Origin of the sequence: Burkholderia sp. LS-044 (assembly GCF_004803625.1) — a bacterium.
GTDB lineage: Bacteria > Pseudomonadota > Gammaproteobacteria > Burkholderiales > Burkholderiaceae > Burkholderia > Burkholderia cepacia.
On sequence record NZ_SSWO01000002.1, the window covers coordinates 1 to 226,875 of the forward strand.

At 67.7% G+C, this 226,875-nt stretch carries 216 protein-coding genes and 3 pseudogenes (1 of these 219 only partly in view); 117 read left to right on the forward strand and 102 right to left on the reverse strand.

The genetic code is table 11. The features are described 5' to 3' along the window. Positions 1-201: 201 nt before the first annotated feature. The 11 genes from E9536_RS05065 to E9536_RS05115 all read right to left on the reverse strand — a co-directional run bounded on the left by E9536_RS05065 (position 202) and on the right by E9536_RS05115 (position 13,811). Complete coding sequence (locus tag E9536_RS05065) at positions 202-906, reverse strand: TetR family transcriptional regulator C-terminal domain-containing protein (RefSeq protein ID WP_034195967.1); 705 nt, start codon at positions 904-906, stop codon at positions 202-204. A 44-nt stretch (positions 907-950) separates the two neighbouring features. Then, the gene (codA, locus tag E9536_RS05070) at positions 951-2,204 is read right to left on the reverse strand and encodes a cytosine deaminase (protein ID WP_060086251.1); all 1,254 of its coding nucleotides are present in this window, start codon (positions 2,202-2,204) and stop codon (positions 951-953) included. A 46-nt stretch (positions 2,205-2,250) separates the two neighbouring features. After that, positions 2,251-3,546, reverse strand: coding sequence for a cytosine permease (gene codB / locus E9536_RS05075; protein ID WP_059650142.1), 1,296 nt, complete (start codon positions 3,544-3,546; stop codon positions 2,251-2,253). Positions 3,547-4,818: 1,272 nt separating this feature from the next. Continuing rightward, on the reverse strand, positions 4,819-5,943 hold the full coding sequence (locus E9536_RS05080) for a M14-type cytosolic carboxypeptidase (protein WP_059698214.1): 1,125 nt from the start codon (positions 5,941-5,943) through the stop codon (positions 4,819-4,821). Positions 5,944-5,979: 36 nt separating this feature from the next. Then, the gene (locus E9536_RS05085; RefSeq protein WP_162923118.1) at positions 5,980-7,560 is read right to left on the reverse strand and encodes an FAD/NAD(P)-binding protein; all 1,581 of its coding nucleotides are present in this window, start codon (positions 7,558-7,560) and stop codon (positions 5,980-5,982) included. 32 nt (positions 7,561-7,592) lie between these two features. Further along, on the reverse strand, positions 7,593-8,801 hold the full coding sequence (locus E9536_RS05090; protein WP_168799500.1) for a hypothetical protein: 1,209 nt from the start codon (positions 8,799-8,801) through the stop codon (positions 7,593-7,595). A 91-nt stretch (positions 8,802-8,892) separates the two neighbouring features. Continuing rightward, positions 8,893-10,098 carry an ATP-grasp domain-containing protein gene (locus E9536_RS05095; RefSeq protein ID WP_168799501.1) on the reverse strand — a complete coding sequence of 402 codons (1,206 nt, stop codon included), beginning with the start codon at positions 10,096-10,098 and terminating at the stop codon, positions 8,893-8,895. A gap of 9 nt (positions 10,099-10,107) precedes the next feature. Beyond that, positions 10,108-10,446 (reverse strand): hypothetical protein, encoded by a 339-nt coding sequence (locus E9536_RS05100; protein WP_059650152.1) that lies wholly within the window; start codon positions 10,444-10,446, stop codon positions 10,108-10,110. Then, complete coding sequence (locus E9536_RS05105; RefSeq protein ID WP_136469425.1) at positions 10,443-11,195, reverse strand: AzlC family ABC transporter permease; 753 nt, start codon at positions 11,193-11,195, stop codon at positions 10,443-10,445. The genes E9536_RS05100 and E9536_RS05105 overlap by 4 nt, the downstream gene beginning before the upstream one ends. After that, a complete protein-coding gene (locus E9536_RS05110) occupies positions 11,192-12,442 on the reverse strand; it encodes a TIM barrel protein (protein WP_119338087.1) in 1,251 nt (416 codons plus the stop codon). Before E9536_RS05110 ends, E9536_RS05105 begins: the two co-directional genes overlap by 4 nt. A gap of 13 nt (positions 12,443-12,455) precedes the next feature. After that, positions 12,456-13,811, reverse strand: coding sequence for a hypothetical protein (locus E9536_RS05115; protein ID WP_136469426.1), 1,356 nt, complete (start codon positions 13,809-13,811; stop codon positions 12,456-12,458). Positions 13,812-14,983: 1,172 nt separating this feature from the next. On the opposite strand from E9536_RS05115, the gene E9536_RS05120 reads away from it, so the two are divergent. The 3 genes from E9536_RS05120 (at position 14,984) to E9536_RS05130 (ending at position 18,346) form a co-directional block, all read left to right on the forward strand. Continuing rightward, a complete protein-coding gene (locus E9536_RS05120; protein ID WP_136469427.1) occupies positions 14,984-16,273 on the forward strand; it encodes an FAD-binding oxidoreductase in 1,290 nt (429 codons plus the stop codon). A gap of 17 nt (positions 16,274-16,290) precedes the next feature. Then, on the forward strand, positions 16,291-16,848 hold the full coding sequence (locus E9536_RS05125; protein ID WP_021163465.1) for an XRE family transcriptional regulator: 558 nt from the start codon (positions 16,291-16,293) through the stop codon (positions 16,846-16,848). A gap of 151 nt (positions 16,849-16,999) precedes the next feature. After that, positions 17,000-18,346 carry a glutamine synthetase family protein gene (locus tag E9536_RS05130; protein ID WP_060173322.1) on the forward strand — a complete coding sequence of 449 codons (1,347 nt, stop codon included), beginning with the start codon at positions 17,000-17,002 and terminating at the stop codon, positions 18,344-18,346. 23 nt (positions 18,347-18,369) lie between these two features. Here E9536_RS05130 and E9536_RS05135 read toward each other — a convergent pair whose 3' ends face one another. Next, positions 18,370-19,548 carry an FAD-dependent oxidoreductase gene (locus tag E9536_RS05135; RefSeq protein ID WP_136469428.1) on the reverse strand — a complete coding sequence of 393 codons (1,179 nt, stop codon included), beginning with the start codon at positions 19,546-19,548 and terminating at the stop codon, positions 18,370-18,372. A 149-nt stretch (positions 19,549-19,697) separates the two neighbouring features. Here E9536_RS05135 and E9536_RS05140 point away from each other — a divergent pair, with 149 nt between their 5' ends. Next, positions 19,698-20,618 carry a LysR family transcriptional regulator gene (locus tag E9536_RS05140; RefSeq protein ID WP_136469690.1) on the forward strand — a complete coding sequence of 307 codons (921 nt, stop codon included), beginning with the start codon at positions 19,698-19,700 and terminating at the stop codon, positions 20,616-20,618. 61 nt (positions 20,619-20,679) lie between these two features. On the opposite strand, the gene E9536_RS05145 is transcribed toward E9536_RS05140, so the two are convergent. From E9536_RS05145 to E9536_RS05175, 7 genes are all read right to left on the reverse strand, one after another. Next, positions 20,680-21,525, reverse strand: a complete 846-nt coding sequence (locus E9536_RS05145) for a hypothetical protein (protein WP_136469429.1) — start codon at positions 21,523-21,525, stop codon at positions 20,680-20,682. A gap of 119 nt (positions 21,526-21,644) precedes the next feature. After that, complete coding sequence (locus E9536_RS05150; RefSeq protein ID WP_136469430.1) at positions 21,645-22,208, reverse strand: GNAT family N-acetyltransferase; 564 nt, start codon at positions 22,206-22,208, stop codon at positions 21,645-21,647. Between the two features lie 50 nt (positions 22,209-22,258). Further along, positions 22,259-22,837: a hypothetical protein gene (locus E9536_RS05155; protein WP_124671750.1), complete on the reverse strand. Its 579-nt coding sequence runs from the start codon at positions 22,835-22,837 to the stop codon at positions 22,259-22,261. A 62-nt stretch (positions 22,838-22,899) separates the two neighbouring features. Next, positions 22,900-23,289, reverse strand: a complete 390-nt coding sequence (locus E9536_RS05160) for a lysozyme inhibitor LprI family protein (RefSeq protein ID WP_059698594.1) — start codon at positions 23,287-23,289, stop codon at positions 22,900-22,902. Positions 23,290-23,343: 54 nt separating this feature from the next. Continuing rightward, positions 23,344-24,108: an N-acetylmuramoyl-L-alanine amidase gene (locus tag E9536_RS05165; protein WP_124671751.1), complete on the reverse strand. Its 765-nt coding sequence runs from the start codon at positions 24,106-24,108 to the stop codon at positions 23,344-23,346. Positions 24,109-24,232: 124 nt separating this feature from the next. Beyond that, positions 24,233-25,852, reverse strand: coding sequence for an NAD(P)-binding protein (locus E9536_RS05170; protein WP_136469431.1), 1,620 nt, complete (start codon positions 25,850-25,852; stop codon positions 24,233-24,235). Continuing rightward, on the reverse strand, positions 25,852-27,366 hold the full coding sequence (locus E9536_RS05175; protein WP_059812807.1) for a polyamine aminopropyltransferase: 1,515 nt from the start codon (positions 27,364-27,366) through the stop codon (positions 25,852-25,854). The genes E9536_RS05170 and E9536_RS05175 overlap by 1 nt, the downstream gene beginning before the upstream one ends. Before the next feature lie 121 nt (positions 27,367-27,487). Here E9536_RS05175 and E9536_RS05180 point away from each other — a divergent pair, with 121 nt between their 5' ends. From E9536_RS05180 to E9536_RS05200, 6 genes are read left to right on the forward strand one after another with little or no spacing between them, the layout of a single operon-like run. Next, on the forward strand, positions 27,488-27,874 hold the full coding sequence (locus E9536_RS05180) for a DUF350 domain-containing protein (protein ID WP_027789557.1): 387 nt from the start codon (positions 27,488-27,490) through the stop codon (positions 27,872-27,874). Between the two features lie 27 nt (positions 27,875-27,901). Continuing rightward, on the forward strand, positions 27,902-28,942 hold the full coding sequence (locus E9536_RS05185; protein WP_060313260.1) for an SPFH domain-containing protein: 1,041 nt from the start codon (positions 27,902-27,904) through the stop codon (positions 28,940-28,942). A 9-nt stretch (positions 28,943-28,951) separates the two neighbouring features. Further along, positions 28,952-30,454 (forward strand): DUF4178 domain-containing protein, encoded by a 1,503-nt coding sequence (locus E9536_RS05190; RefSeq protein WP_136469432.1) that lies wholly within the window; start codon positions 28,952-28,954, stop codon positions 30,452-30,454. Beyond that, complete coding sequence (locus E9536_RS41320; RefSeq protein ID WP_153489189.1) at positions 30,451-30,600, forward strand: hypothetical protein; 150 nt, start codon at positions 30,451-30,453, stop codon at positions 30,598-30,600. The genes E9536_RS05190 and E9536_RS41320 overlap by 4 nt, the downstream gene beginning before the upstream one ends. Then, the gene (gene speD / locus E9536_RS05195; protein WP_059686731.1) at positions 30,597-30,980 is read left to right on the forward strand and encodes an adenosylmethionine decarboxylase; all 384 of its coding nucleotides are present in this window, start codon (positions 30,597-30,599) and stop codon (positions 30,978-30,980) included. The genes E9536_RS41320 and speD overlap by 4 nt, the downstream gene beginning before the upstream one ends. A 26-nt stretch (positions 30,981-31,006) precedes the next feature. After that, positions 31,007-31,393: a hypothetical protein gene (locus E9536_RS05200; protein WP_136469433.1), complete on the forward strand. Its 387-nt coding sequence runs from the start codon at positions 31,007-31,009 to the stop codon at positions 31,391-31,393. Between the two features lie 173 nt (positions 31,394-31,566). On the opposite strand, the gene E9536_RS05205 is transcribed toward E9536_RS05200, so the two are convergent. The 3 genes from E9536_RS05205 to E9536_RS05215 all read right to left on the reverse strand — a co-directional run bounded on the left by E9536_RS05205 (position 31,567) and on the right by E9536_RS05215 (position 34,029). After that, positions 31,567-32,355 (reverse strand): lysozyme inhibitor LprI family protein, encoded by a 789-nt coding sequence (locus E9536_RS05205; RefSeq protein ID WP_168799502.1) that lies wholly within the window; start codon positions 32,353-32,355, stop codon positions 31,567-31,569. Between the two features lie 121 nt (positions 32,356-32,476). Continuing rightward, positions 32,477-33,364, reverse strand: coding sequence for a DUF4261 domain-containing protein (locus E9536_RS05210; RefSeq protein WP_060193323.1), 888 nt, complete (start codon positions 33,362-33,364; stop codon positions 32,477-32,479). 212 nt (positions 33,365-33,576) lie between these two features. Next, the gene (locus tag E9536_RS05215; protein WP_027789550.1) at positions 33,577-34,029 is read right to left on the reverse strand and encodes an SRPBCC family protein; all 453 of its coding nucleotides are present in this window, start codon (positions 34,027-34,029) and stop codon (positions 33,577-33,579) included. Positions 34,030-34,210: 181 nt separating this feature from the next. Between E9536_RS05215 and E9536_RS05220 the strand changes: the two genes are divergently transcribed. Both E9536_RS05220 and E9536_RS05225 read left to right on the forward strand, forming a co-directional pair. Then, positions 34,211-35,251, forward strand: a complete 1,041-nt coding sequence (locus E9536_RS05220; RefSeq protein ID WP_027789549.1) for a bifunctional nicotinamide-nucleotide adenylyltransferase/Nudix hydroxylase — start codon at positions 34,211-34,213, stop codon at positions 35,249-35,251. Between the two features lie 74 nt (positions 35,252-35,325). Next, positions 35,326-36,759: a nicotinate phosphoribosyltransferase gene (locus tag E9536_RS05225; protein WP_124671757.1), complete on the forward strand. Its 1,434-nt coding sequence runs from the start codon at positions 35,326-35,328 to the stop codon at positions 36,757-36,759. Positions 36,760-36,924: 165 nt separating this feature from the next. Here the strand turns inward: E9536_RS05225 and E9536_RS05230 are convergent, their stop codons facing one another. Then, positions 36,925-38,382, reverse strand: coding sequence for a PLP-dependent aminotransferase family protein (locus E9536_RS05230; protein WP_136469435.1), 1,458 nt, complete (start codon positions 38,380-38,382; stop codon positions 36,925-36,927). Between the two features lie 126 nt (positions 38,383-38,508). Between E9536_RS05230 and E9536_RS05235 the strand changes: the two genes are divergently transcribed. Continuing rightward, positions 38,509-39,396 carry a DMT family transporter gene (locus tag E9536_RS05235; protein ID WP_060086264.1) on the forward strand — a complete coding sequence of 296 codons (888 nt, stop codon included), beginning with the start codon at positions 38,509-38,511 and terminating at the stop codon, positions 39,394-39,396. Between the two features lie 56 nt (positions 39,397-39,452). Here the strand turns inward: E9536_RS05235 and E9536_RS05240 are convergent, their stop codons facing one another. After that, entirely contained in the window at positions 39,453-39,611 is a 159-nt protein-coding gene (locus E9536_RS05240) for a VOC family protein (RefSeq protein ID WP_247873415.1), read from the reverse strand. Between the two features lie 8 nt (positions 39,612-39,619). Between E9536_RS05240 and E9536_RS05245 the strand changes: the two genes are divergently transcribed. Then, positions 39,620-39,820, forward strand: coding sequence for a WYL domain-containing protein (locus E9536_RS05245; RefSeq protein WP_348772119.1), 201 nt, complete (start codon positions 39,620-39,622; stop codon positions 39,818-39,820). 45 nt (positions 39,821-39,865) lie between these two features. Here E9536_RS05245 and lysA read toward each other — a convergent pair whose 3' ends face one another. After that, positions 39,866-41,104: a diaminopimelate decarboxylase gene (lysA, locus tag E9536_RS05250; protein WP_027789542.1), complete on the reverse strand. Its 1,239-nt coding sequence runs from the start codon at positions 41,102-41,104 to the stop codon at positions 39,866-39,868. Between the two features lie 109 nt (positions 41,105-41,213). Here lysA and E9536_RS05255 point away from each other — a divergent pair, with 109 nt between their 5' ends. Together E9536_RS05255 and E9536_RS05260 are read left to right on the forward strand one after the other, a co-directional pair. Next, positions 41,214-42,128: a LysR family transcriptional regulator gene (locus E9536_RS05255; protein ID WP_059698619.1), complete on the forward strand. Its 915-nt coding sequence runs from the start codon at positions 41,214-41,216 to the stop codon at positions 42,126-42,128. 62 nt (positions 42,129-42,190) lie between these two features. Beyond that, entirely contained in the window at positions 42,191-42,790 is a 600-nt protein-coding gene (locus E9536_RS05260; protein ID WP_027789540.1) for a GNAT family protein, read from the forward strand. Between the two features lie 107 nt (positions 42,791-42,897). Here E9536_RS05260 and E9536_RS05265 read toward each other — a convergent pair whose 3' ends face one another. The 3 genes and pseudogenes from E9536_RS05265 to E9536_RS42030 form a co-directional block, all read right to left on the reverse strand. Continuing rightward, the gene (locus tag E9536_RS05265) at positions 42,898-43,467 is read right to left on the reverse strand and encodes a DUF4142 domain-containing protein (protein WP_111939383.1); all 570 of its coding nucleotides are present in this window, start codon (positions 43,465-43,467) and stop codon (positions 42,898-42,900) included. A gap of 384 nt (positions 43,468-43,851) precedes the next feature. Then, on the reverse strand, positions 43,852-44,475 hold the full coding sequence (locus E9536_RS05270; protein ID WP_059587015.1) for an HAD hydrolase-like protein: 624 nt from the start codon (positions 44,473-44,475) through the stop codon (positions 43,852-43,854). 16 nt (positions 44,476-44,491) lie between these two features. Further along, a pseudogene (locus E9536_RS42030) lies at positions 44,492-44,599 on the reverse strand (ABC transporter substrate-binding protein); the annotation flags it as partial. 81 nt (positions 44,600-44,680) lie between these two features. Here E9536_RS42030 and E9536_RS05280 point away from each other — a divergent pair. Together E9536_RS05280 and E9536_RS05285 are read left to right on the forward strand one after the other, a co-directional pair. Then, complete coding sequence (locus E9536_RS05280; protein ID WP_136469437.1) at positions 44,681-45,124, forward strand: GNAT family N-acetyltransferase; 444 nt, start codon at positions 44,681-44,683, stop codon at positions 45,122-45,124. A 62-nt stretch (positions 45,125-45,186) separates the two neighbouring features. Next, positions 45,187-45,405, forward strand: coding sequence for a DUF1653 domain-containing protein (locus E9536_RS05285; protein ID WP_006480837.1), 219 nt, complete (start codon positions 45,187-45,189; stop codon positions 45,403-45,405). A gap of 61 nt (positions 45,406-45,466) precedes the next feature. Here the strand turns inward: E9536_RS05285 and E9536_RS05290 are convergent, their stop codons facing one another. Together E9536_RS05290 and E9536_RS05295 are read right to left on the reverse strand one after the other, a co-directional pair. After that, positions 45,467-46,678 (reverse strand): crosslink repair DNA glycosylase YcaQ family protein, encoded by a 1,212-nt coding sequence (locus E9536_RS05290; protein WP_060086268.1) that lies wholly within the window; start codon positions 46,676-46,678, stop codon positions 45,467-45,469. Between the two features lie 380 nt (positions 46,679-47,058). Then, entirely contained in the window at positions 47,059-48,447 is a 1,389-nt protein-coding gene (locus E9536_RS05295; RefSeq protein WP_027789532.1) for an MFS transporter, read from the reverse strand. A 311-nt stretch (positions 48,448-48,758) separates the two neighbouring features. Here E9536_RS05295 and treA point away from each other — a divergent pair, with 311 nt between their 5' ends. Beyond that, a complete protein-coding gene (gene treA / locus E9536_RS05300; protein ID WP_136469438.1) occupies positions 48,759-50,510 on the forward strand; it encodes an alpha,alpha-trehalase TreA in 1,752 nt (583 codons plus the stop codon). A gap of 96 nt (positions 50,511-50,606) precedes the next feature. Here the strand turns inward: treA and E9536_RS05305 are convergent, their stop codons facing one another. Then, positions 50,607-52,079, reverse strand: a complete 1,473-nt coding sequence (locus E9536_RS05305) for a carbohydrate porin (RefSeq protein WP_136469439.1) — start codon at positions 52,077-52,079, stop codon at positions 50,607-50,609. 102 nt (positions 52,080-52,181) lie between these two features. Further along, on the reverse strand, positions 52,182-52,451 hold the full coding sequence (locus tag E9536_RS05310; RefSeq protein ID WP_027789529.1) for a hypothetical protein: 270 nt from the start codon (positions 52,449-52,451) through the stop codon (positions 52,182-52,184). A 1,069-nt stretch (positions 52,452-53,520) separates the two neighbouring features. Between E9536_RS05310 and E9536_RS41325 the strand changes: the two genes are divergently transcribed. Then, positions 53,521-53,658, forward strand: coding sequence for a hypothetical protein (locus tag E9536_RS41325; protein WP_162923104.1), 138 nt, complete (start codon positions 53,521-53,523; stop codon positions 53,656-53,658). A gap of 116 nt (positions 53,659-53,774) precedes the next feature. After that, a complete protein-coding gene (locus E9536_RS05315; protein ID WP_027789528.1) occupies positions 53,775-55,421 on the forward strand; it encodes an NRAMP family divalent metal transporter in 1,647 nt (548 codons plus the stop codon). A 115-nt stretch (positions 55,422-55,536) separates the two neighbouring features. Here E9536_RS05315 and E9536_RS05320 read toward each other — a convergent pair whose 3' ends face one another. Then, complete coding sequence (locus tag E9536_RS05320) at positions 55,537-56,442, reverse strand: LuxR family transcriptional regulator (protein ID WP_027789527.1); 906 nt, start codon at positions 56,440-56,442, stop codon at positions 55,537-55,539. 284 nt (positions 56,443-56,726) lie between these two features. On the opposite strand from E9536_RS05320, the gene E9536_RS05325 reads away from it, so the two are divergent. Beyond that, complete coding sequence (locus tag E9536_RS05325; RefSeq protein ID WP_059698639.1) at positions 56,727-57,560, forward strand: autoinducer binding domain-containing protein; 834 nt, start codon at positions 56,727-56,729, stop codon at positions 57,558-57,560. A gap of 277 nt (positions 57,561-57,837) precedes the next feature. Further along, the gene (gene asnB / locus E9536_RS05330) at positions 57,838-59,805 is read left to right on the forward strand and encodes an asparagine synthase (glutamine-hydrolyzing) (protein ID WP_059698640.1); all 1,968 of its coding nucleotides are present in this window, start codon (positions 57,838-57,840) and stop codon (positions 59,803-59,805) included. A gap of 19 nt (positions 59,806-59,824) precedes the next feature. Here the strand turns inward: asnB and E9536_RS05335 are convergent. Both E9536_RS05335 and E9536_RS05340 read right to left on the reverse strand, forming a co-directional pair. Then, a pseudogene (locus tag E9536_RS05335) lies at positions 59,825-60,019 on the reverse strand (lytic transglycosylase); the annotation flags it as partial. Positions 60,020-60,532: 513 nt separating this feature from the next. Next, positions 60,533-60,931 (reverse strand): winged helix-turn-helix domain-containing protein, encoded by a 399-nt coding sequence (locus E9536_RS05340; RefSeq protein ID WP_027789523.1) that lies wholly within the window; start codon positions 60,929-60,931, stop codon positions 60,533-60,535. 416 nt (positions 60,932-61,347) lie between these two features. Between E9536_RS05340 and E9536_RS05345 the strand changes: the two genes are divergently transcribed. Beyond that, on the forward strand, positions 61,348-61,491 hold the full coding sequence (locus E9536_RS05345; RefSeq protein ID WP_226112757.1) for a hypothetical protein: 144 nt from the start codon (positions 61,348-61,350) through the stop codon (positions 61,489-61,491). A 221-nt stretch (positions 61,492-61,712) separates the two neighbouring features. Here E9536_RS05345 and E9536_RS05350 read toward each other — a convergent pair whose 3' ends face one another. Continuing rightward, a complete protein-coding gene (locus E9536_RS05350; RefSeq protein WP_059698644.1) occupies positions 61,713-63,923 on the reverse strand; it encodes a xanthine dehydrogenase family protein molybdopterin-binding subunit in 2,211 nt (736 codons plus the stop codon). Positions 63,924-63,925: 2 nt separating this feature from the next. Further along, the gene (locus tag E9536_RS05355; protein WP_021162969.1) at positions 63,926-64,387 is read right to left on the reverse strand and encodes a (2Fe-2S)-binding protein; all 462 of its coding nucleotides are present in this window, start codon (positions 64,385-64,387) and stop codon (positions 63,926-63,928) included. Between the two features lie 181 nt (positions 64,388-64,568). Between E9536_RS05355 and E9536_RS05360 the strand changes: the two genes are divergently transcribed. Next, on the forward strand, positions 64,569-65,492 hold the full coding sequence (locus E9536_RS05360; RefSeq protein ID WP_027789521.1) for an AraC family transcriptional regulator: 924 nt from the start codon (positions 64,569-64,571) through the stop codon (positions 65,490-65,492). 44 nt (positions 65,493-65,536) lie between these two features. On the opposite strand, the gene E9536_RS05365 is transcribed toward E9536_RS05360, so the two are convergent. Genes E9536_RS05365 through E9536_RS05380 form a run of 4 tightly spaced genes read right to left on the reverse strand, consistent with a single transcriptional unit; the run spans position 65,537 to position 71,653 of the window. Next, positions 65,537-68,194, reverse strand: coding sequence for a glycosyltransferase family 2 protein (locus E9536_RS05365; protein ID WP_136469440.1), 2,658 nt, complete (start codon positions 68,192-68,194; stop codon positions 65,537-65,539). A 26-nt stretch (positions 68,195-68,220) separates the two neighbouring features. After that, positions 68,221-69,624 carry a UDP-glucose/GDP-mannose dehydrogenase family protein gene (locus E9536_RS05370; protein WP_060086278.1) on the reverse strand — a complete coding sequence of 468 codons (1,404 nt, stop codon included), beginning with the start codon at positions 69,622-69,624 and terminating at the stop codon, positions 68,221-68,223. 35 nt (positions 69,625-69,659) lie between these two features. Beyond that, positions 69,660-70,649, reverse strand: a complete 990-nt coding sequence (gene galE / locus E9536_RS05375) for a UDP-glucose 4-epimerase GalE (RefSeq protein ID WP_059698651.1) — start codon at positions 70,647-70,649, stop codon at positions 69,660-69,662. Continuing rightward, complete coding sequence (locus E9536_RS05380) at positions 70,646-71,653, reverse strand: UDP-glucuronic acid decarboxylase family protein (protein ID WP_059698653.1); 1,008 nt, start codon at positions 71,651-71,653, stop codon at positions 70,646-70,648. The genes galE and E9536_RS05380 overlap by 4 nt, the downstream gene beginning before the upstream one ends. Positions 71,654-73,742: 2,089 nt before the next feature. Between E9536_RS05380 and E9536_RS05405 the strand changes: the two genes are divergently transcribed. The 7 genes from E9536_RS05405 to E9536_RS05435 all read left to right on the forward strand — a co-directional run bounded on the left by E9536_RS05405 (position 73,743) and on the right by E9536_RS05435 (position 79,792). Beyond that, positions 73,743-74,069, forward strand: a complete 327-nt coding sequence (locus E9536_RS05405; RefSeq protein WP_027789515.1) for a hypothetical protein — start codon at positions 73,743-73,745, stop codon at positions 74,067-74,069. Positions 74,070-74,180: 111 nt separating this feature from the next. After that, positions 74,181-74,771: a hypothetical protein gene (locus E9536_RS05410; protein ID WP_034195965.1), complete on the forward strand. Its 591-nt coding sequence runs from the start codon at positions 74,181-74,183 to the stop codon at positions 74,769-74,771. A gap of 75 nt (positions 74,772-74,846) precedes the next feature. Next, positions 74,847-75,128 carry a hypothetical protein gene (locus E9536_RS05415; protein WP_011354481.1) on the forward strand — a complete coding sequence of 94 codons (282 nt, stop codon included), beginning with the start codon at positions 74,847-74,849 and terminating at the stop codon, positions 75,126-75,128. Between the two features lie 44 nt (positions 75,129-75,172). Further along, a complete protein-coding gene (locus E9536_RS05420) occupies positions 75,173-76,885 on the forward strand; it encodes a chemotaxis protein CheA (RefSeq protein ID WP_136469442.1) in 1,713 nt (570 codons plus the stop codon). A 154-nt stretch (positions 76,886-77,039) separates the two neighbouring features. After that, a complete protein-coding gene (locus E9536_RS05425) occupies positions 77,040-77,624 on the forward strand; it encodes a hypothetical protein (RefSeq protein WP_027789512.1) in 585 nt (194 codons plus the stop codon). A 134-nt stretch (positions 77,625-77,758) separates the two neighbouring features. Next, positions 77,759-79,156, forward strand: coding sequence for a sigma-54 dependent transcriptional regulator (locus E9536_RS05430; protein WP_049096304.1), 1,398 nt, complete (start codon positions 77,759-77,761; stop codon positions 79,154-79,156). Between the two features lie 129 nt (positions 79,157-79,285). After that, positions 79,286-79,792: a hypothetical protein gene (locus E9536_RS05435; RefSeq protein WP_136469443.1), complete on the forward strand. Its 507-nt coding sequence runs from the start codon at positions 79,286-79,288 to the stop codon at positions 79,790-79,792. A 25-nt stretch (positions 79,793-79,817) separates the two neighbouring features. Here E9536_RS05435 and E9536_RS05440 read toward each other — a convergent pair whose 3' ends face one another. Next, positions 79,818-80,312: a hypothetical protein gene (locus E9536_RS05440; RefSeq protein WP_136469444.1), complete on the reverse strand. Its 495-nt coding sequence runs from the start codon at positions 80,310-80,312 to the stop codon at positions 79,818-79,820. A gap of 398 nt (positions 80,313-80,710) precedes the next feature. Between E9536_RS05440 and E9536_RS05450 the strand changes: the two genes are divergently transcribed. Beyond that, positions 80,711-81,388, forward strand: coding sequence for a response regulator transcription factor (locus tag E9536_RS05450; protein ID WP_027789508.1), 678 nt, complete (start codon positions 80,711-80,713; stop codon positions 81,386-81,388). Between the two features lie 23 nt (positions 81,389-81,411). On the opposite strand, the gene E9536_RS05455 is transcribed toward E9536_RS05450, so the two are convergent. Next, positions 81,412-82,965, reverse strand: coding sequence for a methyl-accepting chemotaxis protein (locus E9536_RS05455; protein ID WP_027789507.1), 1,554 nt, complete (start codon positions 82,963-82,965; stop codon positions 81,412-81,414). A 246-nt stretch (positions 82,966-83,211) separates the two neighbouring features. Here E9536_RS05455 and panE point away from each other — a divergent pair, with 246 nt between their 5' ends. From panE to E9536_RS05495, 8 genes are all read left to right on the forward strand, one after another. Continuing rightward, complete coding sequence (gene panE / locus E9536_RS05460) at positions 83,212-84,159, forward strand: 2-dehydropantoate 2-reductase (RefSeq protein ID WP_136469445.1); 948 nt, start codon at positions 83,212-83,214, stop codon at positions 84,157-84,159. A gap of 231 nt (positions 84,160-84,390) precedes the next feature. Then, a complete protein-coding gene (locus E9536_RS05465; protein WP_027789505.1) occupies positions 84,391-85,350 on the forward strand; it encodes an AraC family transcriptional regulator in 960 nt (319 codons plus the stop codon). A 118-nt stretch (positions 85,351-85,468) separates the two neighbouring features. After that, on the forward strand, positions 85,469-86,410 hold the full coding sequence (locus E9536_RS05470) for a substrate-binding domain-containing protein (RefSeq protein ID WP_060086287.1): 942 nt from the start codon (positions 85,469-85,471) through the stop codon (positions 86,408-86,410). A gap of 62 nt (positions 86,411-86,472) precedes the next feature. Further along, positions 86,473-87,993, forward strand: a complete 1,521-nt coding sequence (locus tag E9536_RS05475) for a sugar ABC transporter ATP-binding protein (protein WP_060173358.1) — start codon at positions 86,473-86,475, stop codon at positions 87,991-87,993. Next, on the forward strand, positions 87,980-88,993 hold the full coding sequence (locus E9536_RS05480; protein WP_060173289.1) for an ABC transporter permease: 1,014 nt from the start codon (positions 87,980-87,982) through the stop codon (positions 88,991-88,993). The genes E9536_RS05475 and E9536_RS05480 overlap by 14 nt, the downstream gene beginning before the upstream one ends. Positions 88,994-89,039: 46 nt before the next feature. Further along, a complete protein-coding gene (locus E9536_RS05485) occupies positions 89,040-90,128 on the forward strand; it encodes an alcohol dehydrogenase catalytic domain-containing protein (protein ID WP_136469446.1) in 1,089 nt (362 codons plus the stop codon). 29 nt (positions 90,129-90,157) lie between these two features. After that, positions 90,158-91,705 carry an FGGY-family carbohydrate kinase gene (locus E9536_RS05490; protein ID WP_136469447.1) on the forward strand — a complete coding sequence of 516 codons (1,548 nt, stop codon included), beginning with the start codon at positions 90,158-90,160 and terminating at the stop codon, positions 91,703-91,705. Next, positions 91,702-92,460 carry an SDR family oxidoreductase gene (locus tag E9536_RS05495; protein WP_060205092.1) on the forward strand — a complete coding sequence of 253 codons (759 nt, stop codon included), beginning with the start codon at positions 91,702-91,704 and terminating at the stop codon, positions 92,458-92,460. Before E9536_RS05490 ends, E9536_RS05495 begins: the two co-directional genes overlap by 4 nt. 78 nt (positions 92,461-92,538) lie before the next feature. On the opposite strand, the gene E9536_RS41330 is transcribed toward E9536_RS05495, so the two are convergent. The 9 genes from E9536_RS41330 to E9536_RS05540 all read right to left on the reverse strand — a co-directional run bounded on the left by E9536_RS41330 (position 92,539) and on the right by E9536_RS05540 (position 100,566). Next, on the reverse strand, positions 92,539-92,679 hold the full coding sequence (locus tag E9536_RS41330; protein WP_021158153.1) for a hypothetical protein: 141 nt from the start codon (positions 92,677-92,679) through the stop codon (positions 92,539-92,541). Positions 92,680-92,882: 203 nt separating this feature from the next. After that, positions 92,883-93,467, reverse strand: coding sequence for a nucleotidyltransferase family protein (locus E9536_RS05500; RefSeq protein ID WP_021158154.1), 585 nt, complete (start codon positions 93,465-93,467; stop codon positions 92,883-92,885). 103 nt (positions 93,468-93,570) lie between these two features. Continuing rightward, entirely contained in the window at positions 93,571-94,290 is a 720-nt protein-coding gene (locus E9536_RS05505) for a M15 family metallopeptidase (RefSeq protein ID WP_060086292.1), read from the reverse strand. Positions 94,291-94,399: 109 nt separating this feature from the next. Further along, on the reverse strand, positions 94,400-94,795 hold the full coding sequence (locus E9536_RS05510) for a type II toxin-antitoxin system VapC family toxin (RefSeq protein WP_136469448.1): 396 nt from the start codon (positions 94,793-94,795) through the stop codon (positions 94,400-94,402). Further along, positions 94,792-95,031, reverse strand: coding sequence for a type II toxin-antitoxin system Phd/YefM family antitoxin (locus tag E9536_RS05515; RefSeq protein ID WP_011659184.1), 240 nt, complete (start codon positions 95,029-95,031; stop codon positions 94,792-94,794). Before E9536_RS05515 ends, E9536_RS05510 begins: the two co-directional genes overlap by 4 nt. Before the next feature lie 87 nt (positions 95,032-95,118). Next, positions 95,119-95,802, reverse strand: coding sequence for a Fe2+-dependent dioxygenase (locus tag E9536_RS05520; RefSeq protein WP_136469449.1), 684 nt, complete (start codon positions 95,800-95,802; stop codon positions 95,119-95,121). Continuing rightward, on the reverse strand, positions 95,799-96,554 hold the full coding sequence (locus tag E9536_RS05525) for a tetratricopeptide repeat protein (protein WP_136469450.1): 756 nt from the start codon (positions 96,552-96,554) through the stop codon (positions 95,799-95,801). Before E9536_RS05525 ends, E9536_RS05520 begins: the two co-directional genes overlap by 4 nt. Positions 96,555-96,557: 3 nt before the next feature. Further along, on the reverse strand, positions 96,558-98,804 hold the full coding sequence (locus E9536_RS05530; RefSeq protein ID WP_136469451.1) for a TonB-dependent siderophore receptor: 2,247 nt from the start codon (positions 98,802-98,804) through the stop codon (positions 96,558-96,560). A 466-nt stretch (positions 98,805-99,270) separates the two neighbouring features. Continuing rightward, a complete protein-coding gene (locus tag E9536_RS05540; protein WP_136469452.1) occupies positions 99,271-100,566 on the reverse strand; it encodes an aspartate carbamoyltransferase in 1,296 nt (431 codons plus the stop codon). A 233-nt stretch (positions 100,567-100,799) separates the two neighbouring features. On the opposite strand from E9536_RS05540, the gene E9536_RS05545 reads away from it, so the two are divergent. Next, on the forward strand, positions 100,800-100,934 hold the full coding sequence (locus E9536_RS05545; RefSeq protein ID WP_021158165.1) for an entericidin A/B family lipoprotein: 135 nt from the start codon (positions 100,800-100,802) through the stop codon (positions 100,932-100,934). Positions 100,935-101,037: 103 nt separating this feature from the next. On the opposite strand, the gene E9536_RS05550 is transcribed toward E9536_RS05545, so the two are convergent. The 3 genes from E9536_RS05550 to E9536_RS05560 form a co-directional block, all read right to left on the reverse strand. Continuing rightward, a complete protein-coding gene (locus E9536_RS05550; RefSeq protein ID WP_021158166.1) occupies positions 101,038-101,586 on the reverse strand; it encodes a hypothetical protein in 549 nt (182 codons plus the stop codon). A 184-nt stretch (positions 101,587-101,770) separates the two neighbouring features. After that, entirely contained in the window at positions 101,771-102,724 is a 954-nt protein-coding gene (locus tag E9536_RS05555; RefSeq protein ID WP_136469453.1) for a DMT family transporter, read from the reverse strand. A gap of 259 nt (positions 102,725-102,983) precedes the next feature. Further along, positions 102,984-103,778: an AraC family transcriptional regulator gene (locus E9536_RS05560; RefSeq protein WP_060173279.1), complete on the reverse strand. Its 795-nt coding sequence runs from the start codon at positions 103,776-103,778 to the stop codon at positions 102,984-102,986. A gap of 170 nt (positions 103,779-103,948) precedes the next feature. On the opposite strand from E9536_RS05560, the gene E9536_RS05565 reads away from it, so the two are divergent. After that, positions 103,949-104,782, forward strand: coding sequence for a molybdenum cofactor biosynthesis F family protein (locus E9536_RS05565; protein WP_136469691.1), 834 nt, complete (start codon positions 103,949-103,951; stop codon positions 104,780-104,782). Next, positions 104,779-105,588 (forward strand): SDR family oxidoreductase, encoded by an 810-nt coding sequence (locus E9536_RS05570; RefSeq protein ID WP_060086298.1) that lies wholly within the window; start codon positions 104,779-104,781, stop codon positions 105,586-105,588. Before E9536_RS05565 ends, E9536_RS05570 begins: the two co-directional genes overlap by 4 nt. A gap of 103 nt (positions 105,589-105,691) precedes the next feature. Here the strand turns inward: E9536_RS05570 and E9536_RS05575 are convergent, their stop codons facing one another. From E9536_RS05575 to E9536_RS42530, 3 genes are all read right to left on the reverse strand, one after another. Beyond that, a complete protein-coding gene (locus E9536_RS05575; RefSeq protein WP_021158171.1) occupies positions 105,692-106,174 on the reverse strand; it encodes a cupin domain-containing protein in 483 nt (160 codons plus the stop codon). A 277-nt stretch (positions 106,175-106,451) separates the two neighbouring features. Next, the gene (locus tag E9536_RS05580) at positions 106,452-107,159 is read right to left on the reverse strand and encodes a hypothetical protein (protein WP_060205101.1); all 708 of its coding nucleotides are present in this window, start codon (positions 107,157-107,159) and stop codon (positions 106,452-106,454) included. A gap of 163 nt (positions 107,160-107,322) precedes the next feature. After that, positions 107,323-107,445, reverse strand: coding sequence for a hypothetical protein (locus tag E9536_RS42530; protein ID WP_261324931.1), 123 nt, complete (start codon positions 107,443-107,445; stop codon positions 107,323-107,325). A gap of 82 nt (positions 107,446-107,527) precedes the next feature. Between E9536_RS42530 and E9536_RS05585 the strand changes: the two are divergent. The 5 genes and pseudogenes from E9536_RS05585 to creD all read left to right on the forward strand — a co-directional run. Continuing rightward, positions 107,528-107,866: pseudogene (locus E9536_RS05585) on the forward strand (sterol desaturase family protein); the annotation flags it as partial. Positions 107,867-107,971: 105 nt separating this feature from the next. Beyond that, the gene (locus E9536_RS05590; protein ID WP_136469454.1) at positions 107,972-108,685 is read left to right on the forward strand and encodes an SDR family NAD(P)-dependent oxidoreductase; all 714 of its coding nucleotides are present in this window, start codon (positions 107,972-107,974) and stop codon (positions 108,683-108,685) included. An 85-nt stretch (positions 108,686-108,770) separates the two neighbouring features. After that, entirely contained in the window at positions 108,771-109,481 is a 711-nt protein-coding gene (gene creB / locus E9536_RS05595; RefSeq protein ID WP_027789482.1) for a two-component system response regulator CreB, read from the forward strand. A gap of 15 nt (positions 109,482-109,496) precedes the next feature. Then, on the forward strand, positions 109,497-110,948 hold the full coding sequence (creC, locus tag E9536_RS05600; RefSeq protein WP_060173275.1) for a two-component system sensor histidine kinase CreC: 1,452 nt from the start codon (positions 109,497-109,499) through the stop codon (positions 110,946-110,948). A 114-nt stretch (positions 110,949-111,062) separates the two neighbouring features. Then, positions 111,063-112,460 carry a cell envelope integrity protein CreD gene (gene creD, locus E9536_RS05605; protein WP_136469455.1) on the forward strand — a complete coding sequence of 466 codons (1,398 nt, stop codon included), beginning with the start codon at positions 111,063-111,065 and terminating at the stop codon, positions 112,458-112,460. A gap of 72 nt (positions 112,461-112,532) precedes the next feature. Here creD and E9536_RS05610 read toward each other — a convergent pair whose 3' ends face one another. Continuing rightward, entirely contained in the window at positions 112,533-112,955 is a 423-nt protein-coding gene (locus E9536_RS05610) for a RidA family protein (RefSeq protein WP_124838583.1), read from the reverse strand. Positions 112,956-113,114: 159 nt separating this feature from the next. Between E9536_RS05610 and E9536_RS05615 the strand changes: the two genes are divergently transcribed. Together E9536_RS05615 and E9536_RS05620 are read left to right on the forward strand one after the other, a co-directional pair. Beyond that, entirely contained in the window at positions 113,115-113,552 is a 438-nt protein-coding gene (locus E9536_RS05615; protein ID WP_226112756.1) for a hypothetical protein, read from the forward strand. An 82-nt stretch (positions 113,553-113,634) separates the two neighbouring features. After that, positions 113,635-113,826, forward strand: coding sequence for an oxidoreductase-like domain-containing protein (locus E9536_RS05620; protein WP_091919022.1), 192 nt, complete (start codon positions 113,635-113,637; stop codon positions 113,824-113,826). A gap of 78 nt (positions 113,827-113,904) precedes the next feature. On the opposite strand, the gene E9536_RS05625 is transcribed toward E9536_RS05620, so the two are convergent. Beyond that, entirely contained in the window at positions 113,905-115,365 is a 1,461-nt protein-coding gene (locus E9536_RS05625; protein WP_059698695.1) for an MFS transporter, read from the reverse strand. A 170-nt stretch (positions 115,366-115,535) separates the two neighbouring features. Between E9536_RS05625 and E9536_RS05630 the strand changes: the two genes are divergently transcribed. Both E9536_RS05630 and E9536_RS05635 read left to right on the forward strand, forming a co-directional pair. Beyond that, positions 115,536-116,408: a LysR family transcriptional regulator gene (locus E9536_RS05630; RefSeq protein ID WP_059485416.1), complete on the forward strand. Its 873-nt coding sequence runs from the start codon at positions 115,536-115,538 to the stop codon at positions 116,406-116,408. A 73-nt stretch (positions 116,409-116,481) separates the two neighbouring features. Then, positions 116,482-116,802: a hypothetical protein gene (locus E9536_RS05635; protein ID WP_060280461.1), complete on the forward strand. Its 321-nt coding sequence runs from the start codon at positions 116,482-116,484 to the stop codon at positions 116,800-116,802. Between the two features lie 111 nt (positions 116,803-116,913). Here E9536_RS05635 and E9536_RS05640 read toward each other — a convergent pair whose 3' ends face one another. Beyond that, entirely contained in the window at positions 116,914-117,816 is a 903-nt protein-coding gene (locus E9536_RS05640; RefSeq protein WP_059683961.1) for a LysR family transcriptional regulator, read from the reverse strand. Positions 117,817-117,914: 98 nt separating this feature from the next. Between E9536_RS05640 and E9536_RS05645 the strand changes: the two genes are divergently transcribed. The 3 genes from E9536_RS05645 to E9536_RS41335 all read left to right on the forward strand — a co-directional run bounded on the left by E9536_RS05645 (position 117,915) and on the right by E9536_RS41335 (position 120,784). Then, on the forward strand, positions 117,915-118,898 hold the full coding sequence (locus E9536_RS05645) for an NAD-dependent epimerase/dehydratase family protein (RefSeq protein ID WP_136469456.1): 984 nt from the start codon (positions 117,915-117,917) through the stop codon (positions 118,896-118,898). Between the two features lie 132 nt (positions 118,899-119,030). After that, positions 119,031-120,422, forward strand: coding sequence for an RtcB family protein (locus E9536_RS05650; protein ID WP_136469457.1), 1,392 nt, complete (start codon positions 119,031-119,033; stop codon positions 120,420-120,422). Positions 120,423-120,643: 221 nt separating this feature from the next. Continuing rightward, on the forward strand, positions 120,644-120,784 hold the full coding sequence (locus tag E9536_RS41335) for a hypothetical protein (protein WP_166741967.1): 141 nt from the start codon (positions 120,644-120,646) through the stop codon (positions 120,782-120,784). Between the two features lie 49 nt (positions 120,785-120,833). Here the strand turns inward: E9536_RS41335 and E9536_RS05655 are convergent, their stop codons facing one another. The 5 genes from E9536_RS05655 to E9536_RS05675 all read right to left on the reverse strand — a co-directional run bounded on the left by E9536_RS05655 (position 120,834) and on the right by E9536_RS05675 (position 125,814). Next, complete coding sequence (locus E9536_RS05655) at positions 120,834-121,535, reverse strand: DUF2848 domain-containing protein (protein ID WP_136469458.1); 702 nt, start codon at positions 121,533-121,535, stop codon at positions 120,834-120,836. Positions 121,536-121,584: 49 nt separating this feature from the next. After that, positions 121,585-122,904 (reverse strand): MFS transporter, encoded by a 1,320-nt coding sequence (locus E9536_RS05660; RefSeq protein ID WP_027789470.1) that lies wholly within the window; start codon positions 122,902-122,904, stop codon positions 121,585-121,587. Positions 122,905-122,982: 78 nt separating this feature from the next. Continuing rightward, positions 122,983-123,672, reverse strand: a complete 690-nt coding sequence (locus E9536_RS05665) for a DUF4286 family protein (protein ID WP_136469459.1) — start codon at positions 123,670-123,672, stop codon at positions 122,983-122,985. A 101-nt stretch (positions 123,673-123,773) separates the two neighbouring features. Next, on the reverse strand, positions 123,774-124,832 hold the full coding sequence (locus E9536_RS05670) for a LysR family transcriptional regulator (RefSeq protein ID WP_136469460.1): 1,059 nt from the start codon (positions 124,830-124,832) through the stop codon (positions 123,774-123,776). A 190-nt stretch (positions 124,833-125,022) separates the two neighbouring features. Beyond that, positions 125,023-125,814, reverse strand: coding sequence for an SDR family oxidoreductase (locus E9536_RS05675; RefSeq protein ID WP_060350044.1), 792 nt, complete (start codon positions 125,812-125,814; stop codon positions 125,023-125,025). Positions 125,815-126,208: 394 nt separating this feature from the next. Here E9536_RS05675 and E9536_RS05680 point away from each other — a divergent pair, with 394 nt between their 5' ends. From E9536_RS05680 to E9536_RS05745, 13 genes are all read left to right on the forward strand, one after another. Continuing rightward, the gene (locus E9536_RS05680) at positions 126,209-127,090 is read left to right on the forward strand and encodes a neutral zinc metallopeptidase (protein WP_027789466.1); all 882 of its coding nucleotides are present in this window, start codon (positions 126,209-126,211) and stop codon (positions 127,088-127,090) included. 174 nt (positions 127,091-127,264) lie between these two features. Next, a complete protein-coding gene (locus E9536_RS05685; protein WP_059683976.1) occupies positions 127,265-128,005 on the forward strand; it encodes a LuxR C-terminal-related transcriptional regulator in 741 nt (246 codons plus the stop codon). A gap of 51 nt (positions 128,006-128,056) precedes the next feature. Beyond that, on the forward strand, positions 128,057-128,728 hold the full coding sequence (locus E9536_RS05690) for a hypothetical protein (RefSeq protein ID WP_136469461.1): 672 nt from the start codon (positions 128,057-128,059) through the stop codon (positions 128,726-128,728). Between the two features lie 160 nt (positions 128,729-128,888). Beyond that, positions 128,889-129,086, forward strand: coding sequence for a hypothetical protein (locus E9536_RS05695; RefSeq protein ID WP_059683979.1), 198 nt, complete (start codon positions 128,889-128,891; stop codon positions 129,084-129,086). A gap of 463 nt (positions 129,087-129,549) precedes the next feature. Next, positions 129,550-131,052, forward strand: coding sequence for an aldehyde dehydrogenase family protein (locus E9536_RS05705; protein ID WP_136469462.1), 1,503 nt, complete (start codon positions 129,550-129,552; stop codon positions 131,050-131,052). Positions 131,053-131,122: 70 nt separating this feature from the next. Further along, a complete protein-coding gene (locus tag E9536_RS05710) occupies positions 131,123-132,463 on the forward strand; it encodes an aspartate aminotransferase family protein (protein ID WP_136469463.1) in 1,341 nt (446 codons plus the stop codon). A 236-nt stretch (positions 132,464-132,699) separates the two neighbouring features. Then, entirely contained in the window at positions 132,700-134,202 is a 1,503-nt protein-coding gene (locus E9536_RS05715; protein ID WP_021163647.1) for an APC family permease, read from the forward strand. Then, on the forward strand, positions 134,199-134,786 hold the full coding sequence (locus E9536_RS05720; RefSeq protein WP_136469464.1) for a DUF3156 family protein: 588 nt from the start codon (positions 134,199-134,201) through the stop codon (positions 134,784-134,786). The genes E9536_RS05715 and E9536_RS05720 overlap by 4 nt, the downstream gene beginning before the upstream one ends. Positions 134,787-134,849: 63 nt before the next feature. Next, entirely contained in the window at positions 134,850-135,788 is a 939-nt protein-coding gene (locus tag E9536_RS05725) for a helix-turn-helix domain-containing protein (RefSeq protein WP_021163645.1), read from the forward strand. A 167-nt stretch (positions 135,789-135,955) separates the two neighbouring features. Beyond that, the gene (locus E9536_RS05730; protein ID WP_136469465.1) at positions 135,956-137,164 is read left to right on the forward strand and encodes a porin; all 1,209 of its coding nucleotides are present in this window, start codon (positions 135,956-135,958) and stop codon (positions 137,162-137,164) included. Positions 137,165-137,359: 195 nt separating this feature from the next. Beyond that, on the forward strand, positions 137,360-138,598 hold the full coding sequence (locus E9536_RS05735; RefSeq protein WP_136469466.1) for an ABC transporter substrate-binding protein: 1,239 nt from the start codon (positions 137,360-137,362) through the stop codon (positions 138,596-138,598). Between the two features lie 34 nt (positions 138,599-138,632). Next, positions 138,633-139,502 (forward strand): sugar ABC transporter permease, encoded by an 870-nt coding sequence (locus E9536_RS05740; RefSeq protein WP_060359831.1) that lies wholly within the window; start codon positions 138,633-138,635, stop codon positions 139,500-139,502. Then, the gene (locus E9536_RS05745; protein ID WP_136469467.1) at positions 139,499-140,359 is read left to right on the forward strand and encodes a carbohydrate ABC transporter permease; all 861 of its coding nucleotides are present in this window, start codon (positions 139,499-139,501) and stop codon (positions 140,357-140,359) included. The genes E9536_RS05740 and E9536_RS05745 overlap by 4 nt, the downstream gene beginning before the upstream one ends. A 97-nt stretch (positions 140,360-140,456) precedes the next feature. On the opposite strand, the gene E9536_RS05750 is transcribed toward E9536_RS05745, so the two are convergent. Beyond that, positions 140,457-141,494: a LacI family DNA-binding transcriptional regulator gene (locus tag E9536_RS05750; RefSeq protein WP_136469468.1), complete on the reverse strand. Its 1,038-nt coding sequence runs from the start codon at positions 141,492-141,494 to the stop codon at positions 140,457-140,459. A gap of 6 nt (positions 141,495-141,500) precedes the next feature. Between E9536_RS05750 and E9536_RS05755 the strand changes: the two genes are divergently transcribed. Then, on the forward strand, positions 141,501-142,421 hold the full coding sequence (locus tag E9536_RS05755; RefSeq protein WP_168799503.1) for a phosphatidylinositol-specific phospholipase C: 921 nt from the start codon (positions 141,501-141,503) through the stop codon (positions 142,419-142,421). Here the strand turns inward: E9536_RS05755 and E9536_RS05760 are convergent. The 3 genes from E9536_RS05760 to E9536_RS05770 form a co-directional block, all read right to left on the reverse strand. Continuing rightward, positions 142,418-143,374 carry an alpha/beta fold hydrolase gene (locus E9536_RS05760; RefSeq protein WP_136469469.1) on the reverse strand — a complete coding sequence of 319 codons (957 nt, stop codon included), beginning with the start codon at positions 143,372-143,374 and terminating at the stop codon, positions 142,418-142,420. The two genes, E9536_RS05755 and E9536_RS05760, sit on opposite strands and share 4 nt — an antisense overlap. An 83-nt stretch (positions 143,375-143,457) precedes the next feature. Next, on the reverse strand, positions 143,458-143,796 hold the full coding sequence (locus tag E9536_RS05765; protein ID WP_059698728.1) for a hypothetical protein: 339 nt from the start codon (positions 143,794-143,796) through the stop codon (positions 143,458-143,460). Between the two features lie 39 nt (positions 143,797-143,835). After that, positions 143,836-144,447 (reverse strand): LysE family translocator, encoded by a 612-nt coding sequence (locus tag E9536_RS05770; protein WP_136469470.1) that lies wholly within the window; start codon positions 144,445-144,447, stop codon positions 143,836-143,838. Positions 144,448-144,534: 87 nt separating this feature from the next. On the opposite strand from E9536_RS05770, the gene E9536_RS05775 reads away from it, so the two are divergent. Beyond that, positions 144,535-145,062, forward strand: a complete 528-nt coding sequence (locus E9536_RS05775; protein WP_136469471.1) for a GNAT family N-acetyltransferase — start codon at positions 144,535-144,537, stop codon at positions 145,060-145,062. A 42-nt stretch (positions 145,063-145,104) separates the two neighbouring features. Here the strand turns inward: E9536_RS05775 and E9536_RS05780 are convergent, their stop codons facing one another. Then, a complete protein-coding gene (locus E9536_RS05780) occupies positions 145,105-146,142 on the reverse strand; it encodes a LysR family transcriptional regulator (RefSeq protein ID WP_226112754.1) in 1,038 nt (345 codons plus the stop codon). Between E9536_RS05780 and E9536_RS05785 the strand changes: the two genes are divergently transcribed. From E9536_RS05785 to E9536_RS05795, 3 genes are read left to right on the forward strand one after another with little or no spacing between them, the layout of a single operon-like run. Then, positions 146,141-147,328 carry a M20 aminoacylase family protein gene (locus E9536_RS05785; protein WP_136469472.1) on the forward strand — a complete coding sequence of 396 codons (1,188 nt, stop codon included), beginning with the start codon at positions 146,141-146,143 and terminating at the stop codon, positions 147,326-147,328. The two genes, E9536_RS05780 and E9536_RS05785, sit on opposite strands and share 2 nt — an antisense overlap. Before the next feature lie 60 nt (positions 147,329-147,388). Continuing rightward, complete coding sequence (locus tag E9536_RS05790; RefSeq protein ID WP_027789445.1) at positions 147,389-148,561, forward strand: porin; 1,173 nt, start codon at positions 147,389-147,391, stop codon at positions 148,559-148,561. 13 nt (positions 148,562-148,574) lie between these two features. Beyond that, complete coding sequence (locus E9536_RS05795; RefSeq protein WP_060086323.1) at positions 148,575-149,867, forward strand: MFS transporter; 1,293 nt, start codon at positions 148,575-148,577, stop codon at positions 149,865-149,867. A gap of 101 nt (positions 149,868-149,968) precedes the next feature. Here E9536_RS05795 and E9536_RS05800 read toward each other — a convergent pair whose 3' ends face one another. Both E9536_RS05800 and E9536_RS05805 read right to left on the reverse strand, forming a co-directional pair. Continuing rightward, positions 149,969-151,030, reverse strand: a complete 1,062-nt coding sequence (locus tag E9536_RS05800; protein WP_027789443.1) for an alkene reductase — start codon at positions 151,028-151,030, stop codon at positions 149,969-149,971. Positions 151,031-151,111: 81 nt separating this feature from the next. Then, on the reverse strand, positions 151,112-151,420 hold the full coding sequence (locus E9536_RS05805) for a helix-turn-helix transcriptional regulator (protein ID WP_027789442.1): 309 nt from the start codon (positions 151,418-151,420) through the stop codon (positions 151,112-151,114). A gap of 510 nt (positions 151,421-151,930) precedes the next feature. On the opposite strand from E9536_RS05805, the gene E9536_RS05810 reads away from it, so the two are divergent. Both E9536_RS05810 and E9536_RS05815 read left to right on the forward strand, forming a co-directional pair. Next, positions 151,931-152,611 carry an HAD-IA family hydrolase gene (locus tag E9536_RS05810; protein WP_136469473.1) on the forward strand — a complete coding sequence of 227 codons (681 nt, stop codon included), beginning with the start codon at positions 151,931-151,933 and terminating at the stop codon, positions 152,609-152,611. Between the two features lie 294 nt (positions 152,612-152,905). Next, positions 152,906-154,075, forward strand: a complete 1,170-nt coding sequence (locus E9536_RS05815) for an alpha/beta fold hydrolase (RefSeq protein ID WP_136469474.1) — start codon at positions 152,906-152,908, stop codon at positions 154,073-154,075. A 102-nt stretch (positions 154,076-154,177) separates the two neighbouring features. Here the strand turns inward: E9536_RS05815 and E9536_RS05820 are convergent, their stop codons facing one another. The 4 genes from E9536_RS05820 to E9536_RS05835 all read right to left on the reverse strand — a co-directional run bounded on the left by E9536_RS05820 (position 154,178) and on the right by E9536_RS05835 (position 157,398). After that, positions 154,178-155,317 (reverse strand): patatin-like phospholipase family protein, encoded by a 1,140-nt coding sequence (locus E9536_RS05820; protein WP_059698740.1) that lies wholly within the window; start codon positions 155,315-155,317, stop codon positions 154,178-154,180. A 224-nt stretch (positions 155,318-155,541) separates the two neighbouring features. Next, positions 155,542-156,003 (reverse strand): cupin domain-containing protein, encoded by a 462-nt coding sequence (locus tag E9536_RS05825; protein WP_136469475.1) that lies wholly within the window; start codon positions 156,001-156,003, stop codon positions 155,542-155,544. Positions 156,004-156,095: 92 nt separating this feature from the next. Then, entirely contained in the window at positions 156,096-156,428 is a 333-nt protein-coding gene (locus tag E9536_RS05830; RefSeq protein ID WP_027789437.1) for a cupredoxin family copper-binding protein, read from the reverse strand. Between the two features lie 25 nt (positions 156,429-156,453). Further along, positions 156,454-157,398, reverse strand: a complete 945-nt coding sequence (locus E9536_RS05835; protein ID WP_027789436.1) for a metallophosphoesterase — start codon at positions 157,396-157,398, stop codon at positions 156,454-156,456. 255 nt (positions 157,399-157,653) lie between these two features. Here E9536_RS05835 and E9536_RS05840 point away from each other — a divergent pair, with 255 nt between their 5' ends. From E9536_RS05840 to E9536_RS05850, 3 genes are all read left to right on the forward strand, one after another. Then, entirely contained in the window at positions 157,654-158,103 is a 450-nt protein-coding gene (locus E9536_RS05840) for a hypothetical protein (protein ID WP_247873416.1), read from the forward strand. Between the two features lie 79 nt (positions 158,104-158,182). After that, complete coding sequence (locus tag E9536_RS05845; RefSeq protein WP_136469476.1) at positions 158,183-159,937, forward strand: ABC transporter permease subunit; 1,755 nt, start codon at positions 158,183-158,185, stop codon at positions 159,935-159,937. 11 nt (positions 159,938-159,948) lie between these two features. Beyond that, the gene (locus E9536_RS05850; RefSeq protein WP_136469477.1) at positions 159,949-161,295 is read left to right on the forward strand and encodes a nitrate/sulfonate/bicarbonate ABC transporter ATP-binding protein; all 1,347 of its coding nucleotides are present in this window, start codon (positions 159,949-159,951) and stop codon (positions 161,293-161,295) included. A 27-nt stretch (positions 161,296-161,322) separates the two neighbouring features. On the opposite strand, the gene E9536_RS05855 is transcribed toward E9536_RS05850, so the two are convergent. After that, a complete protein-coding gene (locus E9536_RS05855; protein WP_060173518.1) occupies positions 161,323-162,201 on the reverse strand; it encodes a MurR/RpiR family transcriptional regulator in 879 nt (292 codons plus the stop codon). Positions 162,202-162,588: 387 nt separating this feature from the next. Between E9536_RS05855 and ggt the strand changes: the two genes are divergently transcribed. Both ggt and E9536_RS05865 read left to right on the forward strand, forming a co-directional pair. Next, on the forward strand, positions 162,589-164,340 hold the full coding sequence (gene ggt, locus E9536_RS05860; RefSeq protein ID WP_059685979.1) for a gamma-glutamyltransferase: 1,752 nt from the start codon (positions 162,589-162,591) through the stop codon (positions 164,338-164,340). A gap of 226 nt (positions 164,341-164,566) precedes the next feature. Continuing rightward, entirely contained in the window at positions 164,567-165,895 is a 1,329-nt protein-coding gene (locus E9536_RS05865) for a dicarboxylate/amino acid:cation symporter (protein ID WP_060173516.1), read from the forward strand. 17 nt (positions 165,896-165,912) lie between these two features. Here the strand turns inward: E9536_RS05865 and E9536_RS05870 are convergent, their stop codons facing one another. Continuing rightward, positions 165,913-166,311: a DUF3331 domain-containing protein gene (locus tag E9536_RS05870; protein WP_059697653.1), complete on the reverse strand. Its 399-nt coding sequence runs from the start codon at positions 166,309-166,311 to the stop codon at positions 165,913-165,915. A 44-nt stretch (positions 166,312-166,355) separates the two neighbouring features. Then, on the reverse strand, positions 166,356-167,648 hold the full coding sequence (locus E9536_RS05875) for an NAD(P)/FAD-dependent oxidoreductase (protein ID WP_027789428.1): 1,293 nt from the start codon (positions 167,646-167,648) through the stop codon (positions 166,356-166,358). A 148-nt stretch (positions 167,649-167,796) separates the two neighbouring features. Here E9536_RS05875 and E9536_RS05880 point away from each other — a divergent pair, with 148 nt between their 5' ends. Further along, entirely contained in the window at positions 167,797-168,450 is a 654-nt protein-coding gene (locus tag E9536_RS05880) for a TetR/AcrR family transcriptional regulator (protein ID WP_027789427.1), read from the forward strand. 22 nt (positions 168,451-168,472) lie between these two features. Here E9536_RS05880 and E9536_RS05885 read toward each other — a convergent pair whose 3' ends face one another. Further along, a complete protein-coding gene (locus E9536_RS05885; RefSeq protein ID WP_060349773.1) occupies positions 168,473-169,384 on the reverse strand; it encodes a LysR family transcriptional regulator in 912 nt (303 codons plus the stop codon). A gap of 108 nt (positions 169,385-169,492) precedes the next feature. On the opposite strand from E9536_RS05885, the gene E9536_RS05890 reads away from it, so the two are divergent. Further along, complete coding sequence (locus tag E9536_RS05890; RefSeq protein WP_136469478.1) at positions 169,493-170,254, forward strand: SDR family oxidoreductase; 762 nt, start codon at positions 169,493-169,495, stop codon at positions 170,252-170,254. A 54-nt stretch (positions 170,255-170,308) separates the two neighbouring features. On the opposite strand, the gene soxR is transcribed toward E9536_RS05890, so the two are convergent. Further along, positions 170,309-170,788, reverse strand: coding sequence for a redox-sensitive transcriptional activator SoxR (gene soxR, locus E9536_RS05895; RefSeq protein WP_027789424.1), 480 nt, complete (start codon positions 170,786-170,788; stop codon positions 170,309-170,311). Between the two features lie 80 nt (positions 170,789-170,868). Here soxR and E9536_RS05900 point away from each other — a divergent pair, with 80 nt between their 5' ends. Genes E9536_RS05900 through E9536_RS05910 form a run of 3 tightly spaced genes read left to right on the forward strand, consistent with a single transcriptional unit; the run spans position 170,869 to position 176,814 of the window. Beyond that, positions 170,869-172,107 carry an efflux RND transporter periplasmic adaptor subunit gene (locus tag E9536_RS05900; protein ID WP_136469479.1) on the forward strand — a complete coding sequence of 413 codons (1,239 nt, stop codon included), beginning with the start codon at positions 170,869-170,871 and terminating at the stop codon, positions 172,105-172,107. 13 nt (positions 172,108-172,120) lie between these two features. After that, on the forward strand, positions 172,121-175,294 hold the full coding sequence (locus E9536_RS05905; RefSeq protein WP_136469480.1) for a multidrug efflux RND transporter permease subunit: 3,174 nt from the start codon (positions 172,121-172,123) through the stop codon (positions 175,292-175,294). Then, positions 175,291-176,814 (forward strand): efflux transporter outer membrane subunit, encoded by a 1,524-nt coding sequence (locus E9536_RS05910; protein ID WP_136469481.1) that lies wholly within the window; start codon positions 175,291-175,293, stop codon positions 176,812-176,814. The genes E9536_RS05905 and E9536_RS05910 overlap by 4 nt, the downstream gene beginning before the upstream one ends. Positions 176,815-176,870: 56 nt before the next feature. Here E9536_RS05910 and aceE read toward each other — a convergent pair whose 3' ends face one another. Then, positions 176,871-179,555: a pyruvate dehydrogenase (acetyl-transferring), homodimeric type gene (gene aceE, locus E9536_RS05915; RefSeq protein ID WP_136469482.1), complete on the reverse strand. Its 2,685-nt coding sequence runs from the start codon at positions 179,553-179,555 to the stop codon at positions 176,871-176,873. A 173-nt stretch (positions 179,556-179,728) separates the two neighbouring features. Here aceE and E9536_RS05920 point away from each other — a divergent pair, with 173 nt between their 5' ends. After that, complete coding sequence (locus E9536_RS05920) at positions 179,729-180,184, forward strand: MarR family transcriptional regulator (RefSeq protein WP_027789419.1); 456 nt, start codon at positions 179,729-179,731, stop codon at positions 180,182-180,184. Between the two features lie 18 nt (positions 180,185-180,202). Here the strand turns inward: E9536_RS05920 and E9536_RS05925 are convergent, their stop codons facing one another. After that, positions 180,203-181,321, reverse strand: coding sequence for a pyruvate dehydrogenase (locus E9536_RS05925; protein ID WP_136469483.1), 1,119 nt, complete (start codon positions 181,319-181,321; stop codon positions 180,203-180,205). A 104-nt stretch (positions 181,322-181,425) separates the two neighbouring features. Between E9536_RS05925 and E9536_RS05930 the strand changes: the two genes are divergently transcribed. Both E9536_RS05930 and E9536_RS05935 read left to right on the forward strand, forming a co-directional pair. Further along, positions 181,426-182,073, forward strand: coding sequence for a glutathione binding-like protein (locus E9536_RS05930; protein ID WP_027789417.1), 648 nt, complete (start codon positions 181,426-181,428; stop codon positions 182,071-182,073). A 202-nt stretch (positions 182,074-182,275) separates the two neighbouring features. Next, entirely contained in the window at positions 182,276-183,793 is a 1,518-nt protein-coding gene (locus tag E9536_RS05935; protein ID WP_230942786.1) for a cytosine permease, read from the forward strand. Between the two features lie 176 nt (positions 183,794-183,969). Here the strand turns inward: E9536_RS05935 and E9536_RS05940 are convergent, their stop codons facing one another. Together E9536_RS05940 and E9536_RS05945 are read right to left on the reverse strand one after the other, a co-directional pair. Beyond that, positions 183,970-184,725 (reverse strand): glucose 1-dehydrogenase, encoded by a 756-nt coding sequence (locus E9536_RS05940; RefSeq protein WP_124838557.1) that lies wholly within the window; start codon positions 184,723-184,725, stop codon positions 183,970-183,972. 41 nt (positions 184,726-184,766) lie between these two features. After that, on the reverse strand, positions 184,767-185,303 hold the full coding sequence (locus E9536_RS05945) for a VOC family protein (RefSeq protein WP_136469484.1): 537 nt from the start codon (positions 185,301-185,303) through the stop codon (positions 184,767-184,769). Between the two features lie 334 nt (positions 185,304-185,637). Between E9536_RS05945 and E9536_RS05950 the strand changes: the two genes are divergently transcribed. Together E9536_RS05950 and E9536_RS05955 are read left to right on the forward strand one after the other, a co-directional pair. Continuing rightward, positions 185,638-186,888, forward strand: a complete 1,251-nt coding sequence (locus E9536_RS05950; RefSeq protein WP_027789413.1) for an MFS transporter — start codon at positions 185,638-185,640, stop codon at positions 186,886-186,888. A gap of 173 nt (positions 186,889-187,061) precedes the next feature. Further along, complete coding sequence (locus E9536_RS05955) at positions 187,062-187,673, forward strand: cysteine hydrolase family protein (RefSeq protein ID WP_124919292.1); 612 nt, start codon at positions 187,062-187,064, stop codon at positions 187,671-187,673. Between the two features lie 19 nt (positions 187,674-187,692). Here the strand turns inward: E9536_RS05955 and E9536_RS05960 are convergent, their stop codons facing one another. The 3 genes from E9536_RS05960 to E9536_RS05970 all read right to left on the reverse strand — a co-directional run bounded on the left by E9536_RS05960 (position 187,693) and on the right by E9536_RS05970 (position 191,261). Continuing rightward, entirely contained in the window at positions 187,693-189,318 is a 1,626-nt protein-coding gene (locus E9536_RS05960; protein WP_136469485.1) for an amidohydrolase, read from the reverse strand. A 416-nt stretch (positions 189,319-189,734) separates the two neighbouring features. Continuing rightward, a complete protein-coding gene (locus E9536_RS05965) occupies positions 189,735-190,550 on the reverse strand; it encodes a helix-turn-helix transcriptional regulator (protein ID WP_060173504.1) in 816 nt (271 codons plus the stop codon). A gap of 234 nt (positions 190,551-190,784) precedes the next feature. Beyond that, the gene (locus E9536_RS05970; protein ID WP_027789409.1) at positions 190,785-191,261 is read right to left on the reverse strand and encodes a nuclear transport factor 2 family protein; all 477 of its coding nucleotides are present in this window, start codon (positions 191,259-191,261) and stop codon (positions 190,785-190,787) included. A gap of 321 nt (positions 191,262-191,582) precedes the next feature. Between E9536_RS05970 and E9536_RS05980 the strand changes: the two genes are divergently transcribed. Next, positions 191,583-191,969, forward strand: a complete 387-nt coding sequence (locus tag E9536_RS05980; protein WP_027789408.1) for a helix-turn-helix domain-containing protein — start codon at positions 191,583-191,585, stop codon at positions 191,967-191,969. Positions 191,970-192,458: 489 nt separating this feature from the next. Here E9536_RS05980 and E9536_RS05985 read toward each other — a convergent pair whose 3' ends face one another. Further along, positions 192,459-192,842, reverse strand: a complete 384-nt coding sequence (locus E9536_RS05985) for a YXWGXW repeat-containing protein (protein WP_059652797.1) — start codon at positions 192,840-192,842, stop codon at positions 192,459-192,461. 612 nt (positions 192,843-193,454) lie between these two features. Here E9536_RS05985 and E9536_RS05995 point away from each other — a divergent pair. Further along, positions 193,455-194,540: a porin gene (locus E9536_RS05995; RefSeq protein WP_027789407.1), complete on the forward strand. Its 1,086-nt coding sequence runs from the start codon at positions 193,455-193,457 to the stop codon at positions 194,538-194,540. A 176-nt stretch (positions 194,541-194,716) separates the two neighbouring features. Here the strand turns inward: E9536_RS05995 and E9536_RS06000 are convergent, their stop codons facing one another. After that, entirely contained in the window at positions 194,717-195,115 is a 399-nt protein-coding gene (locus E9536_RS06000) for a GreA/GreB family elongation factor (protein WP_136469486.1), read from the reverse strand. Positions 195,116-195,627: 512 nt separating this feature from the next. Here E9536_RS06000 and E9536_RS06005 point away from each other — a divergent pair. Continuing rightward, the gene (locus tag E9536_RS06005) at positions 195,628-195,957 is read left to right on the forward strand and encodes a DUF4148 domain-containing protein (RefSeq protein ID WP_027789405.1); all 330 of its coding nucleotides are present in this window, start codon (positions 195,628-195,630) and stop codon (positions 195,955-195,957) included. Positions 195,958-196,111: 154 nt separating this feature from the next. On the opposite strand, the gene E9536_RS06010 is transcribed toward E9536_RS06005, so the two are convergent. After that, complete coding sequence (locus tag E9536_RS06010) at positions 196,112-196,573, reverse strand: CBS domain-containing protein (protein ID WP_021162297.1); 462 nt, start codon at positions 196,571-196,573, stop codon at positions 196,112-196,114. Positions 196,574-196,750: 177 nt separating this feature from the next. On the opposite strand from E9536_RS06010, the gene ribA reads away from it, so the two are divergent. Together ribA and E9536_RS06020 are read left to right on the forward strand one after the other, a co-directional pair. Further along, positions 196,751-197,401 carry a GTP cyclohydrolase II gene (gene ribA, locus E9536_RS06015; protein ID WP_059484771.1) on the forward strand — a complete coding sequence of 217 codons (651 nt, stop codon included), beginning with the start codon at positions 196,751-196,753 and terminating at the stop codon, positions 197,399-197,401. A gap of 150 nt (positions 197,402-197,551) precedes the next feature. Then, a complete protein-coding gene (locus tag E9536_RS06020; RefSeq protein WP_136469487.1) occupies positions 197,552-198,118 on the forward strand; it encodes a GNAT family N-acetyltransferase in 567 nt (188 codons plus the stop codon). A gap of 21 nt (positions 198,119-198,139) precedes the next feature. Here E9536_RS06020 and E9536_RS06025 read toward each other — a convergent pair whose 3' ends face one another. From E9536_RS06025 to E9536_RS06040, 4 genes are all read right to left on the reverse strand, one after another. After that, the gene (locus E9536_RS06025; RefSeq protein ID WP_021162343.1) at positions 198,140-198,526 is read right to left on the reverse strand and encodes a VOC family protein; all 387 of its coding nucleotides are present in this window, start codon (positions 198,524-198,526) and stop codon (positions 198,140-198,142) included. Positions 198,527-198,783: 257 nt separating this feature from the next. Continuing rightward, complete coding sequence (locus tag E9536_RS06030) at positions 198,784-199,548, reverse strand: hypothetical protein (protein WP_136469488.1); 765 nt, start codon at positions 199,546-199,548, stop codon at positions 198,784-198,786. Between the two features lie 51 nt (positions 199,549-199,599). After that, positions 199,600-200,208 (reverse strand): acyl-homoserine-lactone synthase, encoded by a 609-nt coding sequence (locus E9536_RS06035; protein WP_027789397.1) that lies wholly within the window; start codon positions 200,206-200,208, stop codon positions 199,600-199,602. Positions 200,209-200,418: 210 nt separating this feature from the next. After that, positions 200,419-200,862, reverse strand: a complete 444-nt coding sequence (locus E9536_RS06040) for a DUF4902 domain-containing protein (protein WP_059697617.1) — start codon at positions 200,860-200,862, stop codon at positions 200,419-200,421. Between the two features lie 73 nt (positions 200,863-200,935). Between E9536_RS06040 and E9536_RS06045 the strand changes: the two genes are divergently transcribed. Beyond that, the gene (locus E9536_RS06045) at positions 200,936-201,655 is read left to right on the forward strand and encodes an autoinducer binding domain-containing protein (protein ID WP_021162347.1); all 720 of its coding nucleotides are present in this window, start codon (positions 200,936-200,938) and stop codon (positions 201,653-201,655) included. Positions 201,656-201,705: 50 nt separating this feature from the next. On the opposite strand, the gene E9536_RS06050 is transcribed toward E9536_RS06045, so the two are convergent. From E9536_RS06050 to E9536_RS06075, 5 genes are all read right to left on the reverse strand, one after another. Continuing rightward, positions 201,706-202,413, reverse strand: a complete 708-nt coding sequence (locus E9536_RS06050; protein ID WP_021162348.1) for an MgtC/SapB family protein — start codon at positions 202,411-202,413, stop codon at positions 201,706-201,708. A gap of 305 nt (positions 202,414-202,718) precedes the next feature. Next, positions 202,719-204,263, reverse strand: coding sequence for a TolC family protein (locus tag E9536_RS06060; RefSeq protein ID WP_059813697.1), 1,545 nt, complete (start codon positions 204,261-204,263; stop codon positions 202,719-202,721). Next, positions 204,250-206,313: an FUSC family protein gene (locus E9536_RS06065; RefSeq protein ID WP_136469489.1), complete on the reverse strand. Its 2,064-nt coding sequence runs from the start codon at positions 206,311-206,313 to the stop codon at positions 204,250-204,252. The genes E9536_RS06060 and E9536_RS06065 overlap by 14 nt, the downstream gene beginning before the upstream one ends. Beyond that, complete coding sequence (mdtN, locus tag E9536_RS06070; protein WP_059697609.1) at positions 206,294-207,343, reverse strand: multidrug transporter subunit MdtN; 1,050 nt, start codon at positions 207,341-207,343, stop codon at positions 206,294-206,296. The genes E9536_RS06065 and mdtN overlap by 20 nt, the downstream gene beginning before the upstream one ends. Next, complete coding sequence (locus E9536_RS06075) at positions 207,340-207,633, reverse strand: hypothetical protein (protein ID WP_011354664.1); 294 nt, start codon at positions 207,631-207,633, stop codon at positions 207,340-207,342. The genes mdtN and E9536_RS06075 overlap by 4 nt, the downstream gene beginning before the upstream one ends. A gap of 567 nt (positions 207,634-208,200) precedes the next feature. On the opposite strand from E9536_RS06075, the gene E9536_RS06080 reads away from it, so the two are divergent. The 6 genes from E9536_RS06080 (at position 208,201) to E9536_RS06110 (ending at position 213,148) form a co-directional block, all read left to right on the forward strand. Then, entirely contained in the window at positions 208,201-209,349 is a 1,149-nt protein-coding gene (locus tag E9536_RS06080; RefSeq protein WP_027789391.1) for a metallophosphoesterase, read from the forward strand. Between the two features lie 179 nt (positions 209,350-209,528). Next, complete coding sequence (locus E9536_RS06085) at positions 209,529-210,134, forward strand: alpha-ketoglutarate-dependent dioxygenase AlkB (protein WP_247873417.1); 606 nt, start codon at positions 209,529-209,531, stop codon at positions 210,132-210,134. A 342-nt stretch (positions 210,135-210,476) separates the two neighbouring features. Further along, a complete protein-coding gene (locus tag E9536_RS06090) occupies positions 210,477-210,683 on the forward strand; it encodes a hypothetical protein (protein ID WP_027789389.1) in 207 nt (68 codons plus the stop codon). 328 nt (positions 210,684-211,011) lie between these two features. Beyond that, positions 211,012-211,176 carry a prepilin-type N-terminal cleavage/methylation domain-containing protein gene (locus E9536_RS06095; protein WP_247873418.1) on the forward strand — a complete coding sequence of 55 codons (165 nt, stop codon included), beginning with the start codon at positions 211,012-211,014 and terminating at the stop codon, positions 211,174-211,176. 342 nt (positions 211,177-211,518) lie between these two features. Then, on the forward strand, positions 211,519-211,998 hold the full coding sequence (gene tecA, locus E9536_RS06105) for a type 6 secretion system effector deamidase TecA (protein ID WP_027789388.1): 480 nt from the start codon (positions 211,519-211,521) through the stop codon (positions 211,996-211,998). Between the two features lie 256 nt (positions 211,999-212,254). Continuing rightward, positions 212,255-213,148 carry an IclR family transcriptional regulator gene (locus tag E9536_RS06110; RefSeq protein WP_027789387.1) on the forward strand — a complete coding sequence of 298 codons (894 nt, stop codon included), beginning with the start codon at positions 212,255-212,257 and terminating at the stop codon, positions 213,146-213,148. A 103-nt stretch (positions 213,149-213,251) separates the two neighbouring features. Here E9536_RS06110 and E9536_RS06115 read toward each other — a convergent pair whose 3' ends face one another. Continuing rightward, positions 213,252-214,331, reverse strand: coding sequence for a porin (locus E9536_RS06115; protein ID WP_060083660.1), 1,080 nt, complete (start codon positions 214,329-214,331; stop codon positions 213,252-213,254). 445 nt (positions 214,332-214,776) lie between these two features. Here E9536_RS06115 and E9536_RS06120 point away from each other — a divergent pair, with 445 nt between their 5' ends. The 14 genes from E9536_RS06120 to E9536_RS06185 all read left to right on the forward strand — a co-directional run. Continuing rightward, the gene (locus E9536_RS06120; protein ID WP_027789384.1) at positions 214,777-215,094 is read left to right on the forward strand and encodes a non-heme iron oxygenase ferredoxin subunit; all 318 of its coding nucleotides are present in this window, start codon (positions 214,777-214,779) and stop codon (positions 215,092-215,094) included. Between the two features lie 3 nt (positions 215,095-215,097). Continuing rightward, complete coding sequence (locus tag E9536_RS06125; protein WP_027789383.1) at positions 215,098-215,409, forward strand: recombinase-like helix-turn-helix domain-containing protein; 312 nt, start codon at positions 215,098-215,100, stop codon at positions 215,407-215,409. Between the two features lie 54 nt (positions 215,410-215,463). Further along, positions 215,464-216,534 carry an aromatic ring-hydroxylating dioxygenase subunit alpha gene (locus tag E9536_RS06130; RefSeq protein ID WP_027789382.1) on the forward strand — a complete coding sequence of 357 codons (1,071 nt, stop codon included), beginning with the start codon at positions 215,464-215,466 and terminating at the stop codon, positions 216,532-216,534. Next, the gene (locus E9536_RS06135) at positions 216,527-217,297 is read left to right on the forward strand and encodes an SDR family oxidoreductase (RefSeq protein ID WP_136469491.1); all 771 of its coding nucleotides are present in this window, start codon (positions 216,527-216,529) and stop codon (positions 217,295-217,297) included. The genes E9536_RS06130 and E9536_RS06135 overlap by 8 nt, the downstream gene beginning before the upstream one ends. A 33-nt stretch (positions 217,298-217,330) precedes the next feature. Further along, complete coding sequence (locus tag E9536_RS06140; RefSeq protein WP_021161513.1) at positions 217,331-217,858, forward strand: cupin domain-containing protein; 528 nt, start codon at positions 217,331-217,333, stop codon at positions 217,856-217,858. 18 nt (positions 217,859-217,876) lie between these two features. Continuing rightward, positions 217,877-218,773: an alpha/beta fold hydrolase gene (locus tag E9536_RS06145; protein WP_048022635.1), complete on the forward strand. Its 897-nt coding sequence runs from the start codon at positions 217,877-217,879 to the stop codon at positions 218,771-218,773. After that, positions 218,770-219,627, forward strand: a complete 858-nt coding sequence (locus E9536_RS06150; RefSeq protein WP_027789379.1) for an IclR family transcriptional regulator — start codon at positions 218,770-218,772, stop codon at positions 219,625-219,627. The genes E9536_RS06145 and E9536_RS06150 overlap by 4 nt, the downstream gene beginning before the upstream one ends. After that, positions 219,624-220,421 (forward strand): SDR family oxidoreductase, encoded by a 798-nt coding sequence (locus E9536_RS06155; RefSeq protein WP_048022634.1) that lies wholly within the window; start codon positions 219,624-219,626, stop codon positions 220,419-220,421. Before E9536_RS06150 ends, E9536_RS06155 begins: the two co-directional genes overlap by 4 nt. Further along, a complete protein-coding gene (locus E9536_RS06160; RefSeq protein ID WP_136469492.1) occupies positions 220,414-222,081 on the forward strand; it encodes a thiamine pyrophosphate-binding protein in 1,668 nt (555 codons plus the stop codon). The genes E9536_RS06155 and E9536_RS06160 overlap by 8 nt, the downstream gene beginning before the upstream one ends. Continuing rightward, positions 222,074-222,901, forward strand: a complete 828-nt coding sequence (locus tag E9536_RS06165) for an aspartate dehydrogenase (protein WP_027789376.1) — start codon at positions 222,074-222,076, stop codon at positions 222,899-222,901. Before E9536_RS06160 ends, E9536_RS06165 begins: the two co-directional genes overlap by 8 nt. Positions 222,902-222,973: 72 nt before the next feature. After that, the gene (locus tag E9536_RS06170; RefSeq protein WP_059697594.1) at positions 222,974-224,464 is read left to right on the forward strand and encodes an aldehyde dehydrogenase; all 1,491 of its coding nucleotides are present in this window, start codon (positions 222,974-222,976) and stop codon (positions 224,462-224,464) included. An 18-nt stretch (positions 224,465-224,482) separates the two neighbouring features. After that, complete coding sequence (locus E9536_RS06175) at positions 224,483-225,445, forward strand: VOC family protein (RefSeq protein WP_027789374.1); 963 nt, start codon at positions 224,483-224,485, stop codon at positions 225,443-225,445. Further along, positions 225,442-226,686 carry an FAD-dependent oxidoreductase gene (locus tag E9536_RS06180; RefSeq protein ID WP_027789373.1) on the forward strand — a complete coding sequence of 415 codons (1,245 nt, stop codon included), beginning with the start codon at positions 225,442-225,444 and terminating at the stop codon, positions 226,684-226,686. The genes E9536_RS06175 and E9536_RS06180 overlap by 4 nt, the downstream gene beginning before the upstream one ends. A gap of 30 nt (positions 226,687-226,716) precedes the next feature. Next, positions 226,717-226,875, forward strand: the beginning of a protein-coding gene (locus E9536_RS06185; protein ID WP_059697590.1) for an MFS transporter. Its footprint extends 1,242 nt past the window's final position; only the first 159 of its 1,401 coding nucleotides appear in the window; the start codon lies at positions 226,717-226,719; its stop codon lies beyond the right edge, outside the window.

The window sequence follows — 226,875 nt, forward strand, 5'->3', positions numbered from 1 at the left end:
CGGGCCACGCGATGGGCGGCACGGCGGGCGGGCTCGTGGGCGCGGCCGTCGGCGGCGGCGCGGGGGCGGCGCTGGGCGGCCACGTGTCGCGCAACAACTCGCGCTCCGACGATTACTACCGCGGCGGCAAGCACAAGAAAAAGAAGCACCACAAGCACAACGACTGACCGGCGGTTCCCGGCGGCCTCCGATGGCGCCGGGTTACCGTGCGCGAACGGCAACGGCGGCGCTCAGGCCGCCGTTGCCGTTTTCGGTGATCAGCGCCCTGAGCACCAGGTCCGAGATCGTGCGATAGGCCGCGTCGAAATCGTCGCTCCCCAGCGCGCGCTTGCCGAGCACCAGCAGCATCTGCGACGCGAAATCCGCATACGACTGCGTCGCTGCCCAGATCAGGAAGAACAGGTGCTCGGCATCGACCTGCCGGACCTTGCCTTCGTCGATCCAGCGCTCGAGCACCCGGATGTCGTCCCGCAGCACCGGGATCAGTTGCTTGCGGATCTCCTTTCCGTAGGTCTTCGCGCCGCCGATGATCTCCAGCGCGAACACCCGTGATCCATGCGGGCGGTTCCGGGAAAATTCGAGTTTGGCGCGGATATAGGCCGACATCGCTTCCGCCGGCTCGCGCTCGGGCGCCGCGAACTCCCGCATCCTGCCGAGCCAGTCCCGCAGGACGTCGTCCAGCACGCGTCTGTAGAGCGCCAGCTTCGTCGGGAAGTAGTACATCAGGTTCTGCTTCGACAGGCCGGCCGCTGCCGCGATCGCCGCAACGGAGCTCCCTTCGAATCCATACGTGGAAAACGATTCCTCGGCGGCGGCGAGAATGGCCGCCTCGAGGGTATCGCGCAGCGCTTCCCGCCGGCCGGGTGGCCGGGCGGGCGGTTCTGCGGTCGGCGCGGACGGGTTCATCGCTCGATCCTCCACCGGCATGTCGGGCCGGAGCCGCCGTCCGCTCAACGCGCGTTCGCTTCGGGATAGGTGATGTGTTCCGGCGCGCGCTGCATGATGACCTTCCCGCCGCGCAGCGACGTACGCACCCTGGCCTGCTTGCGAATCACTTCGTAGTCGCTATCGGCGTCGAGGATCAGCAGATTGGCCGGCCGCCCGACGGCGAGGCCGTACCGGTCGCCGAGGGACATCGCGTTCGCGCTGTGCTCGGTGACGAAATCGAGGCACCGCTGCAGGTCTTCGTATCCGAGCATGTGGCACACGTGCAGGCCCACGTCGAGAATGCGCAGGATGTTGCCGTTGCCGACGGGGTACCACGGGTCCTTGATCGAATCCTGTCCGAAGCACACGTTGATGCCGGCGCGATCGAGCTCCGCCACACGCGTGATGCCGCGCCGCTTCGGGTAGGTGTCGAAACGCCCCTGCAGGTGGATGCTTTCGGTCGGACACGAAATGAAATGAATCTCCGAGCGCTTCAGCAGCCGGAACAGCTTCGAGCAATAAGCGTTGTCGTAGGAGCCCATCGCGGTCGTGTGGCTCGCGGTGACGCGCTTGCCCATCCCGCGTACCCGCGCTTCCTCGGCGAGCACTTCCAGGAAGCGCGATTGCGGATCGTCGGTTTCGTCGCAATGGACGTCGACGAGGCAGCCCTTGCGCTCCGCGAGATCCATCAGGAACTTGATGGAGCTCACGCCCTGGTCGCGCGTGTTCTCGAAATGCGGAATGCCGCCAACGACGTCGGCGCCCATCTCGATCGCGCGCTCCATCAACGCGCGGCCGTTGTCGAACGACTCGATGCCTTCCTGCGGAAACGCGACGATCTGCAGGTCGATGAGATCGCGCGCCTCTTCCCTGACTTCGACCATCGCCTTCAACGCGGCGAGCGTGGGATCGGTGACGTCCACGTGCGTGCGCACGTGCTGGATGCCGTTGTCGCGCAGCATCCCGATCGTCGTGTGCGCGCGGGCTTTCGTATCGTCGTGCGTGATCGTGGCCTTGCGCTGCCCCCATCGCTCGATGCCTTCGAACAGCGTGCCGCTCATGTTCCATTCGGGTTCGCCGGCGGTCAGCGTCGCATCGAGATGGATATGCGGCTCGACCAGCGGCGGGATGACGAGATTGCTGCCGGCATCGATGACGTCGTTCCCTTGCGGCGTCAGCGGCGACGGCTGGAGGTCGATCGCACGGATCGTGTCCGCATCGAGGTCGATCGTGAAGAGGCCGCTACGGCCGCGCAATCTGGCGTTGATGATCTTCATGTGGGTTCCTGTCGTTCGAGTGGGGCCGGAAGGGCGCGCAGCGGAATCATTCGCCCTGGACGGACGGCTCGCGCGAGAACGCGCGGGCAACCTGCAGCAGCACGATGTACGCGGCGGCGGACGCCGCGATGCCGACGATCGGCGCGATCCACGGCGAGGTGTAGGCGAGTATCGCACCGATCGCATAGGCGGCCAGGCCGACCAGGTTGAAGCGCGGCAGGCGGGCGGTCGCAAGCGACGGGTAGGTGCCGCGATGGCGGTACCAGTAGTCCGCCATGATCACGCCGCCGACGGGCGGAATGATCGAGCCGAGCAGTACGAGGAACGGAATCAGCAGCTCGTACATCCCGCCGACCGCGAGCACGATGCCGATCGCCGCCCCCACGAGGACGAGCGTGCGCCGCCGCTCGGTGCGCAGCAGGTGGCAGCCGGCGGCCGCCACGTTGTACATCGTCGGCCCCTGGATGGTCCAGAGATTCAGGCACAGCATCACGACCGCCGCGATCGACAGGCCCTGCAGCATCATCACCTCGACGATGTCGGCCTGCTGATAGACGATCGCGCAGTACGCGCCCGCGACGATCATCAGGCCGTTGCCCGCGAAGAACCCGATCATGCTGGCGGACACGGCGCTGCGCGCGCTGCGGGCGAGGCGCGTCCAGTTGGTCGCCTGCGTGGCGCCGCTCGCGAAGGTGCCGATGACCATCGTCACCGCGGCCGAGAACTGCATCGGATGCGTCGGCACGACGTGCTTGAGGCCGGCCCACCCGCCGATATCGCGGGTGGCGATCCACATCGACGTCATCAGCAGCACGAACATCAACGGCACGGACACGCGCGACAGCACGTCCATGCCGCGATAGCCGATGATGGCCGTGATCGAGAATCCGAAGCCGAACAGGATCATCAACGGCGTGGTCACCGACGCGGGCCAGCCGAGCAGCTTGACCAGCACGATGGCGACCGTCGCGGTGCCCCACGCGTACCAGCCGAGTTCCGCGAAGCCGAGCAGGAAATCGGACAGCTTGCTGCCGACTTCGCCGAAGCAGAAGCGCCCCATCAGCACCGCATTCAGGCCGCTGCGCGCGGCGATCAGCGCAAGCGACGCCGCGTAGGCGGCGAGCAGCAGGTTACCGATCACGGCGATCTGGATCATGCTGACGACATCGAAGGCGACGCCGATTTTGCCGCCGGCGAACATCGTCCCGGTGAAGAACGTGAAGCTCAGCAGCACCATCGTGATCGATAGAAAGCCGGTGCGTTTCTCGAGCGGGACTTCGCTCAGCGCGAATTCCCCGTGGTTCGACCCGGCAGTCGGGCGTGCATCCTGGTTCGTGGGCATCTCGTTTTCCGTGGGCGATCGGGTTGTGGGCTGAAGGAGGTCGCGCAGGCCCGTGCACGGGCAGCGGACGGGCTGTTTCTGTTTCTGTTTTCAGCGCGTCATTCTCTCTGGCCAAAATTTTTACAAGCGTAAAAATTTGGTGTGCGCGTGGCGGTCGCGAAGCGGCTGCCGGGAAAGCGTGCCGCGGTTGACCGCCCGGGGGCGCTTGGGGCGTTGTGACTGCGGGAACCGGCTTATCCGGGATTGACGTGACCCGCGCATTGATCGGGGCGAGGCCCCGATCCCGGCGAATCGCTGGATTCGACCGGGAAAGAACGTGGCCTCGATTCAGGCCGACGAACTAAAGCTGCCCTATTTTGGAATGCTGGGGAAGGCAGGCGTATCAAGCTTCGCCGGTGCCGCACACTTCCTGAGAGCGCAACTTTAGTTCCAAAATTTCGGAACTGAAGTTTGGACAACGTTGATGCGTGAACTAAAGTCGCGCGATTTCTGCCATGCAGGTGAATGTGTTTGGCGGGAACTGGATTGTCTTGTGTGACGACATGTATCAGTTGAGGACACCGGCAACTGCGTTCACATTCGGTGAACGGTCCCTTGGTAGTTGGATTGGGAACATCCTATTTGTCTGATTAGTGGGTGCAACGTCTTGCGACGAAACGAGTCAGTCAGGGCCGTCTGACTACTGACATTGGTCTAGTTGACAGTTGCGGCGCGACTCGCGGAATCGACTTGGAGGTGGCGGCGGGCGATATCGATGCCGCTGAGGCTGTGGACTTTGCGGCCCCAAAGATCAATCTCTAAGCTAAGCCTCCGGAATGCAGGCGGGATATTTCAATTTCCCTTCGTCATAGCAGTGGTCTGGCCACCGTGTCTGCTCCACTAACGACATTTCGCTTTCCTCTAGTTGATGCACTTTCTGCATCACAAGGAGGTCCATAGAGGCGAATTGGTGGCAACTGCGGATCGCGTTGATTCGAATTATTCACGGAGCAGACTTTGCTCTGACTTTGTAGAACAAAGGAAAAATAAAGCCGTGGCGTCAACTAAAGTTGGATAGCGTGTGCATTGCAGACGCATCGGTTCCTGAATGGACACAATTAGCAGTATCTACGAACTTCAACAAATACATGGACTACCTCCAAAGTAGTCCAAGATTTTGTCCGCATCCCCTCCGGACGCAGGGCCGCAATCCTGACCTTCAAACCGTCGTGCAAACGAAGGTTTGGCACCCCGGAGGCGTCCATGCGCGCTCGACGGAAGGCGAGCAGGACCTCAAGGCCGCACGGACGGCGCAAGCGCCAGGGCGGTTTCGAGCACGGCCCGTCCGAATGTGCGGGCGTATGCGGTCGCATCGGCGTCGTCACGCGGTCGGTCGGCGCTCTCCTTGAACGGCAATTCGATGGTCATCGCCAGCGCATCGAATTGCTCCGCGACCCACGGGATGCACTTCCTTGGGCTCGCGTGGTCAGGTCGGTCGACGGAATAGCCGCGGGCTGTCTGGAACACGGGGGAGCGTCGCAGCAGGTCCTCGTCGAACGTGCGGCGCAGGGCCTGCAAGCGTGGCGTCCAGGCGGGGCTGCCGTCGGCGCCCACCGAGAAGACGTGGGGCAGGACCTCGTCGCCATGGAAGTCGACGAGCAGGTCGAGTCCGAGCGCTTGCATGCGACGGCGCACGGCGGCCGTCTCGGGCGCATCAGGATACTCACGGTCCCAGCAGCGGTTGAGGTTGGCGCCGCGCGCGTTCGTGCGCAGGTTGCCCAGGCGCACGCCGTCCGGATTGGCATTGACGATGACATGCACGGCTGAGCCACCGTTCTCCCAAACAGGACGCAGCTCGCCGCACAGCCCCTGCACGAGGCCCTCGAGGCAATAACCGCCCTGCGATTCGCCCGGATGCTGGCGAGCCATGAACCAGAGGCGAGTGCGTGGCGCATCGCCCTCGAACGAGAGCATGCGGATCGGCTCGCCGAGCGCGGAGGTCCCGAGGGTCTCCAGCGTTGCGCCTGCCTGCGTCGCCTGAGCGACGAGGTTGTCTTCGGCGACGCGGTCGAAGGTCGGAAAATAGGCAAAGCGCAGGCGCCGGGCCGGGCCGGGCGCGTGGAACGCGAGCGCATCGCCATCGAAGTCTGTTGGCAGGCGGCGCCAGGCCGCCGCCTCGCCGCCATCGGCGCGCATGCAGACGCGGTAGTCGACCCAGCCTTTAGGGTAGGACGAGCCGGCCAAACCCTCGATGCGCACGTCGACGCCGCCGGGCGGTAGATCGACCAGCTCGAACGCGAACCATTGGGCGAATTCGGCGGCGTTGTCGCTGCGCAGACGCAAACGCAGGGGCGAGCCGCTGGTGGGAGAGGCAACGTGATCGATGGCGGCGGCTTCGAAATCGGTGTCGATGTGCATAGGTCTGGTGTTAGGACAGTGTCAGGGCCTGCAGGCTTACAACGCGACATTTTGCGCGCCGTTGATGCAGGCGTTTGTGGCACGGGACGAAGGTGCCGCAGCGGACGCGAGATCCGCCAGCAGCAGATCCACGACGCGGGCAGCGTGAGCTGCGTTCAGCACGAGGTTACTGGTGAGCAAGAACACGCCTTGCGTACTGTTCCCGATCGCGAATAATCGGTGCGCGCTTCCGTGAGCGCCGATCACGCGGTTGGTGTGCGGATCGACGTCGATGCCGCCGAAAGGGTGACGACGCGCGAGCCCCCCGGCGATCAGGCTCGGATAGAGCGGCCCGGCCGACGCGTCCGGGCCGCCCACCAGACCGGTGCAGTTCACGAGCACCGGCACGCGCAGATCCGGGGCCAGCGTCGGTCCCCCCGTTCCGAAGCGCAGCACGAAGGCCTCGCCGTCGTGAGTCACCTCCTTCAGGGGCCAGAGATTGGTGACGCGGCCGGCCCGCAGTAGTCCTGCCACCTTGCGGCCGTTCTCGAGCGGGATGGAGACACGGTAGCCCATGTACGCGCCGTAGGCGCCGCGCATGAGGCGGCGGCGGTCGTCATCGGGCAGGGCGTTCCAAAAATCCGCGACGTAGTCGTTGAAGGGGATCAGGGCGTCTTGCCAGGGCTTGCGTACGTTGGCTTCGCGTTCCTCGACGCAGGCTAGAAAGGCCTGCGTGGGCGAGAGTTCGGGCCGCGTGATGCTGCGCACCGGCAGGCGTCTGCCCTCGGCACGCGCCATCTCGCGCAACATCAGGCGCATGAGGCGCACCAGCGAGACCGATCCCGGACCGGCGTGGCGTGCGTATCGAGCGACCTCCAGCGTCGCCGGCGCCAACACATGATTGCCGTTACCGCCGCCCACCATGGGCAACTGACCGGTGCGCGAGGCCAGGAAGACGGGCCCGCGATGCCCCTGGTCCGTCAGCGCGATGGCCGTGTCCACCGCGCTCAGGCGGCTGCCCAGCAACGCGACCGGCGCGTCGGCACCGATGCGCCGCGAGAGCCCTTCGTTCGGATAAGGCAGGGCGACGTAGCCTTCCTGCCCCTCGAAGCGCCGGAACGCCGATGACGGCCCGTTGCCGGTGGCAAGCACCACGCTGCGCGCGACGAAGCTGGCGCCGTTCGATACGGTGACCCGGTATGATCCGGATTCCTCATCGATATCGATGACCATGCCGCGCTCCTTGCGCACGCGCCAGCCCAGCGCCGCCAGTGCCGCCAACGTACGGCGCACGCGGCTGACCAGGTAGTCCCCGAACAGGGGACGCGGGGCATAGCCGTCCGCCTCAAGCGGCACGTTGGCGTGCTGGGGCTCGAGCCGTCCCGCAGCGCGCTCCTCGGCGAACCAGCGGAAGAACTCGCCGAGATCGTCGGCGCGCACCGAGATGGCGGCGTTCGCGCGATTGAGAAGGTTGCTGTTCGCGTCGCGGCCGTAGGCGATGCCGCGCCCCGGCTCCTCCGCCGGATCGACGATGACCACGCTACCGACGAAGCCGCCGGCGTCGACTTCCAGTCTCGCGAGGAAGGACGCCCCGACCGCGCCGCAGCCGACGAGCGCAATGTCGCAGGGTTCACGCATACCGTCCTCCGACCTGCTGTCCGTCGTGCGCATCACGAGCGCCAGATCGTGCGTTGCGCGTGCCAGTCGACAAGCTTGACCCAGCGCGACGTGACTTCACCGACGGTGTCCGCGTGGTAGACGAAGCTCGCAACCTCGGCGTTGGTCATCGCCGGGCCGTTGTACGCGCGCCCGGGTTGACCGTAGGCCGTGTATTTGACGACCCACGGAATATCGCAGTCCTTGGGAATGGCTTCCAGCACGGCGGGCTGCGGCGGCAAGAGGATGCGAGCGGCCAGCCGCTCGCGCAGTGTGGGCCGCCACGCTTCGGCGTATCCGGGCAGGCAGCAGCAGCGCACGTATTCCATCTTCAGGTCGACGCCGGTGGCCGCAATGATCTCGTCATTGATCGCGCCGCCGCCGATGCGTGCGGCAATCTCGCACAGCATCAATCCCTCGTGCCTGTCCTGCAGCAACTGTGCATGGAACATCATGGTCGGCGCCGACGGCAGGGCGCGTCCGACCAGATGCGTGACGAACTCTTCCACCGCGAGCCGTTCGGCATCGTCCGCAGGCAGCGAATACGTGCCGACGGCTTGGCCTTTCATGAAGTCCAGCGTGGTGTTGATGTACTTGGCGACCTGCATGAACGCGGGCTCACCGCGCAGCACGAGACCGTCGATACGGAACATCGGGCCGTCGCAGAAGGTCTCCACGAACAGTTGCGGGCGGAAATCCGTCGCGGCGATCGCACCGGACGCGAGGTAGGCCTCGAGCTCCTCATCGGTGCGCAGGACGCCAACCTGCGCCGAACCACGGCCCGAAATCGGGCGCACGATGACAGGCAGTCCGTTGGCCCGCACGAAGTGCAGCAGGTCGAAGGCGCTTTCCACGCGGGCGAACCGCGGCGTGCCGAGGCCCGCCGCGCGTGCACGTTCCTTCATCAGCAGCTTGTCGCGGAAGATCCACGCATTCGCTTCGGAGTGCCCCGGGATGCCGCAGCGTTCACGAATGCGCGCGGTGCGCAGCACGTCGACCTCCGACAGCGAGACCACGTTGCGCAGCGGCGTGGCCGCGTGGATCTCGTGCGCTCGCTTCTCCGGCAGATCGTTGTGCTCGTAATTGCAGAAGGTGTGGACGCGGGAAAACGCGCCGTCCACGTGGGCCTCGATGCGCTGACGCGCGTCGTCGGTGTCCGCGCCGGTGAAGAGGATGGCATCGGGGCCGACCGATCGCCGCCACTCCGCAGCGGGGGTAGACATCAGTACCTTGGGCGTAACGAAAAGAAGATTTCTCATAGCGGAAGCCGCAGCGGCAAGGCCCGGCGCAAAGGGGGTTGTCGAGGCCGGCAAGTCAGGCTGCGGTGGTGTCGAGGACGACTCGCAGCCGATCGCGACTATTCTCTGCAGCGGTGGCCGCTACACCAGGCGTCGTGCCAACGGCCAGGCAATAACCGAGTCGCTGACTGGAACTCGCGGCCGGCGCGACGCGGCTGCCCGTCTTGGCGTCGAGATGCACGGCGCGCACGCCCGGCACCGCCGCGGCGTGCTCGATGTTGTCGATACCCTTGACCGTGCCGGCGCCGGGGCTCAAGAGGAAGCGGATCGCCGCGGCCGGTGCCTGTTGCGGCAGGGGCTCGATGGCGCGCCCGCACAGGCGCGCCAGGGTTTCGCGATAGACGTTGCGGCCCGTCACGATGTGCACGAGCTCCCAGATCTGGTCGCCGCCTGGACGCGTCTGCGTCTCGATGGCCTTCGGCCCTTGCGGGGTGAGCCGGAACTCGGAATGGCAGGGCCCGTTGCGATGGGCGATTGCGGTCAGCACATCGATCGCCGCAGCACCGAGGGCTTCGAGATCGTGCACGCCGCGCGAGGCCGGGATCACGTGCCCGAGTTCGACGAAGTTCGGCGCGCCCGTGGTCAGCTTCTCCGTCACCGCCAGCACCTCATGCACGCCGTCCGCGCTGATGGTTTCGACGCTGAACTCCGGGCCGTCGACGTATTCCTCGACGATGATGGCGCCGCCCTTCGCGCCGGTGGCGTGCCGCCAGGCGGCCTCGAGCTCGGAAGCGTCGCGCACGAGACCGACACCGCGGCTCCCGCTCGCGCCCACCGGCTTGACGATGATCGGCTCGCCAATTTCCGCGAGGAAGGCCCGTGCGTCGTCCAGGTCAGCGCAGCGGCGGTAGCGCACGCCGTTGCAGCCAGCGGCGGCAAGGGCGTCGCGCGTCGCGGCCTTATCGCACGCGGTGCGGATGGCTGCGGGCGGATTCCAGCACACGCCGAGCGCTTCGCCGACGGCCGCCGCCGCGAGGAGCCAGGGTTCCTGGAAGGTAATGACGCTCGCATAAGGCCTGCGCGCATGCTCGCGGAGGGCGAAGTCGGCGATGCGCGCGACGTCGTCGTGCTCGGCGAGAAAGACTTCGCTTGCAGCAGCGCGCTGGCGCTCGGTCAGGCCTTTCTCGCTTTGTATCAGGTCGGCGCGGCAACCGAGTTCGGTCAGCCACTCGACGCTTGAGTCGCGGCCGCCGAGGATGAGGATCTTGTCGTCTGCAGTCATGAGGAGCATTCAGGGAAAATAGGTTCGGACGGCTACGAAGGCGAGCGCGAGCGCCGGCGCAAGCAGCAGCCCGTCGTAGAAGCGGGAGATCACGAGGTACAGGGCGATGACGCCGACCAGGGCTGCCTCGCGGTGCCAGCCGCCCGAGAGCGGCGAGATGCCGCCCGGGAGCAGCAGGCCGACCACCATCGAGGCAATGCAGCAAGCCAGGAAGGCGCGGTTGAAGCGATCCATGGTCGGCGAGATTTCTCCGGTCATGCGACGCCTCGCAAGCAGCGGGAGCAGGCGCAGCGCCAGCGTGAGGGCGCCGGTAACCGCGATCACGGACCAGATGGCAAGGTGTGTCATGGCTTTTGCGAATGTGCCTGACGCCGAGGGCGGCCCACGACGTCGACGATGCGCGGCGAGACCGCGAACAGCCAGGACAGCACGAACACCATCAGCAGCGTGCCGAAGGCCGGGTTCAGCGTCTTGGACAACGGGGTCAGCACTGCGCAGGCGATTGCCACGGTCACGAAGCCGGGGCCGCCCCCGGCGTTGAAGATGCGGCCCACGAGCAGCATCGCGACCATCACGTCGAGGCCATCGACCCACACCGGCGTCGCCAGACCGCCGAGTGCGTTGCCCACGGCCGTCGACAGCACCGCAGCGACATACAGCAGCACGCAGGACACTGCGAGCTCAAGCTCCTCGCGCCACGCGTCCTCCTCCGCCTCGCTATCGCGCTGGTGCAGCTTGAAGCGCGTGAACGACAGGCCGCTCAGCATCGCGCACCAGATCGCCATGCGCCGCGCCGGCACCGTGCGCAGGCTGCTGACCACGGTGAAGGCCATGAACAGCAGGCGCAGGTTGATGATCACGACGGCCGCGCTCACCGCGCCGATGCCGACGCCCGCCTTGAGCATGTCGATCATCACGAGCTGCGCGGGCGCAGCGAATACGAATGCCGTCATGGCAACGGCGTCGGGCAGGTTGAAGCCCGCGCTGCGCGCAGCCGCACCCACCGTCATGAACGATACGACGATGGAGCCGAGCAGCGGCAGCGTAGGCGCGGCCGCCGCACGCAAGGTAGCGAGATCGAGGCGCGCGCGCGTCATCGGGCGGGAAGTTCCTGGGCGCTGTTGGATGCCGCGGTGTCGGTCCACGATTCTCCGTTCACTTCGTCGCGCGCCGATGTCAGCGAGCGGCCGGCGCACGGGCCCTTGACGCAGTGGCCCGATGCGTCGAAGAGGGCACCGTGGACGCTGCAGACAAGGTAGCCGTTTTCGGTGCAGAGCGGCGACATCGAGTCCAGACGGGCACCCGTGTGCGGGCAGGAGTTGACGAAGGTCGTCGTGCCGGCACGGCCGACGACGACGATGGTGCTGCCACCCGGCGCCGCGCCGATCGCGACGGTCCGAACGTCGCCCTCACGCAGGGAGGTCCCACCGGGCGTGTTGGAAGGGCCGGCGACGTCGCGTGCCCGGTCGTGACCCTCGAAGCGGGCGCGGTAGTCGATGGCCTTGTCCAGAAAGCGCTGGAAGTCGCAGTTGCGCACGAACTCCTCGACGATCGCTCCGCCCTCATAGCCTGCGGCGCCGAGACGGTGCAGGACTTCGTCGAGCGGGAAATCGCCGTCGCCGATCGGTACGTGGGCATGGTTGCGCCCCTTCATATCGGCGATGTGGACGTTGGCGACGTAGGGCGCAATCTGCGTCAACGCGTCGAGGAAGTCGGCCTCGCTGTCGTAGCGTGAGCGCAGGTGGATCACGTCCAGGGTCACGCGAGCGCCCGTGGCCTGACACATGGCGATCTGTTCCTCGACCGAGTGGACGATGTAGGAAGGGCGTTCGTCGCCCATGTTCTCGAGACTGATCTGTACGCCGCGCGACTCGGCGTAGCGCACCGCCTCCACCAACGATTCGTGCAAGTGGCGGTTGAAGATCTCTCGTTCCTGGCCTTCGTGGTAGCCGGGGTGGCAGGTCACGATGCGCGCACCGATGTCGGCGCCGAAGTCAACGGCGCGCGAGAGCAGGGTGATCGAACGCGCGCGCTCGTCGGCGCTCGGCGACGCAAGGTTCGTGGCCTCCCCGAACCAGGGCGCGTGCACGCTCAGGCGCACGCCGGTGCGTTGCGCGGTTTCGCGGAGGGAGGCGACGAGTGCGTCGTAACGCTCGTGGCCGCATTCGAGGACGGCGGGCTGGGCGTCTTCCGATATCTCGATCTCCACGGCGCCGAAACGTTCGGACAGGAAGGCGACCGCGGTGGCAACATCGGCCGGCGCGAGCGCCGTGTTGGTCGGATGATTCAGGACGTTGGTGGAAAAGCCAATCGTCGGCAGGCGGGGCGTGGTTGCGGGTTGCATGGGGGAGTCCCTCTCAACAATCGGATGCAAACTCGATGGGGTGGTCGCCGGATGGGCGCGGCGCAGCGCGGGTCGCGGAGGTAAGGTCCGGCTCGCAGAACGAATAGCCCACGGCCGCGAACTGGCCGAGGTATTCGCGCACGTCGGCACGGATGCGGTCGGGCGATTCGTCCGTCCTGCCCGCGCGTCGGATCAGCTCCGCGAGCGGCTTGATGTCGCGGACCCGCACGTTGCGACGCGTGAGTTCCTGGATGCCGATGCGAATCAATTCGCCGGCGCGATCGGTCCGCGCGTTGACCGACAGGCCGCATGCACGCAAGCGCGCACAGAACTCGTAGGCACGCCCGCCCTCGAAGCCGCCGATCAACAGCATGTGCGACGCCGTGGCCGCGCCGTCGGCGCGCCGACGCACCGCGAAGCCCATTGCGCTGAGGGCATCGGCCAGCGCGAGCGCGTTCGTCACGACCTGGCGCGCATACGCCCTGGCGTGCACTTCCATCTCGAGCAGCGTCACGTACAGCGCGAGCGCGTGATGCGTGTGCTGGCTGGAGATGACGTAGTCGCACATCGTCTCGCCGATTCGCCGGCCCACGGCCTCGCGTGCCGCGAGGATCATGCCTTTCTGCGGGCCGGGGAATGTCTTGTGCGTGTTGCCCTGGAGGACGTCGGCACCTTCGCCGATCGGATCCTGGAACTGACCGCCCGCGATGAGGCCGAGCGTATGCGACGCGTCGTAGCTGATACACACGTCGCTGCGCAGGGCCGCGCGCAAAGCGGCGACGGGCTGAGGGAAACGAGGTGCGCTGTGGTCGATCAGCACGAGCGAGCCATCGGGCAGGGCCTCGACCTGGCGCGCCGCGGCCTCGGCGTCGATTATGTCGCGCGCTTTGTCCCACGCGAGGTACGCCGAGCGGCGGCCGAGCGCGGTAACGAGGCCGCGCGTTGCGAAATGTCCGTTGTGTGCGGGATCGATCGACAGCACCACGGCGCCCGGCCGCGACAGCGACAGCAGCGTCGCCAGCGTCGCATGCAGCCCGGAGAGGGGGCGCAATTCGACGGCCTCGACTCCGTACATCGCACGCGCTGCCGCGACCGCCCGCTGCTCGAGCGCCGTCACGGCGGGAAGGCCATCAAGCATGAGGCCGCCCTTGACGAAATCGCGGCCCTGCTCGCCGCGCTCGTCGGCCTGGCCGAGGAGATATCGGTGTGAGAGCAGGCTGGCCTGTACCGCACAGGCGAGATCCGACATGCGATTCTCGTTGGCGGTGAGGGGAATGTAGTCGTCGACGCGACGCTCCTCGTGTGAGAGATTCTCTAGCAAGCCGCGCAATGCAGGCGGGGCCGTGGGTGCGAGTCTTAGTGTCAGCATGGCGTAGTCAAACTCCAGGCGGCCGGATCAATGTCGGCGAGACCGGCATTCGCTCGGGAAGCTGTGGGGATTGGTGGTGAGATCGGCGATGCAACGCCGGATTTCAAAATGTGCACCGTGAGTTGTGTTCGAACGTCACGTATGTCCAATGGATAAATCAACACCACGTGGATATACCAACTCCACGACTCGGAAAGCACCCGCTGGCTTATTCATCGGCATCTCCTTACCCGCCCTGACATCGGCGGAACTCGAAACGACGGATATCGACCCTTCGGAATAGTACTGAGGGCAATTTGACCGGGTTCGGCAATAACTACCTCGACGGTTATTTGAACGTAACCGACTTATCAATTGCTTTGGTGCTGATTTACGGGAATCGATTGGCAAAAGCATTTCGTGCCCGTGCCGCCTTCGACACATCTTTTCTTTCAAATCATTTTCAATTTCCGGGAGAAGTGACGCCGATATCTCCTGACGAAATTGTGAGCAAAGTATATTTAAATTTTTAAGCGATACAACAGGGGATCAAGGGTTTTTATTAAAACTTTCGACTAGAAAATTTCGTTGACCGGAAAGTTTTGGCATGCTAAATCGCGGTCGTGATTTTGGATTGGCTTCCCAATATTTGGAAATCTCTTTTTGCTGTTTATTAACTTCGATAGATGCATTCGGTGAAACAAATGAGTTAATTTATTAACTCATGGTGATTGGATGGTTTCAGGGAATCGAACATTCCGAACTGCCGAGAAATTGAGATGGCTCTTGGGCACGCTTGCCAAGTCATTGGTGTTGATTCCTGGCCGCACAACTTGCTGGGTTGTGTCGAGCGTGTGTGAGGCTTGACCGGGATTCTCAAAAAATCCGCCGCATCTCGGCCTAAGCTGCTGATTTTAATGAAAAATCAATGCTCGGATCGAGCGGCAGAACAGGCCGCAGGAGATCCAGCAGGTAGTCGCCGAGCCGGGGGTGTAAGCCGGCCCCAAGATTTGTTTGGAGTTCTTTCAATTTGGCAGGCCAGCGGCTATTTGCGGGCGGCAACCCCCTGAAAAGAGCGCGACTTTAGTTCGTCGGACTCAAGTTGGACGCATCGCGACAGCCCGCTTGCTCCCGTGAAATTGTCATGCTAGTTTTTCATGAAATTTCTCGGCAAGAATTTCACGGGAGTCCGCATGTTCGTGCAGTCCGACCGTCACGTCGCAAGCTACTACGCCGGTACGTATCCGGAGCCGATCCCGCATCGTCCGGAACTGGACGAGCGCATCGACGCCGACGTGCTCGTCGTCGGCGCGGGGTTCAGCGGGCTGCATACGGCGCTGCGCCTTGCGCTCACCGGCAAGCGGGTCGTCATGCTCGAAGCGAGCCGCGTCGCGTGGGCCGCGTCGGGCCGCAACGGCGGGCAGGCGCTGCTCGGTTGGTCGTGCGACATGCAGCCGCTCGAGGATTCGCTCGGCCGCGACGGCGCGCGCCTGCTGTGGGACAGCATGCGCTGGGCCGCGACCGAGGTGCGGGAACTGCCCGGGCGGCATGGTTTCGACATCGACTATCGGCCCGGCAGCCTGTGGGCGGCGGTGCGGCCGCGTCGCGTCGCGATGCTCGCGCAGGCCCGCGACGAAGCGGCCGAGCGCTGGGGCTACGACCGGCTGCGCGTGATCGAGCGGGCCGACATGCCCGAATGGATCGGCGGCTCGCGCTATCTCGCGGCGCTCTACGATCCCGAGGCCGGCCACCTGAACCCGCTGAAGCTCGCGCTCGGCCTCGCCCGGACGATCGAGCGCGCGGGCGGCCGCATCTTCGAGCAGAGCCGCGTGCTCGACTGCCGCGAAACGGCCGGGGGCCACGTGGCCCGCACGGCGCGCGGCGAAGTTCGCGCGGACGTCCTCGTGCTGGCCTGCAACGCGTATGTCGACCGGCTCGATCGCGACCTCGCGCGCCGGCTGTTGCCGGTCGGCACCTACCAGATCGCGACCGCGCCGCTCGCGCCCGACGTCGCGCGTTCGCTGTTGCCGCGGAACAGCTGCGTGATCGACAACCAGTTCGTGCCCGACTATTTCCGGCTGAGCCCCGACAACCGGCTGCTGTTCGGCGGCGGCTGCACGTATCTCGGCGGCATTCCGGCCGATATCGCGGCGGCCACGCGCCCGCACCTCGAACGCGTGTTTCCGCAACTGGCCGGCGTGCCGCTCGATTACGCGTGGGGCGGCCATATCGACATCAGCATGCGCCGCACGCCGGACATCGGCCGCCTCGGGCAGCGTTTCTGGCTGCAGGGCTTCTCGGGGCACGGCGTGCTGCCGACGCTCGCGGGCGCGCGCGCGGTGGCCGACGCCGTGCTCGGCGACGAACGCCTGCTTGCGCAGTACCAGCGCATCCGCAACCCGCGCTTCCCCGGCGGCGACCGGCTCGCCGCGCCGCTGGAAGCGGTCGGCAAGGCCTGGTACCGTCTGCGCGATACCGTTTGACTGCACCGGAACCCACCATGAACGAACAGGAAGAGATAGAAAGCCTGGCGATCCTGATCCGCGACCTGCGCAAGCATCGCAAGGTCACGCTCAACGATCTCGCGGAACGGATCGGCCGCTCGGTCGGCTTTCTGTCGCAGGTCGAGCGCGGGCTGTCGCGCCCGACGGTCGCGGATCTCACCGCGATCGGCGAGGCGCTCGGCGTGCCGACCACTTATTTCTACAGCCTGAGCAAGCCGCGCAGCGTGCCGTGGGTCACGCGGCCCGACGAGCGGCGCACCGTGTATTACGCGGCTGGCATTACCGACATCCTCGTGTCGCCGAACATGCGCTCGCGCTTCTCGATCCTCGAAAGCCATCTCGCGCCGGGCGCGAGCAGCGGCGAGCGGCCCGTCGACGACAGCGACGAGCAGGGCGGCTTCGTGCTCGAAGGAGAACTGACGATCTGGATCGACGGCGACGACACACCCGTCACGCTCGGCCCGAACGACGCATTCCAGCTCCCCGCGCACAAGCGCTTCCGTTATGCCAACCTGACCGACGCGCCGACGCGCGTGATCTGGGTATTCACCTGAGTGGTCGGCGGGGCGGGCGGCATGACGGGCCGCCCCGCCAAGCAGCCTGTTTGCAGTACTGATCGAGATGATGCATGCGACGTGATGCATGCGCGTGAATCCGGTTCGCCGCGCTGCGGCACCGCCATACAAGACATGGAAAGGATGAGACATGGCTGACGTCGTTCCCGCGCTGGTCGGTGAAGTCCGCGCATTCCGGCAGGCGCACCCCGAGATCCGTTATGTCGACCTGATCTGCCTCGACCTGCCCGGGCATTTCTACGGCAAGCGCTACCCGATCGACGCGCTCGAAAAGGTCGCGTCGGGCTCGTTGCTGAAGCTGCCGCAGAATTGCGTGCTGCTCGGCACGCAGGGCGGCCTCTACAAGATCGGCGACTACTGCTTCAACGACGGCGACCCGGACGCGCCGCGCCGGCTGATTCCCGGCACGCTGAAGCCCGTGCGCTGGGAGCGGCAGCCGCTCGCGCAGATGCTGATCAGCTCCGACGGCACCGATTCGCCGATCGAGTTCGAGCCGCGCGAGGTGCTCGCGCGCGTGCTGCGGCGTTTCGCGGCGCGCGGCATCCGGCCGGTCGTCGCATTCGAGCTCGAGTTCTACCTGTTCGCCGCGCAGCTCGCGGAAGGGATGCCGCAATATCCGCGCGACCGCCTGAGCGACGATCGCGACGATCAGCCCAACATGCATATCGAGCGCCTGTCGCGCTTCTCCGACGTGCTGCACGAGATGGTCGAGGCCGCGCGCGAGCAGGGCGTCGACGCGACGGTGATCACGGCCGAACTCGGTCCCGGCCAGTTCGAGATCAATTTCGGCCACACCGACGATGCGTTGCGCGCGGCCGACTGGTCGGCGCTGTTCTGCCGCAGCACGCGCGGCGTCGCGTTGAAGCACGGCTATCGCGCGAGCTTCATGGGCAAGCCGTACCTGCATGCGCCGGGCAGCGGGATGCACGTGCACGTGAGCCTCTACGACGATGCCGGGCGCAACCTGCTCGCGGCGGACGGGCAGCGGCCGCTGCGGCACGCGGTGGCCGGATGCCTCGCGGTGCTGCCGCACTGCATGCCCGTGTTCGCGCCGAATCACAACGCGTTCCGGCGCTACGGATCGATGGTGAATGCGGCGAGCCGCGCGAGCTGGGGCTTCGAGGATCGCGATGCGTGCATCCGGATTCCCGAGTCGGATGCGCGCAACCTGCGGATCGAGCACCGGCTCGCGAGCGCGGACGCGAACCCGTATCTGGTGCTCGCCGCGATTCTCACCGGGATGGAGCATGGGCTCGATGCACGGATCGAGCCGATCGCGCCGCTCAACGAGGATCGCGGCAGCGGGATCGATTTCCCGAAGGAGATGCTGTCGGCCGTTGCAGCGATGCAGGATCATCCGGCCGTGCGCGAAGGGCTCGGCAGCGAGTTCGTGATGGTGTATTGCGAGAACAAGCGGCAGGAGGAGCTGGATTTTCGCAATGAAATCGGCGCGCGGGAGTATCGGTGGTTCTTGTGAGCGGACGCTGCCGCGCGCGCGTCTTATCGTCCGCGCATCTGCTCCATCGGCAGGTGCGCGCCCCACGCGTTTGTCAGGGCCTCGATTTCCGCGACCGGATCGATCTGGTGTCGAGCGCTTTCGTCCACGCGGTCGTCGAACAGCAGGTGCGCGAAATCGCGTGCACGCTCGGTGATCGCCGCTGTTTTCGGGCGGCGCCGCAGCGTGAAAGACGAGAGCGCCGCATCGAGGTCGCTGTCGTTGCCTGCTCCGTGCTCGTCGAGACAACGGGCAAGATGCCACGCGTCCTCGAGTGCCTGGCAAGCACCTTGTCCGGAGGTCGGTAGCGGGGCGTGAGCGGCATCGCCGATCATCAGCACGTTGCCGCGATGCCACACGTCGACCGGATCGAGATCGTGCACACGGATCTTCGTGATCGCGTCCGACGGTGTCGCACGTATCGCGTTCGCGACGGGTGCCGGCCACGCGGCGAAGCGCCGTTCCAGCATCGCCGCGGGATCGCTTTCCGTCACCTCGTCCGGATCGGCTTCGGGCCATGCCGCCGCCCAATACATCCGATGCCGGTCGAGCGCGACGATGCCGAAGCGCTCGCGCACGCCCCAATAGTCGAATACCGACACCTCGTCGACCAGCGGCACATCACTTTGCGCGATGCCGATCCAGTTGACGAATCCCTGGTAGACGGGCGCGTTGTGACCGACCACGTAGTGTCGCGCGACGGAGTTCATGCGGCCGTCGGCGCCGATCACGAGATCGGGGGCGATCGTCGTTCCGTTGTCGAAGCGAACGACGGCGCGGTCGTCCGTTCCGGTTTCGATGGCCGTCGCACCGTGGCCGAAGCGGACGTCGATGCCGCGCGCGGCGAGGTGCCGTGCCAGCACGGCCTGCAGGTCGCGCCGCAGGATCGAATACGTCGGGAAACCCATGCGGCGGTCGAGTGCGCGGATATCGGTAGCCTTGAGCGCGGTGCCATGCCGGTCGATGCGCCGCATCGCGTGCAGGTGGCCGCCAACCTCGACGATGTCCGGCAGCAGGCCGAGTTGCTCGAGCACGAAGCCGGCATTCGGCCACAGCACGACGCCCGCGCCCATCGTCGATTCCGACGGCCGGCGTTCGTACAACCGGATCCGGTGGCCGTGCCCGGCAAGTGCGAGTGCGGTGCTCATGCCGGCAACGCCGGCGCCCAGAATGGCGATTTCCATCGTGCTCCTTCCTTGTGTCGTACGCGTGCTCGCCGGGACGCGGAGTTGCGCATCGGCGTCGCATTGACGGGATGAGCATCGTAAATTATGGTCTCCGGCGGGATAAGCCGTGAAAATCGGCACGCTTTGATACCTGAAATGGGCTAATGATGCGGAGCAAGCTGGATCTGAATGCGGTGCGTGTGTTCGTGTCGGTCGTCGACGAAGGCAGCTTCGCCGGCGCCGCGCGCGTGCTCGAGATGCCGGGTTCCAACGTGAGCCGTCACGTGGCGCAACTGGAGTCGAGGCTCGGCGTGCGCCTGCTCGAGCGCAGTACGCGACACTTGCGCATGACCGAGGCCGGGCGTTTGCTGCACGAGCGCGCGCGACCGATGCTCGATGCGCTGACGCAGGCCGAATCCGAACTGACGTCGCAGCAGACGGAGCTGCGCGGCGTGCTGAAGCTCTGCGTGCCCGGCGAAATCGGGCCGCGCATGCTCGGGCCGATCGTCGCGGAATTCGCGAGCCGTCACCCGCGCGTCGAAATCGACTGCGATACGAGCCTCGCCGGTGTGTCGACGCTGCGCGACGATATCGACCTGTCGATCATCGTCAATCGCGGGAGGCTGGACGACAGTGCATTCGTCGTCAGGCCGCTCGTGAGTTTGCCGAGCGTTGTCGTGGCTGCGCCGTCGCTCGTCGCGCGGGTCGGGTTGCCGACCCGGACGGAACAGCTCGGGCAACTGCCGTGCATCACGACGTTGAGCACGCTGAAAGGGCAGCCGTGGCAGTTCGCCGACGGCGACGGGAGGATTCACAAGATTTCCGTGGCGAGCCGGTATCGCGTCAACAGCGGCGAGATGGCTGGGTTGGCCGCGGTGAACGGGATCGGCTTCGCGATTCTCGTCGAGCGCGCGTGCGCGGTCGAGCTGGCCGAGGGGCGGCTGGTACGCGTGCCGCTGGAGATGGCGCCGGCGCCGCTGGAGCTGTATGCCGCTTATGCGAGCCGGAATTCGGTCAATGCGAAGATCCGCGAGTTGCTGCAGATGATGCAGGCGCGGCTAGTGGAATGGGGGACGAGCCTTTCATGACGATCGTGTCGCCGTCTTGGCGGGCGACACGTGCCGGTTCGTGCGCTTGCCCGGTGTTTCGTTATCCAGACTGATTGCTCGCGCCGTAAAGGGAATAAAACCGGTACGGCAGATCGGCCAGTTCGCTTTCGACGTGATCGTGCCGGCCAAGCGAATGAAGCCAATCGAGGAACGTGGCTTCGGTCATCACCGATCGTAACGTGTCGACCGCTGCGTCGCGATTCGCGGAAGGCACGAATTCAACGGGCGCGGCGTGGCGGTCGGTGGAGCCGCTCAAGTAGCGCGCGCCCTGCCAGTCGATGCGCGGATAGTCGCGGGGGCTGAATTCGGACGGCTGCCGGACACGGCCGCGGAGCATGTCGTCCGCCCCGACGAACCAGATCATCAACTGTGCACGCCAGAGTGGATCGTCGATGGCGAGCACCGATGTCAGCCACGGGCGAATTTCGTGCGTCTCGAGGTATTTGACGCAAAGGAACATCGATGACGAGAATTTTCCGCTGGCATTGAACCAGTCTCCGGTGCCGGATTGCCGGTCGTGATGCCGGTTGAAGCACGCAGCCGTATCGAGTGCGCCCGACGGCCAGCATTCGGGGGCCATCAGGCTTTGCCCGAGCGTATCGAGCACGTCGCGGCGATAACCCTGATAGGGTTCGGACGGGATGCGATCGGGATGCTGCGAAACGAACGCGGTGATCAGCCATTCCAGCAGCGCATGGTGTTGCCCTTCGTGGCAGCGCGGCATCAGTTGCACCATCAGGTAGTGATACCACTGCTGCCACTCGTCGCGTGGGCCGAATGAAGTCGTGCCGATCACGATTTCTTCGAGCGGCGTGTCCAGCCGTGCGATGTCGATCGACTGGAGGTCGTCCTGCAACTCGGCGAATGTCCGTCGCGAGTCGCCCATGAACCACGCCTCGCCCATCGGCGTCTTCGGGCGCGGAAACGCCGCGCTCAGTCTCGCCGATGCCGAAGCGGAGCGCCCGGCCCCGGGAATCCAGCGAAACGGGTCGGGCCGGGCCGGCATCAAGATGTTGCCGCCTCGCCGTGTGTCGTGCCCGGTAGCGCGCGCCAATAGCGCACCTCTTCGATAGGACTCCCGTCGATCTCGAACGTCTTGACGTCGTCTTCGGCGACGAAGCCCTCGCGTTCGTAGAACGCCCTGGCCCGACGGTTCTTGAGCAAGACCCACAGCGATACCCACGCATGGCCCAGGTCGTGCAACGACCGGCATGCATGGTCGACCAGCGCCGCGCCGATCCCCTGGCCGCAATGCAACGGGTGCAGATAGATCGCTTCGATTTCTCCCCACGCACGATCCTTGTCGGTGTCGCGTGTCGGACCATAGGCGATCCAGCCTGCCGGCGTGTTGTCCGCGACCGACACCGCGAGTGCGACGTGCGGCCGCCCGGCGTCGAACGCACAGCGCCACGAGGCCGTGCGCTTCTCGACCGACAGGCCGGCGAGGAACGCCGCCGGCATGATGTCCGTGTAGGTCGCCTGCCACGCTGCGACGTGGATGCCGGCGATGGCCGGCGCGTCGGCGGAGGTGGCCGTGCGGATGTCGATCGTCGTCGTGTTCGGTGCCATGCGTGCCTCGTCGAATCGTGTGCCGTTTGCCGCGTTGCCGCGCGCGGGATTCATTCCGCCGGATCCAGGCTGCCGTCGATCGCGAAACGGTAGCCGAGGTCCACTTGCGACGCGTCGCCGGGCGTATCGGTCCGCTTCAGCACGAACTCGAACGCGGGTTCGTACCAGCCGTCGCGCGGCACTTCGCCACCGAGGACTTCGACGTCGTACCAGCCGTTGTCGAGGTCGATCACGGGCCGGCCCGGTTCGCGATAACGCGTAAGCAGCGCGTTCACCGATTCGTCGTTGAAGCGCTCGAGAATGCGCCACGTGTAAAGCATCACCGAACGGTGTTCGACGCGCAGCACGTATCCGCCGCGCCGATGCTGCAGGCGGCTTCCGGCCTTCAGCAGTTCGGGCGTGTCGTCGTCCAGCGTGAAGATGACCGTATACGGATGGTTCTCGATACCGGCCAGCGGAATGACGACGCCTTCGAGCACGGCGTTGTCGCCGCTGTCGCCGGTCGTGAACTCGGACGCGACGTTTTCCGGCAGCCGATGCGTTTCCTTGTAGCGCTTCAGCAGCAGAAGATCGCCGACGAGGAAACAGTCGATCAGGTCGTTGAGGACTTCGGAGAATTCATGCCGCATCGTCGTGTCTTTCGAAGGCGGCGTGCCGCGACCTGCACGGCGGCACACCGCGTCCGGCGAGCTTACTCGCCGAGCCTGGACGTCACGCAACCCGTGCTCGAGCACTCGCGCTCACGCTCGCGCAGGAACGACAGCCGCGACTGCGTCATGTCGTTCGCGCACTGGATATCCACGAGGTAGCTGTTGTTGCGCGTTTCGCTGCACTGCGCATCGCGTTGCTTCAGCCACGCGAGCTGGCCGGCCTTCAGCGCGGCCTGCTGGTCGCCGCTCAGTTGCTTGCGCAGGCGGCCGTATTCGTCGTTCAGATCGCGATCGGACTGAGAGAACTGCGTGCTGGTGCAGTACACCTGGTCGAACGCGCTGCGCGGCTTCCCGCAGCCGGCCGCGTGCGCGGCGAACGGAACGGCAAGCGCGAGCAGTGCGCAGGATGCGAGCAGATTCTTCATTTTCATGGTGATGCTCCTGACTGGGTAAAAACCGTTGGGCCCGATGGGCGATTGCATCGTCTATTGCGGCGCGGTGCACGCGTCGATCCCGCCCGCGATCGCGGCGGACAGCTTCTGGATCGTCTCGCGACGCGCAAGCCGTGCTTCCTCGTCCGGGTTGACGATCACGCCGGCCTCGACGAGCACCGCCGGAACCGGCGCAGTGCGCAGCACGACGAGATCGTCGAAGCGGTGAATGCCGAGTGCCGGGTCGATCAGCGGGCGGTTCTCGCCACGGATCGGCTGCGCGTGATACAGCGACGGCCGTTCGCCGGCCGCGACCAGCCGTTCGGCGATCGCCTTCGCGCAACGCAGGCTTTCCGCATAGTGCGGATTGCGTTCCGACACGAACACCGAGAAGCCGCGGAATTCGCGCTGCCGGCCCGCGTCGATGAACTGCTGCTGCATCGAGTCGTGATGGATCGACACGAACAGGTTCGCGTCGGGCGCCTGGGTCGAGCGCTGGTCGAGCGAGATCTCGCGGCCGTCGGCCGACGTGCGCAGCACGCGGTCGCCATGCGCGGCGAGTTTTTCGGCGACCGCCGCGGACAGGTCGAGGTTGTACAGGTATTCGACGCGGCCGCTCGCGCCGGTGGAGCCCGGGTGAGCGGGCGTATGACCGGTGTCGACGACGATGTAGCGCCCGGAGGCGGGTGCGGTGCCGGCGGTGGCCGCGGTGTCGGCCGCATGCAGCGCCGGCGGCGCGCCGAGCAGCGCGGTGCAGGCGAGCACGCGCGCGGCGGCGCGCACGAACGGGCGAAGGCGTCGGATGGTTCGGTTCGTCATTGTTGTTGTCGAGGAGGGCATACGGCGCGTCGGACGGCACGGCACCGTCGGCCTGCTCAATGCAGTCGGAATGTCGCGCGATTATAGCGGCTGGCGGCGCCGCCGCAATGACGGATGACGGCGGTCAGGCCAGCACGCGCCGGGCGGCGAGCATGCCCCAGTACGACGCTTCCTCGAACAGCGACAGCCCGGACAGGTCTGCATGCGCGAACACGACGGGGCCGTCGGCCTCGCGCAGCGCGAGCAGCCCCGGCCGGCTCAGGAAGCCGACGTCGGGCGTCGCCATCGCATGACCGCGCACGGTGATCTCGAGCGCCGTCGCGTGCTTCCAGAGTTCGCGTCCGTAGACGGCCTGCAGGTCGATCGCCGCCTGTTCGCGCAACGCATCGGGCCTGGCCCGGGCAAGCCAGCGGCGCGTGTCGTCCGGCGTTTGCGTACTCAACGCCTGATAGGCGGAGAACACCGAACGCGTCGGCGGCGACATCCGGATCAGCTGGTGCGTCGACACGACATAACCGAGCGCCGCGCCATCGTAGACGACGTTGTCCCACGCGAGCGGCACGCCCGCTTCCTCGGCCGGCATGCCGTCGAGCAGGAAGTTGGACACGAGCCACGGCGCGCGCGGCGGCAGGTCGCGCGCGGGGTCGAAGCCGTATGCGCCGAGCTGCGGAAACACGCGCGCCGCGACGAACAGCGGCATCGCGCTCACGACGCGCCGCGCCTTCAGCATGAACGTCGACAGCGCACCGTCGTTGCCGACGCGCGCGCACAGCACGTCGACGCCGCCCGCGCGTTCGGTCGCACGCACCGCGAAGCCGTCGCGCGACCACGCGCCGGAACCGGTGCGCGCGGTGATCGAATCGCTCAGCTTCGTCACCATCGTGTGCAGCCCGTCGGGCCAGGTCAGCACCGCGCCGTCGCTCGCATCGCCCGCGTGGCCGCCGCGCGACGAGAAGTAGTGCAGGCCGGCCCACGCGGACACGCGCTCGTACCCGGCGCCATAGTCGTCGCGGCAGCAGTAGTTCAGGTACCAGTGCAACGCCTTCGCCGTGTAGCCTTCGTCGAGCAGCCACTGGCGGAACGAGCGCCGGTCCAGCGCACGCCATCGCGGGTCGCGCGACGATTCGGCGATCGGGATGCAGAACACCTTGCGGCCATCGGCGCCGCGCGCGGTGCGCAGCCCGTCGGTGTAGGCGAAGAACTTCGCCTGTTGCGCGAGTTCGTCTGCGCCGAGGCCGGCGGTCGGCACGATGCCGTCCTGCCACTGGCCGGCGATGAAGAGCCGTTCGTCGGGCGCATGCACGAGCGCGCGTTCGTCGTACACAGGGCGTGCGGAGAACGGCGCGGATTCGATCACGCCGAGATCGGCGAGCATGTCGCGCAGGTGCGCGGATTCGAGCGACGGCAGCGGCAGGTAGTGCGCGCCCTTGGGATAACCGAGATCGCCGAAGCGGCCGCCGGCGGCATTGCCGCCGAATTCGGGGCCCGCGAGCACCGTGAAGCGCGTGTGCCTTGCGCGCGCAAGCTGCCATGCGCACGACAGCCCGGCGGCACCCGCGCCGAGGATCGCGACGTCGGTTTCGATCGTGCCGGAAGGCGGCGGCAGCGTCGCATGGTCGCGCAGCGCATGGCCTTCGCGCATGCCGGGGTAGCCGACCCGCGGCGTCGTCTCGATCCAGCCGGTGCGCCCGCAGGCGGCGAGCGATGCGGCGGCCGACGCGACGAGGAACGTGCGGCGGTCCATCAGCGCAGCACGTGCTTCCAGTCGTCGTCGAAGCGGCGCACGAGCGGCTGGTCGTTGAGTTCGTTCGGCGACATCGGCAGCGCCGGCATGTCGGCCGGGAAATGGAACATCTCGGCGGCCGTCTGCGCGTCGAGCCAGCGGGTGGGCACCGAGTAGTGCGTCGGGACCGTGAAATCGCGGCGCTTGCCGGCGATCACGAAGCCCCAGTCGCCGAACGACGGCACGTAGCAGTGGTACGGCCACGTGTTGAGCCCCGCTTCGTGCAGCGTCGCGATGATGGTCCAGTACGCGTGCGGCGCGAAATACGGCGACGTCGACTGGATCACCGCATAGCCGTTCTCCGACAGGTGGCGCGCGAGCAGCCGGAACACGGGCACCGAATACAGCCGGCCGAGCCCGAAGTTGGTCGGGTCGGGGAAGTCGACCACGATCGCGTCGTACACGTCGGCGTTCGATTCGAGCCAGCGTATCGCGTCGTCGTTGATCACGTGCACGCGCGGGTCCTTCAGCGAGCCCTGGTTCAGCTTGACGAGCGGGGCGGACGTCGAGAACAGCTTCGTCATCGCGGGGTCGAGATCGACGAGCGTGATCTGTTCGAGGTTGCGGTGCTTCAGCAGTTCACGCACCGCGAGCCCGTCGCCGCCGCCGAGCACGAGCACGCGCTTCGCCCACGGCAGTGCCTCGATCGTCGGGTGGATCAGCGCCTCGTGATAACGATGCTCGTCGCGCGACGAGAACTGTAGGTTGCCGTTCAGGTACAGCCGCATGTCGTCGTGCCACTGCGTGAGCACGATGCGCTGGTACGGTGTCGTTTCCGAATAGATCGTCTCGTCGCCGTACACGCCGTGTTCGGCCCAGTGCGTGATGCGGTCCGACAGCACGAAGCCGGCGACGAGCAGCCCGATCACGAGCGACGCGCGCATCAGCTTGCCGCGCACGTTGCGGATCTCGTCGCGGAACAGGTGCGTCGTCCACAGCGCGACGAAGGCGTTCAGGAGCCCGAACAGGAAGCTGGTGCGCAGCAGGCCGAGGCGCGGCGCGAGTACGAGCGGGAAGATCAGCGACACGGCGAGCGAGCCGAGATAGTCGAAGGTCAGCACTTCGCTGACGGTATGGCGGAATGCCTGGCGACGCTGCTGGAACGCGCGCATCACGAGCGGGATCTCCATCCCGATCAGCAGGCCGAGCGCGAGCACCAGGGCGTAAAGCGCCGCGCGGAACGGCGCGGCGAGCCAGGCGAACACCGCGAACAGCAGCGCGGCCGACACGCCGCCGAGCAGGCCGACCAGCAACTCGATATCGACGAAGCGGTCGAGCACGTCGTCGTCCTCGACGAACTTCGCGAGCCACGAGCCGATCCCCATCGCGAACAGGTAGCTGCCGATCACCGACGAGAACTGCAGGATCGAATCGCCGAGCAGGTAGCTCGACAGGGCGCTGCTGATCAGTTCGTAGCCGAGCCCGCACGACGCGAGCACGAGAATCGACAGGACGAGCGCACGCTTATGCAGCATGGCGCATCCGTTGTGCAGTGTTCGGCAATGTGGATATACTGGCGCGGAATTTTGTCCGGTGGCCCCGCGCGGGCCGGCCGGCGACGGGGCGGCGAACCGAGCACAAAATCCGAGGGAAAGAATGAATAGTGCCTATCTCTATGCGGTTCATTTACTGTCGGCGTTCGTGCTGCTTCTTGTGTTCGCGGCAGTGTACCTGAAGGTCACCCCGTTCGACGAACTGGCGCTGATCCGCGACGGCAACGCGGCCGCGACGCTGTCGTTCGGCGGTGCGCTGATCGGCTTCTGCCTGACGCTCGCGTCCAGCATCGCGCACAATTCCACATTCGGCGAAGTCGTGATCTGGGCCGTCGGCGCGATGGTCGTGCAGCTGATCACCTATGCGGCGCTGACGCGCCTGATGCCCGGCATGAATCATGCGATCGAGGATCGCAACGTCGCGATGGGCGGCCTGATGGGCACCGCGTCGCTCGTCGTCGGCATCATCAATGCCGCCTGCCTGACCTGACGCGCCACGCGTTTCGAGGAGACCGACATGAGTCTGGGATCGTTTATCCGCAAGCAGTTCATCGACGTCCTGCAATGGACGGAAGACACCGACGGCGTGCTGGCCTGGCGCTATCCGATGGAAGACCAGGAAATCCAGTACGGCGGCAAGCTGACCGTGCGCGAAACGCAGGTCGCGATCTTCGTCAACGAAGGCAAGGTGGCCGACGTGTTCCAGCCGGGGCTGTACACGCTGGAAACGAATACGCTGCCGGTGCTCACGTACCTGAAGAACTGGGACAAACTCTTTCAGTCGCCTTTCAAGTCGGACGTCTATTTCTTCAGCACGCGGCTGCAGCTCGGCCGCCGCTGGGGTACCGCACAGCCGGTGACGATCCGCGACCGCGAATTCGGTTTCGTGCAGGTGCGCGCGTTCGGCATCTACTCGTACCGGATCGTCGACGCGGCCGCGTTCTATCGCGAGGTCAGCGGCACGCGCGCGCAGTACACGGTCGACGAGGTCGAACAGCAACTGCGCAACCTCGTCGTGACCGCGATGAGCACGACGTTCGGCTCGGCCGACGTGCCGTTCGTCGACATGGCCGCGAACCAGTCGCTGTTGTCGCAGCGTGTCGCCGACGCGCTGGCGCCTGTGTTCACGCGCTACGGTCTCGCGCTCGACGCATTCGCGGTCGAGAGCGTGTCGCTGCCGGCCGAGCTGCAGAAGGCGCTCGACCTGCGGATCGGCGCGGGGATGGCCGGCGATCTCGCGCGCGCCACGCAATACCAGACCGCGCAGGCGATTCCGCTCGCCGCGCAGAACCCGGGCGGCCTCGCGGGCGTCGGCGCGGGGCTCGCCGCGGGCGCGGCGATCGGGCAGGCGATGGCCGGGCAGATCGCGGGCGCCGCGCAACCGGCGCCGGCCGCACCGCCCGCGCCCGCTGCAGCGCCGGTGGCGGCCGCGCCGGCGGAAGGCACCGACTACGTGCAGCGGCTCGAACAGCTGAAGGCGCTGTTCGACAAGGGCCTCGTGACCGAAGACGAATATTCGCGCGCGAAGGCCGAGATCCTCGCAAAGCTCACCCGGTAAGCGTCGCGCATGTTCAGTACCTCGTGCCCCCAGTGCGGCGCGCCGGTCGAGTTTCGCTCGGCGGCGGCGGTGATGGCCGTCTGCGCGTTCTGCCGCAGCACGCTGCTCAAGCGCGGGACCGACGTCGAGCGGATCGGCGAACTGGCCACGGTGCTCGACGATGCGTCGCCGATCCAGATCGGCACGGCCGGGCGCTACGGCAAGCGCACGTTCACGGTGCTCGGGCGCATCCAGATGACCTACGACGCCGGCGTGTGGAGCGAGTGGTATGTCGTGTTCGACGACGGCACGTTCGGCTGGCTGTCGGATGCGTCGGGCCAGTACGCGGTGACGGTGCGCGAGCCCGACGATGCGTCCGGCGGCGCGTGGCCCGCGTTCGGCACACTGGAGCCGGGCATGCGGATCGACCACGGCGGCCGCGCGTTTCTCGTGTCCGACGTGCGCACCGCGCGCTGCACGGGCGGCGACGGCGAGCTGCCGTTCCGCGTCGATGCCGGCTGGGAGGCGCGCGTCGTCGACCTGCGGACCGGCAACGCATTCGCGACGTACGACTATTCTGACGCCGATTCGAACGGCGGGAGTCCGGCCGTCTATACGGGCGAAGCGCTGGAGTTCGACGCGCTCGCGTTCACCGGGCTGCGCGATACCGACAACGACACGCGCGAGAAGCGCGGTGCGGAGATGGTGCCGTTCGCGTGCCCGAGCTGCGGCGCGCCGCTGTCGTATGCGCCGAACCTCGCCGACTACGTGGTGTGCGGCAGTTGCCATGCGGGCGTGCAGTGCACGGCCGAGCAGCAGACCGTGTTCGCGGCGCAGCGCAAGCTCGAAGCGGTGAAGGGGGCGCTGGAACTCGGCGCGATCGGCACGTTCGACGGCGTGAAGTACACGGTGATCGGGATGATGCGCTGCCGCGTGCCGGGCGACGAAGAGACGTGGGACGAATACCTGCTGCTGAACCCGAAGCGCGGTTTCCTGTGGCTCGTGCAGAGCGAAGGGCGCTGGGAGCGTGTGCAGGTGCTCGACCAGTGGCCGACGATCGGCAGCGAGTCCGACGTGACCGACGGCGGCAAGACCTACCGCCTGCGCGAGGAATACGACTCGGAGGTCGTCTACGTGGTCGGCGCGTTCAACTGGCGCGTGCAGGTCGGCGATCGCACGTCGATCATCGACTATGGCTGGCAGAAGGACAAGCTGACGCGCGAGCGCAGCGACGCGGAGATCGTCTGGTCGCGCGCGCGGCCGCTGTCGGGCAGCACGCTCGCCGAACGCTTCGGCACGCCGGCGCTCGCGGCGGCAACGGGTGCCACCGCGTCGACCGGCCTGTTCGGCCGGAAAGGTCCGCACAGTTTCGCGCCGCTGCCGCTCGTGTTCAGCGCGCTGCTCGTGATCCTGAACATGGGCTCGCTGTTCTCGTTCAGCGGCCGCTCCGTTTACGTGCTGGTCGGCCTGCTGGTGCTGTGGCTGCCTGAATGGCTGTGGAAGAGTTTTGCGTCGGACGGGGGCAACGCGTGATCCGGTACATCCTCTACGGTGTCTACGGCCTGATCGTCGTCACGCTGTTCAGCTGCGCGTCGATCGGCGGCAGCGGTTCGGGCGGCGGTGGCTGGGGCAGTTCGTCGGCCCGCAGCGGTTACTCGTCGTACGGGTCGCACAAATGACCGCGCGCGACGGGATCGCGCCGCCGCGCGCGACGTTCGGCTCGCACGTGCTGGCCGACCTGGCCGGCATCGACGCGGCGTTGCTGCGCGACGCCGCACGGCTCGAGACGCTGCTCACCGAAGCGGCGCGGCAGGCGGGCGCGCGCGTGATCGGCGCGCATTTCCATCATTTCGGCGGCGAGCACGGTGTGACGGGTGTCGTGCTGCTCGCCGAATCGCACATCACGATCCATACGTGGCCCGAGCATCGCTTCGCGGCCGTTGACGCGTTCATGTGCGGTGCGGCGCGTGCGGCCGAGGCGGTCGATGCGATTGCCGCTGCGCTCGGCACGCAGGCGCAAGTCCGGCAGCAGGTTGCGCGCGGCGGCGCGGCGACGTGAGCGGTCGTTCGACTCTCGTTGCCGAAATGCAAAACAGCATCCGATTCTTCGCGTTGCTCGGCTGGGCACTGCTCGCCGGCCATGCTGCCGCCGATGTGCAGCCGAAGGCGCCCAGTCCGGTCGTGATGGTGCACTTCGATTACGACGAGAAGGATACGGCGCGCCTTCGTGCGCTGGAGCGACGGCTGGATCGCGCGGTGAAGCGGGCCGGGGCCGGCGAACTGGGCGAGACCGAGCTGCATCGCGACGGCAACGACGGGTATCTGTACCTGTACGGCGCCAGCGCCGACCGGTTGTATGCGGTGGCGCGCCCGATCCTGAAATCGTCAGGATGGCTGACCGGCATGGAGGTGACGTTGCGCCGCGACGCCGGTGCGCAGACGTTCCCGTTGCGCCGCGACGGCGCCCGTTAGTGCGTAGATGATCCGGGCGGCGCGGCTGGTGCCGCGGCCGTCGCGAATCGGGGCGGAAAAGGTGATTTCATCACGGCCGACGTTGGCGACATGCCGCCGGGACGTCATCGAGATGACGCATCGCTGCCCGGCGCGTCGTATCCGGGAGGCCGGACACCGTGACGCTCCGGCCGCTAACGATCGAACCGGAACGTCGACACACTGTGCAGCGTCGCGTCGTCGGTGCCGACGAAGCCCTGCGTCCCCGCGACGGCCGAGCGCTTGCCGTTGCTCAGTACGGCCCAGTAGCATTCGCCGGCAGCCGAGTAAAAGCCGGTTTTCGGATCGCTGATGCGGCACATGATCGTCGCGCTCATGCCGTGCCAGCCGGAACCGGAGATGCGCTCGACTTCCTGCGGAATGCCGGGGCCGTACGACGTCACCCATTTGCCGTCATCCTGCTTCACGAATCCCGCTTCCTTTTCCGCGACCGGCTCCAGCGCGCCGTCGACGATCTCGAACGAGATGAACCTGCTGCTATAGGTCATGTTGCGGCCGACGATCGCGACGCAATGGTCGCTGCCGCCTTCCGGGCACGGCTTTTTCACCTGCCGGTTCGCGAGGTATTCGAACGAGATGCCGAGCGCCGGGTCGCGATAGGTTTTCCAGCCCGCGTGTTTCACCTGCTTCAACGCTGCCGTGCGGTCGCGGTATGCGGTGGCGATGCAGGCAGCGTCGGCGCAGGCATCGCGCTGCGTGCGCCATGCGCGTTGCGACCGGATCACGGCCTGCTGGTCGGCGGCGATGCCGACTGCATCGTAGTACGCGTTTGACAATGCGCTGTCGGCCGACATGAGTGCCTCATCGGCGCAGATCAGGTGCTCGGTGCGCGTCGTCGCACGTGCGCATTGGATGCCGTCGGCATGGGCCGACAACGAGAGGCCGATGACGGCCAGCGCGAGACCGGGGCGGATGCCGAACACGGACGACTCCTCAACGGGTTCCAACGGCGGCTGTCATGCCGCCGTCGGGTGACACAACGGCGCACGCGGTTCGCGAAACGTTGAACCCGTGCGCCATGCAGCCGGATACGACGGGGCGAAATCAGCGATTGATTTCGTCCGCCGAGATCAGCTCGGCCACCAGCACCGGCGCCGGCCCCCGCAGGTAGTACTCCTGCTCGAGCGGCTCACGCAGCTTCATGAACGTTTCCGCGCCGACCTGCATCGTTTCGCCCGCATGCATGCGCGCGCCGCTTTCCAGCAGGTAATGCATCACGCTGTTGAAGATGCCCGAATAACGCTCGCCTTCGTGATGACCTTCCGCGAGCGCGGCGAAATCCGGCAGGCCGAACACGTCGGCGCCATAGGTGCGCATCCATACGCCCTGGACGCCTTCGACCTCGTATTTCACGAAGCCGCAGAAGAACAGGTTCAGCGGGATATTTCGCAGCACTTCGAGGCTTTCGTCGCCGAGTTCCTTCGCGTTGAAAACGCCCGCGGGCAGCGACGTGTGCGCGTGCTCGTTCAGCACTGCGAGGCCGTTCTGTTCGGCCAGCGCGCCGGCGACGGCCGCCAGTGCGACGTACTGGTCGAGCGGATTCGTTTCGTGCCCCGCGTAGTAGAGGATCACGTGGCTGCGGCTCGCGCGCACCTGCTGTTTCAGGTCCTGCCCGTAGTGGGCGGGCGCGACGCACGCTTCCAGCGCGTCGGACGGATAGGGCGCATCGAAGCCGACGAGCCGGACGACGTGGTTGCCCCAGCCGGCGAGCCCGAACACCTGCGAGAGCGTCGGCTCGGTTTCGACGCGCGCCTGCTTCATGCTCGGGTGGTACGCGCGCAGTGCGGCCGTCAGCGCGGCGATATCGACCTGCAGCGGGCCGTCGAAGACGACCGCCACGCTCAGCGGATTCTCGACGTCGGGTGCCGCGGCCAGCGCGACGGGGTTTTCGGGTACTTCCTTGCGGCCAAAGAATCGGGATATCAGGCTCATCGGATTATGTTCGTGTCGAAGCCGTTTCAGGGAGGGGGCCCCGTTCTCTCGGTCGGGGCGCGCCGTCAGGGTGACGGCCGCCCGTAGTTTCCACGGGTTCGGCGAATCTGGCAAATGCGCGGTGAACGCGTGGCGGTGAGGCGACGGCGCGTTCGAATGCGTTCGGCAGGCGGGGCGCAGACACGCCGGGCCGTGCGGCCCGCGCTCGCCGGTCAGTGCGGCAGCGCTTCCGCTTCGGCCCAGCGCTTGAACGAATCGAGACGCCGGCGCGTCTGCACGAGATAGAACGCGCCGATCAGCGGTTCGAGCAGCCAGCGCAGCCAGGCCGGCTGGGCGCGGAAGTGGTACGTGAATTTCACCTCGGTCGTGCCGGGCGTGTGCTCGGTGAAGTTCCAGCTGCCGCTGAAGCGTTCGAGCACTTTCGGGCCGTCGACCATTTCGACGGCCGCGACCTGCGGCGGACGGTACGAGATGTAGCGCGACACCATCGTCGCGCCCGACTGGCTGCGGCAGAACGCATCGACGCCGACGTCGGCCGTCATGCCGTCGAGCAGATAGGCATCGGTGAGGAAGCTGTCCCACACGAGCCGCCGCGCGTAATCCTGCGACCACGTGAAGAGGCGCCTGCGATCGACGCCGACGGTCCGGCTGACTGAGATCCTCATGATGGCGGGTGCAATGGCGCGGATTGGGATGGAACCGAGTGTAACCCGCCGATTCGGAGCATTTCTTCATACTTCGTCAAGTCGAGCAAGGGCTCGATTGACGCCCTCCGGGATTTCCCCTAGGATTCACACCAACCCTTCGGGAAAGACCCGAAGCGTTTCAATCTCTTGAGGGAGCCTCATGAGTACGCAACAGAACCGGCGCTTCGACGCGCTCGTTTTCATTGGTCGTTTCCAGCCTCCGCATCGTGGTCACCTGAACGTGCTGAAGTCGGCACTGAGCCGGGCCGAGCGCGTGTGCGTGCTGATCGGGTCGACCGACAAGCCCCGCACCATCAAGGATCCATTCTCGTTCGACGAGCGCCGCCAGATGCTGGCTTCGCTGCTCGACGCGTCCGAGCGCGACCGCGTGACGATCGCGCCGTTGCAGGATTCGACCTACAACGACGGCGACTGGGTGCGCTGGGTGCAGGACGCCGTCGCGTCCGCGCTCGGCGACGTCGCGCAGCGCAAGGTCGGGCTGATCGGCCACGAGAAGGACGCCACATCGTATTACCTGCGGATGTTCCCGCAATGGGAGCTCGTCGACGTCGACGCGACGGAAGACATTTCCGCCACCGAGATCCGCGACCAGTATTTCGCCGAACGCACCAACAGCTTCGTGCAATGGGCCGTGCCGGAACCCGTGTTCGGCTGGCTCGAGCGTTTCCGCACGCAGCCGGAATTCGCGCAGCTGAAGTCGGAAGCCGAATTCATCGCCGCGTATCGCAAGGCGTGGGCGGCCGCCCCGTATCCGGTCACGTTCGTGACGGTCGACGCGGTGGTCGTGCACTCGGGCCATATCCTGCTGGTGCGCCGCCGCAGCGAACCGGGACGCGGCCTGTGGGCGCTGCCGGGCGGGTTCGTGAACCAGGACGAGCGGCTCGACGCGGCCTGCATCCGCGAGCTGCGCGAGGAGACCGGCCTGAAGCTGCCGGAGCCCGTGCTGCGCGGCTCGATCAAGGATCGCCAGGTGTTCGATCACCCGACGCGCTCGTTGCGCGGCCGCACGATCACGCACGCGTGCCTGTTCAATTTCCCGACCGGCGAGCTGCCGCGCGTGAAGGGCAGCGACGACGCCGACAAGGCGCGCTGGGTGCCGCTGAACGAATTCGCGCAGATGCGCAACGTGATGTTCGAGGATCACTTCGACATCGCGTACCACTTCCTGGGGAAGCTGTGATCCGCTGATTCCCCGCATTCCGGTCCGCCGCGACAGACGCGGCGGCACTTCAACGGCCTAGAGGAGCTCTAGCCATGCAAAACGATCTCGGCGGCTTTGCCGCGGTTCTTGCCAATCCGATCCTCAACACGGATTCGTACAAGGCTTCCCACTTCCTGCAATATCCGCCCGACGCGCAGGCGATGTTCTCGTACGTCGAATCGCGTGGCGGCCGCTACGACCGCACGGTGTTCTTCGGATTGCAGATGTTGCTGAAGGAATATCTCTGCAAGCCGATCACGCACGCGATGATCGACGAGGCGCGCGATTTCTTCACGGTGCACGGCGAACCGTTCAACGAAGCAGGCTGGCGTTATATCGTCGAACGCTACGACGGTTATCTGCCGGTGAAGATCCGGGCGGTGCCGGAGGGTTCGGTCGTGCCGGTGCACAACGTGCTGATGACGGTCGAATGCGACGACCCGCAGGTGTTCTGGCTCGCGTCGTATCTCGAGACGATGCTGCTGCGCGTGTGGTATCCGGTGACGGTCGCGACGCGCAGTTGGCACCTGCGGCAGACGATCCGCCGCTTCCTCGAAAAGACCGACGACGACCTCGCGCAACTGCCGTTCAAGCTGCACGACTTCGGCGCGCGCGGCGTGTCGAGCGCGGAGTCGGCCGCGATCGGCGGCGCGGCGCACCTCGTGAACTTCATGGGCTCGGACACGGTGCTCGGCGTGCTGGCCGCGAACCGCTTCTATCGCGAGCCGATGGCCGCGTACTCGGTGCCGGCGGCGGAGCACAGCACGATCACGTCGTGGGGGCGCGAAGGCGAGGCCGACGCGTACCGGAACATGATTGCGCGCTTCGGCTTGCCCGGCGCGATCGTGTCGGTCGTGTCGGACTCCTACGATCTGTTCGCCGCACTCGACCTGTGGGGCGGCGAGCTTCGGCAGGCCGTGCTCGATTCGGGCGCGACGCTGGTCGTGCGTCCCGATTCGGGCGACCCCGTGAAGATCGTGCTGCAGACCGTGCGCGCGCTGGACGCGTCGTTCGGCTCGACCGTGAACGGCAAGGGGCGGCGCGTGCTGAACCGCGTGCGCGTGATCCAGGGCGATGGTGTCGACGAGCTGTCGATCGAAGCGATCCTTTCCGCGCTCGACGACGCGGGTTACGCGGCCGGCAATGTGGTGTTCGGCATGGGCGGCGCGCTGCTGCAACAGGTGAACCGCGATACGCAGCGCTTTGCGATGAAGTGCTCGGCGATCCGGCGTGGCGGGGAGTGGCACGACGTTCGCAAGGATCCGGTCACCGATCAGGGCAAGCGCTCGAAGAAAGGGCGGCTCACGCTGCTGCGCAATGATCGAACCGGCGAGTATCGGACGACGACGCTGCCGGTTGCGTGGGACGACCGGATGCTGGAAGGCGAGTGGGAAGAGGCGCTCGAGACGGTGTTCGATTCGGGGCGGCTGCTCGTCGATACGTCGTTTGCCGAGGTGCGGGCGAGGGCGCACGCAGGGGAGGTGTGACGCGGGCGGCGGGGTATCCCGCCGCGTCGTTCGCGTTCGGGCGGCGTGGGCGACGGGCGTGCACGGTGCGGCATCTGCGTCGGCTTCTCCCGTCAGTACGTTCGCAGGCGCCGACACGAAATTGATGTCGCCTTCATCGAAACCATCGAACGCGCTCGCCTGCCGTCACGATTCGCGGGCGAGCACGTGCCCTGCCGTGTCCGCTGCCCGCACCGCCTCCATCGCCCGCGCCAGCGCATCGAACACCGCCGGCCCCTTGCAGCGCGACACGTTGAAGCGCATGAACGAGGTCGCGCCGTGCGACGCACTGAACACGTTGCCCGGCGCGAGTACCACGTCGTGATCGAGTGCATGGCGTGCGACACGCGCGGCATCGAGCCCGTCGGGCAACTCCGCCCACACGAACAGGCCGCCGCGCGGCTCCGTCCAGATCCCGAGGCCTGCGCGTGCGAGGCGCCGGATCGTCTCGCCCATTGCATCCGCGAGACGTGCGCGCAGGCTGTCGAGATGGCGCCGGTACGTGCCGTCGACGAGCAGCCGGTGCACGACGTTCGCGCCGATCTGCGCATGGCCGAACGACGTCGCCAGCTTCAGGTCGACGAGCGCATCGATCCATTCCGGGCGCGCGGCGACGTAGCCGCAGCGGACCGCGGCCGACAGCGTCTTCGAGAAGCTGCCGATCGACACGACGCGCGACAGCCCGTCGAAGGCCGCGAGGCGCGGCGCGGGCGTGCTCTCGAAATCCGCGAAGATGTCGTCTTCGACAATCAGCAGGCCGTGCTCGGCCGCGAGCGTCAGCAGGCGGTGTGCGACGGGTGTCGCGAGCGTCGCGCCGGTCGGGTTGTGCAGTGCCGCGTTGGTGATGTACAGGCGCGGCCGGTGCTCGGCCAGCACCTGCTCGAAGCGCGCGAGATCGGGCCCGTTCGGCGTGTACGGGACGCTGACGATCCGCGCGCGATGCGCGCGCAGCAGCGCCTGGAAGTTGAAGTAGCACGGATCGTCGAGCACGACCGTGTCGCCCGGCTCCAGCAGCAGGCGGCACACGAGGTCGAGCGCATGCGTGCCGCCGTCGGTCAGCATGATCTGCGCGGGTTCCGCGTGGACGCCGTGCTGCGCGAGCCGCCAGGCGAGCTGCTGGCGCAGCGCGGGCAGGCCGAGCGGCGTCGCGTAATCGGTCAGCGCGTCGGATTCGTCGCGCGACACGGCACGCAGCGCGCGGCGCAGGCTCTCGTCCGGCAGCCACGACGGCGGCAGCCATCCGCAGCCGGGCTTCACGGTCGTCGGCGCGGCCTCGAGCGACTGGCGCGACAGCCACAGCGGATCGAGCTCGCGATCGAGACGCGGGCCGAGATCGGCGAGCGCGAGCGGCGGCGCGTGCCCCGACACGTAGAAGCCCGAGCCGCGCCGCGCGACGAGCACGCCTTCGCTCGCGAGCCGCTCGTATGCATCGACGACGGTCGATTTCGACACGCCCAGCCCGTCGGCCATCATCCGGATCGACGGTACGCGCGCACCGGGCATCAGCGCGCGGCTCGCGATCCGCGCGCGCAAGGTGTCCATCACGGTTTCCACGCGCGTGCGCGACGGCGCGGGCGGAACGGGAAGCGGGGCGGAATGGCTCATCGCGAAGAATGAACTGTACGGACGGTTGTCCAGTACAGTTTGTCGGAATTGTATTGGGCTGTAGCTTACGCGCTTTTCACGGGCGGCGGATCATCGGTGATCCACTTTCCCCGTTCAGGATTTCCCGTGCAAAAGACGACCAACGGATGGCTCAGCGGCCTGCTGGGCGTGATCATCTTCAGCGGCTCGCTGCCCGCGACGCGTATCGCGGTGCAGGGGCTCGACCCGCTGTTCCTCACGTTCGCACGCGCGACGATCGCCGGCGCGCTCGGCCTGCTGCTGCTCGTCGTGCTGAAGCAGCGGCGGCCGACGCGAGCCGAGGCCGTGTCGCTGGCCATTGTCGCGCTCGGGGTCGTCGTCGGTTTTCCGTTGCTGACGGCGCTCGCGCTGAAGCATGTGACGTCCGCGCACGCGATCGTGTTCGTCGGGCTGCTGCCGCTCGCGACCGCGCTGTTCGGCGTGTGGCGCGGCGGCGAGCGGCCGCGGCTGCCGTTCTGGATCTTCTCGATCGTCGGCAGCGGTGCGGTGGCTGCGTTTGCGTTGCGCAACGGCGGCCAGGCGTCGGTGGTCGGCGATGCGCTGATGCTGGCCTCGATCGTCGCATGCGGGCTGGGCTACGCGGAAGGCGCGCGCCTGTCGCGCCAGCTCGGCGGGTGGCAGGTGATCTCGTGGGCGCTCGTGCTGTCGCTGCCGCTGATGCTGCCGCTCACGTGGCTCACCTCGCCCGCGTCGTTCGACGGCGTCGATGCCGCCGCGCTGTGGGGGCTCGCGTACGTGTCGCTGTTCAGCATGCTGATCGGTTTCGTGTTCTGGTATCGCGGGCTCGCGCTCGGCGGGATCGCGGGCGTCGGCCAGTTGCAGCTGCTGCAGCCGTTCTTCGGCCTGCTGCTGGCGGCCGGGCTGCTGCACGAGACGGTACCGCCGTCGATGGTCGTCGTGACGGTCGTCGTGGTCGGCTGCGTGGCGGGCGCGAAATACTTCTCGAAAGTGGCACCCGTACGGCGCGCGGGCTGACGCGCGCGTGGAGGAGGGAACGGGCGCGACCCGCCGCAGGTCGCGCCCGTTCGCGCTCAATCGTCCGGGGTGCACACGCGCAAGCGGTGGCCGTCCGGGTCGAGCGCGACGAACGTCAGGCCGAACACGGCCGTCATCGGCGCCTGCTCGAACGTCACGCCGAGCACCTTCCACGCTTCGTACAGGCGTCGCACCTCGTGGTCGTCGTCGACCATAACGGATCGTGTGGCCATTCGCGCTCGGCTATTTCAATGACGTGCGCATCCTGGCGGCGTGGTGCGAAGGTCGGAACGATTTCCGGCATTTTCGGACGGATCGCATCGTCGCGCTCGAACGGCTGGACGTGCGCTATCCGCGGCGGCGCACGGCGTTGCTGAAGGCGTGGCGTGCGGCGGGCGCCGACGTGCGCGTGACGGTGAGGTGAGGGGCGAGGTGCGCAGGCCGCGCACCCCGTTCCGTCGTGCCGGCCTTACTCGAACGTTTCGAGGGCGAGCAATTCGTCGATCGTCTGCCGGCGGCGGATCAGCCGCGGCGTGCCGCGATCGACGAGCACTTCCGGCGCGAGCGGCCGGCTGTTGTAGTTCGAGGACATCGACGCGCCGTACGCGCCCGCGTCGTGCAGGAACAGCAGGTCGCCGATCTGCGGCTGCGCGAGCTTGCGGTGCGTGACCACGCCGCCCGCGTCCTGCGTGAACACGTCGCCCGACTCGCACAGCGGCCCCGCGATCGCGAGGTCGACCAGCGGTCGTCCGGCCGGCAGCGCGCCATCGTGCGCGTGCACCGACACCGCGTGGTAGCTGCCGTACATCGACGGGCGCATCAGGTCGTTGAAGCCCGCGTCGATCAGCACGAAATCGTGCTTCGGCCGGCGGTTGACGGCCTGCACTTCGGTGACGAGCGTGCCGGCTTCGGCGACGAGGAAGCGGCCCGGTTCGATCTCGATGCGCACCGGGTGGCCGAGATGCCGTTCGATCCGCTTGCGCGCGGCATCCCACTGGCTGAAGTAGTGCCCGACGTCGACGCGCGGCTCGCCGTCGCGATACGGGATCGACAGGCCGCCGCCGGCCGAGATCGCGTCGATGTCATGGCCGAGCGACGTGACGAGGTCGACCATCGCATCGCACACCTGCGACAGGTGTCCGTAGTCGACGCCCGACCCGATATGCATGTGGATGCCGACCAGCTTCAGCCCGTACTGGCGCACGATCTCGATCGCGCGCGGCACGTCGTCGATCCAGATGCCGTGCTTGCTCTGCGGGCCGCCGGTGTTGGTCTTGTTGCTGTGGCCGTGGCCGAAACCGGGGTTGACGCGCAGCCACACGCGGTGGCCGGGCGCATGCTCGCCGATGCGCGCGAGCATGTCGAGCGAACCGGCGTTCACGGTCACGCCGTGCTTCAGCACCGCCGCGAGCGTCGGGCGGTCGATCAGGTCGGCCGTGAACACGACGCCTTCCGGCTCGCCGGCCGGGCTGAACCCCGCCGCGAGGCTGCGCTCGATCTCGCCGAGCGACACGGCATCGACGCACGCGCCTTCCTCGCGCATCAGCTTCAGGATATGGACGTTCGAGTTGGCCTTCTGCGCATAGCGGATCACGTCGAACTGACGCAGTTGGGCGATGCGGTCGCGGATGACGTCGGCGTCGTACACCCACAGCGGGGTGCCGTATTGCTGCGCGAGCGTCGCGAGCTGGCGGGAATCGAGGGACATGGCGGATGAAGCGGGTCGAATGAACGGATAACGTGAATGATGCGCCTGTTTATCTATGCAGTAAAATGCCTATTTATCGAAATTCGATTCACATCTGATATAGATGATCATGCTCACGCACCGCCATATCGAGGTCTTTCGCGCGCTGATGGTCACCGGCAGCACGACGCGCGCGGCCGAGATGCTCTATACGTCGCAACCGACGATCAGCCGCGAGCTCGCGCGCATGGAGCAGGTCGTCGGCTTCGCGCTGTTCGAGCGCGCGCACGGCCGGTTGCGGCCGACGATGGCCGCGCTCACGCTGTTCGACGACGTGCGGCTCGCATATGTGGGGCTTGAACGCGTCGCGGCCACGGCCGCGCGCCTGCGCGAGTTTCGCGACGGTCAACTGTCGGTGATCGCGCTGCCGGCGTTCTCGCACGCGATCCTCCCAGGCGCGGCGCGCCGGTTTCGCGACGCCCATGCGGGCGTCAGCCTGTCGGTCGAAACGCAGGAATCGCCGATGCTCGAAGAGTGGCTCACCGCGCAGCGTTACGACCTCGGGCTGACCGAGCACGACGTCGCGCCGGCCGGCACCGTGCTCACGCCGCTGCTCGAAGTCGACGAAGTATGCGTGCTCCCCGACGGCCATCCGCTGCTCGCGCAGGACGCGATCGATCTGCCGGATCTCGCCGATCGCCCGTTCGTGAGCCTGTCGCTGAATGATCCGTACCGCATCCTGATCGACGAGGCGTTTGCGCAGCTCGGCGTGGCGCCGCGCTCGGTCGTCGACACGCCGTCGGCCGTGTCGGTATGCGCGTTCGTGCGGCAGGGGCTCGGCGTCGCGATCGTCAATCCGCTGACCGCGCTCGATTTCGTCGGGCGCGACCTGCACGTGCGGCCGCTCACGCGGTCGTTTCCGTATCGCGTCAGCGTGATCGTGCCCGAGCACCGGCCGAAAAGCCTGCTCGTCGACGCGTTCACCGATGCGCTGCGCGGCGAGGCGAAGGCGATCCGCCGCCGGTTGGCCGCAGTCCTCGGCTGACGCGGCCGTATGATTGGGCGTTTCGCCGCCATCGCCGTTTTTTGTCTTTTCCGGAACCGCTCATGACCGATGCTTCCGCTTCCCTCGAACAACCGATTCTCACCGGCGAACGCGTCGAACTGCGGCCGCTCGAGCGATCCGATCGGCAGGCGCTGCTGGACGCTGCCGCGGACGGCCGGTTGTGGAACCTGAAGGTCACGGTCGTGCCGGGCCCGGACACGATCGACGCCTACATCGACACGGCATTGCAGGGGCGTTCGGCCGGCACCGTGATGCCGTTCACGATCGTCGATCGCGCGTCCGGCCGTGCGATCGGCAGCACGCGTTTCTGGAAGATCGATCGCAAGAACCGCAAGCTCGAGATCGGCCATACGTGGCTGAGCGAATCGGCGCAGCGCACGCGTGCGAACACCGAAGCGAAATGGTTGCTGCTGGGTTATGCGTTCGACGTGCTGCAATGCGTGCGCGTGCAGTTCACGACCGACGAGCTGAACGAGAAATCGCGCGCGGCGATCCTGCGGCTCGGTGCGAAGCAGGAAGGCATCGTGCGGCACGAACGGATCATGCCGGACGGCCGCAAGCGCAATTCGGTGCGCTTCAGCATCATCGACGACGAATGGCCGGAGGTGAGGGCGCGGTTGATGGCGAAGCTCGCGACATAACCTGTCGCGTAAGACGCCTGGTGTGCGTCGCGTCGCCGGAGAGGGCGGCGACGCGACGGCAGGGGAAGAAGCCGTGCGCCGCGCACGACGCGCGGCGCGGCGGCGCGTTACTGCGCCGATGCGAGGTGGTGGCGCTCCGCGAGCTTCTGCGCGTCGGCGTAATGCTTCTGCAGGATCGGCAGCGACTGGCGTGCGACTTCCTTCAGCTTCGTGTCGCGGCCCGATGCGATTTCGGCCTGGAAGGCCGAGATGGTCTTCTGCTGGCCGGCGAGCGCGACCTGCTCGATGTACGCCTTGTCGAACTCGGCGCCGCGCAGGGTCTTGATGCTGTTCAGCACGGCCGTGTCGGGGTCGTTGGCGGGCACGTCGACGCCGCGCGGGCTGGCTGCGCGCATCGCCTGGATGATCTTTTCATCGTCGGCCGACACGCGTTGCGCGAACGCCTTGACCTGGCTGTCCGACGTGCGCGAATCGGCGATGCGCGCCGCGTCGTGCTGCGTCGACACCGTTTTCGTGCCGTCCGTGATGAATGCCTGGTCGGCTTCGTGGATGCGCGTCGCAGCGGCGGCCGGCGCGGCCGGTGCCGGTTGTGCGGTTTGCGCGGTCGCCGTCACGGCGACGAGAAGCAGGCCAGCGGCAGACAAAGCAAGGCGCGAGACGTGGGGAAAGCGGTTCATGGGGACCTCCTTTCAATCGGGGCTCTGGTTGAAAAACGGATCGGGTGATCCGTCGCTGTGCGAGAGACCGGGCGCGCCCGGGCCGGATTCGACCGCCGCTCTGCCGCGGCGCCGGTCGAAGTGTTTCCCGGCCCGACTGATTCTAGGAGGGCGATCCGGTAGCAGGTGCAACCGCGCTGTGGTTTGTGTAACGGTTGGTAAGACGAATCGATGAGCATGCGTGTCGGCAGGTATTGCGTACCTGTCGCGTGCGTGGTGGCGGCAATTTTTGCGCGCATGCGGCGTGCGGGATGCACGCGGGTGTCATCTGGCAGTCATCGTCACGCCGCGGTGACGCGCGCGTCGAGCGTCGACGCTGGCCGGCTCGCGATGCGTGCGAACGCGTCACACGCGGTCGAGCAATGCGTCGAGACGCGGCAGCAACGGCGTCGCGCAATGTGCCTGCAACGCGTCCGGCGCGGTGTAGCCCCACGCAACACCCTGGAATGCGATGCGCGCGCGTCGTGCCGCGTCGGCGTCGCGGATTTCATCGCCCACGTACAGCACTTCGTCGTTGCGCAGGCCGGCTTCATGAACGAGTGCGCGCAGGCGACGGGCCTTGCCGAACAGCGGAATGCCGCACGCGAAATGTTCGACGCGGCTGCTGGCGTGCGGGCCGAGCCGGTCGCGCACGATCTCCTCGGTGTTCGACGTCGCGATCGCGATGCGGATGCCGCGCGCGGCGAGCGCGTCGAACGTTTCGCCGACGCCGGGGAACAACGCCACTTGCGCGACGCGCGGCCGCATCAGGCGACGCATGTCGATCGTCACGCGCGGCACTTTCCACATCGGCACGTCGAGCGCGCGAATGATGTCGCGCGCCGACATCCCGCGCAGTGCCGGGCGCAGCTCGGGCGTGGCGTCGCGAAAGCCGTGCATGCGCGACGCTTCCGACAGCGCTGCGAGAAAGCTGTCGAGCGAATCGGCGAGCGTGCCGTCGAAGTCGAATGCGATGAGGCGGTAGGGCATGAAGCGGCGTGGCAGGTTATCGGGCAGACGACATTGTCACCGAATCAAGGCCCGTCGACCGCACGGTCGGTTGCGCCCGCGGTGAAACGAGAGGGTCGAGCAGCTTCTTCGCGTCGTCCGGATGATCGGTGCTGTCCCTTGTCCCTCGCTGCGCGGCGCGGTATCGTCGACGCTTCGCTTTCCACTACCCCGACCGGAGACCGACGTGCCTGCTGCCACCCCCGTCACGCTGAGATTTTCCACCGACAAACACGAACTCGACGTCGACGCGATCTTCGACTTCCTGCATCGCGACGCGTATTGGTCGCAGGGTATTCCGCGCGACGTGATGGAGAAGGCGATCGAGGGTTCCCTGTGCTTCGGCGCGTATATCGGCGACCGGCTCGTCGGCTTCGCGCGCCTTGTGACCGATCACGCGACGTTCGCGTACCTGTGCGACGTGTTCGTGTTGCCGGCCGAACGCGGCAACGGCTACGGCCGCGCGTTGATCGACCACGTGTTCGCGCAGGAGATGGTGCAGGGCCTGCGCCGCATCATGCTCGTGACGTCCGATGCGCACGAGTTGTACCGGCCGGTCGGCTTCGGGCCGTGCGCGAACCCCGAGCGGGTGATGGAGATCCGCCGCCCGGACATCTACGCGAAACGCTGACGCGCGGCGCAGCGCAGCGCATACAATACGCGCTTTCCGTTTTTGCCGAAGAGAAACCGATCATGACCGAACAGGAAGCCGAACAGCTCGCGACGCATCGCCACTACAAGGGCGGGCTGTATCGCTACATCGGCGTTGCCCGCCATTCCGAAACCGAGGAATCGGTGGTCGTGTACGAACACCTGTGGCCGCATGCGCGCGGGTTGTGGGTGAGGCCGGAAGCGATGTTCAACGGCAACCTCGAAGACGGCACGCCGCGTTTCCGCAAGCTGCGCGACTGATCCTCGGCCGGCCGCGTAAGCCGGCCTTGCGGGCCGGCTGCACGAGCCGAATGTGCGGGTATCAGTCGCCGGCCAGCGCCTTCACCAGTTCCGGCGGTGCGTGCCGGGTCGTGACTTCCGGCGTGCCGTGCCATGCCGCGAGTTTCTTCACCGCCTTCGCGACGTCGGCGGCGAGCCCCGTGCCGAACCGCACGCCCGGCTCGACATGCACGGCCTTCAGTTCGAACGTGCGGAGCGTGCGATGCGCCTTCGCGTCGACGCGCCCGACCAGCCGGCCGCGATGCAGCACCGGCAGGCAGAAATAGCCATAACGCCGCTTGTGCTCGGGCGTATAGCATTCGATCGTGTAATCGAAGCCGAATAGCGTCGATGCACGCCGCCGGTCCCATACGACCGGGTCGAACGGCGACAGCAGCGTCGTGACCGTCGAGCGCAGCGTGTCGGCCTCGGCGGCCGGCAGCAACGCTTCGAGCGAGCGATGCACGTAGGCCGGCTCCTTCCAGTCGTCGATCGCCACCGGGATCAGGTCGCCCGCGTCGGCGAGCTGCTCGAGCTCCGCGCGGTACGAGCGGCGCGGCAGCCGATAGTAGTCGGCCACCCAGTCCGCACGCACGACGCCGAGTGCACGGCACGTGTAGTCGAGCAGCGCGGGCAGCACGGCTTCGCGCGGCGGCAGGTCGCGCGTGTCGTCCCAGCCGGGCAGCACGCGCTCGCGCACGTCGTACACGCGCTGGAAATTGCGGCGTTCCGACACCATCAGGTCGCCCGTCGTGAACAGCACTTCCAGGTGGCGCTTCTCGGGCTTGCGATCCCACCAGCCGTTGCCCTTCACGCCATCCTCGCGGACGAAATCCGCCGACTTCACCGGGCCTTCTTCACGAATCCGCGCGAGCAGCCGCTCGATCTCGGGACGATTCTGTTCATGCCATTCGGCCGCATATTTCCAGCCCATCCCCGACGGATCGAGCATCTTGTAGCGCATCAGGCCGAACTGCTCGACCGGCAGGAAGCACGCTTCGTGCGACCAGTATTCGAACAGGCGCGCCTCGGCGAGATGCTCGTCGAGCCACTGCGGCGAGAAATCGCCGAGACGGCTGAACAGCACGAGATACGGGCTGCGCGCGACGACGTGGATGGTATCGATCTGCAGCTGCGCCATCCGGCGGATCGTGTCGAGCACGTCGGCTTTGGTCGCCTTGCGGCGGGGCGGTGTCAGCAGGCCCTGCGCGGCGAGATGCAGGGCGCGGGCGGCGGCGGGCGAGAGCGTAAGCATCGGAGGGGCGGCCGGGAGTGATGGTCGGGAACCACTTTAGCGCGAAAGCGGCGCGCGCGTGCGACGTGCCGATGCAACGTGTCTGACAATGGTTGACAGATACGTTTCGCAAGTTTCCCTATAGTGCAGTCCATGGCGCGACGAAATGTGCGCGCAACGATTCCGCTTCCGACGCACATATGTCCATGGCACGCAGGAAGCGAATCCGGGATTCTCAACCCCCATCGGGAGACCCGGAGCCCTGAGCGGACATCCATGCGGCTGTGCACCGGCCCCGTGTGGATGTCCGCTGATTTTTTTGTTTTTTCCGGTTTGCTTCGCGGGCGGTTTCCCTGCTGCCCGTTCTGCCCTGTCGCCATTTCCGCTCGTCCGACTGATTGCTACTGGCGCTTGCCGCGCGCGACTTCGTCGCCGGCGCCGGGCGGCAGCCGCCGCGTGATCGGAATCGATGCGAACGAACACAGCCCGACCACGACGAACGCGGGCCAGAAATCCGACCACACCATCTTCTGATGACCCTGCAGCCAGTGCGAAACGTGCAGCACGAGGCCTGCCACCGTCACGCCGAGACCGAGCGACATCTGCTGCACGACGCTGCCGAGGCTGGTCGCGCGGCCCGCGTCGCGCGGCGAGATGTCCGCATAGATCATCGAGTTCAGGCTCGTGAACTGCAGCGCGGGGAAGATGCCGCCGACGAGCACGATCAGCCAGATCGCCCAGGTCGCCATGCCGGGATGGAACACGCCGTACGCGGCGATCGCGAGCCCCGCGAATGCCGCGTTGTAGATCAGTACCGTGCGGAAGCCGAAGCGGCGCAGCGTATGGGTGGCCGTCGAGCGGCTCATCGCGCCGCCGAACGCGGACGCGCACGTGATGAGCCCCGAATGGAACGCGCTCATGCCGAGCCCTTCCTGCAGCGCGAGCGGCAGCAGGAACGGCACCGCGCCGAGGCCGATGCGGAACAGCGACCCGCCGACGACGCTCGCGTGATACGTCGGGATCTTGAGGAAGCTGAGGTCGAGCACCGGGCGTTCCTTGCGGCGCGCGTACGGCACGTAGAGCGCGAGCAGGACGGTGCCGGTCACGCACATGGCGAGGGCGTTCGAGCGTGACGTGAGCGCACCGTCGATCAGCGTGAGGCCCATCAGCAGCAGTGCGGCGCCGCTGGCCGACAGCAGGAATCCGAACCAGTCGAGCGGGCCCGGGTCGGGCTCGTGCGTGTTCGCGATGTGCTTGCTCGCGAGGTAGATCCCGTAGATGCCGATCGGCACGTTGATGAAGAAGATCATCCGCCAGTGCAGGTAGGTCGTGATGAAGCCGCCGACGAGCGGCCCGACCGTGGGCCCGAACAGCGCGGGAATCGCGAGGTAGTTCATCGCGCGCACGAGATCGGAGCGCGGCACGGCGCGGAAAATGATGATGCGGCCGACGGGCACCATCATCGCGCCGCCGACGCCCTGGATGAAGCGCGCGAACGTGAGCACGCCGAGGGAATTGGATGCCGCGCACATCAGCGAGCCGACGACGAAGATGCCGATCGCGGTGCGGAACACGGAGCGCGCGCTGAATCGGTCGGCCAGCCAGCCGCAGATCGGAATGAACACGCCGAGCCCGACCACGTAGGCCGTGATCGCGATGTTCAACGTGACGGGGTTGTGCCCGAAGTCCCTCGCCATCGCGGGCAGGGCGGTGACGATGATGTTCGCGTCGACGCTTTCCATGAACAACGCACAGGCAACGATGAGCGGTGCTAGAAAGACGGGCGACATGGGCTGGGCGCGCGGTAAAGACGCCATTATGCCCACAATGTGACCATTGAGTCACGTACGACAACAGATGTTCCGCATATTGCAACAGTCGTTCTTTTCGCGGGCGGCGCGGAAAGAACGACTGCGCAAACGCCGAGCATGCCTGCGCGAGCCGCGCGAATCGAAACTTGCTTGATGTGCACGTTTTGTGCGACAGTCAGGCCCACTCGCAACACAAAACGACGCGCATCGATCGAGGGCCATCGAGACGAGCGCGCGCGCGAACGAGACCTCGTGCCGACCCGCTCACCATCGAAAGGAGGGGACACGTCATGACGTCACGTCGTGCCGCATCGATTGCATCTCGCATCTCAACGCGCATCCCAACCCGCTTTCCGCTTCGTCGCTCACCGCCGCTCGGGCGCCCCGCGCCGCGTCTTCGCTGGGCCGCCGCACTGGCCGTCGCGTATCTCGCCGTTGCCGGCTGCGCCGCGCAGGCCGACAACGCGAACCGGGCCGCCGCGCAGGCGGTCGATCAGTCGGCAGCGCCTGCAACGGCCGCGGTTGCCGGCCCCGCGTCGGGCACGCTGCTGCCGCCGCCGAGCCAGCTCTACGGCGACCTGTTTGTCGCGGTGCAGACCGCGCAGATCTATCCCGACCAGAAGACCTTCGTCGACGCGACGCCCGACAGCGATCCCGCGACGATCGTGCAGTTGTATCAGCAACAGAAATCGCAGCCGGGCTTCTCGCTGAAGGCGTTCGTCGGCCAGCATTTCACGCCGCCCCCGGAAGGCGGCGTCACGCCGCCGCCGAACCAGACGCTGCGCCAGCACATCGACTGGCTGTGGCCGCAGCTCACGCGCACGAGCACGACGGTGCCGCCCTACAGTTCGCTGATTCCGCTGCCGAAGCCGTATGTCGTGCCGGGCGGCCGCTTCCGCGAAGGCTACTACTGGGATACCTATTTCACGATGCTCGGGCTGCAGGTGTCGGGCCGCGAGGATCTCGTCGACGACATGCTCGACAACTTCGCCCATCTGATCGACACGATCGGGCACATCCCGAACGGCAACCGCACGTACTATGCGAGCCGCTCGCAGCCGCCGTTCTTCGCCTATATGGTCACGCTTGCCGCACAGGCCGAAGGCGACAAGGTCTACCAGAAATATCTGCCGGAACTGCGCAAGGAGTACGCGTACTGGATGCAGGGCGAAACCACGACGCCGCGCGGGCAGGCCGCGCGCAATGTGGTCGCGATGCCCGACGGCGCGGTGCTGAACCGCTACTGGGATGCGAGCGATACGCCGCGCGACGAGTCGTATCTCGAGGACGTGACGACCGCGAAGTCGGCGCCGGGGCGTCCGGCGAACGAGGTGTACCGCGACCTGCGCGCGGGCGCCGAAAGCGGCTGGGACTACAGCTCGCGCTGGTTCGGCGACGGCAAGACGCTCGCGACGATCCGCACGACGTCGATCGTGCCGGTCGACCTGAACAGCCTGATGTTCCATCTCGAGACGACGATCGTGAAGGGCTGCGTGCTCACGCGCGACGTGGCCTGCGTGACCGATTTTTCCGGGCGCGCGGCGCGGCGTGCGGCCGCGATCAACCGCTATCTGTGGAACCGTCGCGGCTACTACGGCGACTACGACTGGCAGTTGCGCAAGCCGCGCGACGCCGTGACGGCCGCCGCGCTGTATCCGTTGTTCGCGGGCGTTGCGTGGCCCGAGCGCGCGAAGGCGACCGCGCGCGAGGTGCGCAAGACGCTGCTGCAGCCGGGCGGCCTCGCGACGACCACCGAGAACACGGGGCAGCAATGGGACGCGCCGAACGGCTGGGCGCCGTTGCAGTGGATCGCGATCGACGGGCTGCGGCGCTACGGCGAACCGGCGCTCGCGAAGGACATCGGCACGCGTTTTCTGTCCGACGTGAAGCACGTGTATGCGACCGAAGGCAAGCTCGTCGAGAAATACGTGGTCGAAGGCGCCGGCACGGGCGGCGGCGGGGGCGGCGAATATCCGCTGCAGGACGGCTTCGGCTGGACCAACGGCGTCACGCTGAAACTGCTCGGGCTGTACGGCGAGTGACGCGCGGCACGGGCCGCGCGCTTGCCCCGCGAGAGAACGCACGGGCCGGACTGTCGCGTAAGCGGCCGTCCGGCCCGTGTCTGCATCCGGCGTGCGTCAGAACACGATCGTCGTGCGCACGCCGACCACCGTTTCGTCCCCGATGCGCGCACCGGCCGCGTTCGGGTTCGGGATGCCGCCGCCCGGACGGAAGAAGTGCTGCAGGTCGGCCTGCAACTGCCACCACGGCGTGACCTGGTACTGGTAGGTCGCCTCGACGACCGTTTCCGCGCGGCGTACCGGATAGCCGGGTGTCGTGTATGCGCCGGTGTCGCCGTCGAGGCCGCGCGCATGCGAGCCGATCTTCGTGTAGCCGACCGCGAGACCCGCGACGTCGTTGTCGCGTCCCTTGAACGGCGCCTTCAGCGTCACGCCTGCATTGGCGGCGAAATCGACGGTATTGCGATCGCCCGGCGCGCCCATCACGCGCGCGAATACGCCCACCGAGCGCGGGCTGTCCGGCGCCGGCCGCCACACCATCTGGTCCGCGACCGCATAGAAACTGTAGTTGCCGCGATGCGTGGCCGGCATGCCGTTGCTCGCCGGATTCGCGAGCGACAGGCCGTCGGTGCCGTAGCGCGGATCGTTCGCATGCTGCGACTGATACCAGAAGCCGAGCTTGTACGTGCCCGGCAAGCCGGCCGGCTGCGGCGCCTTCGGATCGGCGGGCGGCGCGTTCAGCGCATACTGCACTTCGCCGATCACGAACGCGCCGCTGCGCAGGTTGAAGTTGGTGCCGTGCGCGTTCAGCACCTGCGCATCGCCGTCGGTGCGGCCGGCCGGGTTGCCGTCGAACACGCCGACCATCGCGGTCCACGCATCGGCGGGCTTCACGCGCAGCCGCACGCCGAGCGACGACATCGGATACGCGGGGCCGCCGGCCGGCAGATCGGTCGACGGCAGCACGGGCCAGCCGAACGTGGCGTTCATGAACGCCGACGCGTTCTGGCTCACCATGAATTCCTGGTCGACGCTCTGCTGGCCGACCTTCACGTCGACCTTGCCGTCGAGCAGCGACTGCTGGTACCAGAGCTCCCACAGGCGCGTGGTCGAATTCGCCTCGATGCCGGTCGCGGTCTGCAGCGTCTGCAGATAGCGCTGCGTGAGGTTGGTGCCGTGAATCTGCAGCGCCGACACGTTGAACGTGCCGCCCGGCAGGCCGACCGCCTTGCCGGTGTCGACGTCGAAGCCGAATTGCGTGAGCCCCTGGTAGGCGCCGCCGCGACCCGTGCCGCCCGACGTGTTGTACAGGTACTCGCTGGTCTCCTGCAGGTTCAGCGTGATGCCGTGATCGCCCAGCACGTCGCGCAGGCCGCCCATGTTGCCGAGCAGGTTCGAGCGCTCCCCGAAGCTGGTGGGCGCGGCGGCCTGTTGTGCGGGAGCGGCGGCGTCGCCGGTGCCGGCCGCCGGTTCGGCCGCGGCGGGCGGCGAAGATTGCGCGAACGCGGGAGCGGCGGCGAGCGACAGCAGCAGCGCGGCGAGCGCATCGAGGCGGAGCGTGCGCGGAACGTGTTCGAGAGGGTTCTTCATGTGGGCTCCGTTGGTGGTTTGATTAGTGAGGCTGAAGAAGCGAAAACGTGATGCGGGAAGCGTGGCGGGACTGTCGCGCAGCACGGCTGCGCGACAGACGATTTACGGCAGCCAGCCGCCGATACGCCACACCTGCGCGAAGCCGAGGCGCGGCGCGGCCGAGCACAGCAGCGCGACGAGCGCGACCGCGGCCGCCATCACGGCGAACAGCAGGCAGTCGAGCGGGCGGGGCGCTGCCGGCACATGGGCGAGCGCCGAGCTGCGCCAGTTGCCGAGCGCGTGGGCGAGTGGCGAGAGGCCGGAAACGAACGAGCGGTCGCATGCGACATGCACGATGCGCTTGAGCCTGACCGCGAGCGATTGAAGAAACATGACGCTGCCTCCGTCCGGTCCGGCGAAGGCCGGACGACGTGATCGAGCGCGGGCGCGTGACGCGGCCAGCGATCGGAGGGTGGAACGTAACGGAGCGTGCAACGGACGAACCGGCGATGGCCGGCCCGGAAGGAAGCGCGCTAACCCGACGAATGCGAGCTAGCGGCGTAAGACATGCGTCTGGCTGCTATCTCGCGATGGCTTGGCCGGCCTGGACCGGCGTCGAACTGCAACTAGAGCATGTGTCCACGGAGGGACTCCTGTGATGAATTGCGGCGGATTGTATTCGCGTCGTTTGCTGCAGTGCAAGTAAAAAACGTATGAAAGGCGCCGTGCGTGGCGGACGCATCGCCGTGGAGCGCGAGGGTGCGAGGCCGCCACGACGAGGCGACGGCCGGGTGCCGCGCCGTTGTTCGCACACATCGGATCGTGACCGCGACGTGACGCGCTGAAAGGTTTCGGCACGTCGTTTCAAGGGCAATTCTTTCAGTGCCGTGAAGGCGGAAATTTATTTCGGGAAATGGGGTTTGGCGGGGTTGACTTCACTTTCGGGCCGTCCATAGAATCCGGCATCTTCACTCTTGGGGCCGCCGCCTTGGACGCCTGCAGTAGTCGATCTTCGAACGAAATTTCCGCCTGAGCGACCGACGTCCGCGCCTCATCGAAGCCGCCGTTTGTCCCCCGGGCAAACGGTGCGCGCAGCAGTATTCCGCAGCAAATTCCTACGTGCACCCTGATTCGCGCCGGTTAGCGTGATGCGTTTTCGCATGCGCCGCCCGGTTTCACCGCCGCCCGGCAGGCGGCCGCGTTCGCGCATGCCTTTCCCCGGCGCGCGAATGCCGGCCCGCACGCCTGACGGCGGTCAACCGTGTTCTCCGGAACACCGCACAGGAGCCGCCATGAACGACAGTGACAGTTGTCCCTTATGCCCGTTGCACGCACAGACCCTTTTGAACCCGGGTCGCAGGGACAATCCGGCCGACTAGCCTGACACGCCGTTCAGGCGCCGGACTGGCCCCGCGCCCACCACGCGGCCGGCACGCTTACCGTCGCCGCACGGAGCCAGACCATGAACTTCGGCCTTCTGCTGTCGAATCTCCCGCACGTCACGGAATCGCGCAACCACTACGACGCGATGCTGATGCTCGACGCCCGTCCGCGGGTGTTCTCCCGTCTGTTGAACCGGCTGAAATCGCTGATCCGCTGAAAGCAGCGCCGAGCGCGCCTCGGCATGCGCACGCGCGGCCGCCATCGGGCGGTCTCCCCGCGCGCATTCCAAGGTCGCACGCTCACCAGATAACCATTAGCCGTACGGAACACATCATGTCCACGCCATCCAACGTTTCTCCACCGATCGCCGTCGAACGCGCCGCCGTGCTCGACGAGGCCCACCTTGGCGACATCCGCGGCGCGCTCGGTACGATCGCGCATCACGACACCGGCACGCGCGGCTCGTGGTGGGCGCGCCTGCGCACGCTGCTCGCGATCATCGGCCCAGGCCTCATCGTGATGGTGGGCGACAACGACGCCGGCGCATTCGGCACCTACACGCAGGCCGGCCAGAACTACGGCACGACGCTGCTGTGGACGCTGCTGCTGCTCGTGCCCGTGCTGTACGTGAACCAGGAAATGGTGCTGCGCCTCGGCGCGGTGACGGGTGTCGGCCACGCACGGCTGATCTTCGAGCGCTTCGGCAAGTTCTGGGGCGCGTTCAGCGTGATCGACCTGTTCCTGCTCAATGCGCTCACCATCGTCACCGAGTTCATCGGCATCACGTTCGTGCTGGATTTCTTCGGGCTGCCGAAGGTCGCGGGCGTGTGCGTGGCCGCGGCGCTGACCATGGCCGCGGTGAGTACCGGGGATTTCAGGCGATTCGAGCGGTTCGCGATCGGGCTGTGCGTGCTGAGCCTGCTGCTCGTGCCGGTGCTCGTGTCGATCCATCCGCCCGTCGCGCAGATGACGCGCGATTTCTTCGTGCCGAACTGGCCCGCGCACGCGAAGCTGTCGGACGTGATGCTGCTCGTGATCGGCATCGTCGGCACGACCGTCGCGCCTTGGCAGCTGTTCTTCCAGCAGAGCTACGTGATCGACAAGCGCATCACGCCGCGCTTCATGAAGTATGAAAAGGCCGACCTGTGGATCGGCATCGCGTTCGTGCTGATCGGTGCGGTCGCCATGATCGGTTTCAGCGCCGCGCTGTTCAACGGGCATCCGGAAGCCGGCAACTTCGCCGACGCGGGCGGCATCATCGCGGGCCTCGAGAAGTATGCCGGCCGCACGAGCGCAACGCTGTTCGCGGTGGCGCTGCTCGACGCGTGCATCATCGGCGCGGCGGCCGTGTCGCTGTCGACGGCCTATGCAATCGGCGACGTGTTCAAGATCCGTCACTCACTGCACCGCGGCGTGTCCGATGCGAAGGGTTTCTATCTCGTGTATTTCGGCATCGTCGCGGCCGCGGCCACGCTCGTGCTGATTCCTGGCAGCCCGCTCGGCCTGCTGACCGAAGCGGTGCAGACGCTCGCGGGCGTGCTGCTGCCGAGCGCGACGGTGTTCCTGCTGGTGCTGTGCAACGACCGTCAGGTGCTCGGCCCGTGGGTCAACTCGACGAAGCTCAACGTGTTCACCGGTGCGGTGATCTGGGTGCTCGTGCTGCTGTCGATCATCCTCACTGCGTCGGTGATGTATCCGGACATCAGCGGCGAAGCGATCGTCGACGTGCTGGTCGGCGGCACCGTGCTCGCGATCACGGGCTATATCGCGACGGTATTGATCCGTCGCAACAAGCGCGTGATCGAACCGGCGATCGATCGCACGTTGCGCGACACGTGGCGCATGCCGCCGCTCGATACGCTCGAGCCGCAGAACATGACGCTGGCGACGCGAATCTGGATGGCCGTGCTGCGCGGCTATCTCGTGATCGCGGTTGGTCTCGTGATCGTCAAGGTGGTGCAGATGACGCTGCTGAAGTAACGCAGGCCGTTTGCCAGGAAGCGGCGCCGGGCCGCAGCCCGCACATGCCGGCCTCCGTGGCCGGCATGTGCGTTTACGCGCTTGCTTGCGGCACGTCGCACGCGCTGCGCGACGGTCAGATCAATTCGAGCTTCGACGTCAGGTACGTGAGCTGGATCCGGTTCGCGACGCCGAAGCGCTTGCGCAGCTTGCGCAGGTGATAGTCGACGTTGTGCGCGCTGGTGTCGAGGCGCCGGCCGATCTCCTTGTCGGATGCGCCTTCGGCGATGCCGAGCAGCAGTTCCTGCTCGAACGGCGTGAGCCCGTTCACCGCGCGCTCGCGCGATGTCGAGATCAGCTGCGGCGATGCGAACTTGTGCACCGACAGCCCGATCGACAGCGCCTGCTCGATCGTCGCCGGCGTGATCCATTCGCGCGTGCGGCGCGGCGCGGTGAAGCTCATGAACGCATGCAGCCGCGTGCCGGGCACGGCCATCGAATACATGATGCCGCTGCACATCCCGTCGTCCTGCATCGTCTGCAGGAAGCCGTCGAGCGCGGCCGGCGTCGCGCGCGGGCCGGCGTCGCGCTCGCGGTGTTCGCGGCGCAACTGCTGCAGGTCCCACACGATCGGCATGTTGCACACGCGTGCGCCGAGCGTACGCGGATCGACGTCGTGATGGTGGTGGCGCACGTAGTCGCCGCGATAGGTGGACGGCGTGAATGCTTCGTGCAGGTAGAGACTTTCGACCCGCTCGTGCGCGAATTCGAGCGCGAAGTACGCGAACGTCGAGAAACCCGTCAGGTGCAGCAGGCTTGCGACGATCCGGCTGCGCTCGGCCGTGCTCTGCGCGTGCGCGAGCGTATCGGCCACGCCGAGTTTCGGCGCGTGCGGCTGCGTGACGTCGCCGCGCTTCACGTCGTCGCACCAGACGACCTGCACGGGGCGCTCCCGCAGCGCGTCGGGGCACGCGCTGGGCCCGTGCGACGGGCGGGGAAAGGTTGAGGCGACCGCTTCTTCATGCAATGCAATGTCGGACATGTGCCATCCCTCGGAATCGACGCATCTCGCCTGACGGCGGCCGTATCGTGTACGGCCGTCGCGGCGGTGCGATCGAGCATCGGTGTGATATGCGCGGATCGTCATCCATGACGCAGCGCGGGGGCATTGTACAAAAACGCTTGTGTACGCGTAATATGCCGTAATACTAATGGCGGCGAAAGATTCCTATTCGCACGCAAATAACGAAGACCAGAAAATCCATCGAGACAAGACCAGATCGTGACGGGGCGCAGGTTCACATATTGGGAAAGGGCGGGCTCCTCATGACATACGCTGACGGCGCACCACGCGTCGAGTGGTTTTCGCAGGCCGATATTGCAACGGCCGCGGCTTATTCGAATGAATATCAGGCAATCGGGAACGACGTTTTTACCGGCGCGCAAATCGAATTCGGTAAAACCGACCCGGCTTTGGTCGATTTCGCGCAATGCCATGCGCGCTTGCGGCAAATCGGTTTCAGTACGCTCGGTTACGGCGCTTTCGAAATGATCGGGCGGCGCATCCTGTGCGCGCACCTGCTTCGCGACCTCGCTCCCGCGACGTTCATGCAGCCGTTTTTCGAGGGCATGCTCTACGAGAGCGACCCGCGGTTCGCGCAGGTGCGGCAGAGCGGCTTTCCGGTCGCGTGGCAGCTCGACGAGATCGAGGCGGCCGCGCAGGGCAGCGGCGACCGCAAGATGCTGGCGCTCGCCGGCCATCTGCGTGCGCACGCGATGAACAGCGGCGTGCTGTTCGGCCTGTCGGCGCCGCGCCTCGACCTGCGTGTCGCGGTGAACGTGACGTCGGAGACGCACGGCACCGAATGGATCGACGATCGCGTGATCGGCGGCGCGCTGTCGGTCAGCCTCGCGGTGCATCGTGTCGCGCTGCCGTTCCTCGAGGCACGCATCGCGCGCATGCGCGGCTTCGCGCTCGGCGACGAGCAACTACAGGTGCTCGACCGCCTCGTGCACGGTCTGTCCGACCAGGAGATCGCGAGTGCGCTGCGCACGTCGCTGCACAAGGTCGGCCACCATATCCGCTCGCTCGAAAAACTCTTCAACGTGCAGAACCGCGCGCAGCTCGCATATCTGGCGGCTCGCCGACTGCCGTCCTGACCCCGCGCGTCCGCCGCGTTCGTCCCCGTTTTTTCCCCGTGACCGATGACCGTCGGGCCGGCCCGTGCGTGGCCGGCCCGACGGGCCGCTGCGGCCGCGCGCGCCGGCGTGCCGCGCACACGATGCTTGACAGCGGTTTTTTCGAGTGATTGGCGAGTTCACCTATGAATTATTGCTGATTTATTTCTTCGTAATATGGCCCGGTCGTCACGCCGGATGGCGGGCCGCGAGGTTGCGCCGTGCGTGACGGAACTGGTCAACAGGGGCAGACAAATCAATGTGCGGAATCGACGGCTTTTTGAATAGCGTCGCCTGCGATGAGGAGACAGCGCGCGGCACGCTCGCGCGCATGACGGCGAGCCTTGCGCATCGCGGGCCGGACGGGCAGGGGATCTGGGTCGACCCGGAGGCCGGCATCGCGCTCGGCCACCGACGGCTCGCGATCGTCGACCTGTCGGTACACGGCCGACAGCCGATGGCATCCGCGTGCGGTCGCTACGTCATGGTCTTCAACGGCGAAATCTACAACCATCGCGAACTGCGCGCGGAGCTCGAGCGCGCGGGGCGCGCACCGGCGTGGCGCGGCCACTCCGACAGCGAGGTGCTGATCGCGGCGATCGTCGCGTGGGGTGTCGACGCGACGCTGCGGCGCGCGACCGGCATGTTTGCGTTCGCGCTGTGGAATCGGGCATCGCGGGTGCTGACGCTCGCGCGCGACCGGATCGGCGAAAAACCGCTCTATTACGGCCGGATCGGCGACGCGCTCGTGTTCGCGTCCGAACTGAAGGCGCTGCGCGGCTATCCGGGCTTCGACGGCGCGATCGATCGCGATGCGCTGTGCCTGTACCTGCGCCAGTCGAGCGTGCCCGCGCCGCATACGATCTATCGCGGCATCCACAAGCTGCCGCCCGGCACGTATATCCAGTTCGAGCATGCGCGCGACACGCCGCGCCTGCGTGCGTACTGGACGCTTGAACAGGTGATCGAGGACGGTCGCGCGGAGCCGTTCGAGGGCAGTGCCGACGACGCGGTGGGCCAGCTCGACGTGGTCCTGCGCCAGGCCGTCGCGCGGCAGATGGAAGCCGACGTGCCGCTCGGTGCGTTCCTGTCCGGCGGCATCGATTCATCGACGATCGTCGCGCTGATGCAGGCGCAATCGTCGACACCGGTCGATACGTTCACGATCGGCTTCCATGAGGCCGGCTACGACGAGGCCGGTTATGCGAAGGCCGTCGCGCGCCATCTCGGCACGCGCCATACCGAGCTCTACGTCACGGCCGACCATGCGCTCGGCGTCGTGCCGAAGCTGCCGTCGATCTACGACGAGCCGTTTTCCGATGCATCGCAGATCCCGACCTTTCTCGTGTCGGAGCTGACGCGCCGGCACGTGAAGGTGAGCCTGTCCGGCGACGGCGGCGACGAGCTGTTCGGCGGCTACACGCGCTACTTCCTGACGCCGCGCCTGTGGCGCAAGCTGCATCGCGTGCCGGGCGCCGTGCGCGCGCGGATCGCCGCCGCGCTGCATGCGTTGCGGCCCGATCACGCGGATCAGCTTGCGGCCGTCGCGCAGGGGGCGTGGGGCGGCGTGGAGGCACGCGAATCGGCGGCGCGCATCGGCGATCGCCTGCACAAGCTCGGCCACGTGATGACCGCCGAGAGCCGCATCGGGCTGTACCGGCTGCTGATGTCGTCGGTGCATCATCCCGAGCGCCTCGCGCTGTCGGGGCAGGAGCCGGCGACGCCGCTCGACACCGTATCCGCGTGGCCCGCGCACCTGAGCTTCGCCGAGCAGGCGATGGCGATCGACACGCTCACGTACCTGCCGACCGACATCCTCGCGAAAGTCGATCGCGCGGCGATGGCGGTGAGCCTCGAAACGCGTATGCCGTTCCTCGACCATCACGTCGTCGAATTCGCGTGGCGCGTGCCGGCGCACGTGCGCTTGCCGGAAGGGCAATCGAAGGCGCTGCTGCGCCGGCTGCTCGACCGCTACGTGCCGTCCGCGCTGATCGACCGGCCGAAGCAGGGCTTCTGCGCGCCCGTCGATCACTGGCTGCGCGGCGCGCTGCGCGACTGGGCCGAGGCGCTGCTGCGGCCGTCGCGATTGCGCGAGGAAGGCTATTTCGATGCGGACGCGGTCGAACGTCTGTGGCGGCAGCACGTGACCGGCCGGATGAACTGGCAGCACCAGCTGTGGACGGTGCTGATGTTCCAGGCGTGGCTGGAGGCGCAACGCGCCGCATGAGGCGGCGCGCGGCGCGTCGTTACTGATCGAGGCAGCGCATGCAGCGCCGCTTCGCGTCGTTCGAGTGGAGGCCGCGACACATCGTCATCACGGGCCGCGCATGGCACGAAGGCGGATCGGCGGAGGCCGCCGGCGAAGCTTGGCGGCGCGCGCGATCGGGCGGCGTGGTCGCAGCGGCATCCATCCGTCGCTGGCGCGCGGGCGGCGTGTCGCGACCGGCGCTGCCGTCATCCGGATCGCCCGGCGTCACCGACGCGACGTGAAGCGTGGTGTCGTTCGCCGCGTGCGCAACGGGCGGCGCGGTGCACACGAGTGCGACCAGCGCGGCCAACGTGCAAAGGCAGGCGACGGCGGTTCGCGAATCGCGCATCTTCATGATCGTTCCGTTCGTTCCGGGCCGGCGGCGCGGAGGGCGCGCGGCTACCGGGTCGATTGTAGGGACGGCGATGGTCGCGTGTCACGCCGGATTCCGTAGTCGCGGGCATCGGCGGCGGCCCGAGTGGCCGCGACGACACGTGACGACGCGTGACGAAGCGTGATGTCGTGCGGCCGCCGGCGCCCAAAAGCGACCGCCGCCCGGAGGCGGCGGTCGGGTCGCGACTGGCTGGCGGGCCGGGCGGCGTGCGTGCCGCGCCCGACGGGCGTGCCGCGAAGCGCTGCGGATCGGCGCAGCGCGGTGGGGGGAGCTCGCAGGCGAGCCGCATGCATGCGACTCGCGGGTAAATCGTCAGGCGTAGTCGGCGGCCATCACGGCTTGCGGTGCCGCGCGCAGGATCGGCGCGGCTTCGTGGCGCTCGACGTGCGTCATCGCCGCACCGAACAGCACCAGGCGATAGCCGACCGCATAGATCGGAATGATCCGCAGGTTCTTGTCGTGATCGAGTTGCAGCTTCGAGCGGATACGCGAGATATGGGTGTCGAGCGTACGCGACGACACACCGAGTTCACGGCCCCACACGGCTTCCTGGATTGCCTGCCGCGGCACGATCTTGTTCATGTTGTCGAGCAGGAATTCGACGACGTCGAATTCACGCGGCGTGACGTCGACGATCTTGTTGTCGATTTCGATCGTGCGGCGCACGAAGTTGATTTTTATGTTGTCGATGTACAGGTATTTGCAATCCATGGTGGCCCTCGCATGTCCATAAAGGAGTGTTTGCGGGTCCTGTGCTGCAACTTCCGGGCCAGGGAAGGGATCGTCACGTCACGACAGGGGGCGGCACCCGAGCGGACGGCGCTGTGGCCTTGAATTTAAAAGAATTTTCAAGGAGTGGCGTGCCGCGGGGAGGGAAAGGGTCCGAGCAAAGGTGAAGGATTGTTACGTAGCATCGGCGGCTGACGTTACGGGCGTTACGTCTGACGTAACGCGGGGAGCCGCAGGGGGCAACATGCGCGTGATCCGGATCGGCGGCAGGGGATGGGAACACGACATCGAACCCAACATCGAACCCTACATGGTTCGATGGGAAATTCATATAAATCAGTGACATAAGTGGCCACACTTGCCGACATCGAACCCTACATGAAACCCTGCACGGAAGCATGACGACCGTCGCCACCTTTGAACCGTTGTTTCCCGAAGATCGCGTACACGATCCGCTGCTCGAGCAGGCCGCCGAACTCGTCGATTCGTCGCAGCGGTTGCTTGCCGTACGCGATACCCCGCTGGCGACTGCGCTCTGCTGACTTCGCCTTCGCATCGTGGTGAACTTTCGTTCGGATTGCCGCTGAGCAGCCTCCGGTTTCTGTTTCCGAGGCTTTGGCCGGAAGTCGAGCAGGAGTAAGAGGGCCGACGGGCCGCGCGAGGTCGGGCGGCGTCGGCTCGAACACGCACGACATTCCCGCGATGCATTGAAAACGCCGGCCGCAGGGCGTCTCCGCCCCGCGGCCGGCGTGTCGCCCCGCCGTCAAGCCTTCGCGCTATCCGCCGAATCGAACGGCAGCACGTAATGCCGCTTGCCCGTTGCCGCGAAGATCGCGTTCGCGACCGCGGGCCCGACCGGCGCGACGCCCGGCTCACCGACCCCGGTCGGCGCTTCGGCCGACGGCACGATATGCACCTCGACCTTCGGCATCTCCGCGATGCGCAGCACGTGGTAGCCGTCGAAGTTGCGCTGTTCGACCTGGCCGTCCTTCAGCGTGATCGCGCTGTGCATCACCGCGCCGAGCCCGAAGCCGATGCCGCCCTCCATCTGCGCGGCGACGATGTCGGGATTGATCGCGATCCCGCAATCGACCGCGCACACCACGCGCTCGACCTTCACCTTGCCGTCCGCGTCGACCGACACCTCGGCCACCTGCGCGACATAGCTCTTGAACGCCTCGGCGACGGCGATCCCGCGCCCGCGGCCCTTCGGCAGCGGCTTGGCCGGATCCCAGCCGGCCTTCTGCGCGGCCAGGTCCAGCACCGCGCGCATGCGCGGCTCCTTCGCGAGCAGGTCGCGGCGGAATGCGTACGGATCCTTGCCCGCCGTGTGCGCGGCTTCGTCGATGAACGCCTCGACGGCGTACGCGGTGTGCGAGCTGCCGACCACGCGCCACCACAGCACGGGCAGGCCCACCTTGGTGGTGGTGAGTTCGACCGACACGTTCGGCACCGCGTACGGCAGGTTCGCCGCGCCCTCGACCGAGGTGGCGTCGATGCCGTTCTTGACCATGAACGCTTCGAACGGCGTGCCGGCGAGAATCGACTGGCCGACGATCCGGTGGCGCCAGCCGACCAGCTTGCCGTCCGCGGTCAGCCCCGCGTCGAGCTTGTGGAAGTACATCGGCCGGTAGAAGCCGCCCTGGATGTCGTCCTCGCGCGTCCATTGCAGCTTGACGGGCTTGCCGTCAGCGCCGAGCGCCTTCGCGATCGACACGGCCTCGACCACGTAGTCGGACCACGCGTTCGCGCGCCGGCCGAAGCTGCCGCCCGCGTACAGCGTGTGGATCTGCACCTGTTCGGGCTTCAGGCCGGCCGTCCTGGCCGCGTTGGCCTGGTCGACCGTCTGGAACTGGTCGCCGGCCCAGATTTCGCAGCTGTCCGCCGTCAGCTTGACGACCGCGTCGAGCGGCTCCATCGGCGCGTGCGCGAGATACGGGAATTCGTACGTCGCGCCGATCTTGCGCGCGGCGCCCGCGATCGCCGCATCGGCGTCGCCGTCCTTGCGGGCCGACGTGCCCGGCTTGTCGGCGAGCTGCCGGTATTCGCGCATGATCTCGTCCGAGCTGCGCTTTTCGGCGTGCGCTTCGTCCCATTCGACCTTCAGCGCGTCGCGACCCTGTTTCGCGGCCCAGAAGCCGGTTCCGACGACCGCGACGCCGCCCGGCACCTGCACGACCGACACGACACCCGGCACGGCCTTGGCGGCCGTCGCGTCGAACGATTTCACCGTGGCGCCGAAGCGCGGCGGGCGCTGCAGCAGCGCGACCCGCATGCCGGGGAAGGTCGTGTCGAGCGTGAAATGCGCGGTGCCGTTCGATTTCGGCGACGCGTCCACGCGCGGAATCCGCTGGCCGATCAGCTTGAAATCGGCCGGCTGCTTCAGCACGACCTTGTCCGGCACCGGCAGCTTCGACGCATCGGCGACGAGCGTGCCGTACGCGGCCTTCTTGCCGCTCTTCGCGTGCGTGACGACGCCGTTGGCGGTCGTCAGCTCGCCGGCCGGAACCTTCCAGCGGGCCGCCGCGGCCGACACCAGCATCGCGCGGGCCTTGCCGCCCGCTTCGCGCAGTTGCTGCCACGAGTTCGCCATCGCCGAGCTGCCGCCCGTGCCCTGCATCGTGCCGAACGCGAGGTTCGCGTAGCGTTTCGCATCGGCCGGCGCGCTTTCGACGCGCACGGTCGACCAGTCGGCGTCGAGCTCCTCGGCGACGATCGTCGCGATGCCCGTATACGCACCCTGGCCCATTTCGACGTGCTTCGCGATGACCGTGACGGCGCCGTCGGGCGTGATGCGCAGGAACGCATTCGGCGCGAAGTCCGCGGCGGGCGCGGTCGCGGCCAGCGCGCGGCGGCCGAGGCCGGCCCATTCGAAGCCGATGGTCAGGCTGACGGCGGCCGCGGCACCCGCGGCCTTCAGGAACGTGCGGCGCGACGGGCGCACCGACCCGGTGTTGTCGAGTTCGATCGTCATGGTCAGGCTCCCAGCGTCGCGGCCGCGTCGTGGATCGCCGCCCGGATGCGGGCGTAGGTCGCACAGCGGCACAGGTTGCCGTTCATCGCGGCGTCGATGTCCGCGTCGGTCGGCTTCGGGTTCTGTTCGAGCAGCGCGGTGGCCGACATGATCTGGCCGGACTGGCAGTAGCCGCACTGCGGCACCTGCAGCTTGACCCAGGCGGCCTGCACGGCCTGCGCGGGCTTGCTCTGCAGTCCTTCGATCGTCGTGATGTGCTTGCCCGCGATGCCGGCGAGCGGCAGCACGCACGAGCGGACGGCCTGGCCTTCGAGATGCACGGTGCACGCGCCGCACTGCGCCATGCCGCAGCCGAACTTCGTGCCGGTCAGTCCCGCGTGTTCGCGAATCGCCCAGAGGACGGGCATCGACGGATCGGCGTCGAGCGTGACGTTCTTGCCGTTCAGGACAAAGGAGGTAGGCATTTTGATTGTCTCCGTGGGGAAAACCCGGCATGCGCCCGGTTAGCGGGCAGTGTGCGCGAGGCACCGGCTTTTGCGTCTACCCAATCCTGCAAATTTATTGAACAATCCTGCAAATCCCCGGCAGGCTCCGGGCGGTTTCGCTATGCTCCCGCGACATGAGGAAATCTATCGAGGAAGTGTCATGGACATGACCGATATCGTGACGTCGCGCGAATCCGGGCGGCGCGAGCTGGCGACGCTGATCGGCCGTTTCGCGCCGGCGGACGGCTCGCATTCGACGGCCGTGCCGGGCCTGATGCTGCACCGGCACTCGCGGCCGGTCGATCTCGGCTGCGGCGTGTCGCGGGCCGCGCTCGTGATCGCCGCGCAGGGCGCGAAGCGCGTGATCGTCGCCGGCCAGGCCTACGAGTACGACACGCAGAATTGCCTGATTACATCGATCGACTTGCCGATCCTGTCGCGCGTGACGCACGCGTCGCCGGAAGCGCCCTACCTGTGCCTGTCGCTGACGCTCGATCCGCAGCGCATCGTCGAGCTCGCGGCCGAGATGCGGCTGCCCGAACCCGACGCGGGCCCCGAAGGCGAGGGGATCGCGCTCGCCGAGCTCACGCCGCCGCTGCTCGATGCCGCGCTGCGCCTGACGCGGCTGCTCGATACGCCGGCCGACATTCCGGTCGTCGCGCCGTTGATCGAAAAGGAACTGCTGTACCGGCTGATGACGAGCGGGCAGGGCACGCGGCTGCGGCACATGGCGATCGCGGGCAGCCAGACGCACCGGATCGCGCGCGCGATCGAATGGCTCCGCGATCACTTCGCGGAGCCGATGCGCGTCGAGTCGCTCGCGCAGGCGGTCAACATGAGCGTGTCGTCGCTGCACCACCATTTCAAGCACGTGACGACGCTGAGCCCGCTGCAGTACCAGAAGCAGCTGCGGCTGCACGAGGCGCGGCGGCTGTTGCTGCGGCAGGGCGGCGATGTCGGGTCGGTGGCGGCCGTCGTCGGCTACGAAAGCGCCTCGCAGTTCAGCCGCGAATACAGCCGGCTGTTCGGCGCGCCGCCGATGCGCGACGTCGTGCAACTGCGGAAGAAGGAACTGCTCGGCTGACGGCCGGCAGCCGGCGCGCGGCCGGTCGCCGGTCGCCGGTCATTTCATCGGGCGACCACCGTCGTCTGCAGGAACGTCGGCGCGATCCGCCAGTCCGGCACGTAATGCGCCGGCCACGCGCCCGGCGTATCGACTGCGTTGAAATACACGACCGCCTTCAGCAGCGGATAGCGCCACAGCGACCGCTGGAGTTCGTCGAGTGCCTCGCGCTTGCGCGAACCGGACCCGTCGACGCCGAGCTCCGTGAGCATCACCGGCAGCCCGTAATCGGTCACCCGCTCGTATTTGGTCCGCAGGATGCTCGCGGCGGACGCATGGCCGCCGGCCGGCCAGATCGCGCAGCGCGGGCAGTCGAACACGGACAGGCCGACGGCGTCCACATAACCGCGGCCCGGAAAATAGTCGTCGAGGTTCCGGTTGCCGGCCGGCGACCACACGTAGCGGAGCTGGTCGGTCATCGTGCGGCACGTGGTCACGACGCGCCGGTACGCCTCCACGTAGGCCGGCGCATCGCCGATGGCCCACGGATAGCGCCCGGTGTCGGCCTCCATCTCGTGGCCCCAGCGCACGAACACGGGGCCCTTCAACGCGGCGAGCGCCGAGCAGGTGGCCGCGATCCGTGTGTCGTAGCGCCCGAGCGCGATATCCGCGAGCAGTGCGCCTGGGCGCGTATCGCCCGCCGCCCAGGGCTCGACGGTCAGCATCAGCGAGCGGTTCCGTGCCTGCGCGTTCCGGTAGGCTGCGTCGATTTCCGCGCGGATGTCGGGTGCGTTCCACGACACGAACACATGGTCGAACGCGAGATCCCGGTCGGCCGCGAGCGTGTTGTCGGGATCGTATGCGCCGAGTTCGGGCTGCTTCACCGGTTCGCCCGGCGCGGGCGCGACCACGGCCGGCAGGCCCGAACGCCACATCATCGCCTGCCAGCCTTTCGGCGCGCGCAGCCCGATGCCCGCGAGCAGCATCGCGAGCGCGAACACGAACAGCGCGTTGCGCACGGGCAGGCGGCTGAAGAACATCTGCCGGAACGCCGACCATTCGAGCCCTTGCTCCCTGCCGTGATTCACCGCGACGACGGCCGCGATCACGAGATACAGGATGCTCGTCAGCGTCGAGAACAGATAGAAGCCCGCGGCATTGCGCGGGTTCTCGACCGTGACGACGGGCAGGCTGCAGAACAGCGAGATCAGCAGGTACGGCGCGACCACGCGCAGCGGCGCGTCCTGTTCGATCGTGCCGCCCTTCGGCGTGACCTTGAACGGAAATTCCTTGCCGCGCACGAAGTCGAACACCGCCGACGCGCAGCCGAGCACGACCCACGGCCAGCGCGCGAACACGAACGACAGCCCTTCCCACGACAGCAGCTTCGTATTCAGCGGGCGGCACGACTGGGTCGAACGCGTGGCCCAGGTCACGACGCACAGGAGCAGCACGGCCAGCGGCAGCGCGTAGGTGAGGTACGTGAGGTAGTCGACGTGCGCCCACACGCGGCCGGTGAGCAGCGCGACGACCGGAATCACGACGCCGCCGGCCATCGCGAGCGCGCACAGCGGGTACCACAGCTGGCAGAACAGGAACTGCGCCTTCAGCTTCAGCGGCAGCCCCATGAAGTAATGGCGCGTGTAGCGCAGCATGATGATCATCACGCTCTTGGACCACTGGAACTCCTGCGTGGCGAGGTCGCCGAACGTGCGCGGCCCTTCGCCGTTCGCGATCGCGTTCAGCGCGTGCATGCCGCGCCAGCCCTTCGAATTGAAGATCATCGTGGTCGAGTGATCCTCGGCGAGCTCGGGCCCGAGCCCGCCGATCTCGCGCAGCGCACGGCAGCGCACCGCATAGTGCGAGCCGATGCACAGCGGCGCGAGCCCGCCCGCATAACCGGCCTGCATCGTGCCGTGCAGCGGCCCCTCGACGTTCACGCGCCCGCGCGCGCTCCAGCTCCCGGCCGCGTTGCTGTCGCAGATGCTCGGTGCCGACACGTAGCCGACTTTCGGATCGACGAACGGCCGCAGCATCTCCTCGAGATAGGTGCGGGTCGGCACGTGGTCGGCGTCGAGCTGCGACACGAAATCGTAGTTGTCGTAGCCGACCATGTCGTAGAAGTACGCGAGATTGCCTTCCTTGCATCTGGTGCGGCGCGGCCAGCTCGCGCGGTGGTACGCGGCGATGCCGCGCCGTGTCGACACGAATACGCCGTGCTCGCGGCACCAGTCGAGCGTCTCGGGCGACGGGTCTTCATCCGCGAGCCACGTATCGTGCGGGTAGGTCTGGTCGAGCATCGCGAGCAGCGTCGTGCGGACGATGTCGAACGGCTCCGACGGCGCCTTGGTGACGACCATCGCGACGCGCCAGTCGCGCGGCACCGGCAGCGCGGGGTTCGGCACGACCGCCGAGCGGATGATGAAGATGAAGTAGCCCGGAATGAAGGTGGTCCAGAACAGCACGAAGCAGTTGACGCCGAAGCGGAACGCGTCGACGTAGTGCTCGTCGCGCAGCCACCAGCGCCAGAAGATGCCCAGCGCGACGAACCAGCACAGCGCGAGGATGTGGAAGACGATCCTGGTCCCGCTGTCCATCAACGGGACGACGAGCGGGACGTCTGCCTGCTGCGAGTCGGTGCGAACGGCTTCGGTGTCGGGTTCGGCGGTATCGGTGGTATCCGGCACGGAGCCGCCCGCAAGCGACGCAACCAGCTTCTTCATGGTGCTCTCCCGTCAAGGTCGGATCATCAGTCTTGAAGCAGGCCGCGTTGCGGCCGGGTGTCCTCGCTGGCGTGCTGTTGTTCCGGTGCCGGTGCCGCCGGCGTGCGCTCGCCGCACGAACGGCCCACGCGTTCGTAGCGGCGAAAGCCGCTGTCGACGGCCAGCCGTTCGCTGAACAGGTTGCGCATGTCGAGCATCACGGGATCGGCCATGTGATCCGCGAGGTCGGCGAGATCGAGTGCCTCGAACGCCTTCCATTCGGTCATCACGACGACGGCGTCCGCGCTGCGCACCGCGTCGATCGCGGAGCCCTCCATGAATACCTGCGGCAGCAGCCGCGACGCTTCGTGCGGACGTGCCGGGTCGTACGCGCGGATATGCGCGCCCGCGCCGACGAGCAGCTGGATCACGTCGATGCTCGGGCTTTCGCGCACGTCGTCGGTCTGGCCTTTGAACGTGAGGCCGAGCACCGCGATGCGCTTGTCCTTGATCGAGCCGCCGCACGCCTTCTCGATGCGGCGCAGGATCTGCTCCTTGCGCAGCGCGTTCGATTCGATCGCCGCGCTGACGATGCGCAGCGGCACCGCGTGTTCGGAGGCCGTCGCCTTCAGCGCGCGCGTGTCCTTCGGAAAGCACGAGCCGCCCCAGCCGGGGCCGGCTTTCAGGAACGATGCGCCGATGCGGCGGTCGAGGCCCATTCCGTTCGCGACCAGTTCGACATCGGCGCCGACCGCTTCGCACAGGTCCGAGATCTCGTTGATGTAGCTGATCTTCACCGCGAGGAACGCATTCGCCGCGTATTTCACGAGTTCGGCCGTTTCGATCTCGGTCGCGAGCACGAGGTGGCCCGTCGCTTCGAGCGGCGCATAGATCGCCTTCATGATCTCGATCGCGCGCGGATGCTCGGCGCCGAACACGACGCGGTCCGGATGCATGAAATCGTCGATCGCCGAGCCTTCGCGCAGGAATTCCGGATTCGATGCGATCGCCGCGTCGACGCCTGCCGGCGCGTGGCGTTCGACGATCTGCCCGACGACCCGGTTGGTGCCGACCGGCACCGTCGACTTCGTGACGACGACCGCGAAACCGGTCAGGTTCGACGCGATCTCGCGCGCGGCCGCCTCGACGTACTGCAGGTCTGCCTGGTCGGTGCCCGGCAGCGTCGGCGTGCCGACCGCGATGAATACCGCATCGCGATCGCGCACGCTCGCCGCGAGGTCGCTGCTGAAGCGCAGCGTGCCGCGTTCGACGTTGCGTGCGACGAGTGCGTCGAGGCCCGGTTCGTAGATCGGGATGCGGCCTTCGTTCAGCGCGTCGATCTTGCCGCGATTGTTGTCGATGCAGACGACGTCATGCCCGAGATCCGCAAAGCACGCGCCGCTCACCAGCCCGACGTAACCCGTGCCGACGATGGCGATCCGCACATTCATGGTGATTCCCCTGGGTGGCGTTCAAGGAAACTTGCTCACTTGCCGGATTCGACTTGCAGTGCTTTCTGAAACCATGCCGCGGCGTGTTCGACCATCGGTTCGATCGCGGTGAAACGCGGCCGCCAGCCGAGCACGAGCGCGGCTTTCGTGGCGTCGGCGTACAGCTCGGGCGGGTCGCCCGGGCGGCGCGCGGCCGTCACCGTCGGCACGCGGCGGCCCGTCACGGCTTCGACGGCGCGCAGCGCGTCGAGCACCGACGTCCCTTTGCCGGTGCCGAGATTCAATGCGACGCTGTGGCCGCCGCCGCACAGATAGGCGGTCGCCTGCAGGTGCGCGTCGGCGAGGTCGCTCACGTGCACGTAGTCGCGAATCGCCGAGCCGTCGGGCGTCGGGTAGTCGGTGCCCATCACCTGGAACGCGTCGCCCGTGCCGAGTGCCGCGCGGATCGCGAGCGGCAGCGCGTGCGTTTCCGGTTCGTGGCATTCGCCGATCATGCCGTCGGGGTCCGCGCCTGCCGCGTTGAAGTAGCGCAGCGCGACCCACCTGGTTCCGTACGCGCGCTCGAAATCGGCGGCCATCCGTTCCATCGCGTACTTGGTGAAGCCGTACGGATTGATCGGCCGCTGCGGCGTGCGTTCCGAGATCGGCAGCGCATCCGGAATGCCGTACGTCGCGCACGACGACGACATCACGATCCGTCCGACGCCGGCCGCGCGCATCGCGCTCAGCAGCATGCAGGTGCCCGTGACGTTGACCGTGTAATAGCGCTCGGGCGCGAGCACCGATTCGCCGACGTAGGCGAGCGCGGCGAAATGGATCACGACGTCGGGCCGATGCGCGGCGAACGCCTTCGACAGCGCGTCGCGATCGAGAATGTCGGCCGCGACGAGCGGCCCCCACCGAACGGCGTCGCGATGGCCGGTCGACAGATTGTCGTAGGCGACCGGCTCGTGTCCCGCTGCCGCGAGCGCCTTGCAGGTATGGCTGCCGATATAGCCCGCTCCGCCTGTCACGAGCACCTTCATGCCGTGGCCCCGGTCATGCGCAGCACCGGCTCGAGCCACAGTTCCCGGCTGAAATAGTCGACGGTCCGGCGCAGCCCTTCGTCGAGATCGATGGCCGGCCGCCAGCCGAGCTCGGCCGCCGCGATCGAGATGTCGGGCCTGCGCTGGTGCGGATCGTCGATCGGCAGCGGCCGGAACAGGATCTCCGATTTCGAGCCCGTCATCGCGAGCACTTTCTCCGCGAGTTCGAGCATCGTGAATTCGCCGGGGTTGCCGATGTTGACCGGCGTGCCGATGTTGCGCTCGGCACTCATCAGGCAGAAGAAGCCGTCGACGAGATCGGTCGCGAAGCAGAACGAGCGTGTCTGCATGCCGTCGCCGTAGATTTCGAGCGGCGCGCCGTTGAGCGCGCCGACGATGAAGTTCGACACGACGCGGCCGTCGCGCGGCGACATCCGCGGGCCGTAGGTGTTGAAGATGCGCGCGACGCGCACGTCGATGCCGTGCATGCGGTAGTAGTCGTAGCACAGCGCCTCGGCTGCGCGCTTGCCTTCGTCGTAGCACGCGCGCGGGCCGATCGTGTTCACGTTGCCGCGATAGGTTTCCGTCTGCGGATGCACGGCCGGGTCGCCGTAAATCTCGCTGGTCGACGCCTGGAACACGCGCGCGCCCGTCTTGCGCGCGAGCGCGAGGCAGTGGTGCATGCCGAGCACGTTCGTCATCATCGTGTGGACGGGATCGATCTGGTAGGTGGGCGGCGATGCCGCGCACGCGAGATTCCAGATCTCGTCCACCTGCAGTTGCGGCAGGCCGAGCGAGACGTCGCCCTTCACGAACTCGAAGCGGCCGGACGCCTTCAGATCGGCGACGTTGAGCTTGCGCCCCGTCAGCAGGCTGTCGATGCACGTGACGGATGCGCCTTCCATGACCAGGCGCTCGCATACATAGCTGCCGAGAAAGCCGGCGCCGCCCGTGACGAGGACACGCTGCCCGGCGCGCGTCTCGAGCGTGACCCTGTCATTCATGGCTTTCACCTTCGTCGTTCAGCTCGGGGAACCACACGTCGATCAGTTCGACGGCGGCGCGCACGCGTTCCATCCCGCTGCACGGGTGTCGCTTCGGCAAGCGCCGGTTCGCATGTGCGGATGTCGACGAAGCGCCGCGACAGGCGCTCCGGTTTCGCTGACTACCCCGTTGATGCTTGAACGACGCAAGCGTCGATCGATCGGTGGTGATCTTCATCGCCTTTTCCCCGATACGCTGATTGACGAGCAGGCCGCCGTTCGTGATCTTGTGCCACGGCGTGCCGCTCGGTGAGAGCCGGATATCAGGCAATCGGCATGCCATGAACGATGTCGACACGATGCGCGCGGGCGCGGCGGCGAGATTGCAGCGTGATATGCGCGCTTCTGTTTCATGCGTGAATCGTGGGGACAGAAAAGCAGGCAGGCCGATTGCCGGATCGATGCGATTCGATACGACGAAACACGAGATAAATCAGGCTTTTGCGGGATTCGATTTGTCAAGAAGGTGTTGAGCGGGAATGTTTCATCAATGAGAAATGAGCGGATAAAGGACTAAAGCGTTTCTCGAACGTGCATCCCATCTGGAGACCGGGTGAATGAAAGGCTAGGGAATGAAAGTGAAAAAATGTTGTGTGGCGTCCGGGCGAGGCCGCGTGTTTTCATTTGTTTTAATTATTACGCCGGTGCGAAAGTTTTAATTTTTACGGTTATTTCGACGCTTGAGTAGAGCGTGATCCTGTCGGTATTTTCACGAATGAATCAAATTCGTTTCGGTCATCCGGAGAAACGCGTGCCGACGGCATGCAGGAGGCTGATGTACCGGGCTCTCCGGGCATTGTGCCGGGCGAATCGATTCTCGTTTGTGATGGCACGGCAGGGGCCGTACGCGCGTCGACCGGCGGTTCGCAAGCGGAAATGCCGGCTCCGCCGGCCCTGCGCGGCCATGCGCTTCTCAAGTTTGAAACACTCGTTCATCTGACCATCCGGCGCACGCCTGCGAGCCGGATTCGTCCGTCAAATCCGGCAGTTGCGTCGCGGCGCCCGACAAGCGCCGGGGGTGTCGAACCGCCATTACGATACATTCCTGAAACAAAAAATGTCGTTCCTGGCGATGCAGGCGGCCGTGGCGGCCGTTTGCCGTGTGCAATCTCCGGTGGAATAACGAGTGGCACGCTGCTTGCGGTACTGGACGCACCGGCGGGCGGTCGACACGAAGCAACGAACAGGTGGGGCGGCCAACTCGTCAATAAGCAGTCGGGGAAACGGCGATGAAGACCATAAGCTGTAGGTTGATCGGCGCGTACTTTGCGCATCAGTGGGGTAGTCGGAAAGGCCGGGGTGACGCTCGCGACGCTGTGCCAGCATCGCGGGTTGCGCTGTCCCGGTTTCTTGCCCGCCGCGCGCTTCGCGTGCTGGCGCGGTTGTCGCGCCGCACGGCAGTCGGGCGACAGCGACACTCACTTTCATTCGGTTCATCGGGATGGATCAGGCTGTTCGTGCCGGACAGCGTGATGCCGATTCGTCTTCGGCCGTGCGGGGCCGCTTCGATCGCGCCTGGCCCATGCCGGCGCCGGCCGGATTAGATCGAACGACCGTCGGCCGGATTATCCGGAAGACCTTTCGTCGACAGCTCAGGGAGACGACATGCCACCTGGCTGCAATGCAGGCCCGTTGTCGCCTGAATAAAAGGTGTATTTTTCAACGTCGCTGCATTTGCGGTGGTTAATGTATTCGCGAATTTTCGATTCCGGAATGGAGTGCCGCGTGCCGGCACGCCGACCGGCGGGGTATCGAATATCGCGGGCCGGAAATGTGTCTGCATCTTTCCGGCTTGTCAGGCCGATTGTGTTTTTTTAATAAATCCAATGTTCATAAAAATAATAGAAAACACCTACCAAAAAAATTTGGATAACCAAAAAACACGAGACTAAGCTTCGTCTGGCCAAATTCGCAAAAAACAGAAATTGAAAAGGCAGCATGATTTCTTAATTTGATAGTGATCCTTAATTTCGAGGATTGCTCAAGTCAGGAAGGTTGATGGCGTGCGATCTTCCTGACTCACTCCGTCCACGCCGTTTTGGAGTCGACCATGAAGAAGCTTCTGATTGCAGCAGCAGTTCTGGCGGTTTCGGGTGCAGCGTTCGCAGGTAGCGGCACGGTGTCGAGCAGCAGCTCGTCGAGCGGCGGTTCGACGATGGCAGGCGTTGCCGGCTTCGGCCATTTCACCGCGACCGATTCCGGCTCTGCACTCGGTGCAGCCGGCGCACTTGCCGGTGGCCCGGGCAGCGGTTCGGTCTCGTACACGAACCACACGCAATCGTCGTCGGTTAGCGGTTTCGGCTTCGGTGGCGCACAGGCAGGTGGCACCAGCGGCGCGAATGCCGGCTCGATCGGCTGGACGGTTCACCACTATTAAGCCGCGACGCGTAGCGTTCGTCATTGGCTGGCGGTACGGATGCCGGGTTCCGCTCGATGGGGGTAGACCCGGCTCCGCCACCGCCGAACTTACTCACAGCAAGGAATTGCTATGAAAGCCAAAGTCATTTTCGCGACAGCGCTCACCGTCATATCGTCGGCTGCATTGGCAGCGGGTTCCTCCACGACCAACCAGACACAGTCCGTTGCGGCGGGTGTTTCCGGTTCGGTTCTGGTCGGCTCTGGCAGCTATACCAGCAATTCGACTTCGACGGCGGGCGCGAACGCGGGCAGTACGGTGACACCCGCTGGTTCCGCCGGCACGGCATCCGCCTTCCACAACACGACCTCGACGGCCAGCGGTTCGGGCACGAACGGGGGCGCGTTCGCGGCAGGCGGCGGTATCGGTGCCGCAGGCTCGTACGGTGGAAACAGCAAAACGAACGAGAACGCGAATGCGCTGTCGGGAGGGGTGAGTGCCACGATCGTGCTGGGCGCAAACCACTACACGGCCAGCAGCGCGAACGACCAGGGCAATGCCAACGCGGGTGCCGCTGGGCTGACCGGCAGTGCTGGGTCAGGCGCGATCACGGGTTCGAATCACTACAACTCGTCGACCGTGTGGAGTACCGGTTCGGCCGGCTCGCCGTCCGCATCGGGCGGAAGCAACGCCAGTTCAAGTGCGACCGGAAGCAGTCATTAGTCAGGTGTGGGGGGGACCAGTTTCCCAGCGACGCTGGTCTCTTTTGCCCACATTGTTGTCACGTAAGGAGTTGGCATGAAGCAGAAACTGATTGCCGCCGCTCTGATGCTCGCGTCTCTGACGGCGTATGGCGCTGACCGTATTGCCAACGACGTGCAATCGAATTTGCAGACGTCAAACAACCCTGACCAGACAACCAAACCGTCAGAACAACAAACGCTTTCTTCGGGCAGTGCCATCGGCGGACCAGACGCCCAGCAGTGGCAGGGCATGTCGGCCGGCTCGTGGTCCCAGCTGGGCAACGGCTGGAAGCAGTTCGGGGAAGCAGGCAAAGCTGAAGGGAATCAGGGGAATTAGTACGGTTGCCTGGGTGGGAGGTAAAACCTCGTCCGGAGAGTGAAATGAACAGCAACAGGATCAAGGTGGCATGCGCTGCGATGTTCGCGATGACCACGATCGGCGCCCAAGCGCAAACCGCCGATTCGACTTCGAGCGCGCAGTCGTCGACGTCGTCGACGGCAGTCAGCCAGGGCGGCGGCTCGAGCATGAACACGAACACCACGAGCTCGCGCGGCGGCAACGCCACCAGCTCCAGCGGGGTTCGCAGCAGCGGCAATTCGAGCGTGAACGTGAACGTGACGATGCCGTCCAGCACGAGCGGCGGCACGAACGTGACGCCGCAGTCGCTGCAGTCGTCCGGCGCGCCCGGCACCAACCCGTACAACACCCAGTCGTCGGAAAACGTCAACTACTCCGGCACGCAGACGATCAAGACGAACCCCGCGATCCAGGCGCCGGGCCTCACGACCACGCTGTCCGATACCTGCATGGGATCGGTGAGCGTCGGCGTGTCGTTCCCGGGGTTCGGCGCGACGGGCGGCACGACGCTGGTCGACCAGGCCTGCGTGCGGCGTCTCGATGCGCGTGAATTCCGTGCGATGGGCCTGACCGACGTGGCGCTCGCGCTGCTCTGCCAGAGCGACGCGAACCGGCGTGCGGTGGAAGCGACCGGGCATCTGTGCCCGGGCACCACGACGCCGCTCGCACGTTCGAACGTGGCGCCGAGCGTGGAAGCGACGGTCGCCGACGACGTGAAGTATCGCGATCCGATCGTGCGTGACCGCATGGGCTTGCCGCCGCTGGGCGCAGCCGCGCCGGCACCGGCGCAGGCCCGCCCGGTGGCGACGACCTCGGTGCAGGCGGCGCCCGTGTCGGTGCCGGTACCCGTGCCCGTGCCGTCGATCGCGCCGGTTGCCGCCGCGCCGGCCGTTGCCGCACCGGCTGTTGCTGCTGCCGCGCCGGCAATGGCGGCGCCGGCTGTTGCTGCCACAGCCCCTGCCGTTGCCAAACCCGCCATTGCAGCCGCTGCACCGGCCGTCGCCGCAGCGCCTGCGGTGGCTGCCGCACCGGCTGTCGCGGCCGCGCCCGCAGCCTCGGTCGTACCGGCGGCCGCGATCGCCGCCGTGCCGGCTGCCGCCGTGCTCGCCGCGCCGGCCGTTGCGGACAAGGCATCGCCGGTGCCTGCCGCGCCGGTCGCCGAGACGAAGGCCCCCGAACCCGTGCAGCCCGTCGCCGACAAGGCACCGGAGCCCGCGCCGGCGGTCGCCGACAAGGCACCGGAGCCCGCGCCGGCGGTTGCCGACAAGGCGCCCGAACCCGCACCGGCAATCGCCGACAAGGCCCCCGAGCCTGTGCAGCCCGTCGCCGACAAGGCACCGGAGCCGATGCCGGCCGCGACCGACAACGCAGCGCAGGCCGCTGCCGCGCCGGCTGCGGATACGACGCCGGCCGCTGCCGTCGTCGCGGCGCCCGCAGCCGAGGCCGCGATGCCCGCACCGGCAGCCGATGCGAAGGCCGCCGAACCGGCTCCGGTCGCCGCGGAAGCGCCCGCACCGGAACCCGCGCAGCCTGCCGCCGCCGCGGCCGCAGCGCCTGCCGACATGCCGGCAGCCGACGCGAAGGTGCCGGACCAGGCAGCCGCGCAGCCCGCCGAGATGCCGGCGTTGTCCGATCCGGCGCAAGGATTGCCGGCGGCTCCGGTCGACCAGCAGGCCGCCCCGGCTGTACCGGTCTTGCCGGCTCCGGCCGTCATCTCGACGAGCACGTCGTCGTAAGCACGCGGGTTTGGCTCCCGTGCGCCGGAATGGTGGCGCACGGGAGTCGTCCGGACCCGATGCCCGACGGTCGTTTCCTGTTTGACGGGTGTTGGTCCCATCCCCGAGGTCAACACCTCTTTTTGCCTGACGAGGATGCAAGGAGGCCTCAATCATGAGGATCTTTTTGGTCGCTCTGTTGTTGTACAGCGCACAAGCCGCAGCACAGGCGGTATTTCAGAACCCGGCGGTCTTCGTGATCCTGGGCGAGCAGACCGCGGCAAACGCCGCGAGCGTCGCGCAGGCGCTGACGACGCTCGGTCGCGCCGACAACACGGCGTGCGCGCCGATGATGATGATCGGCGATCCGCAGATGATCTACATGATGCCGGAGGAGGGTCACGCGCCGTCGTGGCAATCGCCGGTGTACGGCCGTGGCGCGCCGTTCGAGGCGCAGAGGGGGCCGACGCCGACCGGCAAGACGGTCGGCGCGATGCAGCATGCCGAGGACATGCAGACGCAGCCATGGAGCGACGGCAGCGCGATCACGCAGAAGATCGCAGGCGATGCGAGCGTGACGGCGGCGGACCAGGTGAGCGGCTGGCAGCGCAACGGGCTCAGCTCGATCGAGACGGCCCGTGCGACGGAAGTGACGGTGAACGGCAAGACCTACCGGGCCTATCGTGACGACCTCAACGGTGCCGCGAAGCCGGTCGTCGAGCCGCAGATCTACACGCAGCGCGTCGTTTTCTGCCGATAACGAACGTCAATCCGAGAACGGCCCGGCGCCGCGTCGCGGGACCACGGTGCCCCGCTCCACGCGATCCGGCAACGGCCGTTTCGACAACCAACCCAAGCGACGAGGCCATCGTGAACCATTGCTGCCAGATCAGGGTGTCGGGCCCGCAGGATCTCGAACGCGATGCGGGGACGGCACCGTTCATTGCCGTCCGGCGCAACCATGTCGTGCCGTCGCGGCCGCTCGTCTACCTGTCGCAGCAGCACGACGCCGCGCTCGTCGATTGTCTCGCGTCGCGCGGCTGGGACGTGTGGCGCGCGAAAACCGTTGCGGACGCACTGAATCTCGTCAGGGCGAACCGTCTGCATGCGGGCATCGTCGATTTCGGCAGCTTCGCGTCGCCCGACGTCACGTCGTTCGAGGCGCTGCTGCGCGACCCGCGCGTCGGCTGGCTCGCGTTCGCCGACGACGAGCGGCTGCGGGATATTTCCATCGCGCGCCTGATTCGCCACTGCTGTTTCGATTACGTGCGCAACGCGACTGCGTACACGACGATCGGCTATCTGGTCGGCCATGCGTACGGGATGCTGAGGCTCGCGGACGGCAGCCCGGACGCCGATGCGGCGCCCCCCGGCGGCACGATGATCGGCTCGTGCGACGCGATGCGCCGGCTGTTCGCGACGATCCGCAAGGTCGCGAATACGGAGGCGACCGTTTTCATCGCCGGTGAGTCCGGTACCGGCAAGGAGCTGACGGCGGCGGCGATTCACCAGCAGTCGTCGCGCGCCGACGCGCCGTTCGTCGCCGTGAACTGCGCGGCCATTCCGTCGACGCTGCTGCAGGCCGAACTGTTCGGCCACGAGCGCGGCGCGTTCACGGGCGCGCACCAGCGCAAGATCGGCCGTATCGAGGCGGCGCACGGCGGTACGCTGTTTCTCGATGAAATCGGCGACATGCCGTTCGAGAGCCAGGCGAGCCTGCTGCGCTTCCTGCAGGAAGGCACGATCGAGCGCCTCGGCGGGCACGCGTCGATTCCGGTGGACGTGCGGATCGTGTCGGCGACTCACGTCGATCTCGAGGCCGCGATGCAGGCGGGGCGGTTCCGTGCCGACCTGTACTACCGCCTGTGCGTGCTGCGCATCGACGAACCGCCGCTGCGCGTGCGCGGCCGCGACATCATGCTGCTCGCCGACCATGTGCTGCGGCGCTATCGCGGCGACAATGCGCAACGGATTCGCGGCTTCATGCCGAGCGCGGTCGAAGCGATCCACAACTATCCGTGGCCGGGCAACGTGCGCGAGCTGATCAACCGGATCCGGCTTGCGGTCGTGATGACGAACGGCCCGATGATCTCGGCCGCCGATCTCGAACTGCACCAGTACACGTCGCGGCAGCCGCCGACGCTCGCCGAAACGCGCCGGCGCGCCGAGCGGCGCGCGATCGAGGAAACGCTGATGCGCCACCGCCACCAGCATGCCGACGTGGCGGCCGAGCTGGGCATCTCGCGCGCGACGCTGTATCGGCTGATGACCGCGCACGGGCTGCACGGCTGACGCGCCGCGGCGCGCAGCCGCTCAAGACCGCGCGACGTCGGCCGTTAAGACATGAAACGGCCCGTCCGGACCGCCGCGCGGCGATGCGCGTGGCCGGCATGCGGCGCATCACGCTTATCCGAGGTTACCGTGGCAGAGTGCAGTCACTGCGGCAGGACGTTCCTGGTCGGCGGGCGGTCGATCGACGGCCGCCGCTATTGCCGTCCGGCGTGCGCCCGGGCGCATCCGATCGTCGTCGAGGCGGAGCGGGTGCCCGGCGCGAAGGTCTGGGAGTACGTACACGACTGGCGTTACGGGCCGTGCCCGATCTGCCGTCGCGACGACCGGCCGGTCGATGTCCATGCGTCGCATCGCGTCGTGTCGCTGCTGTTCGTCACGCGCTGGGCGACACGGCGCCACGTGTGCTGCCGGCGTTGCGGCCGCAGGAAGCAGGCGGTCGCGTTGCTGGCGTCGGCCGCGTTCGGCTGGTGGGGGCTGCCGTGGGGCCTCGTGCTGACGCCGATCCAGCTCGCGCGCAACGCGCTCGGGCTGGCCGCGCGCGATCCGCAGGTCGCGACGCGGCAGTTCGAGCAGCTCGTGCGGCGCAAGCTGGCGGCGCGCCGGCTGCAGCGCGCGCGGCAGGGCGCCGGCGCCTGAGCGTGCGGCGCGGCGTGCCGCGCGATCAGGAGGCCGGCCGCTCGAAGCCCGAGGCGACCCAGCGCTCGGCACCGGCCTTGTTGAGCTTGAAACCGGCCGACACCTTGGCTTCGGCCAGCAGCTCGCCATACGGATCGAATGCCTTGAGCTGCGCGTACGGCTCGAATTCGTCCGGCACGATGTCGAGCGTCACCGACACATCCTGGCCGTTCTCGCCCTGAACCGTCACTTCCTTGTGCAGCATCGCGCGCCGCTGCTGCTCGTGGCGCATCAGCACCTCGCTCGCGGTCTTCACGAGCGTGCGGAACGCGTTCGCGTCCATCGGCTTGGGGTTCTTCTTGTCGCGGCCCATGGTCCACGGCCCGACGAGCGCGGGCTCGGACTCGCCGTCCTTGATCATTTCGACGGCCCAGCCGTCGTCGTCTTCGTTCTTGATGATGCGGGCCGTCCAGCCGTTGTCGCGCCAGAGGCCGTCTTCGTGGATGGAGGTGTCGTCGGATTGCAGGTCGGATTCGGTCATGAGGAAAGCGGGGCGGGGCCACCGGAGTACGGGCGCGGGCACGGGGCGGTGGCGCGCGGCCGGCATCGGCGCGTCGCTCGCCGCCGGCGGCCCGGCGCGGCATGCAAAGGCGTCGATTTTACCTGCTGGCCGGCCGGATGGCCCGTATGGCCCGCCACGCCGGCCATCCGGCCGATGTTTCCAGGTGCCGGCCGCTCCGGGACGGCCGCTCGAACCGGCGCAAATATCAAACTCGTATTACGTCCCTGACGACCAATCCCGTTACCGTCCGATATCCCGTCCGCGTGCGGCTTCATAGAATCGGTGTGCAGGCTAAAAATAGCCTGAACGTCCGATCAACGCCAAACCGGCCGTGCGCGCTCTGCGTCGCGCGGCCGATGAACCACCGGGAACCACGCATGAGGAAATTCAACGTTCGCATCGTCTTCGCGTACGACTGGCCGTTGACGCTGGCCGGCATCGAGCAGGTCGCAGGCAGCGCCTGCGCGATCGAGCTCGTCGCGGTATGCCGGAATGTGGCCGAGCTGGCCGCGTCGCTCGGCGGCGTCGACTGCGATGTCGTGCTGGTCGACTATGCGATCCGCGGGGACGCGCAGATGGACGGCCTCGGGCTGCTCGACTGGCTGCGGCGCACGCGTCCGAACGTCGGGGTCGTCGTGCTGGTCGCGAACGAGAATCCGCTGATCGTCGGGTCGATCCTCGCGATCGGCGGCGTGAGCGTCGTCAGCAAGTTCGACGAGGTCGGCCATATCGTCACGGCCATTCATTCGAGCTACAGCGGCGGGCACTACCTGTCGCCGCTCGTCAGGCGCGCGGTCGATGCGGCCGGCGAGCGCGGCGAGGCGCCCGTGAAGCTGTCGGCGCGCGAAATCGAGGTCATTCGCCTGTATCTGTCGGGGGTGCCGATCAAGACGATCGCGCAGCGTCTGAGCAAGGGCAAGCAGACGGTCAGTGCGCAGAAGATCAGCGCGATGAAGAAGCTCGGCGTGAACAACGACGTCGAGCTGGTCAGGCGGGCGGCGGGGCTGGGGCTCGGCACCGGTGCGGCCGCGCCGCGGCCCGGCGACGCGGCGTGAGCCCGCGCGCCGGGCGGCCGCCGTCAGGCCGGCAATGCGAACCGCGTCACGGCGTCCCGCAGCGCCTCGGCCTGATCGCGCAGCGAATGCGCGGCGGCCGCCGCTTCTTCGACGAGCGCCGCGTTCTGCTGCGTGACCTGGTCCATCTCGCCCACCGCGCGATTGACCTGCTCGATGCCGGCGCTCTGTTCGCGCGACGCATGGCTGATCTCGTCGAGGATCTCGTTCACGCGCCGCACCGACTGCACGATCTCGGCCATCGTCTCGCCCGCGTGCGTGACGAGCGCCGCGCCTTGCTCGACGGTCTCGTTCGACGACACGATCAGCGACTTGATTTCCTTCGCCGCCGTCGCCGAGCGTTGCGCGAGCGAGCGCACTTCGGCCGCGACCACTGCGAAGCCGCGGCCCTGTTCGCCCGCGCGCGCGGCTTCGACGGCCGCATTCAGCGCGAGGATGTTGGTCTGGAACGCGATCCCGTCGATCACGCCGATGATGTCGCCGATCTTGTGCGAGCGGTCGGTGATCTCGTTCATCGTGCGCACGACGTCGTCGACCACCGCGCTGCCGCGCGTCGCGACCTGCGCGGCCTGGCCGGCGAGCGACGCGGCCTGGGCGGCGCTGTCCGCGTTCTGCTTCACGTTCGCGGTCATCTGGTCCATGCTCGACGCGGTCTGCACGAGCGCGGCCGCCTGTTCCTCGGTGCGCTGCGACAGGTCCGTGTTGCCCGACGCGATCTCGCTTGCGCCGACGTTGATGTTCTCGGTACCCATCCGCACGCGCGACACCATGTCGATCAGCCCGCCTTGCATCGTGTGCAGCGCGTGCAGCAGGCTGCCGCGATCGTCGTGCTTCACGGCGACGTGCGCGGTCAGGTCGCCCTGCGCGATGCGCTGCGCGGCGTCGAGTGCCACTTCCAGCTCGCCGCCGAGGTTCGCGCGCACGCTTTTCAGCACCAGCACCATCACGGCGGTCGCGATCCCGCCGAGCACGGTCGTCATCGCGAGCCAGCGGCCGACGCTTTCGAGCACGGCGGTGCGCACGTCATTCATGTACATGCCGGTCACGATGTACCAGTCCCAGGGTGCGAAGCGCTGCACGGCGCTGGTTTTCTCCTGCGGCTTGTCGGCGCCCGGCTTCGGCCACAGATACTCGACGAAGCCCTTGCCGCCTTCGAGGTTGCCGGCCTTCACGATCTCGACGAACAGGTGCTTGCCGTTCGGGTCGGTGAAATTCGACACGTCCTTGCCGTTGAGGTCGGCCTTGATCGGATGCATCACGATCACGGGCTTCGAGTCGTTGACGGAGATGTAGCCGTCGGCGCCGGAACGCATCGCGGCGATCGCCTCGAGTGCCTTCTGCTTCGCGTCGGCTTCCGGCAGCGCGTTCTGCTGCGACAGCTTGTAGTAATGATCGGTCACGCTCGCGGCCTGCGCGACCAGCGACGCGAGCTGGTCGCGGCGGTCCGCGATCATCGATGCGCGCGTCTGCCAGGCCCCGAGCCCGGCGATCACGAGCAGGCCGAGCCAGAGGATGACGATCATCGAGGCGAGTTTCTGATTCAGGGAAAGGTTGCGCATGGTGTGTGGTCGGTCAGTCGTGGAAGCTCGCCGGGGCGGCGTGACGGGATAAGTGTCTTGACGGCGCCCGACGTGCGTTGCCGTAGGCGGGTTATCCCTAGGAGCCGGCGCCGGCGCCATCGCCGATGCCGTCGACACCGACAAGGGCATCTATGCATATGCATAACGGGCGTCGCTATACTGTCGGGGCGTTTGAATGCGCGCCGCGCGCGGCGCGGCGGCGAATGAAACCGAAAGGAGGCAACGATGCGAATTCTGGTGGTGGGGGCCGGCGCGGTCGGCGGATACTTCGGCGGCCGGCTGGCCGCGGCGGGGCGCGACGTGACGTTCCTGGTGCGCGACGGCCGCGCGGCCGCGCTGGCGCGCGACGGGCTGCTGATCCGCAGCCCGCGCGGCGACCTGACGCTCGCGAACGTGCAGACCGTGCGCGCGGGCGACGCGGGTGCCGGCGTCGCGCCGTTCGACCTCGTGCTGCTGAGCTGCAAGGCGTACAGCCTCGACGACGCGATTGAGTCGTTCGCGCCGTTCGTCGGCCCGCAGACGCTGATCCTGCCCATGCTCAACGGGATGCGCCATCTCGACGTGCTGCGCGAGCGGTTCGGCGCCGCGCAGGTGCTCGGAGGGCTGTGCGTGATCGCGGCGACGCTCGATCGCGAGCAGCGCATCGTGCACCTCAACGACACGCATGGGGTCACGTTCGGCGAACTCGCGGGCGGCGAATCGCCGCGTGTGCGCGCGGTGGCCGAGGTGCTCGGCGGCGCGGGTTTCGATGCGACGCTCAGTGACGACGTGGCCGCGCGGATGTGGGAAAAATGGGTGTTCCTCGCGACGCTCGCCGCGAGCACGTCGCTGTTCCGCGCCTCGGTCGGCGACATTCTCGCCGCGCCGGACGGCCGCCGCCTGCTCGAGACGATGCTCGGCGAATGCAGTGCGATTGCCGAGTACAACGGCCACCGGCCCGGTCCGGCCGCCATCGAGCGGATGCAGCGGATGGTGCTGACGCCGTCGCCGCTGACCGCGTCGATGCTGCGCGACGTCGAAAACCATGCGCGCGTCGAAGCCGATCACGTGATCGGCGACCTGCTCGCGCGCCGCGACCCGCTGGCGGCCGATGCGCTGTCGCTGCTGCGGATCGCGTACAACCACCTTAAGGCGTACGAAGCGCGTACCGCGCGCGAGCACGCGGCCGCGTAAGCGCCGAGCAGGCGGCCGCACGGCCGTTCTGCACTGCAAAAATTTGCCATCCGGCGCCATTTGCGGCCGGAATGGGCAAAAAAGTATCGAAAATCAGGCGTAAAGTTGGTGGAGCCGCGCGCTCGATCGACCTACATTGCTTCCCATGCGACCGGTCGCGTCGCCGCGTGAAATACGCGGCGCACGCGCAAAACGAACCGGCCGGCGAGACACGGGAATGGAGACGCCCACATGATGCACCCCGATCTGGAAGTGGTCGAAGTGCGACGCGACGAGTCGTTCAAGGTCTGGTCGCACGGTTATCCGTATCGCACGATCCGCTGGCACTTCCATCCCGAATTCGAGCTGCACCTGATCGTCGCGACGCGCGGCAAGTATTTCGTCGGCGACCACATCGGTTCGTTCGGCCCCGGCCATCTTGTGCTGCTCGGCCCGAACCTGCCGCACAACTGGGTCAGCGACATGGCCGAAGGCGAAACCGTCGAACGCCGCAATCTCGTGATCCAGTTCGACCCGGCGTTCGTGCGCCGCTGCATGGACGCGTTCCCCGAATGCCGCGACGCGCAGGCGTTGCTCGACGATGCGCGGCGCGGAGTCGGCTTCGACGCGGCGACCAGCGCCGCGATCGCGCCGCTGTTCGACGAACTGCTGGCCGCGCGCGGCATGCGCCGCATCGCGCTGTTCATGACGATCCTCGAACGGCTGTGCGGCGCGGCCGAACGCACGCTGCTCGCGAGCCCCGCGTACGACCAGGCCGATGTCACGCCGACGCGGCTCAGCCATGCGCTGTCGTACATCGGCAAGAACCTCGCGTCCGAGCTGCGCGAATCCGATCTCGCGCAACTGACCGGGCAGAGCGTCAGCGCGTTCTCGCGCGCGTTTCATCGCCAGACGGGCATGCCGTTCGTCCAGTACGTGAATCGTCTGCGGATTGAATCCGCGTGCCAGCTGCTGCTCGCCGACGACGCGAACATCACCGATATCTGCTTCCAGGCCGGCTTCAACAACGTGTCGAACTTCAACCGCCAGTTCCGCGCGGTGAAGGGGATGGCGCCGTCCGAATTCCGCGCGCTGCAGCGCCTGAACGCGCGCAGCCGCGAACTGGCGCTGCACGCGGCGCCCACCGGCAATCCGCTGCCGCCGCGCGTCGTGACGCCCGGCGCGCCCGAACTCGCCCCGCAGCCCGGATGATCGCGGGGCCGCCGCCGGCCCGAGTTTTCCACGCCGTTTCACCCAGCCGATCGCGCCGCCTGCGTCGCGAGGGGCTTGCTCACCCACGAAAAAGCCTTATACAACCGGAGACACCGTCATGACGCCTGCATCGCCCGCCTCATTCCCCCGTCGCGCCGCCCGTCTGGCGGCGGTTGCCGCGCTTGCCGCCGCGGCCTGGCTGCCCGCCGCCGTGCAGGCCGCACCGCTGCGGATCGGCATGACGTTCCAGGAACTCAACAACCCGTATTTCGTGACGATGCAGAAGGCGCTGAACGACGCGGCCGCGTCGATCGGCGCGCAGGTCGTCGTCACCGACGCGCATCACGACGTCAGCAAGCAGGTGAGCGACGTCGAGGACATGCTGCAGAAGAAGATCGACATCCTGCTCGTGAACCCGACCGATTCGACCGGCATCCAGTCGGCGATCACGCAGGCGAAGAAGGCCGGCGCGGTGGTCGTGGCCGTCGATGCGAACGCGAACGGCCCGGTCGATTCGTTCGTCGGCTCGAAGAACTACGACGCGGGCGTGATGTCGTGCGACTACCTCGCGAAAGCGATCGGCGGCAGCGGCGAGGTGGCGATCCTCGACGGCATTCCGGTCGTGCCGATTCTCGAACGCGTGCGCGGTTGCAAGGCGGGGCTCGCGAAATACCCGAACGTGAAGCTGGTCGACACGCAGAACGGCAAGCAGGAGCGCGCGACCGCGCTGTCGGTGACCGAGAACCTGATCTCCGCGCACCCGAAGCTGAAGGGCGTCTTCAGCGTGAACGACGGCGGCGCGATGGGCGCGCTCGCCGCGATCGAGAGCTCGGGCAAGGACATCAAGCTGACGAGCGTCGACGGTGCGCCCGAGGCGATCGCCGCGATCCAGAAACCGAATTCGAAGTTCATCGAGACGACCGCGCAGTTCCCGGCCGACCAGGTGCGTATCGCGCTCGGCATCGCGATTGCGCGCAAGTGGGGCGCGACGGTGCCGAAGGCGATCCCGGTCGACGTGAAGGTGGTCGACCGCGGCAACGCGAAGGGCTTCAGCTGGTGAACGACGTGCAATGCGACTCGAAGGGCGGCGGCACGGCCGGCGCCTTTCGTACGGAGAAACCGATGGACACGATACTCCGGCTCAGCGACATCGCGAAAAGCTTTCCGGGCGTGAAGGCGCTGTCCGGCATTCATCTCGAGATCGCGCGCGGCGAGATTCACGCGCTGCTCGGCGAGAACGGCGCGGGCAAGTCGACGCTGATGAAGATCCTGTGCGGCATTCATCGGCCGGATACCGGCACGATCGAAATCGACGGCGAGGTGCGTCGTTTCGCGGACTATCGCGACGCGGTCGCGGCGGGTGTCGGCATCGTGTTCCAGGAATTCAGCCTGATCCCGCATCTCGATGCCGTCGACAACCTGTTCCTCGGCCGCGAGCTGCGCAACCGCTGGGGCGCACGCGACCGCAAGCGGATGCGTCGCGCGGCGGCCGGCATCTTCGCGCGGCTCGGCGTCGCGATCGATCTCGATGCGCCGATCCGTGCGTTGTCGGTCGCGCAGCAGCAGTTCGTCGAGATCGGCAAGGCGCTGTCGCTCGACGCGCGCATCCTGATCCTCGACGAACCGACCGCCACGCTCACGCCGGCCGAGGCCGGGCACCTGTTCGCGATCATGCGCGAGCTGAAGCGGCAGGGCGTCGCGATGATCTTCATCTCGCATCATCTCGAGGAAATCTTCGCGGTGTGCGACCGCATCACGGTGCTGCGCGACGGCCAGTACGTTGCGACGACCGACGTCGCGCGCACCGACGTCGAGCAGCTGGTGCGGATGATGGTCGGGCGGCGGATCGAGAGCAGTTTTCCGCCGAAGCCGGCGCGCGCGGCGGATGCGCCGCGGGTACTGGAGGTCGATGCGCTGCAGATCGAGCGCGACGGCCCCGTGAACCGCTTCGCGCTGCATGCGGGCGAGATTCTCGGCTTCGCCGGGCTGGTCGGCTCGGGCCGCACCGAAACCGCGCTCGCGGTGATCGGCGCGACGCGTGCGCATCGCAAGGACGTGCGCGTGCGCGGCACGGCGGCGACGCTCGCCGATCCGGCCGACGCGTTGCGCGCGGGCATCGGCATCCTGCCGGAAAGCCGCAAGACGGAAGGGCTCGTCACGTCGTTCTCGATTCGCGACAACATCTCGCTGAACAACCTCGGCAAGTACCGGTCGATGCGCTGGCTGATCGACCGCCGCGGCGAGGCGCGCGCGACGCACGACGTGATGCGGCGCGTCGGCGTGAAGGCGCCGTCGATCCATGCCGAGGTCGCGACGCTGTCCGGCGGCAACCAGCAGAAGGTGGTGATTGCGCGCTGGCTCAACCATCACACGTCGGTGCTGATCTTCGACGAGCCGACGCGCGGCATCGACGTCGGCGCGAAAGCCGAAATCTACGGGCTGATGCGCGAACTCACCGCGCGCGGCTACGCCATCATCATGATCTCGTCCGAGCTGCCGGAGATCGTCGGCATGTGCGATCGCGTTGCCGTGTTCCGGCAGGGGCGCATCGAGGCGACGCTCGAAGGCGACGAGATCGATCCCGACACGGTCATGACCTATGCCACGGCCGGCACGCGAGGAGCGACCCATGAACCTGCCTGATTCTTCTTCCACGCCTTCCCCGACCCTCGCGGCTGCCGCCGGAAACGGCGACGCACCGCCGCCGCGCGCGATGTGGGCGCAGTTGCGACGCTCGACGCTGTTCTATCCGCTCGTCGGCCTGATCGTCGTGTGCATCGCGATGATGATCGCGAGCCCGAGTTTCCTGTCCGCCGCGAACCTGGAGAACGTGCTGCGCCAGGTGTCGATCAACGCGATCATCGCGGTGGGCATGACCTGCGTGATCCTGACCGGCGGGATCGACCTGTCGGTCGGCTCGGTGATGGCGCTGTCGGGCACGCTCGCGGCCGGGCTGATGGTCGCCGGCGTGAACGCGGTGGCCGCGCTCGCGATCGGCATCGCGGTCGGCCTCGGGTTCGGCTTCCTGAACGGCCTGTTCGTCGCGTTCGCGGGGATGCCGCCGATCATCGTCACGCTCGCGACGATGGGCATCGCGCGCGGCCTGGCGCTGATCTACACGGGCGGCTATCCGATCGACGGGCTGCCCGACTGGGTCGCGTTCTTCGGCAGCGGCAAGGTATTCGGCATCCAGGCGCCGGTGCTGATCATGCTGGCGGTCTATGCAATCGCGTGGCTGCTGCTCGACCGGATGCCGTTCGGCCGCTACGTGTACGCGATCGGCGGCAACGAGCAGGCGACGCGGCTCACCGGCGTGCGCGTGGCGCGCGTGAAGCTGATCGTCTACACGCTGGCCGGGCTCACGTCGGCGCTCGCCGCGATCGTGCTGACCGGGCGGCTGATGAGCGGGCAGCCGAACGCCGGCGTGGGCTTCGAGCTCGACGCGATCGCGGCCGTCGTGATGGGCGGCACGTCGATCTCGGGCGGGCGCGGCGCGATCCTCGGCACGCTGGTCGGCGCGCTGCTACTTGGCGTGCTCAACAACGGGCTGAACATGATCGGCGTGAACCCGTATGTGCAGAACGTGATCAAGGGCGGAATCATCCTGCTCGCGATCTACATCAGCCGCGAACGGTCGCGGTAACGCATCTTCCTTCAGACATCCGAATCATCACTGAAAGAGACTATCCATGACGACACCCGAAGCCCCGCCGCGGATGACCGCGGTCGTTTGCCACGGCCCCGAGGACTACCGCGTCGAACAGGTCGCGAAGCCGCGCCCCGGCACGAACGAACTCGTGATCCGCATCGCCGCGTGCGGCATCTGCGCAAGCGACTGCAAGTGCTATACGGGCGCGAAGATGTTCTGGGGCGGCCCGAACCCGTGGGTCAAGGCGCCCGTGATTCCCGGCCACGAATTTTTCGGCCATGTCGAAGCGCTCGGCGACGGCGCGGCCGAGCACTTCGGCGTGACGGTGGGCGACCGCGTGATCGCCGAGCAGATCGTGCCGTGCGGCAAGTGCCGTTATTGCCGGTCGGGCCAGTACTGGATGTGCGAAGTGCACAACATCTTCGGCTTCCAGCGCGAGGTGGCCGACGGCGGGATGGCCGAATACATGCGCATTCCGCCCACCGCGATCGTCCACAGGATCCCGCTCGGCGTGTCGCTCGAAGACGCCGCGATCATCGAGCCGCTGTCGTGCGCGATCCATACGGTGAACCGCGGCGACCTGCAGCTCGACGATGTGGTCGTGATCGCCGGAGCGGGCCCGCTCGGGCTGATGATGACGCAGGTCGCGCACCTGAAGACGCCGAAGAAACTCGTCGTGATCGACCTGATCGACGAGCGGCTCGAACTCGCGCGCGAGTACGGCGCCGACGTGACGATCAACCCGAAGCGCGACGATGCACGCGAGATCGTCCGGTCGCTCACCGACGGCTACGGCTGCGACGTCTACATCGAGACGACCGGCGCGCCGGTCGGCGTGAGCCAGGGGCTCGACCTGATCCGCAAGCTCGGCCGCTTCGTCGAATTCAGCGTGTTCGGCGAGGATGCGACCGTCGACTGGTCGATCATCGGCGACCGCAAGGAGCTCGACGTGCGCGGCGCGCACCTGGGGCCATACTGCTACCCGGTCGCGATCGACCTGCTCGCGCGCGGGCTCGTCACGTCGAAAGGCATCGTCACGCACGATTTCGCGCTCGAGGAGTGGGACGACGCGATCCGCGTCGCGAAATCGCCCGAATCGATCAAGGTGCTGCTGAAGCCGGCCCGCTGACGGCCGGCGTGCGCCTCACCGGAGACATCATGGAATACGTCATAGGCGTGGACATCGGCACGCAGAGCACCAAGGCGCTGCTCGTCGACCGGCACGGCACGATCGTCGCGCGGCGCTCGGCCGGCTACCAGCCCGATACGCCGCGCCCGCTGTGGGCCGAGCAATGGCCGCAGGTGTGGTTCGACGCCGTGCTCGAATGCATCGCCGGCTGCGTGAGCGATGCGCGCGCGCAGGGTGTGCCGGCCGACGCGATCCGCGCGGTGTGCGTGGGCAGCCTGTACGGCGGCTCGGGCATTCCGGTCGACAGCGACATGCGGCCGGTCCATCCGTGCCTGATCTGGATGGACCGGCGCGCGACCGCGGAAGTTGACTGGATCAATGCGAACGTGAACGTCGAGCGGCTGCGCGTGATCACGGGCAACGGCGTCGACAGCTATTACGGCTTCACGAAGATGCTGTGGCTGCGCGACCAGCGGCCGGACGTGTGGGCGAACGTGCGCTACTTCCTGCCGCCGAACGCCTACGTGATCTACCTGCTGACCGGCGAGGTTGCAGTCGATTACAGCTCGGCCGGCAACATCGGCGGCGTGTACGACGTCGCGCGCCGCGAATGGTCCGACGATGCGCTCGACATGCTCGGCATCCCGGCGACGATGATGCCCGAGCGGCTCGTCGAATCGACGGACGTCGTCGGCGGCCTGCTGTCGCAATGGACGGAGCAACTCGGGCTGCCGGCCGGCACGCCCGTTGTCGCGGGCGGCGTCGATGCGGCCGTCGCGACCTTCGCGGCCGGCGCGACGCGCACGGGGCAGCATGTCGCGATGATCGGCACCAGCATGTGCTGGGGTTACGTGAGCCGGCACGTCGATGCGCGGCACGGGCTCGTCAGCATGCCGCACGTGTTCAACGGGCAGCGCGACCTGTACGTGTTCGGCGGCGCGATCACGGCGGGCGCGTCGGTCGCGTGGTTTCGCGACCAGTTCTGTCACGCGGAGATCGATGCGGCACGCCTGCTGCCGCACGGCGATCCGCACGTGTTGCTCGAGGAGGCGGCCGAAAGCGTGCCGCCGGGCGCCGATGGCGTGCTGTTCCTGCCGTACCTGATGGGCGAACGCAGCCCGGTGTGGGACGCGAAGGCGAGCGGCGCATTCGTCGGGCTGAGTCTCGCGCACACGCGCGCGCACCTGTATCGCGCGGTGCTCGAAGGTGTCGCGTTCGCGTTGCGGCACAACATCGAGGCCGGCCGACGCGGAGCGGCCGCGCTCGACGACCGGCTGATCGTCGTGGGCGGGGCCGCGCATTCGGCGCTATGGATGCAGATCATCGCGGACGTGACGGGATTCCCGGTGTGGACGATCGAGCAGGACGTCGAAGCCGCGATGGGGGCGGCCCTGCTCGCGGGAGTCGGGGTGGGGCTCGTGTCGCACGAGGATGCACAAGGCGGATGGGTCACGCTCGTCGAGCGCGCGCGGCCCGATGCCGAACGCGCGGCAGCCTATACGGCGCGCTTTGCGCTCTATACGGCGCTGTATCCGGCGCTCGAACCGATCATGCACGGGTTGCACACGCCATCATGAAAAGTCGATTCGATTTCGGCGGTTCGCGGGTGCTCGTCACGGGCGCGTCGAGCGGGATCGGGCGCGCGTGCGCGGTCGCGCTGGCGCGGGCGGGCGCGCGGGTCGTTGCGGCGGGGCGCGACCTGGCCGCGCTCGACGCGCTGGCCGGCGAGGTTGCGTGCGAGACGTTGCGCGTCGACGTTGGCGGTGACGAGCACGCGATCGATGCGGCGCTTGCCGCGCACGACGCGTTCGACGGCCTCGTGAATTGCGCGGGGATCGCGTCGCTCGAATCGGCGCTCGACGTGAGCGCCGCGCATTTCGATCGCGTGATGGCGGTCAACGCGCGCGGCGCGGCGCTCGTTGCACGGGCCGTCGCGCGGAAGATGATCGCGCGCGACGGACGTGGCGCAGCGCAGGCGCGGGGCAGCATCGTCAACGTATCGAGCCAGGCCGCGCTCGTCGGCCTGCCCGCGCATCTGAGCTATTGCGCGTCGAAGGCGGCGATGGACGCGATCACGCGCGTGCTGTGCATCGAACTCGGGCCGCACGGCATTCGTGTGAACAGTGTGAACCCGACGGTCACCCTCACGCCGATGGCGCAGTTCGCGTGGAGCGATCCGGAAAAGCGTGCGCCGATGCTGGCCGCGATTCCGCTCGGGCGATTTGCGGAGCCGGACGAGGTCGTCGAGCCGATCCTGTTCCTGCTGAGCGATGCGGCATCGATGGTCAGCGGCGTGTCGCTGCCGATCGACGGCGGGTACACGGCGCGTTAGGCAACGTCGTACTCGGGCGCCGCATGACCGGAACCCGTGGCGAATGCACGGCGAATGTGCGGCGCGGCCGCCCGGCGGCTAGACCGGATCCTTGCTCGGCGGTCCGTCCGGTTGCTGCGGGTTGTCGTGATGGCCGGGCGGCGACGACAGCGGGTCGTCTTCCGGGTCGCGGTTCGGGTCGGCCGGTGGCTCGGGCGTCGGGGTCGTGTGATCGGTCATGGAGAACTCGCGCAGTGCGTGACGGCGGTGGCGCGGCGGGGGCGCCTCGTCTCCGTTATAGGCAATCGGCCGTGCATTTGCAGCGGGATTGTCGCGGTGGAGCGCCTTTCGTCGGTGCAATCCGCACGGACGCGGTTTTCGTGCCGACACCTGCTGCGCGGGAGCGGGCCATGCGCCGCTCCGCGTGCGGGGCGGGATCGGTGTCAGCGCAAATCCGCGGGTGTATCGACGTCGCGCACGATGCCCGGATCGTCGACGTCGAGCAGCCTGACTGGTGCACTGGCGAACAGCGCGCGGGCGCCGGTGTCGCCGTCGAGGGCGGCGAGCGCATCGAAGTGGTGCGCGGCGAAACCGACCGGATGGCCGCGCGCGCCGCGATGCGCGGGTGCGACGATCGACGCGTCGTCGGCGTCGAGCGCGCGTGTGACGCTTTCGTAGGTGGACGCCGCGATCCACGGCATGTCGCCGAGCGCGACGAGCCAGCCGTTCGCGTCGGGCGTCGCGCGTACGCCGGCCGCGAGGCTTGCGCCCATGCCGCGCACGGCGTCGGGCGCGTAGACGACATGGCAGCCGGCTTCGTTCAGCAGCATCGCGAGTTTTTCGGCACCGGGACGCACGACGGCGATCACGTCGGCCGTGGCCGCCGCGAGACGGCGGGCGGCCGCGACCGCAACCGGCGTGCCGTCGGGAAGCAGCGCGAGCAGCTTGCTGTGCAGGCCGCTCGGGTCGAAGCGTTGACCGAGGCCGCCGGCGAGGAGGACGCCGGTGGCGAGTGACGCATAGGACATCGGCGCGGGGGAGAGTGATGCAGGTGCTGCGATTGTGCGGGAGCGGGCAGGGATCGACAAGTGAGGATGTTACCGGGGCGGGTTCGTTTTGTCGGAAAGAACGTCAGCGCGCGGCTTCGTCGAGCATGCTTTCCTCGACGGGACCGTAAATTGCGTGCGACTGGTTGTGCATGACGGCCCAATAGCGGTCGCCGAATGACCAATGCCACCATTCCGACGGGTAATTGGTGAAGCCGGCGCCCGTCAGCGCGGCGATCAGCACCTGGCGGTGGCGGGCGGCAGCCCGGCTGATGAACGGGTTGTGCGTATAACACGCGCCGGACGATTCCTGGTCGGTTGCGTCGAGCACGCAGCCCATGTCGAGCTCGACGCCGTCCGTCGAGATCAGTGTCAGGTCGACGGCCGCGCCCGTCGGATGGGCGGCGACTTCCGGCGGCGCGACGTAGTGGCTCGTCAGCGCGACCAATGTGTCTTCGTCCGGCAGCGGGTTCAGCGTCCGGCGCAGGTGCGCGAGATGCCGGGTGAAGTAGTGGCGTTGCAGCGCCAGCGGACGATAGCCTTCCTTGACGTACAGGCGCAGGCCGTCGGGCAGCGCGTGCGCGGCGGCGATCAGCCGTTGCGCCACACCGTGGCGCACTTTCAGGAAATGCCGGCTCGAGTGTGCGGCGTCGTCGCGGCCGGGATCGACGGCGATGCGGTCATGAAAACCGGCGAGATCGACAAACCCTTCGTGCGACTCCAGCAGGGCGATCGACCGGACAGCGGGATCGGAGAGCGATATCACGATAGCGGACGGAATGGCGCGATGACGGTTGCGGGCCATGAGCCGGCGCCGAGGCTGGCCGGCCGAGGTCGTTTTTGTCAGACGATTCGCCAATATGCCAGAGTCCGGCGGAGGATGCGCGGCGGTTCGGCCTGCGGGCAGGCGACGCTCACCAGAGCGTCTTGACGTGCGCGTAAGCGCGGATTTTTTCGTCGCGCGTGACGAGCGGCGCGCCGAGCCGTCGAGCGGTCGCGACGATCATGCGATCGGCCGGATCCTTGTGGAACGCGCCGGGGAGGTTGGTGGATTTCGCGGCGATGTCGGCGTCGACGGGCACGAAGCGCATCCCGTCGATTTGCGCGACGGTGGCGAGCCATACTTCGACATCCATCGTCAGTGCGAGGCGGTCGTTGCGCACCAGCATCGCAATCTCCCACGCGGAGATCGCGGACGCGGCGAGCGCGCCTTCGCTCCGGGCGCGATCGATCGCGCTTCTCGCCTTCTTGCTGAGCGACGGGTCGCCCGCCACCCACCATACCAATGCATGTGTATCCAGCACGATCACCGCGACGCCTCCCAATCATCTTCCGCAATCGGATCGAGAGGATTGTCATAGCGCATGACCGAGCCGCGCAATATGTCCAACGGCTGAGCTTCGCGTGCGTGATACGGCCGGATCTCGAGCGTCGGCTTGCCGTGATCGGTGACGATCAGGCTTTCGCCCGACGCCTCGACGAGCCGGAAGTATTCGAGTGCGCGGGCCTTGAATTCGGATTTCGATACGGGAGCGTGCGGCATCATGATATGAGCATGGTCATTTGACGGTGGTCATTTTAGTCATGGAGTCTGACGCAGCGCAAGCGCCGGGGGCAGCGTTAACCGTTCGCGTTACGCATCCGCCCACTTCCTCAACAGGTTGTGATAAATCCCCGTCAACGCAATGACCATCGGGTCCTTCGCGCCTTTCTCGGCGGACAGCGCCTGAATCTGCGTATCGAGCTGGAACAGCAGCGTGCGGTCGCCGTCGTCGCGCACCATGCTCTGGATCCAGAAGAACGACGCGACGCGCTCGCCGCGCGTGACGGGCGTCACATGATGCAGGCTGGACGCCGGATACAGCACGAGATCGCCTGCCGGCAGCTTCGCGCGATGGGTGCCGTACGTATCCTCGACACACAGCTCGCCGCCGTCGTACGCATCGGGTTCCTCGAGAAACAGTGTCGCCGACAGGTCGCTGCGCACGCGGAAATCCGTGCCGCGCAGCAGCCGGATCGCGTTGTCGACGTGCGTGCCGAACGTCTCGCCGCCTTCGTAGCGATTGAACAGCGGCGGAAACACCTTGAGCGGCAGCGCTGCCGAAAAGAACAGCGGGTGGCGCGCGAGCGCGTCCTGGATCGCGTCGCCCACCGCACGTGCGGCGGGCGAGCCTTCCGGCAATTGCCGGTTGCGTTTCGCGAGCGCCGACTGCGTGCCGGACGTCGCGTTCCCGTCGACCCATTCGGCCGCGTCGAGGTGGTCGCGGCATTCCGCGACCTGCGCCTTGGTCAACACGCCGGGGATATGAAGCATCATGTTGCGGATTCCATGACGTGCGGCGCCAGTTGCATTGCCGCCGCACGAAATGCGTCGATCGGCGACGACGCGAGATACGCGCGCATCTTCGCGACGAACGCGGGGGTAGCGGTGGCCGGCACGCGCTCGAGCCAGCCGAGCGCTTCGTCGATGCGTCCGCGCTCGGCAAGCAGCCGCGCATAGTTGAACTGGCCGCGGAAGTCGCCGGCGACGGCGGCGCGGCGATAGTGGTCGAACGCAGCGTCGGGGTCGGCCGGTACGACCCAGCCGTCCTCGTAGAAGCCGCCGATCAGGTTGATCGATTTCGCATGGCCGAGCGCGGCCGCGCGGCGGAACCAGTCGAGTGCGTCGGCGCGGTTCTCGTCGACGCCGTTGCCGAGCGCGAGCGCCGTCGCGTAGTTGTACATGCCCCAGTCGAGCCCCGCCTGAGCGGCGAGCCGGTACCAGTACACGGCGACCGGCGCGCACGCGGCCGTGCCCCAGCCGAACTCGTAGCAGCGGCCGAGCATGTTCATCGCCATCGCGTGGCCGGCCCGCGCCGCGTGCCGGAACCAGTTGAACGCGGCCGCCGGGTCGCGCGCGACGCCATGCCCGTCGAGCAGGTACTGCCCGTAGACGGCCTGCGCATCGACGATGCCGTTGTCGGCCGCCGCAGCGACCCACGCGGCGGCGCACTCGGGCGGCCCGGCCAGGATGTCGGCGAACTCGCGCGGCGATACCGACGCGAGCGCCTTCAGCGACACGGCCTCCATCGATCAGTAGCGCGCGTTCAGCGTGACGAACGCCGAGCGGCCCGGTGCGATCGACGCGTAGTGTGCCGGGTACGCCTGGTCGAAGTAGGTGCGGTTGAACAGGTTGTTCACGTTCAGTTGCAGGTCGAGCTTCTTGTTGATCCGGTACTGCGCCATCGCGTCGAAGCGCCAGTACGACGGCACCGCTCGCAGGTTCGCGGGATCGCCGAACACTTCCGACATGTAGAACGCGCCGCCGCCGACCGTGAACTTCGGCGTCACGTCGTAGTTCGACCACATCGTGAGGCTGTGCTTCGGCGTGTTCGGGAAGCGGTTGCCGTTGTTCGCCGCGTCCTTGCCGTTGTCGCGCAGCGCGCTCTTCATGTACGTGTAGCCGCCGAACACCTGCCACTGTTTCGTGATCTGCCCTGCGACGCCGAGTTCGAGACCCTGCACGCGCTTGTTGCCGACCATCGCGTACTGGTTGTTCGGCAGCGTCACGCGCGCGTTCGTCGTATCGATCTGGAACAGCGCGGCGGTGAGTGACAGCTTGTCGTTCAGCACGTTCCACTTGGTGCCGAGCTCGATGCTGCGGTTCTTCTCGGGCGCCATCTGGTCGGCGTTCGGACCGACGCCGCCGCGGCCCGGCGTGAGCGACTGCGTTTCGCTGCCTTCGCCGAGCAGCATGCCGGCCGGCGTCGACGACGTCGCGTACGACGCGTAGATGCTGCCGTTCTGCGCGGGCTTGAACACGAGGCCGGCCTGCCAGTTCACGAGCGTGTCGTCGCGCGTATAGGTTTTGCCGCCGTTGGCCTTGGTGTCGGTGAAGCGGGTCGAGTAGTCGTCGACGCGCACGCCGGCGTTGACCTGCCAGCGCGGCGTGATCTCGATCGTGTCGAAGCCGTAGATCGACTTCGTCGTGGTGCGTGCATGCGCGTAGTCGTTGTTGCGCGTGATCGAACCGGCCCACGGGTCGTTCGGGTTCGGCGACCACAGGCTCGTGCAGTTGTAGCCCGATGCGGCGCCGATGCCGTTCTGGCAGACCTTGCCGGTGTCGGTCGCGACCTTGTATGAATCGCGCTTGCCCCATTCGCGCGTCAGCTCGATGCCGGTCGTGAAGCTGTGCTTGAACGGGCCGGTGCGGAACTCGCCGAACAGCTCGGTCAGGTTCGCCAGGCTGTTGATCGAGCTGTCGCGGTTGTTGTTGCGGCGCCAGACCTTGCCGTTCACCACGTTGCCCTGGCTGTCGTCCGGCTGGGTCCAGATGTAGTCCTGCGTCGATTCCGTGTAACGCGTGGTGTTGCGGATCGTCAGCGCCGACGTGATGTCGTGCTCGATCTTGATCGTGCTGATGTCCGACGTGGTCTTGCGGAAGTCGCGGTCGATCAGCCCGTAGAAGTTGTGGCGGTCGACGGGGGCCGGATAGATCGTGCCGACGTTCGCCGGTTTGTTCGACGCCGTATAGAAATACGGGATGCCGCCGTCGGGCATGTCGTCGGTCGACAGGTGGTAGTAGCTCGCGGTTACGCGCGTCGGCGTGCCGAGGCCGAACGCGATCGACGGCGCGACGCCCCAGCGCTCGTTGTTGACGGCGTCGCGGCCGGCGACGTCGTTGTTGTGGCTCATCAGGTTCAGGCGGAACGCGGCGTGATCGGCGAACTGCCAGTTGCCGTCGGCCGTGAAGCGGCGATAGCGGTCGGTGCCGAGGCCCGCGCTCGCGGCGGCGGCGGTGCCGAGGTGCGGGGCCTTCGTGATCAGGTTGATGCTGCCGCCCGCGCCGCCGCGGCCGCCGTATGCGCCGTCGGAACCCTTGGTGATCTCGATGCGCTCGGTATTGAAGATCTCGCGCGTCGTGGCGCCCGTGTCGCGCATGCCGTCGACGAACATGCTGCCCTGCGTGTCGTAGCCGCGGATGAACGGACGGTCGCCGAGCGGGTTGCCGCCTTCGCCGGCGCCGAACGTGATGCCGGGCACGGTGCGCAGCGCTTCCGTCAGCGTCGACGCGCCGCTGTTCTGGATCAGCTCCTGCGGGATCACGGTGACGGATTTCGGCGTGTCGACGAGCGGCGCGGTGAATTTCACGGAAGCGGAGAAATCGGCCTTGTAGCTGTGCTCGGCCTTGCCCTGCACCTCGATCGGCGCGAGATGGCCTTCGGTGCCGGCCGGGGCGGGCGGCGGCGTGCCGTCCGCCGCGAATGCCGGGCTGGCGGCGAGCACGCTGCACAGGGTGGTGAATTTGCCGAGCTTCAGCTCGTCGGGACGTGACTTCATGGTGCGCTTCGACCTCGCGGTGTGGCCCCGGGGCGGTGCGCTGCGGAAATGTGCACGCCGCCGGGAATTATTACGATTTGTTTTCAGGCGGCATTCTATGTAATTTCATCGCGAATGAGAAGCGTTCTTGTTCTCGTTTGTTAGGGAATTGTTGACGAATGTGACGGGGTCGTTGCGGAGGGAAGATTGGCCGAATGACCTGATGCAATTGCACCATCCGATGGTTTTATCGCCGGCACGGCCGAAGCGAACGGCCTGATCGTCGCCACGCGCGACGTCACGCCGTTCGAGGCAATGGGGATTCGCGTAATCGACCCGTGGGCGCGCTAGCGAGCCCACGGCTGCCGGCCCCGCGGGCTGCCCCGCAATTGAAAAACGCGCCGTGCGATGCGGCGCGTTCTGCTTCAGGCGAGCGCGCCCGTCAACCTGAAACGACGGCAGGCGGGCGCGAGACCCTGGATACGGTTCAATCGACGCCGTGAAACACTGCGTCCTCCGGCCCGAGATATGCCGGCGGGCGCCACGTCGCGTCGCGCATCGAATGCTGGACGAGGTTCTCGACGCCGAGCAGCACCGCGAAGATCGCCATCCGCACCGGAATGCCGTTGTCGGTCTGGCGGAAGATCGCGAGGCGCGGGTCGCGGTTCAGGTCGACCGACAGGTCGTTCGCGCCGGGCCGGCTGTCGCGCGGCAGCGGGTGCATGATCAGCGTGTCGGGCTTGCACACCGTATCGACGAGCGCCTGGTTGATCTGGAAATCCGGCGTGTAGCCTTCGAACGACTCGTCGGTGAAGCGCTCCTTCTGGATTCGCGTCGCGTAGACGACGTCCGCGCCGCGCAGCCCGGCCGCGAGGTCGGTCGTCTGCTCGATCACGTGGCCGTTCGTCGCGATCTGGTCGACGATGTAGGCCGGCATCTCGAGCGTCGGCGGCGACACGAGCGTGAACTTCAGCCCGCGGTACAGCGCGAGCAGCTTGACGAGCGAGTGCACGGTGCGGCCGTACTTGAGGTCGCCGACCAGCGCGATGTGCGCGCCGTCGACGATCTTGCCGAGCCGCGAGAACTCGCGCTGGATCGTATAGAGATCGAGCAGCGCCTGGCTCGGGTGCTCGCCGGGGCCGTCGCCGCCGTTGATCACGGGCAGGTTGGTCGCGCGCGCGAACTCGGCCACCGAGCCTTTCTCCGGGTGGCGGATCACGAGTGCATCGACGTAGCCGGCCATCACGCGGCTCGTGTCGTAGATCGATTCACCCTTGGCCATCGACGAGAACGTGAAGCCCGTCGTGTCGCACACCGAGCCGCCGAGCCGGCAGAAGGCGGCGCCGAACGACACGCGCGTACGCGTGCTGGCTTCGAAGAACAGGTTGCCGAGCACGGCGCCTTCCAGGACGCGCGAAATCTTGTGGCGGCGTGCGATCGGCTGCATCACGTCGGCCACGCGAAACAGCGCCTCGACCGATTCCCGCGTGAACTGGTCGACCGACAGCAGCTGCGGCTTGCCTTCGAAAAAGAACTGCTTGGCGAGCCCTTGATTATCTACGCTTTGCGTATAGCCGCCGCCTTCCGGTGCCGAGCGCTCGACGATTTCCGACACGAAGCGTTCGACTATCTCGGGCATCCCGCGCGATTCCTGCGAATCGTCGGGCAGCAGCCAGGTGTCCAGCGCGCGCCGGCTGACGCCGATGCGATTGGCGAACGCTTCGCGGGTCATGTTGAGGCGGCGCATCGCGTCGCGGAGGAAGGCTTGCTGGGGAACGGTCATCGGCGGCTCCTGGCGGAAAATATACGCGGTGCGTATATTAGTTCCTGGCGCGTTGAAGTCAAGGAAAATCTGCGCGAACCGGCTGTGTGGCCCATGTGACATGCGGCGGGTTCGTAGTGGCGCGTCGCGGCCGTCTCCGTATAATCAGGTCAGGCCCCGTGCCCGGCATCTTGCCGGGCACCGCGCCGCATACGATTCGCCCGTCGGGCTTGTTGATTCGAAGGAGAATGAGAATGACGCGTACGATTGCTGCAATGCTGCTGGTGGTGACCGCCGCGCTCGCCGGTTGCAACACGGTCGCCGGCGTGGGCCAGGATATTTCGAAGGGCGGCCAGGCGATCAGCGATACGGCTGAAAAGGCCAAGTAAGCCGGCCGGTTTCGGAATGCAGAAAGCGCCGGGCCGTCCCGCGATTGCGGGGCGGCCCGGCGCTTTTTTTCGGCCCGTGACGACGCCGGCGACGCCGGCGGCGTCACGCGTGTTCGACGAACGCGTAGCGGCCTTCGACCTTGCGCGGCGTGAACCAGCCGTAGTCGGGGAACATCCGGTTGCGCACGTACCAGACGTAGCCCACCAGCAACGCGGTGATCACGAGACTCGGCAGCGCGGTCGACGGATCGCGTCCGAGCTCGGCGATGGTCTTCGGCAACTGCAGCAGCGACAGCAGGATGAACGCGTGATAGGCGCCGACGCGATGGGTCGCGAAGCCCCAGATGAACAGCAGCGACAGCGGCACGGTCAACGCCAGGAACACGGCCACGAGGCCGGTGCCGGCGCCGCTTGCGAAGAAGTAATACGCGAGCACGAGGCTGATCGCCAGCTGGGCGATACCGAGCGCGACCAGGATCCGGACGTGCACCTTGTTCTTGCGGCAGCGCTCGGGGTCGGGGCGCGATGCGATCAGGTGCGCGAGCACGCGATCCTTGAGCCCCTGTCCGGACAGTTCGGCCAGTGCGTCGGCCTTCCTCGTTCCCGCGGAGAGCAGCACCGCGATTCTTGTTTTGGCTTCCTTCCTGTTCATTGCGTGTCGGATTGTTGTTCGATGGTTGTCAAAGGGGCCGGCCACGCGAATATTGCATCTTGCGGGGTGGTGCGCAATCGATTTGCGGCACACGGACACATTCCTACAGTGGCCGGGGGCGCGGGCCACGACGATGTGACGGGAGGAAGTGGCCGCCGTTGCCGCAATCCCGCGATGACCGCAGTCAGTCGGCGGCGGTTTGAGCGGGCGCGCGCGCGGGGCTGGCCGGCCGGGCATCGTGCGTGTCGGCGAGCCGCTCGCGCCGCCGCGTCGCGCCGACGAGCATGCCCGCGACGACGAGCGCGATGCCGGCGACCCGCGTGACGTTCAACGTTTCACCGAACAGCGCGACCGTGAACAGCACGGCCGAGACCGGCGCGACCGCCGTGAACAGCGCGGCCTCGGTTCCGCTGGTGCGCGCCGAACCCGCGTACCAGCACAGGTAGCCGAGCACGGTCGGCACCAGCGCGTAGTAGGCGATTGCCGACACGGCGCCGACAGTCCAGCCGTCTGCGACCGCGTGCCATTCGAATACAGCCGGCACGAGCGCGAGCACGAAGCCGAGGCCCGACATCGCGGTGGACAGCGCGAGCGGCGGCAGCGGCGCGGCAAGGCGCCGGTTGAGCAGGATGAATACGGCTTCGCATGCGACGGCGGCCAGCACCAGTGCATCGCCGGCAAGCGTCCGGAGCGACGGCAGCGCGTGGCCGGGGGCGAACGTGACGAACAGCACGCCGGCCGTGGCGAGCGCGGCGGCCGCCCAGTCGCGCGGCGTCTGCCGCTCGCGCAGCACGACGGCCGCGATCAGCGTCGACATCGCGGGCAGTGTGCCGAGCATCACGCCTGCGTCGAGCGGCGACGACAGCTTCGTGCCGCTGATCAGCAGCACCGTATAACCGACGCCGCCCGCCGCAGCCTGGATGACGAGCAGCACGCCGTCGCGGGTGGAAATGCGTGGCCAGCGCATTCGCTGCGCGCGCATCAGCGCGAGCAGCAGCGGTGTCGCGATCAGGAAGCGCAGCGCGGTGGCCGTGAACGGCGGCAGGCCGCCTGCCGCGAGACGGCTCGCGATGACGGTGCTGCCGACGCCCGCCATTGCGGCGGCGAGATAGAGATAGCCGATCAGTCGTGTCTTCATGCGCCGCATCGTCGCGTGTGGCGGCATCGCGCGTCTTGAACGAAATTGCAGCGGGCGCGGGAGTGTCGAGGGCCGTGCGTGGGGCGTTGCGCGCGTGCGTTCGCGCAGACTGCTGTCGAAGCCGAAGCCGAAGCCGAAGCCGAAGCCCAAGCCGAAGCCCAAGCCCAAGCCCAAGCCCAAGCCGCGCTTGCCGTCGTCGACGTCGGGGCCCGCCTTCGATCGCCTTGCGACCGATCGCGTTGCGCAAGGACGCAGGGCATCAACCGGCCTGCGTAAATCTCCCAGGCGTGATTCCGAACTGGCGTGCGAACGCACGCGTCAGGTGGCTCTGATCGGCAAAGCCGGCTTCGGCCGCGGCATCGGCGATCGGCAGGCCGCTGGCGAGCAGCGCGCGTGCCAGCCGCGCACGCGACTGGATCAGGTAGGCGTGCGGTGTGATGCCGAGTTCACGGGCAAACCCGCGCAGCAGCTGGAAGCGGCTCACGCCGCTCAGGCCGGCCAGCTCGGCGAGCGAAACGGGGGCGGCCGGTGCCGCGTCGAGCCGCTCCCGCGCGATGCGGATCGCCGGTGCAACGCCCGCCGTCGGCAGCGTGCGGTTCGCGTGCCGGGCGAGCAGCCCGGCGACGAGCATCACGAGTGCCTCGTCGCGGGCAAGCGGCCGGGATTCCCCCGCGACGATGCGCGCATGGAGCCGGCCGACGGCGGCCGTGAGCCGCGCGTCGCGCACCGCCGGATGCGCCAGCTCGATGCCGCCGAGGCCTTCTTCCGCCGCGACGCCCGCGACCAGCGCGGGCGCGAGGTACAGCATCCGCCAGCGCCGGCCCGTGCCGGCCTCGATCGGCGAACCGTCGTGCATCTCGCCCGGGTTGACCATGATCGCGTCGCCGGCCAGGGCGTCGACCTGCCCGCGGCCGCTCCACGACCGGTGCGCGCCGCTGACAATCACGCCGACCCCGAATTCGTCGTGCGCGTGGCGCGGAAACGCGCGGTCGGATTCGAGGCTGATTGCCTCGATGCCTTCGCCGGTCCGTCGGTAGTGGGTGACGCGGTGCATGTGCGCTCCTCGCGCCGGTCGCGGCGCGGATTTCGTGCACTTTAGCGCGTTCCGGCGGCGCGCGCCCTTCATCCTTTTGGCCGATACCGCGCATCGCGCGCAGCCCGCACCATGTGCACATGAGCAGCGTACACGGCCCGCCGGGCCTGAAGCTGCGCGGGAGACGGCAGGTGGAACAACAGGATCCGGTATTCATTCAGGTTGGCGCGCTCGCGGACGGCTTCGCGCCGGAAGCGAACATCCTCGCATCCTCCGATGCGCTCGCCGGGCATACGCTGACGCTCGGCGACGCGTCGGGGGCATGGCGGGTCTACATGTTCGAGCCGGGCGCGCTGCAGTGGCGCGACGCGGCGACCGACACGGGCGGCCGCGAGCCGTGCCGCGTGACGCGGTTGCGCAACGGGCTGTACTTCGTCGACTACATCGATTCGGCCGCCCGCGCGACGTCGGTCAGTCTCGTGATCGATCTCGACAACGGTGTATGGACGTCGGTTGTCGGCACGCTGCCGACCGAAGCCGACACGCGTATCGATGCATTCACGCGGGTTGCGCGCGGGCTGCCGCTGACGGGCGTCGAGGCCGGTTTCCGGCACGGCACGCTCGGCGGCCATACGCAGCCGGGGCCGCTGCACGGGCCCACGCGCGAGCTGATCGGCAAGCGGACGATGTACCGCTACAGCCCGACCGAATGCTACGAGCACATCTACCTGAACGAGAACTTCTACGCGTGGCAGTGCCTGCAGGGTGTCGAAGGCGGGCTGGCCGATGTCGACCGCTGCCATTACTTCAGGATTGCAGAGGAGCTGTATCTGTTCGTGTGGCGCGAAAAGGTGGTGCCGACGCTCGGCGTCGTGCTGATCGACCTCGCGCAGCGCAAGACCGACGGCAAGATCTTCGGCTACCAGGGCGGCGATTTCGGCACGCTGTCGAACTTCCCGATCGGCGCGCATGCGCAGGTGCTGAACGACACCGTGCATCCGCTCGACGGCGGGGCGCAGCGATGAATGCCGTGCCGGGCAGCGGCCGCCTGCGGGCGGATTTCAGCGGGCGCGTCGTGCTCGTCACGGGCGCCGCGCAGGGGATCGGCGCGGCGATCGCGCGCCGTTTCGCGGAATCCGACGCGTTCGTCGCGCTCGCCGACCTGAACGGCGAGGCCGCCGCCGCGCAGGCCGACGCGCTCGCGAGCGCGGGCGGCGAGGCGCGCGCCTATCGGGTGGATGCGGCCAGCCGCGACCAACTGGGCGCGCTGGTCGCGGCAGTCGAGCGTGACGGCGGCCGGCTCGATGTCGTCGTCCACAATGCCGCGTATTTTCCGCTGACGCCGTTCACGCAGATCGACGAGCCGACGCTCGACCGGACGCTGTCGGTCAACCTGTCGGCGCTGTTCTGGCTCGCGCAGGCCGCGTTGCCGGCCTTCGGGCGCGCGGGGGCGGGGCGGCTGCTCGTCACATCGTCGGTGACGGGGCCGCGCGTCGTATATCCGGGGCTCGCGCATTACGCGGCGTCGAAGGCCGGCGTGAACGGCTTCATTCGCGCGGCGGCGCTGGAGCTCGCACGCCACAACGTGACGGTGAATGGTGTCGAACCGGGAATGATCCGCACGCCGGCGGCAGGCAATCTTGGCGATGCGTCGGTTGCCGCGCAGATCGCGCGCGACATTCCGCTTGCGCGGATGGGCGAGCCGGAAGATGTCGCGAACGCGATGCTGTTTCTCGCGTCGGCCGATGCCGCGTACATCACGGGGCAGACGATCGTCGTCGATGGCGGTGCGACGTTGCCCGAGAGCGGGGCGGTGCTGGGCGGCGAGTGACGGCTGGCAGGGTAACGCGCCGCGCAACGGGGCGGCTCCGGCGGCCTGCCGCGCGTTCACGCAGCAGGCTCGACATGTTCCGTCGGGGGCATCTTCGCGAGCGTCAGTCCGGCATGCCGTCGTGGTCCCCGAGCGGCCTGGCGGGCCAGTCCACCCAGCGGTCCGCGCGGGTAAGCTCGTACGCCTCGTTCTTCGGGTAGCGGATGCGGTTGTCGTCGCGCGGGCGTTCGCCGATCACCATCAGCCTGACCTCGTCCTTCGTGTTGTTGATGAAGGTGTGACAGATGCCGGTGCCCGCCGGAAACGCGACGGAATCACCTTCGGCAACGGGGTGCAGCACGCCGTCGATCCAGACATCGGGCTTGCCCTCGAGCACGTACACAAACTCCTGCTCGGTGCTTTCGGCATGCGGATATGACGTCCGCCGACCCGGCAGGAGCCTCACGTGATGAATGCCGATACGGGTGATGCCGAGTTCGGCGGAAAGCGGTGCGTCCAGCGCCATCGGCTCGGTGTCGCCGCGATAGCAATGCGCTTCCGGTTCTTCGAGCTCGGTCCAGTGCTTGATGAAATCGGGGCGGGTCATTGGGTGCTCTCCTTTCGGGGGATGTCGACTGCGGCGATTCACGCGCCGGCGTCGGCAGCGGTTTGCGCTCCGTCTCGGCGAATGGACCTCCGCCGATAACTTGCCGGCCGATGCGAAACGACGGTTGCGCGTCGCGGCTGCCGGGCGGCGGGATGTGTGGCCCGCATGTCGCCGGCGAAGCGATCGGCGACATCCACGGTATTTTGCGACGAACCTGTTTGCATTGTGGAAATGACGTGCGAGACGCGCGCATGCCTCCCGCCGCGTACCGCCGCGACTATAGCCAGCCGTTGCGGATGAACTCGACGATCGAATAGCGGCGGTGCTCGAGATCGTGCTGCCGGACGGCATCGACGATGCGCGATACGCCATCCGCGTAGGGCGTATCGCCCACCACGCGCGATTCGAACTGCAGGCTGCACGCACCGTCGTCGATGCGTATCCGGTGAATCGCGTGGCGGCCGAGCTGATCGTCGGCGACGGCGAATTCGCTGCGCTGCACGTCCGGGTCGCGCACGGAGCGGATGTCTTCCGGCGGCACGCCGAGCGACTGGCCGATCCCGACGGCCGTGCCCGGGACGGACGTCTTGCCGGCCTGGTGCGACTCCGTCAGGCTGATCCGGCAGTCGTGAAACAGGTGGCCGCTGGTTTCCAGCATGCTCATGAACTTGAGCATCAGGATGTTCGTGTTCGGACACAGCACGACCGGGAAAGCGTACGCGCCGGTTTCGAGCACGGAGCCGGTGGACAGCTCGACGAGCGGCGACGCGGTGGCCTCGCAGAACGCGATGACGTCAGGGAGTTCGCGGCCGGAACCGGCATGCACGACGATCGAGCGGGCGTCGACATGCCGGGCGTCGCTACGCTGTGCATCGTTGTGCGTGCTGTCCGACCACGCGATCACGCGACAGGTTGCGGGGTCGAGCCGGTGCGCGCCGAGCAGTTCGCTGGCCAGCTTGCCGGTTCCTACGACGAGTACTTGCATGGCATTGACGGGTTGAGGTTCGGAATTCGTTCAGGACGGGAAATGGCGCCGGCTGTCGGGTGGCCCGGCACGGTCGCGGCGCGTGCCGCCGCAGCGGCCTCGCGCATTATGCCCGGCCGTCCGCGTGCGCGCCCGCCGGGCCGCGCAGGCGGCGTGCGGTGCGTCAGCTCGCCGACACCGTCGGCAGCCACGCGTTCGCCGCATTCTGCGTGGCGAGCTGTTTCGCGATCGAGCGCGCGAGTCGATCCGTATCGGACGCCACCGTGTCGTGCTTCGCTTTGGACACGCCATGCAGGCCGGCGCCGACCGCTGGCCTGCGTGCGGGCCGCCGGCGCGGCGGTCATGGCGGTAGTCGCGGTCGATGCGCAGCCGCGCACCGCGTGCACCATGCGTCGAACCTCGACTATCTCGATGCGAACTACGGCGGCGTGCTGATCGTGTTCGACCGGCTGTTCGGCACCTATGTCGCCGAGCGCGCCGACGAGCCGTGCCGTTTCGGCCTCGTCACGCCGACCCGTTCGCGCAATCCGTTCGTCGTCGAACTCGAACACTGGGCGAGCCTCGCCCGCGACGTCGCGACGGCCCGCGACGTGTGGACGGCGATCCGCTTCGTGCTGCTGCCGCCGGGCTGGCGCCCGGACAACCAGGGCGAAACGACGGGGGAACTGCGCCGCCGCGGCCTCGTCGCCGTGCGCACGGATGCGTGAACGCGCTACGCTGTGTCGAATTGCCGGCCGCGCATGCGTGCCGCGGCCGGCATGACCCATGCAATACGCATCATCAAGCAACCCTCGATCCAGGAGAAAACATCGATGGAACACGATCTCAAAGGCAAGGCAGTCGCGATCACGGGCGGATTCGGCCATCTGGGCATCGCGACGGCCGCGTGGCTCGGCGCGCGCGGCGCACGCGTCGCACTGATCGGCCGCGGCGCGGCCCCGGCGGCAGAGGTACTGCCCGGCGTGCCGGCCGACGCGCTGCGCATCGGCGGCATCGATCTGGTCGATCCGCAGGCCGCCGCGCGGGCGCTCGATACCGTGCAGCGCGAATTCGGCCGGGTCGACGCGCTGCTGAACATCGCGGGCGCGTTCGTGTGGCAGACGATCGCCGACGGCGACGCCGCCACGTGGGACCGCATGTACGAACTGAACGTGAAGACCGCGCTGAACGCATCGAAGGGCGCGCTGCCGCACCTGCTGGCGAGCCCGGCCGGGCGTATCGTCAACATCGGCGCGGGCGCGGCGTTCAAGGCCGGCGCGGGAATGGGCGCCTATGCGGCCGCGAAGGCCGGCGTCGCGCGGCTCACCGAGGCGCTGGCGGCCGAACTGCTCGACCGTGGCGTGACGGTGAACGCGATCCTGCCGAGCATCATCGATACGCCGCCGAACCGCGCGGACATGCCGGACGCGGATTTCACGCGCTGGGTGCGGCCGGAACAGATCGCGGCGACGATCGGGTTCCTGCTGTCGGCCGACGCGCAGGCGATCACCGGCGCGTCGATCCCGGTGACCGGCCGCGTCGCGTAGTCCGGCGGGCACGGGCTCGCGCTCGCGCGGCGGCCGGCCGTGCGTACAATGGCGCACCGGACACACGCGAGCCCAGCCCGAGACCATGCATCAGCCCCATATCCTGATCGTCGAAGATGAAGTGGCGATCGCGGACACGATCGTCTACGCCCTCGGTACCGACGGCATGCAGACCGTCCACTGCACCCTCGGGCAGGCGGCGCTCGACCGCCTGCGCGATGCGCGCTTCGACCTCGTCGTGCTCGACGTCGGCCTGCCGGACCTCAGCGGCTTCGAGGTATGCCGGCGGCTGCGCACGTTCTCCGACGTGCCGGTGATCTTCCTCACGGCGCGGCACGACGAAATCGACCGGATCGTCGGGCTCGAGATCGGTGCTGACGATTACGTGGTCAAGCCGTTTTCGCCACGCGAGCTGGCGGCCCGGGTGCGCGTGATCCTGCGGCGTTTCCACCGGGCGGCCGCCCCCGAATCGATACCCGCGCCCGCGCCGGCACCCGCCGCGACGACCGCGCCGGGCTTCACGGTCGATACCGATGGCGCGCGCGTGTCGTGGCTCGGCCACGCACTGGATCTCACGCGCTACGAATTCGGGCTGCTGGCGCTGCTGGTCCGGCATCCCGGGCGCATCTATTCGCGCGAGCAGCTGATGGATCTCGTGTGGCACGAGGCCTTCGATTCGGCCGACCGCACGGTCGACACGCACATCAAGACGCTGCGCGCCAAGCTGCGCGCGATCGACCCCGAGCGCGACCCGATCCGCACCCATCGCGGGATGGGTTATTCGCTGCAACCGTAACGACCGGCACCGCCCATGCATATCGGCCTGCGCATCTTCTTCGGCTTTTTCCTGATCGTCGGGCTGGCCGCGCTGATCACGCTGCGCGTGTTCGTGCAGGAGGTGAAGCCCGGCGTGCGCGAGGCGATGGAGGACACCCTCGTCGATACCGCGCAAGTGCTCGCGACGCTGGCCGCCGACGACATGGCCAGCGGCCATATCGCCGACGGCGCTTTCGCGCGGCAGCTCGCGCAACTTCACGAACGCCCGGTCAGCGCGAACGTGTGGGGCGTGCAGAAGAACGTGATCGGCTACCGCCTCTACATCACCGACGCGCACGGCATCGTGCGCTACGACTCGACCGGCCGCGCGCTCGGGCAGGACTATTCGCGCTGGAACGACGTCTACCGGACGCTGCGCGGCGAATACGGCGCGCGCAGCACGCGCAGCGATCCGAACGACGACAGCAGCACCGTGATGCACGTGGCGGCACCGATCCGGCGCGGCAACGAGATCATCGGCGTGCTGACGATCGCGAAGCCGAACCAGACGGTCGCGCCGTTCATCGCGCGCAGCCAGCGCAAGATCATGCTGTACGGCGCGCTGCTGATGGGCGGCGCGATCCTGATCGGCGTCGCGTGCACCTGGTGGCTGGTGATCGGGCTGCGTCGCCTGCAGCGCTATGCGCGCGCGATTGCGGCGGGCGAGCGGGCCGACATGCCGCTGCAGGGCGCGAGCGAGCTGGCCGAACTCGGGCGCGCGGTGGAAAGCATGCATCAGCGGCTGGAGGACCGGCAGTACGTCGAGACCTACATCCACACGCTCACGCACGAGATGAAAAGCCCGCTGGCGGCGATCAGCGGTGCAGCCGAACTGTTGCAGGAAGACATGCCGGTTGCGAACCGCCGGCGCTTCACCGAGAACATCCGCCGCCAGGCCGGCCGCCTCGAACAGATGATCCGCAAGCTGCTCGCGCTCGCCGAAGTCGAACAGAAGCAGCGGCTGTCGGTGCGCGAACCGGTCGCGCTGCGGCCGGTGCTCGAACAGCTCGTCGACGATATCGAGCCGCGCGCGCGGCAGCGCGGCGTGAACCTGGCGATCGACGCGAACGACGCGGCCGACCCGGCGGTCGTCGAAGGCGATCCGTTCCTGCTGCGCCAGGCGCTCGGCAACCTGCTCGACAACGCGCTGGATTTCGCGCCGCGGGGCAGCACGATCCGCATCGCGCTCGAACGGCAGCCGGCGGGCAGGGCGCACGTCGCGATCGTGCGCGTCGCCGATGACGGCCCCGGTGTGCCCGACTACGCACTGGCGCGCGTGTTCGAGCGCTTCTATTCGTTGCCGCGCCCCGACGGGCAGGATCGCAGCACGGGCCTCGGGCTGTGTTTCGTCCGCGAAGTCGCGATGCTGCACCGCGGCCAGGTCGCGCTCGCGAACCGCGACGAAGGCGGCGCGTGCGCGACGCTCACGCTGCCGTCGTCGGCCTGACCGCGCTTCACGTTCGCCCCACATTCGGCCCACATTCGCTTCACACCGGCTTCAATCGCCCTTCACCGGGCCGACGCATGCTGGCGGTACCTTTTACTCCGGTACCTGTCGGCCATGAATCGAGTCCTGTTGTTCAAATTCGCGATCACCGCGTTGCTTGCGCTGCTGATCCTGATCCCGCTGCAGATGGTGCAAAGCATCGTGCACGAACGCTCCGCGTATCGCATGGACGCGCTGCAGAGCATCTGGTCGAGCTATGCGGGGCCGCAGACGGTGTCGGGGCCCGTGCTCGTCGTGCCTTACACGGAAGTCACGCGCGTGCGCGACGAGACGCCCGCCGGCGGTGCGACGAAGACGAGCCTGAGAAGCGAGACGAAGCGCCTGCTCGTGTTTCCGAAGACGCTGAACGTCGACGGCACGCTGACGACCAGCGTCCGCTATCGCGGCATCCACAAGGCGCTGGTGTACGAACTGACGAGCCGGTTGACCGGCACGCTGGCGTTGCCGGACCTGAAGAAGCTGCCGCAGGCGGACGGCCACGTGAGCTTCAAGGTCGACAACGCCTATGTCGCGATCGGCATCGGCGACATTCGCGGGCTGACCGCGCAACCCGACCTGCGTATCGGCGGCGCGCGTTTCGACGTGGAGCAGGGCACGCGGCTGGACAGCCTGCGCCAGGGTGTGCACGCGAACATCGACCTCGCGGCGCTGGCCGAAGCAGGCGCGGGCGCGGGGGCAGTTGTGCCGTTCAGCATCGACCTGCCGCTGCGGGGCGCGGAGTCCGTCGCGTTCGCGCCGGTGGGCGACCAGAACGATTTCTCGTTGAAGTCGACGTGGCCGCATCCGAGTTTCGACGGCGCGTTCCTGCCGAACAACCGCACGGTCGATGCGCGCGGCTTCACTGGCAACTGGCGCGTGACGTCGTTCAACACGAAGGCGCGCGAGCAGATCGCGACCGGCAACGGGGACAGCGCGATCGAAACGGCGTCGGTGTCGATGATCGAACCCGTGAACGTCTATCTGCAGGCCGAACGCGCAACGAAGTACGGCGCGCTGTTCGTGATGCTCACGTTCGCGAGCTTCTTCATGTACGAGCTCGTGAAGCGGCTGCGCATTCACCCGATCCAGTACACGCTGGTCGGCCTGTCGCTCGCGTTGTTCTTCCTGCTGCTGCTGAGCCTCTCCGAACACATCGCGTTCGCGTACGCGTATCTCGCGGCGAGCGGCGCATGCATCGGGCTGCTCGGCTTCTACCTGTCGTTCGTGCTGCACAGCGTGAAGCGCGGCGCGGTGTTCTCGGCGCTGCTTGCGGTGCTGTACGCGGCGCTCTACGGGCTGCTGCTGTCGGAAGACAACGCGCTGATGCTCGGTTCGCTGCTGCTGTTCGCGATCCTCGCTGGCATCATGACGCTCACGCGCCGCGTCGACTGGTATTTGCTCGGCGCCGCATGGCAACCGCTGGCCGACAAGGCGGCCGCGGGCGCCGTGAAGCCGGGCGCGCAGGCGAAGTAGGCACGCGGGTGGCGAGCGCGCCGGTCGGCAATGCGACGGCCGGCGCGTCATCCGGCGCGGGACAGCCGCGCTTCACGCGTGCGGTGCGGGCCGGCGAAAACGCGCGAGCGGAATTTCGGCGACGGCGGTGATCTCGATCAGCAGGTCGGGATGGTAGAGACGTTCGACCTGGACGGTCGTCGTCACCGGATAGGGCGCGGCGAAATACGTGTTGCGGATGTCGCCGGCCTGCATGAAGGCATCGATGTCGGTCGCGTAGTGGACGAGCGAGATCACGTCCTGCATCTGCCCGCCCATCGCGGCGAGCACGGCGCGGATGTTGTCGAGCGTCTGCCGTAGCTGCATGCGCATGTCGCCGTGGCCGACCACCCGGCCGTCGCGGTCGAGCGCCACTTGCCCCTTCAGATGCACGATCCGGCCGTCGCCCTGGATCACGGCCATCGAGAACGCGCCGAACGGCGCCCAGACTTCCGGCGGATTCACTGCTTCGGCCATCACGCGGCTCCTGTGGGGGGCGGCCGCACGGTTTGCGGCGAGCGGCCGCGCAACGGAGGCGCGCCGTCGACAGCACCGCCCGCTTCGTCGACAATCGCGCCATTATGGATGAACGCGCGGCGACGCATGGGGCGTTGTTCCGCGATCACGACGACACACATGGACGATATCCGCGTCATCAAGGATCGTGCGGCGCTCGACGGCAGCGCGTACGTCGAACTCATGGGCGGGCCGTATGCGCGCACCTGCTGGAATGCCGGGTCGCTGTTCTTCGACGAGGAAGTGTTCGGGCTGCTCGAGGCGGCAATCGCGCGGCAGATCCCCGACTACGACCATTACACGTTCAACGCCGTCGGCATGGCCGACTGGCTTGCGATCGTCGCCGAACTGGCCGACACGGGCAGGCGGCTCGGCAACGCCGCGCAGCGCACCGACGCGCTCGACCGGCTCGGTTTCATTTTCAGCGGATCGCGGCAGGCTTTCGTCGCTCGTCTCGACGCAAGCTGCGCCGCGCTGGCCGGCGTGATCGCGGAAGTCGACGCGTGGACGCGCGACGTTCGGCTTCGCCACGACCAGGTGACGATCCTGGGGATGTGACGCGGCGCGTGCCGGCTGTCACCACCGACAGGCCGGGCGGCATCCACTTATACTCGAGCTTTTCCGCCATTCGATTTTCGCCGTGCCCACGCCTGCCCCCACCGATCCGTCCATCGACGATCCGCGTCCGACCCCGCCCGTACAACCCGAACTGGAAGACTGCTGCAACAGCGGTTGTTCGCCGTGCGTTTTCGACCTGTACGACGAAGCACTGGCGCGCTATCGCGTCGAACTGGCGGAGTGGGAAGCGCGGCACGCGCAGCACAAGCCATGACGACAAGCCCGATGCCGGCGAGCGGTGCGCATTTGCCGCGCGTATCGAGCCGCGCCGGCAGTGGGCGCCGATCCCGCGTCACGCGCCCGCATGTAGCCGCCGATGCAGCGGCCCGAGCATGGCCGACAGCGCGATGCATGCGAGCAGCACGGCCGTCAGCGCGAACATCGACGTTCTGAAGCCCTGCACATAATCGAGCGCGGCCGGATGCGTGCCGAGCCGGGCGAAGAACACGCCGCCGAGCGTCGCCGCGCCGACGGCCGCGCCGATCTGCAGCATCGCGGTGACCATGCCGGATGCCACGCCCGCGCGCGCGGTATCGACTTCCGCGAGCACGATCCGCACGACCGACGGCAGCACGAGGCCCTGGCCGACACCGATCGCCGCGATCCCCACGTAGAAGCCGGGGCCCGGCGCGGCCGCACCGGCAAGCGCGGCGGCCGTCGCGACGCCGGCCGCGAGCATCGCGAAACCGAGCGTGAGCACGCGATAGCCGCCGAACCGGCCGACGAGCCGCGGCATCAGCAGCGGGCTCGACAGGAAGCCGAGCCCGAGCGGCAGGATCGCGAGCCCCGATGCGAGCGGCGACCAGTTCAGGCAGCCCTGCAGATAGATCCCGTAGCTCAGGAAGAACGCGCTCAGCGTATAGAACAGGAACGCCAGCACGAGCCCGAGTGCGACGACCGGGTTCCGGAACAGGCGCACGTCGAGCAGCGGATCGTGGCCGCCCGCGAGACGGCGCGCCTCGACCGCCAGCAGCGCGCCGAGCATCGGCAGCGCGCCGACGAGGCACGCGACCATCCACAGCGGCCAGCCGGCCTCGCGCCCGTGCGTGAGCGGGTAGACGAGCATCAGCAGGAACAGCGACAGCAGGGCCATGCCGGGCACGTCGATGCGCTGGCCGCGCGGCGGCCGGCTTTCCGGGATGAAGCGCCAGCTGCCGATCAGCGCCAGGATGCCGATCGGCAGATTGACGAGGAAGATCGCGCGCCAGCCGAGCCCGAACGGATGCAGGCTGATCAGCGCACCGCCGCCGAGCTGGCCGATCACGGCCGCGAGGCCGAACACGAAACCGTAGAAGCCCATCACGCGCACCTGCTCCTGCGGGCTGAACACGCTGCGGATCGTCGCGAGCACCTGCGGCGCGAGGATCGCGGCGAACAGGCCCTGCAGCACGCGGCCGCCGACCAGCACCGCGCCGCTGCCGGCGAGCCCGCACAGCGTCGACGCGACGACGAAGCCGGCCATCCCGATCATGAACATGCGCTTGCGGCCGTACAGGTCGCCGAGCCGGCCGCCGGTGATCTGCACGACGGCGTTCGCGCATGCGTACGCCGACACGACGAGCTGCAGCTCGGCCGGGCGCGCGCCGATGCCGTCGCGGATGGCCGGTAGCGCCAGATTCACAATGAAGTAGTCGAGCGGCGGCAAAATCGCGCCAACCAGCAGGACCACCAGCGCCCAGCCGTGGTGGCTGCGCGGTGTCGCCGCGGCGGCCGTGCCGGCCGGGCCGCAGGGGGCAAGGGTGTCGTGGGTCATGGAAACCAGTCCGAAGAAACGAGGGCCGTATCCAGGCCGGACGCGGCGCCGGGGGCGCCGGTTCGGCCGGGGGCGGGCGATTGACCCCCATTCTGGGTGGCGGCAATGAATCGGAAAAGCGGGAATTGGTGGTAGCATCCATCGGGTTATTCGATGGATGGAGAAGGGCGATGCGCGGTTTCGACCTGGATCAGTTGCGTACTTTCGCGGCGGTCGCGGATGCCGGCAGCCTGACGGCCGCCGCGCCGCTGCTGCACCTGTCGCAGTCGACGGTCAGCGAGCAGGTGCGCAAGCTCGAATCGCGCGCCGGCGTTCCGCTGTTCGTGCGCAGCAAGCGCGGCGTCGAGCCGACCCCGGCCGGCTCGCGGCTGCTGCAGCACGCGCGGCGCATCGTCGCGCTGAACGAGGCCGCGTTCGACGAAGTGCGCGGGCAGGCGATCAAGGGCGAGCTGCGCGTCGCGATCACCGATTACTACCGGACGAACGAAGTCGCGGGCCTGCTCGCCAGGCTGCGGGAGTGCTACCCGCAACTGAGCCTGCACGTCAGCGCGATGAAGAGCGCGGACATCGAGGCGGCGCATGCGCGGGGGCAGGTCGATCTCGGCGTGGTGATGAACCTGTCGAGCGGGCCGTTCCGGCCGGCGTCGGCCGATACGCGCTGGGTGCTGCGGCGCGAGCCGCTGTCGTGGGTCGCGTCGCCCGCGCTCGCCGAGCAACTGCCCGAGCCGTTGCCGCTCGTGCTGCTGCCGGACGACTGCATGATGCATCAGGTCGCGGTGCGCGCGCTCGACGAGCGGCATATGCCGTACCGGCTCGTGCACAGCGCGTCGGGGGTCGCGGGGCTGCAGTCGATGCTGGCGGCGGGGCTCGGTGTGGGCTGTCTGTGCGCGTCGGCGATTGGCGAGGGCATGATGCGGCTCGGCGCGAAATACCGTCTGCCGCCGCTGCCCGACGCGGTGTTTTCGCTGACGCCGCCGATGCCGGGCGAACGCGAAACCGTCACGCAGGCGCGCGAGGTGCTGTCGCGGCAATTGCTGATGTAGAACCGAGGAACCGTGGAACCGGGCCGCGCGATGCGCGGCGGCGCGTACCTGAGAGGCGCGCCAGGAGAAAAAAATGAACGACGAACTGCAACGCCAGATGGCCGCGAAGCTGCAGGATGCGCTGGAGCGCGTGGTCGACGAACGCTCGCTGATCCACTTCCTGCGCGTGCTCGGCCACGACTGGAACAAGGAGCGGCAGCTCGAGGCCGACCTGCCGCCGTCGCCGTATGCGCGCGCCGCGCTCGGGTGGGAAAACCACTCGATCGGCGAGTACCTGGACGCGATGGTCGACTGGGCCGAGGCATCGGAGGAAGGGCTGCGCTACTACGACGTGCCCGACAATCCGTGGCGGCGCATGGCGGACATCCTGTTCGCCGGGAAAAGCTACGAATAGCGCCGCTCGGGCGATTCGTTCACTGCACGTTCGCCGCTGCGAATCGCTCAACCGTCCAACCGCCCAGCCGTCCAACCGCCCAGCCGTCCAACCGCCCAGCCGTCCAACCGCCTATTCGACCGGTTCGCCGTTCACGTACGCACGCAGCCCGTCGGCCAGCGCATCGAACACCGCGCGGCAGCGCGGGCTCGTGCGCAGGTCCTCGTGCATCACGACCCAGGTTTCCAGCTGCATCGCGGGCCCGTCCGGCAGCACGCGCACGAGCCGCGCGTCCCGTTTCGCGAGCCCGGTCTGGCAGAAGCCGATCCCGTAGCCGGCGCGGATCATCGCGAGCTGCGCCAGGTTGCTGTCGGTGCGCAGCGAGAACGCGTCGCGCTTCCACATCGGCATGCCGCGGCCCGCCGAGCGGATGAACGGCGTGACCGTGTCGAAGCCGATCAGCGCGTGATGCGCGAGTTCGTCGATCGTCGCGGGCGCCCCGTTGCGCGCCAGGTAGTCGTCGCGCGCATACAGCGCGACATCGATTTCGCCGATGCGCCGCGCCACGAGCGCCTCCTGCGCGGGCGGCGCCATCCGGACCGCGATGTCGGCCTCGCGCTTGAGCACGTCCTGGATGCGGTCGGTCGGCACCAGCTCGATGACGAGCCCGGGATGGTTGCGCCGCAATTGCGCGAGAACCGGCGGGAGCACTTCGACGGCGATCACGTCGCTGGCCGAGATCCGCACGATGCCGCGCACGCCGGCGCCGTGGCTCGCGGCCGCCCGCTCGAACGCGGCGGCCGCGCTGCGCAGCGCCTCCGCATGGCCGCGCAGCGCGAGCGCCGCCTCGGTCGGCAGCAGGCCGGACGGCGAGCGCGTGAACAGCGTCTGGCCGAACGCGGCCTCGAGTGCCGCGACGTGGCGGCCGGCCGTCGGCTGCGTGATGCCGAGCGCCCGCGCCGCGCCGGACAGCGAGCCTTCCGTCAGCACGGCCAGGAAGGTGCGGTAGCGTTCCCAGTTCAGATCGGTGGTCATGCATAAATGTATAGCTGATCCATTGTGTTCGGCAATTCCTTGATAGCCTCCGGCGCGCCAGAATGCGTGTCATGACGGTTCATTCAAGGAGAGCGGCAATGACGAACCACGCAGGCGGGACGCAACGGCAGGCACTCGTGCTCGGCGCAAGCGGCGGGATTGGCGGGGAAGTCGCGCGGCAGCTGCGCGATGCGGGCTGGCAGGTGCGCGCGCTGAAGCGCGGGCTCGACGCCGAGGCCGTGGAGCGCGACGGCATCGCATGGATGCGCGGCGACGCGATGGACCGCGACGCGGTCGTCCGGGCCGCGCGCGGGTGCAGCGTGATCGTGCACGCGGTGAATCCGCCCGGCTACCGGAACTGGGCCGGGCAGGTGCTGCCGATGATCGACAACACGATCGCGGCGGCGCGGGCGGAGCAGGCTACCGTCGTGCTGCCGGGCACGGTGTACAACTACGGCGCCGACGCGTTTCCGGTGCTGCACGAAGATGCGCCGCAGCACCCGTCGACGCGCAAGGGCGCGATCCGCGTCGAGCTGGAGCGCCGGCTGCAGGATGCGGCCGCGCATGGCGTTCGCACGATCATCGTGCGCGCAGGCGATTTCTTCGGGCCGAAGCTCACCGGCAACAGCTGGTTTGCAGCGGGGCTCGTCAAGGCCGGGCAGCCGGTTGCGGCCATCAGCGTGCCGGGGCGGGACGGCGTCGGGCATCAGTGGTCGTATGTACCGGATGCCGCGCGCACGATGGTCGAGCTGATCGAGCGGCGCGACACGCTCGAACCGTTCGCGCGCTTTCACCTCGGCGGGCACTGGGACGCGGACGGCACGCAGATGGCGGAGGCCGTGCGCCGCGTCGCGCAGCGGCACGGGCTGCGTCCGACGATGCGCAAGTTCCCGTGGTGGTTCGTGTGGGTCGCGGCGCCGTTCGTCACGACGCTGCGCGAATTGCTCGAGATGCGCTACCTGTGGCGCGAGCCGATCCGGCTAGACAACACGCGGGTGACCGCGGTGCTCGGCCGCGAGCCGGTCACGCCGCTCGATACCGCGATCGAGGCGACGCTGGCGGGGCTCGGGTGTCTCGAGTGAGCAACGGGGGCGCGCGAACGCAATCGCGTTCTGCTATGATCCGCGCTCCCTTCCTCGACGCTGCTGCAGGAAGGTACCCACGACCGCCGGAATGCCGGAGGTCGCGTCGTACCTTTTTCATTTTCAGCAGCGATGTCTACCTTTCCTCGCTTAAAAAAGGCCTTGCAGCGGCAAGGCATCCGTGTCGACCATCACGCCGGCATCTATCACCTGCGCAATGAACTGGCGCAGGCGTCCGTCCTGTTGCCCGCTTCGCTCCCGCTCGAGGAGAAGGCCGTCCAGCAGTTGCTTGCGTTCGCGGCCGTCCGTTCGCCGGATGGCCATCAGCGCGTATGCAAGGCCTGCGCGACGCCGGACTTTCATCCGGGCGGGGTCGCGCCCGTCGGCTCGATCGTCGCGACCGACGACGCGTTCGTGATTCCCGCCGCGATCGGCACCGATATCAACTGCGGGATGCGTCTCGTTACCACGGGCCTCAAGCGCTCGGCGCTCGCGCCGTTCGAGACGGCGCTCGTCGAGCGGCTGACGCGCGCGATTCTCGCGGACCGGCGCGACGTGCCGGTCGGCAGCGATGCCTTCCGCGCGCTGTTCGACGCGGGCCCGGCGGCATTCGTCGATCGTGTCGCGCCGCAGGGGCTCTGGGCGCACGTCGACCGCGACCGGCTCATCGACGAACTGTCGTCGTGCATCGGCCTCGACCGGTTCGACGGCAGCGCGAAATACGCGCCCGACGCGCACGTCGGGTCGCGCGAGGTATTCCGCGACCCTTGCCTCGGCACCCCGGGCTCGGGCAATCATTTCGTCGAACTGCAGGTGGTCGACGCCGTGTTCGACCGGCATGCGGCCTACCGGGCGGGACTCGCGAAGGACGACGTCGTCGTGATGATCCACAGCGGTTCGCGCGATGTCGGCTTCTACGTCGGGCGACGCTGGATGGACCGGGCGCGCGCGGCATGGCCGGCGGGCGTCAGGCATCCGGAAAGCGGCCTGTACGGCCTTTCCGGCGAGCTGGCGCGCGACTATCTCGTCGCGATGGGCACCGCCGCGCGTTATGCGTGGCTCAACCGTGTCGTGCTTGCCGAGATGGTTCGCAAGGAACTGGCGGAGCTCACCGGCGAGACCCGCTCGGCACTCGTGGTCGACGTGCCGCACAACGTCGTGCTGAGCGAAAACGGGATGAACATCCATCGCAAGGGGGCGACCCCCGCCCGCGACGGCGATCTCGCGCTGATTCCCGGATCGATGGGCGATGCGTCGTTTCTCGCGACCGGGCTCGGCCATCCGGACTGGCTGTGGTCGTGCAGCCACGGCGCCGGCCGCAGCGTGCGCCGGCAGGCGGTGCGGCGGATGCGCGCGGAGCAGGCGCCGGGCACGTGGCGCTGTGTGACGCTGCGCGACGAGCGCCGCATCGAGGAAGCGCCGGAAGCCTACAAGCCGATCGGGCCCGTGATCGACGCGCAGGAGCAGGCCGGCCTCATTCGCAGCGCGGTCCGGTTGAAGCCGTGGGTCACGTTCAAGGCATGACGGGCGGCGGCGGCTTGCGCCGGCCGCCGCCGCGGCTTGCGCCGGGGCCGGCGATACGTCGTCCGCTTTCCCGGGCCGCGGGCTTTGCCCGGGCGTGGGTATGAGCACGGGAAAGCGTCCCGGTGAACCGACGAACCCGCGGGACAACAATTCTCCACATACCCGGGCGCGTCCGGTGAGCATCATGGCCGCAACGTCGATAAAGCGAAACCGGGGGCGCAATGCTGCATTTCGGATGGAAAGTGTCGGTTGCGGGGGCAATCATGTTCGCGTTGAGCGGGTGCACGAACCTGGTGGGTGTGCTGTATTGCGACAACTCGCAGGTCAACTTCCCGGACTATCACTGCTTTCAGCCGTACTAGCAGAGACGGGCGCGGCGACGGAGCGCCGTCGTGCCCGTGTGCCGGCCCGTCACGCGACGACCGGCAGCACCTCCACCGCATAACGGTGCCGAAGGCTGCGCCCGAGCACCGGATCGTGCAGTTCCATTTCGAACGCATCGCCGTCGCCCATCGCCGCGATCGCGCCATGCACGGCGACCGTGCCGCCATACATCGCGCAGCGCGCGGGCATCGTGCGGCGGTCGTCGAAGCGATGCCACAGCACGTCGGGCGCGAGCAGGCCGCTGACCGCGCCGTGCTGGTAGGCCGTGCGCTCGCCGTCGCGCAGGATCAGCCACGCACGCATCTCGATTGCATCCCAGTGATCGGCAACATCCGCATAAAGCCACGCGTCGCGACCGAGCGGTTTCGCGCACACCTGCTTCGACACCGCGACGCCGTAGGCTTCGACTTCGCGATCCGTATGGTCGGAGCCGACGGTCACGAGCGTGCCGGCCGGGCTGTCGACCAGCACGCATTCGATCTCGCCGCCCGAGCGCGCGCCGAGCACGCCGATCGACGGCGCCTGCGTGAGCAGCGCGGCCGACACGCGATAGAAGCAGGGCGTGGTCGACGGCGGCGCAACGCCGAGCGCCGCGAGTTCGTCGATATGCGCGCGGATCGCCGCCGGATCGCGGCCGGCCCAGCCGGCGATCACGACGCGCTCGATCTCGACGTCGACGGTGGCCGGTGCGGGGTGCCGGGAAATCACGTTGAACGACAGGGTTTGCATGCGGGTTTCCGTTTGAAGTCCGAAGGGATGAAGCGACTCGCGGCGATGCTCAATCCGCGAGCGGCCGGTGCGCGGTTTCGCGCGCGACGAGGAGCGCGATCGACGTGACGACGAGCGCGGCGGCGACGTACAGCGATACGGCCGTCGTCGTGCCGGTCTGCCGGAACAGCGTGGCGATCACGAGCGGCGCGAAGCCGCCGCCGACGATGCCGGCGAGCGTGTACGCGAGCGACGAGCCCGCATAGCGCACGCGGGTCGGGAACTGCTCGGTCACGAACGCGCCCTGCGGGCCATACATCACCGCGTGGATCACGAGGCCGATCGCGACGGCCGCGACGATTGCGCCCGGGCGCGCCGAATCGAGCATCGCGAAGAACACGAACGCCCACACGATCCCGGCGAGCGCGCCGGCGAGATAGACGGGCCGGCGGCCGAAGCGATCCGACAGCGCGCCGAAGAACGGCACCGCGAGTGCGTTGCAGGCCGTGCCGATCATCACGGCCGTCAGGGCGACGGGGCGCGACAGGTGCAGCACGGTCGTCACGTAGGTCAGCGTGAACACGACGATCAGCGCATACAGCACGTCCGAACCGATTCGCGAACCGCCGGCGATCAGCAGGCGCTTCCAGTGGTACTTCAGCACGTCCGCGACCGGCACCTCGGCGGTCGCGTGCGATTCGGCGAGCTGTTCGAACTGCGGCGTTTCGTCGACGCCGCGGCGCAGCCAGAAACCGAACACGACGAGCAGCGCGCTGGCCGCGAACGGCACGCGCCAGCCCCACGACAGGAAGTCCCCCGACGTGGTCGACAGCGTCACGAGCGCGATGCAGCCGGTGCCGAGCAGCGTGCCGAACGACGGGCCGATCTGCGTCCACGATGCGGACAATCCGCGCCGCTTCTGGTCGCCGTGCTCGACCGACAGCAGCACCGCGCCGGCCCATTCGCCGCCGAGCGCGACGCCCTGCACGAAGCGCAGCGCGACGAGCAGGATCGGGCTCAGGATGCCGGCCTGAGCATAAGTCGGCAGCGCCCCCATCAGCGCGGTCGTCACGCCCATCAGCACGAGCGTGAGCATCAGCACCGCGCGGCGGCCGATGCGGTCGCCGAGATTGCCGAACACGAAGCCGCCGAGCGGGCGCGACACGTAGCCGACCGCATAGGTCGAGAACGCGAGGATCGTGCCGGCGAGCGGATCGACCGAAGGGAAGAACAGGTGGTTGAATACGAGCGCGGCGAGCGTGTTGTAGATCGTGAAGTCGTACCACTCGAGTGACGTGCCGATCATGCTCGCGGTCGCGAGTCGGCTGTTGCGGACGCGGCGGGGCGCGTGTGCGGCGGGCTGGGCGAGAGTGCTCATGGTGTCGGGCATGTCGTGAGGGGAACGGGATGGAGCGCCGGGCCGATGCGCGGGCGTGCCGCGCGCATGCGATGCGGTCGGCGCGGGCGATCAGGCCGGCAGCGCGGCGGCGGCAGCAGGGTCGGTTTCGACGTCGCCGCGTGCCGCATGCAGCGGCGCGGCGGCGCGCCACAGCAGCGCGAAGGTGCGCACGTCGTCGTGCCCGGCGAGCGTGGCGGCCACGCGGCGCGTCGCGGCCGCATCGCTGCCTTCGATCAGCACGAGCGCGTCGGCCGCCGGGCGGGCGGCCGCATCGGCGCCGATCGGCGCGGACAGGTCGGGCGCGGTGCGAAAGAGCCGTGCGGCGTGGATGCCCGGTTCGTGCAGCGCGTCGTCGAAGCGTTCGCGCAGGTGCGGCACGTCGATGCGATCCGGCGGCAGCACGAACAGCGCGAGATGCGCGCCTTCGCCGTCGCCGGCCTCGATCGTCAGTTCGCCGACGCGCCGCTGCGTGCCCGTCATGCGCTCGAAGTTCGCGAGCGACCATGCGGTCTGCTGCGTGAACGCGCGCCGGTACGCGTCGCCGTGGAACACGTCGAGCGCGTCCGTCACGTACAGCGCGAGGTACTTGCGCGGGCCGCGATCGGTCGCGCGAAAGCGCCGCGCATGCGTGAAGCCCGGAATCGCGACACGTTCCTGCATGTGCTCGCGGTCGTACCACGCGTTGAAATCGGCTTCGTGCGCGGGGTCGATATCCGTCCAGACGCAAAGCTGGCCGTGCGGAAGGGGAAAGCGGGTCATTGCGGGTTCCTCGTGACGGGGGGCGTGTCAGGAACCGCAGTGTCCCGAAGACGGGCCGTGCCCGTCCAACAAGAAAACAAATTCGCGGTGAACAGGTTTTCTTATGAGCGGCGCGGGCGGCGTTTGGCGGGGGATGTGGCGGGCGGTGCGGATGACGTCGTGCGTTTCGCTTTCGCCGGTGTCCTGGCTTTTGACTTCGTCGCGGAGCGGGCGGGTGTGGTGTCCGCGCGATCGGCCGTGGGCGGTGTCGGTGTCGCCGTCGCCGGCTTGGCGTGGCTTGCGGCGGCCGGCATTGCGCGCGCGACTTCGCTGGCCAGTTCCGCGATACGCGCGGCCACCGGCAGGCCCTGGCTGCGGTACGACGCGACGAGCGGCAGCGCGGGGAATTCGGGTTCGACGTCGAGCAGCTCCAGCGCACCTTCGTGCAGCTCGCGCCCGATGATCGCGGGCGGCAACGCGGCCACGCCGAAGCCGTCGGCGACGAGGCGGATCATCGCGGCGACCGACGTGATGCAGTTGATGCTGGCCGGCCGCTCGACGGCCGCGAACAGCCGTTCGATCGTCGCGTGCGGCCCGGAGTGGCGCGAGAAGCTGATGATCGGGAATTCGGCCAGGCGCGCGACGTCGAGCGGCTGGCCGCCGAGCCCGAGGCGCGGGCTGGCCGCCCAGCGCACCGGGAATTCGCAGAGCGGCAGGTTCGTGAAGTCGGGGCCCGGCACCGGGTCGGTCTGCAGGATCAGGTCGACGCCGTCGGTGCTGAGCAGGCGGATCAGGTGCAGCGTCGTGTCGCTCGTGATCTCGACGTCGAGGCGCGGATAGCGCTCGCGCAGTTGCGCCATCAGCGCGGGAAACCAGCTGTGCACGATCGATTCGATCACGCCGATCCGGATCAGGCCCGCGTCGCTCGCCGCGTCGATGTCGCGCCGCATTTCGCCGTCGAGCCGCACGATCCGCTCCGCGTACGCGAGCATGCGGCGCCCGGCGGGCGTGAGCGTGGCCGAGCGCGTGTTGCGGTCGAACAGGCGCACGTCGAACGCTTCCTCGAGCGACGCGATGCGGCTCGACACGGCGGCCTGCGTCGTGTGGAGTTTTTCGGCCGTGAGCCGGAAATTTTCCAGCTTCGCGAGCCAGACGAAGGTTTCAAGAAACCGGATGTTCATCGAAGTCCGAAACGTGAGGCGGTGCCGGGCGGGGCGGCGGGACCGGTCGATGGTAGCGGATTTTCGGTGCCGGGAAACGAGCGGGCGGCGCGGTGTGCGTCGCGGGGGCGGACGGGCGGCGGCGTGCCGGCGGGCACGCACGACGCGCCTGGTGCAACGAAGGGTGACGCGGGCGGGGCGCCCGCGCGCATCAGAGCGTGTCGAATGCGAGCGTCGGCACGTCGACGACCATCGCGCCACCGTCCGCGACGAGCGTCGCACCGGTCACGAACGACGCGTCCGGCGACGCGAGGAACGCGCACACGGCCGCGATCTCGTCCGGGGCGGCCGCGCGGCGCAGCGGCACGTCGGCGCTGACGCGCGCATACGCGCCGTCGAGCGTGTCGCCGTGCGCCGACATCAGCGGTTCCATCTCCGCATCGGCCATCGGCGTGCGGACCCAGCCGGGGCACACCGCGTTCGCCCGCACGCCGTGCGGCCCGTAGTCGCGCGCGAGCGACCGCGCGAGCCCGAGCAGCGCATGCTTGCCGACCGTGTAGCCGCACACGCCGGGCCCGGCCGCGAGCGCGGCGATCGACGCGACCAGCACGATGCTGCCGCGCTGCGCGATCAGGTCGGGCAGGCACGCGCGCGCGCTCACGAACGCGGTGTCGAGGTTCGCGTGCATCGCGTCGCGCCACTGCGCGTCGTCGGTTTCGTCCGCGCGGCCGAGCCCGTGGCCGCCCGCGCATGCGACGAGCGCGTCGACGCGGCCGACGCGTTCGGCGATGTGCGGCAGGAAGCGGGCCCAGTCGGTGGCGCTCGCGGCATCGCCGGCAAGCGCGAGGCCGCCCGTTTCGGCGGCCAGCGCGTCGAGCGGCGCCTGACGCCGGCCGATCAGCACGACGCGGTCGCCGCCGCGTGCGAAGCGGCGCGCGCATGCGGCGCCGATGCCGGTGCCGGCGCCTGTGATCGCGATCGTGCGGGGGGGCGGGTGTGTCATGTCGTGCTCCGGAAAGGGGTGGTTTCCGGTCACTTTAGGCGGGGCCGGCGAGCGCCGGTATCAGCCGAAGGGATGAACGCGGGCGGCATCCGGAGCGGGCGACCGGAGGCGGGCGCAGGCCATTTTGCAAAGGCTGACGATGTCCGGCGCCGAATCGCACTATCCTCCACATTTTTGCGATAAGTCACGAAAGCCCGGCAGAATAGCGCGGGCGAGCCGCGTATCGACGCGCGGCGCATCGGCCGGCCGATTCCGTCGTTCGAGCGGAGCGGCGGGCTGGCGATCCCGGCACGCAGGCGCTGCCTCTGCCGAACGATCGTGCCGCAACCACACAACATATCGCCCGGTTGCGCGCCCGCGCGCCGGCCATCGACAGGAACAGGGAGGGCCGGCAATGAGGCTGGACGACGAAAGGGAAAGCACGAACGTCGAGGATCGCCGTGGTGCCGGCGGGTTCGGCGGCGGGCGGGGCGCGACGATCGGCATCGGCACGATCGTGATCGCGTTCGCCGCGTCGTATTTCTTCGGGATCGACCCGCGCGTGGTGCTCGAAGGCGCATCGGCGCTGCAGGGCCGCCAGCAGCAGGCGCAGCCCGCGCCCACGCAGCGGCAGGGCGTGCCGGCGAACGATCCGGGCGCGGTGTTCACGCGCAAGGTGCTCGGCAATATCGAGCGCACGTGGACGGGCGTGTTCAATACCCAGCTGCATGCGCAATACCAGCCGCCGACGCTCGTGATGTTCACGAACTCGACCCCGACAGCCTGCGGCACGGGCCAGACGGCGATGGGGCCGTTCTATTGCCCGGCCGACCGCAAGGTGTATATCGATCTCGGTTTCTACGACGAGCTGCGCCGGCGTTTCGGCGCGGGCGGCGATTTCGCGCAGGCTTACGTGGTCGCGCACGAAGTCGGCCATCACGTGCAGAACCTGCTCGGCATTTCCGACAAGGTCGACGCCGCGCGCCGGCGGGCGAGCCAGGCGCACTCGAACGCGCTGTCGGTACGGATGGAGCTGCAGGCCGACTGCTTTGCCGGCGTATGGGCGAACAATGCGCAGCGCGCGAACCAGCGGCTGATGGAACCCGGCGATTTCGAGCAGGGGCTGAAGGCGGCCGCCGCGATCGGCGACGACCGGCTGCAGCAGCAAGGGCAGGGTTACGTCGTGCCGGAGAGCTTCACGCACGGCACCAGCGACCAGCGCGTGTACTGGCTGCGGCGCGGGATGGAATCGGGCGAGCTGAGCGCCTGCGACACGTTCGCGTCGAACGCGCGCTGACACGCGGCGCGCGCGTCGTCGCGCGCCTGTGTCGTCCCGGCTGCACCAGCCACACCAGTCACCGCCGCCAAACCGGGACGATTTGCCGATTTGTGCTCACCGGCGCTTTTCGGCGCCGATAGGCTGGCCCGAACTTCGATTTTCGATACGTTCGCGCCGCCAGCCGATTCCACCATGCCGCTCCCAACTGTTCCCGCCGATCCGGCCTCCGACGACTGGCCACGCGCGCTGCGCGCGTGCGTGGATGCGTTCGACGCGTTCGCGAGCCCGTCCGCGATCGTGTTCTACCGGCTCGACCAGAGCGGCGAGCCGGCCGATTTCGAGCTGTTCGGGATGCCGGAATCGATGCATCGCACCTATGTCGCACGCTACCGGATGCTCGATCCGCTGCATCCGTCGCGCTGCGCGGCGGGCGACCGAGCGGTCGTCACGCTCGCGTCGCAATTGCCTGACGAAAGACGCGACGCGTCCGCGTACTGGACCCGTTTCCTGCGGCGCCACGACGTGGCCGACGTCGTCGAGATCTGGCTGCGCGACGCGGGCCGGACGGTCGGCGCGTTCTCGCTATTGCGCTTCGGGGCCGGCGACGCGCGCGGCAGCGCGGCCGGCAACGCCACGGCCGGGCGGTTCGCACCCGGCGAGATCGATGCGCTCGCGCGGCTGCAGCCGGTTGCCGAAGCCGCGCTGAGCCCGCTGCTGCGCGCGCGGCGCGGGATCCACCGGATCGGCTGCGAGGAGCGGCTGACCTATCGCGAGGAGCAGATCGCGCGCCTCGTGCGCGATGGCCGCTCGAACAAGGAGATCGCGCGCGATCTCGCGCTCGGCCAGCCGACCGTCAAGACGCACCTGATGCGCATGTACCGCAAGCTCGGCGTGTCGAACCGCACGGAACTGGTGGGCGCGCTATTCCTGTAATTCATCGGATAATTGCGGTCCGGAATTCAAACCTTTCGCGATTGCCGATTCATGAATATCAAGGCGCTGCTGGCTGGGCTGCTCGTGTTGCTGGGTGTTTCCGCGGCCTCGACTGCGTTCGCGCAAGAGAGCGAACCCGATTCGTGCGCCGTACTGCAACCGCTCCGGATGCTGGCCGATGACGTCGGCGACGCTGGGACTGAACTCGGCGACGGATGGCTCGCACTGGCGCCGGACGGCAATCGCTGGAAGCTCGCGCCGGCACGCATCCGGCTCGAACCGGTGCAACCGGATGGCATTGTCGTCGACGTCACGCCCGACGTGAAACATGCCGTTGCGCTGTTGCGTTGCACATCGCTCAGGCAGGGCCGGGTCGACGCGGTGAACCTGGCGTTCCCGAACGGTGGAAGGGTGATCGAGCCCGGCCCCGAACCGCTGCGTTTCGCGTTTCACGGCCACCGGTACGCGTTGAGCTACACCGTATCCGGCGCGGTGATTGCCGAAGGCGGGGGCAAGCGGTCGGTCCTGCATGATTTCGGCGGCGACCCGCCGCCGTTTCGCGTAACCCTGATCTGGGCGGGCGACCTCGACCGCGACGGCCGACTGGACTTCCTGATGGAATTCGGGAGTGAAATCGGCACGAATTTTTGCCTGTTCACGTCGGGCAATGCCACGGAAAACGAACTGGTCGGTCCTGCAGGCTGCCTGGATGTCAGCGGCTGACCGGCCGCACGCCTCTGTCAAGCATCCACCTCGCAAGCCTGATCGGTCGAACCGTACCGAACCGGTTGGCTCGACGCCGCAATCGTTCTGCTCGAGGATTTCCGCCGTCGTGCAGTACCATGCGCGATCGTCGTTTCAATAACAACCAGGGGCCGGGTACATGGACGTCACGATCATTGCAGTTGCGCTTGTGGTCGCCGCCTTGAGCGTTGCACTGCCGATTTTCATCATCAGGACCGTGAGAAGCGGGATATACGATTCGCTGTACTTCCTGATTCCGCTGGCGCTCGGCATCTACTGGCTGGATTACCAAGCGTACGACTTCCTTGCGTCGATGGGGCACGGCTTCAGAAACTAGCATGACGCGGCGATCGGCCCTTCTGGTGGCCGGCCCCACGAATGAATTTTCACGAACAGGGGAGCGCGCCTTTCCGCCCGCATTGCGGCGTCGTTCGTCGCTTGTCCCCCAAGGGGACTTCCTTCGGGGCGTTTGGCACGGCCAAACGGCGCTCCTCACTTCTTGCACTGCGAGCGGAAAGGCACGTTCGCAAGCCCGTTATTAGCGTGAACAGGCCCTAGCCCGGTACCGGCGCGGGCATGCCCGCGCCGGTCGAGTAGGCCGGCCGGTCTGCCCGTGCGATACCGAGCCGGCTTCCCGTCTCGACACTCGACCCGCCACCGCGGGGTTCGAACCCGCCACCCTCAGCGCCCACGCGCTGCCAATTTGCGCTCACCGGGCGTGAACCCTCGTCGATACAGTGATCCGACGCCCGCGTGCCTCTCACGCACGCGGTCCAGCCACGACAATCCTCGAGACGCCCATGAGCACCACGACCTTCGTCGCCGTCAGCGACACCGTGCGCACTTTCGTTGCGCGCGATTTCGGCCTCTTCATCGACGGCGAAATGCAGCCCGCCCACGCGGCCGCGCGACTCGACGTGTACGACCCCGCGACGGGCGAGCGGCTCGCGACGGTCGCGGACGCCGACGAACGCGACGTCGACCGCGCGGTCGCCAGCGCGAAGCACGCGTTCGACACCCGCATGTGGAGCGGCCTGCGCCCGGCCGACCGCGAACGCATCCTGCTGAAACTCGCCGACCTGATCGAGGCCGACGCCGAAACGCTCGCGCAGCTCGAAACGCTGAACCAGGGCAAGTCGATTCACGTGTCGCGCGCGATCGAGGTCGGCGCGAGCGTCGAATACGTGCGCTACATGGCCGGCTGGGCGACCAAGATCACCGGCCAGACGCTCGATGTGTCGATCCCGTTTCCGCCCGGCGCGCGTTATACGGCCTATACGCGCAAGGAGCCGGTCGGCGTGGTCGCCGCGATCGTGCCTTGGAATTTCCCGCTGATGATCGCGGTGTGGAAGCTGATCCCCGCGCTCGCGGCCGGCTGCACGATCGTGCTGAAGCCGTCGCCGGAAACGCCGCTCACCGCGCTGCGCCTGGCCGAGCTCGCACGCGAAGCCGGCGTGCCGCCCGGCGTGTTCAACGTCGTCACCGGCGGCCGCGTGTGCGGCGCCGCGCTCGCGAGCCACCCGTCGATCGCGAAGATCTCGTTCACGGGCTCGACCGCGACCGGCAAGCTGGTCGGCGCGGCGGCGGTGCAGAACATGACGCGCTTCTCGCTCGAGCTCGGCGGCAAGAACCCGATCGTGATGCTCGACGACATCGACATCGCGCAGGCGCTCGACGGCGTCGCCGCCGGCGCGTTCTTCAACCAGGGGCAGGTGTGCGCGGCCGCGTCGCGCATCTATGTGCACCGCAGCAAGTTCGCGCAGCTTGCCGACGGCCTCGCAGGCGTCGCACAGTCGATGAAGCTCGGCGCGGGACTCGACACGACCGCGCAGATCAACCCGCTGGTCTCCGCGCACCATCGCGACAAGGTCGTCCAGCACATCGAGGGCGCGCGCCGCGCGGGCCTGACGTTCCTCGCGGGCGGCACGCCGGCCGACGACCTGCCCGGCTACTACGTGAAGCCGGCCGTGATCGCCGATCCGCATCCGGACAGCGCGATCGTGCGCGACGAAGTGTTCGGCCCGGTGATCGTCGTCGTGCCGTTCGACGACGCGGCCGACGCGGTGCGTCTCGCGAACGCGTCGCCGTACGGCCTCGCCGCGAGCATCTGGAGCAACGACCTGAAGCGCGTGATGAACCTCGTGCCGCAGATCGAGGCCGGCACCGTCTGGGTGAACTGCCATATCCCGCTCGATCCGTCGATGCCGTTCGGCGGCTACAAGCAATCGGGCATCGGCCGGGAGTTCGGCCAGTACGCGATCGAAGGCTTCACCGAAACCAAATCCGTCTGCATCGCGCACTGACGCGCGGCATCAACCTCGAACCCTGAACCCGGACGACCCAGGTTCAAACGATCCGACCGTGGAGACTGCAATGAGCTACAACGAAGCAAAATTCTGGCACCCGATGCTGCACCCGAACGAGATGAAGCAGCGCAAGCCGATCCGCATCGTGCGCGGCGACGGCTGCTACGTGTTCGACGAACAGGGGCGCAAGCTCGTCGACGGCGTCGCGGGCCTGTGGAACGTGAACGTCGGCCACAACCGCCAGGAAGTGAAGGACGCGATCGTGCGCCAGCTCGACGAGCTCGAATACTTCCAGCTGTTCGACGGGATCTCGCATCCGCGCGCGGAAGAGCTGTCGAAGAAGGTGATCGACCTGCTCGAACCGGAAGGGATGCGCCGCGTGCTGTACAGCTCGGGCGGCTCCGATTCGATCGAGACCGCGCTGAAGATCGCGCGCCAGTACTGGAAGGTGCGCGGCCAGGCCGACCGCACGAAGTTCATCTCGCTGAAGCAGGGTTATCACGGCACGCACTTCGGCGGCGCGTCGGTGAACGGCAACACGGTGTTTCGCCGCAACTACGAGCCGAACCTGCCGGGCTGCTTCCACGTCGAGACGCCATGGCTGTACCGCAACCCGTTCACGCAGGACCCCGAAGAACTCGGCCGGATCTGCGCGGAAATGCTGGAGCGCGAGATCCAGTTCCAGAGCCCGGACACGGTGGCCGCATTCATCGCGGAGCCGATCCAGGGCGCGGGCGGCGTGATCGTGCCGCCGGCCAACTACTGGCCGCTCGTGCGCGAGGTGTGCGACCGTTACGGCGTCCTGCTGATCGCCGATGAAGTGGTGACGGGCTTCGGCCGCAGCGGCAGCATGTTCGGCAGCCGCGGCTGGGGCGTGCGCCCGGACATCATGTGTCTCGCGAAGGGGATCTCGTCGGGCTACGTGCCGCTCGGCGCGACGGTCGTGAACGCGCGGATCGAGGACGCGTTCGCCGCGAACGCCGATTTCGGCGGCGCGATCATGCACGGCTACACGTATGCGGGCCACCCGGTCGCATGCGCGGCCGCGATCGCGAGCCTCGACATCGTCGTGAAGGAAGACCTGCCGGCGAATGCGGCGAAGCAGGGCGCATATCTGCTCGAAGCGCTGCAGCCGTTCGCGGAACGCTTCGCGGCGGTCGGCGAGGTGCGCGGCAAGGGGCTGATGCTCGCGCTCGACCTCGTCGCGAACAAGGACACGCGCGAGCCGATCGACCCGCTGTCCGGCTACGCGAACGCGGTCGCGGAAGTCGCGCGCGAGAACGGCGTGCTGGTGCGTCCGGTCGGCACGAAGATCATCCTGTCGCCGCCGCTCGTGATCCAGCGCGAGCAGCTCGACCGGATCATCGACGCGCTCGCGGCGGGCTTCGAGGCCGTGCCGTTCGCGTAACGGCGTGATCGCGTGACGGCACGCCGGCGGCGGGCAGCGCGGCCGCCGCCGGTTTGCCGATTTGCGCTATGACCGGATTATTTTGCCTGCGTATTTTTTCGACATCGGATCAAGGTGTGATCGACAGGGGGCCCGGGAATCGAAGCGCTGAAGCGCCGCCCCGGGCCGACCGCAAAGCATGGGGCCCCGATAGCTGCCGGAGCGCAGGTTCGGGCCCGTTCAGGAAGGAGACGAAGATGTCGGGATGGTCAGGTATTACCGGCGCCGCGGGCGGCGCGCCCGCCGGCACGCCGGCCGAGGCAGGCGGCGGCACGGCGCTGAAGGCGGGTGCGGTCGGCTTTCCGACCGCGCTGGCGAGCGCCGTCGGCCTCATCATGGCAAGCCCGGTGATCCTCACCGCGACGTCGGGCTTCGGGATGGGCGGCTGGGCGTTCGCGGTCGCGATGATCATCGCGTTCGTGATGATGCAGGCGCAGGCGACCACGTTCTCGGAAGCCGCCGCGATGCTGCCGACGGCCGGCTCGGTTTACGATTACCTGTCGTGCGGGCTCGGCCGCTTCTGGGCGATCACCGGCACGATCTCCGCGTATTTCCTCGTGCACGTGTTCGCCGGCACGGCGGAAACGATCCTGAGCGGCATCATGGCGCTCGTCAATTTCGAATCGCTGAATGCCGCGTTCGAGAAGCACAACAGCTCGTGGCTCGTCGGCGTCGGCCTCGTGGTCACGTTCGCGATCACCAACATCATCGGCATCAAGGTGTTCAGCAAGCTCGAGATCGTGCTGACGGCCGGCATGTGGCTGTCGCTGATGATCTTCGGCATCCTCGGCCTCGCGGCCGCGCCGGCCGTGCATCTCGACGGCTGGTTCGGCGGCTCGGAAGTCGGCACGTCGGTGCCGGCCGTGCTGTCGCTCGTCGGGATGGCGATGTTCATGTTCGTCGGCTGCGAGTTCGTCACGCCGCTCGCGCCGGAAATGAAGGCGCCGGGCAAGACGATTCCGCGCGCGATGGCGCTCGGCCTCGTCGGCGTCGCGATCTGCATGTTCCTGTACGGCGCGGCGATCCGCCGCCAGGTCGCGAACGTGCCCGTGAGCCCCGACGGCCTCACGCACCTGCTCGACACGCCGGGCGCGATTCCCGCGTTCGCGCTGCAGGTGCTTGGGCCCTTCGGCCGCATCTGGTTCGGCATCGCGTTCCTGTGCGCGGGCGCCGCGACGATCAACACGCTGATGGCCGGGCTGCCGCGCATCCTGTACGGGATGGCGATCGACGGCGCGCTGCCGCGCTGCTTCGCGTACCTGCATCCGCGCTTCAAGACGCCGGTGGTCGGCATCGTCGCGGCGGCGATCGTGCCGATCTTCCACGCGTGGCTGATCAACGGCAATCTCGACAGCATCCTGCACCTCGTGCTCGCGGCGACCTGCGCATGGGGCACCGCGTACCTGCTCGTCACCGCGTCGGTCGTGATGCTGCGGATTCGCCGCCCGGACCTGCCGCGCCCGTACCGTTCGCCGCTGTTCCCGCTGCCGCAGATCGTGTCGAGCGTCGGCATCGTGCTCGCGATCTGGTACATCACGCCGCCGGGCATGAACGCGCGCGACATCTACGTGCCGTTCGGCGCGATGCTCGGGCTCACCGCGCTGTACGCGCTGTTCTGGACGCTCGTCGTGCAGCGCCGTCATCCGTTCAAGCCGGTGCCGGTGGAAGAAGTGCTGCGCAACGAGCACGTCGCGTCGTGAAGGCTGTGCTCGCCCGCTGGCGCGCGGCGCCCGATGCGCCGCCGCCCGGCCATCGGCCCGGCGCGATCGCCGCGCGCGTGCTCGCCGATCTGGGCGCCGCGCGCGATGCCGACGGGGGCGGCAGTTTGACGGCCCGATTGCCGAACGGCGTGCGCGTGGGCATCGACGAGCGTGTCGATCGCCAATTCCTGATGCATACGGTCAGCGTGAGGGTGGCGGCAACCGCGTGCGGCCCGGCCGTGCGGGGCCGCGCGCGGGTGACGCAGACCGGCTGGCTGCGCCGCACGGGCATCGACGCGGTGGCCGAGCCGGGATGCGACCCCGGATTCGTCGACACGGTGGCCGCGCTGGTCGCCGAGCCGTCGCTGGCCGACGCGCTGCGGCCGCTGCACCTGACCGACTGCGCGATCGACGCGCGCGACGGCCGCTGGACGCTCGCGATCGTGCCGTTCGGCGGCAGCGAGGTCGTGAACCGGATGCCGTCGTTCCGCCGCTACGTCCGCCTGACGGGCGAGCAGGCCGCCGCGCTGTCGGCGGCCTGTCTTGCGTTCGAAACCGCACTACGCAGGATTTTGCACGGGTAAGCTGTGGCGTTGCGCGCCGGGGGAACCCGGCGGCCGCGTTTAGGGGTTTTACCGGAGATGCCGATGCTGTTCCAGTCACGCTCACACGAAGACGTGCACGATCACGGGCTCGCGATCGCGGGCTGGCATCAGGTCTACCGCCAGATGACGCCGGGCCGCTTCAAGGGCACCGTCACGCAGGTGCTGTACGACGATTTTCACTTCTTCCGCGAGACGACCAACCGGCGCGTCGCGCAAACCGGGCTCGCGCCGGCCGGGCGCACGTCGCTCGCGGTGCCGCTGTCGGTGCCGCTCGCGGGCACGTTCCAGGGCCAGCCCGTCGACGGCTATGCGCTGCTCGCGCTGCGCGCCGGCGAGGATTTCGAATTCCATACGCCGGAAGGGATGGGGCTCGTCGGGATCAGCGCGGCGTCCGACATGGTCGACGAGCTGTGCGAAGCCGAATTCGGTGCATCCGGCGCGCGCAAGCTGCGCCACGTGACGCGGCTGTCCGACGAGCAGGGCGTCGCGCTCGGCGTGCGGCTGTCGTCGTTGATCGACGATGCGCAGCGCAACCCCGGCCACCTCGAATACGCGGCCACCCGCAAGATGTTTCGCGACGCGATGCTCGGCATGTTCCTCGACGCGCTCGAGCAGGGCATCGGCGTCGAGCGCCGCGACATCACGCACGCCACCTACAGCGACATCGTGAGCCGTTGCGAGAAGCATCTGCGCGACCGCCCCGAGGAACCCGTCACCGTGCTCGAACTGTGCCGCGCGCTGCGCTGCAGCCGCCGCACGCTGCAGACGAGCTTTCAACGCGTGGCCGACGTCACGCCGGTCGGCTATCTGCGCACGATCCGGCTGAACGCGGTGCGCCGCATGCTGCGCACGACATCCGTGCAGCAGCTCGGCGTCGGCGAGGCCGCCGCGAGCTGGGGGTTCACGCACCTCGGTTATTTCGCGCGCGAGTATCGCGACCTGTTCGGCGAGCTGCCTTCCCAGACGACGCGTCCCGAATGACGCACGCGCACCGCGACGCCGCCGCCGGGCAACGTCGCGGGCCATGCGCGCCACGGTTTGCCGATTTGCGATAGAGGTCCTGAATTTTCGCTGGATAGAGTCCTGTCACCCATATCGACAACCCCATCGATCTGCACTGCGTATCGATGACAACAGAGGGGCGGGACATGAGAATCGGAAGACGACTGGCCGCGGCCGCGGCCACGCTCGGGTGCATGCACGCACACGCGCAGACCTCCGGCAGCGTGACGCTGTACGGCACCGTGGACACCGGCATCATCTACTCGACGAACCAGCAGTTCACGCGCGCCGACGGCAGCACGGGCGGCGGCCATGCGTGGCAGATGGGCGGCGGCAACCTCGTGCCGTCGCGCTTCGGTTTCCAGGGGGCCGAGCCGCTCGGCGGCGGGCTCGACGCGGTGTTCACGCTCGAGCAGCAGTTCCTGTCCGCGAACGGGCAGGCGCTGCAGGGCGGCACGGCGTTCAGCCGGCAGGCGTGGGTCGGGCTGCGCCAGGACGGGATCGGCACGCTCGGCCTCGGCCGCCAATACGACTCGTACACGGACATGCTCGGCGCGTACGTATCGAGCAACAACTGGGCGACGCCGTACGGCTCGCACCTCGGCGACGTCGACAACCTGAACGCTGCATTCAACTTCAACAACGCGGTGAAGTTCACCAGCGCCGATTTCAACGGCTTCACGTTCGGCGGCACGTTCAGCTTCGGCGGGCAGGCCGGCGATTTCTCCGCGAAGCGCGGCTATGCGGTGGCCGCGACGTACACGCGCGCGCCGGTGGCGTTCTCGGTCGGCTACCTCGACCTGCACCAGCCGCTCGACGCGGCGCTCGGCGGCGCGAGCGGCTATATCGGCGATTTCGCGTGCAGCAACCCGGGCGCGATGTACTGCCTGCTGCAGGATGCCGGCTCGATGCGCGCGTTCGGTGCGGGCGGGTCGGTCACGTTCGGCGCGGCGACGATCGCGCTCACCTACACGCATACGCGCCTCGGTGACAGCCGCTACTTCTCGACCGCCGCGCAGCCGCGTACGCAGGCGTTCACGTTCGACATCGGCGAACTGAACGCCACGTACATGTTCACGCCGGCGCTGCAGGGCGGCATCGCGTACATCTTCAACGCGGCCCATACCGACGGGCGCGGCACGACGCGCTTTCATCAGGTGAATGTCGGCACGAACTACAGCCTGTCGAAGCGCACGGCGCTGTACGCGGTCGCGATCGGCCAGATCGCGAGCGGGACGGGGCTCGGCACCGACGCGAGCGGGAACGCGGTGAACTACGCGCAGATTCCGGTGCTCGCGAACAGCAACTCGAGCCGGCAACTGGCGGTGATGGCCGGGATCCGCGTGAATTTCTGACCGGAGCGGAGGCACGGAGCGGCAGGCGGGGCGGGGCAGCCGGGCACGGCGGCGGCCGTTCCCGCCGCGTGCCATAAATTCGTAACGATCGGCGTGAACAATGGCGTTCGCTTCAGGCGGCCAGAAGCGTCGCCCGCGTTGCACACGTGTGCAACGCCTGGCCGTCCCGCCACCACGCCGAACGAGAGAGACCTCATGACCTTGCTGAGCCGCCTGCGCGCGCTGTCCGCCGCCGTTGCGCTGTCCCTTGCCGCCTCGCACGCCTTCGCGGCGGATCTCGTCATCGCGGGCCGCGACGACATCTACGGCAAGGGCCTGGCCGACGCCGTCGCCGGCTTCAACAAGCTGCACCCGGGCACCGAGATCGAATTGCTCAAGCTGCCGAACGCGAACCTGTACCAGAAGCTCAAGCTGTCGATGCGCGAAGGCACCGGCGCGTACGACCTCGTGATGATGGACGACACGTGGGCGCCCGAATTCATCGGCAACGGCTGGCTGAAGCCGCTGCCGGCATCGCTCGCCGACGCCGATCTCGTGCCGTCCGTCGTCGCGCTCGGCCGCAACGCGGCCGGTGCGCTGTATGCGCTGCCGATCGTCGGCAACGTCGAGATGTTCGCGTACCGCAAGGACCTGCTCGCGAAATGCAAGCTGCAGCCGCCGCGCAACTGGGACGACGTGCTGAAGATCGCGCAGACCGTCGGCGGCGCGGACAAGAGCGTGTCGGGTGTCGTGTTCCGCGGGACCAAGGGCAATCCCGTCGTCACAGGCTTCCTGCCGATCCTGTGGGCATACGGCGGCGACGTGTTCGACCGTGCCGGCAACGTGACGATCGATTCGCGCGAGGCGCAGGCAGCGCTGAAGACCTTCCTCGCGCTGAAGGCGTCCGCGCCGAAGGACGTCGACGTCTACGGTGCGGCGGAAGTGCGCGACGCGCTGCAGCGCGGCACGGCCGCGCAGTCGATCGAGGTGTGGCCTGCGTGGGTGCCGGCGCTCGACGATCCGAAGCAGTCGCGCGTGGTCGGGCAGATCGCGCTGCAGCCGCCGCCCGGGCAGACTGCCGGCTCGGCGCCGATGCTCGGCATCTGGCAGATGGGCATTCCGAAGGACGCGCCGCACGCGAAGCTCGCGCAGGATTTCCTCGCATACCTGACCAACCGCGACACGCAGACGCGCCTCGCCGGCATCGGCATTCCGCCGACCCGCCGCAGCGTGTTCAACGATCCGGCGCTGGTGCGCCAGTATCGCTGGTATCCGGATCAGCTGAAGGCGCTCGAGGCCGGCCGTGCGCGGCCGCGCGTGAAGGACTGGCAGCAGGTCGAGAGCATTCTCGGCGACCAGCTGCAGCTCGCGCTGACGGGGCAGGCCGCGCCCGACGCCGCGCTGCGCCAGGCGCAGCAGAAGATCGCGCAGGCGACGGCCGCGGCCGGCAAGTGACGGCGCACCTCGCGATGTCGTCCGGAACCCGCGCATGAAAGCCTTTGGCCGCAGCCTGCCGTTCGTCGCACTGCTCGGGCCCGCGCTGCTGGTGCTCGCCGCGCTCGCGCTGTATCCGGTCGCGCAGGTGCTGATCGATTCGTTCTGCCACGTCGACTACTCGGCCGGCCGCCGCGCGTTCGCGGGGCTCGCGAACTATCGCGCGGTGCTTGGTGACGACGCGTTCACGGCCGGCTTCGGCAACACGCTGCGCTTCACGATCGTCGCGTCGCTCGCCGAAGTCGCGCTGGGTTTCGGCCTTGCGCTGCTGTTCGTGCGCGCGTTTCCGGGGCGGCGCATCGCGCTGCCGCTCGCGATCCTGCCGATGATGTTGTCCACGCTCGTGTGCTCGGCGATCTGGCGCAACTGGCTCAACTTCGACGGCTTCCTGAACGCGCTCCTCGCGGCGTTCGGCGTCGAAGGCGTGCGCTGGCTGTCCGATCCGCATCTCGCGTTGTGGTCGCTCGCGCTCGTCGACGTATGGCAGTGGACGCCGATGGCCTTCCTGATCGTGCTGGCCGGGTTGCAGTCGATCCCGCAGGAACTGTACGAAGCCGCGCGCACCGACGGCGCGAGCGAGTGGCAGTGCCTGCGCGACATCACGCTGCCGCTCGCGGCGCCTCAAATCGGCCTCGCGCTGCTGCTGCGCTCGATCGACACGTTCAAGCTGTTCGACAAGGTCTATGCGCTGACGGGCGGCGGCCCCGGCAACGCGACGCAGACGCTGTCGACCTACATCTACGACACGGGCTTCCGCTTCTTCAACGTCGGGCCGGCGAGCGCCGCGTCGGTGCTGATGCTCGCGGCGTCCGCGCTGCTGGTCTCGGGGTATGTATGGCAGACGGTTCGCAAGCGGCGCGCATGACGGCGCAATCCGCAGGCATTTCGCGCGCACGCACGAGCGCCGCATTCGGTCGCGCGCTGCCGTGGGCGTTGCGCATCGCCGCGCTCGCGCTGTTGCTGCTGCCGTGCCTGTGGATGGCCGGCGCGGCCTTCATGCCGACGCTCGAACGTCTCGATCATCCGATGCGGATCTGGCCGGCCGCGCCGACCTTCGCGCATTTCGCATCGGTATGGTCCAACGGCATCGGCGCGCCCCTCTTCAATTCATTGCTGGTCGGCTTCGGCACGACGCTGTTGGCGCTGGCGCTCGCGTTTCCGGCCGCGTACGCGCTCGTGCGGCTGCGCTTTCCGGCGCGGCTCGACCTGCTGTTCCTGATGCTCGTGCTTGCGTTGAAGCTGATGCCGCCGATCACGATCGCGGTGCCGCTGTTCGCGCTCGCGAAACGGCTGCACCTGCTCGATTCGACGCCCGGCCTGATGCTCGCATATCAGATCTATGCGCTGCCGATGGCGATCTGGATGCTGCTCGCGTTCGTGCGCGACGTGCCGATCGAATACGAGGAAGCGGCCTGCATCGACGGCGCGGGGCTGGCTCGACGGCTCCTGCAGATCGTGCTGCCGCTGTGCGCGCCGGGCCTGATCGCGACCGCGATCTTCGTGTTCATCGCCGCTTGGAACGAATTCCTGATCGCGCTGCTGTTCGTGTCGACGCCGAGCCGCTTCACGCTGCCGCTCGCGATTGCCGGCTACGTGACGGAGAACGGGATCGACTGGGGCGACCTGATGAGCGCCGGGCTGATGGCGTCGCTGCCCACGCTGGCCGTGGCCGGCTATGTGCAGCGTTACCTGCTGCGCGGATTCGCGGGCGGGTTGAAGTGACGCCGATGCAGGGCGGCGGTGCGCCGCGCGGCAGGCACCGCTGCGCGCTCGCGCCTTTCATGCAACCCGTTGGCGCACGCGTGCGCATCGCACGTCGCTACGCCGGACGGCCGGCGCAGCTGTGACGAACGACGCAGGTCACCGGCACGACCCGCGTGCGCGATGCGCCGGCGAACGCCTGCATCCGCTCGGCGAGCATGTCGACGGCCGCGTTCGCGAGGCCTTGCGTATCCTGACGGAGCGTCGTCAGCGCATAGCCGTCGAATGCGGCGGCAGGAATGTCGTCGAAGCCGATGACGCGCAAGTCTTCCGGCACGCGCAGCCCGAACTGCTGGCGCGCGGTGTCGATCAAGCCCAACGCGAGCAGGTCGGACGAGCAGAACACGCCGTCCGGAACGGTGTCGCCGGACAGCAGATGTCGTGCCGCTTCGACACCGCATGCGTATGTGTCGGACGGCGTGTCTTGAATCCGTACGCTTGCAGCGCGAGCGGTATCGCCGTGACGACGCAGCGCTTCGACGAACGCAGCGGCACGCGCGTTCGCACTGTAGCTCGCGTTGCGCGGCCCGACGAACGCAACCCGGCGCGCGCCCGCCTGCGCGAGCATTCGCGCGGCATGCGCGGCGCCCGCCGCGTTGTCGCTCACGACGATATCCGCGCCCGGCAGATTCGCGTCGCGGTTGATCATCACGACCGGGATCCGGTGTTCGAGATACTGCTGCGCCACCGACAGCGGCGGCGACGCGGACGTCATCACGAGGCCCGCGATCCGGTAGCTGAGCAACTGTTCGAGCGATTGCCGGACCTGGCGCGGGTCTTCCGCATTGGTCACGAGCGGCGTGAGCGCGCGCTGCCCGAGCGCGGCCATCAGGTCCGACAGCAGCCGCGCGCGAAACGGATTCTCGAACCCGGCCGTCACGACGCCGATCATGCTGCTGCGCTGCGTGATCATGTCGCGCGCGATCAGGTTGACCTGGTAGCCGAGCGCGCGCGCGGCGATCATCACGCGCTCACGGGTTTGCGGTGCGATGCTCGCCGTCGGCGAGAATGCACGCGACACCGCGGAGCGCGAGACGCCGGCGCGCGCCGCGACATCCGACGCCGTCACCCACGGTTTTCTTTCCTTGTCATTCATCGATTCATGATTCCTTCGAGCCACGATACGTGCACGCCGCCTGCCGACTGGATGTCGGCGCTCGACGATGCGCGGCCGCTGCATACGCTGACCCTACCGGGCAGCCATGACACCTGTGCGTATACGGTCGACGATGCGCTCGTGCGCACGCAACGCGCGCCGCTCGACGCGCAGCTCGCGCACGGCGTGCGGCTGCTCGACATCCGCTGCCGGCACGTGCGCGATGCGTTCGACATCCATCACGGCGGCATCGCGCTCGGCATGACGTTCGACGACGTGCTGGCCGATTGCATGCGTTTTCTCGACGAACATCCGCGCGAATGCATCGTGATGTCGGTGAAGGACGAATGGCCGGCGCACGCGTGCACACGCAGTTTCGACGCGACGTTCGATGCGCATCGCGCGCGGCATCCTCGGCTGCGCTGGCATGCCGGCGGCACGCTGCCCGTGCTCGGCGACGTGCGCGGCGCGATCGTGCTGCTGCGGCGCTTTCGCAGCAGCCGGCCGCTCGGCATCGACCTGACCGCGTGGCCCGACAACGCGACGTTCACGATCGATCATCCCGACGGCGCGTTCGTGATCCAGGACGAATATCGCGTGCCGGTGGCGGCGTCGATCGGCTGGAAGTGGCGTGCGATCGACGCGCTGCTGACGGACCTGCCGTCGCCGGACAGTGGCCGCTGGGCGATCAACTTCTGCAGCGGGACCGGCATGGGCGCGAATCCGTCGGTGGTTGCCCACGGCGACGGCAGGGTGCAGGGCATTCATGCGCGGCTGGCCGCACGGCTGCGCGAGCAGCGCGGCCCGTGCGGCGCGATGCTGCTCGATTTCTGCGATGACGACGATTGGGCGCTGGTGCGCGCGCTGATCGCGTGCAACGACCGCGCGCCGGTGCCGGGTGCGTGGCGCAAGGCGTTTCGCTGTTAGCGAAGATGGGCGGTGAAGAATGCGAGCGCCTTGGCATCGAGCATCGCGTGGAATGCCGCGCGGTCGAATCCCTTCGCATCGGTGCAGACTTCAGGCGAGTCGTGCGCCAGTTGTTCGGGGCACGGCGCGAGAAATGCGAAGTGCGCGGAATTCGGCACGACGTGGAATTCCGGCCGTTGCGGCAGCAGGCCGGCCAGCGCGGGGACCGAATCCGGCTCCACGCCGTCGCCGCCCGCTTCGGACGCCCAGAGCTGGATCGGCGCGTGCACGTCCTTCAGCGTTTCGGCGGTCGGGAATTCGTCGAGCGGGTCGGCGAGCACGTAGGCCTTGATCCTCGGATCGTGCGTCAGCGGTTGGCGCGGCAGGTCGTGGTCGCGGATCTGCTTGCAGATCGGCCAGGTCGGGTCCGGGCAGGCCACGTGCGCATGCACGAAATCCGGATTCGCGCCGGCCAGCACGAGGCCCGTATAGCCGCCGCGCGAGAAGCCGAAGAAGCCGATCCGCGCGGGATCGACATGCGCGGCATCGGGCGCGTTGGCCAACATGTAGTCGATCAGGCGCTTGATGTCCGCCGGCCGCTCGGCAAATTCCCGCAGGTCGGCCGCGTGGCTCATGTCGGCATGCGTGTCGCCGGGATGATTGATCGCCGCGACGACGAAGCCGGCGTCGGCGAGCGTTTCGGCGAGGTCGTGATGGCCGAAGTACGTGCCGGCGTGACCGTGCGAGATCACGACGAGCGGCAGCTTGTCGCCGACGGTCGGGCAGTCGCGTTGCCCTTTCAGTTCGTAAGGGCCGATCGTGAGCGATTGCGCGGGTGTCGCGCAGGGCGTCCAGATGGCCGCGCGCAGCTCGGGGCCGGCCGCGTCGGCCGGGATGCTGACGAACTTGACGCCGGCCGCGTGCGCGACCGTGGCGGACAGGCAGAGCAGGGCAGCCGATAGCCAGGCTTTCATGGTGCATCCCTCCGGGACACTGAGCAGACTGCCGTTGCGGATCGCCGGTCGGGCGCCGGCGTGCGATTGCACAGGTATGAAGATCAGTGTGCGTCACCGATCGTGATGCAGAAATGCAGCCGGTCGGTCGTTGCGTGGTATTCGTCGTGCCACGCCTGCGCGTCGGACGTCATCGTGCTGCGGCAGAACGCGGCAGCATCCGCCAGCGGCCAGTCCGCTAGACACACGGTGCCCTGCGGTGCGTTGCCGTGTCCGACCCGCCCGTCGGCAGTCAGGACCCAGCCTTCCCATCCGTAGATCGGAATGCGATGACGCACGCAATAATCGATGCATTCGAGCGCGGCGTCGAGCGGAAGCACGATCTCGCGACCGGAAATCGATTGCGCGGCGAGAGCGGCAGGAATCTTCCCGAGTTGCGACATGGCGGGCGGCAGGGGGCGGTGTGGCGCGGGACCGGCGGGCTACCGCGTCGCGATTGCCACTGCCGCACCGGCCATTGCGGTCGCGCTCGTGCGGTTCGCGATCCGTTTCGCGCGCGCCGAAGTGAGAAAAGCCCGCGCGCGCGCCGCGAGCAGCGACCAGAAGCAGTCGGTGAGGATCAGCACCGCGAGCATCGTGCCGACGAGTTCGGCCCACGCGAGAACGCCGACGTGCGTCAGATCGACGATGGTCGGCAGCAGCGCGAGATAGAACACCATGATCTTCGGGTTGCCGAGCGTGACCAGCATGCCCGCGACGAACATGCGCCACGGCGACTGGCCGCGGGGCAGGTCGTCCGCGCCCGTCCCGGTCGGGGCGGTCCACATCTTCCAGGCAAGGAACAGCAGGTATGCGACGCCGAGCAGCTTCAGCACGATCAGGCCGGCCGCGAACGTGCGCGCGAACGCGGACAGCCCCGCGACCGCAAGCGTGAGCCACAACGCTTCGCCGAGCCACATGGCGGCGAGGAATGGCAGCACGTCGCGCACGCCGTTGGTCAGCACGCGCGCGACGAGCGCGGCGACGCTCGGGCCGGGCGTGCCGGCGGTGACGAGCAGGGCGAAGGCGAAGACGGCGAGTGCGGACAACGTCATGACGGGCCTCGTGGGTGGGGCGTTCGAAACGTATGAAGTTTCGATTATAGTGACGGCCGTTCCAGACTGCCTGCCTGAATTGCCGCAATGACCGCATCGATCCTGATTCGCCCCGCCACGCGGGAAGACGCGGCCGCAATGGCCGCCGTGGAAGTCGCCGCCGCGCAGCGGTTTCGCGCCATCGGCATGACCCACATTGCCGAAGCCGAGCCGACCGATACGGCTGCCGTGCTCGCGCGCATCGATGGCGGCCGCGCGTATGTGGCGGTCGATATGCAAGGGGCGTGCGTCGGGTTCGCGTTCTACCGGCTGCTCGATGCACAGCGGTTGTATCTGGAGGAACTGGATGTCGCGCCGTCGCATGCCGGACAGCGGATCGGCGCGCGCCTGATCGAACAGGTGAGCGCGCGCGCCGCGCAGGAAGGCCTTGCGGAGGTCGTGCTGTCGACGTTTCGCGATGCGCCGTGGAATGCACCGTATTACGCGCGCCTGGGTTTCAGCATCGTCGACGATGCCACGCTCGACGACACGCTGCGAGCGATCCGCGCGCACCACGTCGCGCTCGGGCTCGACGAGACGCAGCGCGTGTTCATGCGGATGCGCGTCCCGGTCTGACGCAGTCGCGGCGAGTTGCGGTGCGGGCAGCGCGACCGGGTGTCAGCGCAATGCCCGGCTTCCGGTCACCGGCAGCGACGCGAACGCGGCCTCCACGTGCGCCAGAAAATCGGACGCGGGCCGCGTCAGTTGCAGGCCGGGCGGCGTGAGCCGGTACAACTGAAGCGGTGGCGGCGACATCGGCAAGGGCAGCGGCGTCAGCTTCTGGCCGAACACGGTTTCCGCGAGCGACAGCCGGGTCCACGAGAAAATCGCATCGTTGGTCATGAGCAGGCTGTAGAACAGCGCATACGACGTGCAGCGCGTGATGCAGCGCGGCGGGGGCAGGCCCGCGTGTTCATGCAGGTCGCGGATATAGGTGGGGAAGTTGTCGCTGGCGTCGGCGTGGATCCATTCCGCGTCGCGCAGCGCCTCGAGCGATGTTGCGCCCGCGAAGCGCCCGTTCTCGCGGGTGACGAACGCGGTGTCGAACGTGCGGATCGCCCTGATGTCGACCGACTCGGCAATGGGGCCCGTGACGGCGACGAAGGCGAGATCGAGCGTGCGATTGCGCAACTGTTCCGTGAGCAGGTTGAACGTCAGTTCCCGAAGTTCGCATTCGACGTTCGGCCAGTGGCGGCGGAAGGCGGCGTAGGCTTCCGCAAAGCCCGTCACCGCGACGATCGGCGTGAAGCCGATCACGAGCCGCCCGTCGCGCAGCCCCTTCATGTGCGCCATGTCCTCGCTCGCCCGTTCGAGCTCGCGCACGACGGCCTGGGCGCGCCCGAGCAATGCGTCGCCTTCCGGCGTCGGCACCACGCCCCACGGTTTGCGCTCGAGGAGCGTCACGCCGAACTCGTTTTCCAGTTCCTGGATCGCCTTGCTGATGGCCGGCTGCGTGACGTGCAGGGCCCTGGCCGCCGCCTTGATACTGCCGGCCGTCGTGACCGCGACGAGTGCGCGCAATTGATGGATTTTCATGATGCGGAAGATATTACCAAAAGTTATCCGCATCAAAATTCGTGAGTTTTTTGACCCGAAACGCGTCTTTATGCTTGGCCGGGACGGTCGCGAGGCGGCCGATTCCACGGAGCCATCCATGACGCAGAACCTTGCTCACGTACTCGCGGCGATTCGCGAGTCGGAGTCCCGATTCGTTGCGATCCGCCGCGACATCCACGCCCATCCCGAACTCGGTTTCGCCGAGACCCGCACCGCGCGGCTCGTCGCCGAACAACTGGCCACATGGGGCTACGACGTGACGACGGGGGTGGGAGGCACCGGCGTCGTCGGCCAGTTGCGGCGCGGCGCGTCGGTGCGCACGCTCGGCCTGCGCGCCGACATGGATGCGCTGCCGATCGAGGAGGCGACGGGGCTGCCGTATGCGAGCACGGTTGCACGCACGATGCACGCATGCGGTCACGACGGCCACACGGCGATCTTGCTCGCCGCCGCCCACTATCTTGCCGAACAGGGCCGTTTCGACGGCACGCTCAACGTGATCTTCCAGCCGGCCGAGGAAGGGCTCGGTGGCGCAAAGCGGATGATCGACGACGGCCTGTTCGAACGTTTCCCGTGCGAACGCGTGTATGCGCTGCACAACGCGCCGGGCGTGCCGGTCGGCCATTTCGCGTTGCGCTACGGGCCGATGATGGCGTCGTCCGATTCGGTGACGATCACCGTGACGGGCAAAGGCGGGCATGGTGCGATGCCGCAGCTCGCGAGCGACCCGATCGTCGCGGGCGCGCAAATCGTGACCGCGCTGCAATCGATCGTCTCCCGCAACGTCGATCCGCTGAAGCCGGCCGTCGTGACCGTCGGCACGTTCCATGCGGGCACTGCCCCGAACGTGATCCCGGAAACGGCGACGTTGCAGTTGTCCGTGCGCGCGCTCGACGCGGCTACGCGCGACGAAATCGAGGCGCGGATCCACCGCATCGTCGACGCGCAGGCGCAGGCGTTCGGGATGACCGCGCAGATCGAATACCGGTCGATCTCGCGTGTCGTGGACAACGACCGTGCGGCGTCGGATCTCGCGGTGGAGACGATCGCGGCGCTGGCCGGCGAAGGCGCGCTCACGCTGTTGCCCGATGGCGTGATGGGCAGCGAGGATTTCTCGTGGATGACCGAATGCGCACCGTGTTGCTACGTGCTGGTCGGCAATGGCGTCGATTCCCGGGGCGGATGTTCGGTGCACAACCCGCATTACGACTTCAACGACAGCGCGCTGAGCTGGGGGGCAGCCTATTTCGCCGGGATTGCCGAACGCTTCCTGAAGATGGACTGACGAAGGCGCAAAGGAAACGCGCTGGCCGGATCTGGGTTGACTTGACGATGAGGATGACGAATGAAAAAGCGATTTGCACTAGGCGCGGCCTGTCTCGCGTTCGGCGCCGGCAACGCGCGCGCCGTGCCCTATCAGGACGTGTTGCTGGCGGCGGTGCCCGAGTACAACGGCAGGATGACGGAGGGAGTCGCGCTGTATGGTTCGCTCGACATGGGGATCAACTACCAGACGGTCGGCGGCCGTTCGCTGTGGCAGACGCAGAGCGGCGGCGAGTGGACCTCCAAATTCGGCTTCTTCGGCCGTGAGAACCTCGGTGGCGGCTGGCGCGCCGAGTTCAACCTCGAAAGCGGTTTTCTCGCGAACAGCGGTGCGCAGCAGGATGCGCAATCGACGTACAACAGGCAATCGTGGGTCGGCCTGTCGTCGGACAGCTACGGCCGGTTGCGTCTCGGCAAGCAGATCGGCACGGCGCTGCCGCTGTTCATCGACGTGTTCGGCACGGTGGGCACGAACTCGGTCTATACGTGGCTGGGCGCGGCAGCCGTGCAGACGAGCCGCGGCGTCGGCTACAACTCGGACCTCGGGCCGGGGGCGACGCAATTGCCGGCGCGCGTCGACAACGCCATCACGTACCGTACGCCGATCGTCGCGGGCACCACGTCGCTGATGCTGATGTTTGCGCCGAGCAACGTGGCCGGGCGGGCACCCGTGGCGTCCGCGCAAGGCGCGCTGCTGCAGTGGTACAACGGCACGACCTATCTGGCCGCGAGCTACAACCAGGTGTGGGGCGTCAACGGGGCGAGCACCGTGCGCAACGACCTGTACGGGCTCGGCGCCGTCTATGACACCGGGCGGATCGTGCTGTCCGCATCGTTCAACCAGTACGCGCCGAAGCTGGCCGGCGACGGCATCGCGCGCGTCTACACGCTCGGCGCGATCGTGCCGTTCGGCGTCAATGCGATTCGCGCGTCGGTTGTCTATCGCGATACGTCGGGTGTGCGCGACGCGGCCGGCCAGCCGGCCAGGGATTCGGCACTCGGTGCGATGCTGGGCTACGACTACCTGCTGTCGAAACGCACGGGCCTCTATGCGCGTGCGGGGTTCATCCGCAACTATGGCATCTCGACGGTGTTGCTGAACGGCAATCCGCTGCCGACCGAACCGGGCGGAACGACACCGCGCACCGGGACGACACCCGTGACGCTGTCGCTCGGCATGTATCACAACTTCTGAACGGGAATTTTCGATGCATACCCTGAATCGCACGGCCGCTGCGCCGGTCGAATCCGGGCCGCGCGTAACGCGCCGCACGGTCGTTGCGGCCGCACTCGGCAACGGGCTCGAATTCTTCGACTTCACCGTCTACAGTTTCTTCGCCGCATTGATCGGCAAGCTGTTCTTTCCCGCGTCGAGCGATGTGGGCGCGCTGATGCTGTCGCTCGCGACGTTCGGTGTCGGGTTCGTCGCACGGCCGCTCGGCAGCGTCGCGATCGGCGCCTATGCGGACCGGGCCGGCCGCAAGCCCGCGCTCGTGCTGACGGTCGCATTGATGGCGCTTGGCACCGGGATCATCGGCTTCGCGCCGACCTATGCGCAGATCGGCATCGCCGCGCCGCTGCTGATCGTCATCGGGCGTCTGCTGCAGGGCTTTTCGGCGGGTGGCGAAGTGGGGGCCGCGACGACCCTGCTGATGGAGTCGGGTGACACCGGCCGGCGCGGCGAGCGGGTGAGCTGGCAGATGGCGAGCCAGGGCGGTGCGACGCTCGTCGGCGCGTTCGTCGCGCTGACGCTGTCGCGCGCACTGCCGCCCGACGCGCTGCACGCGTGGGGGTGGCGCGTCCCGTTCGTGCTTGGTCTGCTGATCGGCCCGGTCGGCTTTTACCTGCGGCGCCATCTGGACGATACGCTGCCGCACGCAGCGGCCGGCGCACCGCGCGAGCGTGCGCGCATTCCGTGGCGGCAGGTCGCGGCCGGCACGCTGCTCGTGATCGGCGGCACGTCGACCACCTACACGATCGTGTTTTTCCTGCCGTCGTTCCTGACGCTGACCGTCGGCATGCCGGCATCGGTGTCGCTGCTGTCGGGCTGCGCGGCAGGTGCAGTGCTGCTGCTCGGTTCGCCGTTCGCGGGGCGGCTCGCGGATCGCGTGCGTCGTCGCAAGCGGCTGGTGGGCGTGACGTGCGTCGCGTCGGCCGTGCTCGTGCTGCCGGCGTTTTACGCGATGAAGATGTGGCCGTCGGCGGGCACCGCGGTTGCGGTCGTGATCGTGCTGATCGGCTTGATGACGCTGTCGAGTCCCGCCGGCTTCGTGATGATCCTCGATGCGTTTCGGCCCGAGGTGCGGGCGATGTCGCTGGGGATGATCTATGCGCTCGGCGTGACGATTTTCGGCGGGTTCGCGCAACTGATCGTCGGCGCGATGTGGCGCGCGACCGGCAGCTTTTACGCGCCTGCGTGGTATGTGCTGGGATGCAGCGTCGCGAGTCTGGCCGGTCTGGCGCTGTTCGCGGAAGCGTCCGACGTGGAAGGCAGGCGGTGAACGGGAGGGGCGGACACGTGACGTGCCCGCCCTGGGGATGGTGTGCGCGACGAACGGACGGGCGGGGCCTCTCCGTTCATCGCGCGTGCGCTGTCGCGCAATCAGGCCGCGTCGCTCAGCGCCGGGTAATCGGTATAACCCGTTTCGCCTTCCGCGTAGAACGTCTCCGGCACCGGCTGGTTGAGCGGTGCGCCGAGTTCGAGGCGGCGCGGCAGGTCCGGGTTCGCGATGAACAGCTTGCCCCATGCGATCGCGTCGGCGTTGCCGCTGGCGAGCGCGGCTTGCGCGGTGTCGAGCGTGAACTGCTCGTTGGCGATCAGCGGGCCGCCGAACGCTTCCTTCAGGCGCGGGCTCAGGTGGTCGCCCGAATACGATTCGCGCGTGAAGATGAACGCGATCTTGCGGCGGCCGAGTTCGCGCGCGACATAGCCGAACGTTGCCGCCGGATCGGAATCGCCCATCGTGTGCGCGTCACCGCGCGGTGCGAGGTGCACGCCGACACGGCCGGCGCCCCACACGTCGATCGCGGCGTCGACCACTTCGAGCAGCAAGCGTGCGCGGTTCTCGATCGGGCCGCCGTACGCATCGGTGCGGTGGTTGGTGCTGTCCTGCAGGAACTGGTCGAGCAGGTAGCCGTTCGCGCCGTGGATCTCGACACCGTCGAAGCCGGCGGCCTTCGCGTTCTCGGCACCCTTGCGGTACGCGGCGACGATGCCCGGGATCTCGTCGAGTTCGAGTGCGCGTGGCGTCACGTACGGACGCTGCGGACGCACGAGGCTCACGTGGCCACCCGCGGCGATTGGGCTCGGTGCGACCGGCAGGTCGCCGTTCAGGAACACCGGGTCGGAGATCCGGCCGACGTGCCAGAGCTGCAGCACGATGCGCCCGCCGGCCGCGTGCACGGCCTGCGTCACCTGCTTCCAGCCTTCGACCTGTTCGTCGGACCAGATGCCGGGCGTGTCGGCATAACCGACGCCCTGCGGCGTGACCGACGTCGCTTCGGTAATGATCAGGCCGGCCGATGCGCGCTCGCGGTAATAGCGCGCCATCAGCGCATTCGGCACGCGCGTCGTACCCGCACGGGCGCGGGTGAGCGGCGCCATCACGATGCGGTTCGGCAGGGTCAGGTCGCCGAGGGTAACGGGGTCGAACAACGTTGGCATGGCAGATAACCTCTTCACTAAGGGCGGGAACTCCGTCGCGTCATGTGCGGCGGCGGCCCGCATGGCCGGTTCGGCCGTTGGCTAGAGTTCGCGGCGCAATGCGTCGTGAAATGCGTCGATGACGGCCTCGTTGCGCTGGAAAAACGCCCACTGGCCGATCCGCGTCGACGTCACGAGCCCCGCGCGCTGCAGCGTCGCGAGGTGTGCTGAGACGGTCGATTGCGACAGCCCGCAGCGCGCGTCGATCTGGCCCGCGCAGACGCCGTGTTCATACGGCAGCGTCTGGTTCGGGAAATGCACGTCCGGCGTTTTCAGCCAGGCGAGGATTTCCCGGCGCACGGGGTTCGAGAGCGCTTTCAGGATCGCTTCGATGTCGAGTTCGGTCGGCATGGACAGGTTTGGCGTTTCGCTCGGGTAACGAGGTATCGTCGATGGGCGAATCTTATATCGGAACTTGACGATATGTTTGAAAGCATTGCCGGCAATAGGGTTGATAGCGAAGGGCGATTGCGGGGACAGAGCAGGGCGACCGCGAAGGACGCGGAGCGGAGCCGCCGTCCCGCCACGCGCCATCCGGCCCTCAGTCGGACACGTCGATGATCTCGTACCTTCCCGGTGTCGCATCGACGTGCGCGAGCGTATCGAGCACGCGTATCGCGGGCGGGGAGTCGCGAGCTTCGGCAACTCGAGCAGCGCCTCATCGCTGGATCTGCACGGGCGACGCACCACATTGCGCATCCTGTGGGATGCTACGCGGCGAGGCGCGACCCGGACGGGTTCGACGCGGCTGATCGCGAGCCATCCGGCCAGGCGCGCCGATCAATCGACGCGCGCTTGCGCATCGCAACGTCATGCCGGTTCGTCCATCGCGCACGAGCCGATTTTTTTGCGGAGTCTTTCATGTCTGTTCGGGCCGTCATCTTCGATTTCGATCTGACGCTGGCGGATTCGTCCGCCGCGATCGTCGCGTGCACGGAGTACGCGTTGCATCAGCTGGATGCCGCCGGCGCGACACCGGCGCAGATCGCGGCCGTGATCGGGCTGCCGCTGCACGAGATGTTCCGCTCGCTGACGGGCGAAATCGAGCCGGCGCGGGCCGACGCGTTCGCGCGTCACTTCGTGGTGCGGGCCGACGAGATCATGGTGCGCGGCACGCGCATCTATCCCGAGGTGCCGCCCCTGCTCGCGCGTCTGCGCGAGCAGGGTCTCGCGGTCGCGATCGTTTCGTCGAAGTTTCGCTACCGGATCGAGGCGATCCTTGCGCTGAACCAGTTGCAATCGCTCGTCGACGTGCTGATCGGCGGGGAAGACGTGCAGCGTCACAAGCCCGATCCCGAAGGGCTCGTGCTGGCGTTGGCGCGGCTTGGCTTGCCGGCTCGTTCGGCGATCTACGTGGGCGACCACGCGGTGGACGCGCAGGCGGCCGAGCGCGCCGGCGTGACGTTCGTCGGCGCGGTGAGCGGGATGACGTCGTTCGACGGATGGGCACGTGCGGGCAAGCAGGCGGTCGCCAACCATATCGGCGAACTGGACACGATCGTGCAGCGGATGCGGCGCGACTCGTCCGCGGCATCGGGCTGACACGCCCCCGGGCGGCGCCCGCGCCGACACGCCGCAGGTAGCGTTGCGCCCGTTGCCGAGGCGGGAATCGCGATGTCGAGCACACGTTCACCGCCGAGGGTGGTCGCAACCGCTGCGCCGGCGAGCGGGGCGTCGACGATTCGCTCTGCTACGATCCTCAACACCATGCGCCCGGTGCGGATATCGGCACGCTGCCCGATTCGCGGCGCGTGCCGGTGTTCGACTACCCGGCCACCGGCGACGGATTTTGCGACCCTCGCCGTTAAAGTCATATCCGCCACTCGATCCGTCGTCATGTCACTCATTTCCGTCGCCTTCGCCAACCTCCGGTTCTCGGGCGTGCTGCCGGCCGCCCGAACGCTGTCATGCGCCGTTTCGCTCGCGGCAGCCTGTGTCGCCGTCGGCATGCCGGGCGGCGCGCGTCCCGCCGAAGCCGCCACGCTCACGCAGCGCGGACGCCTCGAGGCGCCGGTCAAGGCCGTCGCCGGCCAGCGCGTGGCCGTCGATACGCCGCAGGGCAATGCGGTGCTGCCCGTCTACGCCGATCGTCCGCTCGACCAGGCCGCGCCCGATGTCACGCGGGTCTTCGTCGTGATTCACGGCACGCTTCGCAATGCCGACGCGTACTACGCATCGGGGCGCGAGGTCGTCGAAAAGGCCGGTGCGGCCGGCAAGGGCACGATGGTCGTCGCACCGCAGTTCCTGACGCGCGCCGATACGCGCGCGTTTTCGTTGCCCGCGCAGACGCTCGCCTGGACGCAGGAAGGATGGAAGGGCGGCGACGCGGCCCGTCAGCCGGGGCCGATCAGTTCGTTCACCGCGCTCGACGCATTGCTCGCGCATTTCGCCGACCGCAGCCTGTATCCCGCGTTGTCGAGCGTGGTCGTGATCGGCCATTCCGCCGGCGCGCAGTTGCTGCAGCGCTATGCGGTGGCCGGGCACGAAGGCGACGCGCTGGTGCGGGCCGGCATCGCCGTGCGTTATGTGGTCGCGAACCCGTCGAGCTACCTGTATTTCGACGACGAACGGCCGGACGGCCAGGCGATCGCAGGCGGCACCTGCCCGCGCGCGAACGAGTGGAAATACGGGCTGGAGTCGGCGCCGCCCTATGTCGCGTCGCAGGACGTGCGCGCACTCGAAACGCGCTACGCGGCGCGTCATGTCGTATACCTGCTCGGGCAGGCCGACACGAACCCTTACACGCACTTCATCGACCGTTCGTGCGCGGCGATGGCGCAAGGCCCGTACCGGCTCGCGCGCGGGCTCGCGTATTTCGATTACCTGAAGAAGCGGCATCCGGACGATCTCGCGCAGCAGGTCGTCGAAGTGCCGGGCGTCGGGCACGACAATCTCGGCATGTTCACGTCCGCCTGCGGGCTCGCCGTGCTGTTCGGGCAGGCGCTGCCGCAATCGTGTCCGGTCGTCGCCGGTACCGCGCCGGCCGTGCGCGCGGAATTGCCGTAAGCCGTCGTGCCGTCGTGTGATAACCGCCGCGTCGACGATCGAACGGAGGCCGATCGCGCGTGATTTCGCCATGCTGCCGGCGCGCGATGGCGGCGCCGCGCGTCAAGCCGGTGTTCCGGCGCCCGGCGCCGCGTCCGGGTCGAATACCGTCAGCCCTTCCGTCGGGTCCGTCGGCAGCTCCCACGGACGTGCGGCGATCGCCCGCCGCGCGGCGTCGTAACCGGCCTGCCGGCGGGCCGCGATGCCGGCCGGCGTGAAATCGATGTCCTTCAGCTGATTGTCGCTGGCGAGGCGCGGCGCCGCGAGCTTGACCAGGTGCATCGTGGTTTCGCATCCCCACGCGGCGAGCCGGCGCACGGCCGGCGACGCGCGTTCGGCTTCCGGCACGTGGCGGGCCAGCTCGCGGATCACGTGGCGCAGCCGGTGGATCTGCTGCTGGCGCGCGATGTGGCTGTCGGTGCGGCTCGCGTACTGGATGTCCTTCTGTCGCTCCGACACCTGCCAGATGCTCTCGGGCTCCGGGCCGGCCGGATTCCACATCTGCACCGAGAAGATGATCGAGCTGCGGCGCGGATTGTCGTCGAGCACGACCTCGACCGGCGTATTCGAATACACGCCGCCGTCCCAGTAAGGCTCGCCGTCGATCCGTATCGCCGGAAACGCGGGCGGCAGCGCGCCCGAGCTCATGATGTGCTCGATCCCGAGCCGCGTATCGCGCGAATCGAAATAGCGCATCGTGCCGGTGCACGCATTGACCGCGCTGACGGTCAGGCGCGGGTGGCCCGCGTTCAGCAGGTCGGGGTCGATCAGCGACGCGAGTGTGTCGCGCAGCGGTGCGATCCGGTAATACGACGCGCGATCGACGCCGAGGCGCACCATCGGCCCGAGCCACGAGGCCGGATTGGGCTGGAAGAATCCCGCGATGCCGCCGCCGATGATCATCATCTCGGCCAGCATCCGGTCCCAGCCGGGCACCAGCGGCGGGACGTCGAAACGGGTTCGTTCGGTCACGCGCCGCCAGAACGCCGACAGCTTGTCGTAACGCTGCTCCGGCGGATTCCCGGCGATCAGCGCCGCGTTGATCGCACCGATCGACGTGCCGACCACCCAGTCGGGCCGGATCCCGGCTTCGTCCATCGCCTGAAAGACGCCGAGCTGGAACGCGCCCAGTGCGCCGCCGCCCTGAAGCACGAGCACGACTTGTCCGGGGAGGTTCATGCGTGCCGGTTCGCTCGCGGTCATGGCTCGCCTCGCTGCGTGTGAAGGTGGGTCGGAACCGAATGGCTCGATTCAGTGTAGGCGATGGCCGGCGGAGATCGCGCGCCGCGCAACGGCGATTCGCGCCTGCTTCGCCGGTCGCTTCCGGCGCTTCGGCGCTTCGGCGCCTTCGGGGCGGTGGCCGGCGTCGCGAAGCCGGCGTCCGGCGCGCGCGCCGTGCTTCGCGGTGCATCCGCGCGCGACCCGCGTCACGCGTTCGGGTAAGGCGTGCCGTCCTTGTGCAGGAACCGGCCGTCGCGGCTCGGGCTCATCATGTCGATGTCAGGGCAGGTGATCACGTCGTCCGGCGAGCGCGAGCCGACTTCGAGATAGACGGCAACCGCGTCCGACCGGTTGACCAGGTGATGACCGTTGCCCGAGTTCTTCGGAAACGCCGCGCAGTCGCCCGCGCGCAGCACGGTTTCGCCGTCGTCCTCGATCATCACGAGTTCGCCTTCGAGCACGTAGACGAATTCGTCTTCGTCGGAATGCCAGTGGCGCTGCGCCGACCAGCCGCCCGGCGGCACGCGCATCAGGTTGACGCCGAAATCGTGCAACCCGCCGGCGTCGCCGACGCGCTGGCGGATGCGCTGCGCGCACGGCGCGTCGAACGGCCGCGGATAGCCGCTGCCGCGGCGTTCGGGCACGGCGTTGAGGTCGATCCTGGGCATGGGCGGCTCCGTCGGCCACGCGGGCGAATGGGATGCGGGCATTGTAGGCGCCGCGGCCCGCCGTTCGTCCGCGCGTGTCGTGGTGCGCCGCGTCATTCCACCGTGATGGTCTCCTTCATGTACGGGTGAATCCCGCAGAACACTTTGTAGACGCCCGGCTTGTCGAAGCGGAACGAGTACGTGTCGCCCTGGTCGAGCGCCGACGAGTGAAAGATGCCGGCGTCGTTGACGACGGTATGCGGCTCCCCGTCGAGGTTCTTCCACGTGACCGTCGTGCCGGCCTTGATCGTGGTCGACATCGGCGAAAACATGAAATTGCGGATCGTCACGAGCGGGCCGCCCGGGCCCTGCGCGAACGCGGCGAGCGGGGCGGTGGCGCACAGGATCAGCGCCGCGACGAGGCTGGCGTGCTTGAAGCGGGTCATGTCGGTCTCCTTGCGGTTCGGTGCGTCAGGCCAGCGTCGCATCGTGCAGCGACGACGCAACCGGATGGCCCGCGAATTCGACGGTCGTCACGCCGAGCATCGACGGCAGCCGGTCGCGCGGCACGGTGAGCGGCACGGGGCCCGGGCCGTTGCCGGCCGTCGGCTGCGGGAACGCGGTGGAGCGCGCGGTGTGGAACGTCACGTTGCCTTCGACCTTCGACACGATCTGGTGGATGTGTCCGTTCAGCACGGTGACCGAGCCGAAGCGTCGCAGCAGTGCCATCGTCTGCGGCGCGTCGCCGGTGCCCCAGCCCCACGGCTCGTAGATGGTCCACATCGGCATGTGCGAGAACACGACGATCGGCGTGCTCGACGAGCGGCCCTTGAGATCCTGCGCGAGCCAAGCGAGTTGGTCGTCGCCGAAGCTGCCGAGCCCGTTCGGCTTGAAGTGCATCACGTTGACGAGGCCGATGAAGTGCACGCCCGCGTGATCGAAGCTGTAATAGCCGCGGTTGTCGGACGCCTTGCCGAACCGGCTGAAATATTCGGCGCCCGAACCGTCGGTGACGTCGTGCTCGCCAGGCACCGTATGCAGTTCCGGCACGCGCAGCGCGGACAGCAGCTGCGACGCGTGGTCGAACTCCTCGGCTTTGGACAGGTGCGTGATGTCGCCCGTATGGATGGCCAGCGCGGGCATCGCGGGCATGCCGTTGACGAGGTCGATCGTCTGCTTGAGCGTGGCCGATACATCGGGATTCGCGTCCTTGTTGAAGCCGATGTGCGTGTCGCTGACCTGCACGAACAGCGGCTTGCCCGCGTTGGCCGGGAGCGCGTCGCCGGTCTGCGCGAGCGCCAGGTCGAACGGCGTCAGGATGCCGCCCGACAGCGTAAACAGCGTGCCGAGGCCGCCGAAGGCCATGCATTGCAGGGCCTTGCGGCGCGACGGGCGGGTGGGGGTCGATGAAGACATGGGAGCCTCGCAATCGTGTGACGAAACCGGACGGCCGGATCGTCCTGGAATAAACCGGCGCCTTCGCGTGCCATACCGGCGAAGCGGCGGATTTATTCCCGCGCGTTGCGCGGTCGATCACCCGTGTTCGCGGCTTGCGCGGCGATGCGCTGTCCCGGAAAGATGACCTGTCAATGTCCTGTAAGTGACACGTCACATTTGCGTCACGGCCGATCGATAGCCTGCCACTCCGAGTCACCTCTCCGGAGCCCCTTCATGCCGAATCTCGCGGCAACGGAAACCAGCTGTGCGGTCGGCAACCGCACGCGTGCCGTCAGCCTCGCGCTGATTTTTCTGATCGTTGCCTGCGGCATCGTCTACGTCGGCGTCCATCCGGGCGCCGATCTCGGCCCCGTCAAGGAAAGCTCGATCCTCCCGTTCCTGCTGCTGATCGTCGCGCTGCTGGCCGCACTCGGCTTCGAGTGCGTCAACGGTTTCCACGACGCCGCGAACGCGGTCGCGACCGCCATCCATTCGCACCCGCTCTATCCGCCCCTCGCCGTCGTGCGGTCGGGCCTCCGGAACCTGTTCGGCGTGCGCGTATCGAGCGGCCCGGGCCTGCGCCGGGATGCGGTGCGTAACCTGATGCTCGCGCGGGTGCTGACGCTGCCCGCGTCGATCGTGCTGTCGGCCGTGCCGTACCGGGCGCTGCACGGGCTGTTCTGATTCGCGCCGGGGGGCGCCTTCCGGCTGCGCGGCGCGTGGCCGGTCCCGTCGATTCTCAATTCAACACAAGACGCTACCGATGGATATCAGGTTCTTCGATCCGAATCGCACCGCGAACGCTTCGGCGTGGCGCGTGCTCCCCAACCGCTGGGATGCCATCGCGTTTCCGCTGATCATCTGCCTGCTCGCGATGGCGATCGTCGGCTTCCATCAGACGATGGCGCCCATCGGCACCCTGCAGACGCAGAAGATCTCGCTCGATCCGTCGAACCTGCCCGAATACGCGTTGCGCACCACGCTGCGGATGCTCGCCGCGATGGTCGCGTCGCTCGCGTTCACGCTCGTCTACGGCACGCTCGCGGCCAAGAGCCGCCGTGCCGGCATGGTGCTGATCCCGATCCTCGACATCCTGCAGTCGGTGCCGGTGCTCGGCTACATCTCGTTTACCGTCACGTTTTTCCTCGCACTGTTTCCGGGCCGCGTGCTCGGTGCCGAGCTGGCCGCGATCTTCGCGATCTTCACGAGCCAGGCCTGGAACATGACGTTCAGCTTCTACCAGTCGCTGCGCACGGTGCCGCGCGACCTGAGCGAAGTGTCGCGCGGCTTTCACCTGACGCCGTGGCAACGCTTCTGGAAGCTCGAGGTGCCGTTCTCGATGCCGGGCCTGATCTGGAACATGATGATGTCGATGTCGGGCGGCTGGTTCTTCGTCGTCGCGTCCGAGGCGATCACCGTCGGCAACCAGACGATCACGCTGCCGGGCATCGGCGCGTATCTCGCTCAAGCGATCTCGGACAAGAACCTCGGTGCGGTCGGCTGGGTGATTGTCGCGATGTCGGTCGTGATCCTCGCCTATGACCAGTTCCTGTTCCGCCCGCTCGTCGCCTGGGCCGACAAGTTCCGGATGGAGAACACCGCGTCGGGCGATGCGCCGCAATCCTGGCTGCTCGACATGATGCGCCGCACGCACCTGATCCATCAGCTGCTCGTGCCGGCCGGCTGGCTGCTGTCGCAGGCCGCGCGGATTCCGCTGCGCGCGCCGTCGCGGCAGGGTACGCGTGCGCGCGGCGCATCGGCGGGCCGCTCGTCGCGCATCGGCGACATCGTGTGGGGCGCGTTCGTGATCCTGCTGACGGTGTACGTCGTGTGGCGCGTCGTCACGTTCGTCGCGACCGGCGTGACGATGGGCGAGGTCGGCCACGTGCTCGTGCTCGGGCTCGTCACGCTGTTGCGTGTGCTGGTGCTGATCGCGATCGCGTCGCTGGTCTGGGTGCCGCTCGGCGTGCTGATCGGGCTGCGCCCGAAGCTGGCCGAGAAGATCCAGCCGCTCGCGCAGTTCCTCGCGGCGTTCCCGGCCAACCTGCTGTTCCCGGTGTTCGTGATCGTGATTGTCCGCTTCCACCTGAATGCGGACATCTGGCTGTCGCCGCTGATCGTGCTCGGCACGCAGTGGTACATCCTGTTCAACGTGATCGCCGGCGCGATGTCCTACCCGAACGACTACAAGGAAGCGACGAAGAATTTCCGCATCCGCGGCTGGCAGTGGTGGCGGCAGGCGATCCTGCCCGGGATCTTCCCGTACTACGTGACGGGTGCGATCACCGCGTCGGGCGGCGCGTGGAACGCGAGCATCGTGTCCGAGTTCGTGCAGTGGGGCGACACGAAGGTCGTCGCGCACGGCCTGGGCTCGTACATCGCGCAGACCACCGCCGCCGGCGATTTTCCGAAGATCATCCTGGGCATCGCCGTGATGTCCCTGTTCGTCACCTTGTTCAACCGTCTGCTGTGGCGTCCGATGTACGCCTATGCGGAATCCCGGCTCCGTCTCGATTGAGAGTAAGCGCGATGCAAAATTCGAACGTTATCAACGCCCCCGTCAAGACGTCCCAGCCGCTGCAGCCGCCGCGCCTCGGCGAAGAAATCCTGCGCGTGGAGCACGTGAACCGCGGCTTCAACAAGACGCAGGGCGAGCTGCTCGTGCTCGACGATGCGAACCTGTCGCTGCGCGAAGGCGAGATCGTCGGCCTGCTCGGCCGTTCCGGCTCGGGCAAGTCGACGCTGCTGCGCATCATCGCCGGGCTGATCGAGCCGACCGGCGGCGAGGTGACCTACCTCGGCAAGCCGCTGCGCGGCCCGGCCGAAGGCGTCGCGATGGTGTTCCAGACCTTCGCGCTGTTCCCGTGGCTCACCGTGCTGCAGAACGTGGAAGCCGGGCTGGAAGCGCTCGGCGTCGGCGCGCGCGAGCGGCGCGAGCGTGCGCTTGCCGCGATCGACCTGATCGGTCTCGACGGTTTCGAGAACGCGTACCCGCGCGAGCTGTCGGGCGGCATGCGCCAGCGCGTGGGCTTTGCGCGCGCGCTCGTCGTCGACCCGACGATCCTGCTGATGGACGAACCGTTCTCCGCGCTCGACGTGCTGACCGCCGAGACGCTGCGTACCGACCTGCTCGACCTGTGGACGCAAGGCCGCATGCCGATCAAGTCGGTGCTGATCGTCACGCACAACATCGAGGAAGCGGTGTTCATGTGCGACCGGATCCTCGTGCTGTCGTCGAATCCGGGTCGCGTGATCGCCGAGATCAAGGTGCCGTTCAAGCATCCGCGCAACCGGCTCGACCCGGATTTCCGCAAGCTCGTCGACGACATCTACGCGAAGATGACCGCGCGCCAGACCAACGAGGCGACGAAGAAGGGGCTGGAGCTCGGCAGCTGGCTGCCGCGCGTGTCGACCAACCTGATGGCCGGCCTGATCGAGACGCTCGCGATGGCGCCGTACCATGGCCGCGCGGACATGCCGGAAATCGCGCGTACGCTGCACCTCGAGGTCGACGAACTGTTCCCGATCGCCGAAGTGCTGCAATACCTCGGCTTCGCGGACGTGCGGGAAGGGGACGTGTTCCTGACGCCGCCGGCGCGTGTGTTCGCGGAGTTCGGCACGCAGGAGCGCAAGCTGATGTTCGCCGATCACCTGCTGAAGCACGTGCCGCTGGCTGCACGGATCAGGAAGGTGCTGAACGAGCGTCCGGGCCATCGCGCGCCGCGCGTGCGCTTCGAGCAGGAGCTGGAGGATTTCCTGTCCGATGAAGCCGCCGAGGAAACGCTCGACGCGGTGATCGACTGGGGGCGTTACGGCGAAGTCTTTTCGTATAACGACAAGACGGAAGTGTTCAGTCTCGAGGATGTCGAGAGCTGAAGTCCGTGCCCGAATGGCGAGCGATCGTCATTCGGGCAGATCGCGACTGTTGGCGTGCTGCTCGATTCCGCCGGTATTGAGCGATTCGATCCTCTCCATCCGCTGCCTTGCCAGCTCGGGCAACCGGTTCGTCACGCCGATCACGAGCGCTTCGGCGAGCGCGAGCGCCGGCACGTTGGTCTGCAGCATCGCGAACGGCTGCCCCTGGATCCGCAGCACGATCTCCGCAAATTCCCCGATCGGCGAATGCCATTCGTCGGTGACCAGCAGCACGCGCGTGCCGAGCTGGTGTGCGGCTTGCGCGAACCGGATGCTGTCGCGCTGGTAGCGGCGGAAATCGAAAATGACGAGCACGTCGCCGGGCCCCATGTCCGCCAGGGCGACCGAGGCGAGGTTCACATTCGGTTCGACATACTGGACGCGTGGCCGCGCATACGCGAGCGTGAACGAAAACAGCGAAGCGAGCGGCGCGGTGTAACGCCCGCCACCGCAGAAAACGCGAACGTCCTGATCGGCCAGCAGCGCCACGGCGGCATCGAACGCCGCCGCATCGAGCCCTTCGATCGTGGTGGCCAGCGATTGCGACAACCGCTGGAAAATCGCCGAATGACTGTCGCGCAGCCCCGAAGCCGAGTGAAACGCATCCATCCGCGCGAGCGGCGAATTCATCGCGGTGTCGATTTCGCCATACAGCGCCTGCTGGAACGACGAATAGTTGGGAAACCCGATCCTGACGACGAAGCGAAACACGGTCGGGTCGCTCACGTCGGCCTGCTTCGCGAATTGTGCGATGGGCCCCAGCCCGAGACTGGGATAGCGATCCAGCAACGCCTGCGCAACCTTCTGTTCCGACGGCGTGAAGCTATCCATCTGGGATAACAGCAACGCCCTGATGCTCGTCCCCATCGGGCACTCCGACTCTCTCAATCCAAATGACAAACGGCAGACATGCGTCTGCCGGCGAACCCACGCATGTTAGCCGATTGACGTGCGGCGGGCCGCCCGTACCCCGGAATTAGAGGGACGCATCGCACGGTCGGGCGGCTCGTCAATGAATGTAATGAAACATACATTGATAAAGAAAACATCCGGTTGATATTCGTTCGTGGTTCAGTGATAACCCTAGGTTTTGGTGTAAAAAACCGAGTGCTATGATCGCGGCCTCGCTGGAATGTACGGTTCATTACATCGCGAATCGATGCTTCGATGCTTCGATGCTTCGATGCTTCGATGCGTGACGATGCGGCGTCGCATTCCGGCATGGCACGGTTTATTTGTCTGGAGGATCCCGTCATGAGGCGGCTCGTAGTACTCACCCTGTTGTCGGCAATGAGCGTGTGCGCGTTCGCCGCGTCGGACCCGGCGGTCGAAGCGAAGAACGGCATGGTCGTGTCCTCGCAGCACTTCGCGTCGCAGATCGGCGTCGACATCCTGAAGGAAGGCGGCAACGCGGTGGATGCGGCAGTGGCGGTCGGCTATGCGCAGGCCGTGACCAATTCGTGCTGCGGCAATATCGGCGGCGGCGGTTTCATGACCCTCCACCTGGCCGACGGCCGCGACCGCTTCATCAATTTCCGCGAGACCGCACCGGCCGCGGCTTCCGCGAACATGTACCTCGACGCGAAGGGCAACGTCATCCCCGACGACAGCCTGTACGGCTATCGCGCGGTCGGCGTGCCGGGCACGGTCGCGGGCCTCGATCTCGCGCAGCGCAAGTACGGCAAGCTGACGCGCAGGCAGGTGATGGAGCCGGCGATCCGGCTCGCGCGCGACGGTTTCGTGCTGACGCGCGGCGATACGGACATCCTCGACACGACGGTCGCGCGCTTCAGGAAGGACCCGGAAGCGGCGCGCATCTTCCTCCGCCCGGACGGCACGCCGCTGCAGCCGGGCGACCGCCTCGTGCAGAAGGACCTCGCCCGCACGCTCGAGCGCATCGCGGAGCAGGGGCCCGACGCGTTCTATCACGGCGAGATCCCGAAGATCGTCGAGGCCGCGGCCAGGCGCGCGGGCGGCGTGATCACGGCCGCCGATTTCGCGTCCTACCGCGCGCAGGACATGGCGCCGCTGACGTGCACGTATCGCGGCTACGAGTTCGTGTCGGCGCCGCCGCCGAGCTCGGGCGGCGTGACGATGTGCGAGACGCTGAACATCCTCGAAGGGTACGACCTGCGCAAGCTCGGCTACCACTCGGCCGCGGCGGTCCACTACATGACCGAAGCGATGCGGCACGCATACGAGGATCGCAACACGCTGCTCGGCGATCCGAACTTCATCGACAATCCGGTCGCGAAGCTGACGAGCAAGGAATACGCGGCGCAGATCCGCAAGAGCATCCATGCCGATACGGCGACGCCGTCGGTGGACGTGCAGCCGGGCGTCGGCGTGCACGAGAAGCCGGAGACGACCCACTATTCGATCGTCGACAAGGACGGCAACGCGGTGTCGACGACCTACACGGTCAACGGCCGCTTCGGCGCCGTGGTCATCGCGCCGGGCACGGGTTTCTTCCTGAACGACGAGATGGACGATTTCACCGTGAAGGTCGGCGCGCAGAACCTGTTCGGTCTCGTGCAGGGCACGCGCAACTCGATTGCGCCGGGCAAGCGTCCGCTGTCGTCGATGGCGCCGACCATCGTGAAGAAGGACGGCAAGGTGTTCATGGTGGTCGGTTCGCCGGGCGGGTCGCGCATCATCACGATCACGCTGCAGACGGTGCTGAACGTGATCGACTACGGGATGACGCCGCAGGATGCCGTCACCGCGCCGCGCATCCATCACCAGTGGCTGCCTGACGAGGTCTATTACGAGACCTACGGCCTGTCGCCCGACACGCTCGCGATCCTGCGCAACATGGGCTACAAGATGGTCGAGCAGACGCCGTGGGGCGCCGCCGAGCTGATCATGGTCGGCCTGCCGGGCACCGAAGCCGCGAGCCGCCAGAGTTCCGGGAACGATTCGTCCGTGTCCGGCAACGTGCGTGTCGGCTTCATCTACGGCTACAACGACCCGCGTCGTCCGGCCGGATCGGCAATCGGCTACTGACCCGATCCCGTCGGCATCGAGATGAACCGCCGCCGACGACGTTCGCCCTTGCTCGAGCGTCGTTGCGGCGGCAGTCCGTCGGTTCGCGGACATCCGCGAGCCTGACCGGCGCCGCCGCCGATGCCCGACACACCGGGCACGGCCGGCTCGCCACGCACGCTCCCTGGCACGGCACGGGACGCGCGCCTTTCATCCTTCAACTTCTTCCCGTGCATCGAATTCCATCATGAACAAACGAATGTCCGCGGCAGGCTGGATCCTGCTCGCGATGGCGGCCGGCATCCTGATCGGCTACATGATCTATACGCAACTGCCGGACAAGCAGTCCGCGGCGGAGATCGCCGGGTACATCTCGCTCGTGTCCGACGTGTTCCTGCGGCTGATCAAGATGGTGATCGGCCCGCTGGTGTTCTCGACGCTCGTCGTCGGCATCGCGCACATGGGCGACGCGTCGTCGGTGGGGCGCGTGTTCGTGAAGGCGCTCGGCTGGTTCGTCACCGCGTCGCTGATCTCGCTGCTGCTCGGCCTGTTGATGGCGAACCTGCTGCGGCCCGGCGAGAACCTCGGGTTGCCGCTGCCGGATATCGGCGCGTCCGCGCATCTGGCGACGTCCAAGTTCACGCTGAAGGATTTCGTCGGTCACATGGTGCCGAAGTCGATCGCCGAGGCGATGGCGAACAACGAGATCCTGCAGATCGTCGTGTTCTCGATGTTCTTCGGCGTGGCGCTTGCGTCGCTCGGCGAGCGCGGCAAGATCCTCGTCGCGGCGATCGACCAGCTCGCGCACGTGATGCTCAGGATTACCGGCTATGTGATGAAGCTCGCGCCGCTCGCGGTGCTGGCGGCGATGGCGTCGACGGTCGCGATCAACGGCCTGTCGATCCTGCTGAAGTTCGCGGTGTTCATGGGCGATTTCTACCTGAGCCTGTTCCTGCTATGGGGCACGCTCGTCATCGCCGGGCTGCTGTTCCTCGGCCGCCGTGTGTTCAAGCTGCTGGTGCTGATCAAGGAAGCGTTCATGCTGTCGTTCGCGACCGCGAGCTCGGAAGCCGCGTATCCGAAGATCCTCGATGCGCTCGACCGTTTCGGCGTGCGCCGCAAGATCTCGAGCTTCGTGATGCCGATGGGGTATTCGTTCAACCTCGACGGCTCGATGATGTACTGCACGTTCGCGTCGCTGTTCATCGCGCAGGCGTACGGCATTCACCTGTCGCTCGGCACGCAGGTCACGATGCTGCTGATCCTGATGCTGACGTCGAAAGGCATGGCCGGCGTGCCGCGCGCGTCGCTCGTCGTGATCGCCGCGACGCTGCACCAGTTCAACATCCCGGAAGCCGGGCTGCTGCTGATTCTCGGCGTCGATACGTTCCTCGACATGGGCCGTTCGGCCACGAACGCAGTGGGCAACTCGATCGCCAGCGCGGTGGTCGCGAAATGGGAAGGCGAGCTGATGCCCGAAGCGGAAGCCGAAGCGAATGCGGCGCGGCTGGATGAGGAAGCCGAAGCACGGATGAACGAGGCGGCCCGCGAGGCGGATCGCGTCACCACGGCCTGAAGCGGTATCCCGGGTCTTCAGGCCGCCTCGGCGGGGCGGGCCGCGTCGATGCACACGGCCAGCACCATCGCGGCGGCGTTGCCCGGCGTCGAGCCGAGCAATTGCGGCGCATAGACGCTGTCGCCGATCTCGATCGGCTGCCCCGACAGCGCGCACACGCCGCGCTTGCGCGTGGTGAAAAGCCGCCACTTCTGATAACCGTAGTGCCCGGTGCATGCGTCGCGCCATGAAATCATCACGGTGTCGGCGGTGGGCCGCTCGAGTACGCTGATGGCCGGCTTGCTCGTCGCGTCCCACGACGGCAGCCGGTCGCGCGTGACGCTGCGCCGCCGCGGCGTGCCCCACGAGACGGACGGCATGTCGAAGCTGCCGATCGCGGCGACGGTCATGAGCCAGGGGGCGATACGGTTGTTCATGTCAGTTTTCCTCGAAACGTTACGCGGCACCGCAACGCGCGGCATCACGACAGGCGGATGCGCGGCCGCGCGCAGCCGTTGATCCGTTCGGCGATCCACAGCAGGCTCGCCTTGGAGAAGCCGTGCAGCGCCTGCTGGTGCCGCCGGTAGAGCATCAGGTGGCTGAATTGCGCGAATCGCCCCTGGATGAAGCCGCCACGAAAGAACCCGAACTGCCCGAGCGTGCCGAACGCGTCGTAGTCGCTGATCGACACGAGCGCGCCGAAATCGTGGAACGCGAACGGCGGCATCGGCTTGCCGTCGAGCCACGCGGGCAGGTGCTTCGCGAGATGCTCGGCCTGCTGCGTCGCGACCTGCGCGGTGGGCGGCAGCGGCCGTTCCTGGCCGTCGGGCAACAGGCTCGCGCAATCGCCGATCGCGAACACGTGTTCGTCGCCCGTTGCCTGCAGCGTCGGGCCGACGACGATCTGGTTCGCGCGATTCGTGTCGAGGCCGCCGAGCGCCTGCATGAAATCGGGCGCCTTTACGCCGGCCGCCCACACCATGAGGTCGGCTTCCGCAAACGAACCGTCGCCGTAGTGAAAGCCGTTCGCGTCGGCCGACGTGACGCGGGTCGACGTCAGCACGTGAAAGCCGATCTGTTCGAGCCGTTGCTGTGCCGATGCGGAAATCTTCGGCGGAAATGCGGCGAGGATGCGCGGACCGCTTTCAAGCAGCGTGAGTTGCAGCCGGTCGCGTACCGTTTCGTCGCCATAGGCTTGTGCCACTTCCAGCAGGCGGCTCAGCTCCGCGGCAAGCTCGACGCCGGTCGCGCCGGCACCGACGATCGCGACGCGGAACGGCTCGTCGCGCGCGATGCTGCGAAATACGCGCATCCGCAACGCTTCGTTGAAGGTCTCGGCCTGCGGCTGGCTGTCGATGAAATAGCAGTGCTCGCGTACGCCCGGCGTGCCGAAATCGTTGGCCTGGCTGCCGAGCGCGAGGATCAGCACGTCGTATTCGAGTTCGCGGGCGTCGAGCACGAGTTCGCCGTCCTGCGAGCGGATCTCGCCGAGCTGCACGCGGCGCCGCGCGCGATCGAGCCCCTTCAGTTCGCCGGGCTGGTACGTGTAACCGTGATCGCGGGCATGGGCGAGGAAGATCACCTGCTGCTGCTGCACGTCGCGCGTACCGGCCGCGATCGTGTGCAACATCGGTTTCCAGATGTGGGTCGGGCTGCGGTCGACGACGGTGACCTGTGCGCGCCCGGACCGGCCGAGACGCTCGCCCAGACGCGTGGCGAGCTGCAGTCCGGCGATCCCGCCGCCGACGATGACGATACGTGTAGGGGTTGCCATGGATAAATCATCACGTGATGAATAAGGTATGATCCTAGCGCTTCCCGGCTTCGCGTGTCAACGGAGCGGGGCAAATCACGCGGTTTCGGCGGTGCTGAAGCGGGGCTGGAACAGGCGCATTCGAATCATTCAAGGAGAGCAGGGAAACGTGGCTGAAGTCACTGAGCGCGCGCCGGGCAAGCGGCGTATGCGAGGGCGGCCGCTGGCCGGGGCGTCCGTCGGACCGGACGTGATATTGCGGGCTGCGCGCCGTACGTTCGCGAAGCGGGGCTACGACGCGACGAGCGTGCGCGAGGTCGCGCGCGAGCTGGGCATCGACGCGGCGCTGATCGCCCATCATTTCGGTACGAAGGAAACGTTGTGGCTGGCCGTCGTCGAGCAGATCGTCGAGATCGCCGAGCCGATGTTCGATGCGCTGCGTGCGTTGCGTACGTCGCCGCTGTCGCATCGCGAACGCGTGCGACGCGCACTCGAGCTGTGCGTCGACCATGAGTTCGACGAACCCGACATGGGCATGTTCTTCTCGACGGCGGCGACCGAAGTGGGCGGGCGGCTCGACCGGCTGCAGGAGCGGCTCGTCCGTCCGTATTACGACGTGATGTTCCCGCTGCTGGCGGACGCCGTGCAGGCCGGCGCGATTCGCGCGGTCGATCCGAACGTGCTGTTCTTCATGATCGCGAGCGCGATCGGCAACACGGTGTCGTACAGCCACATCATGCTGGAGTTCACGTCGCTGCCCACGCAGCCGGACGCGTTCCGGCGTGCCGTGACCGACGCCGCGTTCAACCTCGTCGGCGACTGAGCGCCGCGCGCCACGCGCACACTCACGTCGCGGCAACCAGCCCCAGTTCGCGCACCGCGTTTCGCGCGGTCTCGCGCAGCGCATCGACGAGCGGCGATGGCGTCCGGTACGCGATCGCCAGCTCGTACGCGAGCGGGCTGCCCGCACCCTTCAGTTCGCAGAACGTAATGCCTTTCGGTTGCATCGGCACGAACAGGCGCGGCATCAGTGCGACGCCGATCCCGCCCGCGACGAGCCCGGCCGTCGTCTGCATCTGGCGCGGCTGCTGGACGACGCGCGGCGCGAAGCCGGCCTGCGCGCACGCGGTCACGATCAGCGCATGCATGCCGGGACCGTGGTGCGCGGCGAACATGACCCACGGGTCGTCCGCCAGGTCGGCGAGCGCGATGTGCCGGCGGCGCGCGAGCCGGTGACCGTCGGGAAGCGCCGCGACCATCCGGTCGCGCAGCAGCGGCTCGACGCGCACGTCGCCCGCGTCGGCCACCGGCAGCACGACGAGGCCGATGTCGGTGCGGTCGTGGCGCAGCGCGAGCACCTGCTCGGCGGTCGTGCCTTCCTCGAGCTGGAAATCGACGCCTGGATGGCGTTCCTGGAACGCCCGCAGGATCAGCGGCAATAGCGCGTTGACGGTGCTGTCGACGAAGCGCAGCCGCAGCGTGCCGCCGAGGCCCGCGCCCGCGCGGCGGGCCACGGCCACCGCGCGTTCGGCCTGTTCGAGCGCGCGCCGCGCTTCGAGCAGGAAGGCCTCGCCGGCCGGCGTGAGCGTCGAGCCGCGGTTGTCGCGCTCGAGCAGCGAGACGCCCAGCTCGTCCTCGAGCTTGCGGATCGCCGCGCTGAGCGGCGGCTGCGCCATGTGCAGCCGCTCGGCCGCACGCCGGAAGCTGAGCGTCTCGGCAACCGCGATGAATTGCCTGAACTGGCGCAGATCGATCATGCGATACCTCTCGTGTATCAATGGATCATCGAATTCGTATTTTACCTATCACCTCACCACGCCCAGACTTGCACTGTCGGCAATCGTCAACATTCGGGAGGGCAGGACATGACGGGCAGTGAACGGCAACGGACGGCGATCGTCACGGGCGGGTCGAGCGGGATCGGCTTCGCGATCGCACGGCGGCTGGTGGAGGATGGGTATCGCGTCGCGATCGTCGGGCGCGACACGGCGCGGCTGGACGCGGCCGTCGCGCGTCTCGGCGCCGCGGCGATCGGGCAGGCCGGTGATTTGAGCGTGCGGCGCGAGGCTGAGGCGGCGGTCGCCGCGATCGTCGCGCAGTGGCCTTGCGTGGACGTGCTGGTCAACAACGCGGGGCTGACCGGCCGCGTTAGCGCGGACACGGAGGCGGGCGAGGCCGAGACCGTGTGGGATGCCGTGCTCGACGCGAACCTGAAAAGCCTGTTCGTGACGACCCTGGCCGTGCTGCCGCACCTGGCCGGGCGCGACGCGCGGATCGTCAACCTCGGCTCGATCGCGGCGCGCGCCGGCAGCCTGCTGCCGGGCGGCCTGGCGTACGCGGCGGCGAAGGCCGGCGTCGAAGGGTTCACCGTTGCGTTGGCGCGCGAACTCGGGCCGCGCGGCACGACGGTCAATACGGTCGCGCCAGGCTATATCGCCGACACACGCTTCTTCGGCGACGGCGGCGTCGCGCCGGCCATCGCGGCGACGATTCGCGAGCAGACGCCGGCCGGCCGCGCCGGGCATCCGGACGACATCGCGGACGCGGTCGCGTGGCTCGCCGGACCGCGCGCGTCGTTCGTCACCGGCGCGACGATCGCGGTGAACGGCGGCTGGCGCGTCGGGTGACGCCATTCGTACCGGCGGCCGGGCACGGCATCGCGCGCCTCGCCCGGCCGCCGGTCATTCGAGGTCCTTGGGCGGCGTATCGCCGAGCCAGCGCCGCGCGCCGGGCCCGTTGCGGCCCGCGCGGTCTTCCGGGTTCGTCAGCTTGCAGCGTTTCAGCGACAGGCAGCCGCAGCCGATGCATTCGTCGAGGTTGATGTAGAGCCGCTGCAGTTCCTCGATCCGGCTCGCGACGCGTTGCTTCCAGCCGCGCGACAGCCGCTGCCAATCCTTGTTGCTCGGTGCGGTGTCCTCGGGCAGGCTGACGAGCTGCTCGGCGATCTCGTCGAGCGAATAGCCGATCTTCTGCGCGAACACGATGAACGCGATCAGCCGCAGCACCGCGCGTGAATAGTGGCGATGGCTCGAGCCGTTGCGGTGCGACTTGATGAGCCCGCGCGTCTCGTAGAACCGCAATGTCGACGCCGGCACGCCGCTGCGCGCGGCCACTTCGCGGATCGACATCAGCGGCCATTGCGGGATTTCCTGGATACCCATGACACCCCTCCGGGAAAGCTTGACTTGAAGTTAACTTCAACTTTTATGCTACGCGGCAGTTTAACCCGTCGCGAGGCATCATGCTCTCCTTATCCCTACGCAGGACGTCGCCTTTGGGCGCGGCCTGTGCACTGCTGCTGGCGTTGTCGGGCTGTCACGACGGCAAAGGCGCATCGTCGGCCCCGGCCCTTCCCGAAGTCGGCGTTGCCACCATCGCGCCGCGCACGATCCGCCTCGCGGACGAATTCAACGGACGCGTCGAAGCGGTCGACGCAGTCGAACTGCGGCCGCGCGTGAGCGGCTATCTGCAGCGCGTCGCCTACAAGGAGGGCGACCTGGTCGCGCAGGGCGCGCTGCTGTTCGAGATCGACCCGCGCCCGTACCGGATCGCACTCGATCGCGCGAACGCGCAGCTGCGGCGGGCCCGCGCGGCCGCGAGCCTCGCGAACGTGCAGCTCAAGCGCGTGCAGACGCTGATCGATGCGCATGCGACGTCGCAGGAAGAACTCGACAACGCGCGCGCCACGGCCGAGCAGGCGCGGGCGGACCTGCAGGCGGCCGATGCGGCCGTCGCCGACGCGAAGCTCAATCTCGGTTTCACCGAAGTGCGCGCGCCGATCGCGGGCCGCGTCGGCCGCGCGGTCGCCACCGTCGGCAACCTGGCGCGCGCGGACGACACGCTGCTGACGACCGTCGTGTCGCAGAACCCCGTCTACGTGTATTTCGACTGCGACGAACAGAGCTACCTGCGCTACAACGCACGGCGTGCCGACCCGAAGCATCGCGCGATCGGTGCCGATCCGGTTCGCGTGGGCCTCGCGAACGAGACGGGCTTCCCGCATGCGGGCACCGTCGATTTCCTCGACAACCGTCTCGACCCGCAGACGGGCACGATCCGCGCGCGCGTCCGGCTGCCGAATGCGGACCATGCGTTTACGCCCGGCCTGTATGCGCGCGTGCAGCTCGTCAGCGGCCGCGACCAGGATGCGTTGCTCGTCGACGACAAGGCCGTGCTCACCGACCAGGACCGCAAGTACGTGTATGTGATCGGCCCCGGCGACAAGGCGCTGCGCCGTGACGTGACGATCGGCCGCGGGCTGGACGGCGAGCGGATCATCGAGAAGGGGATCCAGGCGGGCGACCGCGTGGTCGTCGACGGCATGCAGCGGATCTACTATCCGGGCGCGCAGGTGAAGCCGAAGGCACTGCCCGTACGCGCCGATGCCGGTGCCGGTGCTGGTGCCGGTTATGGCGCGGGCAACGGATCGGGCAACGGCACGCAGGCCGTCGCCGATGCCGGCGCGCCGGCCGTGCAGTGACGGGAGCGATACGATGGATTTCTCCCGATTCTTCATCGACCGGCCGATCTTCGCGGTCGTGCTGTCGATCGTCATCTTCGCGATCGGCCTGATCTCGATTCCGATGCTGCCCGCCGGCGAATATCCGGAAGTCGTGCCGCCGAGCGTCGTCGTGCGTGCGACGTACCCGGGCGCGAACCCGAAGGAAATCGCCGAATCGGTCGCCGAACCGCTGGAAGAGGCGATCAACGGCGTCGAAGGCATCATGTACATGAAGTCGGTTGCCGGGTCGGACGGCAGCCTGCAGGTCGTCGTCACGTTCCTGCAGGGCGTCGATCCCGACACGGCCGCCGTGCGCGTGCAGAACCGCGTGAGCCAGGCGCTGTCGCGCCTGCCCGACGAGGTGCGCCAGTACGGCGTGACCACGCAGAAGCAGTCGCCGACGCCGCTGATGTACGTGAGCCTCTATTCGCCGGACAACAGCCGCGATTCGCTGTACCTGCGCAACTACCTGACGCTGCACGTGAAGGACGAGCTGTCGCGGCTGACCGGTGTCGGCGACGTCGGCTTGTCCGGCTCCGGCGACTACGCGATGCGGCTGTGGCTCGACCCGAACCGGCTCGCGTCGCGCGGGCTGACCGCGAGCGACGTGATTGCCGCCGTGCGCGAGCAGAACGTGCAGGTGTCGGCCGGCCAGCTCGGCGCGGAGCCGACGCCGAAGAAAAACGACTTCCTCCTGTCGATCAACGTGCGCGGCCGGCTGCGCACGGCGCAGGAGTTCGGCGACATCGTGCTGCGCAACGGCGACGACGGCCAGGTCGTGAAGCTGTCCGACGTTGCTCGTGTCGAGCTCGGCGCGGGCGACTACACGCTGCGCTCGTACTTCAACGACAAACAATCGGCCGTGGTCGGCATCTTCCTGTCGCCAGGGGCGAACGCGCTCGAAGTCGCGAAGGCCGTGTATGCGAAGTTCGACGAACTGTCGAAGCGCTTCCCGCCCGGCGTCGCGTACCGTCCCGTGTGGGATCCGACGGTATTCGTGCGCGATTCGATCCGCGCGGTGCAGCACACGCTGATCGAGGCCGTCGTGCTGGTCGTGCTCGTCGTGATCCTGTTCCTGCAGACGTGGCGCGCGTCGATCATTCCGCTCGTCGCGGTGCCCGTCTCGGTGGTCGGCACGTTCGCGTGGCTCTATCTGCTCGGTTATTCGATCAACACGCTGACGCTGTTCGGGCTTGTGCTCGCGATCGGGATCGTGGTCGACGATGCGATCGTGGTCGTCGAGAACGTCGAGCGCAACATCGCGCAGGGCTTGAGCCCGCGCGACGCCGCGCACCAGGCGATGCGCGAGGTGTCGGTGCCGATCGTCGCGATCGCGCTCGTGCTGTGCGCGGTGTTCGTGCCGATGGCGTTCATGTCGGGCGTCACGGGGCAGTTCTACCGGCAGTTCGCGGTGACGATCGCGATCTCGACGGTGATCTCCGCGATCAACTCGCTGACGCTGTCGCCCGCGCTCGCCGCGAAGCTGCTGCGTCCGCACGGCGCGCCGAAGGATGCGCTCACGCGCGGGCTCGACCGCGCGTTCGGCTGGCTGTTCCGTCCGTTCAACCGCTTCTTCGACCGCAGCTCCGATCGCTATCACGGCGTCGTCTCGCGCACGCTGAAGCGGCGCGGGGTGGTGTTCGCGGTCTATGCGGCGTTGCTCGGGGCGACCGCGCTGCTGCTCAATGCGGTGCCGGGCGGCTTCATCCCGGTGCAGGACAAGCTGTACCTGTTCGCGGGCGCGAAGCTGCCGGAAGGCGCGTCGCTGGCGCGCACCAGCGAGGTGACCGAGCAGATGACGAAGATCGCGCTCGGCACCGACGGTGTCGAGATGGTGCCGGCGTTTGCCGGGCTGAACGCGCTGCAGGGCGTGAACACGCCGAACATCACGAACTCGTACGTGATCCTGAAGCCGTTCGACCAGCGCCACCGCAGCGCCGCGCAGATCAACGCGGACCTGAATGCGCGCTTCGCGGCCATCGGCGGCGGCATCACCTATGCGCTGATGCCGCCGCCGATCCAGGGCCTCGGCAACGGCTCGGGGTATTCGCTGTACCTGGAGGATCGCGGCGGGCTCGGCTACGGCGCATTGCAGAACGCGCTCACCGCGTTCCAGGCCGCGGTCGCGAAGACGCCGGGGATGAGCTACCCGGTCAGCTCGTACCAGGCCAACATCCCGCAGCTCGAGGTGAAGGTCGACCGGCTGAAGGCGAAGGCGCAGGGCGTCGCGCTGACCGACCTGTTCAGCACGCTGCAGGTCTATCTCGGCTCGATGTACGTGAACGACTTCAACCTGTTCGGCCGCGTGTACCGCGTGATGGCGCAGGCGGATGCCGGCCACCGGCAGACGGCCGCCGACATCGCGAACCTGCGCACGCGCAACGCGAAGGGCGAGATGGTGCCGATCGGCTCGATGGTGACGGTGGCGCCCGCGTACGGGCCCGACCCGGTCGTCCGCTACAACGGCTATCCGGCCGCCAACCTGATCGGCGACGCCGATCCGAAGGTGATGTCGTCGTCGCAGGCGATCGAGAAGCTGCAGCAGATCGCGAAGGACGTGCTGCCGCCGGGGATCGTGCTCGAGTGGACCGACCTCAGCTACCAGCAGGTCACGCAGAGCAACGCGGCGATCGTCGTGTTCCCGCTCGCGGTGATGCTCGTGTTCCTCGTGCTCGCGTCGCTGTACGAGAGCTGGACGCTGCCGCTCGCGGTGATCCTGATCGTGCCCGTGTGCATCTGTGCGGCGCTGTTCGGTGTGTGGCTGTCGGGAGGCGACAACAACGTGTTCGTGCAGGTTGGGCTCGTCGTGCTGATGGGGCTGGCGTGCAAGAACGCGATCCTGATCGTCGAGTTCGCGCGCGAGCTGGAAATCCAGGGCAAGGGCGTGATCGAATCCGCGCTGGAAGCGTGCAAGCTGCGGCTGCGTCCGATCGTGATGACGTCGGTCGCGTTCATCGCGGGTTCGGTGCCGCTCCTGATCGGCAGCGGCGCGGGCAGCGAAGTGCGGGCTGCCACCGGCATCACCGTGTTCGCGGGGATGCTCGGCGTCACGCTGTTCGGGCTGTTCCTGACGCCCGTGTTTTATGTGGCGATCCGCAAGCTCGCGGGCGGCACGCCGGCCGTGTGGAGCGAACACCACGGCACCCTCGAAGGAGAAAACCGATGAGCGCCGCTTTCCGTTTTTCCGCGCTCGCGATGTCGGTGACGCTCGCCGCATGCGCGGTCGGCCCCGATTTCAGGCGGCCCGATACGGCCACCGCCGAGCGGTTTGCCCGCGACGCGCATCCGGCGGCGCAGCGCGACGCGTTGCCGTCCGGCAAGACGCCGGATACGCCGCCCGACGCGTCGGCCGATGCCGATGCCGCGTTCTGGCGCGGTTTCGGCGATCCGCAGCTGACGCAGCTGATCGACACGGCGCTCGCGGCGAACCAGGATCTTCAGGTCGCCGTGTCGCGCTACGACGCATCGAATGCGCTGCTGTCGCAGGCCACGTTCGACCGCTACCCGACGATCACCGCGAGCGGCAAGATCGGCCATCAGCTGATGAGCAAGGACCAGGCGTTCGGGGCGCCGCGCAGCCAGCGCGATACGCCGACGTCCAGCGTCGGGATCAATGCGGCGTGGGAACTCGACCTGTTCGGCCGCGTGCGTCGTTCGATCGAGTCGCAGCGCGCGGAGACGGCTGCCAGCGCGGCGGACGTGCGCGCGGTGCGCGTCGCGATCGCCGGCGAGGTGGCGAGCACGTACGTCGACTTGCGCGGCTCGCAGGAGCGGCTGCGGATCGCACGCGAGAACGCCGACAACCAGAAGCAGACGCTCGCGCTGATCAATGCGCGCGTCGGCGCGGGGCGTGGTTCCGAACTCGATGCGGCGCGGGCGCGCGCGCAGTACGAATCGACGACGTCGCGGATCGCCGTGTATGAAGCGGCGATCGGCGTCGACGAGCACCGGCTCGCGGTGCTGACCGGGCAGACGCCGGATGCGTTGATCGGCCGCTTCGATCTCCCGAAGGCCGCCGCATCGGCGGGCACGCCCGTGCCGCTGCCGATGCTGGCCGCCGACATCGATCCCGGCACGCCGGGCGACTTGCTGCGGCGCCGGCCCGACGTCGCGGCCGCCGAGGCGCGGCTGCACGCGGCGACCGCGCGCGTCGGCGTCGCGACGGCCGACCTGTTTCCGCGCTTCACGCTGTCGGGCCTGCTCGGCAGCGCGACGAGCAGCTACGGGTTCTTCCGTGCGGGCAGCGATACGAACCTGATCGCGCTCGGCATCGACTGGTCGTTCCTCGACGTCGGCCGCGTGCGCGCACGGATCGCCGCGAGCGATGCGGAAGCGGCCGGGCAGCTCGCGCAATACAGGCAGACCGTGCTCGGGGCGCTGGAGGAAACGGAGAACGCGCTGCTGCGTGCGGCACGCACGCGTGACGAGACGGATCATCTCGTGCGGGCCGCGACCGACAGCGCGCGTGCCGCGCAACTGGCGCAGGCGCGTTTTTCGGCGGGCGCGATCGACTACTACGAAGTGCTCGACGCGCAACGCACGCTGCTGCAGGCGCAGGATGCGGCGGCCGACGGGCGGATGCGCAGTGCGGCGTCGACGGTCGCGCTGTACAAGGCGCTTGCGGGCGGCTGGCCGTCGGGAACGGGGCAGGGGCCGCAAGGCCCGCTCGCGCAGTCGGGGCAGTAGCGCGGGCAAGGCGGCGCGGCAGGCCGGCGCAATCGTGCCTGCCGCGCGCCGCGTGACTACACGCTGGCCGGATCGATCTTGTCGACGTCGATGCTGTAGCGCCGGATGGCTTCGCCGACGCGCGCACGCGGGATCGCGCCGTCGTCGGCGAGCGCCTTCAGCGCCGCGACCACGATGAAGTGCCGGTCGACCTCGAAGAACGTGCGCAGCGCGTCGCGCGTATCCGAGCGGCCGAAGCCGTCGGTGCCGAGCGACACGAAGCGCCGGCCGTCGACGAATGCACGGATCTGGTCGCCGACGATCTTCATGTAATCGGTCGCGACGACCACCGGCCCCGTGCGGCCGTCGAGGCATTGCTGCACGTACGGCACGCGCGGCGCCTCGTCGGGATGCAGCAGGTTCCAGCGTTCGGCGGCCAGCCCGTCGCGGCGCAGCTCGTTCAGGCTCGTCGCGCTCCACACGTCGCTCGACACGCCGAAGTCCTGCGCGAGCAGGTCGCTCGCGGCGATCACTTCCCGCAGGATCGCGCCGCTGCCCATCAACTGCACGTGCGGCACGTCGGCCGCGCGCAACGCGCCTTCGCGCAGCAGGTAGAGGCCCTTGAGAATGCCGTCCTCCGCGCCGTCGGGCAGCGCCGGATGCGGGTAGTTCTCGTTGAGCAGCGTGATGTAGTAGTAGACGTCCTCCTGTTCCGCGAACATCCGCCGCAGGCCGTCGCGCACGATCACCGCGAGTTCGTACGCATAGGTCGGGTCGTACGACACGCAGTTCGGAATCACCGACGACAGCACGTGGCTGTGCCCGTCGTCGTGCTGCAGCCCTTCGCCCATCAGCGTCGTGCGGCCCGACGTCGCGCCGAGCAGGAAGCCGCGCGTACGCGCGTCGCCGGCCGCCCACGCGAGATCGCCAACCCGCTGCAGCCCGAACATCGAATAGAAGATGTAGAACGGGATCGCCGGCAGGCCGTGGTTGCTGTAGGCGGTACCGGCCGCGATCCACGACGCGATCGCGCCCGATTCGTTGATGCCTTCCTGCAGGATCTGCCCGTCCTTCGCTTCCCGGTAGTAGCTGAGCTGGCCCGCGTCCTGCGGCGTGTAGAGCTGGCCGAGATGCGAGTGGATGCCGATCTGGCGGAACAGCCCCTCCATCCCGAACGTGCGGGATTCGTCCGGCACGATCGGGACGACCAGCTTGCCGAGCGCCGGGTCCTTCAGCAGCGTGCCGAGGATGCGCACGAACGCCATCGTCGTGGACAGCGCGCGTTCGCCGCTGTCCCTGAGCTGCGCGTCGAACGCGGCGAGCGGGGGCACCGGCAGCGGCGTCGCTTCGCTGAAGCGGGCCGGCACGTGACCGCCGAGCGCGGCGCGGCGTTCCGCGAAGTAGCGCGCCTCGGCGCTGCCGGGTTCGGGTTTCAGGTACGGCAGGTCGTCGAGTTGCGCGTCGCTGACCGGCAGCGCGAAGCGGTCGCGGAACGCGCGTACGGCATCCGCGCTCATCTTCTTCAACTGGTGGTTCACGTTCTGGCCTTCGCCGGCTTCGCCCATTCCGAAGCCCTTGACCGTCTTCGCGAGCACGACGGTCGGCCGCCCGTCCGCATGCATCGCCAGCGTATAGGCCGCATGCACCTTTTCCGGATCGTGGCCGCCGCGCGCGAGTTTCCAGATGTCGTCGTCGGACAGGTCGGCGACGAGTTCGAGCAGTTCGGGATACTTGCCGAAGAAATGCTCGCGCACGTACGCGCCGCTCTGCGACTTGAAGGTCTGGTAGTCGCCGTCGACGCATTCCATCATGCGCTGACGCAGCAGGCCCGTTGTGTCGCGTTCGAGCAAGCGATCCCAGCCGCCGCCCCAGATCACCTTCACGACGTTCCAGCCCGCCGCGCGGAACGTGCCTTCGAGTTCCTGGATGACCTTGCCGTTGCCGCGTACCGGGCCGTCGAGACGCTGCAGGTTGCAGTTGACGACGAAGATCAGGTTGTCGAGCCGTTCGCGCCCGGCGAGCGAGATCGCGGCGAGCGATTCGGGCTGGTCCATTTCGCCGTCGCCGAGAAATGCCCAGACCTTGCGGCCCTGATGCGCTTTCAGCCCGCGATATTCGAGGTAGCGCATGAAGCGCGCCTGATACGCGGCCGTGAGCGGCCCGAGCCCCATCGACACGGTGGGGAATTGCCAGAAATCCGGCATCAGCCGCGGATGCGGATACGACGACAGCCCGTCGCGTCCCGCTTCGCGGCCGGTCTCGCGGCGGAAGTTGTCGAGTTGCGCGTCCGTGATGCGACCTTCCAGGTACGCGCGGCCATAGATGCCGGGCGCCGAATGGCCCTGGATGTAGACCATGTCGCCGTCGAAAGTATCGGTGCGGCCGCGGAAGAAGTGATCGAAACCGACGTCGTACAGCACCGCGGCCGACTGGTAGGTCGCGATGTGGCCGCCGACGTTCGAATGCCGGCCGGCGCGCAGCACCATCACCATCGCGTTCCAGCGGATCATCGCGTTCAGGCGCCGTTCGAGCGCGAGATCGCCCGGATAGGCCGGCTGCCGTTCGCGCGGCACCGTGTTCACGTACGCGGTCGTCACGCGGCCATGCAGGTCGCCGTGGCGCGCCGCGTCGAGGTCGGAAAGCCGGTCGATCAGGTAATGCGCGCGCGGGCGGCCCTCGAGCGCGATCACGGATTCGAGCGCATCGAGCCATTCGCGGGTTTCCTGCGGGTCGATGTCGGGTAGCGCGAGAGGTGCGGTCATGCAATGTCTCCAGAAGCATAAGGCTGCGCGGGGCGGCGGTCGTGGCGCCGCATCGCGCGACGGGACGCCCGTCGATCGGCGGGCAGGTAATTGCAATTGCAATCGTATGGGGGCAATTGTTATCGAGGTAAAATTTAATTGCAACTGCAATTCAATGAGAGGAACGACCTGACATGAGCGCACCCGAACCCGATCTGTGGTTCTCGTTCGTCCGCGCGCACCGGACGATGATTCGCGAAATCGAGCGCCGCCTCGCGGCTGCCGGCCTGCCGGCGTATGCGTGGTACGACGCGTTGTGGGGGCTCGAGAGCGGGCCCGACGGTACGCGCCGGATGCACGAGCTGGCCGACGTGCTCGCGATCGAGCGTTACAACCTCACGCGGCTGGTCGACCGGCTCGAGCAGGAAGGGCTCGTCACGCGCGCCCGTTCGGCGGACGACGGCCGCGCCGCGTACGCGAGCATCACCGACAAGGGGCGCACGCTGCGCAAGAAGATGTGGAAGGTGTACCAGTCGACGGTCGCGGAACTCTTCCTCGATCAGTTCGGCGGCAAGGAGCAGGCGGCGATGGCCGCCGCGCTCGACCGTGCGACCGCCGCGGCGCGCGAGGCGGCAGCCGACGCGAAGTAGCGGCGGCCCGCCGGCGCGTCAGCCGCTCGCGTGGCGGCGCATCGCCTGCACGGCCCAGTCGGCAGGCACACGGCCGTCGTCGGCCAGCAGGCGAAGCGCGACCGCGGCGATCCAGCGCGCATTGGGCGCGCGTGCGCCGGTGTCCGGGCCCGCCGAGTCCGCACCGAGCGCCGCGAAGCGGGCCGGGACGAACGCGCCGATCTGCGCGGCGACGTGCCGCGCATAGCCGGTCACGGCGAGCACCGGCGTGCGGCTGTCGCCGATGCATCGGCGCACATGCGCGACCTGCGGCTCGTCGTGCGGGTGCAGCAGGTTCCACCGGTCGGCCGCGTGACCGTCGCGGGCGAGCTGCGTGTAGCTCGGGCAGCTCCAGATCGTCGAATCGACGTGCCATTCGTCGCGCAGCAGATCGGCAGCCTCCTGCACCTGTGCAAGCGTGCTGCCCGCGCCGCACAGCCGGATCCGGGCGGCCGCGCCGGCCGCCGCCCGCCGGCCGGCCCGCACCATGCCGCTGAACGCATCGCGAGCAGCGGTGGCCGACAGCGGTTTCGCATCGGGCACGGGGTCGTCGTGGCTCGCGAGGTAGCAGAACCCCGGGTGGCCGGCGACGTAAAGCGCCCGCAGCGCGTGGCGCAGGATCGCGATCGCCTCATGCCCCGAGGCCGGATCGTATGGCGTGCACGCGGGGTTCGCGGCCAGCCAGTGCGGGACGTCGGGCGTCACGCCTTTCGGCCAGGACGACGCGAGCGTTTCGGCATCGTTCACGAAGATCCCGCGGTCGACGGTTTCGATCGACGCCAGCCGCAGCCGGTCGGTCGCGCGGGCATGCAGCAGGTACAGCAGCGGCCGCTCGAACCGCTTGCGCGCATCGAGAAACCGCAGCGGCCAGGCGCTGATGCGGCGATGCGCCCCCGCGTCTGCCAACGGCGCACGCGTGTCGGCTCGCACGATCCAGACGTGTTCCGCTGTCGCCGCATCGCGTTCGAGGCAATCGGCGGCCGCGCGCATCGCGCCGAGCGGCGACACCGCACGGCCACGCGGCGCGAGCCGCTGCGTCAGCAGCCTTTCGAGGCAGGCCGCCGCGGCGCGGCGGGTGTCGGGCGTCCGCACGGGCGGACCGGATTGCGCAGTCTGCATGTCCCTCCTTCCAGTATTGGCATGTCGCCGGGGCGTCGGTTCCGGCATAGGATTGCAATTGCAACGATTGTAGTTGCAACGACAACCGGAAGACAAGGACCGACATGACTTCGACGCATTCCCTCACGTTCTATACGGCCGACACGCCGAACGGGCACAAGATCGCGATCTACCTGGAGGAGGCCGGGCTCGCGCACGAGCGCGTGCACGTGGACCTGTCCGCCGGCGAGCAGCGCAGCCCGGCTTATCTCGCGATCAACCCGAACGGCAAGATCCCGGCCATCGTCGACCACGACACCGGGCTGACCGTGTTCGAGTCCGGCGCGATCCTCGGCTATCTCGCCGCGAAGACGCGCTTTCTGCATCCGGAAACGCTGGCCGAGCGCACGGCGGTGCAGCAATGGCTGCACTTCCAGATCGGCGGGATCGGGCCGATGCTCGGCCAGCTCTGGTGGTTCCTGCATGCGTCGAAGACGGTCAATGCGCAAGCGCTCGAGCGCTACCGGAACGAAGCGCGGCGTCTCTATGGCGTCGTGAACGGCCGATTGGCGGAATCGGCGTATCTCGCTTCGTCGCGGTACTCGATCGCCGACATCGCCGCGTTCCCGTGGCTGCGCACGGCGGCCGAGCTCGATCTCGACCTCGCCGGCTACCCGCACGTCGAGCGCTGGCTCGCCGGTATCGAGGCGCGGCAAGCCGTTCAGCGGGGCCTGATCGCATGCCGCGCACCTGCGGCAGAACGCGCGAACTGACGTCGCATCGCCCGCGCCGTACGGATGGCGCGGGCGCCGGCCGCCGGTCTGCCGGGAAACATTGTTCTCCTTCGTCGTAAACGTCTCGAATGCGTGATATTTGCGCCGTGCAATCCGGTTTAGAGTGGCCGCGAATCGATGACGATGTGTCGTATCGCCGCAGTCCCGGGCCGTACAGATGCACGAGAGGAGCTGGAGACAAATGAGTGAAGGCAGGATTACGCAGGTCGAATCGTTCGGTTTCGAGCGCATTCCCGATGCATCGCGCTATGCGCGGCCGATCGATCTGTTCAGGTTGCTGTTCGGCGGCTGCAATACGTTTTCCACATCGGTGCTCGGCAGCTTTCCCGTGCTCGTCGGGCTGTCGTTCAAGGCGGGTGTCTGCGCGATCGTGCTCGGCGTGCTCGCCGGCACCTGCATCCTCGCGCCGATGAGCCTGTTCGGCCCGCGCAACGGCACGAGCGACCCCGTGTCGTCCGGCGCGCATTTCGGCATCCACGGCCGGATCGTCGGCTCGTTCCTCGCGCTGCTCACGTCGATCGCGTTCTTCTCGCTCGCGGTGTGGAGCTCGGGCGACGCGCTCGTCGGCGGCGCGCACAACATGGTCGGCGTGCCGGTCAACGGCTTCACGCTCGGTGCGGCGTACATGGTGTTTGCGGTGCTCGTGCTGATCGTCTGCATCTACGGCTTCCGCTTCATGCTGTGGGTCAACAAGATCGCCGTGTGGGCCGCGAGCGTGCTGTTCGTCGCGGGCCTGTTCGCGTTCGCCGGCCTGTTCGACATGAACTACGCGGGCACGGTGCAGCAGGGCAGCGCGGGCTTCTGGGCCGCGTTCGTCGGCGCGGTGCTGGTTGCGCTGAGCAACCCGGTGTCGTTCGCGTCGACGCTCGGCGACTGGGCCCGCTACATCCCGCAGCACACGCCGAAGCATCGTGTGATGGGCGCCGTGTTCGCCGCGCAGATCGCGACCTTCGTGCCGTTCTTCTTCGGCCTCGCGACCGCGACGATCATCGCGGCGAAGGCGCCCGCATTCATTGCGTCGAACGACTACGTCGGCGGCCTGCTCGCGATCTCGCCGCGCTGGTTCCTGCTGCCGATGTGCCTGATCGCGATCATCGGCGGGATGTCGACCGGCACGACCGCGCTGTACGGTACCGGCCTGGACGTGTCGAGCATGTTCCCGCGCCTCCTGAATCGCGTGCGTGCGACGCTGCTGATCGGCACGATCGCGATCGCGTTCATCTTCGTCGGCCGCTTCTGGTTCAACCTCGTCGAAAGCGTCGCGACGTTCTCGACACTGATCGATACCTTCAGTTGCCCGTGGATGGCGATCATGGTGATCGGCTACGTGACGCGGCGCGGCCACTATCTCGCCGACGACCTGCAGGTGTTCAACCGCGGGCTGCACGGCGGCCATTACTGGTTCACGCACGGCTGGAACGTGCGCGCGATGGGCGCATGGCTGCCGGCCGCGTTCGTCGGGCTGTCGTTCGTGAACCTGCCGGGCCAGTTCGTCGGGCCGCTCGGCAACCTCGCGGGCGGGCTCGACCTGAGCGTGCCGGTGTCGCTGGTGATGGGCGGGATGTTGTATTTCGCGCTGCTGACGCTGTACCCGGAACCGGACGGCGTGTACGGCCCGCACGGGCGCCGCTTCGTGCGCGGCGGCACGCAGGCGGCGCGCGGCAACGGCGCGCCGGCGATCCAGCCGAAGGGATATTGAGCGGCGCGTGGTGCAGCGCTGTGCAAATGACGATGCCGCCGCGCGGGAGAGCCGCCGGCGGCACGTCGTTTCGGGGCGTGTGATTGCGACAGGAGGCGGCCGCAACTTCCCACGTGCCGTCGCCGCAAACGAAAACGCCTGCCCGGCTGGCAGGCGCGCGCCGGCTTCGATGCGAGTCAGTGGAACGTGCTGCCCGCGAGCATCCCGCCGTCGACGATGAATTCCGACCCCGTGCAATACGCGGATTCGTCGGACGCGAGGAACAGCACGAGGCTGGCGACTTCCCCGGGCTTGCCGATGCGCGCGATCGGCAGGCCGCTGTAGATCGACGACGGATCGAAATCCGCGAACTCGGGCGGGCGCGCCATCACGGTATCGATGCCTCCCGGATGCACCGAGTTCACGCGAATGCCGTAGCGGCCGAATTCGAGCGCGGCGGCCTTCGTCATTCCGCGTACCGCGAACTTGCTGGACACGTACGCGCTGCCGCCCGCGACGCCCTCCATCCCGGCCGTCGACGACACGTTGACGATTGAGCCGCCACCGGCTTCCTTCAGCGCGGCCACGGCCGATTTCATGCCGAGCCAGCAGCCGACCTGGTTCACGTCGATCACCTTGCGATAGTCGTCGAGCGAACACGCTTCGATCGGCACGAGCTTCAGGATGGCCGCGTTGTTCACGAGGATGTCGAGCCGGCCGAAATGCGCGAGCGTTGCATCGACGGCAGCCTGCCAGCCGGCCTCGCTCGTCACGTCGAGATGCTGGAATCGGGCGGCGTCGCCGAGTTCGGCCGCGACGCGCCGGCCGGCGTCGTCCAGCACGTCGGCGATCACCACGCGTGCGCCTTCGGCGACGAACCGGCGCGCTTCCGCTTCGCCCTGGCCGCGGGCGGCACCCGTGATCAGTGCCACCTTGCCTTCGAGTCGTTTCATGCTGCTTGTTCCTGTTGAGTGTAGGGCTTGCGCGGGTCCGCTCATGCGGAGGCGGCCGCCGCGTCGATGATGCGAACCGGATCGGTGCCGTCCCGGGTGTGTGATTCGGCGATGCCGCGCGCGATCATGTCGCGCATGCCGGCGCCCTCGATGAATTCGACGCACACGCCGGGGTCGTCGGGGTCGTCGAGATACGCGACGCGCGTGGCCGGGTTGCCCGCTTCGAACACGACGCGCAAGCCGCGTGCGGTGAACCGTGCGATCGCCGCATCGAGATCGTCGACGACCCACGCGACGTGATGCAGCCCGACGAGCGGTTGCCCGTGCACATCGCGGTACGGCGACGACGTGTCGTTCGTCACGTGAATCAGTTCGATCTGCAGATCGCCGCGATACGCGAGCCCGACGTCCATCGTGACCGACACCGGCTCGCCGAGATGATGGCCGTCGAGGCGTACGTTGCGGAATACGGTCCACGGGCCGATGGCGTGGCGTTCGCGCCAGCGCGCGATGCTGCGGTCGAGATCGGCGACCACGTAGCCGATCTGGTCGATGGGGCCGAGGACTGGGTCGTTCATGGCGTCTCCGTGGCGGACGCCCGTGAGCGTGCCGCGCATTGAATGGCGGTCATGATCGCAACAAAGCGCGCGCGGCGTGCCATCCAAACGGATGAGTGGGCGCGCTTCGTCCCGGCGTGACGGGTGGGCGCGGGTCGTCGCGACGATGCCGGTGCGTCAAGCGCCAGGTAGCGGCCGCTGCCCGCCGTTCCGCGCCGACGCCGGCGGCCCATCGGCGCGGACGGCAGGCAGGGTGCCGGTTCCGCCGATAGTCAGCATCGCGGGCGGTGGCCTACCGCGGCCGCCGTCCGGTCGTTACGCTTGGGCGATCATCCACTCTGTCCGGAAGGTCGCCATGTCCCGGCTCGATTACAAGTTGCTCGGCCCCTGTCTGCTCGCGATCGCGCTCGACGCGATGGGATTCGGGCTCGTCTATCCGATGATGTCCGCGATCTTCAGCGATCCGCACGCGGGCATCCTGCCGGCCGACGCCGGCGCGCACGCGCGCAATTTCTACCTCGGTCTCGGCTACGGGATCTATCCGTTGTGCATGTTCTTCGGCTCGTCGCTGATGGGCGAACTGTCCGATCGCTACGGCCGCCGCAAGATCCTGCTGCTGTGCGTGACCGGCCTCGCGGCCGGCTACGCGATGATGGCGGCCGGTGCGTGGCATGCGAGCGTCGCGCTGCTGTTGATCGGGCGCGGGCTCACCGGGCTGATGGCCGGCTGCCAGGGCATCGCGCAGGCGGCGATCACCGACCTGAGCACGCCGGAAAACAAGGCGTACAACATGAGCATCATGTCGCTCGCGTTCAGCGCGGGCGTGATCGTCGGCCCGGTGCTCGGCGGCGTCACGTCCGACCGCACGATTTCGCCGCTGTTCGACTACGGCACGCCGTTCGTGCTCGTTGCCGGGTTGTCGCTGATCGGCGCGTTCTGGACCTGGGCGTCGTATCGCGACTCGGCCGTGCCGCGCGGCGACACGCGTATCGATCCGCTGCTGCCGCTGCGCATCATCGGAGAGGCCGCGCGCCAGCGCAACGTCGCGTTCCTGTCGGTGGTGTTCTTCCTGATGCAGGTCGGCTACGGGCTCTACCTGCAGACCATCATGCTGCTGTTGCAGGCGAAATTCGGCTACACGAGCGCGCGGCTCGGGCTGTTCAGCGGCGTGATCGGCCTCTGCTTCGTGTTCGGCCTGCTGTTCGTCGTGCGGCTGATGCTGCGCGTATGGCGCGTGGTCGACATCGCGAAGACGGGCCTCCTCGTCGCGGGCGTCGGCCAGGTCCTGTCCGCGCTGTTTCCGCACGAGCCGGTGCTGTGGGCGCTCGCGATGGTCGTCGGCTGCTTCGACATGGTCGCTTATACGACGATGTACACGGCGTTCTCCGACGCGGTCAGCGAGGACCGGCAAGGCTGGGCACTCGGCGTCGCGGGCTCGGTGATGGCCGTCGCGTGGGTCGTCACGGGGGCGCTCACGAACCTGCTGCCGGTGTTCGGCGAGATCGGCCTGCTGCTGATCGGCGGCGCGGGCTTCCTGCTCAGCTTCGCGATGATGGTCGCGTACGGCCGCACGCAGCCGGGTGCGCGAACGGCCGCGCTGTCGTAGGCGGCAGGCACGTTGGCCCGATCCTGTCGGACGTTGTCCCGCGCGCGGCTGTCGCGCCCGGCCGCGCGGCCCGACACTGGCGCCTCGCGGCCGGGGAACGTCCGGGCCGCGTCCGGCGGCGCCGGCTGGCCCGGCGCGCCGTTCCTTCGATACGCCAACCGAGAGAGCGACCCATGCAACATCCGACCATCCGTACCCTGGCGGGCGCGACCGCGCCGACATCGATCGCCGCCGCCCGCACCGCGCTGCTGGTGATCGATTTCCAGAACGAATACTTCAGCGGCCGGCTGCCGATTCCCGAGGGACCGCGCGCGCTGGGCAATGCGCAGCGCGTGATCGCGTTCGCCGATCGCGTGGGCATTCCGGTGTTTCACGTCCAGCACGTCGATTCGCCCGACAGCCCGATCTTCGCGGACGGCAGCGACGGCTTCCGCTTTCATGCGAGCCTGCAGCCGGCGCCGCATCATGCGGTCGTGAAGAAAACCTCGGTGAGCGTGTTCCCGACGACGGACATCGATGCGCGCCTGAAGGCGGCCGGTATCGACACGCTGATCGTCACGGGCCTGATGACGCATGCCTGCGTGGCCGGCGCGGCACGCGATGCGGTGCCGCTCGGCTACGCGGTGATCGTCGTCGACGACGCCTGCGCGACGCGCGACCTCGACATCGCGGAGGGCGGCACGGTATCGCACCGCGATCTCCATCGCGCGACGCTGGCTGCGCTGTCGGACACGTTCGGCGACGTGCTGACGACCGAGCAGGTGCTCGCGCTCGGCGTCGCCTGACGGCCGCCGGGTTCGTGCTTCAGTCGGCCCAGCCCGGCGCGGCGTACACGACTTCGCCGCGGAAGCACGTCTCGATCACGCGGGTTTGCGCGAACGTCTCGACGGGATGGGCGAACGGATTGCGGTCGAGGATCGCGAAGCTCGCGTCCTTGCCCGCTTCGAGCGAACCCGTGCAGTCGTCGAAGCGCAGCGCATACGCGGTATTCACCGTATAGGCCTCGAGCATCGTGAGCAGGTCGAGGCGTTCGTGCGGATTCCACGGCGGGCTGTCGGGCTGGTCGATCAGCAGGTGCGTGACGCCCGTCTGGATGATCTGCATCGGGTCCATCGTGCTGACCGACCAGTCGGAGCCGGCCGCGAGCATCGCGCCGGCGTTGCGCAGGCTGCGGAACGGATAGTTGCGCGCGGTGCGTTCGGCGCCGAGCAGGTCGCGATAGAGCTGCTGCTGCTCTTCGCGCGCGGCCGTCCACAGCGTCTGCACGCTGGCGATCGCGCCGAGCCGGTTGAAGCGGCTCATGTCGGCCGGATCGACGAGCTGCAGGTGCGCGAGCTGCGCGCGGCGGTCGCGCATGCCGTTGCGGATCCGGACATATTCGAGCGCGTCGAGCGTCATGCGCACCGCGCGGTCGGCGAGCGTGTGGAAGTGCAGGTCGAAGCCGGCGGAATCGGCGAGCAGGCAGATCTCGTTCAGCGCGTCCTGGCTCCACAGCGCGAGGCCGCAGTCGTCGGTGCCGGCGTACGGCTCGAGCAGCGCGGCGGTTTTCGATTCGGGCACGCCGTCGACGAAGATCTTCACCGTATGCAGGCGCAGGTTGTCGCATTCGTACGCGCGACGCCAGGCGGCGAAGCGCTCGATCTGCTCGCGCGGATCGCGGCGCGGGTTCGCATAGAGGCCCGCGCTCATGTACACCTTCAGCGTGCCCGCGCGCTGCGCGTCGGCATACGCCTTGAGTTCGGCCTCCTCGACGCGTGCGTCGAACCAGCCGGTGATGCCGTAGCCGTGCGCCATCGCGTGCGCTTTCGCGAGCGACTTCGGGTAGCCGGCCGGGCTCAGTTGCGGAATGAGCGGGCAGACGCGATAGAACGCCGCTTCGTGCACGACACCGTTCGGCGCGCCGGACGCGTCGCGTTCGTAAACGCCGCCGGCCGGGTCGGGCGTGTCGGCGTGGATGCCGGCCGCTTCGAGGCCCTTCGTGTTGAGGCAGCCGCTGTGCACGTCGAAGCCGACCACGAGCAGCGGCCGGTCGGGCACGATCCGGTCGAGCAGTTCGCGGGTCGGATACGCGCCGAATGCGGCCAGGCTGGCGCCGCCGAGATAGACCCATGGCTCGTTCGGCGTCGCATCGGCGCAGGCGCGGATGTGCTGCAGGATCGTATCGGGATCGTTGATGCCGGACAGGTCGAAGTCGCCGAGGATCTGGTGGCCTTCGAGCGGGTGCACGTGGCCGTCGATGAGGCCCGGCAGCATCAGCCTGCCGGCCAGGTCGACGGTGCGCGTCGCGGGGCCGATGAGCGGACGGATATCGTCGTCGCGGCCGACCGCGACGATCTTGCCGTCCCGGGTGGCGAGCGCCTGCGCGAAGCGGCGCTGCGCGTCGCCGGTGTAAAGCAGGCCGTTCAGGTAGGCGGTGTCGGCGTATTGCATGTGTCTCCTCCGGATGGGGGCTGATCGACGGGCGCACGTGTCCGGCGGGCGGGCCGAGGGGCTCGTCCGGTCGCGTGAACCCGGTCGGGTTGAATGGGACGGGGGCGACTATGTGCCGGTGCTGCGCGGCAAGCGCCGCGATGCGTCGCGGTGAAGGCCGGCCGCCGCCGGGGCGTCATGCCGATCGCGCCGCCGGGCCTGAAGCGGCAGATCGATGGGCGACGCGCGCGCGGCCGTGCGGGCCGGCGTCCATCCGGTATTCGGCATTCGGTGTCTCCGTGGCATCCGACGCGTTCCCGTCGTCGGGTGAGTCAGATACTAGGAGCGGGGCGGCCGGCTGTCTGTCATCGTTTTTAGGACAACCTGCGACAAAGCCGGCGGGGGCGGCGGGTGTGGCCGGGATGTGGAGTCGTCGTCTAGCGCCCGCGGTCTGCCGGCGGTTCTTCCTCGGTCACGCACCACGCGAACAGCCCGGCCCGGTTCGCCACGCCGAGTTTCGCGAGCGCGCGCCCGAGATAGGTGCGCACGCTGCTCGGCCTGAGTGCGAGCGTGTCGGCGATCCGGGGGACGGGCCGGCCTTGCAGCACCGCGCGGCACACGAGCCGTTCGCGCTGCGACAGTGTTGCGCCGCTGGCCGACAGGCGCTGTTCGAACCGCTGCAGGAGCGCGCCGTCGTCCGAGCGTGGCGTCAGGCGGGCGAGCCGCGCGTGCTGGATCAGCAGCGGCAGCACGAAATCGCCGAGCTGCCGCAGCAGCGCCAGTTCGGCCAGCGTATAGGACGGCTGGCCGCGCCGGCGGAACAGCGAGAACGCATAGACATAGTCGCGCTCGCTGCCGAGCAGCGTGCAGTCTTCGCCGAGTTCGCCGAGCGCGAACTGGCGGCCGTATTCGGTTGCCGTGTCGACGTCCTCGTTGCACGAGAACACGAGCTGCGAATCGGTGGTGCGCTCGATATGCGGGAGCAGCGTGTCGTTGCGCCAGTCGCCCTGTGTATACAGATCGAGTGCGTGGCGCGTGCCGTCGGGATCGTCGCCGCCCGCGAAGAACAGCACGTCGACGCTGTCGACCGACTGCGACGGCGCGTCACGCCGGTAGCGCGTCGCGACGCTGTAATGGGATTGCGGATCGACGGTTTCGCGCAGCCATGCCCAAAGCCGGGCGGGAAACTGCGGACTGCCGAGGCTGGCGACCAGGTCGCCGGCATTGCTGAGGGAAATATGGGCGGGGCTCATCGTTGACACCGTCTTCGCGAACGGCCGCCCGTGCCGGCCGTGTTTCGCGTGCGACGGCGAGCCGGCGGCGCGGCGGCCGGCGGTGCGGTCATGCGGGACGGAGGCCGGCGCGGCGGCGAAGCTCGATTGTAGGAGACTTCGCCGCCGCGAGGCATTCGCGCTTGCCCGGCGGGCGGCAGATCGTCCGTCGACGGGCGGCGCGCATCGTTGCGCGCCGCGTGGCGGCCCCGCGCGTCAGAACATCGTGTTCGCGTTCGCGGACGTTTCGGGTACCGGCTGGATCACGTCCCAGTGTTCGACGATCTTGCCGTCCTTCACGCGGAAGATGTCGACGACGGCTTCGCCGCGGTCGCCCGGGCGCTCGGTCGCGTGCACGTGCAGGTAGACGAGGTCGCCGTCGGTTGCGCTGCGCACGATGCGCGCGCGCGACGCCGGGTTCTTCTGGAAGGCGCCGACGAAGTACGACACGAATGGCTTCTTGCCGTCCGGTACGTGGGGGTTGTGCTGTTTGTAGTCGTCCGCGACGACGGCGGCGGCCTCGACCGCTTCGTGCTTGTTGAAGAAGCGGTCGTAGAACGTCAGCACGAGCTGGCGGTTGGCTTCCTCGGCGGCCAGGTTGCGCGTGGCCGGGCCGGCGGCCAGCGCAGCCGTCGACGCGGCCAGCAGGACGAGCGCGGCAACGGTGCGAACGGGGGAGCGGAGCGATGACATGTAGCGGGTTCCTTGTCTGACGAAGCGTGGGTTGGCGCGCGATGCGCGACGGCGGGTCGAGCCGGCGATGACGATCGGCGGACGACGGGGCAGGGTGGCGGATGCACGGGCGTTGTCGACGCGAGGGATTCGCCGCCCGGTTCGTATCGTCGAGATACGGAGTGGGCGCGTCGTCGTCATGCTTCGTTGAACTGCCGAATCCGTGCGGCTGCCGGGCCGCTCGAATGGTACAGTTGCCGCGAACCCGTCACAAGAAGTCAGCGCGGTGTGAACAGGTCACACCGCGCTGACCATGTGTTGCCCTTGAAAGAGAATCCCGTCATGCCGTTCCCGCCCGCCGACGAAACCGTCGAACTCGATCAGCCTTGCCCGATCCGCGATGTGCTCGACCGCATCGGCGACCAGTGGAGCCTGCTCGTGCTCGAAGCGCTGTCCGGCGGGACGATGCGTTTCAACGAACTCGCCCGCGCGATCGGCGATGTGTCGAAGCAGATGCTGTCACGCACGCTCAAGCGGCTCGAACAGGACGGCTTCGTCAGCCGCACGCTGTTCGCCGAAGTGCCGCCGCGCGTCGAATATGCGCTGACCGACCTCGGGCGTTCGTTCCTGACGCCGATGCAGGCGATGATCCAGTGGGCGGACGAACATCATCGCGCGATCTGCGCCGCGCGGCGCCGTGCACGGGAGCTGGACGGCGGCGGGCGCTGAGCAGGGCGTACGCGCTGTTTTGTCGATGGACGGTGTGCGGCGAATCGAGTGCGATGCGACGAGGCATGCCGCGATTGCACGTGCATTGCCGCATGTGATTTCGTTATCCGAATGATCTCGACGGGGCGGCAGGCATCGCCGAAGTTTCAATGTGCTCCGTTCGTCCCGAATGCGGGAATGCACTGGCGGTGCCCCGCTTGCGGAGTACGCGTCGGGGCGATTGCAATGGCGGTCTTTCGCTGCATGGCGCATGAGAGGTGCGGCAGGGGCTGGCCGAACCGGGATGGCGCATCGCAGACCGGCGGGCATATCGATGGCCGCGGGTGCCTGATCCGATGGACGCCTGGGCGCATGCGTCGGGGCGAGGTGGGGCAGGGCGCGCGGGGGCGCCTGCCGGGCATCATGATGTCGAGGCTGAATGGCGCGGGCTCGTCGCGCCGCCTGGTTCCGGGGCTGCCATCGGCCGAGTGCGGGGTGCCGCGCGCCTGCCTATCGCCACGTGCCGTCGACGTAGATCCACACCTGTCCCTGGCGGCGCCAGTAGCCGGGCACCCATCGACGCCCGGGGCGCCGTGCGACCCAGCGGCCCGGCACCCATATATAGCGGCCTCGCTGCCAGCGCCAGTAACCGTCTGTCCATATATAGCCGTGCGGCCGTGGCGGCGGTGGGCGGCGATCGTGTCTCGCAGCAGGCGGCGCGAAGCCCGGGCGGTCCGCATAGGGCGGCCTGCCGGGCACGCGGTTCGGGCCGGGCGGCCGATATCCGGGCGGCGGGGGCGGCACGGGCTGGGCAGAAGCGGCACGGAGCCAGCCGCCGGTGCCGACGAAGGCGGCGGTCAATCCGATGGCGCGCAACAAGGAGCGTCGATTCATGGCGTGTCCTGTTCAGTATTCGAGGCTGCCTTACATTAGCCTGCCAGTCCGCCGGGCGGGTTACGCGTGCGGTCAAGGCTGTTACCGTGTGTCACGGCAGGCGGGCGAACCGCCAGCGGGCGGAGGCCGGTCTCGCTGTTTTTCTGCGGCTGACGATGGATGTTGCCCGCGCTGCACGAACATCGCGTCCTGTTTACCGGCTGACGGATGTGTTTTAGGCGCTCGGAGCCAGAAATTCGAGATCGAATCGGGTAAAATTTACCTATTCCGGGGTGCCGCGCCGAATCCGTTTGTTGTTTCTATGCAACCGTCAAGACGATGACATGAAAGAATGGTGCGATGGAAGCCTCCAAAAAGCCCCCGTCAAGAAGTCAAAAACAAACGTCAAAACAAATACTTATAACTCGGCCCCACTTTCATTATTTCTAGTTCTGGAAAAGCTTATTTCTTTATTTGCGGATCGCTCCCCTAGGGTACACCCCTAAACTCACGGTTCCCAAACGGGCAACTATCCGGGCGCGGCCAGCAGGATCGATGGCGCTCCCGGGCGGTTGCAGACCGTTTATGAACAAGGTCGCGAGACCTGCCTCTTTTTAGAAGGGAGCTCCACGAATGAACAAGACTCTGATCGTTGCAGCAGCTGCAGCATCGTTCGCAACCGTCGCTCACGCGCAAAGCAGCGTCACGCTGTACGGCGTGCTGGACGCAGGCATCACCTACCAAAGCAACGTCGGCGGCAAGTCGCTGTGGTCGATGGGCTCGGGCGTTGACCAAAGCCGTTTCGGTCTGCGTGGTTCGGAAGACCTCGGTGGCGGCCTGAAGGCAATCTTCACGTTGGAAAGCGGTTTCAACATCGGTAACGGCAAGCTGGGCAACAACGGCGGCATGTTCAACCGCCAGGCTTTCGTTGGCCTGTCGAGCCAGTACGGCACGGTTACGCTGGGTAAGCAATACGACGCAACGCAAGACTACCTGGCGCCGCTGACGGCAACGGGCTCGTGGGGCGGCACGTACTTCGCGCACCCGATCAACAACGATCGTCTGAGCACGAACGGCGACGTCGCGCTGAACAACTCGATCAAGTACACGAGCGCTAACTACGCTGGCCTGCAATTCGGCGGCACGTACTCGTTCTCGAACAACACGAACTTCGGCAACAACCGTGCATACAGCGCGGGTGCTGCATACCAGTTCCAAGGCCTGAAGCTGGCAGCAGCTTACTCGCAAGCGAACCTGGGTGACGGTACGAACACGAGCGGCGCATCGTCGATCAACGCACAAGGCCGTGTCCGTACGTACGGCGCTGCTGCTGGTTACGCATTCGGCCCGGCACAAGTCGGTGCTGCATGGACGCAATCGCGTATCGACAACCAGGCTAACGGTGTTGGCACGCTGCGCGCTGACAACTACGAAGTCAACGCAAAGTACAACCTGACGCCGGCTCTCGGCCTGGGTGCTGCTTACACGTACACGAACGCGAAGGTCAACAACGGCAGCTCGCACTGGAACCAGTTCGGCGTTCAAGCTGACTACGCTCTGTCGAAGCGCACCGACGTCTACGCACAAGCTGTGTACCAGCGTGGCGCGAAGGGCAACAACATCGTCGGCACGGGCATCTACAACGGCGACAACACGACGGCTTCGAGCTCGTCGATCAACCAAACCGCAGCAACGGTTGGTCTGCGTCACCGCTTCTAAGCGTGACGGCGGGGTAACCCGCTTCGCAGTATCGAAAAAGGCGCCTTCGGGCGCCTTTTTTTTCGTCTGTGGAACGAGGTGTCGGCGATTCGCATCCTCCGGATGCAAAAAAGCGAGGCGTGTGCCTCGCTTTTCTCGTTGTGCGTCGTTGCGGGGCGATACCCGCCGCAGATGGCTCAGCGCGTGTATTCGCCGTTGGCTTCCGGCTGGAACACGATCGCGGCGACCTTCATCAGCTTTTCGGCGCCGCTCGGCTGCATCACCTTGACCATCTGGCCGCGTTGGGTGCCCAACAGTGCCATACCGACGGGCGAGAAGACGTTCAGGCGGCCCAGTTCGAGATTGGCGGCATCCGGATAAACAATCGTCCAGGTGGCCTGTTCCTGGGACGCTTCGTCAAGCAGCGTGATTTGCGAATTCATCGTGACGACGTTCGCCTTGATGGCATCGGGCTGGACGATGTCGGCGCGCTCGAGCAGCGTATCGAGCATCGTCTGGAAGCGCGAGTTGTGTTCGGCGTGTTTCTCGAGGCGAGCAACGTCGAGTTCGGTCAACTGATAAAGGCGTTGTTTCATGGCTGTTCTCCAAATGATCGGCAGGGGCAGGCGTGGCGTGCCTATGAGGATCGCCCGGAGCCTGTCTGACCTGGCTCCGGGAGGAGACCGAGCCGTCAGATCAGGCGCCGGGCAGGGGCGAGCGGCGCTTGGGCCGTGCGTCGAGCGAGGGGATGCGCCGGATGACCGGCGCGCGCACGCACGCCGGCCGGGCCGGACGGCGAAACCGAAAGGGGCGTGAGCGCGTACATGGTGGATGGAAGATCGATTGACGAATAAAACCTTACGATTCTACAACACAACCTTCGGAATATGTGATCTGGCCGTCGGCAGTTCGTCAGCGATTGTTGTGCTGCTGAAGCAAGTTGTCGAGATATCGCCCGAAAAATGTCGTCTATTTTTGTCGAAATCGCAACGCTGTATGTTCAAACTAAGGGTTTCCCCTTGGAGGTGCGAGAACTACACTGCATTCAATCGCTTCAGACAGTCCTGCCGAGGCGACGTCATAAGAGAACATATTCCGGAGGTAAATCATGAAGTCGATCATCTACGCAGCCATCGCCGCATCCGTCCTTGCCGCCCCGATCGCATCGTTTGCACAGTCCGAGCAGGGTTTGACCCGCGACCAGGTCAAGGCCGAGCTCGTGCAACTCGAACAGAACGGCTACAAGCCGCTGGCGAGCGATTCGCAGTACCCGGACAACATCCAGGCCGCCGAACAACGCATTCAACCGAACCAGCCGATGCTCGCGCAAGCCGACACGAGCGGCTACGGTGCCGTGGCAACGGGTGCCGGGCAAGCCGGCCGCCGCATGACGCGTGAAGCACCGAACCCCGTGAACTCGGTCTACTTCGGGAACTGAACACCGCCGGGTCTGCCCGAGCGCACCGCTTAATCGACGAGACGCGCGCCAGTTGAGCGCGTCATTCGCCCGCAGGAGCAGAACCTCCGTCGCCGCATTCCGGCGGCTTTCCGCCCAGACGCTCACGCGTTTGGGCCTTTTTTGCTGGGGCGGGTCAGGCGGACGTAACCGCAGGCGTACCGTGGATATAGTGTTCGAGCTGGCTGATCGTGAACTGCTGATCGGCAATCACGCTCTTGACGAGGTCGCCGATCGAGATGAGGCCGACCAGCTTGCCGCCGTCGAGGACGGGCAGGTGGCGCATCCGGTGTTCAGTCATCAGCGCCATGCACTCGTCGGTGGATTGCGACGGTTCGACGTAGCGCACCTTCGCCGTCATGATTTCCTCGACGCGGGTGGCTTTCGACGAGCGATCCTGCAGGACGACCTTGCGCGCGTAATCGCGCTCGGTGACGATGCCCGCTATGTCGTCGCCGTCCACGACCAGCAGCGCGCCGATGCCCTTTTCCGCCATCAGCTTGATGGCGTCGTAGACGAGATCGGTCTTCGTGACGGTATAGATGGTGCGGCCCGAATCCGGCTTGGCCTTGAGAATCTGCGCGACAGTCGTGCTCATTCGCTTTCTCCGTGTGCAGGTCGATGCAGGGCAGGCAGGGCGTGATGCGTGTCACCCGATGAGCCCAGTATAGCCGCGCAGGTGGCGGCAGTCGCGTGACGATTCCAGATTAGCGGTAAACTCCCGTCACGCACTATCCACACAACTCCTACATTCCTGAACGTTTCGATTGAATTCATGATGTCTTCGCGTCCACAATCGCCCACGCCGGGCAATGGCCAGGCCGACGAGTGCGTGACGCTCGTCGCCACCGCGTCGCTGCCCACACGCTACGGTACGTTCAAGTCGTACGCTTTCCGCGTATCGGGCAGCGATGCCGAACATCTCGCGCTCGTGATGGGTGACGTCGCCGGCGAGCAGTCCGTGCTGACGCGGCTGCATTCCGAATGCCTGACCGGCGACGTGTTCGGCTCGTACCGCTGCGACTGCGGCGAGCAACTCGATCTTGCGTTGCGCTACATCGCGGCCGAAGACCGCGGCGTGCTGCTGTATCTGCGCGGGCATGAAGGGCGCGGGATCGGCCTGAGCAACAAGATTCGCGCGTACGCGCTGCAGGAGCAGGGGCGCGACACCGTCGAGGCAAACCTCGACCTCGGCCTGCCCGACGACGCCCGCGAATACGACTCGGCCGCCGCGATCCTCCGGATCCTCGGCGTGACGTCGGTGCGGCTGATGAGCAACAATCCGGCGAAGTTCGACACGCTCGCGAAGCACGGCATTCCCGTCTGCGAACGCGTGGCGCTTGCGGTGCCCGTGCGCGAGGAAAACGAGCGTTATATCCGCACGAAGCAGACGAAGTTCGGGCATTACTTCGAAGAAAACGAGTAATCCCCGCGGGCGCGCCGGTGCCCGTTTCTCGTCATCTGTTCCCGTGATCGTCGCCGGCGGACGCGACGATCACGATTTCCCCCTTCGTCCTCTCTGCCTTCGGGTTGGTGACGACACTCGCGTCACGCCGCCTGAACGATCCTGTTCCCCATGTCCACACCGTCGAAAATCGAAACCGCGCGTCTGACGCTGCGTCGCTGGCGGCCGGTGGATGCGGGCGCGCTGTCGGCGCTGCATGCGGATCCGGACGTGACTGCGTGGCTCGCGCGCGGCCCGATGTCCGTTGACGAGGCGAGCGACGTCATCGCGCGCTTCGACGCGCATTTCGATGCGTACGGCTTCGGCCCGTGGGCGGTCGAGCGCCGCGCCGACGGGATGTTGATCGGGGTGTGCGGCCTGTCGCACGAGGTGCGCGCAACGCACCCGATGGCGCCGTGCGTCGAGATCATGTGGCGGCAGGCTCGCCACGCATGGGGACATGGCTACGTCGCCGAAGCGGCCGCCGCCGCGTTGGCCGACGGGTTCGAGCGGATCGGGCTCGGCGAGATCCTCGCGTGGACCGCCGACACTAATCTACGATCGCAGCACGTGATGCAGCGGCTCGGCATGCACCATCAGCCCGCGCGCGATTTCGACCATCCTGCGTTGCCGGAAGGGCACGCGCTGCGTCGGCACGTCGTGTATGCCGCCCGCGCCGCCGGCCTGGCCGGCGCGTAACGACTCACGCGGATTCGCTCGTCAGCGCCACGTACCGTTCTGCAGCACGATCCGGTAGCCGTCGGCATCCTCGAAGGTCTGGCCGGATATTTCCCAGTACGGATTGAACGACGTCACGGGCATGAAGCCGTGTGCCGTGGCGCGCGCGCAGGCGGCTTCCCATTCCGGCCGATCGGGCAGGTAGAACACGATCAGGTCTTCCGGCGTCGGCGACGGCGCGATCGGATGGTCGGGGCAGTGCGTGAATTCGAAGTGATAGTCGAGGCCGTCGCGTCCGAGCATCACGCCGGAAAAGCCGTCGTGATCCTCAAAGCGTGCGAGAACGGACAGGTCGAGAGCGTCGCGATACATGCGCTCGGTTCGGGCGAGGTTGCTGACCGGGCGGGCAATGCGCAGATGGGCGTGCAAGATGGCCTCGGGGGAGCGTGGCAGACCCGCCGATGATAATCGATCCGGATTGCGGCGCGTCGGAATACCCGGGCAAGCAATCGATGAAGGAGGGCGGTGGTATGGCCCCGCAATTCGAGCAGGCAAGAAAAAGCCCGCTACATTGAGCGGGCTGAATCCATGTTTGGAGACATGGAGGAGACAGACGTGAATTTAAGGGAAAACCCGAGGCATGGCAAGCCCTAGTTGTATCGATACAACTTCCTGTTGTGCCGCGTTCACATACCGCTGGCCCGCGCATGCGCCGCAAACGCGCTGAACCGCTCCTGCGCGACCGGCAGCGCGAACTTGTCGCGCATCTCCGTCTCGATCCATGCACAGGCCTCGCGTGCGCAGTCGGTCAGCGCGTGGCGTGTCGCATGCCCGTCGATGTCATAGACGAAGCGCACGCCGACCTCGTCGTCGGCGACCTGTCGCTCGAGCTGGTTGAGCTGCAGTTGCGGCCCGTGCTGCTGCGAAAGCGCACGCAATTCGTCGAAGTGATATTCGAGCCAGTCGGCAAAGAACAGCGCGTCGCTGTGGCACGGCAGTCGGAAGGCCGCGCTGCGCGACGGACGCGGCCCGGCTTCACCGGCCGGTGCGTGCGATTCGCCGTCGGTGGCCATGGACATGTCGACAGGGGCGAGCGGATGCTGAAGCCGGCGGTAGGGCTCGCGATCGCGCAGCGCATGCCACAGCAATTCGTCACCGGCGGCGCCGGACGGCTGCATCGTCAGGTCATGCCGGCCTTCGCCGGCCGGGGCGATGTCGCGGATCACGAGGCGCAGCGAGCAGAGCGGTTCGTCCGCGACCAGCAACGTCGCCGCACGCGGCAGCCCGCAGACCAGCGGCGCCGCGCCGGCGGCACGGAACACGAGGCCGCGCCGGTCGAGCCGCACGAGCGGCAGCGGCCGTGGAAACGACGGGTAGGCGACCGCGATGCGGGCGCCGCCGGCGCTCGTCAACCCGGGCATCATCGCGCGAAAGACCTGAGACTGGTCCACGTTGATTCTCCTTCGTTACGATGCCGCCCGGACAGGAACGCGCGTTCCGGGTCAGGCGGCGATGGCTTGCCGGGCGGCCTGCCCCGGCTCGATTCCTAGCGCGGCAAACGTTTGCGGATCGATGTCGATCCAGCACGCGACCACCAGACGCCCATCTACCTGCTTCGGCGGGCCTGCGCGGTGCGCGTGTATGCCGATCCGGCGGAACAACCGCTCCATGCTCGCGAACGTCACGCCGATCAACTGCCGCGCGCCGAGCTGCGCCGCGCACTCGACGACGGCCGCGAGCATCGGGCGCACGGCCCATTCGGCGTTGCCCGGCCCGCCTTCGTCGTCGGTCGCCGCGAACCGGGATAGCTCCCAGACAGCGGCCGATTGCGGCAGCGGCATGTCTTCGGCGATCAGGTCGGCGAACAGCGACTTCAGCAGATACGGGCGCGTCGTCGGCAGCAGGCGCGCACATCCGCACATGTCACCGCCGGCGTTTCGCGCGAACACATAGACGGTATCGTCGCGATCGAACTGGTCGCGCTCGAAGCTTTCGTTCGCCGACGGGAGCGCCCAACCGAGCTGTTCGACGAACACACGGCGCCGATAGCGCCCGAGATCCGCTGCAAGTTCGTGTGGCAACCGCCCTTCCTCGTGAACGAAGGTCCGCATGGTGTCCTCGGATTTGTGCTTTTGTATGTGCGCATTACATCGCGCCGCACGAGGCGGCTGTAACTGGTAACTCTTACAGGGTGACGATGGAATGACGCCGATCAGGACGTGGTAACGGTTTCTTGATCAACGGGATTGAAAACCGGGCCGCTTTTGCTTATAAAGAGCGCCAGCACTGCGGAAATTGTCAGAGGAATGCGGGGCCAGTTGTCACTGGAGCGTCGGACCGGCATGATAGGCGTCGTTGTGCCCGAGCAGGGCCGACGCGACCGCTGCGGGCCAGTCGATGCACGCGAGCCGCGCGGCAAGCGCGGCGGCCGTGCGGAACATGCCGATGTCGGCACCCGTGGCGTCGACGGCCATCACGTTGCTGCGGACGTCGCCGCCCGCGATCACGAACGTGCCCGTCGCGCGTTCGAGGTACCAGTCCCAGCCGACCGTCACGTAAGCGACGCCGGCACTGGCCGGGCGATGCCATTCGGTATAACCGGCGAGGCGTGCGTCGATTGCGCTGTCGCGCAGTTCCGCACGCAGCGATGCGTCGAGGCCGCTTGCGACATGGTCGAGCGCGAGCACGGCCAGTGCGCTTTCTGACAGGCGTACGTAGCCGTCCGGGGACGGGCCGGGGACCGGGTGCAGCAAAGGTGAAGTCATGCGCGGAATGTATCAGCGTCGAACGGGTGCTGGAACCTGACAAGTATGACAGCGTGACGTTGTCGGAGAATGAATGGAACTGCGCTGGCAGGATGCCTATCAACAATTCAGTGCCGCGGAAGACGAGCAGCAGCTCTTCCAGCGGATTGCCGCCTATTCCAAACGGCTGGGATTCGAATACTGCTGTTATGGCATTCGCGTGCCGCTGCCGGTTTCGAAGCCGTCGGTAGCCATCTTCGATACCTATCCCGACGGCTGGATGGCGCACTATCAGGCGCACAACTACATCGAGATCGATTCGACGGTTCGCGACGGCGCGCTCAGCACCAACATGATCGTCTGGCCGGACGTCGACCAGATCGCACCGTGCCCGCTGTGGCAGGACGCGCGTGATTTCGGGCTGTCGGTGGGCGTCGCGCAATCGAGCTGGGCGGCCCGCGGCGCATTCGGCCTGCTGAGCATCGCGCGTCATGCGGACCGCCTGACGCCGGCCGAAATCAACATGCTGACGCTGCAGACGAACTGGCTCGCGAACCTGTCGCATTCGCTGATGAGCCGCTTCATGGTGCCGAAGCTGTCGCCGGCGGCGGGCGTCACGCTGACCGCGCGCGAGCGCGAGGTGCTGTGCTGGACGGCCGAGGGCAAGACCGCGTGCGAAATCGGCCAGATCCTCAGCATCTCGGAGCGAACGGTCAACTTCCATGTCAACAACATCCTCGAGAAACTGGGTGCGACGAACAAGGTCCAGGCGGTCGTCAAGGCAATCTCGGCCGGGCTGATCGAGGCGCCCTGACCTCGAACGAGGGCGGGCGGCAGCGCGAAATGCCGCTGCCGCCAGGCCGCTCACTCCATCATCGGCTCCGCTTCCTTCGCGGTCCAGCTCACGCTGGAAATGCTCTTCTCCATGCTCATCCGGCTCGCGATCTGCTCGAGCTTCTGCTGATCCTTCGGATGCAGCTTCAGTGTCGCGGTCACCTTTAGCCGGTCCGGCTGGTCGGGCACGTCCTCGCTCGTGAGGCTCTGGAACGACAGCGGCTTCGCATACATCGAGTTCGACAGCAGCGTGCGGATGTGCACTTCGTCGGCGGTCAGGCAGATCACGGTGATCTGGTATTCGCGCACGAGATCGGCGTTCGACACCGGGGTTGCGTTGATCGCCTGGCTGACGCCGCGCAGCACCGTATTGGTGAGGAGTACGACGCCCGTGCCGGCAAGCGCGGGCACGTAATGACCGGAGCCGGCCAGTACGCCGACGGCGGCCGAGCACCACAGTGTCGCGGCCGTGTTGATGCCCTGGATCGAGCCCTTGTCGCGCATGATCACGCCGCCGCCGAGAAAGCCGACGCCCGACACGACGTATGCGGCGATCTGCGTGACGCCCGCGACGCCGTTGCCGGTCAGCACGCCGAGCGTGACGAACAGGCACGCGCCGCTCGCGACGAGCGTGATCGTGCGCAGGCCGGCCGTGCGCTGGCGCATCTGGCGCTCGAGGCCGATGGCGACGCCGCAGGCGAACGCGGTGAAAAGGCGGAGTGCGAAATCGAAAGTCATGGTTGTCCTGCCGTGCAAGAAGCGCGTGCCGTCCCGCGTCGCTGCGGCGCAAGGCCGAAGGCGACACGACGATAGCCGTCATCGCGCGGTACTGTACCGCGCGAATGCGTCATTCAGTGTGAAACGGTGGGCGTGCGGCTCGCGGAACGCGAGCCGGGCAGGAGAACTGCGTCGGACAGGCGTTCAGGCGGCAAGCGGCGCACGCAACGGAGTGCTGCAACTGTCCACGATGGTTCCTGAAGGAAGAATGGGCGGCATTCTAGTGGGCGGCGCGCGCATGCGTCAACCGCCTCGCGGCGGTCGTGCTACTGCGCCGAGCCGATCGTCCCCGTCGCGAGCGCGAGCGCGGCGGCCGCGGACAGCGCACCGGCATAGCTGTCGACCTCCGCGTTGCGCGCGGCGAGCAACTGGCTTTGCGCGATCGTCGCATCGGTGACCGAACCGACGCCGTTCCGGTACGCGGTCAGCGCCGCGTCGTAGCTCGTCTGCGCAGCATCGACGAGCGCCTTCGCGGCGTCGTGCGACGCAAGGCTCGTCTGCACCGCGTTCTGCGCGGCGACCACCTGGCGGACAGCTTCCTCCTTGGTCCGCGTGAGTCTCGCGGACGCGCTTTCCGCGTCGTTGCGCGCCTGCATCAGCACGGCCGAGCGCATGCCGCCGTCGTACAGCGGGATCGTCACGCCGAGGAACACGCCGCCGCCGTAGCGGCTGCCGTTCAGGTTGACGGTCGGTGACTGGTCGCCGATCGCGGGCAGCGCGGAGATGGACGTGCCCCCGCTCGCGTACGACGTCGACGCAGACAGGAAGATCTTCGGCATGAACGCGGCTTCCGCGGCCTTGATCTTCGCGCGATTGGCTTTTTCAAGCGCGAACGCGCCCTGAAGGTCGGGGCGGCGCGCAATTGCGTCCGACACGATCGCGTCGACCGACGAGCCGAGTGCGGGCGGCAGCGGCCGCTTCGGCAGCGCGGCGATGGTCGGCTTCGACAGCGGCGAGATGCCGAGCGCGGAGACGAGGGCGAGGTAGCTGTCGCTCTCCGCGCCGTTCGCCTGCACGAGCGCGAGGTTTGCCTGCGCGCGATTCTGCGTCGCCTGCGCGAGCTCGACGACCGTGCCGACGCCGTGCTTGAGCCGCGCGCGGGAGGCCGCGAGGATCGCGTCCGCGTTCGCGAGGCCCTGCTGCGCGCTGAGGGCGCGCGAGCGCGCGGCTTCGTAGCGGTAGTACGCGACGGTCACGTCGTGGATCACCTGCTGATGCACGGCCGTGAACGCGACGTTCGACGCGATCGACGCCTGCTCGGCCGCCTCGACGCGCGCCGCGCGGCCGCCGAAATCGAACAGCAGCCATTGCAGCGACAGCGCCGAGATCGTGCCGTGAACGGTGGTGTCGCTCGACGAGTCGCCGAGGATTGTCGACGTCGAGCCGTGGTTGGCCTGGTACGCGCCCATGGCCGTCGCCGACAACCTCGGCAGGTAGGCGGCCTTGGCCAGGCCGACCGCGAGCGCCGCGTTGCGCGCGTCGTTCCAGGCGATGCGGGTCAGCGGGTTCGCCGACTCGGCGAGATCGATCAGTTCGGGCAGCGTGTACGCGTGCGCGGCATCGAGCGCAGCCGGCGGCGAGACCGACGCGAGCGCGGGCGACGCAGGCAGCGTGTAGTCGTGCGAACCTTGCGCGGACGCGCGCGGCGGGCCCGGCACGATGTCGCCGGCAGCCGACGTTTGCGGCTGCCATGGGCGGTCGGACGCCTCCGGCGCCAGATCGATCGACGACGTCGCGCAGCCGGCCAGCGCGACGGCGGTCGCGAGGGCGGCGGCGGCGATCGAGGCGGCCGGCGGTTCAGGTAGGCGCATGGGGGGCAGGCTCCTTCGGTGTGGCTTGACGGGCGGCGTCGGCGATGTGCGCGAGCCGCGTGTCGATCAGGTTCAGCAGCGCGTCGCGCGCGGGGTCGGCAGGGGCAAGGCCCGGCGCGGTGGCCGGCGGTGCGGGCGAATCCGCATGACGCGCGGCTTCGTCGTCGAGCGGGTCGGTCACGCGCGCGAGCTGCGCGGCGATCGCCGCGTCGCCGGGCTTGCGTTCGGCGAGCAGGAACAGCGGGCCTTCGAGCGCGCCGAGTTCCGCGAGCGCGCGCCGCCGCGTGGCGAGCCACGTGGCGGCCGGACGCACCCACGACGGTTCGTAGTGAACCAGCCCGAGCGCCTGCGCGATCGCACCGTGGCGGGCGAACGCGTCGGCCGCGAGCGCGCGCCGCTCGGCCGGCTGCGCGACCTGCGCGAGGCGCCGCCACTGGTCCGTCAGCGCGGCGAGCCCGGCGTCGATCTGCTTGCCGATGCTGACGGGCCAGATGCGCGTGAACACGAGATACACGACGACGTTGCCGAGCAGGATGCCGATCGTGCGGTCGCGCGCGATCGTCAGGTCGAAACCGGGGCCGGCGCCCTGGATCACGCACAGGAAAAACGCGAACGCGATCTGGAAGCCCGCGTACGCGATGCGCGGCGAGCCGAATGCGACCCACGCGGCGAGCCAGCCGCCGGCGAACACCAGCGCCATCAGATGGCCGACCGACGACAGCGACGGCACGACGAACACGAGTGCCGCTGTGCCGAGCAGCGCGCCGACGATGCAGCCGAGAATCCGCAGCGTGAGCTTCTCGACCGTCTCGGCCGTCGAACCGAGCGACACGATGTAGCAGGTGACGACGCACGTATGGATGCCCGACCAGTCGAGCTGCGAATACAGCAAATAGCAGAAGATCGCCGCGGCGGTCGTCTTCAGCGCGTAGCGGATGTGGTCGGGATTGGTGCGCGCGTCGGGCAGGAAGAAGCCGCCGCGCGGTGCGGCGGCTTCCGCGGCGGCAGGCGTTCCGGGCGCGGCCGCCGGCGTGTTGGCCGCGGCGGCCGGTGCATCCGTCGCGGCTTCGGCCGCTGCGACCGGTTCCGCGAAGCGCGTGATCGCCGCATGGATATCCGTGACGGCGACGCGCGCGAGCGGCGGCAATGTGTCGGCCGGCGGCAGCGTGAGCGTCACGTCGACGGGGTAGCCGCCCTGGTCGAGGATGTCGGCCATCTCGTCGAGCGTCGCGGCGATCGGGGTGGCGTACGTGTCGGGCAGGCGCGCGCCCGGTTCGCGATCGGCCAGCGCGACGCCGACGAGCAGCGCGGTGCTCGATGCCACGGCCTGCCGCAACGCCGCGAAGTCGGCGGCGGACGACGAGCCTTCGAGCGTCGACAGCTTGAGCCACGTGAGCAGCTGCTTGTCGCCTTCGTGAAGGCTGGCATCGAATGCGTCGCGCGCCGCATCGTCGCCGCGCAGCCGCTGCGCGGCGAGCCGCAGGCGCTTCGCGAGCTGCGCGTGCGCGAGCTTGCGCGGCGACGGCGCGATCAGCAGGTTGACGACGATCGCGACACCGGCCGGGATCGCGATCGTCAGCCAGATGTACAGCAGCGCGCGCGTCGCGGCTTCGCCGAACGGCGCGAGGCCGAGCTGGTCGAGCCCGAAGCCGACGATCATCGCGAGGATCGCGCCCACCGGGCGCAGCTTGCTGGCGGACGTCAGGTACAGGAGCGCGACCGACAGCACGGCCATGCACGCGACCCGCAGGATCGAATAGTCGATGCTGAAGATCGCGATGCCAAGCACGAGCCCGATCACGATCGTGACGATCAGCAGCAACGCGGCCGCGAGCACGACGCTCGTCACGCGGTCGGCACGGATCATGAAGAACACGACGTATGCGGACAGCGCGGCTTCGGGCGTGCCGTATGCGGCCGTCACGAACGCGGTCAGCGCGCAGATCAGTGCGACCCGCGCGGCAATCGACGCGCGCCCCGGAAACGGTGCGAGCAGCCGCAGGACTTCGCGCGGGCCCGGCGAGCGAACCTCAGCGGCAGGCAGTGCCATGCCGGACCTCGACGATCGCGCTGGCGCCGACGCGCACGAGCGTGCCGTCGGGTTCGTCGAGCTTCACGCGCACCGGGAAGCGCTGCGCGACGTGCACCCAGTTCACCGAGTTCTGTACGATCGGCAGCGAGCGCGGCAGGTTGATGCGCGCGCTGTCGGCGATGCCGGCGCCGATGCCGACGACCTTGCCCGTCAGCGGGCGGCTGCGGTCGATCATCGAATACACGGTCGCGCAGTCGCCGACCGCGATGCGGCTCAGTGCCGTCTCGCGGAAATTGCCGACCGCGAACCATTCGCGTGCGTCGATCAGCGTGAAGATCGACTGGTTCGGCGCGAGGGTTTCGCCGGCGAGAACGGTCAGGCCCGTCACGAGCCCGTCGTGCGGCGCGCGCACGACGGTGTCTTCGAGCGCATGCTGCGCGCGCGCCAGCGCGGCCTCGCGCGCATGCAGCGTCGCGATCGCGTCGGCTTCGTCGCCGATCGTCTGCGCGGACGCGCGCTGCTGTTCCTGTGCCTGCGTGAGCGACACGGCTGCGTCGCGCTGGCGAACCTTCGCCTGGTCGAACTGCTGCGCGCTGACGTAGCCCTGCGCGGCGAGCGGGGCGAGCCGGTTCACGTCGCGCGTCGCGAGATCGTGGTTCTGCGTCGCGCGCTTGACCTGCTCGGCGGCCACGGCCGCGTTCGAGCGCTCGCCGATCAGCGAACGGCGGCGCGTGTCGAGCGACGCGCGCGCGAGCTCGAGGTCGGCCTGCGCCTGCGCAACGGTCAGCCGGTACGGCACGGGATCGATCACGTACAGCAGGTCGCCCTTCGCGACGCGCTGGTTTTCATGCACCGCGAGCTGCACGATGCGGCCGCCGACCGGCGACGCGACGTGCACGACGTCCGCGTCGATCGACGCGTCGTCGGTGGACGGGTAGGCCGTCGTGCGGTGGTACGCGTATACGAGTGCGGCGATGCCGAGCGCGACGATCGCGAGGGCGATCACGCGGCCTTTGACGGAGGGGCGGGCGGTGCCGGCGGCCTTCATGCGAACGGCCCCGTGCCGGTGAGCCACACGATCACGGCGACCACGAGCCCGATCGCGGTGCAGACGGCAAGCTGGTAGGGCACCGTGGCGGCCCAGCCGGTCGCGACGAATACGCGGTGCGCGACGATCGCACCGATCACGCCGACGATCGCGCTGACGAGCCAAAGCGGGAAATATGCGCCGAACAGGACGTACGACGGTGCACCGCGCGATGCGCAGCCCGCGAGCGGCAGGGCTGGCGCAAGGACGGCGGCGACGCGCAAGGGCGCGCGCGGCGTTGTTTTTCTCATGATGTGACGAGCTCGACGGTGGGGGTGGATGCCGGGCGCGGCGCAATGTGGATCGTCGCCGCGACGACGATTCCGGGATACGGAGCCGATAATAAATCAGCGCGATGCGGATCGCCAGCCATCCTTCCTGCTCACCATGGCGGGGCGGTGGCGGTTCAGGGGGCGTGTCCGCATGGCCGGCATCGCGTTTCCGCAACCGGGGGCAACGCAGACCGGGGCGTCGCGATTCTGCCAGTGCGGGCTCGCGTAGGGTTGCTAACGGACTGTAAAGGATCGTCAGACGAACGGAGCTGGGCTGAATTTGCGATGTCGGGAGAGCGGAATCGGTCCGGAAACGGGCGATTGTCGTTCTAACGCGCGGGAATCAGGCTGACCTGGCTGGCCGATGAGGGCGCGGTCGCGCGCCGTGCCGGACGGCATCGACGCCAAATCCGGCGACCGGTCGTCGCCGCCGCGATCTGTGTACCATCGTACGCATGGCGCGGCGCGCGGAACGGAGCCTCACGGCCTCGTGCAACGCACGTCGCGGAAGCGTCAAGGCCGTATCGCAACGAAGGTGAACGTTCCATGCGAAGTTTTTTTGTCCGGTTCATTGCAATCGGCGTGTTGTTCCATCTGTACGTCGGGATGCGGATCATTCCCGATGCGTTCGCGTCGCCGGTCGTGCGCACGATCGCGGCGCTCGTGCTGGCGAGCTTCGTCGTGCTGATTCCGGTCGGCATGTTCTCGCGCCGCTTCGACGAAGGCTGGGCCGCGACACTGGTCGGCTGGGCCGGCTCGGTCGTGATGGGCTTCTTCTCGTCGCTGCTTCTGCTGACTTTCCTCCGCGAATTCGTGCTGCTCGGCGTGTTTGCATGGCGGCATCTCGGGCACGCCGGCGCGTGGCCCGGCGCGGCGACCGGCACGGCGCTCGGCGTGCTGGCCGCCGCGGCGTTCGTTACCGTGGTCGGGTTCGTCGGTGCGCGCCGCACGGCGGCGGTCAAGCGTGTGTCGATCCCGGTCGAGGGGCTGCCGGCGGGGCTCGACGGGCTGACGATCGTGCAACTGTCCGACATCCACGTCGGGCCGACGATCAAGCGGCCCTATGTCGAACGGATCGTGCGCGCGGTCAATGCGCTCGATGCCGACCTCGTCGTCGTGACGGGCGACGTGGTCGACGGCTCGGTCAAGCGCCTGCGCGAGCACACGGCGCCGCTCGGCCGCATGCAGTCGCGGCACGGCAGCTTCCTGGTGACGGGCAACCACGAGTATTACGCGGGCGCGCACGCGTGGATCGACGAATTCCGGCGCATCGGGCTGACGGTGCTGCTCAACGAGCACGTGCTGATCGAGCATGACGGCGCGCACGCGGTGCTCGCGGGCGTCACCGACTTCACGGCGGGCGGTTTCGATCCCGCCCATCGCAGCGATCCCGAGCAGGCGCTGGCGGGTGCGCCGCGCGAGGTGGCCACGAAGATCCTGCTCGCGCACCAGCCGCGCAGCGCAGAAGCGGCCAACCGCGCCGGGTTTACCGTGCAGTTGTCGGGGCACACGCACGGCGGCCAGTTCCTGCCGTGGCCGCCGTTCGTGCGATTGCAGCAGCCGGTGATCGGCGGGCTGAGCCGCTTCGGCGATCTGTGGCTCTATACGAGCCGCGGCACCGGATACTGGGGGCCGCCGAACCGCTTCGGCGTGCCGTCCGAGATCACGCTGATCCGGCTGACGCGCGGCGGGTAGCGCACGGTTCCCGTCCGGGGGAAACCATTCGCGGGGCCGGCGCAAACCCGTCGTCGGCGGGAGCCGGGCGGGCGGCAGCCTGCCTCGTCTGCGAATGACAGCGCATGGCGGCGTGCGATGCCGTTGGCTAGTATGCAGGCATGCACCGTTCGCTCCGCTCATCGCCCGTTCCTCCCGACATGTCGACGCCCGATCTCTTTGCTGGCACGCCCGCACCCGACGTGGACTGGTACCCGGACTGGCTGGCGCCGCCCGATGCCGATCGCGCGCTGGCCGCGCTGATCGACGAGGTCGCGTGGCGTCAGGACACGATCCGCACGCCGCGCGGACGCATTCCGTTGCCGCGGCTCACCGCATGGCAGGGCGAGCCGGATGCCGTCTACGTGTATTCGGGGATCCGCAACGTGCCGGCGCCGTGGACACCGGCCGTGTTCGACCTGAAGCGCGCGGTCGAGGCGACGTGCGGCGCGCGTTTCAACAGCGTGCTGCTCAACCGCTACCGCAACGGGCTGGACAGCCTCGGCTGGCACGCGGACAACGAGCCCGAGCTTGGCGATGCGCCGGTGATCGCGTCGGTGAGCCTCGGTGCGATGCGCGTGTTCGACCTGCGCCATCGCGCGACCGGTGTCACGCATGCGTATCGCCTCGTGCACGGCAGCCTGCTCGTGATGCGCGGGCGCACGCAGGCCGAATGGCAGCATCGCGTGCCGAAGGCGCCGGGCGTGCAGGGCGAGCGCGTGAACCTGACGTTCCGGCGCGTGATGCCGGGTGGTGCGGATCGGTAACGATCCTCGTCGCCGAGGTGCACGGATCGCAGGGCGATTCGCGCCCCGTTTCTTTGCGGGGCACGGGCGACCGACACACGCAAGCGGTCGCGTGTGCGGCACGTTGACGCACGAATGTCGCGCCGTGCGCCGTGAAACGGCGCTGAGCCCCATCCCATATGGGTTTCAGGTAGATTCGATCGACCACCCGGTACCGATAGATGAGTGAAACCTCTGATGGTGCGTCGCAACAATCCTTGACTAGACTGTCGAATGGCAGAAGCGCGTCGTATCCCGGCGCGACCCTTTCGACATGCCCCGAGCGTTGCCGATGCGGCGCGCAAGGGGGCAGGAGTAAAACGCGTGACCGTAATCGACCCTTCCTTCGAACCCTCGCTGCACGTCTTTGAACAAGACGGCGGATGGCAATGGGCGCTGACGGTGAAGCGGGCGACCGGCGTCGGCGTGAAAGTCGTTGCGTTCAGCCGGGAAGGCTTTCGCGGCGAGGCCGAGGCTTATGCCGCCGGCCAGCTTGCCCGCGCCGAGTATGACGCCGCCGTGACGGCTTGACGCCGTCGCGGCGATTCCGCCCGAGGATCGCTTTCACCGCTCACCACCCGCTGCCGGGTGTTTCTTTCTATCGCTTCCCGTTTTCCATCCGTTTGCCCGCCCGCCGGGCCGCGTTGCGCCGTGCCCGTCGCGCGATAGCGGATGCGGCGCGCCCGGGCGCCTGGCCGTCCGGGCCGCCCGCGCCAAATGGTCCGTACCATTCGACACGTGTGTGCCATACGCGGCGCTTAACGTCCGTGCACGGCGTCCGTCGCGCCGGTGATGCGGCTGCATGCCGCGATCGGCACGCCGGACGACGGACGCCGACCCATCGACAAGAATGCAGGTCATGTGCGACGACAGAACCGACTACAACCGCCATGCGCGCGGCGGATCGCGCACGGCGCGGGCTCCGCAACGGGGATTCACGCTGATTGAGGTGCTGATCGCGCTGGCGCTGGGTGCCGTGATGCGCGCGATCAACTGCACCGCTATCTCGAGGCGCGCGTGCTGAACGCGAGCGCCGCCGCGCCGCCGCCCGCGATCGTCGTGCGCGCGTGGATCGGCCCGAACGGCGCCGTCACGCGTGTCGAATTCGCGTCGCTCGGCGACACTGCGGCAACTGCTCACGGTCGGCCGCCCTGGCGGAACCGCCGCCGCCCGACATGCTGCAGCCGTTGGGCGTGCACCTGCGGCTCGCGCCGAATCCCGATGCGGCCGCTGCCGCGCCGGCATCGGCCGCCCGCATGCCGTGACGCCCGGGCCGGAATGCGGGCGTGGCCGGATATCGTAATAACATATGACGTTATTGCGTCGGCAGGACGATGACGTCCTGCTTCTTCACGAGGAGCCACCCATGCAACTGAGCCAGTTAGGCGGGCACGTCGCCCAATCCGGTTTCGCCGAACGGCAGAAGCACGCGCAGGCGCTGATGTTCGGCATGGCCGACATCAACGAATACGTGTCCGGCGGCGTCTGCTATGACGCCGCGGCCTATGTCCGGTATCTGCTGCGCAGTGACGCGATGATCGCGCCCGGTGCGCTGCTCGACACGATCGGCCAGCACTGGCGGACCCGCTTCAACTTCGAGACCGGCGGCGAGTGGGACGGGCGCGCGGGCATTCCGGCCGGAACCGCGGTCGGCTTCTCGCGGGGCGGCACCGTTTTTCATGCCGCGATCGCCGTCGGCGGCAGCCGGATCCGGGCGATCAACGGGGGCCGCCTGGGCAGCGGCTGGATGTACGCGGTCGACCTTGCGCGGGTGCTCGAGCCGGACGCGGCCGGCGGATTCACGTATGACCGCGCGAACATCCGGGTTCACCTGTCGCGCCTGTAGGCGGCGCGGCATCGGCCGCCGCTCGCCGCGCCCACGGCCGGCATCGCGTCGTCCGGCGATTTCCGCATGGCGCCGCGCTGTCCATCGCTGCTATCCTCTCGACCGTGAATGACTATTCGTGGGGCCGTGGAAGCGCATGTTGCGTCGCGGCGATTCACGCGGGTGCGAGCCCGCGTGCGCGCCGGGCTCGCATGGCCGCCTGTCCACGACGATCCATGACCCGTTTCGTGATTGATTTCCTTCCGTCCATGTCCACATGGTCAAGACAACGATGAGCGACGCGCCTGAATCCGCGGCGCCCGGCGACGACGAATCGTCCGGCGGCGCATCGTCCTACCTGGTGCCGGGGCTCGAACGCGGGCTGCGGATCCTCGCCGAATTCTCCGCGCGCGAGCCCGTGCTCGGCGCGCCCGAGTTGTCGAAGCGCATCGGCATTCCGCGCACGACCACGTTCCGCCTGCTGCAGACGCTCGAAGCGCTCGGTTTCCTCGAGCGCGTGAACGGCGACCGTTATTTCCGGCTCGGCGTCGGCGTGCTGCGGCTCGGCTTCGAATACCTGAATTCGCTCGAACTGACCGATCTCGGCACGCCCGTGCTCGAGCGGCTGCGTGATACGACGGGGCTGTCGACGCATCTGCTGATCCGCGACCAGCGCGACGTCGTGTTCGTCGCGAAGGCGCAGAGCAATGCGTCGATGTTCGGTTCGGTGAAGGTGCACGTCGGCACGCGTCTGCCCGCGCATGCGACCGTGCATGGCCACGTGTTGATGGGCGACCTGACGCGCGACGCACTGCGCCAGCTCTATCCGGAAAAGCGGCTCGAGCAGTTCACCGAGCGCACGCCGGGCACCGTCGACGAACTGTACGAGCGCGTGCGCCATTACGCGCGGCTCGGTTATGCGGTCAGCGAGGCGGCGTTCGAGAGCGGCATTTCGGCGGTCACGGCGCCCGTGCGCGATCACTCGGGCTCGATCGTCGCGGCGATCACCGCGACGGTGCCGCGCTCGGAGATCGGCGAGGCCGGCGAGAAGGAGCGGCTCGTCGAAGCCGTGTGCGGCGCGGCGGTCGATCTGTCCCAGCGCCTGAACTATCGTCCGCTCGAAAGCGACCCGACGTTCGCGCACGCGCGCCACAAGGTCGCGATGTTCTGACGCCGACTTGTCGGGCGGGCCGCCGCACGCGGCACCGCAATCAAAAAAACGAGGGGCCCGCGGGCCCCTCATTTCATTTCAGGCACCGACTGCCTGACGCCGTTCAGAACGAGTGGTGGATCCCGGTGAGCACGACCACCTGGTTCGCGGTGCTCGACACGCCGGCCGTGAAGAACGCGGCCTTTGCACCGCCCGAACCGTGCTCGTACAGCACGTTCGCATAGAGTTGCGTGCGCTTCGACAGCGAATAGATGTCGCCGAGTTCGACCTGCGTCCAGCGGCGGCCGGCCAGCGTCGTGGTTGCCGCGCCGCCCGCGATCGTGTTGAACGCGCTGCTGCGGTAGTTCACGCCCGCGTCGTAGCTCTGGAACGTGTCCGAATAGCCGTTCGACTGCATTTTCGTGCGCGTGTACAGGCCGTGCACGAGGAAGTCGCCGAACTGGTAGGACGCGCCCGCGCCGATGTTCTCGACCTTGTTCGCGATGTAGCCGTTCGCGGTGTTCTGCCCCTGGAAGGACGTGATGCCGGTCGTGCCGATCAGGATCGAGCGGTCGTGCTCGTTCGAGTACACGGCCGACGCCTTGAACGGCCCGTTCGCATAGTTCAGCGCGACGCCGACCGACTTGCCGGTCGAGAAGTTCGTCGTGTTGCCGAGCGCCATCGTCGCCGCGGCCGAGAAGCCCGCGAAGGTCGGCGAACGATACTTGACCGCGTTGTTGTACGGCACGTTGCCGGTCGCGGCGAGCCCGTCGATGTTGCCGGGGTGGAACGCATACCAGCTCATCGCGAGGTAGGCCGTGCTGAGCGGATCGAGATAGTCGAACGACAGCGGCGTCTGGCGGCCGAGCGTCAGCGTGCCGTAGCGTTCCGAGCTGAGGCCGACGAAGGCCGCGCGGTTCCAGATCGTGTTCGCGGTCGCGAACTGGCCGTTGTTCGTATAGAAGCCGTTTTCGAGCTGGAAGATCGCCGACAGCCCGTCGCCGAGGTCTTCCTTGCCCTTCAGGCCCCACCGGTCGGGCTGCGTATTGCCCTGGATCATCGCCCATTTCGCATGGCCGCCGACGTTGTTCACGTATGCGACCCCCGCATCCATGCTGCCGTACAGCACCACGCTGCTCTGCGCCCACGCGCCCGACACGGCGCCCAATCCGATCACTGTTGCTGCTACCGCATGCTTGACCATTTGATCTCCTGAATCTCCAACCTGATGAAAACGTGCCGTGGCGGCCTGCGCGGGAACGGCCTGCCGTTGCGCGTCTTCGCCATCGAGCGGGCATTTTTTATGTTCCATACAAGGAACAACGTGCCTCTGATGGAATGGAGTATAGGGGCGTCGAGCGCCGTATCAAAAATAATTTTTTCGGGACGGATGGAATCCGTGCCGCTGCCCGGTTGCGGTGCACGACGCCCGAAAAAAGGCCGTAAATGCCCGCTACACAACAAAAAATTACATTTGGCAAGGCAGGCGGAAGTGACTGCCGACCCGATGGTCGGTGTTTTCCCTAGGACGTGCAGCTTTTTGTTTTACTCGTGAAAAGTCGCTCCTATAATCACCATCCATAAACTGCTGTTCCGGGTATGGAACAAATCGGAACAAACCGAGAGTCGATCAGAAGGAAGGGTGTGAGATGTCTGAACAATGGATTTGCGCCGGGCACGCCGGCGCGCTGTCGGAAGACACGCCGATCGAGTTCAAGCGGACCGACGGCGTCGAAATCGGGATCTACCGCGTCGGCGACGACGTGTATGCGCTCGAGAACGTGTGCCCGCATGCGTACGCGCTGCTGACGCAGGGGTTCGTCGACGAAGGCACGGTCGAATGCCCGCTGCACGAGGCCGTGTTCGACATCAGGACGGGCGAATGCCTGAAGGGTCCGGGCGGGCGCGCGCTGAAGCAGTACGCGGTGCGCCTTGCCGGCGAGGAAATCCAGATCAAGGTGGAGTAACCGATGAAAGAAGCGACCGTCAACTTCAATCCCTTCCTGAAGCCGTGGGTGGCGCCGCAGCCGAACAACGTCGCGGGCAAGGGGCAGATCGAGATCCCCGGCCAGGTCGAGAACCAGGTCTGGCAGAACCGCAAGGCCGCCCCGACCCAGTACGAAAACGACCTCGGCGATGCGCTCGAACGCGTGTTCGAAGCCGGCGCGACCGAGCTGGACGATGTCGTCGCGGGCCTGAACCGCATCGGCTTCCGCGCACCGGACGGCACCGCGTGGACCGCCGAGCGCTTCCGCGCCGAAATGGCCTCGCTCGCGGAATGACCGCGCCGAGCGCGTGACCGCCGACCCGACGACAACCGCATCCGGAGCACACTGATGACCTCCCCCGTACAACACGCAGTCCAACACGACCCGGTCCGTGACTATCTCGACCGCGGCATCAAGAACTACTGGTATCCCGTCGCACCGAGCTGGCAGGTGTCGAATGCACCCGTCGGCCTCACGCGCCTGTCCGAGCAGATCGTGCTGTGGCGCGATCACGAGGGCAAGGTTCATGCACTCGAAGATCGCTGCCCGCACCGCGGCGCACGCCTGTCGCTCGGCTGGAACCTCGGCGGCAGCATCGCGTGCTGGTATCACGGCATCGAAGTCGACGGCGGCGGCACGGTCAACCGTGTGCCGGCCGTGTCGAACTGTCCGCTCGAAGGCACGAAGTGCGTGAAGTCGTATCCGGTCGAGGAGAAGGCCGGCGCGATCTTCCTGTGGTTCGGCGATGAAGCGCACGGCGAGCCGGCGCCGCTGAACCTGCCCGAGGAACTGGTTGCCGACGAATACGGCCACTTCCTGTGCGTATCGAACTGGAAGTGCAATTACCAGTACGCGATCGACAACGTGATGGACCCGATGCACGGCGCGTACCTGCACGCGACGTCGCACTCGATGGCCGAAGGCGACAAGCAGGCCGACATGCGCGTGCGCAAGACGGAAACGGGCCTGATGTTCGAGAAGATCGGCCAGCGCGACGTGAACTTCGACTGGGTCGAGCTCGGCGAAACCGGTTGCCTGTGGATGCGCCTCGCGATTCCGTACAAGCAGAAGTTCGGCCCCGGCGGCAACTTCGGGATCATCGGCTTCGCGACGCCGGTCGACGGCGACAACTGCCAGGTCTATTTCTGGCGCACGCGCAAGGTGAGCGGCTGGCAGCGCGACGTGTGGCGCTTCATGTACCGCAACCGCCTCGAGGGCCTGCACTGGGACGTGCTCGAGCAGGACCGCTACGTCCTCGAAAGCCTCGCGCCGCACGCGCGCGATCACGAATACCTGTACCAGCACGACGTCGGCATCACGCGCGTGCGCCGGATGCTGCGCCAGCGTGCGCAGGAGCATCTTTCCGCGCTCGACGCGCATCGCGCGGCGCAGGCCGCGGCGGAGCCCTCGAATGGCTGAGCTCGCTCCGGTCGTGTCGCTGCCGGGGCGCCGCGTGCTCGTCACGGGCGGCGCGCGCGGGCTGGGCGCGGCGTTCGTGAAGGCGCTGGTCGCGGCGGGTGCGCAGGTCGCGTTCGGCGACGTGCTCGCCGAAGAGGGCCGCGCGCTGGCCGCGCAGCTCACGCAAGCCGGTCACACCGCGCATTTCTTCACGCTCGACCTGGCCGATCCGGCGAGCGTCGACGCATTCGTCGCGCAGGGCGCGGCGGCGCTCGGCGGCATCGATGCGCTGATCAACAACGCGGCGATCACGAACTCGGGCGGCAAATTGTCGACGGAGCTCGACGTGTCGACCTGGGACGCCGTGATGAACGTGAACGTGCGCGGCGTGTGGCTCGTCAGCAATGCGGCGCTGCCGCACCTCGCGCAGTCGGGGCGCGGCGCGATCGTGAACCTCGCATCGGACACCGCGCTGTGGGGCGCGCCGAAGCTGCTCGCGTACGTCGCGAGCAAGGGCGCGGTGATCGCGATGACGCATGCGCAGGCGCGCGAGTTCGGCGCGCACGGCGTGACGGTCAATGCGATCGCGCCGGGGCTGACCGAAGTCGAGGCGACCGCCTACGTGCCGGCCGAGCGCCACGCGTTCTACATGCAGGGCCGCGCGCTGACGCGCGCGCAGGTGCCCGACGACGTGACGGGCCCCGTGCTGTTCCTGCTGTCGGACGGCGCGCGCTTCGTGACGGGTCAATTGCTGCCGGTGAACGGCGGCTTCGTAATGAATTGAATTGAAGTTTTCACTCTGATGAAGGAGAGGACGATGGCGGACGCCGATCTCGAACGCAAGTCGTGGGACCAGCCGGAAGGCGCAAGCTTCAACGACTGGATGGAAGGGCGCGTTGCTCGCTACGCGACGCGGCGCTACGACTGGGACGCACTGAAGTTCCAGGCCGACTACGACCCGAAGTACCGCCGCGCGCAGATGCGCTACGTCGGCACGGGCGGCACGGGCGTCGCGAAGGACGTCAACACGGTGCCGGCCGGCAACTTCACGTTCTCGACGATGGTCATCCCGGCCGGCAACATCGGCCCGAGCCACATCCACATCGACGTGGAAGAGATCTTCTTCGTGCTGCGCGGCAAGATGAAGGTGATCTGCGAGCGCGACGGCGAGACGTGGGAAGCGATCCTCGGCGAGCGCGACCTGATCTCGGTGCCGCCGGGCGTGTATCGCACGGAAATCAACATCGGCGAGGAAGATGCGCTGATGTGCGTGATGCTCGGTTCGCCGAAGCCGGTCACGCCGACATATCCGCCCGATTCGCCGCTCGCGAAGATCAAGCGCTGAGACGGGACGGGTGAAGCAATGAGTGTCATCGACAAACGTGAGCGCGACCGCACCGCGGCGTTCGCCGCGCTGCTCGGGCAGTTTCCCGAGCAGCGTTGCGCGGCCGGCGCGGCGGGCACGATCGGCTACCGTGAGGCCGGCGCGCAGCACGCGGGCCGTGCGCTGCCCGTCGTGCTGCTGCACGGCATCGGCTCGGGCGCCGCATCGTGGGTCAGCCAGCTCGACACGCTCGGCGCATCGCGGCGCGTGCTCGCGTGGGACGCGCCCGGTTACGGCGTGTCGACGCCCGTGCACGGCGCGTCGCCGGCCGCCGCCGATTACGCGGCCTCGCTGAACGCGTGGCTCGAGGCACTCGGCATCGAACGCTGCGTGCTGGTCGGCCATTCGCTCGGCGCGATCGTCGCGGGTGGTCTCGCCCGCGTGATGCCTGCGCGGATCGCCGGCCTGCTGCTGGTGTCGCCCGCGGGCGGCTACGGCAGCGCACCGGCCGAAACGCGCGAATCGCGCCGCGACGCACGGCTCGCGATGCTCGCCGAACTCGGCCCGGCCGGGCTCGCCGAGCAGCGCAGCGGCAACATGCTGTCCGGTTTCGCGAACGAGGAGGCACGTGCGTGGGTGCGCTGGAACATGGCGCGCATCGTGCCGGCCGGTTACGCGCAGGCCACGCATCTGCTCGCGAACGCCGATCTCGCGGCCGATCTCGCCGGATTTCGCGGTCGCACGGCCGTGGCCGTCGGCGCGAACGACGCGATCACGCCGCCCGCCGCGTGCGAGCGGATCGCCGCGGCCGCGCACGTCGGGCTGCAGGTGATTCCGCAAGCCGGTCATGCCGGTTATGTCGAGGCTCCGGCCGTCTATTCCGCACTGATCGACTCGTTCTGCCGTCAGTGCGACCAACAGCGGGGGCTGGCATGAACGAACCGCTGCAACGACCCGAACCCGAAAACGACAAGGCCGAAGCCAGCTACGTGGTGCCGGGCCTCGAACGCGGGCTGCGGATCCTCGCCGAATTCTCGCCGCGCGAGCCCGTGCTCGGTGCGCCCGAGCTGTCGAAGCGGCTCGGCATTCCGCGCACGACGGTGTTCCGCCTGCTGCAGACGCTCGAATCGCTCGGCTTCCTCGAGCGCGCGGACAAGGATCGCAACTACAAGCTCGGCATCGCCGTGCTGCGGCTCGGCTTCGAATACCTGAGCTCGCTGGAGCTGACCGATCTCGGCCTGCCCGTGATCGAGAGCCTGCGCGACGCCACCGGCTTCACGACGCACATCGTGATCCGCGACGGCCGCGACGTGGTGTTCGTCGCGAAGGCGCAGAGCCAGTCACCGGTGTTCAGCTCGATCCGCGTGAACGTCGGCACGCGCTTGCCCGCGCATGCGACGACACACGGCCACGTGCTGATGGGCGACCTGTCGCTGAAGGAACTGCATGCGCTGTATCCGGAAGGCACGCTGAACCGGATGACGAACGCGACACCGGAAACGGTCGACGCACTGTACGAAGTGATCCGCGAGGATGCGCTGCGCGGCTACGGCGTCAGCAATTCGTCGTTCGAGCGCGGCATCTCGGTGGTCACGGCGCCGGTGCGCAACGAGACGCAGAAGATCGTCGCGTGCATCACGGTGACGGTGCCGCGGCCGGAGATCGACGCGGCGCTGATCGCGGACGGGCTGATCGACAAGGTGCAGCGCGCGGCGGCGGAACTGTCGCGGCGGCTCAATTACCGCTCGGATGACGAGCACACGTTTATGAAAGCATTAGGACTCCGATGATCCAGATCGATCTGACCGGGCAGGTGGCGGTGGTGACGGGCGGTTCGTCCGGCATCGGCCTCGCGACCGCTGAACGGTTCCTGCAGGCAGGCGCATCGGTCGCGATTTGCGGCCGCGACGGCGAGCGCCTGGCGCGCGCCGAGGCGATGCTCAACGAAAAATACCCGGGCGCGCAACTGCTCGCCGCGCGCTGCAACGTGCTCGACGAGCATGACGTCGCCGCGTTCGCGCAAGCGGTGTCCGCACGCTTCGGCCGCGCCGACATGCTGGTCAACAACGCCGGCCAGGGTCGCGTGTCGACCTTCGCGGACACGACCGACGACGCGTGGCGCGACGAACTCGAACTGAAGTATTTCAGCATCATCCGCCCGACGCGTGCGTTCCTGCCGTTGCTGCGCGATGCGCAAGCGCCGACGATCACCTGCGTGAACTCGCTGCTCGCGCTGCAGCCGGAGCCGCACATGGTCGCGACGTCGTCGGCGCGCGCGGGCGTGCTGAGCCTCGTGAAGTCGCTCGCGAACGAACTCGCGCCGCAGCGCATCCGCGTGAACTCGATCCTGATCGGCATCGTCGAGTCGGGCCAGTGGCGCCGCCGTTACGAAGCGCAGGCGCAGGCCGGCGAAAGCTGGGAGGACTGGACGGGCGCGATCGCCCGCACGAAGCACATTCCGCTGAACCGCTTCGGCAAGCCCGACGAGGCAGCCTGGGCACTTTTTTATCTCGCAACGCATCTGTCGTCCTACACGACGGGCAGCCATATCGACGTTTCTGGAGGCTTTGCACGCCATGTCTGAAAAAACCACGGTTGGCGAGCTGATTGCCGCCTTTCTCGAGCAGTGCGGCGTGAAGACCGCATTCGGTGTCATCTCGATCCACAACATGCCGATCCTCGACGCGATCAACTCGCGCGGCAACATCCGGTACGTCGGCGCACGCGGCGAAGCCGGCGCATTGAACATGGCCGACGGCCTGGCCCGCGTGTCGGGCGGCCTCGGCGTCGCGTTCACGAGCACGGGGACGGCGGCAGGCAACGCGGCGGGCGCGATGGTCGAGGCGCTGACGGCAGGCACCGCGCTGCTGCACGTCACGGGGCAGATCGAGACGCCGTATCTCGACCAGGATCTCGCGTATATCCACGAAGCGCCGGATCAACTGTCGATGCTGGACTCGATCTCGAAAGCCGCCTTCCGCGTGCGCACCGTCGAAACCGTGCTGCCGACGATCCGCGAAGCCGTGCGCGTCGCGCAGACGGCGCCGACGGGCCCGGTGTCGGTCGAGATTCCGATCGACATCCAGGCAGCTGAAATCGAATGGCCGGAAGACCTCGCACCGGCGCACGTCACGGTGCGCGAGCACGATTCCGCACGCGTCGCGAAGCTCGCCGACGCCCTCGCGGCGAAGCGCCGCCCGCTGCTGTGGCTCGGCGGCGGCGCGCGCCATGCACGCGCGGAAGTCGAGCGCCTCGTGAAGCTCGGCTTCGGCGTCGTGACGAGCGTGCAGGGCCGTGGCGTGTTGCCGGAGGATCACCCGGCGACGCTCGGCGCGTTCAACGTGCACGCGTCCGTCGAAGCGTTCTACAAGACTTGCGACGCGCTCGTCGTCGTCGGTTCGCGCCTGCGCGGCAACGAAACGCTGAAGTACAAGCTCGCGCTGCCGCAGCCGCTGTTCCGCGTCGATGCCGAGGCACTTGCCGACAACCGCGGCTATCGCAACGAGCTGTTCGTGCATGGCGATTCGAAGCGCGTGCTGGCCGAGCTGGCCGACCGGCTCGAAGGCCGCCTGTCGGTCGATCCGCAGTTCGCGGCCGATCTCGCGGCAGCCCGCGAGCAGGCGGTGGCCGACGTGTCGAAGGGCCTCGGGCCGTACAAGAAGCTGGTCGACACGCTGCAGGGTGCGGTCGGCCGCGACTACAACTGGGTGCGCGACGTGACGATCTCGAACAGCACGTGGGGCAACCGCCTGCTGAAGATCTTCGAGCCGCGCTCGGGCGTGCATGCGCTCGGCGGCGGCATCGGTCAGGGCATCCAGATGGGCATCGGCGCGGCGCTCGCGGGCGCGGCGGCGAAGACGGTCTGCCTGGTCGGCGACGGCGGCCTGATGGTCAACGTCGGCGAGCTCGTGACGGCCGTGCAGGAGAACGCGAACGTGATGATCGTGCTGATGAACGACCAGTGCTACGGCGTGATCCGCAACATCCAGGACGCGCACTATGGCGGCCGCCGCTGCTTCGTGCAGCTGCACCAGCCCGATTTCGCGCAGTTCTGCGCGAGTTTCGGCCTCGCGCACTACCGGATCACGTCGCTCGACGACGCCGAGGCGATCGTGCGCGAAGGGATGGCCAAGGAAGGGCCGGTGATGGTCGAGGTCGACATGCTGTCGGTCGGCTCGTTCGCGTCGCAGTTCGCGGGCCCCCCGGTGAAGAAGGAAGCGCCGACGGAGCGCCAGTATGCTTAACGGGCAAAAGCGGGCCCACGCCCCCGTCGATGTCGCGATGATCGGCTTCGGTGCGATCGGCGCGGCCGTGTACCACGCGGTCGAGCACGATGCGTCGCTGCGCATCGCGCACGTGATCGTGCCGGAACACCAGCGCGCGGCGGTGCAGGGCGTGCTGGGCGGCGCGGTGGAGGTCGTGTCGTCGGTCGACGCACTGGCCCGCCGCCCCGAGTTCGCGCTCGAATGCGCGGGCCACAGCGCGCTCGTCGATCACGTCGTGCCGTTGCTGAAGGCCGGCACCGACTGCGCGGTCGCGTCGATCGGCGCGCTGTCCGACCTCGCGCTGCTCGACGTGCTCGCGCAGGCGGCCGACGAAGGCGACGCGACGGTCACGCTGCTGTCCGGCGCGATCGGCGGCATCGACGCGCTGGCCTCCGCGAAGCAGGGCGGCCTCGACGAAGTGCTGTACGTGGGCCGCAAGCCGCCGCTCGGCTGGCTCGGCACGCCCGCCGAGGAAATGTGCGACCTGCGTGCGATGACCGCGGAAAAGGTGATCTTCGAAGGCACCGCGCGCGACGCCGCGCGCCTGTATCCGAAGAACGCGAACGTCGCGGCCACCGTGGCGCTCGCGGGCCTCGGCCTCGACGCGACGCACGTGCGCCTGATCGCCGATCCGGCGGTCGAGCGCAACGTGCACCGCATCACCGCGCGCGGCGCATTCGGCGAGATGTCGCTGGAAATGAGCGGCAAGCCGCTGCCCGACAACCCGAAGACGTCCGCGCTGACGGCGTACAGCGCGATCCGCGCGCTGCGCAACCGCGCGGCCCGCTGCGTGATCTGACCGGGCCATTGAATGTCCGCCCGCGCCACCGCGAGGGCGGACGTGCAGAGACAGATTTGTGGGACTTGTGACATGACTCCTTTCGATACGAGCCTCGTGCCCGACGGCAACATCCTGATCGGCGGCGAATGGCGGCGCGGCCGTGGCGCGCCTTACGCGAGCATCTATCCGGCCGACCAGTCGCTGAACATGGAAGTGTCGACGGCGAACGCGGAAGACGCGGCCGAAGCCGTCGTGGCCGCCGACGCCGCCTGGCGCCGCGCCGACTGGGCCGGGCTGAAGCCGCACCTGCGCGCGCAGGTGCTGTACCGCATCGCCGACCTGATCATGCAGCGCCACGAGGCGCTCGCGAACCTGCAGCGCCGCGACAACGGCAAGCCGATCGGCGAGACGCGCGTGCTGGTGGCGAGCGCGGCGAACACGTTCCGCTATTTCGCGGCGTGCCTCGAAACGCTCGACGAGGAACTGACGCCGTCGCGCGGCGACTACCTGACGATGAGCGTGCACGAGCCGATCGGCGTGATCGCGGCGATCACGCCGTGGAACTCGCCGATCGCGTCCGACGCGCAGAAGCTCGCGCCGGCGCTTGCCGGCGGCAATGCGGTGGTGCTCAAGCCGGCCGAGGTCACGCCGCTCGTGTCGCTCGCGCTGGCCCGCATCTGCGAGGAGGCCGGCGTGCCGAAGGGCGTGCTGAGCGTGCTGCCGGGCAAGGGCTCGGTGATCGGCGACGTGCTCGTGCGCCATCCGCTCGTGAAGAAGGTGTCGTTCACGGGCGGCACGGAAGTCGGGCGCGGCATCGCGCGCATCGCGGCGGAAAAGCTGATGCCCGTGTCGCTCGAACTCGGCGGCAAGTCGCCGACGATCGTGTGCGACGACGCCGATCTCGATCATGCAGTGAACGGCGTGCTGTACGGCATCTTCAGCTCGTCGGGCGAAGCGTGCATCGCGGGTTCGCGGCTGTTCGTGCAGCGTGCGGTGTACGACGAATTCATGAAGCGCCTGGTCGCGGGCGCACGCAAGCTGCGCGTGGGCGACCCGACGCGCCCCGACACGCAGATGGGGCCGCTGATCACCGCGAAGCATCGCGAGTCGGTAGAGCGCTACGTGGCGCTCGGCCTCGAGGAAGGCGGCCGCCTGCTGTGCGGCGGCGAGCGGCCGTCGGGCGACGGTCGGGAGAACGGCTTCTTCTATCAGCCGACGATTCTCGAAGGCCTGCCGAACAGCGCGCGCATCTGCCAGGAAGAAATCTTCGGCCCCGTGCTCGTCGCGATGCCGTTCGACGACGAAGCGTCGCTGATCGCGCAGGCGAACGACAGCGTGTTCGGCCTGGCAGCCGGCATCTGGACGCGCGACTACAAGCGCGCATGGCGCATCGCGCGCGCGCTGGAGACGGGCACCGTCTGGATCAACACGTACAAGCTGTTCTCGATCTCCACGCCGTTCTCGGGCTGGAAGGAGAGCGGGATGGGCCGCGAGAAGGGGCGTCTCGGCATCCGCGAGTACATGCAGCAGAAGAGCCTCTACTGGGGCTTGAACGACGCGCCGCTGCCGTGGGCGAACTGAGCGAAGGGGAAAAACGCAATGAGCATTCTGGGAATCGAGCAGATCACGTACGGGGTCGACGATCTCGCCACCTGCCGGCGCTTTTTCGCCGACTGGGGGCTGAAGGAAGTCGAGCACGACGACACGCAGGCGCGCTTCGAGACGTTGAACGGCTGCACCGTGCTGGTCGTCAAGGCCGACGACCCGGCGCTGCCGCCCGCGTTCGAAGCGGGCCCGACGCTGCGTGAAGTCACGTGGGGCGTCGCGACGCAGCAGGAACTCGACGCGCTGCGCGGCAAGTTTGCAGGCCAGCCCGGCTTTTATGCGCGGAAGGATGCGTTCGGTTGCACCGACCCGAACGGGATGGCGATCCGCATCGAAGTCACGCGCAAGCGCGCACTCGACATCACGGGCTCACCGTCGAACGTGTGGGGCCGGACGCTGCGCGTCGACCAGCCGAGCCCGATCTATGCGCGTGCGGAGCCGGTCGAGGTCGGGCATGTCGTGTTCTTCACGAACTGCCTCGACGCGCAGGAAAAGTTCTATCACGAGCTGCTGGGCTTCGAGACGTCCGACCGCTACCCGGGCCGCGGCGCGTTCATGCGCTGCGCGCCGCACGGCGGCCACCACGACCTGTTCCTGCTCGCGCTGCCGAACGGAAAACGCGGCCTGAACCACGTCGCGTTCACCGTGCGCGACATCCACGAAGTGTTCGGCGGCGGCCTGCACATCGACCGCTGCGGCTGGGAAACGCAACTCGGCCCGGGGCGTCATCCGGTGTCGTCCGCGTACTTCTGGTACTTCCAGAACCCGGCCGGCGGCCTGATCGAGTACTACGCGGACGAAGACATGTTGACGCCCGAGTGGCAGCCGCGCGAATTCGAACCGGGCCCGACCGTGTTCGCCGAATGGGCCGTCGACGGCGGCCTCGACGGCAACACGCGCCGGCAGAAGCACGCGAAGGCGCCGGAAGGCAAGTTCATGACGGAGCGCAAATCGTGAGCGAAGAGAACGCACAGGCGCACGCCGCGCCGGGCACGGTCGTCGTGATCGGCGGCGGCCAGGCCGCCGGCTGGGTGCTGAAGACGCTGCGCGCGGAAGGTTTTGCGGGCCGTCTCGTGATGATCGCCGACGAGCCGCATCTGCCGTACGAGCGGCCGCCGCTGTCGAAGGCCGTGCTGGCCGGCGACGCTGACATCGAAACCGTGCGCGTCGTGCGTCCCGACGAATTCGACGCGCTGAACGTCGAGGCGTGGCAGCCGGAACGCGCCGCATCGATCGACCGTGCGCGCCGCGTGGTGCGTACCGAAAGCGGCCGCGAGATCGAATACGACCGCCTCGTGATCGCGACCGGCGGCACGTCGCGCCGCCTGCCGGACGCGCTCGTGAAGACGCCGAACCTGCATTACCTGCGCACGCTCGATGAAGCGGCCGCACTCGGCGAGAAGCTGCGTGCGAGCCGGCGCGTGCTCGTGATCGGCGGCGGCTGGATCGGCCTCGAAGTCGCGGCGACCGCGCGCAAGCTCGGCGTCGAGGCGGTCGTGGTCGAAGGCGCGCCGCGGCTGTGCGGCCGCTCGGTGCCGCAGATCGTGTCGGATTTCCTGCTCGACCTGCATCGCGCGAACGGCGTCGACGTCCGGCTCGGCGCGGCGCTCGCGTCGCTCGACGCCCAGCCGGACGACGCGTCGAAGGTACGCGCGACGCTCGCCGACGGCACGACGATCGACGCCGATTTCGCGGTGGCCGGCATCGGTCTCGCGTTGAACGCGTCGCTCGCGAGCGACGCGGGGCTGGCGATCGACGACGGCATCGTCGTCGACGAATTCGGCGCGACGAGCGACCCGGCGATCTTCGCGTGCGGCGACGTCGCGAACCATCACAACGGCTGGCTGAAGCGGCGCGTGCGGCTCGAATCGTGGGCCAATGCGCAGAACCAGGCGATCGCGGCCGCGAAGGCCGTGCTGGGCGTGCGCGCACCGTACGCGGAGATTCCGTGGTTCTGGTCGGATCAGTACGACGTGAACCTGCAGATCCTCGGCGATCTGCCGGCCGATGCGCAGCTCGTCGTGCGCGGCGAGCTTGCCGCGCGACGCGCGACGCTGTTTTTCGTGGGCGAAGGGCATGTGAGAGGTGTCATCGCCGTGAACAACGCGCGTGAGCTGAAGCTCGCGCGCAAGTGGATGAACCAGGGCCGGGCAGTGGATACGGAAGCGCTGGCAGACACGAGCAAGACACTGGCCTGACCGGGCGACGAAACCCAGGAGATCCTCCGCATGAGCACTTTCGACAATGTCGTGGCCGGTCGCGCCACGATGGAAGCTGCCGCCTCCACGCCCGGCGCGATCATCGCGCGGCTCGAGCGGCTTCCGGCCAACGCAATGCAGATCCGCGCCCGCGTGCTGATCGGCACCGCGACGTTCTTCGACGGCTTC

Coding starts and splice junctions, on each gene's coding strand:
- E9536_RS05125 (WP_021163465.1), top strand. CDS start 16,291: ATGAACGAACAGGAAGAGATAGAAAGCCTGGCGATCCTGATCCGCGAC.
- E9536_RS05845 (WP_136469476.1), top strand. CDS start 158,183: ATGGATATCAGGTTCTTCGATCCGAATCGCACCGCGAACGCTTCGGCG.
- panE (WP_136469445.1), top strand. CDS start 83,212: ATGCGAATTCTGGTGGTGGGGGCCGGCGCGGTCGGCGGATACTTCGGC.
- E9536_RS05905 (WP_136469480.1), top strand. CDS start 172,121: ATGGATTTCTCCCGATTCTTCATCGACCGGCCGATCTTCGCGGTCGTG.
- E9536_RS05945 (WP_136469484.1), bottom strand. CDS start 185,303: ATGAACGACCCAGTCCTCGGCCCCATCGACCAGATCGGCTACGTGGTC.
- E9536_RS05840 (WP_247873416.1), top strand. CDS start 157,654: ATGCCGAATCTCGCGGCAACGGAAACCAGCTGTGCGGTCGGCAACCGC.
- tecA (WP_027789388.1), top strand. CDS start 211,519: ATGCAACTGAGCCAGTTAGGCGGGCACGTCGCCCAATCCGGTTTCGCC.
- E9536_RS05665 (WP_136469459.1), bottom strand. CDS start 123,672: ATGACCCGCTTTCCCCTTCCGCACGGCCAGCTTTGCGTCTGGACGGAT.
- E9536_RS05120 (WP_136469427.1), top strand. CDS start 14,984: ATGTTCGTGCAGTCCGACCGTCACGTCGCAAGCTACTACGCCGGTACG.
- E9536_RS05325 (WP_059698639.1), top strand. CDS start 56,727: ATGACATACGCTGACGGCGCACCACGCGTCGAGTGGTTTTCGCAGGCC.
- E9536_RS06165 (WP_027789376.1), top strand. CDS start 222,074: ATGCTTAACGGGCAAAAGCGGGCCCACGCCCCCGTCGATGTCGCGATG.
- E9536_RS05780 (WP_226112754.1), bottom strand. CDS start 146,142: ATGGATGGCTCCGTGGAATCGGCCGCCTCGCGACCGTCCCGGCCAAGC.
- E9536_RS05785 (WP_136469472.1), top strand. CDS start 146,141: ATGACGCAGAACCTTGCTCACGTACTCGCGGCGATTCGCGAGTCGGAG.
- E9536_RS05635 (WP_060280461.1), top strand. CDS start 116,482: ATGAACGACGAACTGCAACGCCAGATGGCCGCGAAGCTGCAGGATGCG.
- E9536_RS06125 (WP_027789383.1), top strand. CDS start 215,098: ATGAAAGAAGCGACCGTCAACTTCAATCCCTTCCTGAAGCCGTGGGTG.
- E9536_RS05190 (WP_136469432.1), top strand. CDS start 28,952: ATGTTCAGTACCTCGTGCCCCCAGTGCGGCGCGCCGGTCGAGTTTCGC.
- E9536_RS05220 (WP_027789549.1), top strand. CDS start 34,211: ATGAGTACGCAACAGAACCGGCGCTTCGACGCGCTCGTTTTCATTGGT.
- E9536_RS05920 (WP_027789419.1), top strand. CDS start 179,729: ATGAGCGCACCCGAACCCGATCTGTGGTTCTCGTTCGTCCGCGCGCAC.
- E9536_RS05670 (WP_136469460.1), bottom strand. CDS start 124,832: ATGAACATCCGGTTTCTTGAAACCTTCGTCTGGCTCGCGAAGCTGGAA.
- E9536_RS05225 (WP_124671757.1), top strand. CDS start 35,326: ATGCAAAACGATCTCGGCGGCTTTGCCGCGGTTCTTGCCAATCCGATC.
- E9536_RS05410 (WP_034195965.1), top strand. CDS start 74,181: ATGAAAGCCAAAGTCATTTTCGCGACAGCGCTCACCGTCATATCGTCG.
- E9536_RS05550 (WP_021158166.1), bottom strand. CDS start 101,586: ATGAACAGGAAGGAAGCCAAAACAAGAATCGCGGTGCTGCTCTCCGCG.
- E9536_RS06145 (WP_048022635.1), top strand. CDS start 217,877: ATGAGTGTCATCGACAAACGTGAGCGCGACCGCACCGCGGCGTTCGCC.
- E9536_RS05130 (WP_060173322.1), top strand. CDS start 17,000: ATGGCTGACGTCGTTCCCGCGCTGGTCGGTGAAGTCCGCGCATTCCGG.
- E9536_RS05615 (WP_226112756.1), top strand. CDS start 113,115: ATGGACGATATCCGCGTCATCAAGGATCGTGCGGCGCTCGACGGCAGC.
- E9536_RS05465 (WP_027789505.1), top strand. CDS start 84,391: ATGATGCACCCCGATCTGGAAGTGGTCGAAGTGCGACGCGACGAGTCG.
- E9536_RS06110 (WP_027789387.1), top strand. CDS start 212,255: ATGGTCAAGACAACGATGAGCGACGCGCCTGAATCCGCGGCGCCCGGC.
- E9536_RS05745 (WP_136469467.1), top strand. CDS start 139,499: ATGACGGCGCAATCCGCAGGCATTTCGCGCGCACGCACGAGCGCCGCA.
- E9536_RS05690 (WP_136469461.1), top strand. CDS start 128,057: ATGAATATCAAGGCGCTGCTGGCTGGGCTGCTCGTGTTGCTGGGTGTT.
- E9536_RS05640 (WP_059683961.1), bottom strand. CDS start 117,816: ATGACCACCGATCTGAACTGGGAACGCTACCGCACCTTCCTGGCCGTG.
- E9536_RS05255 (WP_059698619.1), top strand. CDS start 41,214: ATGCTCACGCACCGCCATATCGAGGTCTTTCGCGCGCTGATGGTCACC.
- E9536_RS05285 (WP_006480837.1), top strand. CDS start 45,187: ATGACCGAACAGGAAGCCGAACAGCTCGCGACGCATCGCCACTACAAG.
- E9536_RS05365 (WP_136469440.1), bottom strand. CDS start 68,194: ATGAAGAAGCTGGTTGCGTCGCTTGCGGGCGGCTCCGTGCCGGATACC.
- E9536_RS05485 (WP_136469446.1), top strand. CDS start 89,040: ATGACGACACCCGAAGCCCCGCCGCGGATGACCGCGGTCGTTTGCCAC.
- E9536_RS05540 (WP_136469452.1), bottom strand. CDS start 100,566: ATGACCGTTCCCCAGCAAGCCTTCCTCCGCGACGCGATGCGCCGCCTC.
- E9536_RS05890 (WP_136469478.1), top strand. CDS start 169,493: ATGACGGGCAGTGAACGGCAACGGACGGCGATCGTCACGGGCGGGTCG.
- E9536_RS05655 (WP_136469458.1), bottom strand. CDS start 121,535: ATGCAAACCCTGTCGTTCAACGTGATTTCCCGGCACCCCGCACCGGCC.
- E9536_RS05800 (WP_027789443.1), bottom strand. CDS start 151,030: ATGCCAACGTTGTTCGACCCCGTTACCCTCGGCGACCTGACCCTGCCG.
- E9536_RS05590 (WP_136469454.1), top strand. CDS start 107,972: ATGGAACACGATCTCAAAGGCAAGGCAGTCGCGATCACGGGCGGATTC.
- ribA (WP_059484771.1), top strand. CDS start 196,751: ATGATGTCTTCGCGTCCACAATCGCCCACGCCGGGCAATGGCCAGGCC.
- E9536_RS05995 (WP_027789407.1), top strand. CDS start 193,455: ATGAACAAGACTCTGATCGTTGCAGCAGCTGCAGCATCGTTCGCAACC.
- E9536_RS05090 (WP_168799500.1), bottom strand. CDS start 8,801: ATGTCTACCCCCGCTGCGGAGTGGCGGCGATCGGTCGGCCCCGATGCC.
- E9536_RS05155 (WP_124671750.1), bottom strand. CDS start 22,837: ATGCGGCATGAATTCTCCGAAGTCCTCAACGACCTGATCGACTGTTTC.
- E9536_RS05065 (WP_034195967.1), bottom strand. CDS start 906: ATGAACCCGTCCGCGCCGACCGCAGAACCGCCCGCCCGGCCACCCGGC.
- E9536_RS05470 (WP_060086287.1), top strand. CDS start 85,469: ATGACGCCTGCATCGCCCGCCTCATTCCCCCGTCGCGCCGCCCGTCTG.
- E9536_RS06005 (WP_027789405.1), top strand. CDS start 195,628: ATGAAGTCGATCATCTACGCAGCCATCGCCGCATCCGTCCTTGCCGCC.
- E9536_RS05660 (WP_027789470.1), bottom strand. CDS start 122,904: ATGCCCGACACCATGAGCACTCTCGCCCAGCCCGCCGCACACGCGCCC.
- E9536_RS05740 (WP_060359831.1), top strand. CDS start 138,633: ATGAAAGCCTTTGGCCGCAGCCTGCCGTTCGTCGCACTGCTCGGGCCC.
- E9536_RS05165 (WP_124671751.1), bottom strand. CDS start 24,108: ATGACGAACCGAACCATCCGACGCCTTCGCCCGTTCGTGCGCGCCGCC.
- E9536_RS05765 (WP_059698728.1), bottom strand. CDS start 143,796: ATGTCGCAACTCGGGAAGATTCCTGCCGCTCTCGCCGCGCAATCGATT.
- E9536_RS05575 (WP_021158171.1), bottom strand. CDS start 106,174: ATGACCCGCCCCGATTTCATCAAGCACTGGACCGAGCTCGAAGAACCG.
- E9536_RS05925 (WP_136469483.1), bottom strand. CDS start 181,321: ATGCAGACTGCGCAATCCGGTCCGCCCGTGCGGACGCCCGACACCCGC.
- E9536_RS05350 (WP_059698644.1), bottom strand. CDS start 63,923: ATGACGATCGAACTCGACAACACCGGGTCGGTGCGCCCGTCGCGCCGC.
- E9536_RS06040 (WP_059697617.1), bottom strand. CDS start 200,862: ATGACTTCACCTTTGCTGCACCCGGTCCCCGGCCCGTCCCCGGACGGC.
- E9536_RS06045 (WP_021162347.1), top strand. CDS start 200,936: ATGGAACTGCGCTGGCAGGATGCCTATCAACAATTCAGTGCCGCGGAA.
- E9536_RS05870 (WP_059697653.1), bottom strand. CDS start 166,311: ATGAACAACCGTATCGCCCCCTGGCTCATGACCGTCGCCGCGATCGGC.
- codB (WP_059650142.1), bottom strand. CDS start 3,546: ATGCCCACGAACCAGGATGCACGCCCGACTGCCGGGTCGAACCACGGG.
- E9536_RS05200 (WP_136469433.1), top strand. CDS start 31,007: ATGCAAAACAGCATCCGATTCTTCGCGTTGCTCGGCTGGGCACTGCTC.
- E9536_RS05490 (WP_136469447.1), top strand. CDS start 90,158: ATGGAATACGTCATAGGCGTGGACATCGGCACGCAGAGCACCAAGGCG.
- lysA (WP_027789542.1), bottom strand. CDS start 41,104: ATGTCCCTCGATTCCCGCCAGCTCGCGACGCTCGCGCAGCAATACGGC.
- E9536_RS05500 (WP_021158154.1), bottom strand. CDS start 93,467: ATGTCCTATGCGTCACTCGCCACCGGCGTCCTCCTCGCCGGCGGCCTC.
- E9536_RS05795 (WP_060086323.1), top strand. CDS start 148,575: ATGCATACCCTGAATCGCACGGCCGCTGCGCCGGTCGAATCCGGGCCG.
- E9536_RS05525 (WP_136469450.1), bottom strand. CDS start 96,554: ATGGAGGCCGTGTCGCTGAAGGCGCTCGCGTCGGTATCGCCGCGCGAG.
- E9536_RS05755 (WP_168799503.1), top strand. CDS start 141,501: ATGATTCCTTCGAGCCACGATACGTGCACGCCGCCTGCCGACTGGATG.
- E9536_RS05805 (WP_027789442.1), bottom strand. CDS start 151,420: ATGCCGACCGAACTCGACATCGAAGCGATCCTGAAAGCGCTCTCGAAC.
- E9536_RS05145 (WP_136469429.1), bottom strand. CDS start 21,525: ATGGGCGACTCGCGACGGACATTCGCCGAGTTGCAGGACGACCTCCAG.
- E9536_RS05610 (WP_124838583.1), bottom strand. CDS start 112,955: ATGGCCGAAGCAGTGAATCCGCCGGAAGTCTGGGCGCCGTTCGGCGCG.
- E9536_RS05265 (WP_111939383.1), bottom strand. CDS start 43,467: ATGAACCGCTTTCCCCACGTCTCGCGCCTTGCTTTGTCTGCCGCTGGC.
- E9536_RS05830 (WP_027789437.1), bottom strand. CDS start 156,428: ATGACCCGCTTCAAGCACGCCAGCCTCGTCGCGGCGCTGATCCTGTGC.
- E9536_RS06160 (WP_136469492.1), top strand. CDS start 220,414: ATGTCTGAAAAAACCACGGTTGGCGAGCTGATTGCCGCCTTTCTCGAG.
- E9536_RS05730 (WP_136469465.1), top strand. CDS start 135,956: ATGAGAATCGGAAGACGACTGGCCGCGGCCGCGGCCACGCTCGGGTGC.
- E9536_RS05825 (WP_136469475.1), bottom strand. CDS start 156,003: ATGCCCAGGATCGACCTCAACGCCGTGCCCGAACGCCGCGGCAGCGGC.
- E9536_RS05100 (WP_059650152.1), bottom strand. CDS start 10,446: ATGACACACCTTGCCATCTGGTCCGTGATCGCGGTTACCGGCGCCCTC.
- E9536_RS06085 (WP_247873417.1), top strand. CDS start 209,529: ATGTCGACGCCCGATCTCTTTGCTGGCACGCCCGCACCCGACGTGGAC.
- E9536_RS05950 (WP_027789413.1), top strand. CDS start 185,638: ATGTCCCGGCTCGATTACAAGTTGCTCGGCCCCTGTCTGCTCGCGATC.
- E9536_RS05320 (WP_027789527.1), bottom strand. CDS start 56,442: ATGTCCGACATTGCATTGCATGAAGAAGCGGTCGCCTCAACCTTTCCC.
- E9536_RS05820 (WP_059698740.1), bottom strand. CDS start 155,317: ATGACCGCGAGCGAACCGGCACGCATGAACCTCCCCGGACAAGTCGTG.
- E9536_RS05215 (WP_027789550.1), bottom strand. CDS start 34,029: ATGAGGATCTCAGTCAGCCGGACCGTCGGCGTCGATCGCAGGCGCCTC.
- creD (WP_136469455.1), top strand. CDS start 111,063: ATGAATCGAGTCCTGTTGTTCAAATTCGCGATCACCGCGTTGCTTGCG.
- E9536_RS05345 (WP_226112757.1), top strand. CDS start 61,348: ATGACGACCGTCGCCACCTTTGAACCGTTGTTTCCCGAAGATCGCGTA.
- E9536_RS05450 (WP_027789508.1), top strand. CDS start 80,711: ATGAGGAAATTCAACGTTCGCATCGTCTTCGCGTACGACTGGCCGTTG.
- galE (WP_059698651.1), bottom strand. CDS start 70,649: ATGAAGGTGCTCGTGACAGGCGGAGCGGGCTATATCGGCAGCCATACC.
- E9536_RS05570 (WP_060086298.1), top strand. CDS start 104,779: ATGAATGCCGTGCCGGGCAGCGGCCGCCTGCGGGCGGATTTCAGCGGG.
- E9536_RS05230 (WP_136469435.1), bottom strand. CDS start 38,382: ATGAGCCATTCCGCCCCGCTTCCCGTTCCGCCCGCGCCGTCGCGCACG.
- treA (WP_136469438.1), top strand. CDS start 48,759: ATGACGTCACGTCGTGCCGCATCGATTGCATCTCGCATCTCAACGCGC.
- E9536_RS05770 (WP_136469470.1), bottom strand. CDS start 144,447: ATGACGTTGTCCGCACTCGCCGTCTTCGCCTTCGCCCTGCTCGTCACC.
- E9536_RS05865 (WP_060173516.1), top strand. CDS start 164,567: ATGAACAAACGAATGTCCGCGGCAGGCTGGATCCTGCTCGCGATGGCG.
- E9536_RS05710 (WP_136469463.1), top strand. CDS start 131,123: ATGAGCTACAACGAAGCAAAATTCTGGCACCCGATGCTGCACCCGAAC.
- E9536_RS06135 (WP_136469491.1), top strand. CDS start 216,527: ATGGCTGAGCTCGCTCCGGTCGTGTCGCTGCCGGGGCGCCGCGTGCTC.
- E9536_RS06065 (WP_136469489.1), bottom strand. CDS start 206,313: ATGGCACTGCCTGCCGCTGAGGTTCGCTCGCCGGGCCCGCGCGAAGTC.
- E9536_RS05105 (WP_136469425.1), bottom strand. CDS start 11,195: ATGACGCGCGCGCGCCTCGATCTCGCTACCTTGCGTGCGGCGGCCGCG.
- E9536_RS06170 (WP_059697594.1), top strand. CDS start 222,974: ATGACTCCTTTCGATACGAGCCTCGTGCCCGACGGCAACATCCTGATC.
- E9536_RS05850 (WP_136469477.1), top strand. CDS start 159,949: ATGCAAAATTCGAACGTTATCAACGCCCCCGTCAAGACGTCCCAGCCG.
- E9536_RS05140 (WP_136469690.1), top strand. CDS start 19,698: ATGCGGAGCAAGCTGGATCTGAATGCGGTGCGTGTGTTCGTGTCGGTC.
- E9536_RS05505 (WP_060086292.1), bottom strand. CDS start 94,290: ATGGCCCGCAACCGTCATCGCGCCATTCCGTCCGCTATCGTGATATCG.
- E9536_RS05340 (WP_027789523.1), bottom strand. CDS start 60,931: ATGGATTGCAAATACCTGTACATCGACAACATAAAAATCAACTTCGTG.
- E9536_RS05715 (WP_021163647.1), top strand. CDS start 132,700: ATGTCGGGATGGTCAGGTATTACCGGCGCCGCGGGCGGCGCGCCCGCC.
- E9536_RS05725 (WP_021163645.1), top strand. CDS start 134,850: ATGCTGTTCCAGTCACGCTCACACGAAGACGTGCACGATCACGGGCTC.
- E9536_RS05985 (WP_059652797.1), bottom strand. CDS start 192,842: ATGAATCGACGCTCCTTGTTGCGCGCCATCGGATTGACCGCCGCCTTC.
- E9536_RS05355 (WP_021162969.1), bottom strand. CDS start 64,387: ATGCCTACCTCCTTTGTCCTGAACGGCAAGAACGTCACGCTCGACGCC.
- E9536_RS05115 (WP_136469426.1), bottom strand. CDS start 13,811: ATGCTGACACTAAGACTCGCACCCACGGCCCCGCCTGCATTGCGCGGC.
- E9536_RS05875 (WP_027789428.1), bottom strand. CDS start 167,648: ATGGCAACCCCTACACGTATCGTCATCGTCGGCGGCGGGATCGCCGGA.
- E9536_RS05455 (WP_027789507.1), bottom strand. CDS start 82,965: ATGCGCAACCTTTCCCTGAATCAGAAACTCGCCTCGATGATCGTCATC.
- E9536_RS05520 (WP_136469449.1), bottom strand. CDS start 95,802: ATGATGCTTCATATCCCCGGCGTGTTGACCAAGGCGCAGGTCGCGGAA.
- E9536_RS05240 (WP_247873415.1), bottom strand. CDS start 39,611: ATGGTCGACGACGACCACGAGGTGCGACGCCTGTACGAAGCGTGGAAG.
- codA (WP_060086251.1), bottom strand. CDS start 2,204: ATGAAGATCATCAACGCCAGATTGCGCGGCCGTAGCGGCCTCTTCACG.
- E9536_RS06115 (WP_060083660.1), bottom strand. CDS start 214,331: ATGGTCAAGCATGCGGTAGCAGCAACAGTGATCGGATTGGGCGCCGTG.
- E9536_RS05650 (WP_136469457.1), top strand. CDS start 119,031: ATGTCTACCTTTCCTCGCTTAAAAAAGGCCTTGCAGCGGCAAGGCATC.
- E9536_RS06095 (WP_247873418.1), top strand. CDS start 211,012: ATGTGCGACGACAGAACCGACTACAACCGCCATGCGCGCGGCGGATCG.
- E9536_RS05440 (WP_136469444.1), bottom strand. CDS start 80,312: ATGACCGAATCCGACCTGCAATCCGACGACACCTCCATCCACGAAGAC.
- E9536_RS41335 (WP_166741967.1), top strand. CDS start 120,644: ATGCTGCATTTCGGATGGAAAGTGTCGGTTGCGGGGGCAATCATGTTC.
- E9536_RS05775 (WP_136469471.1), top strand. CDS start 144,535: ATGACCGCATCGATCCTGATTCGCCCCGCCACGCGGGAAGACGCGGCC.
- E9536_RS05290 (WP_060086268.1), bottom strand. CDS start 46,678: ATGCTTACGCTCTCGCCCGCCGCCGCCCGCGCCCTGCATCTCGCCGCG.
- E9536_RS05685 (WP_059683976.1), top strand. CDS start 127,265: ATGCCGCTCCCAACTGTTCCCGCCGATCCGGCCTCCGACGACTGGCCA.
- mdtN (WP_059697609.1), bottom strand. CDS start 207,343: ATGAAGGCCGCCGGCACCGCCCGCCCCTCCGTCAAAGGCCGCGTGATC.
- E9536_RS05310 (WP_027789529.1), bottom strand. CDS start 52,451: ATGTTTCTTCAATCGCTCGCGGTCAGGCTCAAGCGCATCGTGCATGTC.
- E9536_RS05380 (WP_059698653.1), bottom strand. CDS start 71,653: ATGAATGACAGGGTCACGCTCGAGACGCGCGCCGGGCAGCGTGTCCTC.
- E9536_RS06000 (WP_136469486.1), bottom strand. CDS start 195,115: ATGAAACAACGCCTTTATCAGTTGACCGAACTCGACGTTGCTCGCCTC.
- E9536_RS05790 (WP_027789445.1), top strand. CDS start 147,389: ATGAAAAAGCGATTTGCACTAGGCGCGGCCTGTCTCGCGTTCGGCGCC.
- E9536_RS05735 (WP_136469466.1), top strand. CDS start 137,360: ATGACCTTGCTGAGCCGCCTGCGCGCGCTGTCCGCCGCCGTTGCGCTG.
- E9536_RS05305 (WP_136469439.1), bottom strand. CDS start 52,079: ATGAAGAACCCTCTCGAACACGTTCCGCGCACGCTCCGCCTCGATGCG.
- E9536_RS05980 (WP_027789408.1), top strand. CDS start 191,583: ATGCCGTTCCCGCCCGCCGACGAAACCGTCGAACTCGATCAGCCTTGC.
- ggt (WP_059685979.1), top strand. CDS start 162,589: ATGAGGCGGCTCGTAGTACTCACCCTGTTGTCGGCAATGAGCGTGTGC.
- E9536_RS05480 (WP_060173289.1), top strand. CDS start 87,980: ATGAACCTGCCTGATTCTTCTTCCACGCCTTCCCCGACCCTCGCGGCT.
- E9536_RS05695 (WP_059683979.1), top strand. CDS start 128,889: ATGGACGTCACGATCATTGCAGTTGCGCTTGTGGTCGCCGCCTTGAGC.
- E9536_RS41325 (WP_162923104.1), top strand. CDS start 53,521: ATGAACTTCGGCCTTCTGCTGTCGAATCTCCCGCACGTCACGGAATCG.
- E9536_RS05420 (WP_136469442.1), top strand. CDS start 75,173: ATGAACAGCAACAGGATCAAGGTGGCATGCGCTGCGATGTTCGCGATG.
- E9536_RS06060 (WP_059813697.1), bottom strand. CDS start 204,263: ATGCGCCTACCTGAACCGCCGGCCGCCTCGATCGCCGCCGCCGCCCTC.
- E9536_RS05645 (WP_136469456.1), top strand. CDS start 117,915: ATGACGAACCACGCAGGCGGGACGCAACGGCAGGCACTCGTGCTCGGC.
- E9536_RS05555 (WP_136469453.1), bottom strand. CDS start 102,724: ATGAAGACACGACTGATCGGCTATCTCTATCTCGCCGCCGCAATGGCG.
- creB (WP_027789482.1), top strand. CDS start 108,771: ATGCATCAGCCCCATATCCTGATCGTCGAAGATGAAGTGGCGATCGCG.
- E9536_RS05750 (WP_136469468.1), bottom strand. CDS start 141,494: ATGAATGACAAGGAAAGAAAACCGTGGGTGACGGCGTCGGATGTCGCG.
- E9536_RS05680 (WP_027789466.1), top strand. CDS start 126,209: ATGAGGCTGGACGACGAAAGGGAAAGCACGAACGTCGAGGATCGCCGT.
- E9536_RS05940 (WP_124838557.1), bottom strand. CDS start 184,725: ATGAAACGACTCGAAGGCAAGGTGGCACTGATCACGGGTGCCGCCCGC.
- E9536_RS05110 (WP_119338087.1), bottom strand. CDS start 12,442: ATGCAACCCGCAACCACGCCCCGCCTGCCGACGATTGGCTTTTCCACC.
- E9536_RS06080 (WP_027789391.1), top strand. CDS start 208,201: ATGCGAAGTTTTTTTGTCCGGTTCATTGCAATCGGCGTGTTGTTCCAT.
- E9536_RS06140 (WP_021161513.1), top strand. CDS start 217,331: ATGGCGGACGCCGATCTCGAACGCAAGTCGTGGGACCAGCCGGAAGGC.
- E9536_RS05210 (WP_060193323.1), bottom strand. CDS start 33,364: ATGAGCCTGATATCCCGATTCTTTGGCCGCAAGGAAGTACCCGAAAAC.
- E9536_RS06020 (WP_136469487.1), top strand. CDS start 197,552: ATGTCCACACCGTCGAAAATCGAAACCGCGCGTCTGACGCTGCGTCGC.
- E9536_RS05495 (WP_060205092.1), top strand. CDS start 91,702: ATGAAAAGTCGATTCGATTTCGGCGGTTCGCGGGTGCTCGTCACGGGC.
- aceE (WP_136469482.1), bottom strand. CDS start 179,555: ATGACCGCACCTCTCGCGCTACCCGACATCGACCCGCAGGAAACCCGC.
- E9536_RS05815 (WP_136469474.1), top strand. CDS start 152,906: ATGTCACTCATTTCCGTCGCCTTCGCCAACCTCCGGTTCTCGGGCGTG.
- soxR (WP_027789424.1), bottom strand. CDS start 170,788: ATGGGTATCCAGGAAATCCCGCAATGGCCGCTGATGTCGATCCGCGAA.
- E9536_RS05360 (WP_027789521.1), top strand. CDS start 64,569: ATGGACATGACCGATATCGTGACGTCGCGCGAATCCGGGCGGCGCGAG.
- E9536_RS05270 (WP_059587015.1), bottom strand. CDS start 44,475: ATGCCCTACCGCCTCATCGCATTCGACTTCGACGGCACGCTCGCCGAT.
- E9536_RS05080 (WP_059698214.1), bottom strand. CDS start 5,943: ATGCACATCGACACCGATTTCGAAGCCGCCGCCATCGATCACGTTGCC.
- speD (WP_059686731.1), top strand. CDS start 30,597: ATGACCGCGCGCGACGGGATCGCGCCGCCGCGCGCGACGTTCGGCTCG.
- E9536_RS05545 (WP_021158165.1), top strand. CDS start 100,800: ATGACGCGTACGATTGCTGCAATGCTGCTGGTGGTGACCGCCGCGCTC.
- E9536_RS05960 (WP_136469485.1), bottom strand. CDS start 189,318: ATGCAATACGCCGACACCGCCTACCTGAACGGCCTGCTTTACACCGGC.
- E9536_RS05405 (WP_027789515.1), top strand. CDS start 73,743: ATGAAGAAGCTTCTGATTGCAGCAGCAGTTCTGGCGGTTTCGGGTGCA.
- E9536_RS06130 (WP_027789382.1), top strand. CDS start 215,464: ATGACCTCCCCCGTACAACACGCAGTCCAACACGACCCGGTCCGTGAC.
- E9536_RS05370 (WP_060086278.1), bottom strand. CDS start 69,624: ATGAATGTGCGGATCGCCATCGTCGGCACGGGTTACGTCGGGCTGGTG.
- E9536_RS06050 (WP_021162348.1), bottom strand. CDS start 202,413: ATGACTTTCGATTTCGCACTCCGCCTTTTCACCGCGTTCGCCTGCGGC.
- E9536_RS05970 (WP_027789409.1), bottom strand. CDS start 191,261: ATGTCATCGCTCCGCTCCCCCGTTCGCACCGTTGCCGCGCTCGTCCTG.
- E9536_RS06150 (WP_027789379.1), top strand. CDS start 218,770: ATGAACGAACCGCTGCAACGACCCGAACCCGAAAACGACAAGGCCGAA.
- E9536_RS05160 (WP_059698594.1), bottom strand. CDS start 23,289: ATGAAAATGAAGAATCTGCTCGCATCCTGCGCACTGCTCGCGCTTGCC.
- E9536_RS05475 (WP_060173358.1), top strand. CDS start 86,473: ATGGACACGATACTCCGGCTCAGCGACATCGCGAAAAGCTTTCCGGGC.
- E9536_RS06010 (WP_021162297.1), bottom strand. CDS start 196,573: ATGAGCACGACTGTCGCGCAGATTCTCAAGGCCAAGCCGGATTCGGGC.
- E9536_RS05085 (WP_162923118.1), bottom strand. CDS start 7,560: ATGCGTGAACCCTGCGACATTGCGCTCGTCGGCTGCGGCGCGGTCGGG.
- E9536_RS05930 (WP_027789417.1), top strand. CDS start 181,426: ATGACTTCGACGCATTCCCTCACGTTCTATACGGCCGACACGCCGAAC.
- E9536_RS05415 (WP_011354481.1), top strand. CDS start 74,847: ATGAAGCAGAAACTGATTGCCGCCGCTCTGATGCTCGCGTCTCTGACG.
- asnB (WP_059698640.1), top strand. CDS start 57,838: ATGTGCGGAATCGACGGCTTTTTGAATAGCGTCGCCTGCGATGAGGAG.
- E9536_RS41330 (WP_021158153.1), bottom strand. CDS start 92,679: ATGACCGATCACACGACCCCGACGCCCGAGCCACCGGCCGACCCGAAC.
- E9536_RS05515 (WP_011659184.1), bottom strand. CDS start 95,031: ATGATGCCGCACGCTCCCGTATCGAAATCCGAATTCAAGGCCCGCGCA.
- E9536_RS05295 (WP_027789532.1), bottom strand. CDS start 48,447: ATGTCGCCCGTCTTTCTAGCACCGCTCATCGTTGCCTGTGCGTTGTTC.
- E9536_RS05135 (WP_136469428.1), bottom strand. CDS start 19,548: ATGGAAATCGCCATTCTGGGCGCCGGCGTTGCCGGCATGAGCACCGCA.
- E9536_RS05935 (WP_230942786.1), top strand. CDS start 182,276: ATGAGTGAAGGCAGGATTACGCAGGTCGAATCGTTCGGTTTCGAGCGC.
- creC (WP_060173275.1), top strand. CDS start 109,497: ATGCATATCGGCCTGCGCATCTTCTTCGGCTTTTTCCTGATCGTCGGG.
- E9536_RS05530 (WP_136469451.1), bottom strand. CDS start 98,804: ATGAAGTCACGTCCCGACGAGCTGAAGCTCGGCAAATTCACCACCCTG.
- E9536_RS05910 (WP_136469481.1), top strand. CDS start 175,291: ATGAGCGCCGCTTTCCGTTTTTCCGCGCTCGCGATGTCGGTGACGCTC.
- E9536_RS05180 (WP_027789557.1), top strand. CDS start 27,488: ATGAATAGTGCCTATCTCTATGCGGTTCATTTACTGTCGGCGTTCGTG.
- E9536_RS05885 (WP_060349773.1), bottom strand. CDS start 169,384: ATGATCGATCTGCGCCAGTTCAGGCAATTCATCGCGGTTGCCGAGACG.
- E9536_RS05095 (WP_168799501.1), bottom strand. CDS start 10,098: ATGACTGCAGACGACAAGATCCTCATCCTCGGCGGCCGCGACTCAAGC.
- E9536_RS05955 (WP_124919292.1), top strand. CDS start 187,062: ATGCAACATCCGACCATCCGTACCCTGGCGGGCGCGACCGCGCCGACA.
- E9536_RS06035 (WP_027789397.1), bottom strand. CDS start 200,208: ATGCGGACCTTCGTTCACGAGGAAGGGCGGTTGCCACACGAACTTGCA.
- E9536_RS05630 (WP_059485416.1), top strand. CDS start 115,536: ATGCGCGGTTTCGACCTGGATCAGTTGCGTACTTTCGCGGCGGTCGCG.
- E9536_RS05675 (WP_060350044.1), bottom strand. CDS start 125,814: ATGACACACCCGCCCCCCCGCACGATCGCGATCACAGGCGCCGGCACC.
- E9536_RS05810 (WP_136469473.1), top strand. CDS start 151,931: ATGTCTGTTCGGGCCGTCATCTTCGATTTCGATCTGACGCTGGCGGAT.
- E9536_RS05855 (WP_060173518.1), bottom strand. CDS start 162,201: ATGGGGACGAGCATCAGGGCGTTGCTGTTATCCCAGATGGATAGCTTC.
- E9536_RS05965 (WP_060173504.1), bottom strand. CDS start 190,550: ATGAGCCCCGCCCATATTTCCCTCAGCAATGCCGGCGACCTGGTCGCC.
- E9536_RS05425 (WP_027789512.1), top strand. CDS start 77,040: ATGAGGATCTTTTTGGTCGCTCTGTTGTTGTACAGCGCACAAGCCGCA.
- E9536_RS05170 (WP_136469431.1), bottom strand. CDS start 25,852: ATGGACCGCCGCACGTTCCTCGTCGCGTCGGCCGCCGCATCGCTCGCC.
- E9536_RS05560 (WP_060173279.1), bottom strand. CDS start 103,778: ATGCACCGCGTCACCCACTACCGACGGACCGGCGAAGGCATCGAGGCA.
- E9536_RS05315 (WP_027789528.1), top strand. CDS start 53,775: ATGTCCACGCCATCCAACGTTTCTCCACCGATCGCCGTCGAACGCGCC.
- E9536_RS05185 (WP_060313260.1), top strand. CDS start 27,902: ATGAGTCTGGGATCGTTTATCCGCAAGCAGTTCATCGACGTCCTGCAA.
- E9536_RS05705 (WP_136469462.1), top strand. CDS start 129,550: ATGAGCACCACGACCTTCGTCGCCGTCAGCGACACCGTGCGCACTTTC.
- E9536_RS06075 (WP_011354664.1), bottom strand. CDS start 207,633: ATGAGAAAAACAACGCCGCGCGCGCCCTTGCGCGTCGCCGCCGTCCTT.
- E9536_RS06175 (WP_027789374.1), top strand. CDS start 224,483: ATGAGCATTCTGGGAATCGAGCAGATCACGTACGGGGTCGACGATCTC.
- E9536_RS05150 (WP_136469430.1), bottom strand. CDS start 22,208: ATGGCACCGAACACGACGACGATCGACATCCGCACGGCCACCTCCGCC.
- E9536_RS05580 (WP_060205101.1), bottom strand. CDS start 107,159: ATGCAAGTACTCGTCGTAGGAACCGGCAAGCTGGCCAGCGAACTGCTC.
- E9536_RS05625 (WP_059698695.1), bottom strand. CDS start 115,365: ATGACCCACGACACCCTTGCCCCCTGCGGCCCGGCCGGCACGGCCGCC.
- E9536_RS05900 (WP_136469479.1), top strand. CDS start 170,869: ATGCTCTCCTTATCCCTACGCAGGACGTCGCCTTTGGGCGCGGCCTGT.
- E9536_RS05835 (WP_027789436.1), bottom strand. CDS start 157,398: ATGTCTTCATCGACCCCCACCCGCCCGTCGCGCCGCAAGGCCCTGCAA.
- E9536_RS05175 (WP_059812807.1), bottom strand. CDS start 27,366: ATGCTGCATAAGCGTGCGCTCGTCCTGTCGATTCTCGTGCTCGCGTCG.
- E9536_RS05260 (WP_027789540.1), top strand. CDS start 42,191: ATGACCGATGCTTCCGCTTCCCTCGAACAACCGATTCTCACCGGCGAA.
- E9536_RS06120 (WP_027789384.1), top strand. CDS start 214,777: ATGTCTGAACAATGGATTTGCGCCGGGCACGCCGGCGCGCTGTCGGAA.
- E9536_RS05760 (WP_136469469.1), bottom strand. CDS start 143,374: ATGAAAGCCTGGCTATCGGCTGCCCTGCTCTGCCTGTCCGCCACGGTC.
- E9536_RS06155 (WP_048022634.1), top strand. CDS start 219,624: ATGATCCAGATCGATCTGACCGGGCAGGTGGCGGTGGTGACGGGCGGT.